Raw genomic sequence first — 230,686 nt, 5'->3', positions numbered from 1 at the left:
TTTTCTTTTAACTTGTCTACCCATTCTTCTAAGTTCCCTTTTACAACCGGTAAGTGGAAAATAGAACCTTGTGTAGATCGTAGTACTTTACTATTATAAACATCAACGCACCCTTCTCCAAGCACAACGGCATGAATACCAGCTGCATCAGCTGTACGAATAATTGTTCCTAAATTACCTGGGTCTTGAAGGCCGTCTAATAAAAGAAATTTCCCATCAATAAGAGCTACTTCTTTCTCATGTTTCTCACAAACAGCAAATACTCCTTGCGTTGTTTCTGTTTCGCGAAGTACTTTTACAATTGCTTCAGGCACGATATACATTTCAACATCATTAACTGTCCAATCTTTCGGAAGATCTGTCTGATCTGAAACGATAAGTTCTGTTACAACTCCCGCCTTTAAAGCTTCCTCTACTAAATGGAATCCTTCTACAAAAAATAAACCTTTTTTATCGCGCTCTTTTTTCGTCTGCAGCTTCTTCCACTGCTTCACACGCGGATTTTGTACTGAATCAATGTTTTTCATAATATGTATTTCCCTCTCTTCTTGTCTTATCATTATAGCCTATTTTTCATACATATTTACATAAAAAAGAACAAAAACTAACGTCAGTTTCAATTCTGAAGAAGAGGTGAAAATCATGAGTTTTAATTTACGCGGCGCTGTATTAGCGAATGTGACTGGAAATTCACAAGACCAATTACAAGAAACGATTGTCGATGCAATTCAAAGCGGTGAAGAAAAAATGCTTCCAGGTCTTGGCGTTTTATTCGAAGTCATTTGGAAAAATGCTGATGAAAATGAAAAACACGAAATGCTAGAAACACTGGAGCAAGGATTAAAAAAATAAGTAATTTGAAAATCACCTTAGCATAAGCCGAGGTGATTTTTTTACGAAAAAAATTTTTTCTTCTCCTAAACATTTCTACTTTACTAACGCTGATTGATGGAGTACAATGTTCAAAATACATTTAAACCGATCGATTTTCTTTATAGACACCATAAGATAAAAGGAGTGAATGTTTTATGCATCGTATTACGCTTGAACAAGTTTTTAAACATCACATTACACAAAAATATGTAAACCGTTCTGGAATGGTCCACGCGATTGCTGTCGCTTACCATGCGTTTCACCTAGCTAAAAAGCATCACGCCTCAGTCGATGCTGCGACAAAGGCTGGTTTCCTTCATGATATCGGACACCATACGTGGTACACAGGTGGCGAATGGGACTATGACTTGTATAAAAAGAATGATATACATGCAATTAAAGGAGCAGAAAGAGCTCATAAATTGCTTATTAGATTAGGAGAACATCCGAAACTAGCAAAAGAAATTTCCGTTGCCATTCTTCTGCACACCGATTCTTTCCTACTAGAACAAACGCTTGAAAGAACCCCTCTACAAAACGTTATTAAGTGGGCGGATGAAGCCGATGAAGAACCGGGCGGGGCACATCATTATAGAACGATTTCTTATGAAAAAGCATTGAAAGCAATTCAACAATTAGACCGGTTGGTAGAGCGTGAATTGCAAATAGAGCAATCGAAATCGAATAACAAGGCAGAACGCATTTACCAATGAGAAAGAGGCATCACTACAGTGTGATACCTCTTTTATTATTTTCCCCTAAAAAAATACACACAATATTTCAAATTCGAATCTTGTATGTAATATTTAAACGTAACATTCCAAATTCAAATCAATTATAATTTTATATATAAATATAAAGAGGTGATTTGAACATATGCAACCCGCTACACAAATTCCACACGAACAGAACAACTCCATGTCATGGTTACAATTTCTTGGAGTTTTATTCATTCTCTTCCCATGTCTCTCATTAATAAATATACTCCTTACACTTTTACCTATTGAGTTATATGGATACATTAACCCAGATACAAATAATTTTTTGCTTGATTCTATAGAAAATGTAAGTTATGAATTAGTTGCCTTACTTTTACTAATCGTATTTATCACGAAATATAAACCACTGAAAGAACTAGTATTACCTATATTTGATTTTCGAGTTTTAAAATCTTTTCAGATGTACATCTATGTTCTCATTTATTATGTACTCACCCTATTTGTAGATATGCTTGTGTTAGATAAATTATTCCCTTCATCCGTACAAGAACAGTCTGATGCATTGCAACTTTCAGCACTAGAGCACTATCCACTTCTCTTACTTCTAGCTGGTGGGATTTTTGCACCTATTTTTGAAGAGCTTGTATGCAGAGGTATTCTTCTTCGTTTTTTCGAAGAGAAGTTTACCTTTTGGTCAGCTGTAATTCTCTCAAGTTTAATTTTCGGCATTGCTCATACGTACTCTGTGGGAATTATGGTTAGCGCATTTATGACGGGAATATTTGCTTGTTTATTGTACAAACAAACTAAATCTGTTATTCCAGCTATACTATTACATATTTTGACTAATATAATCGCCTTTTCAACGTAAAAAAGAGGTATCATCACGATACCTCTTTCACTCTTTTATAATAACTTCAAACGCTTCTCCCGTCACACTATCCCCTAGCTTTTCTAAGAGCCAATAACACATCATCCATACATTCCTATCAAATTATTCATTTTCATTAATAATATCCAAAATAAAACTCATGTAGTAAAATATTACTTAATTAACATAAAAGGAGTTTACATATGTTCAGTATTATTTGGATGCTTTTCATGCCACTTCTCATGTTGTGCGGAATTGCTGGTGGTATTTTTTTAGTGGTAACCGGAATTATTCATCGTAAATTCCTTGCTATTTTAATGGGGATTATTTGCTGCTCATTCGTTATAATGCCTTTTATTTTTTTGAACAAAGGTATAAACGGAGAGGATGTTCTTCATATTCCAGCGGTTCTATATTGGATGCTTTTCTCTCTAGCTGGTTTATTAGCAGGGATTAATGGGGCACGTTCAAAAATTAAAAGTATACGTAATATGGGATTCATTATTTTCTCGTTAGGACCGTTCGCAGCTATTTGTTATCAGCTCATGTCTATGCCTGATTCATATTTCATTCGTTAAGGAGTTATTACACATGGAAGTTACCGGATTGTTAGTTTGGATTATCTTAGGCCCTATTTTGATGCTATGCGAATTCATCGTGGGTATTTTTTTAATTGCTGCCGGAATTAAATACCGAAAATCACTTACCTTTATAGCGGGATTGATTAGTATATTGCTTATCGCTGTTCCTATCATTTGTATAGGCTATGGAATAGATTTAGAGCGGATGCTCCCAATTTCAGGAACTTTATATTGGAGCTTCTTCCCTTTAGCCGGACTATTAGCTATTATAAGCGGGAGACAATTCACACATATTCGTTCTATGGGGATAATTTTGTTTATAACGGGATTATGCTCTTTGACTGCTTATCACCTTTTATATTTAACTACATAAAAACATAGAAAAGCAGGGAAATTAATTCCCTGCTTTTCTATTTCGTTTATTGCCTGATGGTAAGAAGAACGATAACACCCAAGCAATACCTGCTAATATTGTTGCAATTAAGAAGGCATCGTTAATGCCGTTAATTGCAGATAGCTTTGAAATTTGTCCGAATAATAGTTGCGTGCTCATAGCATCTCCTGCTTGAGCTGACCCGGCTAATGCCGCTAAGCTTTGACCCATACCGTGTACTTTATCAACTAAAATTGGGTTTGACGTTGTTAACATATTGCCGTAATCCGCTACGTGAGCAGTAGTTTGTTGCGTCATAAGCGTGATTAATATCGCTGTTCCAATTGAACCAGCTACTTGTCTTGACGTATTTTGCGTTGCTGTACCGTGAGAAATTAATTTCATCGGCAGTGCGTTCATACCAGCTGTCATAATTGGCATCATAATGAATGACATACCAATTGAACGTATAATATAATCTGTCATAATAACGCTATACGGTGTATCCATCGATAACGTTGTAAATTTATATGTCGCAAATGTTGTAATGGCTAATCCAACAATTGCTAACGGACGAATACCATACTTATCAAATAGTTTACCTGCAACTGGTCCCATAATCCCCATAATTAATGATCCTGGAAGTAATAATAAACCTGATTCCATCGGTGTAAAACCGCGAATGTTTTGCAAGTATACTGGAAGTAATAACATACCTCCGAATAATGCCATCGTTACGATTGCGTTAATTACTAATGTGAAAGTGAACGTTGGATATTTAAATACTTGCAAATCAAGCATTTTATTGTCCGTTGTTAACTCTCTCCAAATAAATACTGCTAAACCAATGACACCGATGATAAGTGTTATAATAACTTCTGCACTAGTCCAGCCATTATTTCCAGCCTCACTAAATCCGTACAGTAAGCTTCCTAGTCCAATACTTGAACTAATAACACCAAATACATCTAACTTTGTTTTAGACACCGGCTGTGCCAGTGTGAAGAATTTTAAAGATAAGAACGTAATAATTAAACCGATCACAAACATACCGTAGAACATTAAGTTCCAGCTATAATTTTCAATCACCCAACCTGTTATAGTTGGTCCGATAGCTGGCGCTAAAATCATTGCTACCCCTAGTAATCCCATCGCTGCTCCGCGCTTATGAGGCGGGAATAATGTCATGAAGATATTCATACCAACCGGCATTAAAATACCCGCACCGACCGCTTGAATAATACGGCCCGTCATCATCATTGTAAAGTTACCTGATGTAGCACAAATGATAGATCCTACTGTGAAGAATAACATTGCCGCTACGAATAATTTACGATACGTAAATCGTGAAACTAAAAAGGCACTAATCGGTACTAAAATTCCGTTTACAAGCATGAAGCCTGTAATTAACCATTGGGCCGTTGAAGTTGATACGTTAAATTCGTTCATTAATGGAGGTAATGCAACATTAATGATCGTTTGATTTAAAATAGAAATGAACATACCAAGAATTAATACAGTTACAACTGCCTTTACATTCACATTCTCTACCGGCAATTGTCTCTTCAGCATTTCTTTTTCCTGTTTCACTTGCTCTTGCTTCCCTGTTTCTAATTCCACTACGTTAGAAGCTTCTGTTTCTTGTTTTTGTTCAAGTTCTGTTTCTGCTTTAGTTACCTCTATTTTACTTACGGCTGGGACTTGTTCTTCTCCCATATTCGTTTTTTTCTTTCGTAAAAGACGATTTACAAGGAAGAAGACGATTATACAAAATAGTGCATATCCTACAATTGCAATTGAGGACATCTCATCTCCCCCTTACTTATGAATACGAACTGACACATTCATTCCAGGAACAATATTTACTGATTTACTATGGTCTAAAGAAATTTTAACTGGTACAACTTGCTTTACTTTCGTATAGTTCGCTGTTGCGTTACTTGATGGTAACATCGAGAATGTATTCGCTGTTGTTAATCCAACTTGTTCTACTTTTCCTGTTAACGTTGTATCTGGGTATGCATCCACATATACATCTACTGTTTGACCTTTTTGAACATCATCAATAGTTGTCTCTTCAATGTTTGCTGTTACCCATAAATTATTCATATCAAATGCGTAAGCAATTGGGCTTCCCGCTCCAACGAATGCATTTGTTGTTGCGTTTGATTGTACAACCGTAGCATTTTGCGGAATTGTTACGTCTACTGTTTGTTCTCCATTTGCTGCCGCTACAGTAACAGCACCTAATTTATCGTTCTCATTGTAATTTTTGCCTACTTCAGCTTTCCAGTCGGTTAATTTACCCGCTACTGGTGACGCAATTGGAATTACCTTTCCGTCAATTTTTGCATTGTCTGTTTTTAAATAGTTTTCCGTTTGATTGTAATAGTAATAACCGCCAATACCGCCGCCAACTAATACAATTAATGTGATAATGTTGATAATTACCATTCTTCGAAACTGATTCATTGCATTCCTCTCCTTATATCGCATATAATTTTTTTCTAAACTATTTACATCCTTATTGTTTATATTGTTTAATTGTTAATTATATTAACTTTTAAACAAAAAAATCACACCCTTTGCAGTACAAACCTTATTTCGTCTGTCTGCGAGCGGTGCTGATTTCTGAAGGACTATCGTTTATAATTATAAATAATTATGCCGAATCTACAACCAACAATTTAAACCTATATGTTGTTTAAGCAACATTACACTATATATGTGTTGTTTAAGTTAAAAAAAATAAACGGGGTGAAGTAAAAATGTCTATTAAAAATACAAATGATCCACGTGTAAAACGAACGAGACAACTCATACAGGATGCTTTTGTCGCTTTAGTAGGCGAAAAGGGCTTCGAAAATGTAACTGTGCAACATATCGCGGAACGTGCTCCTGTAAATCGCGCTACATTTTATAGCCATTACCATGATAAATATGATTTATTAGACAAAAGCATTGAAGAAATGTTAGAGAGCTTAACGGAAGTAATTAAACCGAAAAATAAAAACAAAGAAGAGTTTCAACTTACATTTGATTCTCCAAACCCAACCTTTTTAGCTTTATTCGAACATATTGCAGCAAATGTAAATTTCTATAACGTTATGCTTGGTGATAAAGCAGCTGGAAATTTCTCTTATAAAATGATGAAAACAATCCAAACACATTTAACATTGAGTTTATCTATTTCACAGCCAGATGATGAAGAACTTATGGTTCCCCGTGATATTCTCATTAGTTACGTTACCGGTGCTCACATCGGAATGATTATGTCATGGTTAAAAAGAGGCATGATTTATACCCCTCATTTCATGGCAATGCAATTAACTCGCTTAATTATTTTAGGAGCTCATACTGCAGCAGGGTTAGAAAGACCATTTTAAAATGCAAAAAGCGAAGGAAAAAAATCCCTTCGCTTTCTCTATTAATTAAAAGTAATGTTATGTACAGCCTCTTTATCAAGACGTTTAATAACTTCTACAATTAACTTCACTGCATTTTCATAGTCATCACGGTGTAACATTGCCGCATGAGAATGAATGTAGCGTGTCGCAATCGTAATTGCCATAGACGGAATACCGTTTACAGAAATGTGAATTGCTCCTGCATCTGTTCCCCCGCCCGCTACAGAATCATACTGATACGGAATTTGTAATTCATCAGCAACATCAACAACGAAATCACGTAAACCTGTATGGCCAATAACAGAAGCATCATATAAAATGATCTGCGGTCCATCGCCCATTTTACTTTGCGCTTCTTTTGACGTTACACCCGGTGTATCTCCAGCGATACCAACATCTACTGCGAATGCGATATCTGGTTTGATATAATTCGCAGATGTTTTTGCACCACGAAGACCAACCTCTTCTTGTACAGTTCCAACGCCGTATACAACGTTTGGATGTTTTTCATCTTTTAATTGTTTTAATACGTCAATTGCAATCGCACAACCGATTCGGTTATCCCATGCTTTTGCAAGTAACATCTTTTCGTTCTTCATTACTTGGAATTCAAAGTAAGGCACAACTTGATCCCCTGGTCTTACGCCCCACTCCATTGCCTCTTCTTGGCTAGAAGCACCAATATCGATGAACATGTCTTTAATGTCAACTGGCTTTTTACGAGCTTCTGGAGGTAAAATGTGCGGTGGTTTCGAGCCAATCACACCTGTTATATCTCCTTTACGCGTTACAATTGTTACGCGCTGTGCAAGCATAACTTGCGACCACCAGCCACCAACCGTTTGGAAACGAAGGAAGCCTTTGTCATCAATTTGCGTAAGCATAAAGCCAACTTCATCTAAATGACCTGCAACCATAATTTTCGGGCCATTTTCTTCCCCAACTTTTTTCGCAACTAAACTTCCTAAATTATCAGTAGAAAGTTCATCTGCAAACGGCTCAATATATTTCTTCATTACTTCACGTGGTTCGCGCTCATTACCCGCAATACCGCGTGCGTCTGTTAATTCTTTTAGCATTGTCAATGTCGCGTCTAATTTTGTCATTGCCAACACCCTCCTTTTTCTTCAGTCACTTTATTATACAAAAGGAAATTGAAATATTCAAAAATTAACTTAGTATCCTTGTGTTTGACGCTGATGATTTACTTCATTTTTGTCTAAATACGCTTTTTCAATCTCCTCTTGTTCAAACTCAAGTGCTTGTCCAAGTCGAAGGTAGCTTGTAAATAATTCAATATAGTTTGTAATAGATGGTTGATCTGTAAAACGAATCACTTTCGCATATGTGTCTAAGAAAATTTCCACTTGTGTTTTATTCGTTTGCGCACATTTATAGAATAAGAAGTTTTTATCAATTCCTAAATCGATTCCGATTGATAAGATAAAATGCAAACCATCTACGTATTCTTCTAATATTACTTCACGCTCTGATGCTGGTTTATTGCTCCAATATTTAAAACAACGTGTTTCATTTGCAAGTTCTCCAATTTCTACAAGAAGAGCTAACATTTTTTCTTTTAACAACTTTTTCGGTTGTAAGTCATGTTCTTTCGCAATACGGTCATCTAATTCTTTTTGTAATTTAAATAGTTGTAGTAAGTCCATTCTATTGTCCTCCTCCAACATCGCATTTTATGCAACAATGTTGTTTCATCTCAAAGTTCATTATTATTTTCGTTTCTTATTAATAAGTCAGCCATTTATCTCTTTACAAAATAGCTTGTCCTTAATTTACAAATACGTTTCAATCATCACTATTAGATTATTCACTCCGATTGGTGATAGTTAATACTTATCCAGGGATTGTCCACTAATAAAAATATTATTTTATCTGATGAAAGTTCCATATCATCTTTCCATTATAGCAGTGTCGTTTCAGGTAGGAAAGATACTCTTCTTTCCAAAGAAGTATAATTGAAAAGAGCCAGGAGGATTCTCCTGGCTTCATATATATATTCTTCTATATTGCTATAGCTTTTATATTGATTTTGTCATATCGATAACGACATACTTCTCTTTGAATACAAACAAAAAACCTTAGAAGAAAAATCTTCTAAGGTTTCAACTAATTAATTAGTTAATGTTGTTTTTTGCAACTGTTGCTAATTCAGCGAAAGCTTTTTCGTCATGAACAGCTAAGTCAGCAAGCATCTTGCGGTTAACTTCGATGCCAGCATTTTTAAGACCGTGCATTAAGCGGCTGTAAGAAAGACCATTCATACGAGCTGCTGCGTTGATACGTGTAATCCATAATTTACGGAAGTCACGTTTCTTTTGGCGGCGGTCACGGAATGCATACATTAGAGATTTCATAACCTGTTGGTTAGCAACCTTGAATAATGTATTTTTAGAACCGTAATAACCTTTTGCTAATTTTATTACTTTTTTACGACGTTGACGAGTAACTGTACCACCTTTTACTCTTGGCATAATATTACCTCCTAGTTTGTTCTATATATCAGCCGAACTTATTTTAAGTTGTCAAGCATTTGACGAATGCGTTTGAAGTCACCAGCGCTTACTACACCAGCTTTACGTAGTTTACGTTTAGCTTTTGTAGATTTGTTAGCGAATAAATGGCTTGTGTAAGCGTGAGAACGTTTCAGTTTACCTGATCCAGTCTTTTTGAAACGCTTTGCAGCGCCGCGATGAGTTTTTTGTTTAGGCATAGGTATTTCCTCCTCTATCTATTACTTATCGTTTTTCGGTGCTAAAACTAAGAACATACTACGTCCTTCCATTTTAGGCTTAGATTCAATTGTACTAACTTCAGCACAAGCTTCTGAGAAGCGATCTAAAACACGTTGACCGATTTCTTTATGAGTAATGGCACGTCCTTTAAAGCGAATTGACGCTTTAACCTTGTCGCCTTTCTCTAAAAACTTGATAGCATTACGAAGTTTTGTGTTAAAGTCGTGTTCATCAATTGTTGGACTTAAACGAACTTCTTTCATGCTGATTACTTTTTGATTTTTGCGCTGTTCTTTTTCTTTCTTCTGTTGCTCAAAGCGGAATTTACCGTAGTCCATAATGCGGCATACTGGCGGTTTCGCATTTGGAGCAACTAATACTAAATCAAGATTAAGATTTGCAGCTAAGTCTAAAGCGTCATTACGAGACTTGATTCCAAGTTGATCGCCATTTGCACCAACTAAACGTACTTCACGTGCACGAATTTGCTCGTTAATCATCATATCCTTGCTAATAGTAAGCCACCTCCAAGGTTTTTTCAGAATATGTTTTGTAATTGTAGAACCCGAACAAAAAAAGTGCGGGCATACGGCACCCACACTTGTAATATCTTAAGTAAGAAATACATTTACCTGCTAACTGCGAATGCGTCCATCAGGTGAGAAGCGGGTGCTTCTACTTGTTCCAAAACCATATTCTATTATCCTTGATGAGTTTATCATAGGACATGACGTCTGTCAAGAAGACGCGATGTGTTTTACTAACAACAAGAAATATTGTAACAAACAACTAACATACTTGCAATACTTTTTTATGATAAGTGTTACATGGTTATTTTTTCTAATTCTCTTCACTTATATTACATAGAAAAGCCGCGGTATACCGCGGCTCTTTCTTATCGTTTTCCTTCTACTTTAATCATGTCAACAAAAGCATCTAATGCAATTGTTTCTGATTTTTGTTCACCATATTTACGTACGTTTACGCCGTTTTCAGCCACTTCATTGTCACCTACTACAAGCATGTACGGGATTTTTTGCATTTGTGCTTCACGGATTTTGTAACCAATTTTCTCTTCACGAGTGTCTAATTCAACACGGATACCAGCACGTCGTAATTCATCTTGTACTTTCTTCGCATAGTCTAAATGCACTTGCGGAGAAACAGGAATTACTTGCGCCTGAACTGGAGCTAACCAAGTTGGGAATGCGCCTTTGTATTCTTCAATTAAGAAGGCTACGAAACGTTCCATAGTTGATACAACACCACGGTGGATTACAACTGGACGATGTTGTTTACCGTCTTCACCAACGTAAGTTAATTCAAAGCGTTCCGGAAGTAAGAAGTCTAATTGTACAGTTGAAAGTGTTTCGTCTTTTCCAAGAGCAGTACGAACTTGAACGTCAAGTTTTGGACCGTAGAATGCCGCTTCACCTTCAGCTTCATAGTAATCAAGACCCATTTCATCCATAGCTTCTTTTAACATACCTTGTGCTTTTTCCCACATCTCATCATCAGCATAATACTTTTTAGTATCTGCTGGGTCGCGATAAGATAGACGGAATGAATAGTTTTCTAAGCCGAAATCTTTGTACACTTCTAAAGTTAAGTTTACAACACGTTTTAACTCTTCTTTAATTTGATCTGGGCGAACGAAAATGTGCGCATCGTTTAAAGTCATTCCGCGTACACGTTGTAGTCCAGATAACGCACCTGACATTTCGTAACGGTGCATTGTTCCAAGTTCCGCAATACGGATTGGTAATTCACGATAGCTGTGAATATCATTTTTATAAACCATCATATGGTGAGGGCAGTTCATTGGACGAAGAACTAATTCTTCATTATCCATTTCCATTGATGGGAACATGCCGTCACGGTAGTGATTCCAGTGACCAGAAGTTTCATATAGCTCTCTGCTTCCTAGTACTGGAGTGTATACGTGATCATAACCTAAGCTTGCTTCTTTATCAACGATATAACGCTCGATAATACGGCGAATTGTTGCACCTTTTGGTAACCAAAGCGGTAAACCTTGTCCTACTTTTTGGCTATTAGTAAATAGTTTTAATTCTTTACCTAATTTACGGTGATCGCGCTCTTTTGCTTCTTCAAGCATACGTAAGTGCTCATCTAATTCTGCTTTCTTAACGAATGCAGTACCGTAAATACGTTGTAACATTTTATTATTGCTATCGCCGCGCCAGTAAGCACCTGCAACGCTTAATAATTTAAATACTTTAATCTTTCCTGTAGATGGAAGGTGAACACCACGGCAAAGGTCGAAGAATTCGCCTTGCTCATAGATTGAAATAACTGCATCTTCTGGAAGATCGTTAATTAAATCTAATTTTAACTCATCGCCGATTTCTTCAAAGCGACGAAGCGCTTCTGCACGTGGTACTTCATGACGAACGATTTCTAAGTTCTCGTTCACGATTTTTTGCATTTCTTTTTCGATTTTCTTGAAGTCTTCAACTGTAATTGCTTCTTCCATATCAATATCGTAGTAGAAGCCATTTTCGATTACTGGACCAATGCCAAGCTCAAGCTTAACATCTTTATATAAACGTTTTAACGCTTGTGCTAAAAGGTGAGCTGTTGAATGGCGTAAAATATATAAGCCATCTTCAGAATCTAATGTAATAATAGAAACTGCACCATCTTCTTCGATTGGTGTAACAAGATCGATCATCTCATCGTTTAATTTTCCAGCCACAGCTTTTTTCTTTAAGCCTGGGCTAATAGAAGCTGCGATTTCTTCAGTTGTTACGCCTTTTGGAAACTCCTTCACAGCTCCATCAGGGAAAGTAATTTTAACTACATCTGCCATCACTGGTCACTCCTCTTTTTCTCAAAATAAAAAACACTCATCCCGTAAAAAGGGACGAGTGTTGAATTCGTGGTTCCACCCTTGTTCCAATTAACATGATTGTTAATTGCTCAAGTTCAACATAACGGTGTTGTCCGTTAGCAATTACTAGAAAAATCGTTCACTGCTAAAGTTTAGAGGTGGTAAGTAATAATCCCGTACTAGGAAGCTCACACCCTAAGGCTTCCCTCTCTGAAAATCGTAGATAACTACTCATGTCCTCATCATGACATTTCAATATATTTCATTTATGTAGGTAATTATATGCTCAAAAACTTAGAAAATCAAGGGCGTTACCTTTATTTTTAAAATTTTTCACATTGCGCTCAAACTCATGTAATCCATGTAATTGGACCCGTTCTTGAAATACATTTCGCAAAGTAACAATCATGTTATGATCTTGTTCTTTCGTATATAAGTAAATCTTTTTCGGCGAAATAGAAAGAAGCGGTGCAATTACTTTCGTATCAATATATACATCCTTTTGCTTTAATAATTCCTCATCTATATATTGGACCAACCTCTCCTGTTTTAAACGTCTACCTTTATCATCATAGAAAATAAAACTTTCATCGAAAATAAGATGCACACAGGACAACCGTGATTTCCGGCCACTTACTTGTTGACGAAGGGTCTCAATGAACATTTGATATTCTTGCTCCATTTTGTACTCATCAATTGCAACTTCAGCAAGTCTGGCTATTATTTCCCTATATGTACGAAGGCGAAAACGAACATATGATGAAAACGAGAATGAAAGCGGATCACAAAGCCAATCATTTAAAGATGACATAATATAGGTCTCAAACTTATGACGCGTTAAATCACGAGCCACTCCTTTTCTTCTTTCTTTTAATATCTCCTGTGCCATATGCAAGATTTGATGACACTCTTCTTGTTCTTCGTAAAAAAACTTTTCCTTTAAAATGGTATGAATCCATTCATTTTGTTTCACATTCATAATGAAATATAGTAGTACTGGCAATAAAATCTTTTCAATATAATTCGATTCATATAATGGTATATGAATAATAACCTTTTTCCCATCTAAATATACACTTGTTTCCTTGTGTAAAGATTCCGTTCTTTTCTTTAGTTGTCTGTATACGTGCGCAGCATCATTTTTTTCTTCGAAGCAAATTTCAATCACTTTTGTCCCCCCTTTTATCCCCGCTCTAAAGGATTGCATCTATACGTTACAAATCCTATAAGAGTCCGATCTGTGGAAGTTCACTCTTAGTAGAAATATATCTCCCATCGTTAGAAAATCCACTCGATATGGCTTGCTAATTTTATATATATTAAGGGGGAGAGAAAAAAATGATACAAGCTACTATGAATTTTCAACAATTTGACCATTATGATAAAGTGAAACTTTAATCGGTCGGGTTTTTGTTCATCCCCACTGATTATCAGCCCTCACGAATTAGGATAAACGGACGGTATTCAGATGTTTGAGTATATACATTATAAAAATTAAATCGAAAGGTTTCTTCTTCATATGTAAACCGCTTAAGAGTTACTACATTGTTATGAAGAAAGCGTTAGTTTTAGACACCTTGAATACTTTGATCTTATCTCCAAAAAATCATCACTATAACAAAAAAAGAGCAAGCTTCTCAGCTTGCTCTTTTACTTATGACGACGGTTCTTCCCACCAATTGGAATTGGCTTCGCTAAATATTTAATTCGCTCCATAATACGCGCTGCTTTCATTTGTTCTGCTTCACCGCGTTGTGTATACGTCAAATGATGTTCCAACTCCTTGAAATCAAAGTTAGACGTAAAGAACGTCGGTAAGTTTTCTAACATACGGAACTGCAAGATTGCGCCAAGCACATCATCACGCACAAAACTTGACATCGCTTCTGCTCCGATATCATCTAACATTAATACTTGTACCCGTTTAACTGCATCAATCTTTTCACCAATCGAATTATCTTGAATCGAACTTTTAATTTCACGTAGAAATTCAGGGAAGTATACGAGCATCGAACTAATTTTCTTTCGAGCAAGCTCATTTGCAATTGCGCCTAAAAGATACGTTTTCCCTACACCAAATTTACCGTACAAATATAAACCTTGTACTTTTTTACCCGGTTCGTATGTGTTTAAAAATTCATTCGCTGCACCTATTGCATCAATACGTGCATCTAACTCTGAAGGGTCTAAATTTTCCATAGTTGCCTGTAAAATGTCAGCTGGCATATATACACTTTGAACAAGTTTTTCATATTTTTTTCTCTCATCATACGCTACTTTTCTAATGCAACGATCGTATTGAATATCAATCATCTTACCTTGGATGACGAGCTTCGGCTCATATCCTTGTAGCATGTTTTTACATGACCCTAAATCCGGACAATCCGCACACCCTACACTTTGTCCAATATATTCATACAACTTCACAAGGCTACGCTCAATCATAGAAGTCGTTACTTCACCTTTATGTTCGTCTATAAATGCTTTCACACGCGGATGCGCCATCACTTCTGTCTTTAAGACTTCATATCTATTTTTAAAATTTTTATTTTCCATTAATTTCGTAAATGAATTTTGAATATGCTCCATTTCCTCACCTCAAAGAGCGTTCATTCTTTTTTATTAATCACGCTTATATTTTTTCAACACTTCTTCTAATCGCTTCCGTTCATCTTCTAACGAACTTGTATTTTTCTCAACACTCACGTCCGTTTTCACAGTTTCTTTCACTTCTTCTTTCGGCTCTTCTTTAAGCCAATCTGGCACCATTTCTCTTCGCACTGTTTTCTTCGCCGTACGACCTTTTTTCTTCGTCTCAGCCCACTCTTGATATTGACGGTTTTCTTCTTTCGCTAACGCCATCGCTTCAGCTACTGTACCGACCTTTTTTCGTGCCCAATGTCCAGCAATCTTCTCAACATACGTTTTCGCAAGTTTCATATCTGAGCGTAGCATAACATAATAAATAAGTACATTCACAACCCCTGGCGTTAACTTTTGGTTTATCATTACATCCTCAACAATTTGCAAGTCTGCTTTCGTTGCTTCTGCACCACCTGAAATTTCTTTCAATAGTTGTTTTGGCGATATTTCCTCTAACTGCTTCATTAGCATTTCTTCTTGCGTAGATGGCTCTTTCTCTTTCATAGTACGTGCAGCATGAGGTTGCACTCTTTCACTTAATACTGGTAATGCTTGACCATTTTCAAATTGATACCAATCACGAGCTCCTTTTCGAAGTCTTTCAATATCAATTGTTTGCACCTCTGTCACCGTACCAAGAACGATATTTTGCATTGATAACACATCCACACCATACACATAGGCAAGTGTAATGATACACTCTCGTACTTGATCTGTAATTGCCTTTTTAGGAACTAGCGCTGATAATCCTTCCATAAATAAAGAGAAATCAAAGAAATCATTCCAAACTTTCGGAACATCCCCCTTCTCGTTACTTGGCATAGTTGTCGTTTTTGGGATACGAAGTTCTTCTTGCGCATGCTCAAACTGACCTGGATTAAATGAATCAAATACATCATTGAAGGAGCGCGTAACATTTTCATAAGAAGCAAAATCGAATTCTTCTTCTAAGAAATATTGCTTTACTTGGTTATATTTTGTCCGACTCAATCGATTGTATAAAAAGATACTTAAAACAATATCATCAAAAAACTGCTTCGGAGATAACGGTGGTTGCAGCTCATATATAAACATTCGAATATCTTTTTCTTTTTTAATATATACATTTAAAAGCCCAATCGCCTCTAACTTTACTCGTTCCTCATATATTTCAGGAAGTTGCATTTGCATGGTCACCATAAGGGAGTGATGTGTATTCTCTTTTCCAAATACACGATCTTGCTCAAGCTCCCCCCATAGCGTCATGTATAAGCTAAAAGCTCTACTACCTATTAACGGCTGATACAACATTGTTAAAACTTTCCGGTCGTAATTATGTAACAACCCTTTCGCACTTACCTTATAACGATCAATCGGCAATAGCTCCATCCATGACTGTTTTTCCATTCTTGCTTTCCCTTTCTCTCATCCAATCTAACCTATATTTCACTCGTTCATCTTTATTATATAATTTCTTAGCGAAAAAGAGCTATTAGCTTCCGCTTCTAGCTCTCTTATCTCATTTACTTACAGTATATAAAGAGAGTATACTACACCTTCTACTATCTCTCTTTTTGCAGTATATCTTTTAATTCTTCAATAAATACATTTAAATCTTTAAATTGACGATACACAGACGCAAAACGTACATAAGCAACATCATCAATATCACGAAGTTCTTCCATAACAATTTCACCAATCATATCACTTTTCACTTCTGAAATACCTAAGTTACGAAGTTCACGCTCCACACTTTGTGTCACTTCTTCTAACTGCCTTAAAGATACAGGTCTTTTTTCACACGCTTTAATTAAACCGCGTAAAATCTTCTCTTTATTAAACTCTTCTCGTGTTCCTTCTTTTTTAACAACGATAAGAGGTGATTCTTCTACTCTTTCAAATGTTGTAAAGCGACTTAAACAGCTTTCACATTCTCTTCTTCTTCGAATAGAGCGCCCCTCGTCTACCGGACGCGAATCTAACACTCTTGTGCCATTATGAAAACAGGATGGACAACGCAATTCATTCACTCCTTTACACTATAATCTTTATTTTTTCGCTACTCACCTACATGTGAAAATATATATACAATATTATATAACTCATTCTTATACACTGACCACTCTAAGTTATTACATATCATGATCCTATTTTATATAAACTAAAAAAGAGGTGCATTATACACCTCTTTACATTTTAAATCAATTATGTTCTTTTTTAAAGAGCTTTTGTTTCTCTCTGCTTAATTTCGAAGCTACCAGTGCCTCGAGGAAGCTCGATGCTCTCACGCGTTTTCGCGTTTAAACCTTCTGCAATATATTCTGCAGCAACATTTGGATCAATACGATCCCCACAAGTATAAACATCAATACTTGCGTAACCGTGCTCCGGAAAGCTATGAATTGTTAAATGTGATTCCGAGATAATTACTACTCCACTTACACCTTGTGGTGCAAATTTATGAAAAGCAACCTCACGTACTTCAGCACCAGCTCTTAGTGCTGCATCCACAAATAATTGTTCAATATACGGCATGTCATTAAGCTTGTCGAAATCGCAATCCCAAAGTTCAGCAATCACGTGACGACCCATCGTATCCATAGTATCCATTCTACAGTTCCCCCTTGTAAATTTATTCTAACTGTTCGAATTGAAAACTAATTTGCAATTTGGCTTGCTCCACTACCACGGGGGAAAGTTAGTCCAGAGAGGTCCTAACCCTTTAAGTAGTGACTACGTACCTCAGCTCTTAAGTTTACGAGTGTTAGTATACTTTGTTTATTTTCATTTTGCAACAACAGTTTTTTCGATTTTCTGTCATATTTTCCTCTTTACTTTTCCCTAAAAAAAATAAATGATTCACAAATACAGTAATCACAACGTTTTTGGTATGTCCACTTTCCAAAATATACTCATATAATTTTTTTCCTTTTCAGAAAAAATTAAAAAAAGAGGGCAAATTTTCACTTGCCCTCTCCCTCGTTCACTTAAATATGTTGCACATTTTTTTGTTTCGCTATTTCATCAACAACTAACGTTACAAGATCTACAACACGACGAGAGTAGCCCCACTCGTTATCATACCAAGCAAGTACTTTCACTTTACGATCACCCATTACCATTGTAGATAAACCATCAATAATAGCTGAGTGTGTATTTGTATTAAAGTCGATAGACACTAAAGGCTCTTCACTGAATTCTACAATTCCTTTTAACTCACCGTTTGCAACAGTTTTGAATGCTTCATTAATATCTTCAACTGTTACATCACGTTTTACATCTACTACTAAGTCAACAAGAGACACGTTTGGTGTTGGTACACGAAGTGCCATACCATGAAGTTTTCCATTTAAATGCGGAAGAACTTTTGCAAGCGCTTTCGCAGCACCCGTCGTTGTCGGAATAATTGACTGTCCGCAAGCACGTGCTCTTCTTAAATCTTTATGTGGGTTATCAATATTTTTTTGGTCATTTGTATAAGCGTGAACAGTTGTCATTAAACCGTTTTCAATTCCGAACTGCTCATCTAACACCTTTACAACAGGTGCTAAACAGTTTGTTGTACAAGATGCATTTGAAATAACGGTATGTTTTGTAATATCTAATTGGTCTTCGTTCACACCAACTACAATTGTTACATCTTCATTTTTACCAGGCGCTGTTAAAATAACTTTTTTCGCTCCAGCTTCAACGTGAAGAATTGCTTTTTCTTTTGAATTAAATTTACCAGTTGCTTCAATTACAACTTCAACACCTAGATCTGTCCAAGGCAATTCCTTTGGATCACGGTTGTTTAAAAGACGAATCATTTTCCCATCTACTAATAAGTGATCTTCAAATGCTTCCACTGTTCCGGCAAACTTACCGTGTACTGTATCATATTTAATTAAATGTGCTAACGTTTCGGACGGATAGCTTGCATTGATTGCTACAATTTCGAATGCGCTTTCTTTTATTGCTTGACGAAACACCATTCTCCCAATACGTCCAAATCCATTAATTGCCACACGAGTCATAATATGTTATCCCCCTTGAATGCGTTATACTATTTATCTCTAATCCCAATAATAGTATAACACAAAAAGGAGGAATGTCACTAAGCATTTTCATTAATTTCACAATTTTTTAGTTAATAATGTTCCACTTCTTTAAAATTACCTGTAATTGTGTTTTCGTTCCCATAATTGTGCCATCATTATTTATCACTTCATCTGCACGCTTTACTTTTTCTTCTAATGGCATTTGAGATTGAATACGTGCCGTTGCTTCTTCTTCTGAAAAATTATTCCGTTTCATTAAACGTTCTAATTGCGTACTCGGCATAACAGCTACAACTAAAACACGATCAACAAGATTTGTTAATTTACTTTCAAATAAAAGAGGGATATCTAACACAACCGCTTGCATACCTTCTTTTATGTACATCTCCTTTTGCGCATTCATTTCTTCACGTACCGCAGGATGCACAATTTTGTTTAACTGCAATCGTTTTTCTTCATTATAAAAAACGACACTTCCTAATTTAGGTCGATCAAGCTCCCCATCTCCTTGTAACACTTCCGTTCCAAACACCTCTACAATTTTGTTATATGCTGGCTTTCCTCGTTCTACAACTTCTCGCGCAATAATATCAGCATCAATAACTGGTATATTTAGTTCACGAAACATTTCTGATACCGTACTTTTTCCGCTTGCAATGCCTCCCGTTAATCCAATTACTACTGTCATAATAATCCTCCTCATATTAAAAGGCGCGAAACTAATGTTCCACGCCCATACTTACATTTTCCAAATTCCAATAATAATGAGTAATACCCCAGGCAGGAATGTAAATTTTTGTAACCATTTCATATTCGATAAAACCGTACCAAGTTTCATTCCAAGAAATAAAAATAAAGAACTCATAACCGCGACTAATATCGCCATCATAGCGGGTGCATACCCTAATAAAGATGCACCAATTCCAGCACCGAATGAATCTACAGAAAGAGCTATACCAAGAAGCAATGCTTCTCCTGCAGAAATGGTGCCTGATTTATCAAAATCTGCTACAGTCGGTTTCCGTAAAATTTGAATCACTAGCCCAAGCGAGGCAATCTCTAATTTCCAGACCTTCTCCTCTTGCTTCGGTTCTTCTTTTTTCTCACTTCGAAAAAATTGATATAATACCCAAATCCCTATTCCAATAAGAACAAGCCCACCGATACGCGTTGCGATAACAGGTGAAAATATTTTCGCGATCATATGTCCAATTCCCATTGAAACGAGCATAACAGCCGCTGAACACATTCCGATAATTACAATTGATCTTAGTGGAATTCTTACGCTTCTTAAACCATATGTTAGCCCTACACTACAGCTATCCAAGCTTAATGTAAAAGCTAATAAAATAAGAGATAAATAAAGGTACATCGGTAAACTCCTCCCTTATACATAGCTCTGCTGTATGTATATGACAAATGCCTATCCGATGTTATCTCTTTTCTATATTCTTGGCTGACAAATTGGGCAGTAATGCGTTCCTCTTCCGCCAACAACTGTTTTTTCTAGTATCGTACCGCAAGTTACACACGGTTCTCCTTTTTTTCCGTATACATTTAGGAGTTCTTGGAACGAACCAATTTGCCCTTGCGAATTGATATACGTTCTAATTGTACTTCCGCCTCGCTTTACTGCTTCGCCTAGCGTTGTAACAATCGCTTCGTACACTCTTTCTATTTCTTCTTCTGTTAAAGACGCAGCTTCGCGTTCTGGGTGAATTTGAGAACGGAATAACACTTCATCTACATATATATTTCCAAGCCCCACTAAAAGACGCTGATCTAATAATACAACTTTTATTTTACGATTTGTTTTTTGCAATCTTTCTTGTAAATACCGCGGTGTCAATTCAGCATCAAATGGCTCCGGGCCTAAGTCAGCAAGAGGCATTTGATTCAACTCTTCACCTTTCTTAAAGAGATGCATCGTACCAAACTTTCTCACATCTTTATAATGTAATTCAGTTCCATCTGTAAATAAGAAACGGACGTGCGTATGTTTATCAATTGGCTCATCCTCTTGATGAAGTAAAAACTTACCTTCCATACGCAAATGTGAAACAATGACATAATTCGTTACATATAAAAGCAAAAACTTTCCTCTTCGCTTTATATTTTCAATTGTCTCGCCTCTTAGCATTTCTTTAAAGATTTCTGCATCATCCGGTCGTTTTACTATTTTAGGATAAGTAATAACAACATCTTCAATCGTTTTTCCTGTTACAAGATTTTCAAGCGTCCGTCTAACATTTTCAACCTCTGGTAATTCAGGCATTTCATCACGTCCTTATTTCGCGTCGTACCAAGTTGGACCGTAAGAATAATCAACTTTCAATGGAACTGCTAGTTCAATTGCATGCTCCATTACTTCAGGTACAAGCTTCTCTAATATTTCAATTTCTTCTTTTGGTGCTTCAAATATCAATTCATCGTGTACTTGCAGAAGAAGACGTGCTTGTAATCCTTCTTCTTCTAGACGATCTGCCATAATAATCATCGCTTTTTTAATAATATCAGCCGCACTACCTTGAATTGGTGTATTCATAGCTGTACGCTCAGCAAAGCTACGTAAATTGAAATTACGACTCGTAATTTCCGGAATATAACGGCGACGATTTAATAATGTAACCACATACCCTTTTTGTTTCGCATCTTTTACGATTTCATCCATGTATTCTTGTACACCAGGGAAACTTTCTAAATACTTTTCAATAAATTCTGCTGCTGCTTTTCTTGTAATTCCTAAGTTTTGCGAAAGACCATAATCACTAATCCCATACACAATTCCGAAGTTAACTGCTTTTGCTTGTCGTCTCATGTTAGATGTTACTTCATCTTTCCCAACACCAAATACATCCATAGCTGTTTTCGTATGAATATCCATGTCATGTTGGAACGCTTCAACTAACCCAGGATCATTTGCAATATGAGCAAGCACACGAAGTTCGATTTGTGAATAATCAGCCGCGTACATGATCCATCCTTCTTCTGATGGAACGAATGCCTGACGAATCTTTCTTCCTTCTTCTAATCGAATCGGGATATTTTGTAAGTTCGGATCTGTTGAACTTAATCGACCTGTTTGCGTTAACACTTGATTGAAACGAGTATGGATTTTAGATGAATCTTCATGTACAACTTTCAATAAACCTTCAATGTAAGTTGAATTTAGCTTTCCTAATTGACGATAATGTAAAATATTAGGGATAATTTCATGATGATCCATAAGTTTATCTAATACATCCGCTGACGTAGAATAACCTGTTTTCGTCTTTTTAATAACTGGTAAGTTTAAGTTCTCAAACAGAATAACTCCAAGTTGCTTCGGTGAATTAATGTTAAATTCCGTTCCTGCAAGCTTATAAATTTCCTGTTCCATTTCCTTTAATCTACCTGCAAGTTCTTCTCCCATATTACGAAGACGCTCCGTATCAACTTTTACACCTTTTACTTCCATATCAGCTAATACACGTGCAAGTGGTAATTCTAACTCTGTAAACAGTTCATATTGCTCATTCTTTTTTAACTCTTCAATGAATGTTTGCTTTACATCATATAATACATGCACTTTACGAGCTACATGCTCCGCTACTACATCTAACTCTGGAACTGCACGCTTCGCACCTTTTCCGTAAACTTCTTCATCAGATTTCACGGCATGTGTTTCTTTCATTTTTGCTACGGCACGAAAATCTTTATCTGTATCAGCTGGATCAAGTAGATAAGCAGCAATTAATAAATCAAAATCAATCCCTTGAATATCTACACCTTTCCACTTAAGAGAAACGATAGCTCGCTTCGCATCAAATGTATGCTTTCTCATTTCTCCATTTGCAAGCCATACTTTGAAAGCATCTGATTTAAGAGCAATGTCTGCCGAAATAAAGTAACAACCATTTTCATTTTGAATACCAAAACCTTGGATATCCGCTTTATGATAGTTATCTTCTTGCACTTCTACAATAAGCGCACTATCTTGCTGAAGCATTTCTTCTGTAACTTCTTCCACAATATCAAATGTAATATCATCTAATTCAGCTGGAGCTGTTTCTTCAGGCGTAACGCCTAACTTATTTAAAAGAGATGTAAATCCTAAATTCTCAAACATTGGAATAACATCACTTGGTTCATACCCTTTATATTCCATATCATCTACATGCACAGTAATTGGTGCATCTGTAATAATAGTCGCAAGTTCTTTACTCATAAGAGCTTGTTCTTTATTTGCTTCTAACTTTTCTTTTAATTTCTTTCCGCTCACTTGATCTAAGTTTTCATATACTGCTTCAACCGTTTCAAATTGCGTTAATAATTTAATGGCTGTCTTCTCACCAACACCTGGTACACCTGGAATGTTATCTGACTGGTCTCCCATTAAACCTTTCATATCGATAATTTGCTTTGGTGATAAGCTATATTTCTCAAATAAAGCTTCTGTCGTATATTCATCTACTTCTGTAATCCCTTTGCGCGGAATACATACAAGTGTATTATCGGAAACAAGTTGAAGTAAGTCTTTATCTCCTGAAATAACTTTTACATAAGCCCCTTGCTCACTCGCTTCCTTCGCTAGCGTTCCCATAATGTCATCCGCTTCATAGTTTTCTAATTCATAGCGCGGAACATTAAATGCATCAAGCATCTCACGAATAAACGGGAATTGCTCTGATAACTCTGGTGGAGTCTTTTGACGTCCTCCCTTGTAATCACTATACGTTTTATGACGGAATGTTGTTTTCCCCGCATCAAACGCCACAAGCATATGCGTCGGTTTTTCTTCCTCTAGTATCCTCATTAACATCATTGTAAAACCATAAATTGCGTTCGTATGTATACCTTTGTCGTTATTTAAAAGCGGTAGTGCAAAGAAAGCACGATACGCGATATTATTACCATCTACTAATACGACTTTTTTTTCCAAACTACAAACCTCCCCATACATATTTGAAACGATTTTTTCCACAGAAAAAAACCGTTCCTGTCCTCTCTCTATATTAACATGACTAATAGAGAGAAGAAAAATAACGGCTATTTTCTATCATATATACAAACGTTTACTAACATAAAAGGGAAGTGACGAGAACAGCATAACTATTCTCGTCCAAAATTACTCCTTGGATGAAGGGGTTTTCATCTATTATATTAACAGAGCTTTATTAATATTTAATTAAGCCAATGTTAATATATTGTAAATATCCTTCATCCTATTTTTCAGTAGCTGATTTTGGTAAAACAACTGTAAATGTCGTTCCTTCCCCAACCTCACTATCCACCGTAATCGTACCTTGATGTGCTTCAACTAAATGTTTCACAATTGATAAACCAAGACCCGTTCCACCCGTATTCCTACTTCTCGCTTTATCAACTCGATAAAAACGTTCAAATATACGAGGGATTTCTTCTTTACTAATACCAATTCCAGTATCCGACACCTTTATATACGCATTATATTTATCCTCTAATAATTCAACTGAAACAACGCCGCCAGCCGGCGTATATACGATTGCATTATTAATTAAATTAATAAAGATTTGTTTTAAGCGGCTCGGATCTCCAATAACGGAAACTCGTTTCAATACATTCACTTGTAAAGAGATTTCTTTTTCTCCCGCTTTATTATCGAGCACCATGTGAATGTCTTCAAGAATACCCTTCATATCAACCGTACCCATATTTAGTCTAAACCCTTGCTGCTCGATTTTTGATAAATCTAATAAATCTTCAATTAATCCTTGCATGCGCTCACTTTCTTTTAAAATAATATGTAAGAAATGTTCGCAGAATTTTTTATTATCCATCGCTCCGTCCAAGAGTGTTTCTGAAAAACCTTTAATAGAAGTAATCGGTGTCTTTAGTTCATGAGAAACATTCGCTAAAAAGTCTTTTCTCATTTGTTCTAATTTCTTTAGCTCAGTAATGTCATGGAATACGAGAACAATTCCTTTCCATTCATGGTTCGTCCCGATAATCGGTGCTCCATATACTTCGAAATGCTTTCGCTCAATTCCAAGCGGCAATAACATTTGTTTACGCACTTTCACTTCTGTCATAAAGATTTCTTCTACGAGCTCAATAATTTCCGTATGATGAAACGACTCATAGTATAAACGGTCTAAATATTCTTCGTCTGTTACGTGGAAGGTCTCCTTATAAGAACGGTTTACAAGGTTTATATAACCACGACTATCAATTAAAATCATTCCACTTCCCATATTTTCAATTAATGTATGCAAACGATCTTGTTGCATTTCTTGCTCAAGTGTCATCTCTTGTAAATTACGTGCTAAAATATTAATTGCTTTACTTAGCATTCCTGTTTCATCCGAATGACTTTCATAAGCGCGTGCTTTATAATTTCCCTTCGCTAATTCAATAGCCACTTTCGTAACGGATTCAATCGGCCTAATATATTGCCCTGTAATTTTCATACCTAAAAATACGACAACGAGACACGCGATAACAAATCCGATAATTAATAATCCCCACGTTTTTTGGTGAACGTCCCTCAAAGTATCGATTGTACTTTTCACCAAAATATATCCTTGTTTCCCTGCTACATCCTGAACGAACACAGCATGATAAAATTCATTCTTTTGATCCGTTTCTTTCGTAATAACTTTATTTCTTTGTTTTGCTGTTTCAGAAGAAAGTTCTTTAATCATCTCTTGACTAAATGCAGATTGTTGCCCTCCGCTATATTGAACTTTATTTTTTTCATCAACAAATATAATAGAAGCTGGTATTTGTTCTTCTAACTTTTCAAATACATACGGCTTTTTTAAAACTGATTCAAACCCTTGCTCCTCTGCTAATACAGCAACATATCTTGTCTCTTTTACCATTCTCTCTTTAGCATGATCTATATAGTAATTTTCAAATACAGTTTCTAATAATACACCTAGTCCAACTAAAATAAAAACGATAAGAGAAACAAATGTAAAAAGAAGCCTGGAGCGAAATTTATTCATCCCCTTTTGGCTCCTCTAATTTATAACCTAAACCACGTATCGTTTTAATGTACGTCGGTTTTTTCGTATTTTGTTCAATTTTATCGCGCAAATGGCTAATATGGACATCAACAATTCGAGTATCACCGGCAAAATCATAATTCCATACAGCACTCAATAATTGGTCACGAGTTAATACACGACTTTTATTTTTCGCGAGATACACAAGTAGTTCAAATTCTTTTGGTGTTAATTCAAGCTTTCTTCCTTGGAAATAAGCCTCATAAAACTCCGGTAAAATTTTAAGTTCTGCAATTATGATGCTATCTTCATCTGGTGCTTCTGCAACTTGTTCTTCTTGTTGTAATTTCGTACGGCGCAAAATCGCCTTCACACGAGCAACAACTTCCCTTGGACTAAACGGCTTCGTCATATAATCATCCGCCCCAAGTTCAAGACCGAGTACCTTATCAAATTCATCATCTTTTGCTGTTAACATTAAAATCGGTGTCATGACACGTTGCAATCGTAATTCTTTACAAACTTCCATACCATCCATTTTCGGAAGCATTAAATCTAATATAATTAAATCTGGACGTTCTGTTGTCGCTTTTTGAAGCGCCATTTCTCCATCCATCGCTGTTATAACTTCAAACCCAGCTTGTTGTAAATTAAATTCAATTAAAGTTAAGATAAATTCCTCATCATCAACTACTAAAATACGATTGTTCATTCTTTTCCTCCAAGTTATAGACTTGAAACCTTCTTCATCCTAGTATTTTCCCCGTTATTCTCATCATACTAGAAAACAAGGTCCCTCTCAATATAATTGTCTATTCATGGATTCAGATTGTGCTATCTTTATTCCATAATCGCGTTCCCCTCAGTTATCAAGTGGTTACCCAGACTTTATAGATACATCTATCCTTTTTAAAGTCTTTTTCCGTATGAACTATAAATTCTCTCTCTTGTCCTAAGAAAAACGCAAGAGCATACGCTATTTTATAATCCGGTGTTTCATATCCACCAAATACTCTCCCGTACATTTCATTCGCGATTGAATCGGCCCACACCTCAGCTTCTCTTATCGTTTCAAAGATTATGTCTTCTCTTTTCCATTTCACAGTCATACTGTTCACCCCCGTTTAAACAAAAAGTAGCGCTAGCATACCCTTAATAAGAATATGACCAGCGCTACTTTTATATCATTCTAACTTTCATTTTTAAAAATTATCTAATGCTTTTTCCATAATAGAAACAGATTTAAAAGGCGGTGTTACTGTTAATGAGCCTTTCACAACAGTATTTCCTTTTTCATCATGAGCAGATACAATCATATCAATTGTATGTTCCTCCTCTGAAACAGCCACAACTTCAAAGTGGATTTGTAACGTTTCATAATGGTGAACATGTTTCACGAACGTAAGATCCTTCCTAGTAATATGACTACCTGGACCTGGTAAATATTTCGTAACCGCCGTTGTAATCAGCCCTGTTAGCATAATGCTTGGTACAATCGGCTTTTCATACGGAGTTTGGGATGCGTAATCATGCTGAATATATAATGGATTGGCATCATTCGTTAAACCTAAGTACAATAACAAATCTTTATCCTCAATTTTTTCAGTGATAGATAATTTCTCTCCTACTGTAATTTCATCCATTCTACGACCAATTTGAACTTTTTTCTTTAACATGTTACAACCCCCTCCGATTTTTTCACCTTATTATCCTACTAAAAGCGATACCTTATCCGAAATTTACTATGATGAGGGCAATATATAGTATAAGTCTATAGTTTCATTATAGGACACACTAAATGATAGCGTTTTCATATTATTTCAAAAAAACATTTCAATAAATAGTAGAAAAAGATTCGGGGCCCCGAATCTTTTTCCGCTTATATTTAATTATTAAACAAGAACTTTCATAACGTTACGTACAGATTCTACAGAGCGATCTAACGCTTCTTTTTCATCTTCAAGAAGTTCTAATTCAATAATTTTTTCAATTCCGTTACCACCTAGAATTACTGGTACCCCTAAGTAAAGGTCACTATAACCATACTCACCTTCAAGGTATGCAATAGCAGGTAATACACGGCGTTGATCTTTCAAGATTGCTTCTGTCATTTCAACTAAAGAAGCTGCTGGCGCATAATATGCACTACCGTTTCCTAATAAGCCTACAATCTCACCGCCACCTTTACGTGTACGTTCTACGATTGCTTCTAAACGCTCTTTTGGAATTAATGTTTCTAACGGAATGCCACCTGCATAGGAATAGCGTACAAGAGGTACCATATCGTCACCATGTCCACCAAGAACAAATCCTGTAATGTCTTTTACAGAAAGATTTAATTCTTGTGAAATGAATGTACGGAAACGAGCTGTATCTAATACGCCCGATTGACCGATAACACGCTCTTTCGGGAATCCTGCTTCTTTAAATACAGAATATGTCATTGCATCAACCGGATTTGTTAATACAACAATAATCGCATTTGGTGAATGTTTTGCAATGTCGCGCGTAATACTTTTCATAATTTTAGAGTTTGTTGCTACTAAATCATCACGGCTCATACCAGGCTTACGCGCAATACCAGCTGTAATAACGACAACGTCAGAATCAGCAGTATCTGCGTAATCAGATGTACCAATAATGTTAGCATCAAAACCTTGTACTGGGCTCGCTTCTAACATATCTAACGCTTTCCCTTTTGTTGGATTTTCCAGCTGTGGAATGTCCACTAATACAACATCTGCAAGTTCTTTTTGTGCTAATAAGAATGCCGTTGTTGCTCCTGTAAATCCTGCACCGATGACTGAAACTTTCTTGCGTTTGATTGTCATAATTTACCCCCCGCTTTAATTATGCGTTTTTGATTATCGCTACATCCATGTTTTTAATAAGTTCATTAGCGAACTCAGAACATTTCACTTCTGTTGCACCTTCCATTAAGCGTGCGAAATCATATGTTACTACTTTTGAAGCAATTGTTTTCTCAACTGAATCAGTTACTAAATTCGCAGCTTCGTTCCATCCTAAGTGCTCTAATAATAGTACACCTGAAAGAAGAACTGAAGATGGGTTTACTTTATCTAAACCTGCATATTTTGGAGCTGTACCATGTGTAGCTTCAAAGATGGCATGTCCAGTCACATAGTTAATGTTTGCACCAGGTGCAATACCAATTCCACCTACTTGTGCAGCAAGTGCATCAGAGATGTAGTCTCCGTTTAAGTTCATTGTTGCAACAACATCAAACTCACGTGGACGAGTTAAAATTTGTTGTAAGAAGATATCTGCAATAGAATCTTTTACGATGATTTTCCCAGCCACTTCTGCGTCTGCCATCGCTTTATTCGCTGCATCTTTTCCATCTTTTTCAACGATACGATCATATTCAGCCCAAGTAAATACTTTGTCGCCGAATTCTTGTTCCGCTACTTCGTAACCCCAGTTTTTGAAAGCACCTTCTGTAAATTTCATAATGTTTCCTTTATGAACTAATGTAACAGAAGAGCGTTTTTCGTTAATTGCATATTGAATTGCAGCACGAACAAGACGCTTTGTCCCTTCTTCTGAGATTGGTTTAATACCAATGCCAGATGTTTCTGGGAAGCGGATTTTATTAACACCCATTGCTTCTTTTAAGAAAGCAAGAACTTTTTCTGCTTCTGGAGAACCTTGTGCATATTCAATTCCAGCATAAATGTCTTCTGTATTTTCACGGAAAATAACCATATCAGTATCTTCCGGACGTTTTACAGGTGAAGGAACACCTTCAAAGTAACGAACTGGACGTAGACATACATATAAATCTAATTCTTGACGAAGTGCTACGTTTAGAGAACGAATACCACCGCCAACTGGAGTTGTAAGTGGACCTTTAATTGCGATTAAATATTCGCGAATTAAATTTAAAGTCTCTTCAGGTAACCACTCGCCTGTTTGGTTGAATGCTTTTTCCCCTGCAAGCACTTCTTTCCAAACGATTTTCTTCTCACCATCATATGCTTTCTCAACTGCTGCTTCTAGTACGCGAGATGCTGCTGCCCAAATATCAGGACCAATTCCATCTCCTTCGATAAATGGAATAATCGGATTGTTTGGTACATTCATAACACCATTAGTTACAGTAATTTTTTCACCTGTCGTCAATGTGATAACCCCCATGTTTGAAATTTCATATGTATGAAACTGAGGGAATAACCCCTCAGTTCAAACCGTTAGTCAAATTAAAATATTCTAATCATTACATCTTCCCAAAAAAATCAGACTTTTGAAAGCGTATTTTCACTATCAAAATAGTGTTTTTCGCTTATCGTTGTGCGATTGGAACATATACTTGATGCGTAGGTCCATTATAATCAGCACGCGGACGAATTAAACGGTTGTTTTCATATTGTTCTAGAATATGAGCTAACCAGCCTGACATACGGCTAATCGCAAAGATAGGTGTAAATAAGTCATGGTCAACTCCTAAACAGTGGTATACAGAAGCTGAATAGAAATCAACATTTGGTGGAAGACCTTTTTCTTTTGTTACAATGTCTTCAATTTTGATAGACATATTATACCATTTGTCTTCTCCTAAAAGCACGCATAATCTCTTAGACATTTCGCGTAAGTGTTTCGCGCGTGGATCACCATGCTCATATACGCGATGGCCAAATCCCATAATTTTCACTTTATTTTGAAGAGCATTATGAATATATGATTCTACATTTTCTTCTTCGCCAATTTCAGTTAACATCTTCATTACATTTTCATTTGCCCCGCCGTGAAGAGGACCTTTTAATGCGCCGATTGCTGCTGTAATACCAGAATACACATCTGAAAGTGTAGCTACGCAAACACGTGCAGTAAATGTAGAAGCGTTTAACTCATGATCTGCATGAAGTACAAGCGCCTTATCAAAAGCCTCAATTTCAACTTCATTTGGCTCACGATCATTTAACATGTACAAGAAGTTTCCAGCTAACGATAGATCTTTTCTTGGCTCAACAACATCTAAACCTTTGCGAATTCTTGCATAAGCAGCAATTAAAGTTCCTACTTGAGCCTGTAATTTAACCGCTTTCAAATAATTGGACTTCTCATCCATAATTTCAGCGCTCTCATCGTATAATGATAGCATGGAAATCGCAGTTCGTAAAACAGACATCGGATGCGCGATTTTTAAATCTACTTGTTTCAAATATGTTAAAATTTCACCTGGTACTTTATAGTATTCAGATACAGTTGCACTAAATTCCGCTAGTTCTTTTTCGTTAGGAAGCTTGCGGTGCCATAATAAGTACACTACTTCTTCAAATGTAGCATTCTCAGCTAAATCATCAATATTATACCCAACATAAGTTAATGTATCATCAATAATAGAGCTCACAGATGATGTTGTTGCTACTACCCCTTCTAAACCTCGAATAACAGTCATGACATTCTCTCCTTTTCCTGAAAATTCTCCCAACCTTGCTCCTTATATCTATTTGCTCCCCTTATAAATTATGAACGCTCGTTCACTCTTTAGGCAAGCAAAATGCACGTTCATGCAAATTTGTTGCGATGTTCCCCTCTTATTGTCCATTGCTACATGGAAAGCATGAGCGTGAATGTCTCCCCGAATCCTCACGCTCAGAACAACAAGTTAGTGAGGAAAATGAATCCCGAAGAGTTTATGATAAAAACAACATAAAACAATATCATTATAAAATTGTTTTATGTTGTTTTTATTTTATCTGGTGTATAGTCTCTGCTGTTATGTAACTTTTCAAAGTTTCTAATCCTATTATAAACAATTATCTGACTTTTGTGAACAGAAAGAATTCAAAAATTTTATATTACTATAAAATTCCTTATTTAAACATTTGTATAATACTCATAACTGCATAGGCAATTCCAGCCCCAATTAATGGACCTACAGCGACTCCATTAAATAAAGCTACAGCTATAATTGTCCCAAAAACAAGTGCAGTTGTAATATGAGGATCCGTCGTTAATAATTGCACCCCACCTTTCGCCAACAAAGCAACTGCCACTCCTGAGGCTAAAGCAATCCATGCATAGTATGATTTCGCCGCTTCTCCGAGTTGTTTAAACCCTATTTCCCCCGTCGCAATTGGGACGAGCACCGCAATTGTAATAACCGTCACACCAAGGTTAATTCCTTTCGTTTGTAAATAAGGAAAGACTTTATCACCTAAAAACGTAAACTTCAATAAAAATAAAACTCCAACAGCTACGGTAAGCGATTGGTTTTTAGCAATTAATCCTATAATAAGTAGTATGAATAAAAATAACGTTGACTGACTAATCATGATTGCACTTCCTTTCTGAAAATAATGAACTTGTTTCCAAACCAAAATACCTTTAAACCTATCGTTATACATGTCATATCGATGTCTATTTGCCAATGAGAATAAGCCAACAATTTCATTTTTGTATGCATTTTTAACTTACAAAATGAGACTGTAACCAAAAAAATCAAAGCATATATACATTTTTGAAAACGATGGTCTCTCCTTTCTTTTCTAACAAGAAACAGGTAAAATAAAAAGAAGAGAAAATGAAGTTTTTACCATATAGTAGAAGCATCATCAACAAGCTTTTACAGTCGTTCATGTACTGAAAAAGCAGGAAAAATCCATCATTCCACTATAACATAAAGCGAAACTTTAATCAGTGAATCTCACTCGTTATAAGTTGAACGAATTAGGATAATACAAATTGGAATGGGAGGTACACATCTTTGAATCGAAACTTACTATATATGATATTGCGACTCATATTTGTCATTGTAGCAACGGTAGTTGGGTTCTATGTATTACTGTACATGTCAGGACTTATCTATCCTTTTATTATCGCTTTTGCATTCGCTTATTTGATTAATCCCGTCGTCAATTTCCTTAATCAAAAACTACAATTCCCTCGTGCATTAGCAGTACTCGTTAGCTTAATTCTCGTATTCGGGGCTATCGTCGGACTTGTTACATACCTTGTAACTGAAGCAATATCCGCCACAACATACTTACTTCAAATTGTTACAGTGAAGTTCCCAGATATCGTTGCATTCGCTCAACAATTTGCGCTTAATCATATTATGCCTCTCTACGATGATTTAATCTCTAAATTTAATCATCTCGGCGAACCACAACGATATACTATTACACAAAACATTCAAAACTTAGGCACTGAAGCAACGACACAAATGAAAGAACTTTTAACCGCTATTATAAGCGGATTAACAAATTTCATTAGCGCATTACCAACAACTTTAACTGTCCTTGTATTCATTTTATTGGCAACTTTCTTCATTAGTTACGATTGGCACCATCTTGCTCATAAAGTAAGAAAACTTTTACCTAATCGTGTACACGGATACGGAAAAACTATTTTTGTCGATTTAAGAAAAGCTTTGTTTGGTTTTGTTAAAGCACAACTTACACTCGTATCTATGACAACTGTCATTGTACTAATCGGCCTTTTAATATTACGCGTGCCATACGCAATTACTATCGCGATTATTACAGGAGTTGTAGATTTACTCCCATACTTAGGAACTGGAGCCGTCTTCGTCCCTTGGGTTATATACGTATTTTTCACAGGCGACACCGCATTCGCCATCGGTCTTCTCATCTTATACATCGTCGTGATTGTCCAAAGACAAATCATGGAGCCGAAAGTACTTTCATCTAATATTGGACTTGATCCATTAGCGACACTCATCGCTTTATTTGTCGGCTTTAAGCTCTTTGGTTTTTTAGGATTAATCATCGGTCCAGTCACATTAGTACTACTTAACACATTACACAAAGCCCACGTTTTCCATGACTTATGGAAATTCATTAAAGGCTCACCATCAAAATAATATTTTCTAATTCACATACAACAAAAACTTAACTGTAATCAGTGGGAATTTCCCACTGATTATTCATTGTACTTATTTTTATACTAACTACATTTCAAACGAGAGGATTTCCTAAAAAAGGATAATTTTCTTGTTTTTTTCATGAAAAACGCATATTTCGCGGTATTTTTACATTTTTATTCTATTTAATTTATAATTATTACTTACATTTATTACTTTTTATGTAAATGAATAAATATACAAAACAGAGTGAAATACTCCTTTAATCAGTAGTTTTTTTCTCTCATCTAACTTTTTCACACTAACAACACAAAAAAATATTACCCTGATGTAAAACTTCCAATCCGTAACCCCTGTATTCTACCTAGCATTAACTACCAGAGGTATAAATAGAAAATACAATAAAAAAATAACACTTAGATCGCTATAATCTAAGTGTTATTTCTGAACAATAATAGTAGCCTTCTTTCTCAATTTCCAATCAATCCATTTCATAACAATTGGCTTCAATAAAGCCCTCGTTACTGGGATAACAAAGATAAAACCTATTATATCCGTCACATATCCAGGAAGTACTAAAAGAATACCTCCTATAAAGACGAAAATACCATCCAGGACGGCATCACCCGGCATTTCTCCTCTATTTAACCTAAATTGAATCTCTCTAACTATTTTAAACCCTTGTCGTTTCGCCAAATACACGCCTACAATACCTGTAAATACAATCATAGCGAACGTAGACCATAAACCTATTACATGACTTGATCCAATTAAGACTGTAATTTCAATCGCCGGTATTAAAATAAGCAAGAATAGTAACCACTTCATAGCTCGCACTCCTTCATATTTCATTTCAAAGGTTTAAGTATCTTCCTTTCACCTTACCAACCCTCTTCTAAGCCCCTTACAACGCCCATATAAGCCTCGCAAAAGATAAACAACTCTTCCGGTGAGCGTTATAACAAACGTTTCCTGGAGTGATTTCAGGCGTTTAAAGCTATCTCTATCCTTTTTTGTGTAAAAAAAAGAGAAGGACTCCGCTCCTTCTCTCCGTATTACTTCTTATAGCACTTCCGCATGTCCATTATAAACAATTCCGCGTGCTGCATCAACTGTTACTTCTTGGCCATTTTTTAAAGTTGTTGTTACGCCGTTTACACCAACGATAACAGGAATACCGATAGATACACCTACAACAGCCGCATGGCTTGTTAAGCCACCTTCTTCAACAACTAAAGCAGCAGCTTTTTCAATTGCAGGAATCATATCTTTATCAGTGCTTGTTGTAACAAGGATATCACCTTTGTTTACGTTCGCTACAGCTTCAGCAGCTGTTTTTGCTACAACTACTTTACCTTTTGCAGCTTTACGACCAATTCCTTGTCCTTTAGCAACTTCTTCACCAACAACGTGGATCTTCATTAAGTTTGTTGTACCAGTTTCAGCAACCGGAACACCAGCAGTGATTACTACAGTATCTCCAAGTCCGATTAGACCTGCATCCATACCTGTTTGAATTGCAGTATCTAACATTTCATCAGTAGACGCTGCACGTTTTCCAGCCATAAATGCTTGTACACCCCAAACAAGTGCAAGACGACGTCCTACTTGCTCATCAGTTGTTACAGCTACGATTGGAGATTTCGGACGGTATTTAGAGATCATTTTCGCAGTATATCCACTTTCTGTTGGAGCTACGATTGCAGCTACATCAAGAGCAAGTGCTGTGTGCGCAACAGATTGACTAATTGCATCTGTAATTGTTGGAGTGAACTCTTTAATACGTTTTTTGAACATATCTTCATATTGTAATGATTTTTCAACACGTACTGCAATGTTAGCCATCATTGTTACAGCTTCTACTGGGTATTGACCCGCAGCAGTTTCACCTGAAAGCATAATTGCATCTGTACCATCGAAGATTGCGTTAGCTACGTCACTTGCTTCCGCACGAGTTGGACGTGGGTTACGTTGCATAGAATCTAACATTTGCGTTGCAGTAATAACTGGTTTGCCTAATACGTTACATTTTTTGATTAGACGTTTTTGCACTAATGGTACTTCTTCTGGTGGAATTTCTACACCCATATCACCACGAGCAACCATTAAACCGTCAGAAACTTCTAAGATTGAATCGATATTGTCGATACCTTCTTGGTTTTCGATTTTTGGTACGATTTGGATGTATTGAGCGTCATGTCCTTCTAATAATTCACGAATTTCTAATACGTCAGATGCTTTACGCACGAAAGATGCTGCGATGAAATCAACTTTTTGTTCGATACCGAAAACGATATCTTTTACGTCTTTTTCAGTGATACCAGGAAGCTTAATGCTTACGTTTGGTACGTTAACACCTTTTTTATTTTTTACAGTTCCGCTGTTTAATACTTTTGTGCGGATGTTTCCGTCAGCTTTTTCGATTACTTCTAGTTCGATAAGACCGTCATCGATTAGAATACGAGAACCTGGGTCAACATCATCATAAAGACCAGCATAAGATACAGAGAATTTCTCTGCAGTACCTAATACTTGCTCAGTAGAAAGAACTACTTCTGCACCTGTTACAAGCTCAGCTTGTCCGTCTACGAAGTCATGAGTACGGATTTCTGGACCTTTTGTATCAAGTAAGATACCAACTGTTTTACCAGTTTTCTTTGAAGCTTCACGAATGTTTTTAATACGAGCGCCGTGCTCTTCATGGCTACCATGAGAGAAGTTTAAACGAGCAACGTTCATACCCGCTTCAATTAATTGCTCTAATTTCTCAATACTTTCACTAGCAGGACCTATAGTACATACAATTTTAGTTTTACGCATATTGCACCTCCGAAAATTATGAAACCGTTCCCAAATACAAGGCATTAAGCCGATTAGATGGATAATTCTTTAGATAATTGATACATATCTTTATCGATTGTATGCTTTTGAGCTAACGCTTCGATAATGTCATGATCAATAAGTTTATTGTTTTGGATACCTACACAGCGTCCACCTCTGCCATCAATTAGCAATTCAACTGCGCGCGCGCCAAGGCGACTTGCTAATACACGGTCTTGTGCACTTGGTGATCCACCACGTTGTACGTGACCTAATACAGTTACACGAGTATCAAAGCTTGTTGCTTCTTCAATGTGCTTACCGATGTCAATTGCACTTCCAACACCTTCAGCTACAACGATAATACTGTGCTTTTTGCCACGTTCACTACCGCGTTTCAGACGAGCGATAACATCTTCCATGTCATACTCTTCTTCTGGAATTAAGATTGTTTCTGCACCATCAGCTAAACCAGCCCATAATGCGATATCTCCAGCATGACGTCCCATTACTTCGATAACATATGTACGTTCATGAGATGTAGCTGTGTCACGAATTTTATCAATTGCATCAATAACAGTATTTAAAGCTGTATCGAAACCAATTGTGAAGTCTGTTCCAGGGATATCATTGTCGATTGTACCTGGTACACCTACACATGGGAATCCTTGCTCAGTTAATTTTTTTGCGCCTTGGTAAGAACCATCTCCACCAATAACAACAAGTCCTTCAATACCATGTTTCTTTAATTGCTCGATTCCTTTTAGTCGTACTTCTGGGTCTTTAAACTCAGGACATCTTGCTGTATATAATTTTGTACCACCACGGTGGATAATATCGCCAACAGAACCAAGTTCTAATTTTTCAATATGACCAGAAATTAAACCAGCGTATCCATGGTAAATACCATATACTTCAATATCATGGAAAATCGCTTTACGAACAACTGCACGAATGGCAGCATTCATACCAGGTGAATCTCCACCACTTGTTAATACACCAATACGTTTCATTTGTACTCACCTCATAAAGATTATTTGCCTTATAATAAAATAACACGAAAAAATATAAAAACACAATGGAGAAGATGTGTCTTTTCATAATAAAAACGTGCATTCGCGAAGAGGAACGCACGCTTTTCTTATTTTATCCCAATGGAAGCGTTTGAAAACGAAACTTGCCCAATTTTCATATATTTTTCATAACGTTTTTCGATTAATTCATCTTTCGAAATTCCGTTTAATTGTTCAAAAGTTTTTCTAATCATTAAGTCTATATTTTCTGACTGTTTTAAAAGATTACGGTGAGCTCCACCTTTTGCCTCTGGAATAATTTCATCAATTACACCTAATTCTTTCAAATCTGCTGCCGTAATTTTCATTGCTTCTGCAGCTTCCTTCGCTTTCCCTGCATCTTTCCAAAGAATTGCCGCTGCACCCTCTGGTGTAATAACAGAATAAGTGGAATTTTCTAGCATATGAATGTAATCTCCTACTCCAAGACCTAGCGCACCACCGCTACCACCTTCACCGATAACGATACAAATAACAGGTACCGTTAAACCTGCCATCTCAAATAGATTGCGGGCAATTGCTTCACTTTGTCCACGTTCTTCAGCTGCTTTACCAGGATAAGCTCCCTTCGTATCGATGAAACAAATAATAGGACGATTAAACTTTTCCGCTTGTTTCATGAGACGCAGTGCTTTTCGATATCCTTCTGGATGAGGCATCCCAAAATTACGACGAATATTTTCTTTCGTATCTTTTCCGCGTTGATGCCCAATTACAGTTACAGGCATCCCCTTATATTTCGCAATGCCGCCGACAATCGCTGCATCATCACCAAATAGGCGATCTCCATGACATTCAAAAAAATCAGTAAATAAGTGCTCAATATAATCGAGCGTTGTCGGTCGTTCTGCATGACGAGCAATTTGAACACGGTCCCATACTTTCATATTGCCGTATATATCTTCCTCTAAATTTTCTAGCTTGTCTTCCAAAATACGAATCTCCTCACTGAAGTCCATCTGGCTGTTTTTCGTATAGTCTTTCAGTTCACGAATCTTATTTCTTAGCTCAACAACTGGTTTCTCAAATTCTAGCTCTGCCATACAGCCATTTCCCCTCCTTGATGAACTTCTAAAATCTTACGGAGCGATTCTCTCATATCATCACGATGCACAACCGCATCTAATTGACCATGTTCTAGTAAAAATTCTGCCGTTTGGAAATCCTCTGGTAGCTTCTCACGCACTGTTTGTTCAATTACACGTCTACCAGCAAATCCGATAAGTGCACCTGGCTCTGCAAGATTATAATCACCAAGTGAAGCGAAACTCGCTGAAACCCCGCCCGTCGTCGGGTGAGTCATAACAGAAATAAATAGTCCTCCTGCATTACTATGCTTTTTCAAAGCTACGCTTGTTTTTGCCATTTGCATTAAACTTAATATCCCCTCTTGCATACGGGCACCACCCGAAGCAGTAAAGATAATAAATGGAACTTGTAAGTCGTATGCCTTTTCAACCGCACGGGCAATTTTTTCTCCTACAACAGAGCCCATGCTCCCCATTCGAAAACGAGAATCCATTACTGCAATAACAACAAGCATGTCATCAATTGTTCCTTCACCAGTTACAACCGCTTCATTCAACTCAGTCTTCTTACGATCGTTTTCTAGTTTCTCTTCATACCCTGGAAACTCAAGTGGATTTAATGAAACCATCTCTTTGTCATACTCACGAAATGAGCCTTCGTCCAATATACTATTAAGGCGTTCCCATGCATTCATCGGATGATGATATCCACAATTCACGCATACTTTTAAATTTTTAAGTACCTCTTTCGTATACATGATTTTTTTACATTTCGGACATTTTGTCATAACGCCATCTGGTACATCTTTTCGTACTTGTTCTGAAGGTATTGCAGCGTACTTTTTCTTTTTCACGAATAAATCTCTTAGCACAATTTGACCCCCTTCGTTGAGAGCTAAGGTTAGCGTAAGAAGAAAATGGGGCTAACACCAAAGTTTGATGTTAGCCTTATCTTCTCAATCTGTCTAATAACCTCTCTCTTTACGTTTAACTTTAACCGCTATGCGGTAGAATGTTTGTCATAACGTGTCATGGTCATTTCGACAAATTTTATACATTACGAGTGAAACTGTATATTCTCTACTAATTCATCGTAAATTTTTAACGCATCATTTTCTTGCTTCTCTTTCAAGACAGCATAAAGCTTTCTATACATTTCGATAGAATCTCCTGAAATTTCACAAGAAAGAGTTGCAACATAATCATTTACGATCATCCAAATGCGATAAAGTAAATAATTATCGAATTGTTCAATAAGTGTTTTAAAGAACGTTTGATGAAGCATTGGAATTGAGCCTTCATTTTCTTCAAGCACTTGGTGTAATTTACTTAGCACTTTAGAAAACGTTTCTTTCGGTAAATTACATACAAGTCGAATCATATCTTTCTCAAGCAATCGTTTTGTTTGTAATAAATCACGAATTGTTTTCTCATCTTGCAGCAAGAACGGAGCAATTAATTGTACAAGACCGTTATCGTAAAAGTTTCGAATAAACGTCCCCTCACCACGTCTCGTTTCAATTAACCCTACAAGTTCTAAAGCACGCAATGCTTCTCTTACAGAGGAACGTCCAACGTTTAAGCGTGAACTTAACTCACGCTCAGATGGCAAACGATCCCCCGCTACTAAACCATCCTCTTCCATTATGGAACGGATTTTTTTTACAATTTCGAGATATACTTTTGTATTTGATGATGTCAATGGAAATTCCTCGCTTATTCTTTACCAATCAGCGCTAATTGTTTTGTTTTCTCAGCGACTTCATTTGGATCTACTTGACGGCGAGCTACTCCTGTCTCCATTGCTGCTTTCGCAACGTAAGCCGCTACTTGAGGCGCTACACGCGCGTCAAATGGCGCCGGAATGATATGGTCCGCATTCAACTCATCCTCTGATACAAGCTCTGCAATAGCTTGTACAGCTGCCATCTTCATTTCTTCATTAATTTGTGTCGCATGTACATCAAGTGCACCGCGGAAAATACCAGGGAACGCTAGTACATTATTTACTTGGTTCGGGAAGTCAGAACGACCTGTTCCAACAACAGCTGCGCCCGCTGCTTTTGCCAATTCTGGCATAATTTCTGGAACCGGATTCGCCATTGCAAAAATAATTGCATCGTCATTCATTGTACGAACCATCTCTTCAGTTAATGCACCTGCTGCAGATACACCAATGAATACGTCCGCACCTTGTAAAACGTCAGCTAAAGAACCTTCAATACGATTCTTATTTGTATATTTTGCAACTTCATCTTTCACCGGATTCATACCTGTAGGGCGACCTTCATAGATTGCCCCTTTACGGTCACACATAATAACGTCACGTACACCATAGCGATATAAAAGTTTAATGATTGCAATACCCGCTGCACCTGCGCCATTTGCGACAACTTTAATGTCAGACATTTTCTTTCCAACTAATTTCAGCGCGTTCACAAGGCCCGCTACTGTTACGATAGCTGTTCCGTGTTGATCATCATGGAAGATAGGAATATTTGTTTCTTTTTTCAAACGTTCTTCAATAACGAAGCAGTTTGGTGCTGCAATATCTTCTAAGTTTACACCGCCAAAAGTTGGCTCCATTAATTTTACAGTTTCAACAATTTTATCTACATCGTTTGTATTTAAGGCAATAGGGAATGCATCTACACCAGCAAAGCTCTTGAATAATACAGCTTTACCTTCCATTACTGGAAGAGATGCTTCAGGTCCAATGTTACCAAGACCAAGTACAGCCGTTCCATCTGTCACAACTGCTACCATATTTCCCTTCATTGTATATTCATATACCTTACTTTTATCGTCATAAATTTCTTTACAAGGCTCTGCAACCCCTGGAGAATATGCAAGACTTAAATCTTTTGCATTTTCTACTTTTACTTTTGATACAGTTTCTAATTTTCCTTGATGCACTTTATGCATGTGAAGTGCTTCTTCACGAAGTGTTGACAAACTATCCACTCTCCTCAAATTATTCTTGCTGATATCAATTTCTCCAAGTGGTCTGACCACGAACACTACTACTATAATAATCGAAATGTAGGGAAATTGTCCATTATATTTTCACAACGACATTTTCGTCGCCGACAATTTCACGAAGTGCTCCTAGACATTCTTCACTCGGATGAATTGATAAACTTCGAGATAATTGTACCATTTTATGTTCCTTTTCATAATAAATTAGTACTTTCGCAAAACCTGAATAGTCAAACAATATTTTCGTAACTTGATTTACAAGCTTTTTTTCATATTGAGACGGCAATTTCACGTAAACAGATGCGTATTTCGTTTCTTCATAAACATCCATTTCTTCCAGCGGATATACTCCATTCACAATCCATTGCAACTTATGGTTTCTGTTCTCGATCGTACCATCAACTAAAACAATTGCCCCTTCTTGTAACCTGTCCGAAAAATGTATATACGTTTCCGGAAAAATAACGGCTTCCATTTCATCATTTTGATCACAGAATGTAATAAACGCCATCTTTTGCAACTTTTTCGTACGAATCACTTTCACACTTGTTATATATACGATCGCTCTTTGTACTTTTTTCTTATGTCGCATCGCCTGAGCGAGAGATGGGATTTCTAATTCTTTTCCTAACTTCGCATACTGCGCTGTCGGGTAGCTAGATAAATAAAAACCGAGGGCTTCTTTCTCTTTATTTAACTGTTCAATAAAGGATAGCTCTTCTCCTTGTACATATTTTGATTTTGGAACAGCATCTCCTAAATCACGTGCAAGGTTCGCATACTCTAGCGCTCCTTTAAGACTTTTCCATAAATTCGTTCTCGAAACACCAAAATCGTCAAAACATCCCGACCAGACAAACGCTTCTAAATTTCGCTCCGTTACAAACTTTGATGGCATACGAAGACAAAATTCAAATAAATCTTCGAACATTTTCCCCTCACGTTCTTCGAGTAACGCCGTCACTGTAGCCATCCCGATATTTCGAATTGAAAGTAAGCTGTAACGTATCGCATTCCCTTCTATTTGGAAGTTATAACCACTTCTCTGAAGAGACGGCGGCAAAACATGAAACCCTTTTCGTTTCGTTTCTCGTATATACTGCACAATCTTATCTTCATTTCCAATTGCACTTGATAATAGTGCTGTCATAAATTCCAGCGTATAATTCGCTTTTAAGTAGGCAAGCTGATATCCGATCATACTGTAAGCTACAGCGTGACTTCGGTTAAAACCGTAATTCGCAAATCTTACAATTAAATCGTAAATTTGTTCTGAAGCCGTCTCATCGTATCCGTTTTTCAAACACCCTTGAACAAAATGCTTACGTTCTTGATCTAAAATATCACGATTCTTTTTACTCACTGCACGGCGCAGTAAATCCGCTTCTCCAAGCGAAAACCCAGCTAACTTCGATGCAATTTGCATAATTTGCTCTTGATATACAATTACGCCATATGTTCTTTCTAAAATCGGCTTTAAGTCTGGATGTAAATATTCAATTCGTCGTTTTCCGTGCTTCGATTCAATGAAGGTTGGAATTTGTTCCATCGGTCCCGGTCTGTATAACGAGTTAACAGCAACTATATCTTCAAATTCATTCGGTTTTAACCCACGAAGCACATTTCGCATACCACCTGATTCAAGCTGGAACACACCTGTTGTATCCCCTCTTCCTAACAATTGAAACGTCTTTTCATCTTGAAGAGGTAAATTTCTTATATCAATGTGTTTCCCCGTTTTTTTCACAATAAACTTTATAATATTTTCAAGTAACGTTAAATTACGTAATCCTAAAAAATCCATCTTGAGCAACCCAAGCTCTTCTAATGCATCAGCTGGATATTGCGTAACATAAACATCGTTATGCCCTTCTTGAATTGCTACACTTCCCGTTAACGGTTCTTGACTCATAATAACGCCGGCTGCATGAATAGACGTATGACGCGGTAATCCCTCTACACGTTTTGCGATTTCAAACACACGCTCATGCAAAAGATTCCCTTGTATAAACTCGCGGAGTGACTGAGATTCCTCATATGCATCTTTTAACGTTATACCAAGCTTTGATGGAATAAGTTTTGAAAATATATCAATATCTCTTGGCGGAAGCCCCATTACACGAGCGATGTCCCTAATTGCGGCTTTCGCTGCAAGAGTTCCGAACGTTACAATTTGAGCAACACGAAGCTGACCATATTTATCTTTCACATATCGAATCATCTCATCACGTCTTATATCTGGAAAATCAATATCAATATCTGGAAGTGTCACACGTTCAGGATTTAAAAACCTTTCAAATAGTAAGTCATATTCAATCGGATCAATATCTGTAATTTCTAATACGTAAGAAACGAGTGAACCAGCTGCCGATCCACGTCCTGGTCCTGTTAAAATATGATTTTCATGTGCGTATTTCATAAAGTCCCATACGATGAGGAAATAGTCACTAAATCCCATACTAGAAATCACATGTAATTCATGATTCAAACGCTGTACATGTACTTCTTTCGGCGTACCATATCGCTTAAGCAAACCTTCTTCACAAATACGGCGCAAATACGTATCATTCGTCTCGTTAGATGGAACAGGAAATTTCGGTAATTGATTTACATGGAAAGGAATTTCTACTCGGCAACGCTCCGCAATTTTTATTGTATTTTGAATCGCTTCCTCAGCATGAGAAAATAGTGCTTCCATTTCATCCGATGACTTTAAATAATACTGATCCGTTTTCATTCTCGGCCTATCTGGATCAGTCATTTTTGTTCCGCCTTCAACAGACAATAAACATTCATGAACAAGTGCATCGCTTTGATTAATGTAGCGCACATCATTTGTTGCAACGACTGGAACGTTTACCTTATTAATAAATTCAGGCAGCTTTTCTTGTAAAAGCAGTTCATCTTGAATCGCATGATGCTGCAAACTTATATAAAAATTGCTGAACATATTTTGATACGTATGAGCTACTTCTTCAGCCTGACTCTCTTTGTCTTCTAATAATAACTGTTCAATCTCTCCGTCTTTCCCTGGTGAAATTGCAATTAATCCTTTCGCATAATGAGCGAGCCATTTCTTTGGAATACCCTCTTTTGACTTCGTCATAATGCTGCTAGAAATTTTCAATAAATTTTGGTAGCCTATTTCATTCTCAGCAAGTAAGACGAGTGGATAAGACTTTTCTTCTTCTTCACTAAAAATAGAAGCTGTTAAGCCGATAATAGGCTGTATACCATTTTTCTTGCATGCTTTATAAAATGGAATAACTCCATACATAACATTTTCATCTGTAATGGCCAGCGATGAAAATCCAAGATCTTTCGCCCGAATGACAAGTTCATCAATTTTACAAGCACTTTTTAACAAACTAAAAACGGTTTGACATTGTAAATGCACAAACTTCACTGTTGTACCCTCTCTTTACCTATTTGACTACTTTTATTATAGGTGATGAGGAAAGCGGAAATCAAAACATACTTCTCATACTTTGTCCATATATATGAAGAAGAAAGGGGAATGACGATGGATGTAAGAGAACATACTTTTTTCTCTCTGCTTATTATTAGTTACTTTATTGCCTTTGGAGTTATACTTGGGGGTTCATTAATTGGCGGATTTGGTGCATTTCTCATTGGAAAACCAGCTCTAACTTATATTAATCAATTTGCCCAAAATTTAAGAATTTGGGCACTCGTTGCAGCGATTGGTGGAACGTTCGATACCTTTTATAGCTTTGAAAGAAGCTTCTTTGGCGGAGATATGAAAGATATCGTAAAACAAATTCTCCTTATTTTTTTTGCAACTGGTGGTATGCAAACTGGTCTTATTATTATTAAATGGCTGACGCAGGAACATGTATGAGAGTACCAAGTGCCAATACAGCCAAAAGATGGTATTTAGTTTTAGCAGGTGCTGCTGTTGGAGGCGTTTTGAGCTGGTTTATTTTTTTGTACATATATGGTGTTTTTCAGCAGGAACAAGCTAGTAAAATAGCAGAACAAAGAGAAATTATAGAAAAGCAAGAAGCAAAACTCCACGTCCTTCTCGAAGATCAAGAGAAATTGAATACAGAAAATAAGCGGCTCTTAACAATTCAAGAAATTAAAATAAAAATTATAAATCGAGAAAAATATGATTTAGACAACCTTACACTCGAAAACATGACCACTTCTATCCATAATGATCTCCAGCATCTTTTAACGAAAAACATTCAAAGCATCGCAAAAAATAAGGACCTACTCAAAAAAGTGATCGAAAATAAAACGTACAAACATTACGATCGTATATATCGCTTTAAAGTAGACACAGTCTCTTTTGATACCGTACTGGAAATTAGTATTGTTATAGAGAAAGAAAAATAAAGAAGGAGGGCCTCAGCGCCCTCCTTCTCTTTCGTCCAACATCCAATTTTTATCTACACAGCTCACTTAAATCAGCAAAAAGACGATCCGCTTCTTCCCAAGAAGATGCTTTTGCACCAGAAGCCATCGGATGTCCTCCGCCATTATATTGCATTGCTAATTTATTTATCACTGGTCCTTTTGAGCGAAGACGAACACGAATCACATCGTCTTCCTCTAAAAATAGAACCCATGCCTTTAATCCGTCAATATTACCAAGCGCTCCAACAACGCCGGATGCCTCAGAAGGAAGTACATCAAACTTTTCTAATACTTCTTTCGTTAATTTAATGTAAGCTGCCCCTTCTTCTACCATCGTAAAGTTTTGTAAAATATAACCGTTTAAACGAGCAATCTTTTCTTTCGTCTTATACATTTCATTGTATAAATCTGTGAATTTCACATCCATATCAACAAGCTCACTTACGTAACGAAGTGTTTTTGCTGTTGTATTCGGGAATAAGAAACGACCTGTATCTCCAACAATTCCTGCTAAAATAAGGCGGGCTGCTTCTTTTGTTATTTTTAATCCTTTATCTTTTCCATAGTTATAAAACTCATAGATCATTTCACTTGTAGAACTCGCTGTCGTATCTACCCACGTAATATCTCCGTACGGATCTTCATTTGGATGATGATCAATTTTAATTAACATCTTCCCTTTTGTATAGCGTTGATCATCAACACGTTCTTGGTTTGCTGTATCACAAACGATAACAAGCGCATTTTCGTATACACTATCTTCAATATCATCCATTACTCGTAAATATGCTAATGACGGTTCATTGTACCCAACCGTATAAATATTTTTCTCTGGAAACGATTCTTGTAGAATTGTACTAAGACCGCCCTGTGAACCTAATGCATCTGGATCCGGACGTACGTGACGATGAATAATAATCGTATCAAACTCTTTAATTGCTCCTAAAATTTGCTCATGCATATGTATAATCTCCTTTTTATTCAACTTCTTCACTTTATCCCCCATTATAACGGAAAATATTTCATACATGCGAACAATTGCTTTATAATAAAAGTTAGAAAGTTTAGATATTTCTTTTTCTTTGCCATTTTATACGAAGTGATGGGAGTGTGCATTATGCCAGTATTAGTCTTTTGTATTATCGTCTCATTTATGTTGTATCTTTTCTATAAAACAAAATTCTTTCGTACAAACCGTCCGATGGAGAAAGGGTGGCTCTCCGGAAAATCCGCAATGGCACTCGGCTTATTCGTCCTATTTTTCGGGATAAACCAATTCTTTTTAGAACTTTCAACGGCCCGTATTATTGTTGGTATTTTGTTTATTATATTTGGCAGCGTGAGTACATTTAATGGATTCCGCCAATATAAACACTTTCTACCATTGGCAGTCAAAGAAGCCGAATCTTATAAAACAACGTAAAAAAGCATCAATATTGTGATGCTTTTTTACGTCCCTTAACTTTCAAAATCATATATGCAACAAACGCAGATGGTATATTAAAGGGATTGCCTTGTACGTGAAAATGTAATTGTTCTTCCTCAAAAGACATTTTTTCATATAGTTCTCGCTGAGATAATCCTGTTCGTTTCTTTTTTTCATGTAAACCTTGTAAGTATAAATACTGAAGCGGTATCATCACAAGAAAGTAAAATAGTGCGATTCCACCAAAAAAGAGTAATTCTGATGACATAAGGCATACCACCTTTCGAAATCCATTATCTTACAATACAATCATAACATAGTATAAACTCCAATTAAATTAATATTCTGTTTTTTAACCATATAATTACTTCCCCATATATATATCCTGCTACTTCTTTGTCTTCCAGCTAAAACCCTCCCATATCTTTAGCAACAGCTTCAAAACCCAATAAAACAAAATAAAGTTAAAGAAAAACCCTAATGGATTAAACCAGACTTCCCAACCACTATAATAAACAAACGTTTCAGCTGGTACACCAAAATAAAGAAAATCAGACTCATTTCCTCCTGCTATAGGAATAAAGGCGCCAATACTTGCGAAAATCAAACTTACAAAATACAATTTCTTTTTAATAACATTCATTCTTCTATGTGTTAATACATGAACAATTATGATACATACGACAACTAAAAAGAAAATTATCCCTCCCATTCAGCACCCCCTTATCGGTACGACATTTCCCCAACTTCAAATTGCGTATTATTTCTACTATGAATATGAAATAATACGCAATTTATTTTCTTTTTTAATTCTATCCTTTCAACAAAAAAAGATGGAACAAATCAAAACGATTTGTTCCATCTTTTTATTTATCGATTAACTGCACCATAAGTAACGCTTTCCCGACAACATTACCTTCATGATGCACTTCTACATCAACCTTACCAAATTTACGTCCAATTTCTAATACTTTCGGATGAACAGATACAACATTATCAATTTGAACTGGTTTTACGAAATAAATTGTTAAGTTCTCAACAATTAAATCGCTCTTCTTTTGCGCACGAATAACGCGATTCGTTGCTTCCGTCACAATCGTTGCGAATACACCGTAAGATAGCGTTCCGATTGAATTTGTCATTTGCGGTGTCACTGAAAATTGATATAAATGCTCATTTTTCGCTTCTTTCGGCGTCATAAATTGATTCGTTACAATATCATCGATTGTTTCACCGACTTGCGGTTGACGCTGAATCATTTGCAACGCCTGAAGTACATCTTGACGGCTAATAATCCCTTGTAGTTTATTTCCTTCATCAACAACTGGCAGTAACTCAATACCCTCCCACACCATCATACGCGCCGCAGCTGCGACGGACATTTTTCCATTCACCGTAATTGGATGCTTTGTCATTACTTTATCAATTGGCGTTTCTTTTGCAACACCAATCATATCCTTAGAAGTTACAATACCTAATACCTTTTTATTTTCATCAACAATCGGATATCTTCCGTGCATCGTCTCTTCGTTATACGCATGCCATTGCTGCACTGTATCATTTGGTTTTAAATATAACGTTTCTTCAATTGGCGTTAAAATATCTTCAACGAGTACAATTTCTTTCTTAATAAGCTGATCGTAAATCGCACGGTTAATTAACGTTGCGACCGTAAATGTATCGTAACTACTTGAAATAATCGGCAGTTTTAATTCATCTGCTAATTTCTTCACATGATCTTCCGTATCAAATCCGCCCGTAATTAACACTGCTGCCCCAGCTTCTAGTGCTAATTGATGTGCGTTCGTACGGTTACCGATGATAAGTAAATTCCCTGCTTCTGTATAGCGCATCATCGCTTCTAATTTCATAGCCCCGATTACGAATTTATTTAATGTTTTATGTAGTCCTTCTCTGCCTCCAAGTACTTGACCATCGACAATGTTAACGACTTCTGCATATGTCAGTTTTTCGATATTCTCTTTCTTCTTTTGCTCAATTCGAATTGTTCCGACACGTTCAATTGTACTAACATACCCTTTATTTTCTGCGTCTTTAATTGCACGGTAAGCTGTCCCTTCACTTACACCTAAATCTTTTGCAATTTGCCTCACAGAAATTTTATGCCCTACTGGCAGGCTATTAATATGTTCTAAAATTTGATTATGTTTGGTAGCCAAATGGTTTCACCATACTTTCTTTTCCCTAAATTCTTCATGTGTTGTATTTTCAGTATACTATATTTTCAAAACTGTTACACTCTCTCTTTCTATACCTGTACTATTTTTTTTACAACAAAATGCTCCTTACATTACACCAATCGTTCTATTACAACAATGTAATGGTATTGTCATCTCGTCCGATAGTTTGTCCAGACGCTTCAATATACAATTAAGACAAGAAATGAAACAAAGGAGCGGATAAATGATGAGAAAATTTTTAGAGGTTATAGGTGCTGTATTTTTAGCTTTCGTGGATGGAAAAAAAGTTGCGATGGAATTGAATGAAACACCTGAACAATCACTTCCAAAAAGAAAAGAATCACCAAAACAACCACAAGCTTTCAAAGCTATACTGAACACGTAAAAACCCTTCACTTGTCTTTTCAAATGAAGGGTTTCTTTTTTATAATGTAATACTTTCTCCAGCTTCTAATACTTTCCCTGTACAATTTTGTAGTTTTTCTACAAATTGATATGGATCTTGTTCGATAACTGGGAACGTATTGTAATGCATCGGTACAACTGTTTTCGCACCAATCCATTTTGCAGCTAAAACAGCGTCTTCTGGTCCCATTGTGAAATTATCACCAATTGGTAAAAATGCTACATCAATGTTATTCAGTTCCCCAATTAATTTCATATCAGAGAATAGAGCGGTATCTCCTGCATGGTACAAAGTTTTCTCTTCTGCTGTAAATAAAATACCCGCTGGCATACCTGTATATGTAATCGTCTTATTTTCTTCATCAATATAACTAGAACCGTGGAATGCTTGTGTAAACTTCACTTTGCCGAAGTCAAATTCATGCGAGCCACCAATATGCATCGGATGTGTATTTACACCTTGCCAACTTAAAAATGTCGCTAATTCAAATGGTGCTACAACAACCGCATTATTTTTCTTCGCAAGCTCTACTGTATCTCCAACATGATCACCATGTCCATGCGATAAAAGAATCGCATCAACTTTTACATCTTCAGCCTTTAAATCTGTTTTCGGATTTCCCGTTAAAAATGGATCAATTAAAATAACTTTTCCATTCGTTTCAATCTTTACAACTGAATGCCCGTGATAAGATACTTTCATTATTACATTCCCCCCCTATTCACATTCACACTTTTTATTCTACATGATTTCTTAATTCCCTGTCTTTTCTAACATCTATTTACTTGTCATAACGCTTTCATCCGATGTAAAGTTATATTTGTAATTAAATATCTCGGGGGTGCCAATCGATGAATGCTAGATTAGAAAATTTAATGCAATGGCTAAAAGAAAAAAACGTAGAAGCTGCGTTCTTAACTTCTACACCAAACGTTTTCTACATGACGAACTTCCACTGCGAACCACATGAAAGACTACTTGGTATGTTTGTATTCCAAGAAAAAGAACCTATTTTAATTTGTCCTAAAATGGAAGAAGGTCAAGCGCGTAACGCTGGCTGGGCACATGAAATCATCGGATTTACTGATACTGACAAACCATGGGATATGATTGCAAAAGCAATTAAAGACCGCGGTATCAATGCAAATGCAGTTGCAATTGAAAAAGAACATTTAAACGTAGAACGTTACGAGGAATTAACAAAATTATTCCCAAATGCAGCTTTCAAATCAGCCGAAGAGAAAGTTCGCGAGCTTCGCTTAATTAAAGATGAAAAAGAACTTTCTATTTTACGCGAAGCAGCTAAAATGGCAGACTATGCTGTTGAAGTGGGTGTAAATGCAATTAAAGAAGATCGCAGCGAGCTAGAAGTATTAGCAATTATTGAACACGAATTAAAAACAAAAGGCATCCATAAAATGTCATTCGATACGATGGTATTAGCAGGTGCAAACTCTGCCCTTCCACACGGTATTCCAGGTGCGAACAAAATGAAACGTGGCGATTTCGTACTATTTGATTTAGGTGTAATCATTGAAGGCTATTGCTCTGACATTACACGTACAGTAGCATTCGGTGAACTTTCTGAAGAACAAACTCGTATTTATAACACTGTACTTGCTGGACAACTACAAGCAGTTGAAGCATGTAAACCAGGCGTTACACTTGGCGCAATCGATAATGCTGCTCGTTCTGTTATCGCAGATGCAGGTTACGGAGACTTCTTCCCACACCGACTTGGTCACGGACTTGGAATTAGCGTTCACGAATATCCAGATGTAAAAGAAGGCAACAATTCTCTATTAAAAGAAGGTATGGTCTTCACAATCGAACCAGGTATTTACGTACCAAACGTAGGTGGCGTTCGTATTGAAGATGATATTTACATCACAAAAGATGGATCAGAAATTTTAACGAAATTCCCGAAAGAATTACAATTTGTGAAATAAGAAAAAGGCAGCGTAATTGCTGCCTTTTTTTATTTCTCTACTATTTCAAATTTCTCTACTATCATTTTCGCTGGATAACTTTCAAGTATTTTAGAAGACCATACTTTTATTTTATCCCCTGTTTTTAATTGATTATATGCGTCTTTATCCTTAAAGCTCAACACTATATCTGATGGATGTTCTTTCTTCATTTGTTGTTCTATATAATGTTGCAACTCTACTTTTGTTTCAAACGTTTTATCACCGACAAAAAACACCGTGTCATTTCTTAATACAATATATCCTTCTTTAGGTATTACTTTTACCGCTACTTGTTTTGTAGTACACGCTGATAATACGAGTAGAAATACACTTGAAAATATATACATAGAAATTTTCATATACCTATTCATTCCTAACTCCTTATCCTACACTATTTCCGCTTTAACACCATCTTCTCTTCATACTTATCATCCCATTTAATCACAATCTCTATCGGTTCATCTTCAGATAAAGGCGCGCAACTTACACAAGAAGATTTCATTTCAATCCTTGCTCCTTTATGACTTTCTGACGTTTGTGTCATTGTACGAAACGCTTCATTAATAGAAATCTCCAAATTTTTAAATTCTGTATTTCCATCTCCGCCCTTATACTGAAATGTAAACATTCCATCTTCACTGTCATCCTTAATATGCCCTTTATATTTCCCCGTCCAACTTTTGCTCTCACTAGAAAAAGTAACATATGAAATTGAACAGCTCCCTAAAAAGAAAATGCTAATAAAAAAGAATAATGCTTTCTTCACAATGTCCCTCCATTCAAAAGCACTTATTTATTGTCTATATGCAAAAAAGCTGAATGTGAAATTTAAAAATCACTACAAGAGCCTCCCCCATATTATTAAAAAAGAAGGCACTTTAAAAAGTACCTTCTTCTATTTCACTAATATTTAATTGAAACTTCACAATCCAGACTGAGAAAAGATGGACAAGAATCGCAAACGCCATACATGCTCCACTCAAAAAGGTTAATATAGGATGCGAATACACATGCCCCAACCCATAAGACGCTCCTACGAAAAACAATGTTATGTAAATATATATTGCTCCATGTATTTGCCTCATATAAACCTCCTTTTCCCATATTATAACATAAATTTTCTGATTATTCACATTAATTACTTGTAATCAATATTTCTCAACTGTTACACCTCTAACAGCAGCCTTAATATATGGTGCTCCTTGTAAACTTTGTAAATTCTCTGTTTTGCCTGTTACAACTACACCGTATGTTGGTAAGTCTTCTGATTTGAAGTTTTTGATCTCATTATAGTTTATCCTAAAACCTTCTTGATATCCCCCTTTATTTTCACTTAAAGATTTCATAGATTTAATAAACTCCATAGAGTTTATTTTAATATCCTCGTACTCATCTTTCTTTCTATCAGCATAACTCCTCTGAAATCCAAACACAGTTTTTGATTTCTCTATTGATAATGATTCAAACGTCTCATGACTCATCTAGCTCTCCTTTCTATATACTCAACGTTTGAGAGCACAAAATGTATACAGCCTTTCCGAAAAATTTTTCATAATAAAAAGCACATCCATTTTGATGCACTTCTCACAAAAATACTATTCTATTATTTCATCGTTTCCTTCACAACATCTTGAATCATAACGACTTCTGTTTTCATATCAACAGACGGTGTTTCTTCATCAATACATTCATACCAAAACACTAAGTGCTTTTTATCAATTTCATGATGAGAATTTTCGACAAGAGCCCCGCCTTCTCCTTGCACAGAATACCAATATAAGTACTCTTCTCCATCTCTTATTTCCCGGAAAATTGTCTCAACGTACATCTTTTCGTCGTTTAGTGTCAAAAGCACTTCTTTCATATTCTCATTAAGAAGCTGCATCCATTCATCTACACGATGACTTTTACCTTGTTTCACTTTAAATCTTGTTAACTCCACATTCATTTTTATTCCCCCGTTTTCTTACGTACAAACAATCTATATTCTATTGGATTATTAAAACTTAATTTACTAGCTAATTTTTGCGAAGGAATATTATCTACATAACAATCCCAGCACGGTGTAATATCATTTTTTATGCAATGTTCAATGAACCGCGTTGCAACAGCTTGAGCTAACCCTTTCCCTTGATGCGCTTCATGCGTTGCAATATCGATTTCAGCAAACCCATTCCCACTAAATATCGAAACACATTCCGCTACAATCATTCCTTCTTGTTCTATACAAAATCCAAAACCATCATTCAAAAACGCTTCAATTGATCCCCAATATTCTTTATAATATTCCTCTGTAAATTCATTGCTTTGTGCTATATCTTTTCTATCAATACGCTTCACTTCATATGTATTTTTGTTACAACCTCGTTTTCTCTCTTCATAAGTTACTCTTTGAAATTTCATTCGCGGGATGTTCCGAAGTACATTACTAAAACGCTCTTCAATCATCATTTCCCATTCTTCACTCGAAGTGAAGAGTGTAAATCTCTTCTCTATTTTTTCAATAGCCGTTTTTATATACGAAAATAAATCTTCGTTATAATTTTGATCATCAGTATCACCAAATAAATAATAGATACCGTTAGCTGTACTAATTAGTCCTGCTGTTAACTTCTCGTTTGCAAAAACCTCACCATCTATCATTTGATCACATACCGCATAAGCAAACGTCGTCGTTTTTGTATGACTTTCTAAAATCGGAAGGATTTTTCTATACTCGGCTACAGATAATTTTTTCATACTTGCTCCACTTTAATCGTATCAGCCTCTATATTTTCAAAACAAAGATTTACCGTTCTCTTTAATGCTCTTGTTCTATGAATCGTACATGCTGGAATTAAAATAGAATCATTTGGCTTTAATACCGCCGTTTCTCCATCTTCAAAATCGATAAGTAATTCTCCCTCTAACACAATAAATAATTCATCCGAATTAGAATGATAGTGCCAATCATATTCACCAGTAAATACAGCGATTCGTAAGCAATGACTATTTACATTTGAAACGACGAAGTTTTTATGTTGATCTTGAATGTCCTTCGTTAATTCTATTAAGTTCACAGTTTCCATCTTTCGTCCCATCCTTTCATTAGTCGTTCTTCTAAAAAAACTAATTTAGTCTCCACCGCCACCTCCGCAATCTCCTCCACCATCACTTGAGCTGCTACAATCATTGTTACTGTCGTAACCAAATCCACTTGATGAGCTTGAAGCGTATGAAGATTTTTTTCTCTTTTTTTTCCTATCTCTCTTACTTTCATGACTAGGCCATACTGTAGCAAAAAGTATAACGAATAAGGCTAATTCTATTACGACAAGTATAAATTCTAGAATACTCTCAATAATATTGGGAGTTATCCCAAAACTGTAAAACACCCCAAGTGAATACATACACAAAATTACATACAGAGCCATACAAATATACCGAAATGTTTTTTCTATCATAATGACTACTTTTTTTGAAGTGGGTATGTTCTGTTCCTGTTTCTTCTTTATGTATTTCTGTCTCCTAGCTTGCTTTTTCTTCCTATTTTTGCTCCCCATTGAATCCCCTCTTTTATATTGTATAATTCTAAATTATCACAATAAAGGTCTGTTAACATTAAAAAATAACAATTTTTTACATGATATTCCCCATAAAAAAAGACCCTCCTAAAAAGGAAGGTCCCGAACATATCTCTATTATGATAAAGCAGGAGCTTTTTCAAGAAGCTCTTTTGCATCAGCGTATTGTAAGCCGTGCGCTTCTGCCACTGCTTCGAATGTTACATAGCCATCTAATGTGTTAATACCTTTTAATAATGCAGTGTTGCCTAGGCAAGCAGCTTTGTAGCCTTTGTTAGCAATTTGTACTGCATATGGCACTGTTACGTTTGTTAATGCAAGAGTTGATGTACGTGGAACCGCACCTGGCATATTTGCAACTGCATAATGAACAACGCCATGTTTTTCGTAAGTTGGGTTGTCATGAGTTGTAATACGGTCAGTTGTTTCGAAAATACCACCTTGGTCAATCGCGATATCTACAACGACAGAACCTGGTTCCATTGATTGAATCATTTCTTCTGTTACAAGTTTTGGCGCTTTTGCACCTGGGATTAATACCGCACCGATTACAAGATCAGATTCTTTTACAGCTTCTGCAATGTTGTACGGGTTAGACATTAAAGTTTTTACTTGGTTTCCAAAAATGTCATCTAACTGACGAAGACGTTCTGCACTTAAGTCGATGATTGTTACATCTGCACCTAAACCTACTGCAATCTTCGCTGCGTTTGTACCAGCTTGACCACCGCCGATAATTGTTACTTTGCCGCGTTTCACCCCTGGAACGCCTGCAAGCAAGATACCTTTACCGCCTTTGTTTTTCTCAAGGAATTGTGCACCGATTTGTGCAGACATACGACCAGCTACTTCACTCATTGGTGCAAGTAATGGTAAAGAACGATTTTCTAATTGTACTGTTTCGTATGCGATTGATGCGACTTTGTTATCAATTAATGCTTTCGTTAATTCTGGTTCTGGAGCTAAGTGTAAGTATGTGAATAAAATTAAACCTTCGCGGAAATAGCCGTATTCACTTGCAACTGGCTCTTTTACCTTCATAACCATATCTTGATTCCATGCTTCTTCAGCAGTTTCAACAAGTTTCGCACCAGCTTGTACGTATTCTTCATCTGTAAAGCCTGATCCTATACCTGCTCCTTTTTGAACAAAAACTTCATGACCATTTTGTACTAAATGTACAGCTCCCGCTGGCGTCATTGCCACACGGTTTTCATTGTTTTTAATTTCTGTTGGAATACCGATACGCATTATTAGTTCCCCCTTGAGTTATGAAATGACCCCTGAATCATTTTTTAAAGCGCTTTCTACGCTCTTATATTCTAACATAATATCTCAATATTTGACAAAAAAATAATACAAGTTTTCCGATAGATTTAATCTTACATAAAAGGACAGTATTATCCGTACCTCTGAGTATAAAGGATAAACTGTCCAATTATTCGAAACTTCACTTTATTTAATTCTATCGATGTCTATGAATAACATCAACAGCACCTGTTACTTCAATAATCGTGCCCGTAATCATATCAGAATCGTCCTCACATAAAAACGAAATGGTTCTTGCGATATCTTCACCTGTTCCAGATCTACCAATTGGTGTGTTACTACCTTTCAGATTTCGTGCTTCTTCAATCGTTGCCTCTTTCATTTCACCAATTATATCACCAGGACATACCATATTCGCAGTAATACCGTATTCAGCTTCTTCGTATGCGACTGTTTTCGTTAAAGAAACAAGTCCGACTTTCGCAGCTGCAAAGGCTGAACGATAAATCCATCCAGGCGCGCTATCTGCCCCTTGAAATCCATAGTTAATAATACGGCCAAATTGCTGGTTTCTCATAATCGGTACGACAAGTTTTAATAAATGAAACACCGCTGTTAAATTACCCTGGATCATTTCATTCCATTCGTCTTCTTCGTAATCGACTAATTTTTTCCTTTCAAATACGTAAGGACCAGCATTATTAATTAAGAAGTCAATTTTGCCAAAACGGCTCATCGCCCCTTCTACCATTTTATGTAAATTTTCCTTTTTCGTGACATCAGCTTGCACGAATTGTAGACGCTCTTCCATATTTTTATATGTTTCTTTCATCGTTTCCATAGCAGCTATATCGCTATGGTATGTTACTGTTACTGAATATCCTTTAGCCAATAACTTTTCTGTTACTTGCTTTCCTAAACCTTTCGTACCGGCTGTAATGAGCGCGTGTCTCACAAACATGCCTCCTTTTAAATTGCTATACTCCATATGTAACAAGTTCTCGCTTCAATTACAACTAAAATGTATTAAAGCAAAGTTTTCAAAATTCTGTAACGTTTCCGACAAGCACATTACCAAAATTTGTTTTATAATTAAGTTGTAAACAGTTATAAAAATGATTGGGAGGAATTTACTATGAATAATACATATACAAATATTTTAATTGCGGTGGACGGTTCTAAAGAAGCAGAAAAAGCCTTTAAAAAAGCAATTCAAGTTGCAAAACGCAACAATGCAACATTAACAATTGCTCATATCGTTGATGTAAAAGCATACTCAGCAGTAGAAGCTTATAGCCGCGCAATTGCTGAACGTGCAAATCTATTTGCAGAAGACTTATTAGAAGACTACAAAAAAACTGCGCTTGAAGCTGGTCTTGAAAAAATTGAAACTGTATTAGAATTTGGTAATCCTAAATCTAAAATTTCAAAAGAAATCGCTCCAAACCATAAAGTAGATTTAATTATGTGTGGTGCGACTGGTTTAAATGCTGTTGAACGCTTCCTAATTGGTAGCGTCTCTGAACATATTATTCGCTACGCGAAATGCGATGTCCTTGTTGTTCGTGGTGATGAGGAGCAAGGTGATCTTTAATTTATAATAAAAAAACACCAAGTCCACATGGGCTTGGTGTTTTTCATTTCACATATTTCACTACAAATACGAGACAAGCTAGAACAACAATGACAACCGCAAACACATAAGGCGGAAGGAACTTCAAAGACCATAACGCCATCATTAACGTCGCAACCGTTAAGTACGTTTGCTTTGCATCTTCTGTCATTTTTTTGCGAAGCAAAAAAACATACAAATAACCAATTGGCGGCGTAATAAAACAAAGAACATATATGATTTTTGATTTTAAATACCACTTTTGTTCTCCGAGTTTCTTTAGATCTTCTTCTATCCTCTTACTCTTTTGTTCTCTCACTTCTTCTTCAATCGGATCTTCCTCTTCTCCTCGCTTTTCTTTCATATAAGGAAGAAAATGCATGAAAAAATAACATGCAAATACAATTGCCCAAAATTCGATATTTAACCTTTCTAGCGGAATATGCTCACTTGCAAAAGCAGCCGTGATTACTAATGAAAAACAATACGTTGTCATCCAAAATGAACGTTTTCTCTTTTTTCGTTCAATTTCTTTTTTATCTTTTGCACCTTGTACTTTCTTTTTTCTCGAGAGCCATAAAGAAATACAGCAATCTACTACAAATAGAGTAAAGATAAATATCGCAACATGCACTGTTTCTACATTCTCAAATGAAAATATTGATGGGAGTGCCACATGTAGCACAATTAATGTGTACAAAATTAACCCTATGAAATAAATACGTCTCATCTTCCATTCCTTTCTTATTTCCTAACATTAGGTTAACATACATTTTTTAGAAATAGACGGACAAAATATATGTGTTTAGAAAAGGAGGATTTATATGGGAGATCATGAACGTATTATTTTAGATGTCAACGAGCAAGAGATTGAAATGTTAAATACAATATGCTCACATTTTAAAGAAAAACATGGCGTTGAACTAAGTCATGGTGCGCTGTTTCGAGATTTAATGGATATTGAGTATATTCGTATCACAGAAGATCGACATAAGTATGATTAATCAATGAAGCTTTAAGCCTAGAACATACTGTTCTAGGCTTAATTAAATCTAGACGAAAAATGTTATAATTAGGAAAAAAACAGGTGTGGAGGATGCTCTACTATGAAATCTGAAAATATTTCAAAACATTTTCACACATTACATGTGCAAAGAAACCAGTTCCTACCTAAGCTTCATTCACTTTCACAAGAACAACTATGGTATAGGAAAGAGGACAAAAAATGGTCTATTGGTGAACACTTTTATCACTTATATTTAATTACAAGGATGCTAAAAGTAGCGATTAAATTCTCCTTCACTCTTATCCCCTATGCCAAACTAAGAAGAAACACCCCATTCGCAACTGAAATTCATGACATTTATGCCGAATACAAGGAGAAGCATGGCAGAGGAATGAAAGCACCTTGGATTTTAATCCCTTCAAAAAAAGTTTATGATTCTATGAATGTAACAGAATTAGAAGACTTACTTTCACATGAAACAGATGAAATAAAAAAGCTAGTTCAAAATATAGAAGAAAATATTGCAGGACATATCGTATTTTTAGATCCAATTGCTCACTACCCTAACCTTATTCAATCTATTCAGCTATTAGCGATACATGAGAGGCATCATTTTATGATTATGAAAAACAATTATGAAATGATAGATACATACCTAAAAATCTAAACACAAAAAGGGAAGGTACTTCTAAAAAAGCACCTTCCCTTTTATATCATACATCATTTAACTTCCAACAAACTCTATAGTTAACCCCTTCGCCTTCTCCAAAGCTTTTTCAATTTGCTTAAACCCTGTCCCGCCAGCACTATTACGACGTTTCACAGCTGCGTAAGGTGAAAGAACTTCATATAAATCTTCTTCAAATAACGAGCTCATTTCTTTATATGTTTCCAGTGGTACATCTAATAAATAAATTCCTTTTTGCGTACAATGAAGAACTAGTTTCCCAACAATTTCATGAGCTTGACGGAATGGTAGTCCTTTGCTTGCTAAATAGTCAGCAATTTCTGTTGCGTTAGAGAAATCTTGCGTTACAGCTTGCCCCATTTTTTCTTTGTTTACAGTCATCGTTTCAAGCATGCCTGCCATGATATGAAGGCATCCTTCTACTGTTTTTACTGTATCAAACATTCCTTCTTTATCTTCTTGTAAGTCTTTATTGTACGCGAGCGGTAATCCTTTCATTACTGTAAGTAAACTGAATAAATTACCGTATACTCTGCCTGTTTTACCGCGGATTAGTTCCGCCATATCCGGATTTTTCTTTTGCGGCATAATACTGCTTCCTGTTGCGTATTGATCACTCATTTCAATAAATTGAAACTCTTGGCTACTCCATAAAATAAGTTCTTCGCAAAAGCGTGATAAGTGCATCATGAGCATAGATGAGTTACTTAAAAACTCCAGTATGAAATCACGATCGCTTACTGCATCTAAACTATTTTCATAGATGCCATGAAATCCAAGAAGCTCCGCACTATATTCTCGGTCAATCGGGAATGTTGTCCCAGCTAGCGCCCCTGCTCCTAATGGCGAAATGTTAATGCGTTTTAATGAATCTTCATAACGATTCACATCGCGCTCTAACATCCAAAAGTAAGCAAGAATATGATGTGCAAATGATATAGGCTGTGCACGCTGTAAGTGCGTATAGCCAGGCATAATTGTTTCAATATTATTTTCTGCTTGATGAACAAGAACAGTTTGCAATTGTTTTGTAGCTTTTATAATATGTTCTACTTTTTCATTTAAATACAAGTGCATATCTGTCGCTACTTGGTCGTTACGGCTTCTGCCTGTATGAAGTTTCCCTCCTACTTCACCGATCTTTTCGATTAACATCTTTTCAATGTTTAAATGAATGTCCTCAGCTTCAACTGAGAAATGTAACTTATTTTGTTTCGCTTCTTCTAATAAATATTGAAGACCTATCTTTATTTTCTCCGCTTCATCTTTCGTAACGATGCCTTGCTTTGCTAACATCGTTACGTGTGCGATACTCCCTTTTATATCTTGGTTAACCAATTGCTTATCAAAGGAAATAGAAGCTCCGAATTCTTCTACCCACGCTTCCGCTTCTTCTGTAAAACGTCCGCCCCAAAGTTTGCTCACGCTTCCACCTTCTTTTGATTCACTTGGCTGTATACTTTCGTAGGTAAACCAAATAATGAAATGAATCCGACTGCTGCATCATGATTAAATTCATCCTGGGCAGTATACGTTGCTAGCTTTTCATCGTATAAAGAGTACTCAGATTTACGCCCTTCTACAATCGCATGACCTTTAAATAATTTCACACGCACTGTACCTGTTACATTCTTTTGCGTTTCTTGTAAAAATGCATGAAGCGCTTGTTTTAAAGGAGAGAACCATAAACCGTTATAAATAAGTTCTGTTATTTTCTGCTCAATCACCGGTTTAAAATGTGCTACTTCTTTTACGTGTGTTAAATCTTCTAGCTCTTTATGTGCTGTGATTAACGTCATTGCTGCTGGGCATTCGTATACTTCACGAGATTTAATACCGACAAGACGATTTTCTACGTGATCAATACGTCCAACGCCATGTTTTCCGGCAAGGGCATTTAACGTTTTAATTAGTTCTGACAGTGAATATGAAGTGCCATTTAAAGTCGTCGGTACTCCTGCTTCAAATCCAATTTCTACAAACTCTGGTTTATTCGGTGTATCTTCTAATGCTAATGTCATTTCGTATGCATCTTCTGGCGGCGCTGCCCATGGATCTTCTAAAATTCCACATTCGTTGCTGCGTCCCCATAAGTTTTGATCGATTGAGAATGGGCTATCTAAATTAATTGGAATTGGTACATCGTTTTCTTTTGCATATGCAATTTCTTCTTCACGTGACCATTTCCATTCACGCACAGGTGCAATCACTTCTAAGTAAGGATTTAATGCTTGAATAGAAACTTCAAAACGAACTTGGTCATTCCCTTTTCCTGTACATCCGTGTGCAACTGCAGTCGCACCTTCTTGTTCTGCAATTTCCACTAACTTTTTCGCAATAAGCGGACGAGATAATGCAGAGACAAGAGGATATTTCCCTTCGTATAATGTGTGTGCTTGCATTGCCATCAATGCATATTCATTCGCGAATTCTTCTTGAACATCCACCATATACGATTTAATTGCACCTACTGAAAGTGCTTTTTCTTTTACAAACGCTAAGTCTTTACCTTCCCCTAAATCCAAGCAAAGCGCGATGATATCATAATTCTTCTCTTGTAACCATTTAATTGCAACGGAAGTATCAAGACCTCCAGAATATGCTAACACAACTTTTTTCTTCTCCATTTTGCATCCCCCTAAAGAATAAATATTCATTTTCTTTTATAATAATTCACACTTTAACACCTTTTACAAAATGTATCAAGGGTCATTTTCAAATTTTTTCAAACAATTTCATCGAACTTCTTTCTGTTTTTATGTAAAATAGAGGCAGGAAAATGGAGGGATGTCTATGAAAAGGTATTTTATATACAATGAACATCTAGGAATTGAAGTGCCGAACATACAAGACGAATGGGAAGACATCTCTGAACAAGCGCAGCATTCTATTTTATTAAAATGGGAGCAAGTTCGCGGAAAGATTCCTGATCGTATAAAAGAACTCGAACACTCTATTAACGCAAAACAGCATCATTTAAATAACGAAGAAGACTTCGAAATTTCTTGCAAGCTTAATTCAGAAATTGCCGATCTCGCTTCCATCATTAATGACCTTTGGCTTTGGTATCGACTCACTCAAAATGTATCTGAGGGAAAAGCACACCAATGAAAAAAGCATGCCCCTCAATTACTTTGGGTCATGCTTTTTTGTCGTAACACGATTTACAATATATTTCTTGTGCCGTTTTTGCCAAACATACATCAAACGAGCCGACTAACAAATTTCTTTCTTTTGGCAACTTTACAAAAGCAACTAGCTCTTCTTCATATTGAATCTTTTTCTGACATGAAACGCATATTAATTCTCTTCTTTTAAACATGTCTTTTAGCATATCTTCACTCTCCCTTTTATCTATCTATATTAATATAACCTCATAATAGTTAATACTTGTAAAAAAATGACACATCCAAAAGTGACTGATTCATATACTATGTACAAAAGGAGGTCTCAAACTTATGCGAGCTTTCATTATTATCGCTTTAACTTTTTTAAGTGTCATTAGCTGGGATGCATTTTTTAAAGATAAAAGTGATAAGAACAATACAACTGAATAAAAACCCATCTTTTCTTACTTATTGGACAAACTTAAAAAAACTGTCCAATCTTACCGAACAGCTTAGGCTTTTCTACAAAAATATTTAAACATAACAATTTTTGTAGATTCCCTCCGCTTATTGTCGGTTTCCATCCGCATACATTTTTTGAAAGTATGATATAATAATATAAATCTTGAAGGAAGGGATTTTGATATCATGATCGCTCGAAGGAGCATGTGGCATCGTATTGATGAATCATACACGTAGCGTATTTTTCAGCTCAGATACTTTAGTCTAGCGAAAAAAATACGAGAGTGGGGAAATTATGATTGCCCGAAGGATAATTTGGCAAAAAAAAGACTCTTCTTACACATAGCGTTTTGTTTAGGACTTAATTGTTACTAGCTAAACAAAACAAAGAAGAGCAGGATTGCTAAATGACGAATCCTACTCCACGTTTTGTTTAGTCGCTTTAAGACTTAAACTAAAACGAAGGTAGGGAGAATTGATGGACGAGAGGATTATTCGTTATTTCTTCAGCGACATATAGCGTAGTTAGTTTTACGTAAACTAACTGAAAGCTACATGTGAGCTCGTAGTTAGTTTACAACACCAAAAGGACTACTAACTACGGAAAGAAGGAATAACGATGAGGAACATCCAAAGTCGACAAATTATTAAAGAAATTTTTATGGTTTTAATCGGTTCATTTATTTTAGCAGCAGCGCTATATCACATTCACTTCCAAAACCACTTAACAGAAGGTGGCTTTGTAGGTATTGCACTATTTATCCAAAATTTTTATGATATTTCACCATCTATTTCAACTGTATTAATGGATATCCCTATTATTTTACTATGTGCTTCATTTTTAGGTAGAAAAATGGTTGGCTATTCATTCTTAGGTTCACTTTCATTCGGAGCATTTTATTCCCTTATGGAAAATTATTCTCCTTTTACGGTAGATTTATCAAATAATTTATTTATAGCTGCAGTAGTTGGCGGTGCGTTAGCTGGTATTGGACTCGGTTTTATATTGCGATTTGGCGGTGCAACCGGTGGAGACGATATTTTAACAATTGTATTAAGTAAACGAACTCGTTTTACAATTGGGCAAATTTTCTTCGTCTTTGACGCGATTGTTCTTGCGCTTTCATTATATTATTTAAATTGGACAGAAATTGCTTTTACTATTCTTTCGATTGCCGTCCAGGCAAAAACATTGGATTTAATTTACTATCCAAAAGCAGCAAAGAAAGCAACAAAGCAGCCAGTATCAATTCCAATGTCCAAAAAACATGCAACAAACTAAAAAGCGAAAGGCTTCGGCCTCTCGCTTTTTTTACGCTCTTTTTTCTTTTTCGACTATGTGGCGCACTTGATAAAATCGATTCGCAAATTCAGTAACATTTCTTGTTAAACGATAGTTCACTGTAGATCCGATCGCCATTCCAATTACCGGAATACCTTGGAATAGCTTACGACGAAGCGCATAAATCGAAAATGTCTTCAAAATTTGCTTTAACACAACCTCAGTAGAAGCTGGTTGTAACACCGCTTCGTCTCCTTCATAAAAGAACGAATCTTCTTGCTCCAGTTCTTGCAATAAATTGTACCATGCGTACTGCTGAAGTCTTCCTGGTAGTAATGACGCATGAAACACCTTTAACGCAAGCATCATTTCATAAGGCTTGTTCACATCATGCCCAAATGATGTTGCAATAAGTTGTACAGCCTTTACATTTAACGCAATCATAACCGGAAAATCAGCTGTTAATAATAATAAACCACCAGCACCGGTTGCTCCGCCTTGTACGAATGAATATAGGCGATGACGTGCTGTTTGCTGCTCTGCTATGTATGTTAATTGATCAATAGATAATGATTTCAAATCTTCAAGTTGCTCAATTGATTCATCAAATAATCTCGACGTTCCTAAAATACGATTACGTGCATCTAGCTGTGATTGTGAACTTTGAATAAGCGCATGCAAATGAAAGAGCCATCCATCTGCTTTCGTAAAGAAATCTTTTCGTTTTTTCTCAGGTAATTTCGCAATTGTAGTATGCAACCACTTATCAACCATTTTTTGAAAATCGGTCGATTCTTGCTCAACTAATTGCGCTTCCCATTCCTTTATATTGTCTAAAATGGCTTGTTCTCGCTTCGATTGCACCGTAACAACCACCTCGTTCGATTTTTTTCCATTGTAACATATTTGCAAATATGCTTGTACATTACATGTTCTTTATTTACGGCATAAGTTGCAATAATCTATCCGAATACATGTTACTAATTTCTACTTAGCTACAGTATAATCGTCCTTATACGAAACAAATAAGGAGCGATTATACATATGTATCCACGTGCAAAAGCTTTTGGCATTGCTATACATCACAGTCGCCTTCTCGTACAAGAATATCATACAGGCGATGAAACATATTACCGACCTCTTGGTGGATCAATTGAACTTGGTGAAAAATCAGCACATACTGTTATTCGTGAATTTAAAGAAGAACTTCATACAGAAGTGAAAATTATCGATTATTTAGGTTGCTTAGAAAACATCTTTCCTCTAGATGGAGAAATTGGTCATGAAATCATCCAACTATATTCTTTACGCTTATTAGACACATCACTATATGAAATGGAATTAATGAATATACAAGATGAGCAAACAGTATCCTATGCAAAATGGATTCCCATTACTGCCTTCATTCAAAAGGAAAAAATACTATATCCGGATGAAATTTTAAAATATATACAAAAGAAAAAAGACGAGATCCTATAGGGTCTCGTCTTTCTTTTCATATATTAACCAATGTCTCCAAGACGTAGTACGTCACGAGCGATCATAACTTCTTCGTCAGTTGGAATTACGATAATTTTTACTGGAGAGTGCGGGAAGCTGATGAATGCTTCTTCACCAAAGATGTTATTGCGTTTTACGTCGAAGTATACGCCCATGTACTCAAGGCCTTCTAATACGCGCTCACGAATAACTGCACTGTTTTCACCGATACCAGCTGTGAAGATGATTGCGTCTACACCTTTCATACGAGCTGTGTAAGAACCGATGTATTTATGGATACGGCTTACGAACACATCAAGTGCTACTTTCGCACGGTGGTCGCCTTCTTCTTCTTTCGTGATGATATCACGTAGGTCACTAGAGTAACCAGTAAGACCTAACATACCACTCTTCTTGTTTAATACGTTAACTACTTCTTCTACTGTTTGGCCTGTTTTTTCCATGATGTATGGAATTAACGCAGGGTCAATGTTACCAGAACGTGTACCCATTGTTACACCAGCAAGTGGAGTGAAGCCCATAGAAGTATCGATAGATTTTCCGCCTTCTACTGCTGCAATACTTGCACCGTTACCTAAGTGACAAGAAAGTAGGCTTAAGCTTTCAAGTGGACGACCTAATAATTCAGCCGCACGCTCAGTTACATATTTATGAGAAGTTCCGTGGAAACCGTATTTACGGATGCCAAATTTCTCGTAGTACTCATATGGTAAGCTGTATAGGAATGCAGATTCTGGCATTGTTTGGTGGAATGCTGTATCAAATACTGCTACTGCTGGTACGTTTGGTAATACTTCTTGGAATGCTTTAATACCAACAAGGTTTGCTGGGTTGTGAAGTGGTGCTAAATCGCTTAATTCTTCGATATCAGCTAATACTTCATCATTAATTAAAACAGAATCAGCAAATTTTTCGCCGCCGTGTACAACACGGTGACCGATACCGCCAATCTCATCAAGAGATTTTACGATTCCGTTTTCAGTTAATTTCTTAAGAAGCATATTAACTGCTACTGCGTGATCTGGGATGTTTGTAATTTCTTTTTGTTTTTCGCCATCTACAGTAATAGTGAAGATACTATCTTCTAAACCGATACGTTCTACTAAACCTTTTGTTAATACTGTTTCACTTGGCATTTCAAATAATTGGAATTTTAAGGAAGAGCTTCCTGCGTTAATCGCGATGATTTTTGACATCTAGTCTTTCGCCCCTTTTTCTCTTGGTAGTTGTGTGGATCATTCCACAAACCGCTCGATTTTATCTAATTAAATTCACTTATTATGAAAACGTTTCATCATCAGTAAATTTTATACTCACGGTTTTAATTTAAACATCGTCCGACATATATTTCAAGTGAAAAAATTGTAACACCAAGAAAAAAAATATATTACAGATTTCAAAAAAATTCAGTTAAATCTTGTATATATTAAAAAATATGACAAATCTTATATAACTGTACTACATTAATTACTAACCCTGTTACATATATATCGTATTATTTATGTGTTGCAAACCAAGTATTCAATTGATCCATAATGTTCTCCATAGCCTTCATGTTAGAGAATTTAGGTAATTCCACTAGTAGTGCCTGTTTCGGCATTGTTACACCTTGGCCTTTCTTTTGGAGAACAAATATACTTTTTGCATTTTTCTCGTTTTTAAACATGGAAACAGGTAGCTGTAACAAACCTTGAATAAAACATGTTTCTTTAATAAATGCATGTAGTTTTGGCGCTTGATCACTTTCAAAAATGAAGTTTGGTACTAAGAAGAATAAATACCCGCCTTCTTTCGTATGTTTCACACTTTGTTCAATAAATAAGTGATGCGCATATGACATTCCTTCATTTGCTTTTAACGTATATTCACTTGCACCGATTTCGTTTGGATAGTAACCAATTGGTAAATCTGAAACGACTGCATCAACTGGATCAATATAAAGTGGTGCTAGTCCATCTTGGTGGAAGAATTCAATTGCATGCTTTTGTAAATTCGCATTTACTAAAGCAAGTTTAATTAGCACTTCATCCACTTCTACACCAAATCCACTCATTGCTAGTTCTTCTTTAGCGCTATTAAATACTGTAGTCATTAAATTACCTGTTCCAATTGCAGGGTCTAAAACTGTAATTTCTTTTTGACCTTGCATAAATTTATGGAATAAGTAGCTCATGAACATTCCAACTGCATCAGGCGTCATTTCATGATTCGCTTGCACGCCTTCTTTCATTCCTTTTAAAATGGCTAGCTGAAATGCTTTACGAATTTCTTCCCCTTTATATGTTTCTTCATTAAACGTACTATATTCACGATTCAACCTTTCAATTGTTGATTCGGATAATTCCTCTTGTAAAATCGCTCCCTCAAACAAGTTATCACCTGTTTCTACAAGCGCCTCTAAATATGTTACATCTAATTCTTTACGTAAAACTACCGTAGAAGAATCAAAAATAGAAAATAATGTTTCTACTGCCTGACTCACGTACATTCCTCCTTCTCTCTTTTACACATAACTTATATCATACCACAAAGTGATTTTTTCCAAAAAGAAAAAGCGACCTCTTGTAAAGAGCTCCCCTTCAAGTTGTTTATGATGTAACGTCTTTTCTCATATATTAGTACCATTGTGCAGCAATATATGAGAAAAAACGACCTCTTTATAAGAGGTCATTTCCTTCACATTACTTCGCAGATTTAGCTGCTTCTAATGCTGCTTCATAGTTTGGATGGCTTGTACCTTCGCCTACGTATTCTGCGTAAACTACTTTGTCATTGCTATCTACTACGAATACTGCACGAGCAAGTAAACGAAGTTCTTTCATTACTAGGCCGTAAGCTTCACCGAATGAAAGGTCACGGTGATCAGAAAGTGTCGCAACGTTTTCTAAACCGTTTGCTGCACACCAGCGTTTTTGAGCGAATGGTAAATCAGCGCTAATTGTTAATACTTTCGCGTTTTCAATACCTGCTGCATCTTGGTTAAAACGACGAGTTTGTGCATCACATACACCTGTGTCGATTGAAGGTATAACACTAATTAATTTCACTTCACCTTTGTATGTTTCTAAACTTACTGGAGATAAGTCATTTGCTAACACTTGGAAGTTAGGCGCTTGATCGCCAACTTTAACTTCTGTTCCAACTAAAGTCATTGGGTTACCTTTAAAAGTTACATTTGCCACTTAAAAATCCTCCCTTATTTAAACAAAATATGTACAATGTAAATGATAGTTTGTCCCTATCGATAATGCAAATAAAATCGCTTTATTTACAAAAAAATAAAGAAGCTAATCCATTGATTAGCTTCTTTACTCGTTAAATTTGAAATTCCGGATCATCTTCTTTTCGTTTATCCATCATTTCTTTCACTTTATCAACAGCTTGTGGTGCTAATTCAATTATTTTGTCAATGACATGTGTTTGTTTATCTAAATGTAAAACTTTCACACCTTCTCCATTTATAACGAGAAAGGCAACAGGATTAATGGAAACTCCACCACCGCTACCTCCTCCAAATGGATGACGACCTGAATGCTCTACCTTGCCAAATTCACTTCCACCAGCAGCAAAGCCAAAACTTACTTTCGAAACGGTAAGAATTACACTTCCATCTGCTGCTTTAATCGGGTCACCAACAATTGTATTTACATCAGTCATTTGTTTTAAATGCTGCATTGCGGTTGTCATTAAACCTTGAATTGGATGGTCCATTCTATATCCCCCCTATGCTTGAACAGATTTATCTGTCATACCAGACTTTTGTTTTCTCATAAACATGAGTAATTTTACCGCTGTTTTCACAGTACGAAATATACGAAAGGAAGCTGTTAATTCACACCTTGATGCAAATCCTTTCCCTTGAAAAACAGGGGTAATTTCAAATTCTGGTATGTCGACAATATGCATATATTGTCCTACAACTCCAGCAGCCATTCCTTTTGTCCCCCATGCATACCCAGTGACAATTCCAGTACTAGCCGCATCGCCTGCTCCAATTTGTGAATGCCACTTCCAACTATTGATTTTCACTCGTTTGAGAAAATCTTTAACAATAGTATGAACTTCTTGAAGCTTTTTTATCAGTTCTCCAATGCTATCAAGTTGTGCCATAATTTTATTATCTATTCCGCCATCTTTCTCAGCTTTTTCAATTTTCTGCCCCGTTTTTTTCTGTTGTTTTTCAATTCTTTCCAATACATCAAACGTATATCGAATCATCCATATTTTCACTTGAAATAAACATTGCTTTTCCATTTCTGAATATAAAAACGTCACCTTAAGCGATATTTTCGATAATAGTATTAGCAAAATAAAAAGTAGAAGAATTATCATTCCAATTACGAGCCATTTCATTCGTACCACCCTTTCACTCCATACCCATTATCGACAAGTTTATTCATCATTAAACAACCTTTTATAAAATTGAATATAAAAATTTTTCTAAAAATAAAAAGGAATTTTGACATTTTATATCGAAATATACTATTTGAGCATATCATTCAGAACACACTCTGATGGTATGCAGCACTAAGACTAGAAAATTTAACTGCAGTGGAGGGATACATAATGGCAAATCGTCGCAATTTATTTTTCTTTTATGGTGATGACAAAGTAACACTCGTTGAAAAAATGAAACCAATATATCGTATTTTAGAGGAGAATGGATTTACCATATTAGATCATCCAAAAAATGCAAACGCTATCGTCAGCGTTGGAGATGATGGAACTTTCTTACAAGCCGTTCGTAAAACTGGTTTTAGAGAAGATTGTTTATATGCAGGTATTTCTACGAAAGATGAAATTTCTTTCTACTGCGATTTCCACATCGATCACGTTGATACAGCCCTTCAAGAAATTACAAAAAACGAAATTGAAGTGCGAAAGTATCCAACAATTAAAGTTGATGTAGATCACGGTACATCTTTCCATTGTTTAAATGAGTTCTCATTACGCTCTAGCATCATTAAAACATTTGTCGTAGATGTACACGTCGACAATTTACATTTTGAAACATTTAGAGGTGATGGATTAGTTATCTCCACACCAACAGGAAGTACCGCTTACAATAAATCATTACATGGCGCAGTTGTCGATCCACTTATCCCATGTTTCCAAGTAAGCGAACTAGCATCTTTAAATAACAACACATACCGTACACTCGGATCACCGTTTCTTTTAAATCACGAGCGCACGTTAACTTTAACACTTAAACCAGATGGTAATGATTACCCTGTTATCGGAATGGATAACGAAGCACTTAGCATTAAGCAAGTGGAAAAAGCCGTTGTTCGTTTAAGCGATAAACAAATTAAAACTGTTAAATTAAAAAACAACTCGTTCTGGGAAAAAGTACAGAGAACATTTTTATAGTATTAAAATAACCGCCGAATTATGGGATCCCCATAATTCGGCGGTTATTTATTTCTCAGCTGAAACTTAACGATGTTTCACAATTTTTTTGGAACAAGACAACAGTATATGAAATTATATTAACGATTTTCCGAATATATCTATCACAACTCATAATATATCAACGATTCCATCCGAAATATCGATTTACCGACAAAAAGTGACTACATCATCAACTTATCTAAAAAGAGGAAGCATCACCAAAATGTATTTTCGTAGCCGCTCCCTCAAACTTTTAGACGTCTTTTCTATAAACAATCTCCCCATCAATGACGGTCATTTCGGCCTGTACTTCTTTTATTTCTTCCGCCTCAATTTCAAAAACATCGCGGTCTAATATCGTAAAGTCTGCTTCATATCCTTTTATAATTTGTCCTCGCTTTGCTTCTTTTCCAATTGCATACGCACTTCCTGTTGTAAATAAAGAAACAGCCTCATATACCGTTAATCTTTCTTCTGGCATATAACATACGCCATCAATAAAACTTCTACGTGTAACAGCACTATATATACCTAAAAACGGATTCACTTGTTCAATTGGAGCATCAGATCCACCATTACAATGTAACCCTGCGTCCAGCAATGTCTTCCAAGCGTATGCGTAACGAAGACGATGCTTTCCTAGTTTTTCAATGACTGACGGAAAATCTGATGAAACAAAGACCGGTTGAATATCAATAATAGCTGGCAAGTGTTTCATTCTTTCAATCAACTCTTCACGAGCTAGCTGACAATGAATAATACGGTCACGTAACCCTTCTGCTGGTGGATATAATTCAAGCGCATCAATGACATATTCTAGTGATAAGTCACCGATTGTATGAATCGCAACTGGCATATGTAAGTCTCGTGCTTTCTTCACTAAACCTGCAAGCTCTTCACGTGAAAAAATCGCAACTCCATTTGTTTCCTTCGCATCTTCATACGGTTCACTTAATAAAGCTGTTCTTCCGCCAAAAGATCCATCAGAAAAAATTTTCATCGCTCCAAATTCAATATAGTGCTCATTTTCATATTCCTTTCGCTCATTCGCTACTTCATGGTGAACGAGTAAATGCGCTTTAAATGGCATTTCTTTTATAACGTGCGAAAACGCATTGTACGTTTTTTTAAAGCCACCATAATAATTTAAGTCTTCCGTATGTCCGCCAACTAATCCGTATTGCCAGCAGTCTGAAATAGCTGTTTGCAGGGCTCTTTGCAAATACGCTCCATCTATTTCAGGCTGAACATGTTTAATTAACTCTTGTCCTTGTTCATATAAAAGCCCTGTTAATTTATTTAATGAGTCCCGGCCAATTTTCCCGCCTTTCGGGTCTTGCACCGCTTCTGTTATTTTCGCTTGTTCCAATATGTATGAATTCACCCATGTCACATGACGACAAACGCGCTTTAATAAAATCGGATGCTCTTTAGAGATTTCATCTAAATCACGTACATGAACTTGTTTTGTATCTGTAAAATTATTTTCATTCCATCCTTCTCCGATAATCCAAGAGCCTTTTGGCGCTTCTTCTACTCGCTTCTGAACAAGGGTAAGCACTTCGCTATAAGATTTGCAATTTGATAGATCTAGACGAAGTAACCTCTCCCCATGGCCAATAAGGTGCATATGGCTATCAACCAGCCCTGGAATCATCGTTTTCCCTTTTAGGTCATATAACTTCACTTCTGAATATCGATTTTCTAACTCTTCTTTATTCCCCATATCAACAATGACGCCATTTTCAACGTAAATAGCTTCTACTCTTTCATTCTCTTCTCGCATAGTGTAAATGGTGCCGCCATACCAAATTTCTCCCATATACTCATCCCCTTTTTCCTTTAGTCTACGAAATTAGAGCGTATAAAAAAAGCACCATTTCGATTAAAAATGGTGCTTTTCCCAAAATTAATTTTGTTCAGTAGTAGACGTTGTAATTTGCCATTCAATGCTAAATTTATCTTTTACTTGTCCGTATGCTGGGCTCCAGAAAGTTTCTTGAAGTGGCATAATAACTTCTCCACCTTCTTGTAACTTATCGAATACCTCTTTCGCTTTTTCTGCATTACTAATTTGAATTGCGATTGTTACTTGAGATCCGATCGCATGCCCTTTACCTGGGAATGTATCAGAAATCATAAGATCCGTATTACCAACTTTTAAAGTAGCATGTAAAACGCGCTCTTTCGCTTCAGCTGGAATCGGGTATTCTGGATTTTCAGGCATATCACCAAAAGTTTGCATTACTTCTACTTTTGCATCTAACGCCTCTTTATAAAACTGTACAGCTTCTTGCCCACTACCATCTAAAACTAAGTACGGATTAATACCTAAAATCATACGGACACCTCTTTTTTTAATTTATAAAAATCGAACTTATGTTCGTTTTTATATTATCATACATGTAACATTTCATTCAACTATTTAATTCACTATTCTCAAAATTATTTTGAAGGAATCTCCATCTCTTGTTTTCTAAGTTCAATACGGCGAATTTTTCCGGAAATCGTTTTTGGTAGTTCATCTACAAATTCAATTTTGCGAGGGTATTTATATGGTGCAGTCAGTTCTTTGACGTGTTGTTGGAGCACTGGAATTAATGTTTCTTCGTTCTTTTCTATATTCTCTCTTAATACGATAAATGCCTTCACGACACTTCCGCGAATTTCATCTGGACTTGCGACAACCGCACATTCTCTTACGTATGGATGTTTTACAAGTGCATCTTCTACTTCAAACGGCCCGATTGTATAACCAGAGCTAATAATGATATCATCTCCGCGTCCTTCAAACCAGAAATAGCCATCTTCATCTTTTTTCGCCTTATCACCGGTAATATAATAATCACCGCGGAATTGCATCGCTGTACGCTCATCGTCTTTATAATATTGCTTAAAGAGGGCTGGTGTTTCAATGTGAACTGCAATATCACCAACTTCTCCTACCTGTACCGGAATACCTTCTTCATTTACGATATCAACATGGTTTCCTGGCGTTGGTTTTCCCATTGATCCTGGTCTAATATCCATCCCTTTCATTATCCCAACGAGCAATGTGTTTTCCGTTTGCCCATAACCGTCTCTTACCGTAATATCAAAATGCCTTTGGAACGTTTCAATGACTTCTCTGTTTAACGGCTCACCAGCTGATACAGCGCTATGTAACGCTTCTAAATTATACTCATTTAAGTTTTCTACCTTTGCCATTAATCTATACTCAGTCGGCGTACAACAAAGCACATTCACCTTATTATCGCCTAATAAACTCAAATACGTTTTCGGTTCAAATTTACCATGGTATACAAATCCAGTTGCACCTGAACCGAGAGTTGCTACAAACGGGCTCCAAATCCACTTTTGCCAGCCAGGACTAGCTGTTGCCCATACAACATCATTCTCTTCAATTCCGAGCCAATTTGGGGCACTCGTACGTAAATGAGCGTATGCCCACGCATGCGTATGAACGACACCTTTCGGATTTCCTGTCGTCCCTGACGTGTAAGATAAAAAGACCATATCTTCTTTATCTGTCTTCACCATTTCTAACATGTCACTTTCTGTTTCTAATGCTGTTTTTAAATTCGTCCAACCATCTACTGAACGCTCGCTCAAGACGAATTTTTGAAGAGATTCCACCGCTTCTACGCCGTCAAATTGTCCAATATACGGTTCGTAACTTACGATAGCCTTTACTTCTCCGTGCCCAATACGATACTCAATATCTTTTTTACGCAACATTTCTGAGCTTGGAATAACGACAAATCCTGCTTTAATCGCAGCAATATACGTCATGTAAGCTTCAATTAAGCGCGGCATCATAATAAGGAGCTTGTCCCCTTTTTGTAAGCCACTTTTTATAAAAGCGTTTCCAATTCTATTCGCACCTTGCATTAATTCAAAATATGTAATCTCTCGTCTATTCCCTTTATCATCTTGCCAAATTAAAGCAAGCTTCTCTTTATCATTCGTATATTTCTCTATTTCCGAAACTAAATTATAAGACGGCGGCGCCAACAATTCCTCTCTCTTCATAAACATCCTCCTTTATTTCTATGCCTCTCTTATATAATAAAGAATTTTCAGTAAATTTTGAACCCTCTTCTTTTGACAATTTTTTTATATTTATGTCGAACCGTTGAATAAATTTATATCGATTTATTGATAAATAACGACAAAAAAGAAAGAGCGGGAGAACCCGCTCTTTCTAAGCCATCGTATATGGGATTATTTTTGGTAACCGCCTAATTGTTGCTCAGCTAGTGAAACTAGACGTTTAGTGATTTCGCCACCAACAGAACCGTTAGCGCGAGATGTTGCATCAGCTCCAAGTTGAACACCAAACTCTTGAGCGATTTCGTATTTCATTTGATCTAATGCTGCTTGAGCACCAGACACTGCTAATTTATTTGTGCTTGCCATGTTGTATCACCTCCTTGTGAGTATAGAGTGTGATAAACAACATGACTTCATACACATTTGAATGTGGTAATTTATGGGTTTAGAAAAGTTCTTCGAATTTTTCTTCTTCCGCCACTACTTCTACTGTTTGTAATACCATTGTTTCTTTGTTCGCTACAGCCTCTTCAATTAACGGCGCGAAATCGTACTTCGCTTCAAAACGATTTGCTTTCTCACGCTTCGGTTTCGTCGATGGGCTTGCTGGCGTGAATACTGTACAGCAATCTTCATATGGACGAATTGAAATATCGTACGTTCCGATTTCTTCTGCAATTTTAATAATCTCTAATTTATCCATCGTAATAAGCGGACGAATAACAGGATAGTTTGTTACTTCATTAATCGTATGCATACTATCTAACGTTTGGCTCGCTACTTGTCCAAGACTTTCACCAGTTGTAATCGCAAGTGCGTTACGCTCCTCTGCGATACGCTCTGTAATACGCATCATCATACGACGCATAACCGTCATAGAATAGCTAGATGGAATTTCTTTATTAATCGTTTTTTGCACTTCAGTAAATGGAACAAGGTGAAGTGTTACGCGTTTACAGTATTTCGTTAACTCTTGTGCTAAATCGATTACTTTTTGTTTCGCGCGCTCACTTGTGAAAGGTGGGCTATGGAAGTGAACTGCTTCCACAGATACGCCGCGTTTCATCGTTAAGTAAGTTGCTACCGGGCTATCAATACCACCAGAAAGGAGTACCATTACTTTTCCGCCAACGCCAACTGGTAAACCACCAGCTCCCATGTGCTCACCACACATAATATAGCTGTAACCACTGCGAATTTCTATACGTACATTCACATCTGGATTATGAACATCTACTGTGATATCCTCTGTATTTTCTAAAATGTGCCCACCGATTTCTGGAAGTAATTCCATCGTCTTCATTGGGAATCGCTTATCAGAACGGTGCACTGTAATTTTAAATGTTTTCACATCGCCTTTTACTTGTAAGAAAGCTGCTAATGCACCTTTTTTAATATCTTCTAATTCTGATGGTACTTTCATCGCTAAGTTAAACTTATGAATACCGAATACATCTTTCAATCTTTCAGAAATTGCTTCATGATCTTCACCATTTAATTGGATGTACATACGATCATGTGTTGCATCGATTTTAATATTTGGGAATTTTTTCAGTTTGAACTTCACGTTATCTTTTAATGTGCTTACAAATTTAGAACGGTTCTTACCTTTTGTCGTCATCTCTCCGTAACGAACTAAAATATATTCATATGTCATCATATTTCTTTACCTCATCACTTCATATAATTTTGGCATTGTCTCTTTAACAATACCTTCAAATTGTTTTACTTCTTCCATCGTGTTTTCCGGTGCTAGACTAATGCGGATTGCGCTTGCAGCTGCGGCATGCGGTATTCCCATTGACACTAGTACTCGGCTCACTTCATTTGCTTTTGAAGAACAAGCAGACTTCGTTGATACATATACACCATGCTCTTCTAAAGCATGAACGACCACTTCTGGTTTTAAACCAACAAATGATACATTTAAAATGTGCGGTGCCGCATATTCAAGTGACGTATTAATCGTTACATCTTCCATCTCTTTAAAGACACGGACAAGCTCTGCTTGTAAATTTTGCAAATGAACTACCTTTTCTTTCACTTGCTCCATCGTCATACGAAGTGCTTTTACCATCGCTACAATACCAGGTAAGTTTTCTGTTCCTGAACGATACTTAAGCTCTTGTTGACCACCTGATAAGATTGGATCTAACCTTACACCATCACGTACGTAAAGAAGACCTGTCCCCTTTACGCTATGAAATTTATGCCCAGATATTGAACAAAGGTCAATATGAGAAGCGTATAAATCAAGCGGTACTTTTCCTATCCCTTGCACATGGTCCACGTGGAATCTTATTTTCGGATAGTTCGATAATAATGTTCCAATTTCAGCAACAGGCTGAATCGCTCCAGTCTCGTTGTTCACGTGAATAATTGACACAAGAATCGTATCTTCACGAAGCGCTCGTTTTACATCCTCTACCGATACAACACCGTGCTCGTTAACCGGTAAATATGTTACATCAAAACCGAGATCTTCTAATTGTTTATATGCCTCAAACACAGACGCGTGTTCAATATTTGTTGTAATGATATGCTTACCGCGCGAACGATTCCTCATCGCTATTCCTTTAATCGCAAGGTTATTCCCTTCCGTTCCACCCGATGTGAAAATAATTTCAGAAGGTTTAACGTGAAGGAGCTGCGCTGCAATCGTTCTCGATTGTGTTAATAGACGCTCTGCCTCTCCTCCAAGCGAATGAATAGAAGAAGGATTTCCAAAATATTTCCCTGCAACCGTTACATACGATTGAAGAGCTTCTGGATATGGCTTTGTCGTCGCACTATTATCAAAATAGATCATCGTTCTTCCCCTTTCAGCGCTGTCACATCGTATAATCATATCATAAATACGTGTAATTACGCTAAAACTACTCAAAGGTTCCGTTATATTTTAAAACGAATAACCTTACTGTATTCCGCTATTCATTATAGCAACATCGCCTCCAAAATTACACAAAAAAACAAACCCTTTATTAAAGGGTTTGTTCATTGTCTACATATTCAGCTATTTTTTGAACAACGCCAGGTTCAAGTTGCTCTAGTACAGAAGCCGCTTGTTCTAAAGCTGCATCGTATTGATATTCACGGAATAATTTCTCCGCATAATCTAAGCTTTCTGCAAGATTCTCATCATGACTGCGGTAACGATTACCGTATTGAATTAATTTTTCAACTAAATATGCTTGTCCAATTAACTCTTCCGTCATTTCAGATACACCATTAACAGTTGTGTACGCCTCTTCTAAACTGCTATTTACAGCATTCATATTTAACGGCTTTACTTCTAATTGATCATATACAGATTGCATAGCCATTTGTCCTCTTTGTAAATCTTCCATAATGCTCTCTGGAAGACCTGGCAAATTCGACTTTTGCATAAAGCGTTTCGTTTCTAAAATTGTATTTCGCATTTCTTGTAATTTCTCACGCGCTTCAAATTCTTCTTTACGCATCGTCTGCAGCATTTCTTTATATTCTGCATGAAGTACTTTTAAAGTTTCACATTGCTCATAAACCTCTTCTAGTTCCTCACGAATAATAGAGAATGCGATATCTTGTTCAGCAACGCGTATTTGCAACACTTCAAAACGTTTCATTAAAATATGCATTTGCTTTTCAATTACTTTTTGTGACTCAATGTCTTTGTCTTGTAATTGATAACTTTGTTTTACAAGTTGTGTTTCTGCTTTCGTTTCAATTGTTTCAGTGCGAATTTCTTCTAAATCTTCATAAACAGAAAGTGTTTTTTGCTCCACATAATGTTTCGCATGCACTTCTTGTTCAAGTTGATCATAAAAACTGTCTAAACGAGTTTTTAAGTTCTCTACTTTTTCTGCTGCTTCAGTTATATGAAGCTCTTGTATATCCATTAAACATGTGTGTAGTTGTGTCGTCATATCGCGGACTTCTTTAGGAATTTCCAAATACTCTAATACATAGCCTTGTCTTATCATATCATCATGACCTTGTAATAAATCTTCCAGCTGAACTGGTAATGTCGCTTGACACTCTACTAATAAATCTGGAATTTGATGAATAATGATTTCTAAACTTGCTAAACCTTCTTCTAAACTAATAACAATTTCTCTCGCGTTTAAATAATCACCATTATCTGTTGCCTCTTCAAAAGTTTTGAACTTCTCTGATTCAACGTCTAACATCTCTTCGATTTTTTGCTCAGCTGCTCCATACATATGTCGATGAGCAAGAACGCTCTTTTTCATACTACGATATGTATCACGTAATCCTTCAATTTCCGAGCTATTTTTCTCATGGCTTTCTAACAGTTGCTGTAATTCATTTAAAATGTCTGTAATACGATTATCAGCGTCATCTAAACCACTTATGGATTCTTTCATCGCATGCTTTGCTTTGCGGAAGGAGAATTGCGAGGCGAATTTTCGCGCTTGCCCTAAATCTTTTTCTGCTTTCGGAAGAGTTGTTGATACAATTTCATCCCACTCTTCACGCCATTTACCAAACAGTTCTTCTGTTTGACCTGTCATGTTTAAATCTTTTACCCGCTTTAGTTCATCTGCCACAGGTTTATCTTTTATTTCTTGTTTCCACTGCTCTAGTGCTTCAATATCTTTATATGAACGATTTCTTATCACAAGCTCTATCATGAGCAGCACTAGAATAGAGCTTACTACAATGATAACGATCGTCAGGATAGAATCCATGCAAAAAAGCCTCCTAGTTATATCTCTTTTTTTGTCCGTTCCGTTTATGAAATGGAAGGCATTATGTATAAAAAGGGAATTCCCCTATATTTAACAACTAACAATGTACTAATCATACCATGTAATGACGTGTTTTTGACCTAGTTTTTTTTAAAATTTCATGTTTCTTTAAATGCACTTGTAATCTTTCTTAACATTCCGCTTTTTTTATTCTTCAGCCTCAAATGAATGCAATAAAGAGCACTCTTTCAGATGAGATACGAAATAAATCTTTCGCATTAGTGGTGGTTCTACAGAAATCGCACGCACGTTATCTTGCATTACCGCTTGCTGTACAGCTGTTTCCGGAACCAATGTTATACCCAGTCCAGCTCCTACCATCGCAATCATCGGTTCTGCATAAGAAGTTTCAACTGCAATGTTCGGCTTCGTACCTATACCGTGAAACATTTTCATAATCATTTTCCTTACATCACATATTTCTGGATATACGATTAACTTTTCATTTTGCAACTCTTCTATTCGGATTACCGTTTTCTCCTTATATGGATGATCATTTGAAACAACACAAACGATTTTTTCTTCCCGCATTTCTTTTATATACGTAGCGCCTTCTACTACTGAATCAATAAACATCGCTTCAATTTTTCGCGCTTTAAATAATTCCATTAATACTTTCGTGTGCTCAATTTGCCATTCCACTTCATATGTATCCGCTAATAAGTCTTTACACTTTGATATGTAATGAGCCGCTAAACTCGGCAATATACCGATTGAAATTTTCTGCTTCTCTTGATATCCCTTCATTTCCGTTTTCACTTCACTTATTTGTTCCAAAATCGGTAACATTCTTGTTATAAATAACTCTCCAGCCTCTGTTAACTCCACTCCTTGAGCAGAACGCTTGAGTAAAGTAACCTCTAAATCTGCTTCTAACCTTTGAATTTGTTTACTAAGCGCTGGTTGGGAAATATGTAAAAGCTTACTCGCCTTTGATAAACTTCGCGTATGCTTTACTTCAATAAACGATCGTACTGCCTCCAAATCCATCGTACACACCTCTAACAAAAAGTTATAACTGTCATAAAAAATCGATATTTCCTCTTAGAAGAAATCAATCTTTATACTTATTTCATCAACTTACTATAACGAAATGTAAAGGAGAATGATACTCTTGGACAAAAAACAAATGCTACTCGGATCCATCCTCTGCTTACTTGCCGTAACTGCTTGGGGATTTATGTTTCCTGTAATGGCGAATGCTTTGCAATTTATCGATCCATTCTTCTTCACAACTATTAGATATGGATCAGCAGCTATTATTTTCCTTATACTTCTCTTAATCGCTGAAGGAAAAACTTCACTCCGCTTAGAAAAAAGAACACTTTCTTTATTCTTTTACGGAACAGTCGGTTTCGCTGGATACGGTTTTCTCGTTTTTTACGGCCAACAACTTGCCGGACCTTCCGGAGCAATCCATGCGGCTATGATTCAGTCTCTTATGCCACTTATCGCTTTATTACTGCAGTGGATAACGAAAAATCGCCGCCCAGGGCATTACACATTCCTTTGTATGTTCGTTGCATTACTCGGTGTTATGCTTGTCATTTCAAAAGGAAATATTCATTTATTATTTGGAGTAGCAAGCCACTTATCAACAAATATATTTATGTTATGCGGCGTTACTTGCTGGGTAATTTACACGAACGGTGGTACTCGTTTTCAATCTTGGTCACCACTCAGGTATACGACGTTAACTTGTTTATTCGGCTCAATTTCACTCATCATTATTGTCACTTTCTTAACTTACACAAACGTAATTACTGTACCGTCACTACGTACAATTAGGAGTGTTCGTTTTGAACTCTTTTATATGTCGATTATCGCCGGCGTTATCGCTGTATTTTGCTGGAACACGGGAAATCGATATATTTCATCTATTAACGGCATATTATTTATGAATTTAGTTCCTGTACTTGCACTTATCGGTTCCACCTTTCGAGGTTATACAGTCGACAAAATTGAAATTACCGGCGCCTCATTAACAATTATTGCGCTATTATGCAACAATTTATGGCAAAGAAAACAAGACATAAAAATCCCCACCTCAGTTCGTTAGGTGGGGATTCTTCACATATGAACAGCTCTTGGCCATTCATAGTACATATTCGCTTTATATAATGTTTGTTCCATCCATTGTTCAATTTCTTTCGTGTACATTTCTAGGAAAAATGTCTCGGACGGAAAAGAATGCAACACTTCTGATATATATTGCGGATATAAAAACGGCATATTTATCATGCCTTTTAATTGCGTCATAAACATTGTAAAAGATACCTTTTTAAACTCTTGTTTCATTTGTCCCTGTTTAATGATTTGCTCTATATAATATCTTTCTCTAGAAAAATAAACGGTCATCACTTCACGAATTAACGTCGTATCAAGCGAAAGCTCTCTATAAAAAAAACGTGTCAGTTCTCTATTATCAAATTGATATCGTAAAATCCCGCGCACCATTTGCACCATCACATCTTTAGCCGATAAATATTCGCTCTGTTCAAATGACGTTTCAATTACATGAATATATCCTTCTAAAAAATCAGTAATCAGCTGTTCTAATAACCCTTGCTTTCCAGCAAAATAATATGAAATATTCGCTACATTCACATCCGCTCGCTTTGCAATGTCTCGCACCGATGTCCCGTCATAACCTTTCGTATTAAACAACGATATTGCCGCATCAATTACTTTTTGTTTCGTCTGCTTCATGCGCTCACTTCCTCTCACTGAACAGCTATAGTTTAAATTTCTTGACTTTTAAGACAAATTCCTTTAATTTTCTATCGACAAAGTCATGTGAAATACATCGTATTTTGCTAATTTTTTACACATCTCGATAAAAAGGGAGTTGTTTCCATGTTTACAAAAGAAAGTTATGCAGGATCTCGTGAAGAGCAATATGAGACAGTAATCAAACAACTGGATGCATTATTAACTGGCGAACCAAACGTAGTCGCAAACTTATCAAATGCGTCCGCACTATTAAACCAATTTTTAGATCGCGTTAATTGGGTTGGCTTTTATGTAACAGAAGGAAATCAGCTTGTTCTTGGACCATTCCAAGGAATGCCTGCTTGCGTGCGCATTCCATTTGGACGAGGCGTTTGCGGCGTTGCAGCTGAAACGAAAACAACGCAGCTTGTAGCAGATGTTCACCAATTCCCAGGACATATCGCTTGCGACAGTGCTTCGAATTCAGAAATCGTCGTACCAATTGTGAAAGAAGGCACTGTCATCGGTGTACTTGATATCGATAGTCCTGAAAAAAATCGTTTTGACGAAGTAGATCAGCGCTATTTAGAAAAGTTTGTGGAAACACTCCTAAAACATATGTAAAAGGAAAAGAACTAGTTATCGATTGAGTACATCACGTACGAAACCGATAGCTAGTTCTTTTTTTATTGATTAACCGTAGATATTTTCTTTAACGCTTGCTCTAAATCAGAAACGATATCCTCCCACGATTCTAAACCGACAGATAAGCGTATTAAATTATCATAAATGCCCATTTCTTGTCTTAACTCAGCTGGAATCGCAGCGTGCGTCATCGTCGCTGGATGCTGAATTAACGTTTCTGTATCTCCTAAACTTACCGCAATTGTAATAAAGTGAAGGTCATTGATAAACGCTTGCGTCTCTTCTTTCCCACCTTTTACCGAAAAAGAAATCACACCGCCGCCCCGTTTCATTTGGCGAGATGCTAGTTCCCCTTCTGGATACCAAACACCTTCTACCGCATCATGATTTTTTAGGAACGATACAATTTTTTCTGCATTATCACAATGGCGGTCCATTCTTACCGCTAACGTCTTTAATCCGCGTAACAATAACCATGCATCAAATGGCGCCATAATACCGCCGATATCTTTTCGCATCGGGCGAATTTTTTCAGCTAACGCTTTCGTTTTACAAATTGTTACACCCGCTACAACATCACCGTGACCACCAATATACTTTGTCGCACTATGCACAACCGCGTCACAGCCGAGTTCAAGCGGTCTTTGTAAATAAGGTGAACAAAACGTATTATCGACAATGACAAGTAAGCCATTTCGCTTCGCAACCCGAATCACTTGTTTTAAATCAATTAATTTCATTGTCGGATTAATCGGTGTTTCAACGAAAATAAGCTTTGTATTTGGGCGAATCTTATTTTCAATATCAGCCTCTGCCTCCATATCACAAAAAGAATGCGTAATCATAAATTTTTCTTCTAACACTTCTAAAAAACCGTAAGTACATCCATATAATCCATTTGAACAAATAATATGATCTCCAGCCTTTAGAAAACCAATTAAAGTTGCTGAAATAGCTGCCATACCGGATCCGAAAGCAAGTGCTTCTTCTCCTCCTTCTAACACCGCCATACGTTCTTCAAATAATTTTACAGTTGGATTTCCAAGTCTTGAGTAAATATAAGATGGATCTACTCCCGCAAAACTCGCCTCTCCTTGCTGTGCAGTCTCAAATGTAAATGTAGACGTTTGAAATAAAGGTGGTGTTAAACTTCCTTTATGTTCCTCAGATGTATAACCGTGATGAATTAACGCTGTCTCCATATGCTTCTTTTTCATAAAAACATCCCCTTTTATGTTTTTACTGCCGCATATTCATCAACAAAAATTTGATGAACGTTTTTACCATATTTTATGTAAGCGTTTTATTTCTGTTTCTATCTCTTCTTTTATATTGTTTTAAATTCCTTCTTGTTAATTTCCAAAATTTATATGCATAAAACAAAAAGGGAGTCGCTTGACGAAACTCTGGGTAAAAGATATAATAGCGTTTGTGTAAAATAAAAAGGCAGCCTTGTAATGTGAGTTTATCGTTTGTATTTTGTTCCTCTACGGAGGTGTATCTCGTAACTCCCTGCTGCTGGAGCGAAGGTACATGAAAACAAAATGCCCGTAAATATCGATTACGTCTGTTTTTATTTTACGTAAATAAAAACATTTTTAAAGGAGGAGTCAACTATGGCTCGTTATACAGGTCCAGCTTGGAAACTGTCTCGTCGTCTTGGAATCTCTCTAAGCGGCACAGGAAAAGAATTAGAAAAACGCCCTTACGCACCAGGTCCTCACGGTCCTAACCAACGTAAGAAACTTTCAGAATACGGTTTACAATTACAAGAGAAACAAAAACTTCGTCACATGTACGGCATGACTGAGCGTCAATTCCGTCGCACATTTGACCAAGCAGGTAAAATGCCTGGTAAGCACGGCGAAAACTTCATGATCCTTCTTGAAGCTCGTCTTGACAACTTAGTTTACCGTATGGGCTTAGCTCGCACTCGTCGTGCAGCTCGCCAATTAGTAAACCACGGTCACATCACAGTTGATGGATCTCGCGTAGATATCCCATCTTACCGTGTAAAACCTGGTCAAACTATCAGCGTTCGCGAAAAATCTAACAGCCTTGTTGTTGTTAAAGAAGCGATCGAAGTTAACAACTTCGTACCAGAATACTTAACTTTCGATGCTGATAAGTTAGAAGCTACTTACACTCGTCACGCTGAGCGTTCTGAGTTAGCAGCTGAAATCAACGAAGCATTAATCGTAGAGTTCTACTCTCGTTAATCTCGGTACTCTGAAAAGAGTATTATTAAAAGCCTTAGGAACCTTGTTTATCAAGGGGCCTGGGCTTTTTTTATTTGTTATTAATAATGCAAAATAAGGCATAAAAAAGAATGTACCTGGGGCTAAGTGGGGCTAGATTGGGGCAAAAAAACATATGGCTGGCGTGTGTATAGAAATGGGTAAATGTAAACAAAATAATAAAAAGCTCTGTAGATCCATAGTACATTTATCTTATTTGTAGTTAATAACTATTAGCCCTTCTTTTCTTCAAAATGTTTCATTGTTCTTTTATCCACATAAGCAAAAAACTCTCTGCTTCTAATACTGGAAAATACCACTTTCCACCTATTTTGTATTTCGGAAAACGTTCATCATAAAAGAATTTCTCCTTTATTGTGTTTTCACTCATACTCGTTTGCTTACATAGTTCTTTCATATCCCAGAATGTTTTTCTTTGTTCAATTTGATCTAGACGTTTTCGTAACTCTTTCAAGAAAAGTTCTTCAATTTTACGTTCATCTATCTTAATATCAAACATATTATTTACCTTCTTTCAATTCCTCATCTTTAATTGTCATCCCACCCATTGTTAGTGACGTGATTTTAATTGTTTTACTATGTTCCCTAGACAAGATACTCTCGAATATTGGCTTTAATTTACGTAGTTTTTCTTCTGTAATCTCAATAGTCCAGTTATTCATTAACATTAGCCTCATTCATATTTTTCAATTCATTTTCCTTATTTCGCTGTTCCAATCTCCTTTGTAGGATTAACTCCCGTGCAGCTGGTATCAACGGTGTTAAAAACTTTTTCCATTGTTCTTTTGTAAGAATTACTTTTACCACATATCAATTTTCATCATGAATGATCTGTTCTTTCTCCATCCGATTCACCTCTTTTCTTTTTATTTCCCTTATAAATAAATTTGGTATGTAGCTTTCCGTTTTCCAAGACAAAACTTCATCATAATTAATCGTTTCTACTTCCTCACCAATTCGCCAATATCCCTCACGAAGTAGAAAGTCAGAGAAACCTTCTGAAATCGGTAATTCATAGCCATCTAAAGTTATTCCAGTCACCTCAATACCCTCTCTAATTATCATTTAATCGCCCTTTCAGTTTGAATAGGGATAAGTTCGCTTTGAGGCATGTTAATACCTTTACAAAAATAATAAGTTGCGTAAACAACTTCTTTGATAAAGAGTTTATGGAAGCATAAAAAGCTCCCAAACGCCGAGGAACCAATAAGGGGATTTTTTCAAAAAGCATGCAGTGCGGGCTTCTCTACACCGTAATACATGTTTTCATATTGTTCAAACACTCAAAATTTCTCTTAAGGATGGGATATTTGTATATCTTATTCATGTAATTTATGTTATGGTTTCATATGTTAATTAATTACAATTCATTTAAAAAGGAGTATACATAATGAAAGCAAGGAAACTAATATGTTTTTTAGCATTACCACTTATTTTAGTAGGATGTTCTAAGGACAATGCAGAAGAGAAGAAGACTGATAATGTAAAAGTTGAAGATTATAGAAAGACTGACAGTGTACAAGATGCAGAGTCAAAGGATAAAGTTAAGACACAAGAAACTATAGATGTGGAAAAAGATAAGGAACAAAAGGTATTAGAAACAGAATCAAAAGATGAAAACGAATTAGTCAAAGAAGAAGAAGTTAAGAAAGACGAGGTTAAACCAGTATTAAGTGAAGAAGAAAAGGCAAATTTAACATTAGCTGAGTTACGTGAGTATGAGGGCAATCAAGTATTTTCAGATGTTAAACCTCCAGTAACTATTAGTCAGTTTAAAGAAGAGATTAGCACACAATCTAAGAAGTTTATGGATGCAGTAGAGGGTACTAAAACAATAATCGAAAAAGATAAGACATTAAAGACGAACAAAGAAGAGTTAAGAAAACAGTATGAAGTTGTAAAAGAACAAGCTGATAAGGTAACGGGAATCAAAGCACCTACTGACTATAGCTACTTCAAAGATGAACTGATTGATGAAATGAAAATAATTGTACCATCTCTAAATGGGGTATTTATAGGTCTAGACACAAATGATGAAGCAAAAGTTGAAGCCAGTAAGGTATCTCTAAATTATGGTTTAGACGACCTAAAATCAACATTAAATGAGATAGAAAAACTAGAGCAATAAATATATCAAAAGGGGTATGTGAAAATGAAACGTAAACTATTAACTTTAGCGATTCCGATGTTGTTAATAACTGGGGTAGGTTGTGAGTCAAACGATAAAAAGAAAGACGAAGTAATGGAAGCTTCTGTTAAAGAAAACAAGAAAGAAGACTATGGTAAGAATGCAACCTACTTACTTAAAGATTACACGGAACAAACGGAAGAAATACAAGACCTTGTAGATAGCAGAAAGTCTAATAAGAAGAAAGCTGAAAAGTTAAAAGAGTTATCAAAACCTTATTTCGAGTTAATTGATAAGATTGATAAATTAGATTATCCATTAGCCGAAGACAATAAAACACCAATAAAAGTAACTAAAGCAATGATATTCTCGAAATCAGGGGTAGAGAAAATGCAAACAGGTTTAGAAGAGAATGATGAAGATGCAATTGAATTCGCTAAAAAGAATTTAGACGATGCTTCTGAAATAGTAGACAAAGCAACAAAAGAACTAAGTAAAAAGAAATAACACAAAGAGGTATATGTCAATGAAACGTAAACTATTAGCTTTAGCTATTCCTGTTATGTTGTTAGCAGGTTGTACAACAGAGACATATGGGCTTACACAATCAGAGTTACGAAAAGTGGACAAAGAATATTAATCAATAAACTAACAATATATTAGAAGGTCTTTTCATGAGTTGTGGCTTTTATTATGTAATACTTACAGAGTTTCGTAGACATTTCACCCCCCCTTCATTTTTAAAAAAATAGTGCAACTATTGATGTGCCCCTACGCTACCTATCCTCCCCAGAGGACAAATTTTATTTTTTGACAGGGGGGACTTAATATTATATGGTTAAGAACCAAACAATTTTTAAAGTTTACTTAAATGAAACATTACATATTTCTTCTGTTTTCGTATCAGATGAACTGAGAAATGCAATTTTAGAAAGTAATTTAAAAGGTTTTGAATTTGTAGAAGTATGGGATTCAGAAGCAGCCTTGTAAAATAAACTCCTAAATTGGAATAATGAAGAGCTAACTCTCACACAAATAAAACTACACAAATGAAAAAGCTACCGAAGACAACTAAACAGTTACTTCGAGTAGCTTTTATTTATATATATTAAAGTTATTTATTTTCCTCTTTTTGAACATATACATAAGCATCTTTCTGCTCTTTATGTATATCAACCTTCGTGTTCTCTGCAAGCTGACCCGCATTTAGCAAAGAAAAAATAATGAGCGCTTCTAGTGACATTTTGTTTTACCACTCCTTTCTATTTGTTATACGTTTATCATACCGCTTACATGTGATTTCCGTATGAACTCGAAAAGGAGATTACAACAAAAAGGTTACAGGAATATGAATGCACGCTATAATAACCATAAAATAGGAGGTGAATTCATTTTGACAATAAACCAAATGGTTCAACTCGGAAGTTCATTTATGCTGTTTATTACTTCAGCACTTATGAGTTGGTATCAGGGGAGTAATTTAATCGATTATCCTGATGAATGGAAATATAGCGCTAAGTTTACGAATTATTTTAAAGGCACCGTTTCAAATTACCAAGATATTTATCAAATCGATTTCTTTATATATGCGGCAAAATTTTATCCAACAGCATTTATCGTTATGCTAATTAGTTTACTTTATATACTTATATTAATTCTTTATATTCTATTTAAAAGAAAAGATCCGGCGATTTAAATCCATACATAAAAAACCCCGAATCATAAACTTTTCAGCCTACAATTCGGGGGATTATTTGTTATATATTCGTTTCTGATTAGTAACGAATTAAGAAATATTTCTTTTTACCGCGGCGAATGATTGTGAATTTGCCTTCGATGCGGTCGTTTTCTGTTACAACGTAGTCTAATGCTTGTGTACGCTCACCGTTTACGTAGATTGCGCCGTTCGTTACATCTTCACGTGCTTGACGTTTTGATGGAGAAATTTTGCTTTCTACAAGTAAGTCGATTAGTACTGTATCTTCTGCAGTGCGTTCTACAGATGGTACGTCTTTGAATCCTTGCTCGATTTCATTTGCAGTAAGTTCTGCTACAGAACCGCTGAATAATGCAGCTGAAATTTTAATCGCTTGCTCTAATGCTTCCTCGCCGTGAACAAGTTTTGTCATTTCAGAACCTAATGCTTTTTGTGCTGCACGTTTTTCTGGTGCTTCAGCTACTTGCTTCTCAAGCTCAAGAATTTCTTCATGAGATAAGAATGTGAAATATTTTAAGTATTTAACAACGTCACGGTCATCTGTGTTAATCCAGAATTGGTAGAACTCGTAAGGAGTTGTTTTCTCTGGGTCTAACCAAATTGCGCCGCCTTCTGTTTTACCAAACTTCGTACCGTCAGATTTTGTAACAAGTGGAATTGTTAAACCGAATGCTTTCGCATCTTCTTCTGATTTACGGATTAATTCAAGACCAGCTGTAATGTTACCCCATTGGTCACTACCACCGATTTGTAGGCGGCAATTATGGTTTTGGTATAAGTTTAAGAAGTCGTATGATTGTAAAATCATATAACTAAACTCAGTGAATGAAATACCAGTATCTAAACGAGAAGCTACTGTATCTTTTGCTAACATATAGTTTAAACCGAAGTTTTTACCGATATCGCGTAAGAATGAAATTACATCTAAGTTACCAAGCCAATCATAGTTGTTAGCCATTGTTGCTGGGTTGTCCACGTTTTCGAACTCTAAGAAGTTTGAAAGTTGGTTTTTAATGCTTTCTGTGTAGTAAGCAACTGTATCTTTCGTATTTAATGTACGCTCTGCTTTTTTACCACTTGGATCACCGATCATACCAGTTCCTCCGCCAACAAGTGCGATTGGTTGGTGACCAGCTAATTGGAAACGACGTAACATTAATACTGGTAACATATGACCGATGTGTAAGCTATCCGCTGTCGGGTCGAAACCACAGTATAATTTAACACTTTCTTTTTCTAATAATTGCTCAAGGCCCTTAGCATCTGTTTGTTGATTAATTAGACCGCGAAATTCAAGATCTTGTAAAATACCCATATCCTACATACTCTCCTTTAAGTTCATTACTGGCGTGAAGGTTGAAAACATAAAAAAATCGCCCCTTTAAATAAGGGACGATTTTGATTATCGCGTTACCACCCTAGTTGCAGGCAAAAAAAAGCCTACCACCTTATTTACATAACGGCTTAGCACCGTCTTTTCCCTTTTGAATACAATTCAATCGAAAAAAGATGCTCTAGGGGCGTAATTCGCGATCATCTATGTGCTGATTTTCACCGGCCATCAGCTCTCTAAAACAGGGAAATGATCACTACTTCTCCCTTTCCACGCTCAATTATTCATATACTTTTCTTTATACCATCATTTATATAGGCGTGTCAAATAAGGGCCGGATTTCTCTCCTTATCAATCCTTTACAACGCCATAAAGAGTATCGTAATAAGAGAAAGAATTGGAACACCAACTAATAACGATACATGAAACACAACCGATAAATCATTCCCAATCGTCGCCTCCACAGGATCTTTCGCTGGAGAACCAAGAAATCCGATTAATCGATCAAAGCGACTTACCGTTTTTGGAAAATCTGGTATTTCTACATGGTCACTATCTAAATGCTGCTGTAATTTATATTCACTCTTAAAGGGATTTTCGCTCAATTTCATCCACCTCCAACAATTGTTTCAATTTCTTTATTCCGTTATGAAGTCTCGATTTTACTGTTCCAATCGGAATGTTTAATATCTCTGCAATTTCTTTTTGCTGCATATCATGATAATAAGTAAGAATAAGGACAGCCCGCTGTTCTTCAGGAACTTTCAAAATTGCCTCTCTTACTGTGAGCCGATCTTCGTGAGAAAATTCTTTTTCCTGAATCGGTACTAAAAATGGCAAAAGCGTACGCCACTTTTTTCTTCTATTTAATTTATTAATCACAAGCCGATAACCGATTTGAAATAAATACGTTTTAATTTTTCCTTTTTCAGGTTCATACATATGTTTCTTACGCTCTAGCGTCAAAAACGTATCTTGCACGAGGTCGATACTTAATTGTTCATCTCGGTTAAATCGATATAAAAATGTGTATAGCGCTGGTTTGATTAAAACATATAGTTTTTCCCCAGCCTGCTTATCTCCCTTTTGGTACGCAAGCATGAGCTCTTCCTCAATCCCAATCTGCGCCATGATTTTTGATCTCCTTTATTCCTTTTAACGTTAACGAAATGCGGGAAATTAAATATACACTTGCGACAATAATCCACGCTTGTGATTGAAGCGTAAAAAATTGAACATATGAGTTTTGTATTGTATGACCACTTAACACTAAAATATTTAATGCTTGCACACATATGCATGCATACACTGCAAGACAAGCCGAAATCGTATCAAATACATTCCAGCGAAAATACACTTTTGTTTTTGTAAAATCAATTTTATATCCTTTTTTTCGTACTATATGTTTTCTATCAAACGGAATAATGATTGAAAACATAACAATCATTATGACTCCAACTGTAATCATTGAAACTTTAAATCCAATTGGTATTGGTAATAACAGACCACAAGAAAATACGACGATAATTCCGATTAAAGCAAAAGTAAGAAGTAACTTATTAGACATATAAAAGCCTCCCTCATCTATTCTTTCATAAATGTATACAGACGAGGAAGGCAATGCGTTCAAATATTATTTTATTTTTTTTATAATTTTTGCAGGATTCCCGCCAACTACTACATTATCAGGCACATCTTTCGTTACAACGGCTCCAGATGCGATAACTGCATTGTCTCCAATTGTTACACCTGGATTAATAATCGCTCTTCCGCCAATCCATACGTTATCACCAATTGTAACTGGTTTTCCGTATTCTGACCCACTTATGCGCTCTACCGGATCAAGCGGGTGTGTTGCTGTATAAATGTGAACACCTGGAGCTAACATACAGTTCACTCCAATTGTTACTGGGCATACATCTAAAATCGTACAATCAAAATTCGCGTAAAAATTTTCGCCAACGTGAATGTTGTAACCGTAATCACATCTAAAAGAAGATTCAAGATGAATATTGTCTCCTGTCGTTCCGAATAATTCTTTTATGATTTCGCTACGCTCTTTTAATTGCACTTCTGACGTATCATTGAATTTTCTCGTTAATACACGTGCTTGCGCTCTCTCTCGTACTAAAACTGGATCAGCCGGTATGTACATTTCTCCTAATATCATCTTTTCTTTTTCTGTTTTCATCCCACTATCCCCTTTAACTCGTATATATAAGTTTATGATACCATAAAAAAAGAAAGGTCTGAACGTTTTTCGTTCAGACCTTTCTCTCTTAATCTTCCATCGTCGATAAGTCACCTGTTGGTAAATTTAACTCCCACGCCTTTAATACGCGGCGCATAATTTTACCACTTCTCGTTTTCGGTAATTTATCTCTAAATTCAATTTGTCTTGGCGCTGAATGAGCTGCTAGGCCTTTTTTTACAAATTGACGAATCTCTTCTTTTAATTCTTCTGATGGCTCGTATCCTGCTCGAAGCGCGATAAATGCTTTAATGATTTCGCCGCGAACCGGATCAGGAATACCGATTACACCAGCCTCTGCAACAGCAGCATGCTCAATTAGTTTACTTTCTACTTCAAAAGGTCCAACGCGCTCACCTGACGTCATAATTACATCGTCAATACGTCCTTGGAACCAGAAGTATCCATCCTCGTCCATATATGCAGAGTCACCTGATACGTACCAATCGCCCGGCATAAAGTAAGACTCATACTTTTGCTTGTTATTCCAGATCCCGCGCATCATAGCTGGCCAACCTTTACCAATTGCTAAGTTACCCATTGTGTATGGAGGTACTTCATTTCCTTCATTATCAACAATCGCTGCTTTCACACCTGGAATTGGTTTACCCATTGAACCTGGACGGATTTCCATACAAGGGTAGTTACAAATAACTTGTCCACCTGTTTCTGTCATCCACCACGTATCATGAATACGAAGTCCAAATGCGTTCATACCCCAGCGAATTACTTCTGGATTTAACGGCTCACCAACGCTTAATACGTGGCGCACTTGTGATAAATCATATTTTTTAATTGCGTCTTGTCCAGCTCCCATTAACATACGGAACGCTGTTGGTGCGCTATACCAAACTGTTACACCGTAATCTTGCAGTGCTTCATACCACGCTTCTGGACTAAATCTCCCGCCTAAAATAACATTTGATGCCCCTACTAACCACGGTGCGAAAATACCGTAAGCTGTTCCAGTTACCCAGCCTGGGTCAGCTGTACACCAATATACATCATCTTCTTTTAAGTCCAGTACCCACTTCGCAGTTTGATAGTGCTGAACCATTGCGTTTTGTGCATGAAGGACACCTTTTGGCTTACCAGTAGAGCCAGATGTGTAATGAAGGATTAAACCGTCTTCACGGCCTAACCATTCGATATGTAATTCTTTTGAAGCTTGTTCAAATAAAGGATTGAACGCTACAAGTTTACCACCTTCTTCTGCATTGTCTCCAACAAGGAAGACAGTTTTTAAAGCTGGTAAATCATTTAATGGTATGCGCTCTAACAATTCAGGAGTTGTAATTAACACCTTTGCTTCGCTATCTTCTAAACGATCGCGAACTGCACCTTCCATAAATGCTTCAAATAATGGTCCAACAATTGCCCCTAATTTCACTGCACCTAAAAGTGCAAAATATAATTCTGGGGAACGTGGCATAAAAATAAAAACGCGATCGCCTTTCTCAACATCGCCATAGTTTTTCAGGACATTTCCTGCTTTATTAGAAAAATCCTTCATTTCCTTAAATGTATATTTCTCTTTTCGCGATCCATCTTGATAATAAAGTGCCACTTTATTCTTTCGATCGGATTTCGCATGCTTATCAATTGCCTCATACGCCATATTCACTCGGCCTGTTTCATTCCAAGTAAAATTTTTATTAACCTCTTCCCAGTTAAAATTCGCGTATGCCTCTTCATAATTCGGCAAATTATTTTCTCCTTTAATGACAGGAAGCGTTTCCACTTTCATACTTTACATCCCCCTCCTATGTATTCTATTATCTATTATAATGATATTATTTAAAATTTTCAGTATATTTGTTGATTTTTAGACAAATTTTTAATGACAAAATTCGATTCACATCGCATATATTATAAAGTACGATATTAATAGATTCACAAACCCTCAAGGTGGTGAGCAATAAATTGATTCATAAAAAAATATATAATGCCAGAAACTTAAAAACAGCGAAAGGCACTTTAATTATTGAAGGTCCTGTCTCTACACATAATCTTGAAATGTATGAATTCCATCCAGACTTAATTGCGTTTCGTCCTGCCGAGCAGCAATATAAAGCAATTGTCGAAATTTCTAAGTTACCAGAAGCTCGTCTCATTATTGCTAGACATGACCAAACGATTGTTGGATATGTTACATACTTGTATCCTGATCCGCTCGAGCGATGGTCAGAAGGAAAGATTGAAAACTTAATTGAACTTGGTGCGATTGAAGTTGTCCCAGCCTTTCGCGGTTGCTCTGTCGGAAAAAACTTATTAGAAGTTTCAATGATGGACGATCATATGGAAGATTACATTATATTAACGACTGAATATTATTGGCACTGGGATTTAAAACAAACAGGCTTAAATGTTTGGGAATACCGAAAAGTAATGGAAAAAATGATGAATGCCGGTGGTTTACAATGGATGGCTACAGACGATCCTGAAATTTGTTCACACCCCGCTAACTGTTTAATGGTTCGCATCGGCAAACGCGTCGATACGGATTCCATTCAAGCATTCGATCGTCTACGTTTTCACAATCGTTTTATGTACTAATAAAGGGGGCAACTGGAATGATTGTAGAAGAAATTATGAATCAAAAAGTAGTGACACTACATCCAAACGATACAATTGAAACAGCAATCCGAACAATACGCACGAAAGGCATTCGGCACATTCCAATTGTCGATCAAAACAATCATGTCGTAGGCATTATTTCTGATCGGGATGTAAGAGATGCAAGTCCGTCTATTTTAGATGAACAAGTTTCACTCGATATGCTGAAGCAACCACTTGAACTTATTATGAAACATCCTGTTATGACTTGCCATCCTCTTGATTTCGTTGAGGAAATTGCTACGTTATTTTTTGAAAATAAAATTGGCTGTCTCCCTGTTACAAAGGCTGGGAAGTTAGTTGGAATCATTTCTGAATCTACGGTCTTGCACACGTTAGTGAAATTAACAGGAGCACATCAACCAAGTTCACAAATTGAAATTCAAGTAAAAAATGAACCTGGTATTCTCGGAAAAGTCGTTGCTATTTTTAGTGATTTACAAATAAATATCGTGAGCGTTCTCGTCTACCCAGCAAAAGATGAGAATGATAAAGTACTCGTTTTCCGCATTCAAACGATGAATCCGCTAAAAGTGATTGATGCACTTGAAGCAGAAGGCTACCGCGTATTATGGCCGAACATTATGGGGATGCAAGCATGAGTAGCGCGTTTATTTATTCGGATGACTTTCGGGGCTATTCGTTTAGCCCTGATCATCCTTTTAACCAACTGCGCGTCACACTTACGTATGATTTATTACAAAAGAGCGGTTTTATCTCTCCCTCTCAAGTCATCCCGCCACGGATGGCTACAGATGAAGAGATTGCCTACGTCCATACAGAGGAGTACATAAATGCGGTAAAACGTGCTGGAGAAGGTAAGTTAGAAAAATCGATTGCGATGACATATGGACTCGGAACAGAAGATACACCGATGTTTCCAAATATGCACGAAGCAAGTGCGTTACTCGTTGGCGGTACGTTAACAGCTGTTGACGCTGTTCTTTCCGGAAAAGTAAAGCACGCCCTCAATCTAGGCGGCGGCTTACACCATGGCTTCCGCGGTAAAGCTTCTGGCTTTTGCATTTATAACGATAGTTCCATCGCAATGAAATATATACAGAAAAAATATGGTTTACGCGTCCTATATATCGATACAGATGCTCATCACGGTGATGGTGTACAGTGGTCTTTTTATGACGATCCTAACGTATGCACTATTTCACTACATGAAACTGGGCGCTATTTATTCCCTGGAACTGGCGCTGTAAATGAACGCGGACAAGGTAATGGCTATAGTTATTCTTTTAACGTTCCACTCGATGCTTTTACAGAAGACGAATCGTTTTTAGAGTCATATCGAACTGTCGTAAAAGAAGTTGCAGCATACTTTAAACCGGATATTATTTTAACGCAAAATGGCGCTGACGCACATTATTATGATCCACTTACACACCTTTGCGCGACGATGAATATTTACCGTGAAATACCGAAGCTCGCTCGCGAAATCGCCAATGAATATTGCGACGGTCGCTGGATCGCTGTCGGCGGCGGTGGCTATGACCACTGGCGCGTCGTCCCAAGAGCTTGGGCACTTATTTGGCTCGAAATGAACAACATCCAAAACATCTCAGGTTATCTCCCTCCAGAATGGATTGACGCTTGGAAAGGACAAGCCGAAACAGAACTTCCCCTCACATGGGAAGACCCAGACAACATGTATAAACCTATCCCCCGTAAACCAGAAATTGAAGAAAAGAACGCATTAACTGTAGCGAAATCCCTTGAAATTATTCGGAATAATATGACAAAATCTTTATACTAAACAAAAAGGAGGCTCGTTTTTGAACAGCCTCCTTTTATTTATTGTCGGTTTCTGTCGGTAAGTCGATATATTTTAATAATCGCTGATATATTTTGAGTTGCGCCGATATATTTTGAGATTCGCTGATATATTTTCATTTCATAACAGTCTGTCCCAATTTTTATGAGGAAAGGTCGTGATATTATGTGGACACAACAAATAATTAACACGAAACGCGGCGCATTCGAACTCTTTACAAAAGGAAATGGCGAACCGCTTTGCATTACACACCACTATTCACAATTCAATGAAACTGGAGATTACTTTGCGGATGTTTTCACTACCACGCATCGTGTATTCCTCATTAATTTACGAGACGCTGGTAACTCTGCAAAAGCCCAGTCAGAAAATGAATTAAGTATGATTGAAACCATTCACGACTTAGAAGCAATAAGAGAAGCTTTACAACTTCCAACATGGCATTTCGCTGGTCATTCAACAGGCGGTATGCTTGGACTTTTATATGCCATTACATATCCTACTTCCTTGCAATCATTAGTTATCGTCGGAGCCGCAGCAAGTAACTATACGGAAACACCATTTTGTATTTATCACCCGGAACATCCTCAGTTTCATTATATGCAACAGCTCATCGAAACCTTAAAAAGCCCTCACCTTACAAGTGAAGAACGGAAAGAACTATCTACTAAGAGAACAAAATTATCATTGTATAAACCAGAAAACTATAACTCTTATTTTTGTAAACCAATCATAAAAACAATGTCAGCTAGTCGGATGAATGCTTTTTCTCATGAATATCCAGCATTTGATTTACGAGAATATTTACCTTTCATCCAAACAAAGACACTTATTATATGCGGAAGACATGATGTACAGTGCCCGATTCAGTATTCTATCGAGATGCATGGGGGCATACTTAATTCTATTTTTGTGACATTTGAAGAGAGTAATCATTATCCTTTTTTAGAAGAAGCTACTCATTTTACTTCTACTACTCAAACATTTTATAAATCCTTACGCCACCGTCATTATTAAAGAACTCTAAACAATGACAAAAAGCTCACAGCCTCTACAAGACTATGAGCTTTTTCAAAAGAAATATTTCACACTAGTAACAACTAAAAGAAGAACAGAAAAAACCACTAAGCCTAAATCAATATATACTGCCTTTTTATCTCCTTCTTTTAAACTTATCATAAAACTAGAAATTATTTTAATTCAAAAAAAGACTATCATAAATACCCCACCGAAATGATCATTCGTATAATCGTCATCATAAAACATTTGTATCGCACCTATTAATAATAAAACAAGTATAATATTAATCCCGATTCTTAAAGCCTTGTTTGATTTACTATCTTTTAATATATCTCCCAAAATATAGCACGCCCTCTCATGCTCTCCTATGTTTTATCTCTCTTTATATGTTAACACGAATTACCTATTATTTCCTTTTCGTTCGAATAACATAAAAAAACCTGCCAATTACTCGGCAGGTTCATTACACGTTAAAACGATAACCAGCTCCCCACACTGTTTCAATATATTGCGGGTGAGCAGGGTCTCTTTCAATTTTTTCACGTAGCTTTCTTATATGCACAACAACCGTTGCTAAATCGCCAGCTGAGTCTAATCCCCAAATACGTTCAAATAACTGTTCTTTATTTAACACTTGGTTTGGATGCATTACAAAAAAGGTTAATAAATCAAATTCCTTCGTTGTAAACGCGATTTCTTCATTGTTTATAAAAACTTTCCTTGCTCGTTGATCGATAGAGATTCCATGTATATATAGCGTATCACGTTGCTTACTTATATTTCCTGATAATCTTTCATAACGAGAAATATGTGCTTTTACCCTTGCGACTAATTCACTTGGACTAAACGGTTTCGTTATATAATCATCCGCACCTAATCCGAGTCCGCGAATTTTATCTATATCTTCCTTCTTGGCTGAAACAAGTAAAATCGGAATATCTTTTACAGCACGTATTTGTTTACAAATTTCGAATCCATTCATCTTCGGAAGCATAATATCTAAAATAATTAAATCATAGTCTTCTTGCAGGGCCATTTGTAAACCTACTTCTCCTGAATGCTCTACATCAACTTGAAAATCACTAATTTCTAAATAATCTCGCTGTAATTCTGCAATACTTATTTCATCTTCTACTAGTAAAATTCTCTTCATTCTACTCACCACATTCCTGTACTTTTTTCAATGAGAAGAAAATACTTGTACCTTCCCCAAGTTTACTTTCCGCCCAAATTTCCCCGCCATGTTCTTCAACAATTTGCTTCGCTATCGCTAAACCAAGTCCACTTCCACCTGTGCTAGAATTTCGCGATTGCTCTGCACGATAAAACCGCTCAAATATATACGGCAGCGTATCAGTTTCTATACCTGACCCATTGTCCATTACTTTCACAATGACTTTATTGCTATCACTCGATACTGTTACAGTAATTTTCTTTTCTTCTTTATCCATGTATTTCACACTATTATGAATTAAATTTGATATCACTCTATTGATCTTTTCGCAATCAGCCGTTACATATAGTGGTGATGCATGTAATTGTAAGTTAACTTCTATACCTTCTTTACTTAAATCCATCTGCATCTCTTCTATTAATTCCTGCATAAACATATTTAATTCAACCGTTTCAAACTGAAAGGGAACTCGGTTCAAATCAAGCTTCGAAAATAAAAATAGTTCATCAATGAGTGTATCCATATGTCTTGCTTTCGTATGGATAGTCGTTAAGTACTTATCCATTTTTTCAGGTGTATTTGCTACCCCGTCCTTTATTCCTTCCACATATCCGATAATAGATGTAATTGGTGTTTTCAAGTCATGAGAGATGTTTGAAATGAGCTCTTTTCGATTTTCTTCATACTGCGTTTGTACTTCAATCGATTCTTTTAACCTCTTCCTCATTTCCTCAAACCCTTGATTTAATTGTCCTATTTCATCGTGCGATGTAACTGGCATTTGAAAATCTAAATTTCCTTCTTTAATCTTCTCAGTCGCATCTTTCAATACAAAGATTGGCTTTATTACACTTCTTGAGACGAGATAACTTAATAATCCAATAAGCAAAATGGCTAACAGTAAAAGTGATACGAACAAAATTGGAAATAATTTTTGCGTAAGATCTACAAATGAACTTTGCTTTTTTAATACAAATATACTCCCTTCTTCTTCCTGAGGAAAATAAAAATCAAACTTTACATATCGATAAAATGTATCGCCTAGTTCCGTTGTACCACGACTATTAATATTTGCTGATTCAAATTTCGGAAGAGCTTCTTTTAAAGAAACACTTTCAAATACGTTTGAAGCATATGAAAGTGTTTCTCCTTTTCTTACAACTATTTTCACACCATCTTTTTCTATTGCCGACACAAACGACTCATCTAACAATTGAGATTGATGCTGTTTGGCGGCTGACTTCAACTCAAGATAGGCATTCTCTTCTTCTGGTGTAAGCGGCTTTTGAATGTAAGAACTTTTATAGAAATTTTTCACTGCTTCCAAGTCACCTGTTATCGAAAAAACGATTAAAAATCCCGCGACTAATATAAGCGTAATAGAAACGAAAATGACAGCGATATAAGAAAATAAAAACCTTGTTTTAATAGACATCATTTATATCCTCACTTTACCCCGCTATTTGCGGGCAGTCCGATTGTTTCAACTAATAATCAGCGGGGGATGAACCCTCCCCACTGATTAAAGTTTCACTTTACCCATCCTTCATATTCATAAGCATAAAAATATATTTTCAAATACTCAAGCGATTTTATAGTAATTTTAGCGTCAGTTTATAAAAATTTAATGTTCTTATTCTACAGTTGAAATTAGGAGGTTGAAATTCCATGTTCAAAAAAACATTAAGCATGATATGTTGCGTAATTTTTTTACAAGGTTGCTCGCAAGAACAAGAAGTTAAAAAGGAGATGACAAACATGGAAACAGCACTACTAGCAGCTACTGAGAAACAGGAAACAAACACTGTTATATCATTGCTCAAAAAAGGGGCTGACATAAATATAACGGACAATAAAGGACATACCCCTCTTATGATTGCTACATACAAAAATGATGTAAAAACCGCAAAAGCGCTTATCGAATCTGGTGCTGACGTAAATATCCAAGATGATATGAAAAACAATCCCTTTCTATACGCCGGTGCAGAAGGTTATTTGGATATTTTAAAACTAACGATTGATGCCGGCGCAGATCCATCGCTTACGAATCGTTACGGCGGAACAGCTCTTATTCCCGCATCAGAACATGGCTATATTGATGTTATAAAAGAGCTCCTCACTCGAACAAATATTAATGTAAACCATGTAAATAATCTCGGATGGACCGCCTTAATGGAAGCTATCGTACTAAGTGACGGAGATGAAACGCAACAACAAGTCATTCGCCTTCTAATTGAACATGGCGCTGATGTAAATATTCCAGACAACGATGGTGTTAGCCCGCTAGAGCATGCTCAGGCTCATAATTTTGAAGAGATAGAGAAGATTTTATTAGAGGGATAGAAGTAATCCTACTTTTTGCCTTCCTCCCCCACCCTATGCTACATTTAAGCCGTTACCTCAATATTGATAGGGTGGGAATAAACATGAACAAACCTAAAATCGGGATGATTGGCCTTGGAAGTATTGCACAAAAAGCTTACCTCCCAACACTTACAAATGAAACAAACTGGAATTTTGTAGGGGCATTTACACCTAATGCAGAGAAAAGAAAACAAATTTGCCAGCAATACCGTATTCAAGACTTTCATTCTATGGAAACATTAGCTTCTGAATGTGATGCAATTTTCGTTCATAGTTCAACTGCTACACATTATGAAATCGTTTCCGAACTTCTAAAAAAAGGAATCGATGTTTATGTTGATAAGCCGCTAGCAGCTACAGTGGAACAAGCTGAGAAACTAGTCGAGTTGAGCGAAAAGTATAACCGAAAGTTAATGGTCGGATTTAATCGCCGATTCGTTCCTATGTACGTTGCTGCCAAAAAGCAAGCTAATGATATTTCATGGATTCGAATTGAAAAGCACCGCACAAATAAAGTGGGGCCATATTCGTACGACTTTACTATGTTAGATGATTACTTACATATTGTAGATACTGCTCGCTGGTTAGCTAATGATGACCTTAACGTCGTTCACAATATGATGCAAATCAATGAAAAGAATGAACTTCTTTACGGGCATCATACATATACAACTGCAAACGGGCTCTTACTCTCTACAGCCATGCACCGTCATGCAGGTACAAACTTAGAACAAATTGAACTTGTAACGACAGGAAAAATCATTCGTGTAAAAAATATGAATACATTTGAAGTTGAAGAAGAAAACTCTGTTTCACAAAGCGGTTCTCCGTCATGGGAAACGACATTAAAGCAGCGCGGTTTTGAAGATGCTGTTCATCATTTTATTGACTGTGTACATGGAGATACGAAACCGTTAGTAGATGGGGCAGAAGGATTAAAAACGCAGCAAATGCTACAATCTTTATTAGATGATGTAAACAAAAATTAAAACGGATACATTTTTCAGAATTTACTTTCATTCCCATTTCCCCTTTATTTCTCTTCCAAATTTCTATAGAATATGTTGATAGGAATTATAAATTTCATAATGAATCGTGGAAAGGGTGGGATTGACACATGTGGAACGAGTTTAAAAAATTCGCGTTCAAAGGGAATGTAATTGATTTAGCTGTCGGGGTTGTAATCGGTGCTGCATTCGGTAAAATCGTTAGTTCTTTAGTAAAAGATATCATCACACCATTACTTGGTATGGTATTAGGCGGTGTTGACTTTACAGATTTAAAACTTACATTTGGTAAGTCATCTATTATGTATGGTAACTTCATCCAGACTATTTTTGATTTCTTAATTATTGCAGCTGCTATCTTTATGTTTGTTAAAGTTTTCAACAAACTAACATCTAAAAGAGAAGAAGAAGAAAAGACAGAAAAAATTCCAGAACCAACAAAAGAAGAAGTTCTTCTTGGCGAAATTCGCGACTTACTAAAACAACAAAACTCTTCTAAAGATAGAGCATAATTGAACGGACAAAAGGCATGCCCCTAAGGGGCATGCCTTTTTTTATGCTATAACGTTTCCGAATTCATATGAATAAATATAATAATACCTGCAACCATCAGTACCATAATGCTACCTGCAAATAGTGTAATGCCAATAAACATTAGGCTCGTACTTACATCTATCGAAATACTTTCAGTAAAAATAGAAATTACATACGTGATAAGGGCAATTCCTGCAAGAATACTTCCTGGAACAAATCGCTTTAAGCCATTTTGTTTTAACGTCATATATGCAAAAATAGCAGTCATACAAAGCGTAATTATCCAAAGAACGATCATCTCTTTTCCCCCCTCACAAGCCTTTTCTTTCTATTATACATGACATTGCCCTATAATAGGTGAATTTGCACTTATGTGACATATAACAAGGAATCACCAACAAATATAGCGAAAGCATTACAACATGAAAATATTCTTTATAAGGGAGTGTTCATAATGATCTGGATTTCACTAATTATATTAGCCTATTTCATCATTCTCGTCCCAATACAGTACAACTACATTAAAGTACTCAAGGACAAACAAAAGAAAATGAATGTGTCACAAAATGAACTACACGACAAAATGTCTTATGAAGAATCCCAAGTACATCATCATTATCAAAGTAACGTATTTACAATACCTGCTTCGCTTGTCACAAGTATTATTTATAAAGTGAAACATGCAGCATAATATGTACGCTGTAAAATTATTGTTTGAATCTGTTCATTCAGGTGAGCCTGATCCTACTAAAATTGATGAGTATTATGAAGAAAATCACGATACACTTTTTGAAGAAAGTATTCTCCTTGTTAAAGCAAACGACCTAGAGGAAGCTCACGAATTAGGCGAAAAAATCGCTATGCACTCTGAAGAATCGTACGATAATATGTACGGCGAACAAGTAACGTGGAAATTCCGAAAAGTGCTTCATGTTTTCGAGTTAGACGATACGCCATTTGATACAGGAAAAGAATTGTACGCAAGATTTTTACATGTTAAGAAAAATAAAACTGTAGATACAGTAGTAAAAAAATACTACCCTGAATAAGAATAAAAGCTCACAGCAATCGCTGTGAGCTTTTTTATTCTTACTTCGTTGAATCTCTAAATTGGATACGGTGAGGTAAAATAACAGTGTGATCTTCCACTTTTTCTTTGTTCATATACTTTGTTAATAGACGCATTGCTACTGCACCGATATCATACATTGGTTGTACAACTGTTGAAAGCTGCGGGCGTACCATTAATGCAAGGCGTGTGTTATCGAAGCCAAGCACTTCTATATCAGTTGGTACGTTTAATCCAGCGTCTTGTGCTGCATGGATTACACCTAGTGCCATTTCATCAGAAGATACGAAGATTGCTGTTGGCTTCTCATCCATGCTCCAAAGCTTTTCAAATGCTTCGATACCTGAATCATATGTGTAATCTCCATCGATTACAAGATTTTCATCATATGAAATACTTGCTTCTTCTAAAGCTTTTTTATAACCTTGTAACTTCTTCGCGCTTCCTGCTTTATCAATGAAAGGACCAGAGACGAAACCGATACGTTTATGTCCTTGCTCAATAAAATGCTTCATTGCATCGTAAGCTGCTTGTGTATAATCAATATTTACTGATGGCGTTTCATTTTGCTCATCAAATGATGCTGCTAATACAATCGGTACTGGAGATTTTTTGAATTCTTCAATGTGAACATCTGTAATATCTTCACCCATGAAAACAATCCCGTCCACTTGTTTCCCAAGCATCGTATTTAATAAGTGGAACTCTTTCTCTTTGTTTTGGTCAGAGTTACTTAAAATGATGTTATATTTGTACATTGTTGCGATATCTTCAATTCCACGAGCAAGTTCTGCATAAAACGTATTTGAGATATCAGGAATAATAACACCCACTGTAGTTGTCTTCTTACTTGCTAGTCCACGTGCTACCGCATTTGGGCGGTATCCTAAACGATCAATTGCTTCTAATACTTTCTTTCTTGTTGTAGGCTTTACATTTGGGTTACCGTTCACAACACGTGATACGGTAGCCATTGAAACGTTCGCTTCACGAGCTACATCATAGATTGTTACGTTCATCTCTTCGCACACTCCTTCTATTTATGTTATCTATTTTTATGTATCGGTTCACTTGAATGAAAAAAAGACATCAACTCTATTTGCAGATGCCAACAATCGTCCCGAGTTCTTCCTTTTACTAATGATACGATAAAAACGCAGGCTCATACAATATTTTCCCGCAAAAGTTTCGAAAAAATTCGCTTCTTTTCTCGTATTTTCGTATTTTTTATGCAAAAAAGGGCAATTTTTGTAAAAAGTCTATGTAACAAAGGCTACATAGACTAAAAAATCTTTTTATAATTTACTTCCGAATGCTTTTAATTCTTTCATAAACTCATTGAATTCTGGAATATCCATTTGTTGTGATGCATCTGATAATGCAACTGCTGGGTCCGGATGTACTTCAGCCATAATAGCATCAGCACCAATTGCCATAGCCGCTTTTGCAGCTGGTAATAGAAGGTCACGTCGCCCTGTAGAATGCGTTACATCGACAACGACAGGTAAATGTGTTTCTTTCTTTAAAATTGGCACAGCGGAAATATCAAGCGTATTACGCGTTGCTGTTTCATATGTGCGAATACCTCGTTCGCATAAAATGATATTACCGTTCCCCTCTGCCATAATATATTCTGCCGCATTAATAAATTCTTCAATTGTTGCGGATAAACCACGCTTTAATAATATCGGCTTATTTACAGCACCAGCTGCTTTTAATAGCTCGAAGTTTTGCATGTTGCGAGCGCCAATTTGAATAACATCAACATAATCTAATGCCATTTCAATATCATTCGGATTTAAAATTTCACTAATAACAGCTAAATTATATTCATTTGCAACTTGGCGTAAAATTTGCAATCCTTCTAATCCAAGACCCTGAAAATCATATGGAGATGTACGAGGTTTAAAAGCGCCACCACGCATTAGTTTCAGACCTTGCTCTTTCATTGCTTCTGCAACTTGGCGTACTTGTTCATAGCTTTCTACAGCACATGGTCCCATAATAAAATGTTGGTTTCCTTCGCCAATTTTCTCTCCATTAATCTCCACAATCGTATCTTCTGCTTTTTTCTTACGAGAAACAAGTAGCGCTTTGCGATGATCGTCTTCTTGTAGTTCTAAACCAGCTTGAAAAATTTGTTTAAAAATATGTTGTAAAGTCGACGTTTCAAATGGACCATTATTATTCTCCGCAATTAAATTCAACATTTCTCTTTCACGTACAGGATCAAAACGTTTCACACCTTGTACTTCTTTTAAGTTTCCAACCTCTTGCATGAGACGGCCTCTTTCATTCAATAACTCTAATAATTGTAGGTTGATTTGATCGATGCTAGAACGTAATCGATCTAATTCTTGTGATGCCATAAGAAAGCCACCTCTTTTAAATTTCTTCATTAACTTTTTTAAGATAACTTATTATAGCTGATACATAAGAGGTTGTCACACGATATACAACATAGAATAATGTATGAAACAGATAGAAAAAAGGCGTGGAAATAGCATAATAAGAAAGCAGAAAATCCGTAGTATAAATTTAAATTACTGTATTCCGGAAAATTTATAAAATAAAAAAGACAGCTTAAAAACTGTCTTTTTTATTTTATAGGAAAGAAACGAACGGTTTATCGCTGTTTTTCTCTTTTATAATAACAGCCTCGATTTTACTCTCAGACTTTATTTGTAATTGAACTTTAGCATCTTTAGGGAATTTTTCTAACATACTTTGAGCAGCCATTTGAGAAAGCGCCATTAATTCTGACTTACCATTATATTTAACGACAATATCCATCTTTAATTTATCCATCTTATTTTGCTTATAAGAAATCTTAGCATTAACAGGGATATAATCTCCTGGAGAGAATTTCTTTATTGCTTCTGAAAAATCATCTAACTTTTTATTGTCTTCTCCTTGTGCTCCCGCAAATTCTTGAGAAGGATACGAATACGATTTTTCATCAATAGTATCCCAATTTCCAAGGTTAGTCTCGTTCTTTTGAACCGTAGCGCTTGAAATATAAGTACCATTCTTTAAAGAGCTTGTGCTTTCTTGCTTAAATATAGCAAACGTAATCGGAGATTTGTTATATTTATCATTTTTATTAATTGCTTCTATAAGTTGCTTGGCAACTTCAGTCCCTTTAGAAATAGCTTCCTCATTAGATACACTTGAAGACATAGATAAACCAATAACTACACCAGATAAGCTTAGTTCATTTGAATTCTGTTTGCCGAAGTAGTCCTGTTCTATAATATTAGTCAAAACTGGTACTCCTTGTTTCGTAACTAATTCATCAATTGTTTTCTCTGGAATATATTGATTTAATTGTAATACGTAATTTTCTGTATCGAATTGTTTTGAAGCAATATTCATTAAACCATTTTCATATTCTGCTAAATCTAGTTTAGAATTAGTTTTAACATTAACTGTATTAATTACCTTTTGTTCTTTTAAAGGAATAACAGTTCTATAGTAATCCTTAGAAACAGCAGTTCTTGGGATCATACTTTTTTCTTTCGTATCTTTCTGTACAACTTCATCTTTCTTCTCAATAGTATTATTGCTGCAAGCCCCCAGTAATACACTTAAGCTTGCGATGAATAACGCCATTTTCTTCATTGCTTAAAACCCACTTTCAAAAGTCAATTTACTTAGTTTTAATGTATCTATAGTGTACCATAAATATATTGCAACAAAATAAAAAAGAAGCAAGCCCTTCGCTTGCCTCCCCCTATTTTACATTCTCTTCTAAAGCTTCTTTTTTAATATTCCAGTGCGATGTATGCCATACTACCATTCCATCTTTTATGTATAACACTTGCGGAGATTCATGCTTAATGCTGTACTGCTCTGCAACATGGTTCGAAACATCTCTCGCCTCTTGTACGTATAAGTAATATGCTGGTACTTCTCTTTCTTCACGGCAATACGCTTGAAACTCAGTATATGCACCGTGACTAATTGGGCATGTCGTACTATGCTTAAAAAGAACGTAAGGCTCGTTCTTTTCTACTAACGCTTCAAGTTCTTCAATCGTTTCAATCTTCATCATACTCATCGTTACTCACCTCTCATACGAAGTCTAGAGCGCTTCTCTCTCTTTTCAGCCTTCTGCTCAGCTCTCTCAAGTTTACGCTCTTCTTTTTCAACCTTTTTCTCTTGTCTCGTAGCACGGTAATGGTTGTATACTTCAATTGCTGCACTGCTCCATTGCACAACTTGTGCTACTTTATCTGCATTATTTTCAATTTCGTCCGTAACAGACTCTGATACATTGCGAAGCTTCGTATTTAAAGAGTGAATCGTCGTTCCGATTCCATCCACACCTTCTACTACTTTATTTAGCGACTGTGACTTCTGTTGAATATCATCAGCTAACGCATTTGTCTTATGTAATAATTGCTCCGTCTCTACACTTATTCCTTGCATTTGCTTTTCTAAACCCTCTAACGTGCTCGCAACATTTTCTAACGTTTTCTGAACCGATAACAACGTTCTGCATACATACACTACTAATACAGCGAAAGCAACCGCAATAATAGCCGCACTTACATATAAAAGAACTTGCATTTCATCACTTCCTTTATCTTTTTCATACTTTCTCCCATTATACAATCATTTTCCGTTTCGTTCTAATCCCTATCTTTTCATTAGAATTTTCATACTTATTCGTTAACTTTAACATAAATGATTCAACAAATTCCACTAAGTAGGTTACAATAGGAGAGGATACATAATTAGTAGGGAGGCTTTACATATGAAAGATCCACGCATTGAAAAGTTAGCATACAATTTAATTAACTACTCTATCCGCTTACAAAAAGGCGAAAAAGTATTAATTGAAAACTTTGGCTTACAAAAAGAACTTGTAACTGCACTTGTAAAAGAAGCATATGCAGCTGGTGGTTTCCCATTCGTTTCTTTAAAAGATCATCAAGTAGATCGCTCTTTATTAATGGGGGCTACTGAAGAACATTTCGAACAAATCGCTGCATATGAAGCAAGCGTAATGAAAGATATGGACGCTTATATCGGTCTTCGCTCTGGCGATAACATTAACGAACAAGCTGACGTGCCAAGTGAAAGAATGCAAATTCACGGTCAAACAGTTGGTAAGAAAGTTCATAGAGACATCCGCGTTCCGAAAACGCGCTGGGTTGTTCTTCGCTACCCAAATGCTTCTATGGCGCAGCTTGCTAAAATGAGCACAGAAGCTTTCGAAGACTTCTACTTCGAAGTTTGTAACTTAGACTACGGTAAAATGGATAAGGCGATGGATAGCCTTGTTACATTAATGAATAAAACAGATAAAGTTCGCCTAACTGGTCCTGGAACTGACTTAACATTCTCTATTAAAGACATTCCAGCTATTAAATGCTCAGGTCATTTAAACATTCCAGACGGTGAAGTATACTCTGCACCAGTTCGTGATTCTGTTAACGGTACAGTTTCTTACAATACACCATCTCCTTACAACGGTTATACATTTGAAAATGTACAACTTAAGTTCGAGAATGGCCAAATCGTTGAAGCAACTGCAAACGATACAGAGCGCATTAACAAGATCTTCGATACAGACGAAGGCGCACGCTACGTTGGTGAGTTCGCAATCGGCGTAAATCCATACATCTTACATCCAATGGGAGACATTCTATTCGATGAAAAAATTGATGGCAGCTTCCACTTCACTCCTGGACAAGCTTACGACGATGCATGGAACGGTAACAACTCGAACATCCACTGGGATTTAGTATGCATCCAACGTCCTGAATACGGCGGCGGCGAAATTTACTTCGACGACGTACTAATCCGTAAAGACGGACGCTTCGTTGTACCTGAATTAGAAGCTTTAAACCCAGAGAACTTAAAATAATATGAAAAAGCGCTCGGAATTCTATCCGAGCGCTTTTTCATTAATACTCTAATAATTTTTTAGCCACATCTTCTGGTACTTTAAAACTATTTTTATTTTTTAGCTTATTAATTTTCAATTCAACCTCAACATAAGGAACATCTTTATATACTGTCATAGTACCAATTTCATGTAACTCTTTTTTATCTTTACTCGAATCCAATAATTTTGGTGTATCCTCTTGATACATTTTAAACGTTTTCCCTTGCGGAGTATCCATAGGAGCCGATTCCATTTCCCACTCATCCATTTTGATTAATTCAAACAACTTTTTGATTTCTTTCTTATCGGTAATTGTTTTTTTATCACTCGAATCAATAAGGGATTCAACTTCAATTTTTTGTGCCTTTTCTAAGCTAACTTCAGACTTCTCTTGCTTCGCACTACATCCTATGAAAAGAACGGATGCCGTTAATAGAAGCAAAAATAACATACAGATTTTTTTCATTTCTAATCCCCCTGCACTATAAAGAGCTATGTTTCTCATTCTTCATTTGCTGCGAATGGAAATAAAATAAAAGTGTCACTGCAATAATCCCTATCAATATTGGGACATATAAAGGCAAGTCCCATTTAATATATACTCTAGTGCAAATAGCAAGCACCAGCAAAATTTCCAAACAAAATAAAGTGAAGGCTTTTACGGGCAGTTGATCTCCCACCTAACTTCCTTGCTCCTGCCGAATTTTGAGGTGGGAGTCTTACTGCCCACAAATAGCGGGGTAAAGATTTTACATATTTCATTTCTTACCTACAATTTCTATTTTCACATATGGATTTTCTTTCTCAATAAGCGCCAAGAATTCATTCATATCTTGCGGCATCCCAATCATATGTACCTTATATGCATTCGTCGTAATTTCAAGAGACTTCCCAACTTGGCGAATAATTATAATATCTTTCAATACAACATCTTCATTTAAAACGCCGTATTTTAGCACACCATTTTCTACTTTATGTTTTTTAATAAATATTTCCCAAACGAGAGGGCCATTTACAATGATGCATAACCCCATCCCAATTAGAGCTGAAACCCAATCCCCTTTTCTTGTAAAGAACATTACAATCGGATATACCACCATAAAAGCTAACGTTAGACTAACGAGAATTATCGCAGACTTACTTCTTTGAATCGGAAAGTTCATACCCACACCCCCTATCCAAATTATACCATCATTTCCATTTTAATTAATAAAAAAAGATCATTTATGAATGACCTTTTTAAATAGTATACCTATAAAATTTCTTATCTACCTCTAACACTGGAAAACTTTTTGGTAACTCTTCTACATTCACACTTTGGAAACCATTCTTTTCATAAAAACGATGCGCCGCTAAAAATTTCACTGTTGTTCCCAAATAAATATCTTTCAGCTTTTTATTCTCAGCCCACGAAATCGCTTTTTGAAGTAGCATATGTGATGCGCCCCATTCTTTTCCGCGAAACTCTTTTTTTACGAACATTTTTCTTAGCGCTACTTGCTGACCCCCAATATCTAATAAAGCTACTGTTCCAACTACTTTCCCATCATAAGTCGCCACCCAAAAGTTTCCGTGATTCCTTTGATAGAACGTTTCTATTTCTAATAAATCAGGCTGTTCTTCTTTCGTAATCGGGACATTGTACTCTTTTTGCTGAATATGAACGATAAGATTTACTACTTCCTCTTGAAATTTACTTTCATACGGAACAATATGAATCTTCTCGTTCATCGAATCTCCTTCCATTCTGAAGCTAGTAAACTGTATACAGCGATATCGTGGAAGTGATCGTATAGCCATTCTTCATCTCTTAAAATACCATCTAACTTAAACTCTAAACGCTCTGGAATAGCGCGGCTTTTTGCATTTTCAACACCGCATCTGATTTCAATTTTATTCAGCTTTAAATTTTCAAATGCATAGTGAAGTACAGCCTTCACGCTACGCGTCATAATACCTTTCCCGCCAGCATCTTCTGCAAGATAATATCCGAGACTCGCTGCTTTCTTCCCCCAACTCACTGGATGAATACCTACCATACCAACAAGCTTTCCTTTATAACGTATGCCACTTTCAAAACCGTCTCCCTCTGCAAATTTCTTTAACCACATCGGGCAAATCTCATCATAAGCATCAGCAGATTTCGTCCCATCTACCCAAGGAAGCCATCTTCTTAAATAGGTACGATTCTGATCTATTAATTCATATAGTCCCTCTTTATGATGTTTTTCTAATAGTTGTAGTTCAATTTCATCATCTACTCGAAGTGTGAACATGTTTTTAGCCCCTTTTAATTTTCTTTTTATTCTAACATTTTCGATTAAAGGAATGCACCATAATATATCAACAATTTTTAAAATATATCGAACACAAATGCAGTTACATCGACTTACCGACTAGATTCGACAACGCTGTTCACCCAAAACCGCACAAAAAAGACGCACAGCCAAGCTATGCGTCTTTTCTATTACTTCTCTGCAACTTGAACTTCTTTTACGTAAGCTGCTTCGAATTTTTGGATGTCTCCTGCGCCCATGAAGATAAGAACGCCGTTTTTATGTTTCTTTAATACATCCGTTGTTGTATCTGTAATCAGCTCTGCACCGTCAATACGCTTCTGCAGATCTCCAATTGTTAATTCACCTTTGTTTTCACGTGCTGATCCGAAAATATCACATAAGTATACTTGGTCAGCTTTACTTAAGCTTTCCGCGAACTCATCTAAAAATTTCTCTGTACGTGAGAATGTATGTGGCTGGAATACAGCGACAACTTCTCGCTCTGGATGTTTTTGACGAGCTGCTTCAATCGTTGCATTAATTTCTGTCGGATGGTGTGCATAGTCATCGATGATAACTTGCTCTCCCATTGGCTTTTCATTAAAGCGACGTTTTACGCCTTCAAAAGTTGTTAGCTGATGCTTAACTGCTTCTACATCAACGTTTTCATAATGGCAAAGCGCAATTACTGCTAATGCATTTAATACGCTGTGATCGCCATATCCTGTGATTTTGAACGTATCATAATACGTATTACGAACAAATACATCGAATATAGTACCATCAGTTCTCTTTTGGATGTTACGTGCTTGGAAATCATTATCTTCTCCAAATCCATAGAAAATAACAGGTACTTTCGCTTGAATTTTTTGAAGTTCTTCATCATCACCACATGCAATAATGCCCTTTTTCACTTGCAATGCCATCTCTTGGAATGCACTGAATACATCATTGATGTCTGAAAAATAATCCGGGTGATCGAAATCAATATTTGTCATGATTGCATAGTCTGGATAGTAAGACAAGAAATGACGACGATACTCACAAGCTTCAAATACAAAATACTTACTATTTTCTACCCCATGCCCAGTTCCATCTCCAATAAGATAAGATGTTGGGTGTGCGCCTTGCATTACATGGGCTAACAAACCTGTAGTTGATGTTTTTCCATGTGCACCAGTTACAGCAACACTTGTGTACTGATCCATAAGATCACCTAAGAAATGATGGTAACGATGTACTGGGATATTTAATTCTTTTGCTGCTACGATTTCTTCATGCGTATCAGGAAATGCATTTCCTGCGATAATCACTTGTCCTTCTTTAATATTATTCTTATCAAAAGGAAGGATGGAAATACCACGCTTTTCCAATGCTGTTTGTGTAAAGAAACGCTTTTCATAATCAGACCCTTGAACAGTATGCTTCATGTCATGAAGAATTTGCGCTAATGAACTCATTCCTGTTCCTTTAATTCCTACAAAATGGTAAACTGTCATCTTAAAGAACCTCCAACATTTCGAACTAATACAACGGCCTATCTATAAGACAGTATATGAATCTTTTCTTATTTTGGTAATCATCATACATTTCTGATGAAGCGAAGTTTTCTTTAATCTTCACTTATCAGGATAACCACGTACGTACTTCTTTTTATGTCCATAACAAACTTATTATAGCAAAAAACCAGCTGTTATACTATGATAACAGAAAAACTGATAGGGTCAATCACCTATCAGTTTTTCTCATTTTTACATATCTTCTTTTGTTTCTAATTGAACACGCTCTAGACGTGGATTTGGACGGTATTTACGACCTGCTTTTGCTTCTGGTTTTCCATTTAATTCTACGTTATCACCAGTAAAGCCAATATTCATTTTTAATAAGCTACTTCCTACTCCATATATATCGACAGGAACATTTTGAGCTTCGAATTCACGAATACGCTTCTCATCAAATCCACCAGTTACAACGATATCTACATGTTGGAACCCTTCCTCATCAAGAGCTTTACGAAGTGCAAATACAAGCGATGGATTTACACCACGTGGATCAAATGTTCCAAGTACTTCTGGGTGACGAATGAAGTATTGATCAATCATTGTACGAGACGTATCGACACGCACACCTTTTAATGTTGATCCAAATTCACGAGCTACGCGAAGTGCATCTGTAATGACATCATTATTGTAATCAATTAATACAACTAATTCATCTTCTGGGAATTTCTTATGATACGCTTTTGCAGCTTCAACAACATCACCATTAAACATTTGAATTAATGCGTGAGGCATCGTCCCCATACCACTTCTGCCCCACCACTCATTCATTGCATGCGTCGCTTGTGCGCTCATACCTCCGATGTATGCCGCATAACCGTCACCAGCTTGTTGCGTATAATGATCATCACGATCTCCCATGAAAATAACTGGTTTTTCTTTATCTACACTACGTGCAGCTTGGACAACATTATATACGTTTGTCGCAACTGATGTACGACGAGCTAAAATCCCATCAATTACACCTTCTAAAAATCCGAAATTTTCATAAGGACCATGAATTGTTAAAACTGTTTCAAACGGACTAATATTATCGCCATCCTTTAAAGAATGAATTTCTAATTCCTCAGGATTTTTGGCAAATGTTTGTAGCAATGCGATTACCTCATCTGTTCCGCAAAGAACTGCATGTTCCTTTTGGAAAAACTGCATTGTTACAACACTTTTCGGGCGAAATTCTTCAATGATTTCTCTAGTTTTTAAAAAGTAAACGGCAGAGAACCATCCTTCTCCAACTCGCTCGTCAAATTTAAATGTTCTATTTGTTAGTCGATTTATTTCACCTTTTAATTTTAATTCAATTTCTTTCATGTCGCTTTACTCCCTACTTTACTATCCAACATTTTCTATTAGTATACAGCAAAACCGTTTACTATACATTTGTTTCCTGCATAGCAGCGAATTCATCCTCAGAAATAAGGACATCTCTCGGTTTCGTTCCTCTTCCTTCAGAAATAATCCCTTGCGATTCCATCTCTTCAATTAGACGTGCCGCGCGATTATAACCGATGCGGAATTTTCGCTGTACAGAAGATGTGGACGCTCCCCCTTGTTCTACAACAAATTGACATGCATCAAAGAACAATTCGTCTTCCGACTCAGCTTGTTCTGTTTTCGCTAATAAATCCTCTTGCTTAAATAAGTAGTTCGGCTTCATTTGCTTTCTCACATGATCAACTGTTTTCTCAATCTCATCATCCGATACATATACACCTTGTACACGAACCGGTTTAGACGTACCGTTTCCTAAGAATAACATATCACCACGACCAAGTAATTTCTCCGCGCCCCCAATATCGATAATCGTACGCGAATCAACTTGAGATGATACTGTAAACGCAATACGCGTTGGAATGTTTGATTTAATTAAACCTGTAATAACGTCTACAGATGGTCTCTGCGTCGCAACTAATAAGTGAATACCACAAGCACGAGCTTTTTGTGCAATACGACAAATCGCTTCCTCAACATCACCAGGAGCAACCATCATTAAGTCCGCTAACTCGTCAATGACGATTACAATATAAGGTAACGTCTCACCTGGGATTTCTCTCCCACTTACAATCGTATTGTAACGAGTTAAATCACGAGCACCAGCATGCGCAAACAATTCATAACGACGTTCCATCTCTTCAACTGCCCACTTTAGCGCAGCTGTTGCTGCTTTTACATCAGTAATAACAGGTGCTACAAGATGTGGAACAGAATTGTATGGTGCAAGCTCAACCATCTTCGGATCGATTAACATTAACTTCACTTCATGCGGTTTCGCTTTATATAAAATGCTCGTTAAAATTGCGTTAATACACACACTTTTCCCAGAACCTGTTGCACCCGCAATAAGTCCGTGTGGCATTTTCCGAATATCAGTTACAATTGGATCGCCTGAAATATCAAGCCCGAGCGCAACTGTAAGCGGTGATTCGCTCTTTGTAAACACAGGACTTCTTAAAATTTCACGAAGAAATACTGGCTTACTTTCCTTATTCGGAACTTCAATTCCAATCGCACTCTTCCCTGGAATTGGCGCTTCAATACGAATATCTTTCGCAGCTAAGCTTAACTTAATATCATCACTTAAATTTGTAATTTTATTTACTTTCACACCTGGGTCTGGCTGTACTTCAAAACGAGTTACTGCTGGACCTTGCGATACGTTAATAACATGTGCACCAACATGAAAATTATTAAACGTTGTATCTAATAATTCTTTCTGTTCGTCCAACCATTCCGTATTATCTAACGCTGCTTGCTGTGGAATTGACAACAATGTTAATGGCGGAATTGCATATGTCGGTGGTGTTTGCAATACATTTCGCATATCGTTCTCTCTTTGATTTACAACATATGCTTTCTCTTGTACTTCCGTACTTGAATTTGGCTTTTGTACTTGCTCTACCACTACTTGTTGCACTGGTTTTTCTCCCACTTGTGGTTCTACTACTACTTGCTGCATTAGTTGTTCTTCCACTCGTGATTCTACCACTACTTGCTGCACTCGACGTTCTTCCACTTGTGGTTCTACTACTACTTGCTGCACTCGACGTTCTTCCACTTGTGGTTCTACCACTACTTGCTGCATTGGCTTTTCTTCCACTTGTGATTCTATTATCTCTTGTTGCATCTGTTGTTCTTCTACTTGGTGTACAGGCTTATTCTCTACTCGTTCACTCATAGAAGGTTGCATTGCATTCATTCTAGCCGCATGTCTTTCCACTAATCGCGCTCTATCTTGTTTTAACATAACAACATTAAATGGTACATGACGCTTTTTCTCACGTTTTGGCTCTTCTTTTTGTACAACTGGTTGTTCTTCTGCAATTAAAACATTCGCAAAGCTTTGAACATCTTTCTTCGTTTGTTCATCAGCATCAGCACCATGTATGAATTCATTCTTTTGTTCAATTGCTTCATTTAACAACATTTCTTGCTGCGTTTCCTCAAGTGCTACAGGTTCCGCTTCTTCTGGTTCTTCGGCTTCCGCAATTACTTCCACTTCTTCTGGCTCTTCGGCTTCCGCAATTACTTCCACTTCTTCTGGCTCTTCGGCTTCCGCAATTACTTCCACTTCTTCTAACCCTTCGGCTTCCGCAATTACTTCCACTTCTTCTGGCTCTTCGGCTTCTGTAACTTCTTCAAATTCTTCTGGTATTTCCACAATAATTGTTTCTTCAAGTTTTTCTTCTGCTTTGACAATCACTGCTTCTTCTGGAATTTTCTTTTCTACTTCAATAGTAGCTTCTTCTATTTCTGTATTACGTTTAATTTCTTCTGATAAGATTGTACCCTCGTGCTCTACTTTAGAATCTACTAATTCTTCTTGTAGAATGCTTTCGTTTAACACCACTACATCTTTTTCTTGCTTTGCATCTCCCATACGCTCAGTTACCGTTTTACGAAGTAATTCATCCACTGAAACTTCCTGCGGTGTATTTATTTCTTGAACTACTTCTTCCTCTTCTACTAAAGGCTCTTGGCGTTCAATTTCATAACCGTTTTTCTCTAGCCATTGATCAACAACTGATTTTTCTTTCTTTTTATCTTGTTGAATAACTCCTTCATGACTAGGAGAAGAATTCGTTGCTTGCCCTTCTGAGAAATCAGATAATGTATATCCTTTTTTCTCTAACCATGCATCAACGACTGATTTGCCCTCTACAGATATTTCAAGATCTTCTCTTTCCTGTTCTTCCTCCTGCTTTTCTACCTTTTTCTCTACAGAAGGACGATTATATCCGTAAATTGGCGAAATCATTTCTGTTGGACGAAATGGTCTACGGTTATTTTCTTGCGACGGTACGGATGCTTTTTTTACGACAGGTTCTCGCTGCGGTTCATATTGCACTTCCGGCTCTTCATATGTAGAAACTACCTTCTCCACATATGGTCGCCTACTTCTTTCCACTTTTATTCCTCTTTGAGTCGGCTGATTTTCATATACTCCTCTTTGAACAGGTTGTTCTTCAAAGTGGGGTAATTCTTTTACATCATCCTCTTCAAATCCATCATCTGGTATTAATGGAAAACGGCATTTACCTGCGTTCCTACTTGCCATTTGTGCTTCTCTTGCTTCAGTGTAGTGGTTTACACGAGGAATTTTCGGCTGACTTTCAGTTTGCTTTGGTACTTCTTTATTCATCGCTGTTTGTTCTTCCTCTTTGTTAAACAGCTTTTTCATCCAATCTAACATGCTTACCACTCTTTCTACTAAATAGTAACATCCTTTATTGTATCAGCATTCGGCAAAAAGTGCAGGTAAAATTAAGCATGTCATATTTATCCATAATATTCTAATTTACGAGTGTTTTCATATAAAAAAACGCAATCTCTCATGTAAGACTGCGTTTAAGCTTTACTCTTTCGATATTCATCTACACTATCCGTTACACTTTGCAATAAAGAATTTACATACTGTGGGTCAGATAATTTTTTATCTTCTTCAGGGTTTGACATAAATCCAAGTTCTAATAGTACACCAGGAACTTTTGCCCAATTAAATCCAGAAAGATCGTCCCTGAATTTAATCCCATTTACTTTCACCTGATTGTTTTCTCTCATTTTATTTACAATCGTTTGAGAGATTTGAAGACTTTCCGCATAAATCTCTTTCGTAAACGGACTTCCTTCTGCCGGCGTCAATACAGCAAATCCACTTTGATTTGGATTTTCAGAACCATCTGCATGAAGGCGCAAAAATAAATTCGCTTTATGATCATTCGCGAATGTCGCTCGTTCCTTATTACTTATATCAACTTCATGCGACGTTCGCGTCATCAATACTTGCATTCCTTTTGCTTCAAGCTTTTCTTTTAATATAAAAGCCATTTCTAATACAAGGACAGCCTCTCTCTTGTTCGTCACAACACCTGTTGTACCATCTGTCACTTTATATTTCTGTGTTGTTGCCCCTGGTCCAATCGGCTCTAAATTTAAATTCGCCTTTTGTTGATGCCCTGGATCAATAACGACGAGAAACTTTTCTTGTTTTTCCTTACTCTCTACTTTTTGTTCATTATTTTGCATAAGTTGCTCAGTTGGCTGCGCTGGCGTAGTTTCCTCTTTCTTTTCCTCGGCCGGCACTTCCTCCTGCTTATGTTCCACTTGCTCATTCGTTTGAATTGCCTGCGGTTCTTCTTGCTGCTTTTCTACCGGTGCGTCTTCCTTTTTATCATCATTTTTTTGTTGTACAGAAGATGTTGTTTCCTTTTTCGGCTCTTCTTGCGAACAACCTCCCATATATATTCCAATGAATGCAATCATGCTCATTATTTTTATATACCTCATGCTTCTCTCCCATCACTTTGCACCGGACTCAAAGTTCTTCTTATAATTGTTTTATAACATCATCCATATTTCCAATATAAACAGGCTGCCACGTTTCTGTACCACGCTCTGCAGTATAAACCGGATAAACGTCATCATCCACATTCACGAAAACTGGATCGCCCATATCCGTTTCATATCCGATCGCAATCCATCCTTCTTGCCACTTCCCATTTTCTTCACTTATTAATGAATTTTTATGTTTATCATATCGGTAACCGACTTGCCCTTTTTCTAATTCACTTTCGCTAAACAAATAAATTTCATAGGAACCTAACTCGATATCTTGCTGTTTTGAAGTTTCAATTCGTTTCAGAAGTTCTGCAATTTTCGGTTGTTGTTTCATACGTCTATCCCCTTCTTTTTTCTAAATTTTACCTAATACATTTTCAAAATACAATATAGATTTTGAAGAGAAACGTTACAATTCTAAGAATTTCGCATAAAAAAATAGCCCCACATATTGTGAGACTACTTTTTCTTATATCAATTAAAATTTAAATTCTTGTCCAACTTCAAAGCTATCTTCTAATACAAGAATACCTTTTTCTTGTGGAGCGTCTGGAAGCTCTAATTCACGTGCAGAGCAAATCATTCCAGAAGAAGGAACACCGCGAAGTTCAGCTGGTTTAATTAACATACCGCTTGGCATTACAGCACCAATTTTTGCAACAACAACTTTTTGTCCTGCATCAACGTTTGGTGCACCACATACGATTTGTAATGTTTCTGTACCGATTTCTACTGTACAAATGTTTAATTTATCAGCATTTGGATGCTTCTCTTTTTCAGCTACATAGCCTACAACAAATTTCGGCGTGAAATCAGCTTCTACTTTTTCTTCAAAGCCATTCTTTGCTAAAATGTCGTTAATTTTTTCAACAAACTCTTTCGTTAATGTAACGTTTCCGTTATCTGTTACTTCTACATAAGAAGATGCATTAAAGATGTTGAATCCTGCTGTTACGTTGCTTTCACGATCGTATACGCGAGCAACATCTCCTTTGCGGTCAAATGTACGGTTTTCTAAAGTAATATCTTGTAAGGTAACAATTAAAGTGTCACCAATTCCTTCAAGGTTGTAAAAAACGTTCACTTCGTTCATCCTTTCTCTTTTCCATCTGTCTTCTTCCGATTCTTCGCTAAAATAAAGATTGGTTCGAAGTCCCCATCTTCATATACGAATGAAAGTGATGTAATCGGAACATGCCCTTCGGCAAAAAATTTCATTGTCATTTGTGCAATAATATCATAACCGATTTCGTTGACGATATCAGCAATAATTAATACATCTTGGTGAGGAACTGCCACAACCATGTCACCAGAAATCTTTTCACGCATCGATTGTAGTAACGATTCGTTTAAAATACGAGTCGCATCATACCCATCATTTGTGTTTAAAAAGTAGAATGTATTACCTGCTACTGTTTCCTGCTGAAATTCATAACCTAATGAGCGAGCATTAAATAATGCCATTTCACGTACTTGCTGCTCTGTAAGCTCTAATTTTTGCAATAAGCGTTCATCAATTAATCGATACGTTTTATTAGAATCTAGCGCATAGTAAATACGTGTTTCCGCCGTGTGGTCCGTCATAATAAACGGATTTCCTTCCTCTGATTGTTTCGGGAAAGAAGTAGAGCGAATAACAGGTAAAATTTTCGCCGTGCTATTTTCTTCTTTATGCATTGCAATTAGCGCTTCTTGTACGTAATAAGCGACCTCTTCAATCGCTTTTTCTTTGTTCACTTCCCATTTTGCTACTACTCCTGGAAGTGATACGTTAATACCTTTTTTCGAGTCTGTTTGTTCAATACGAAGGACTTCTTTCTCGCTATCATAATGAAAGTCCCATTCTGGTCGAGATAATTTCTTCATTAACTCGTCTTTCATCTTTTTACTTGTCATTTTCATCTCTTTTTCCTCCCTTCCAAAAAAATAACCTCCCCCGCGAAGGTAGAGGTTGTTTTTACAATTCAATTGGCTAATTGTCTTATTTTAAACCTTCAATAAACTCTTCGATTTGCTCTTGTGTTTTACGATCTTTGTTTACATAGCGTCCAGTTTCTTCACCTTTATTGTACGCTACAAAGCTCGGAATGCCAAATACGTCTAATTTCACGCATAGATCAATAAACTCATCACGATCTACATAGTAAAATGAGAAATCACTATACTTCTCTTCTACTTCTGGCATAAACGGATCAACGAAACGGCAATCTGGGCACCATTCTGCTGAGAACATGAAGACTACATTCTCTTCATTTTTTAATTCTTGGAATTGTTCCATGCTTTCTAATGATTTCATCTATATTTCCTCCTCTAACGAGTGCACTTTTTCACACTATAATCTTTTCTTTATACTACCATACATCGCGCATGGTGCAAGGTTTATGCTTGCTTTTCATCATACTTATATTGCCCAACAAGTAACTTAACAACGTGCACAAATAATTCAGTCCGATCGACATAATCATCTGTAAAAATACCGATAGCACCTTCGTGACTACGAATATCTTTTCGCTGCACAAACTCTTCCATCACTTCACTTAGCTCTTTTCCTTCTTCAAGAGGTGCTAAAAAATCGTCCGGTAACTTAATACGTGCCCCGCCAGCAACAAATGTTTTCCCATCACTTGTCGCTAGCGCGCCCCAGTTACACATAAATAAACCGTGCGTTGTTTTCATTACGCCGCCTTCTAGCCCAATACCGATTTGAGCTTCTCCTTCCTGCAGCGCTCGCTTCGCTCTATTTACCGCTCCTTGCATCGTCTCTTCATCTGAAAATGGTTGTGCCGATACTCCCGACGGAACAGAAAGGGACATAATCGTAACATCTTTCCAAACCTTCTCCACAGCCCCAACCTTCGTTTTATTCTTCGATCCAACTACTACCTTCATTTCTTTCACCTCTATAAAATTCATCATTTCGTCTTAATAAAACCACTCTTTATACGTGGTACGAGCATCTATTAAAAACTAACCGCTACCACTCATCACTGGGTCATCTATTCAACCTAAAAAAAGAAAGGCTCTTCAGCCCTTCCTCTTTATGCGTTATTCTTAATCGTCTCTAACGTCGTCTTATCCGTCGCTCTCACAAGCTTCGTAATTAGTTCCTTCGCAGCTGCATAATCATCAACATGCAAAATAGAAGCATGTGTATGAATATAGCGTGCACAAACACCAATTACTGCTGATGGGATACCAGAGTTACTTGTATGTACACGGCCTGCATCTGTACCACCTTGTGAAATAAAGTATTGGTACGGAATGTTATGTGTTTCAGCTGTATCTAAAATGAATTCGCGCATTCCTCTATGAGTTACCATTGTGCGGTCATAAATACGAAGAAGAGCACCTTTTCCTAATTGACCGAACTGCGTTTTATCACCAGACGCATCGTTTGCTGGACTTGCATCAAGCGCATAGAAAATGTCTGGCTGAATCATATTTGCAGCAGTTTGGGCTCCGCGAAGACCTACTTCTTCTTGTACAGTAGCACCAGAGTATAATGTGTTTGGTAATGTTTCATCTTTTAATTCTTTTAATAACTCGATTGCAAGGCCACATCCATAGCGGTTGTCCCAAGCTTTCGCCATAATTTTCTTTTCATTTGCCATCGGCGTGAATGGGCAGATTGGCACGATTTGTTGTCCAGGCTTTACACCAATCTCAATCGCATCTTCATAACTATCTGCACCTATATCAATTAACATATTTTTTATATCCATCGGTTTTGCACGTTGCGCATCACTTAATAAATGAGGAGGAATTGAACCAACAACCCCAATAATAGGACCATTCTTCGTCATAACTTGTACGCGCTGCGCTAATAACACTTGGCTCCACCAGCCACCTAACGTTTGAAAACGAAGCATCCCATTTTTCGTAATTTGGGTAACCATGAAACCTACTTCATCCATATGACCTGCTACAAGAACGCGTGGGCCAGTTTCGTCCCCTTTTTTCAGACCAAATACGCTACCTAAACCGTCTTGCACAATTTCATCAGCATATTTGCTTAATTCTTGCTTCATAAAACGGCGCACATCATGTTCAAAACCTGATGCACCTTGTAATTCTGTTAACGTACGAAATAATTGTAATGTCTCTTTATTCACGAAGTCCCCTTCTTTCAAACCTTAGTAGAATACCTCTTTTATTGTAACGAAATTTTCGAAATGTTTCTAGTTTCTTCTTTTTTAGTTGCATTTGGATTATAATTATTATCGGTACACTATTTTTATTTTACAGAATTGAGGTGAATATATGAGCTGGAAAGGTTTAGTAGCAGGTCTTGGCGTTGGGTTCGCAGCTGGTTATTTCGTTGCAAACAAAGTACAAGAACAATCCCATATTTCTTCAGAAAAAGCATTGAAAATGGTGAAACAAGCATTAAGTCATAAAGGTGAAATTACTGGCTCTTGGGTACATATGGTTCCAGAGACATTTGAAAAATATGATGTAGCATACGAAGTTTATCGCGGCGGTCTTACAACAATGTTGGATGATATACAAGAACGATTTGAATTTTTAGTTGATGCAAAAACAGGCACTGTTTTAGAGGTTATAGCTGCATAAAAAGAGGTTTCCCATTAGGTGAACCTCTTTTTTTTGAAGAATCGAGGATATTGCTTGAAATTATATCAGCGATTTTTCGAATATATCAGCGCAACTCAAATTATATCGGCGATTTTTCAAATATATCGACTTACCGACAAAATCCGACAATAAAAAAGGAGGCTGCTCCAACCAATATTGTTGAACAACCTCCTCTTTTTAAGCTTCTATACTCGTTTTCCGCTCTATTTTTTCTACGATATGCCCTTCCTCATTCCACTTTACGGCACGGTAATATGCATCATGATAAAACGTAAACCAAGCTTCTTTCTCAGCACCATACTTCATCCACTTTTGTTTATGTTCAATCGATGTCATTGGATAGTCATCGTAAGCCATTACCCATAATACATTTTGATGTGCGTGCGTCGGCAACAGATCTGCTAAATGAAGCATCGTTTCACCTTGACTTTCAAGGACGACAACGGCATGTCCATCACTATGACCACCCGTATGCGCCATTTTTATTTCATCCGTAATTTCTATTTCTTGCTGAAAGGTAACAACTTTATCTACAATCGGCTCCCAATTTTCCGTCCAGTATGTATTACGCGATCTAATATTTGGATTCCTCATTTCATTCCATTCCGTTTCACTTACGTAAACTTTCGCATTCGGAAACGTCGGCACAAGGTGATCTCCTTCCCGCCTTGTTAAACCAGATGCATGATCGAAATGAAGGTGCGTCATTAAGACGTAATGAATATCTTCAGGCTTTAGACCCAGTTTTTCTAACGATTCGTAAACCGATGATTCTTCTGTTACACCTTGATTTCGCTTCATTTTCTCATTCAACTTACCGTTTCCTATTCCAGAATCAATAAGCATGTTTCCTTCTTTCGTTTGCAAAAGTAACGGATCTGTTCGTAAATAAATATGGTTTGTATCATTATGTTGATATTTGCGTGACCAAAGTACTTTCGGCACAACTCCAAACATTGCACCTCCATCTAAATGTGTATTCCCACCTTTTAGCCATGTCACTTTTATATTTCCAATTTGTAGCTGTTCCATCTTTCATCCCCCTTTCCCTTTAATATTAACATAAAATTCTGATTTTTTTAGTTACAAAAAACCTATGCATTACTGCATAGGTTCTGTGCGATATTTCGCTTCAACTCGGTAAATACGATGACCTTTACTGGAGAATTTCTCTTCGTATTCTGTCATAATGTTTCCTTCATAATCACTATTATGAAGATCTAGGCTAAGGTAAGTTAATAACATACCATACTCAGCCATACTCATAAGAGAGTATTCAAATAGGCCTTGGTTATCAGTTTTGAAGTGAATTTCTCCGCCCTCTACTAACACTTCCTCATAATTGCGTAAAAATGTTTTATACGTTAAACGACGTTTCGTGTGACGATTCTTCGGCCATGGATCTGAGAAGTTTAAATAAACGCGGTCAATTTCACCTTTTGCAAAGAAAACTTTTAAATCTTCAGCATCTTTATTAATTAACTTTAAGTTCGGTAATTCTTCTTCAATTAATTTATCAAGTGCATCTACAACAACACTTGTGAATTTTTCAATTCCAATATAATTAATATGTGGATTCGCTTTTGCCATATCATACATAAAGCGGCCACGTCCTGTACCTACTTCAATATGAATTGGTTGTTCATTTCCAAATAATTCTTTCCAGTTACCAGCGCGCTCTTCTGGGTTTCCGATTACGATATGTGAATATTCATTAATTCGATCCATTGCATAAGGTTTATGTCTTAAACGCATAGATGTCTCCCTCTCTTTACAAAACTATTTTAAAGGAAAAATTCCTTCTTTCTGTTTTAATCAATCTATCAAACAAAAAACCAAGCACGTACGAGCACTCGGTCCGTTTCTTTCAAGTATAAGATGTACCATTTTGATAAAAACTACATAAAGCATTAAACATTCCATGACGAAACAGCTTTTTCTCTTACATTTCCAGTGAGAGAAAAACACTCGAAAGGATGATCCGTTCATGCCAATTAATCAACAGCATCAATTAGAAGTGTTAAAAGATATTTTAGTCAACCATCAAAGTGATTGCTGCGGGACAGTTTCTGAATGCGAGCAATTAGAGCGCCTCATTCAATCGTTACTCGCAAACGATAGTATAAGTAGTGACGCTAAAGCAATGCTAAACGATGTATATTCTTATAGTCAATCGGGTAAATCTTCCTCTAATTTGGACAACCATATTTCCAATAATCAAGAACAACTTACTCAGTGGATTGCTGGAATGGACAATTTTTCTTAAGTATTATTCTGAAGCAAGTAGTTGCTGTAAATATTGATGCCAATATTTAGCTTCTGCTTGCTGCTTTTTTGTTGTGTGCCATTGAATAGACAAAATCGTTTGTGCTATAACATACCATCTCATACGCCTAAGCAATGATTCATCTAGTTCAACATCATAATATCCGAGCCACTCACTCCATTCATGACGCGGAACATACCAATATAATAACATACCAAGGTCTAAAGCTGGGTCAGCAATCACAGCTCCATCCCAATCAATTAAAAACAATTCATCTTCATCCGACAATATCCAATTGTTATGGTTTACATCACAATGGCATACAACGAATTCATCGTACTCAATATCTTTTAATGACTCTGTTAAATATTGAAGACCTTGCTGAATTGTTTCATCAACTCTTATATCTCCTCTTAAAACAAGTTGTAATTGTTGTAATAACTCTTGCGCATGAAGCGGCTGCTTTCCTAGCCTTTGAATCATCTGCACAAGCGCTTTAGAGGAGTGTATTTTCTTCAAAAGTTTCGCAACACGTTCTAGTTTCATATCCTCTGGCTCTAACTTCTGTCCCGGAAGCCATTTTTGAGCAGAAATTACATCACCGTTCGTTACCCTTCTTGTCCAAAGTAATTTTGGAACAATTCCTTCTGCTGACAATACCGCTAAAAAGGGCGATGTATTCCGCTTTAAAAATAACTTTTGTTGTCCGTTTTGCGCAATATATGCATCGCCCGTTACTCCACCAGCCGGTATAAGACTCCACTCTTTTCCTAATAATTGTTCCAACCATTCCATATTCATTACCCGTTAACAAATCCTTATCTTTTATAGTTATGAAAAGAAAAACCGCAACATTTCTACACATGTTGTGGATTCATATATTTTACTGTAGTTGAATGAAAAGAAAACTTGGCATAAGCCGAAAACAGGATAAATCCCCTGCTCTTCTAGTTTATTTTACAAAATCACTCATAGAATGACAACTTATCAAAATCGTCACCTTTGTCAATTCTACATTTATTATATTCTCACCGTCAAGTAGCGATTTGTCACATTATCGCCAATATATACGTGCTAGTTGGAGCCATTTGAAGTTCCTTTCCTCTAAATGAAGAAATTGGCTGTATTTTGGCTTGCTTTTCGTTTACTAATACATGCCACGTTTCTTCTTTTGGGAGCTGAACTATTTCATTTTGCAAACCGCTATTGAATAGCACAACAATCTCTTTCCATGGTCCGAAAGATTCTACATTTCGCAAATGGTATGCAAGTGCTTCCTTTGATGTTTGTAAAAAAGTCATATGCTTTTTTATAAGATCAGCGCTTTTTAATCGGAATGCCCCATGCTCCTTCCGAATCGCGATTAAACCTTTTATATAATTAACTGTCTCCATCTCTGTTTCTTTTTGATCCCAATCTAATCGATTGATTTCATCATTTGCATTATAACTATTTTCGTTTCCTAGCTTCGTACGATAAAACTCTTGCCCTGCATGTAAGAAAGGAATCCCTTGCGAAAGAATAACTATTGCAGTTGCTAATCGATGACGTCTTTTCAAAACTTCTTCTGATTCTGGATTACTTTGCACTAGTTTATCCCACATCGTCATATTATCATGACATTCTACATAGTTAATGCTTTGCATTGGCTCTAGGAACAATCCTGTTTCTTTCATACTTAAAAGGCTACCAGCTACTATATACTGCAAATGATTACAGTCTACATGCCCACCGAATGCAAAGCCACGTTTATTTATATTAAAAGTACTTCCTTTTATTCCATCACGAAATTGATCATTAAACTGTGCGATACATGGCATTTTATTCGCGTTATTTAACGTGGCTTTCTCTTCAAGAGGAAGGGGTGTTTGTAAATCCCATCCTTCACCTAATAACAACGCATCATGCTTTATTTTTCGCACTTCTTTTTCTAACACATTCATCGTTTCAACATCTAAAATTCCCATTAAATCAAATCGGAATCCATCAACATTGTATTCAGTAAGCCAATATAGAACAGATTCTACAATAAATTTCCTCATCATTTTCCGTTCAGATGCTATATCATTTCCAACTCCCGTCCCATTAGAAGGCATACCATCTTCACCATGACGAAAATAATATCCCGGGACAAGCTTTTCAAATGACGATAGCTCTCTTTCATACACATGATTATATACAACATCTATAATCACCCTCATGCCGTACGCATGAAATGTTTCAATCAGTTGTTTACACTCTACAATCCTGTTATACGGGTCCGAAGGGTTTGTAGCATAAAATCCCGTTGGTGCATTGTAATATAGTGGATTGTAACCCCAATTGTATGCGAAGGAAGGGTTCGCCTCATTTACACCACCGAAACAATGTAAAGGCAATAGTTCAACATGTGTAACACCTAAATCTTTTATGTGAGATAATCCCGTTAACGTCCCATTTTGTCCCGTTGTCCCCTCTTCCATCAACCCTTTATATGTTCCTTTTTGATTCACTCCACTGCCCTGATGAATAGTCGCATCACGAACATGCAGTTCATACAATATGGCATCTGTCATTGACTGTAATGGTGGTAATTCCTCTCGTTTTGTTACATGCGTCTTTTCCAAATCGATCACAACGCCGTATTTCCCATTTGCAGTCACCGACTTTGCGTAAGGATCTACCGCTTCATTCCATATTAAATTAATACAAACAAGAAATGTATATTGCGCTCCATCTAAATCACCTTGTAATGTATGAGTCCAAACTCCATTTTCTCCTCTGTACATTTCATGATCGGTATATTCTTTATCACTTTTATAAATTCTTACTTTCGCAAGCCTTGCAGTTGGAGCCCATACTTTAAATGTTGTTACTTCTTTTTGATGTACAGCACCTAAATCTGTACCTTCGTAATAATACTTTTCATCAAAAATTGCGGTTCGAATCACAGCGCCTATTTGTAAATCCGTTTCTTCGTTCCGTTCATCTCGTACTGTATAATATTTCCCCACATCTAGCGGCTCTTCTATAAAGCACTCATACTTCGTTGCATCCGGAAGCGCAATCGTCTGAGCAATCGGTAAATCTTTTACATTGGTTCCTTCTTGCAAACGAAATGTCCGACTTGTTCCGTACGCATGTGGGAGCAAAATTGTAATTTTATTCATTTCATCTAAATAGGCATCAAATGGACGTTTTACTTTCAACATAAAAAAATCACCATCATTCTCAAAATTAAAATAAAGTAAATCTTTAATTAGCCCCCACTAACCGGACAGTTGCGGGATAAAATGAGTTGCAAATAATACGGTTTTTCTTATCAACAAGACTCTATACAGTAAATCCATTATTCTCTATAGTATATTCACCTGTATAAAAAACGTTTTCATACATTCTATTTTTGTAGTTTTATTTCAGCAATCGATTTATACTTCGGCATTTCCTTCACGTGAGATTCGTATAAAGTGATCGTATCCGCTTGAAATGATATTTCAGGCACTTCTTTTATATGTTCTAAATCAAACAGTTCTTCTCCTACCCATTTACGGGCAACAGTAATATGCGGATGATATGGGCGTGTTTCTAGAGAAAATCTATTTTCTTCACAAATGGCATGAACTTGCTTTTGTAACTGAAGCAAATCGTGATTCTCACTTACCTTCGCCCAAAAAATACGGGGCTGATCTTCCCTACCAAACGTTGAAAACCCTTGTAACGTGAAAGTTAGTTCTTTTGTTTCTTTAAGTGTTTGTAATCCATTCTTTATTCCTGCTAACTGTTCCTCTGTCGCACTTCCTAAAAAGGAAAGGGTAATATGATAGTCTTCTTCATGCACCCACGAGCGAAATGGTAATTCATCTTTCATTTCCTCTTTATAGTTAGATAGCACTTCTTTTATATGATTTGGTAAAGTGATTGCGACAAAATAATGCAGATCCATTTACATCGTCTCCTTCCTTTTATTGTTGCTTTTCTTTCTTTTCTCATTCAGCTAAAAAGAAGCCGCCCTCTAAAGTAGAGAGCGGTCATTATTTACATATCTCTTATTTCGCTAATTCATGAATTGCTTGAGCGTAAATCGCTGTTGCTTTTAATAAGTCTTCAATTTCAATGTACTCATCTTTTTGATGCGCAAGTTCTTCTTTTCCAGGGAATAGCGGGCCAAATGCAACGCCAGCTTTTAATGAACGAGCATAAGTACCACCACCGATTGCTAACAATTCAGCTTTTTCACCTGTTTGTTCTTCATATACGCGTTGCAAAGTACGAATTAATACATGATCTTTATCAACGTGATGCGGGCGAGAGTTCGAATAATCCGCCACTTCAAATCCATGAGTACCGACATATTCTTTTAACTTTGCAATCATTTCTTCAAAGTTAGTCGTAACTGGATAGCGTACATTTAATCCTAAATTACCACCGTTTTCTTGCGAATAAGACAGGCGACCAACATTAACTGTTAACGGGCCGCTAATATCGTCTTTATAAGCAATACCAGCTTTCTCGCCCAAAAAATCCCCTGTAAATGTTTCTGTTACAAACGATGCAAACGAAGCCCCTTTTCCATCAAGAGAAACTTTCGTTAAGCAGTTCGCCAATAATAAACCTGCATTTTCTCCCTTTTCCGGAGTAGATCCGTGAGCTGAAATCCCTTTGATTTGTAACGTCACCGTATTTCCTTCTACAATTGCTTTACCCATTTTTTTAGCAGTTTGTAAATACTCTTCATATGCTACTGTAAGTGCATTTACATCTTCTCCTGTAATAATCGCTTCTGCATAATCAGGAACCATATTCAAACGACGACCTGACTCAAATGAAATCAGCTTAAATGCGCCTTCTTTCTCTTCGCTACCATTTTGAACAACTTGTATGTCAGAAATTCCTTTTTCCGCATTAATAATTGGAAAATCTGCATCTGGTGCAAAACCGATTGTTGGCATTTCTTCATTTTTAAAGTAATGATCTACACACTTCCAATTACTTTCCTCATCTGTTCCTAAAATCATACGAACACGTTTAGAAAGAGGTAAGCCTAATTCTTTTACAATTTTCATTGCATAATAAGCTGACATTGTCGGCCCTTTATCATCAATCGCACCGCGTGCAAAAATCTTCCCGTCGCGAATATCCGCACTATACGCAGGAGTTGTCCAGCCATCTCCTTCTGGTACAACATCAACGTGACAAAGGATACCTACTAATTCTTCTCCTTGTCCCATTTCAAGATGGCCTGCATACCCTTCTAAATTTTTAGAAGCAAAACCTTCAGCTTCTCCTTTATGTAACATGAAAGATAAAGCTTTTTCTACACCTTCACCGAATGGTGCGCCCTCTTTCGCTGATTCTTCTTCCCATACACTTTTAATTTGCAAAAATTGTTGTGTATCACGAATTAAATCATCTTTTCGTTTCATAACTTCTTCTGTCCAATTAATCGTTGACATCACGCATCCATCCTTCACTATATTATCTCTTTCATCATAGCAAACCGAAATCTCTTATGCCATACATGAAAACCTAATAACGAACAATTGTAATATTTCAGATATTTCTCATTAGTTTTTCTTTTATTTTCTCAAAAAAATTTGCAGGAATTTGGCGTTTTACGTAGAAATTTATGAGTTAGTTGACTGACAAAATATACAATGTCAACTACCAATATTTTTCTATATGAATATTTGTTAAACTTTTGTAAAATTTAAGTAGATTAAAGCATGAATTTTATCATGTAGAGTACAATGGTAGTAACGACCTTCTTTCCTGAATGGGGTCAAAAAAACTAGTAGAGGAGTGGTTTTCTCTTGAAACCTACAACTACTCGTATGCTAACACGCATTAAATCGATTTATATGTACATCAATGAAAACGGTACGGTAACAACGAAAGACCTTGTAGATGAGTTCGGGATCACACCGCGAACGATACAACGTGATCTAAATGTGTTGCAGTTTAATGAACTCGTGTATAGCCCTTGCCGCGGCAAGTGGACAACGACAGGAAAGAAAGTGAGAATGACCTCATAACAAAAAAATAATTGTATGTAAATAAATACATACCCCTTTCTAACTCATTAGAAAGGGGTCTTTTCTATGCTCTGAAATTGGCGTTACTTTTCGTTATCTACTTGATATGTTTTTAACATTTCTACTTCTTCATCTGTTAATTCACGATATTGCCCAAGTTCTAACTCTTCATCTAGCACTAAAGGTCCCATCTCTGTTCTCTTTAAGTACACTACTTTTTTCCCTACCGCTTCAAACATACGCTTCACTTGATGGAATTTTCCTTCTGTAATCACGAGCTCAATTTCAGAAATATCATCACTTTTTAAAATTGTAAGTTCGCCTGGCTTCGTTTCATAGCCATCTTCTAAAATAACACCTTTAGCGAATTCTTTTACATCCTCTTCCGTTACAACTCCTGAAACGTGTGCATAGTATTTTTTCGGCACATGCTTTTTCGGAGATAATAGTTGATGCGTTAACTTCCCGTCATTTGTAATCAATAAGAAACCTTCTGTATCAATATCAAGTCTCCCAACAGGGAATGGATCAAAAATCGCATCTTCTAATTCTAATAAATCTATTACCGTTTCGTGGTTATCGTCTTCTGTCGCTGAAATAACACCTTGTGGTTTATGCATCATTAAATAAACAAACTCTTTATATTCCACAACTTCACCGTGAATCATAACCTCTTGCTCTTCTACATTCACATGAAACTTCGGATCTTTCACTGGCGTTCCATCAATTTTCACAACGCCGTCTTTCAGTAATTTCTTTACTTCTTTTCTACTTCCGTGTCCCATGTTCGCTAATAATTTATCTAATCTCATGTTCTTCACCTTCTTTATTTATCATAAGAAAAGGGGACGTATTTACGCCCCTTTTGATTTCAACTTTATTTTGAATCGACTACCAAGTTTACGCTGGATTTTCTCTAAAGCTTCTCCGCCAAATACTCTCTCTAGTACTCCTGTGCGAATCGCTAATACTACGTAAACAAGTCCACCAATACCTGCACAAATCGCAACTGTAATAAGAGCACCAATACGGCCATCAGGCGAAATCATGAAGGATAGAAGCCATTGTGATAGTTTTACAGCAATAACCATTACAAGTGTTAATATTGCAATTTGGAATGTTCTCTTATATACAACACCAAATGAATAGTTTGCATGTTTTTTGATTTGTCTATTCGTATACCATACAGAAACTAAGAAGCCGACTGCAGTAGCCAAAATCGCCCCAACTGTACCGAAATAACGAATAAAGATTACGTTACATACAAATTTCAAAATAACACCCATAACAAGTGCGACAATCGCATGTTTTTGTTGGTTAATCCCTTGCAAGATTGCTGCTGTTACTGTGAATAAAGCGAATAACAACGCAACTGGCGCATACCACATTAATACTTGTCCACCTAGTGGATCTGAATCGTAGAAAGCAGTATAGATTGGGTACGCAAGTGTAGAAATACCGATAACTGCTGGCAATGTTAAAAACATATTTGCCTGGAATGTTTGTGTAATTTGTAATTTTAAATAACGGTATTGCTTTTCAGTAAACGACTTTGTAATCGCTGGTACGAGCGTTAAACTAAACGCTGTTGCAAGTGATACTGGAATCATAATTAATTTATGCGTCCACATCGTGAAAATACCAAGTGCTCGCTCTGCGATATCTCCTTGACCAATCGCCTGCATAATAGAGTTAAATGTCAATGTATCAATTTGTTGATATAAAGGAATTGTTAATCCAATTACAACGTAAGGAATTGCATATGCAAACAACTCTTTAAACAATTGAGCGGTACTTACCGTCGATTCTGGTACAGTTTGCTCAATTAAATATTGATCCAAATATTTTTTACGTTTTAACCAGTACCAAATTAATACGCCAAGTGCTCCAACTGCTGAAACAAATGCAGCAAATGTCGCAACCCCAACTGCCGTTGCTACTGTACCGCCAAGTATTTTAATAACGATGAAACTACCCGCTAATAAAAAGACGATACGAATAATTTGCTCAATAATTTGTGACACCGTAGTCGGTCCCATCGATTGGTGACCTTGGAAATAACCACGGATCAAACTTGCTGCCGGCACAACAATAAGCGCAAAACTTACGAGGCGAATAATCGTCGTAACTTCTTCGATCTTATTTTGTAAACTTTGTTTACCAAGCATTGCTTCCGCAAATAATGGTGCGGTCATGTATAGAACTAGGAACGAAAGAACTCCGGTTACTATCATCATAACCATTCCTGAGCGGAACATTCTCCGGCTCGTTTTATAATCGCCAAGTGCATTATATTTGGAAACAAACTTCGAAACAGCAAGCGGCACCCCTGCCGTTGCAATACTTAAAAATATCGTATATGGAATGTATCCATATGTATAGAGCGTTCCGCCTTCTGTGCCTACTAATGCATGAAACGGAAAGACGTAAATCATGCCTAAGAACTTTACTAAAAATGTCCCTAACGTCACAATAAGCGTTCCGCGCAGAAATTTTGAATCGGACATACAAAAATCCTCCTACATCTAGATAAAGTGAAACTATTACTAGCAGGAGACTCCTCTCCTACTCCTTATTAGTTGAACCATTCGAGCTTTTACGGGCCAGTGACCTCCCTTTTTACTTCTCTTAAGTCTTAAGGTTTTAGTCTTATTGCCCACAAATAGCAGGATAGTGCTGAACTCTAACTTTTGTATTGTACCACAATTCTCCCATCAAGCAGTACTTCACCCTATTTTTCTTTTAAGAGAAAACATGCTATTCTTTTAGGCAGGAAATGTAGAAAATGAGGTCGATATATTATGTATTATGATGTTATTGTCATCGGTGGCGGTCCTTCTGGGCTAATGGCTGCAATCGGTGCTGCAGAAGAAGGCGCAAGCGTCTTACTTCTTGATAAAGGAAATAAGCTTGGACGTAAACTTGCGATTTCTGGTGGCGGTCGTTGTAACGTAACAAACCGTCTACCACTTGATGAAATCGTTAAACATATACCAGGAAACGGGCGCTTCTTATACAGTGCTTTTTCTATTTTTAATAATGAAGATATTATTACATTCTTCGAAAATCTAGGTGTTAAATTAAAAGAAGAGGATCATGGTCGCATGTTCCCTGTATCAAATAAAGCGCAATCTGTTGTAGATGCACTTTTAACACGATTAAAAGACTTAGGTGTAAAAATACGTACGAATACACCTGTTGAAACAATTGAATATGAAAATGGTCAAACGAAAGCAGTTGTATTACAAACAGGCGAAGTGTTAGAAACGAATCACGTCGTTATCGCTGTTGGCGGAAAATCAGTTCCTCAAACTGGTTCTACTGGAGACGGATACGCTTGGGCGGAAAAAGCTGGTCATACAATTACAGAATTATTCCCAACAGAAGTACCAATCCTTTCAAACGAACCATTTATCCGAGACCGTTCATTGCAAGGTCTCGCTTTACGAGACGTAAACTTAAGTGTATTAAACCCGAAAGGAAAAGCTATCATTTCTCACAAAATGGACATGCTCTTCACTCATTTCGGCTTATCTGGTCCTGCTGCTCTTCGTTGTAGCCAATTCGTTGTGAAAGCACTGAAAAAGTTCAAAACGAATACAGTGCAAATGAGCATCGATGCATTGCCAGAAGAAAATAGTGAACAACTATTCCAGCGCATTCTGAAACAAATGAAGGAAGATCCGAAAAAAGGAATTAAAAACGTTTTAAAAGGTTACGTTCCTGAGCGTTACTTCCTATTCTTATTAGAAAAAAATGAAATTGACGGTAGCGAACAAGCTGGACAAGTTTCTCATGAGAAGATTCGTGCACTTGTGAAAGACTTTAAAGAATTTACTGTGAATGTAAATGGTACGCAGTCAATTGAAAAAGCATTCGTTACTGGCGGCGGTGTCTCCGTTAAAGAAATTAATCCGAAAGAAATGTCTTCTAAATTCACGAATGGCTTATACTTCTGCGGAGAAGTTCTTGATATTCACGGTTATACTGGTGGCTATAACATTACATCTGCCCTTGTTACCGGTCGAATTGCCGGAACAACAGCTGGACAAAATGCGAAAATGCACCTATAAAAAAGAAACAGGGCTTCCTGTTTCTTTTTTATAGGTGCATGAAATTATATAAGCGATTCTGCAAGATATATCAGCGATTCCTCAAATATATCGACTTACCGACAAAGAACGACAAATCCCCTTCCTTCTAAATTCCCATTGCTTTTTTGTTGCTTTATATACCTTAGTACCTTTATATTTTATATTGTTGAATATTTAAAAAAGGGTAAGGGGAAAACAAATGAGGAAAAAAGTCATGATGTCTTTAATGCTAATGACGTTTCTTTCTGCGGTAGAAGGAACGATTGTTAGTACAGCAATCCCTCGTATAACGAGTGATTTGTCAGGCGTCGAACTTGTTAGTTGGGTATATGCAATTTATATGCTTGCAACAGCTGTTTCGACTCCTATATACGGAAAATTAGCTGATTTATTCGGCCGTAAAAAAGTTCTGCTCATCGGAGCAACCATCTTCTTAATCGGTTCTGCACTTTGCGGAGTCGTTACATCAATGGAACAATTAATCTTCTTCCGTGCTCTTCAAGGTATAGGTGCTGGCGCTGTTATGCCAATTACTATGACAATCATCGGTGACTTATATGACGAAGCGAAAGACCGCGCGAAAGCACAAGGCTGGATAAGTGCTGTTTGGGGTGTATCTGGTGTTATCGGACCATTAGTAGGAGGATTTTTAGTTGATTGTCTTTCATGGCGTTACATCTTCTTCTTAAACATTCCATTTGGAATTATCGCTTGCTTAATGATTGCCATCTATTATAAGGAATCAGTTAAGTCGTCTAAGCAACATATCGACTACCTAGGTGCAACTGTCTTCTCATTAAGTACAATTGCTTTACTATATGCATTATTAACAGGTAGCAGTAAGCAAAACTGGGGAGATATTACAATTATCGGCCTATTAATCTTTGCCGCTATTTCATTCATTATTTTCTTATACATCGAGAAAAAATCTCCGGAACCATTAATTCCGCTAGCACTTTTCTCTAACCGTACATTATCTACGATAAACATATTAACGCTTATTGCTGGCGCAATGATTATTAGTATTACTGTATACCTTCCAATTTGGAGCCAAGGTGTTTTAGGAAAAAATGCGACAGAGGCTGGACTTATTTTAATGCCGATTCCTGTTATGTGGACATTCGGTGCTATGTTCTCTGGTAACTTAGTTGGTAAATTAAAAACGAAACAAATTATTTTACTTGGAGCTAGCATATTAACAGTTGCTACCTTCTTATTATTTACATTATCAACAGAGTCACCATCATTCCTTATTTATGTGGCAGTCGGATTATTCGGCTTAGGAATGGGGCTTGTTACACCAATTTACATGGTCACAATCCAAGCAACTGTACCAGCTCATTCACGCGGAACGGCAGTCGGTTTAAACACATTTATTAGTACATTTAGTCAAACGCTAGGCGCTGCAATTTTCGGCACAGTCTTCAATACGATGATTCATGCACGTGGTATTAAAAATCTTGATCTTGTATCTTCTAGCGGACATGGGGGAGCTACAGCAAGCGTAGCAACCGAATCGCAATACGCACTAGCAGCAAGTGTACACGTTATTTATATGAGTACTTTCGTATTAGCAGTATTAACTTTAATTATTGCTTGGCTCTTATTAAAGCCAGCTAAACAAACAAGTGAGCAATAATAAAAAGGATGACCATTTGGTCATCCTCTTTTATTTTTCATTCTCCACAATATGCTTAAGCATGGACAATTTATTATCCCAAAATCGTTCATAATATGAGAGCCACTGCTGTAATTCCTCTAACGGCTCCGGTTGCAAACGATATATCTTCTCTCTCCCGTTTTTTCTTCCACTCACTAAATTCGCTTCTGAAAGGATATGAAGATGCTTTACAACTGCAGTACGGCTCATTGGAAAATGGTCTGTTATTTTAGAAATTGGTAACTCTCTATCACTTAATAACCGTAATACTTCTCGGCGGGTTGGATCAGCAATTGCTTGAAATACATCATATTTCGCTGCTGACGAAGACATTTAACCTTCAACAACCTTTTTCAGTTTTTCATTTACAATCGCTACCCAGCCGCCGCTCATTCTATCGCGAATAATAGAGCTCTTCGCATTCGCTTTCGGAAGGATTTCATCAGGATGTTTCCAGCCACCGTGAATTAACGTAAATTCTGTTTTGTTATCTCCTAAGTCCTTCAAATCAAATGATACAACCCAGCCATCTGTATCCCATGAGAAAGATAAATGGTTTGGCTCATCAATTTCTAACACTTTACATGGTGATGGTCCAAATGGTGATTGCACATGAAATTCATGACCTACCTCTAATTCGAAATTATTTGGCATAAACCATGATGCAATCCCTTCTGCAGTTGATACTATATTCCATACTTTTTGAATAGACGCGTTAAAAACGATTGTTTGTTTAATATCATTTAATGTATTTTGTTGTTCCATTTTCATTCTCCTCTATTCGGCGCAAAAAATAACACCTTTTAGTTTCATTTTTGATAATATAACACCATTTGGTTACATGTCAAGAAAGGCTATGTTCACTGTTGAGAAATTCTCAACATTTTTTCAACAGGACAAACACCCTCTCAGCATTCCCTCATAATATACTCACAAAGGCAATAAAAAATAAAAACTTCTCTCAATATGAAACTCCATCATTCATATTGAAAGAAGTGCCTTACTTATATCACGCGTACTGTGTCTCGCCTCCTTCCCTCAGGGACAATACGTGAGATATGAAAAATCAGAAGGAATATGCCCACCATTTGAGTAGGTAGTTATTTCTCTTCTCCTCAACATTTCCTTAGGAGCGAAATGACTACCGACTCACTTTTTTAAACAAAAATAAAAAGGGGATGTAAGCTATGTTCTATTGCATTAATTGTTCTGAAATTCACCATGAAAAACATCCGAATGATAAAGTATTCAAAAACGGTTTTTATATTGATCCATTTTTAGGTGATCGTTATCACCTCGGTATGTGTACTGATGCTCAGGAGCATGAAACAGGAGAAATTCTTTTAACAGCAAAGAAAACAGGCGCAACACAATCTATTATGAATATTTTACCGACACATGTTGTCCCAACATAAAGCATAAAAAAGAGCTGGCTCCCCAGCTCTTTTTTATGCTTTATAAACAATCATCGCTGAAAAACAATAAATTTGATTTTCATCATCATTAATCGAAACACCAACTTGATACTTTATATCTACAAAATTTCCATCATCAATTTTTTTTAAAAACACATTTACAGCGTCTTCTAAGTCTTTTTCGTGACTTTCATCAAACACTTTCACACGAATCATGTTAACACCATCCTAGATCGCAGCCCTCCGCCGCTTGATTATTGCCACGGTGCGTATCTATGATGCGATAAAACTTTCCATTTTCATGTATATATCCGTCTTCTAACACATATTGTTTATCTTCAGTATAGACATAAAACTTACCTATCATAAATTTACTCGTATATAATTCCAAATAATTTGATCTAAATTTAGCTACAACTTTATTTGTAATATCAATTTTTATTGTGTGTCCCACCTTCTCTCCCTCCTTTGCAAAGAACGGATTTAGGTATATTGTATTAGCGATTTTACATTTTATGCTTAAAAATAAGTGGATATGCCTTCTTTCTGCGCCTGTACTATTTTTCTAAAAAAGTCACCTATATTTATTTCACATAAAAGCGCAAAAAAATACATAAAAAAAGACCTTTACCATATTGACTCGAATGTATTCAATGTGGTATTATATAAAATTTGACATTTTTATCTAAGTGTGTTATCATTAAAGATGGTTACCACATATGGAGGTGGATGATTTGTTTCAAATTGGTGATAAAATCGTTTATCCAATGCACGGTGCAGGGATCGTCGAAGCGATTGAGGAGAAAGAAATATTAGGTACTTCGCGTCAATATTGTGTGATACGCATCCTTAGTAAAGATATGCAAGTAATGCTTCCGATGGATCAATTACAAAAATCAGGTATACGTTATATCGTCGATAAAGGTACGTTAGATGGTATACTTCTTGAATTTCATCATGGGGAATCAGACCCCTCACTTTCCTGGAAACAAAGATATACAATGAATATGGAAAAAATGAAGAACGGCAATCTTCAAGATAGTGCAGAAGTTGTTCGTGATTTACTTCGTCGCAATAAAGAAAGAGCATTAAATGCGAGCGAAAAACAAATGCTAGATAATGCGCGCAAAATGGTTATTAGCGAAGTTGCGCTCGTACAGAATGTTTCAGAACATCAAGCAACAGAATTTCTTCAAGATACAATCAATCATTAATTTTAAAAATAGCTGACCGCTATTTTTTTTTTGCTTAAAAAGGCCAAAGAGATTTATCTCTTTGGCCTTTTCATATTATCCACGCCCAGCTTGAAACGATGGGTATAAAGTCATTCCACCATCTGCAAATAACGTAATTCCAGTTACGTAACTCGCCTCTGATGAAGCGAGCCAAGTTGCTACTGCTGCGATTTCTTCAGGTTTTCCAATGTAGCCCATTGGTATCATACTTTCTACGTCAGAACGCTGCTTTGGATCAGCAAACTTTTCGGCATTAATCGGCGTATTAATTGCACCTGGTCCAATATTATTTACTCGAATACCTTTTGGCGCATATTCTAACGCTAACGTTTCTGTCATAAGTTTAATACCGCCCTTACTTGCTGCATAGTGCACGAATAGTGGCCACGGAATTTTCTCATGAACACTAGACATATTAATGACAGATCCTTTAATGTCGTGTTCCACAAAATATTTAATCGCTTCACGACTTCCTAAAAAAGCGCCTGTTAAATTTGTATTGATTACTTTATTCCAATCTTCTAACGGCATTTCATGCGACGGTACCGCGTTTTCTATCCCTGCATTATTAATCATAACGTCGAGCGTACCAAACTCTTTCACAGCAGATTGAATGAGATTCACAACATCTGCCTCTGCCGTCACATCACCTTTTACAGCAATCGCTTCTCCGCCTACTCTTTTAATTTCTTCTAACACATCATTCGCTTCTGACTCTCGTGAGCGATAGTTAATAACCACTTTCGCTTTCTCCTTAGCAAATCGTACTCCCATCGCTCTACCTAAACCAGTTGCTGATCCTGTAATAACGACGACTTTCCCTTCTAAATCACTATACATTTCAATGCCTCCTTATCCTTTTGCAATCCCTAACATAATTCCGGCTGCGATAATAAAAACGATACCAACAACGATACCTGTTAATTGACGTTTCGTTTTCTTTTCACCTAATATAAGAATCCCGCCAAGCGTCGAAATAATAATTCCCATTTGTGATAGTGAAAAGCTTGTTGCAACTCCGACACGCGGCTGTGAAATAAATAAAAACATATTTCCAGCTGCCCAAATTAATCCTGGAATAATATTTCGTATCGCATATTTATTAAATGGATGATGTTTAAACGTAAGTAAAATGCCTCCTAACACCATACCAACTGCTTGTGGTAATAAAGCCGACCAACCATCTACGTTAAATAGCCTAATAACTACTACGTAAACTAAATAACCGACTGTTGAAATTAATAAAATTATGATGCCCCTTTTAAAATTTGCTGCTTGCTCTGCATTTTTTTCTTCTTCATTTTGAAGTGATGTTAAAATAACACCGATAATAATACAACCGAGCGCCAAAACTCCAAGGACGACTGATATTGTCGTGGACCACTCATGAAATACGATGACTCCAAATAAAGTCGTCGCAACTAATTGAAGTCCTGTTGAAATTGGCATCGTCCTCGAAACACCCATTAAATCAATACTTTTTAATTGATTCGCCTGACCAAGTGCCCAAAATAAACCTGATACAATTCCAACTCCAATAACAGTAGGAGTTAATACTGGCTTCACAAAAATATAAACAACAATCGAGAAAATAAGTGCACCAAATGTTGTACCGAGCGTTTGACTATACGGTCCTCCGCCGAGTTTCACGTTAAATAGCACAATACTCCCCCAAAATATAGCTGGTAAAATCGCTAAAAGTATATCCATCGCTCATTACCTTTCTTTACTAAATATCATCAGTTATCGCTCTACACCATTAGAGTGTGCTTTCATTTTTTCCTTCGCTCGTGCGCAAACCTTTTCTGCAATCGCACTAGACACATTTTTTTCTCGCTCTACTTTCTTTATCTTAATGTGATCTAAATTGTCTTCCAAAGTAAGTGTAACTTTGTCATTCGGCGGATTATGCGCCCCTTGAAATGTAAGAAATTGTAGCGTCACTTCAAATCTAGGAACAAATTCATCTTTCTTGCCTAGACGCTTTATATTTGTAACTGAATCACATTCATACTGATCTTCTGTCGCTTGCCTTATAACTGAGTAATATCGATTAAGTAGTGCACTCTCTAAAAGTTGTTCCTTCGATTCTTTCGCCCAAGAATAGCTTGGAGAAGAGAAAAAAATAGAACATATCATTGTAATCATTACACATATTTTTTTCATAATTCCCTCCTTGTTCTATAAGTTAGTGTTCTCAAAATGCCCATAAAAAAACGACTTTTCCTATTTAGGAAAGTCGTTTTTTCTAGTACAAATCCAATATTAACCACCGCTCACCGGTGGTATGAGTGCAACTACATCACCAGATTGTATCGTATCATCTTCATTTGCATATTCTTCATTAATCGCAACCATAATTGGCGCTGATACTGGTACATTATATTCCTTCGCGACAATATCTTTTAACTCTGCAACCGTAATATTTTCTTTCTCTATTTGTAATTCACTTGTTCCTGCTTCTTCTTGCAAGTTCGCAAATAACAATACTCGAATCATATTTATAGCTCCTTCCCAGGCTCTCCTGCTGGATATGGTGTCTTTTCTAATTGATCACCAATCCACGAGTCGCCATCTTCCCAAAACTCCTTTTTCCAAATCGGAACAATTTGCTTAATACGCTCCATAATATATTCATTTGCTTCATAGGCCTCTTTACGATGTGGCGTTGATACAGCAACAACAACCGCTATATCAGAAATTTGCAACGTGCCAATGCGATGTGTAATCGCAACATGTGTACCAGGCCATTTTTCCTTCACTTCTGTGCCGATTTTCTGTAGCATCTTTTCTGCCATCGACTTATAAGCAACATACTCTAAGTATAATGTACGACGCCCTTTCGTAAACTCCCTAACCGTTCCAATAAATGTTGTAACAGCACCGCATTCACGTCGAATTACTTTCTTTGCCACCTCTTCAATTTGGATTTCTGTATCAATTACTTCATAATACGTATTTATCATTTTGCACTCCTAACCGTTTGTAAAAACCAGTCTACATACAATTTTTCTTCTGTTATATGAAATACTTTATAGTCTTCTCTTAAATTTGACAGGACATTATCCCACGTAATAATTGCTACTACGTTTTCTACCTTATGTAAAAGTTCAATGTCTTCCGCAGAACGAAGTAAAACTACTTTTGGATATTTCTCAGCTTTATAGCCCTCTATTAAAATCGTATCCACTTCAAAAAATTCGTACAAGCGGATAATTTCTTGCAAGGACCATTCATCTCGTAATGAAGACAGAGATAGTAATCCAGCGCCTTCTACACTACTTACGACAGCACCAGCTTTCCGGTGCCTTTCACTATCTTTTTGCGCTACTTCAGGAAAACCACCATGACCATGATGCTTAATTGTAGCAACTTTCATTTCACTTTCAGCTAATGCATGCACAATTTTCTCTACAAGTGTTGTTTTCCCGCTATTTTGATACCCTACTATTTGTAAGATTGAAGGGGCGTTGCCCATGGCCAATCACATCCCTCGGAGTGCTCTAACAATAATACAGATACTTTCATCCCTGCTTCAAATCCTCTCGTTCCTCCGGGCAACACGATAAAAGCATTCGCATCTGCGAGTGAAGATACCGCACTCGATTTATCTAAACCGACCGGCGTCACTTGTAGTGCCCCATTAACAATGCTCGCTTTCGCTCTTACAAAACGAGTAAACGGATTTGGTTTCGGAAAGTCTTTTTGCAAAATAGCGTCTGCCCTATATATGTGAGGCTCCTTCGCATACAAATACGTTTTTATAACCGGATGCACAAACAATTCGAAACCTACATAACAAGCTGATGGATTACCTGATAAACCGAAAAGTAACTTTCCATCAACTTCAGCTACTGTCGTTACACTTCCGGGTCTCATCGCTATTTTATTAAAAAGCACATTTGCCTGTAACTTTTCATAAATAGCCGGTAAGTAGTCGTAATCTCCTACTGAAACACCGCCCGTTGTAATTAAAATATCAACCTCATCCATCGCTGATTTAACAGCTGTAAAACATGCATCTAACTCATCGGCAAGTTGTCCATAGTAACGCACTTTCCCGCCAGCTTTCATAATTTGAGCTGCAATCATATAAGAGTTACTATTTCTAATTTTGCCTGGCTCTAGCGACTCATGCACTTCAAGTAATTCGCTTCCTGTCGTTACAATACCGACAACAGGCTGTTTTACAACTTTCACAGTGCTATATCCAAACGTCGCTAACAGTGCGGCAACACCTGGATTGATTACAACACCTTTGTTAACAAGGACTTGATTTTGTTTTATATCTTCTCCTTTAAATGACACATTGTCACCATTTTGGAAAGAACGTTTCAACTTCATATATGTACTTTCGTTCTTCTCGAATCCTTCCGTCAACTCTAGCATTACGACTGCATTGCAATCTTCTGGGATAGCTGCTCCTGTCATAATACGAACCGCCTGAAAAGCTCCTACTTCTTCTAAAAAAACAGAACCTGCTCCGATTTCTCCTATTACTTCAAATTCAACCGGGTGCTCTTGACTCGCCTCTTTCGTATCTTCTGCTCGAATTGCGAAACCGTCGTAAGGAGAACGATCAAAGTGAGGAACGTCGTGATCTGAGACAACATCCTCCCCAAGAATCCTCCCATAACTTTCTGTAATAAAAACTTCTTCAACTTCACCATGCTTAGCGTATTTCATCACCCGCTCTACTGCCTCAGCAACTTGAATCGGGATTCGTTTTTCTACCATTGTTTCTCACCTCATATTTGCAAAATATCTAATCTCGATTACACTTTATATATTAAATCGTAATTACTTCAAGGAGGAATTCCATGTCTTCATTCACACATTTCAATGACCAAGGGCGTGCTAAAATGGTTGATATAAGCGACAAAAAAGTAACCGTTCGAACAGCAATTGCATGCTCTAGCATTCTCGTTACGAAAGAAATTTTCGACAAAATCTCTCACAATGAAATTGGTAAAGGTGATGTATTGGCTGTTGCACAAATCGCAGGCATTATGGCTGCAAAATGCACTTCTGATATTATCCCAATGTGCCATCCTTTATTGTTAAAAGGTGTTGATGTTTCTTTCGATTGGAAACAGTCAGAAGAACAATATCGACTACTTATTGAAGTAAAAGTTAAAACAGAAGGTAGTACCGGCGTTGAAATGGAAGCTTTAACAGCTGCTTCCGCTACCGCTCTTACCGTGTACGATATGTGTAAAGCTGTTGATAAAGGCATGATTATTGGTGAAACGTACTTACTTGAAAAAACAGGCGGAAAAAATGGAGATTATATTAGAAATTCTTAATACTATCTTTTCCCTTTGAACCTAAAGGACTCTCCTTTAGGTTCACCCTATATATCTTGCATATAAGCGTTTCGCCACATTCATATCATTCGTCCCATGAATAAATGCTCTACCATCTGTAAATAAAACAAAACGATATTTTTCCACCGGAAATGATAATAAATAAGGTGTTTCCTTTACATCCACACTTTTTTGTAAGCGCTTTTTAATTTCTTCTAAATTAAACCCCTGTCGCACACCTGGACGGATTTGAACTGTATTTCGTCCACATAATACTTCTGTTTTCGTTTGTGCTTCAAATGTTAAACTCGGATATGTACGTAGCTTTCCACAAGATAAACATGTATCCTTTTTCTGTCTATTCACTTTAAATGCCATCTGTTGATTATTCCAAAGATCAAATGATAGCATCGTTTCACGAAGTGCCTCAAAATCTTCTACTAATATTTTTAAAGCTTCCGTTATTTGATGCGCAACTACTAATTGCACTGCTGGCTGTATAATACCGGCCGTATCACATGTCGCTCCGCTCGCTGGATGCTCCATTAAACATCGAAAACATGGCGTTTTTCCTGGCAAGATTGTATAAGTTACTCCGTAGCTTCCAACGCATCCCCCATATATCCACGGAACGTTATACATTTGAGATATATCATTAATAAGAAGGCGCGTTTCAAAATTATCCGTCGCGTCTAATATTAAATCTACACCTTTAATTAACTCTTCCATTTCTTGAACCGTTACATCGGTCACAACCGGGATAATTTCCACTTCAGAATTAATCGCTTTTAAATGTTCTGCTGCCGCTATCGCTTTCGGCTTATAATGTTTCGCATCTTCCTCTGTATATAATTGTTGCCTTTGTAAATTGCTCCATTCTACATAATCACGATCAGCAATCGTTATTTTACCAACACCTGCTCTAACAATTGCTTCTGCATTCGCTGCGCCGAGAGCACCAGCGCCGATAATAAGCACATGCTTCCCTCTTATTTTTCGCTGCCCTTCTTCTCCAACACCAGAAAATAATATTTGTCTTGAATATCGCTCCTGCATACGATAGCCTCCTTTCTTATCCTCCTATATAAGACATTTCAATTTTCGGACGATTCTTTGCACTTTCTTCTGTCCGTTCATCCGAATACCTATCTTTTCTATTCATCCACACATCTTGTATAACGCTTAATAACTCATCATCCGAAAGGTTTCCTCTAAGAAGTTTCCTTACATCCAATCCTTCTGTCGCAAATAAGCAAGTATAAAACTTTCCATCTGCTGAAATTCTCGCTCTCGTACAAGAGGAACAAAATGACTCAGAAACAGAAGTAATAAAACCGACTTCAACATTTGTTCCAACGTACCGATATCGCTTCGCAACTTCACCGAAATAATGCGCTTCAGCTGGCTCAAGCGGATACACTTTATGAATCATCTCGATCAATTCACGCTTTGTAACCACTTGATCGAAATTCCATCCATTCGTACTACCAACATCCATAAACTCAATAAACCTAAGCGTGATTCCTCGCTCTTTAAAATACGCAGCCATCGGAAGTACTTGATGATCGTTCATCCCTTTTTTCACAACCATATTTACTTTCACTTCAAGCCCTGCCTCTTTTGCTGCTTTAATTCCCTTAATCACAGGTTTCGTATTAATATTTCTACCATTAATGTCCCTAAATGTATCGTCATCTATTGCATCTAAACTAACATTTACTCTATGTAATCCAGCTTCTTTTAATGCCTTTGCTTGTTTCGTTAAATGAATAGCATTTGTCGTTAATCCTATATCTACTAGCCCGTCAATTTTCACGAGACGTGCAATAAGTTTTGTTAAATCTTTACGAAGCAGTGGTTCACCACCAGTAAGTCTAATTTTTCGTACACCGATGCTAACGAACACTTTTGCCAAACGTTCGATTTCATCAAACGTTAGTAAAAACTCATCTTTCAAAAAAGCATAATCAGGCCCAAATACTTCCGCTGGCATACAATATGTACATCTAAAATTGCAACGATCAATGACAGATATGCGTAAATCTTGAAGTGGGCGTCCAAAAAAGTCTTTAACCATCTCCTGCATCGCCACCCTCCCTTTCTGCCAAATTTCTCTCTTTTCATTCTATTATAATATATTTTCGAACTGCGATGTTTTTGCTCACGTGAATAAAGTGAAACTTTAAATAATAGAAAGTTATCAATTCCCCTCTGATTAGCGAAGATGACTCTCAAATACCGGGATAAAAAAACCTTGAAACATAAAAGTTCCAAGGTTTTCTACTTATTAACTTAATCTAATAATAGTTAGAGTAGCTCCTGGCGTTGTCGTAGATAATGTAGCTATTGCAACTAATCCAAATAATTGCAAACTAACAGCAGCTCCAGCAGGCAAGTTAGCAATTATTGGTGCACTAAATGAACCAGTAGCCACTACCGGAGAGTTTATCGTTCCCGCAAGCGGACTGCCATTTACAGTTATACGAGAACTTACAATTAATCCTGCCGTTAGATTAATTGTATAGGCTATATAATAATTCCCTGCATTCGCAACTGTAAATACAGTATTTCCACCACTAACGGTTATTCCTGGTCCAATATTTTGATTGTTCGGTAATGGGATATTCGTACCACCTAATAAAACGGAAATAGCTGTTCCTGATGTATTATTCGCAAATGCATACGTTGCAGTTGTACTAACTCCAGTCACTCCGGTCGCTCCAGTGGCTCCAGCTCCTGTTGGGCCAGTTGGACCTTGGATTCCTTGTGAACCTGTTGGACCGGTATCTCCAGTTGGACCTTGCGAACCGGTTGCTCCAGTAGCCCCCGTTGGACCTTGGATTCCTTGCGGGCCTTGAATTCCTTGTGGACCTGTCGCTCCGGTTGCTCCAGTGGCTCCCGTTGGGCCTTGTGGACCTTGGATTCCTTGCGGTCCTTGTGAACCAGTAGCTCCCGTATCCCCTGTCGGGCCTTGTGGGCCTTGCAAGCCTTGCACACCTTGTGGACCGGTTGAACCTATTTCCCCTTGCACACCTTGAATGCCAGTTGGGCCTTGTGGACCAGTCGGACCTTGGATTCCTTGTATCCCTTGAATTCCCTGTGGGCCCTGTGCTCCGGTTGCTCCGGTTGCTCCTTGTATCCCTTGTGGGCCTTGTGCTCCTTGAATTCCTTGTGGACCGGTTGGGCCTTGAATTCCTTGTGGACCCTGTAAACCCGTCACTCCGGTTGCCCCTGTTGCTCCTGTTGCTCCTGTCGCTCCTGTCGCACCGGTATCTCCTGTTTCTCCTGTCGGGCCTGGTGGTCCACCGGATGGACCGGTCACTCCTGTCGGGCCTGATGGCCCTGTTGGACCAGTCGGTCCGGCTGGTCCTCCTGATGGACCCGTTACACCTGTTGGACCAGTTACTCCAGTTGCTCCTGTAGTCCCTTCCCCTGTCACCCCTGTTGTACCCGTATCTCCAGTTACTCCTGTCGGCCCTTGGATTCCTTGAATTCCTTGTGGGCCTTGCACTCCTTGCGCACCCGTTGGTCCTTGAATTCCTTGGATTCCTTGCACTCCCTGCGGCCCCATCGGACCGGTTGGGCCTATTTCCCCTTGAGTACCTTGAACCCCTTGCGGCCCCTCTGGACCTGTTGCACCTATGTCTCCTTGTATTCCTTGAACTCCTTGCGGTCCTTGTGCTCCGGTTGCTCCCGTTACTCCTTGGATTCCTTGTAATCCCTGTATTCCTTGTGGGCCTTCTGGTCCTGTCGCTCCTACTGGCCCTTGAATTCCCTGTATTCCTTGTGGGCCCTCTGGACCTGTTGCTCCAGCTGGTCCTGGCACTCCTTGTATTCCTTGCGGACCCTGAAGTCCTTCTGGCCCTTCTGAACCTGTTGGTCCTATATCCCCCATCGGACCTTGAATCCCTTGAACTCCTTGTGGGCCCGTTGCTCCTGATGGACCTGGTACCCCTTGTATACCTTGTGGACCTTGATCTCCTGTTGCTCCTGTTACACCTTGAGGTCCTATAGCCCCCTGTATACCTTGTGGACCTTGATCTCCTGTTGCTCCCGTTATCCCTTGAATCCCCTGAACACCTTGAATCCCTTGTTCACCAGTCAATCCCGTCGGACCAGGAATACCTTGAATTCCCTGTGGACCTTCTGGACCTGTTGGACCAATTGGACCTTGGATACCTTGAATTCCTTGTAGCCCCTGCGCACCTGTTTCTCCTGTACTTCCCGTCGGACCGGTTAGCCCCTGACCTGTTGCTCCAGTATTTCCAGTTGCTCCTGTTGCCCCTGTCACCCCTGTACTTCCACTCGGTCCACCTCCAGGACCTGTTGCTCCAGTCGGACCAGTTGGACCAGGAGGTCCTCCTGATGGACCTGTTACCCCTGTTGAACCTGTTATTCCTGTCGGGCCAGTTAACCCCTGACCTGTTGCTCCAGTCGGACCCGTACTTCCACTCGGTCCTTGTGGTCCTTGAAACCCTTGAGCTCCTTGTATCCCTTGCGGACCTGTTGCTCCCGGTAACCCTTGCACACCTTGAATTCCTTGAGGCCCCTCAGGTCCTGTTGCTCCAATCTGTCCTTGTAATCCCTGTATGCCCTGTATACCTTGCGCTCCAGTAGCTCCTGTTGGACCAATCGGCCCTTGAATTCCTTGCACACCCTGCACACCTGTTGCCCCTGTATCTCCTACTGGTCCCCTCAATCCCTCAGGCCCTTGTTGTCCTTCTGGTCCTGTTGCACCCATTTGTCCAGCTGGCCCTTGAATTCCTTGCACACCTTGAGGTCCTGTCGGTCCCATCTCTCCCATTGGTCCTTGTAGTCCTCTTGGTCCTTGTGGGCCTGTTGGACCTTGTGGACCTGTTGGGCCTGTAATCCCTATACCTGTAAATCCAGTTGGAGTTGGAGGGAAAGTAGGCCCAATAAGTTCTGGTGAAATTCTAAAATTAGAGTTTAACGAATGTAATTTCCTTTTATCATCACGATCTTTCATACCTTTCACCTCCTACAAACCATCTTTTTCACACTAGATAGACCGCTTCTTCTTAATCTATTTACAAAAATAATCTCCAAGACTATTTTTATTTTAAATAATAAAAACTCCCTTAATTCCTTAAGGGAGTCCTGCTACTGAATCCATATTATCTGTATTAGGGACAACTTGCGCTATACCCGATGTATTTACATTTTGCCCCATATTCGTTCCTGTTACAGTACCAGCAGGGGTTCCTCGTGTATATGTTGTCGTCACAGAATCTCCCGGCTGTAAACAAAGCTTCGTCTCTGTCCCTATTACTGTAACAACATCAATCCAAGTGCCCCCCGTTGAACCACTATACGATTTCGAAGCAGTAAATGAAGTATCACTCAAATTATCACCCGTAAATATATTCCCAGTATTATTAACGATAATAAATTCTTTAATACGTGCAGGCATACTTACACTCTACCTTTCCTTTATGCACCTAATGTACGTGTACTCGTTGCTAATGGTGGTAAAAATACTGATGTTCTAATTGTAGGTTCAGGCTGCCGTTTCCCATTTAAAAAAATAGCCGCACTCGACCCTCCAGCACCCGCATATATTTTCGCTACGGCTAAAGGTGAGATATCATAACAGTCGCCAACATTAACAGCTCCTGTATTGTTAATAATTTTCACTTTACGCAAATTAATCCCCATTTACCCCTCCTCCTTTTTATACTGTATGCAAAAGAAAAAAACTTGAAACAGACTCGTTTCAAGTTTTTAGCTATTAACTATTTCGTTTCACCTTCATATTGAAGCATACCGCCAACCATGTTCACTGTTTTAAATCCTTGCTCATTTAAATAATGGCATACATTTTCACTGCGCATTCCTGAACGGCAAATAAAAATATACTCATTCTCTTTATCAAAGAAATCTACTTTATTTGGGATATCGCCCATTTTAATATGTACAGCTTCTGGAATTTTCCCTGTCGCTACTTCTTCATCTTCCCTTACATCTACTAAAAATAACGTTTCTCCATTTTCTAAACGCTCTTGCACTTCTTCTGTAGTAATTGTATTAACTTCTGTCATATGTATCTCCTCCTTATATATAATAAAACCTTTAGTTTCTTCTTTAAACAACCATTTCTAATTAATTTTAGCATGTGAAAGAAGGAACGCAAAGAATGGAAATTTTATTTCTCAATTTTCTCGCAAAACTTATTCTTTACAAACATAACTCGTGCATTGTATCCTCAATATACTTGTTTTATGAAAGGAGCCTGTTAAAATGACACTTTTTCTTTTCATTATGGGTATCATTTTCTTAATTTCTGCGGTCATTGCTCTTAGCATGAAAAATAATAAAAAGATAAAATCCCCTCAAGAAATGTCATTCTTATTTCTATTACTTAGTATAGCTTTCTTTGGTTTATCAATCGCTTCATATATTTTCCGTCTGCAAATTATGTAAAAAAGGTGCCTATTATAAACAATGCACCTTTTCCACATTAATTATTTTCTACACAAAACTAGATACTTTCCGATTTAAAAACTCATACACTTTCTTTTCAAATAAATGAACGTCTAACGCTCCTGCCATATGCCCATTTATACTTTCTATTTCATATACTTCTGCGTACTTCCCCTGCTTTTGCAAAACATCTACCATTCTATAATTGTAACGGGATGGTTGAAGTAAATCTTGTTTACATGGAATCATGAGTACATTCGCTTCAATCTTAGAAAGAGCCTCTTCTAAGGAAGAAAAACCATGTGCAATATCATGTAATAAGACTGCTTTCGCAGTATACATCCATGAATTTACATCTACTAAATCTATACTTTTACATGTCACTTTATTTATCTCTTTCTCAAATGATGTTAATGCAGTAAATTGTTGATAAGGTGCCATTTCTATACTGTTCCGCGGGAATGCTGTTTCATAAAAATGTTCATCAAATGCATTCATAAACATCATTTTATTCGCTAAATGAAGCCCTTTTATTGGTTGCTCCTCTCCGTACTTTCCGCCTTTCCAATTTGGATCAAGCTGAATTGCTTCGATCGCATTTTGCGCTACATTTCCCGACGTTATAATTGGATTTTGCGGATTCGTAATAACTCCAATCATTCGTTCTACCATATGAGGATAGTGAACAGCCCATTGCTGCGCAATCATCCCACCTGCCGATGGCCCCATTACCGCATGTAACTTAGCAATCCCCATATCTTTTATTAACTCATATTGCACCCGTGCTACATCTAAAAATGTGAAAACTGGAAAATCCATCGCATACTCAAAACCAGTCATCGGATTTATCGATTTTGGTCCCGTTGTAATCACATATGGGTTCTTCACTTGTACATTACAAAGGTTATCAGTACATATAATGAAATATTTATTTGTATCAATTGCTTTCCCAGGTCCAATTAATCCATCCCACCAACCAGCCCCCTCATCATGCACTGTATATTTTCCTGCCGCATGACTTGTTGCACTAAAATAGTGGCAAACCAAAATCGTATTTGATCTTTCTCTATTTAAAGTACCATACGTTTCATACCCCATTTGAACAGGAATCTCTCTACCATTTTCAAACACAAACTCTTTTAAAACAAACTTCTCCTTTTTTACAATTTGCACAGACTCGCCTTCTTCCCGTCATATTATGAACTGCTTACTAAAGGATTTTTTACTATGTAAACCAATCTCCTCCTTCTTTTCATAAATAAATGAATAATATACAAAATTAGCCACAAAATAGCACTATATTACACAATCAAAGAGGGCATACATATGATTTGGAATTGGTTACGTAAAAAGAAAAAATCAAATTCAACAGAAACAAAAGAAGCAGATAATAATCCGAAACAGCAATCTAGTAATCAAGAGGATGAAAACAAAGAACAGACTAGAAGTATGAAACACAATACAGGTAAAAATAGTGAACAAAAAAAATCTGAGCAAGATGATTCTTCTCAGGAGAAACAGCAAGGTTCTAAACAGGATGATTCTTCTCAACCAAAACAGCAAAACTCTGAACAAGATGATTCTTCTCAACCGAAACAGCAAAACTCTGAGCAAGATGATTCTTCTCAACCGAAACAACAAAAATCTGAGCAAGATGATTCTTCTCAAAAGAAACAAAAAAAATCTGAGCAAGACGATTCTTCTCAACCGAAACAGCAAGGTTCTAAACAGGATGATTCTTCTCAAAAGAAACAAAAAAAATCTGAGCAAGACGACTCTTCTCAACCGAAACAGCAAGGTTCTAAACAGGATGATTCTTCTCAAAAGAAACAACAAAAATCTGAGCAAGACGATTTTTCTCAACCGAAACAGCAAGGTTCTAAACAGGATGATTCTTCTCAAAAGAAACAACAAAAATCTGAGCAAGACGACTCTTCTCAAAATACACAACAAAGCTCTGGAAGTAATAGTATTTATGATTTTTCGAAGCCAGAAAAAGACCATATTCATTCTCTACAAGAGTTAATAGAGAAGCTAAAACAGTCTAGTGATTTTGTTAATTACCATACATCTGACGATGAAACGATGCCTTATTGGATTTCTTACTATCGTCCTTCACTTGATGGTGAGAAGTTACAAAAATATTTAATGCCAACACTTTTAGAACACCCTAACACTTCATTCGAAGTATTAAAAGAACATATTCCAATGAGCGGCATTACAATTACAAACGATTTACAAAAGATTGAGGACATGGTTTTAAAAGGGCATGCAATTATTCAATTAAATCAGCAAGATCAAAAGTGTATGCTCGCGAATATTGCAATTGATAATTATCGTGCACCAACTCCTCCTTTAAATGAATCGACTGTTATTGGTCCTCAAGAAGGTTTTGTAGAAGATATTGATACAAACATTAATTTAGTCCGAAAACGCCTTCCTGTTTTAGATCTCCAAACGAAAGAGATGATTATCGGAGAGTTTTCAAAAACGAAAGTCGTTATGATGTATTTAAATAATCTAGCTGAGAAAGATAATGTAGATTTTCTAGAGGAATCATTACGGGCTCTTGAATATGATCAAATTAATGATAGTGCTTATATACAAGAATTGATGGGGGAAAAATCAATTTTCCCTCTCTATATCAATACAGAACGCACTGATAGAGTTACAAAAGCACTTATTGATGGTAAAATCGCTATTTTTGTTGATGGTTCTCCAAGTGTCCTCTTAACTCCTGTATCATATTTTGATTTTTTCATTTCGCCAGAAGACTATAACGTTTCTTGGTTATACGCTACATTTTCAAGAATTTTACGGCTAATCGCTGTTTTATTCTCAATTTGCGCGACACCATTATATGTTGCCACTTTAAACTATCACTATGAATTAGTTCCTAGTGATTTATTGGAAACGTTAATTTTATCAAGGGCGCAAGTACCGTTTCCACCTTTAATTGAAGCACTCTTCTTAGAACTTGCCATCGATTTATTAAGAGAAGCTGGCGCGAGATTACCGATGAAGGTCGGTCAAACACTCGGTATTGTAGGAGGTATCGTAATCGGACAGGCATCTGTCCAAGCTGGTTTAACGAGTAATATTTTATTAATTATCGTTGCATTATCAGCACTGGCTTCCTTTATTACGCCTATTTATAAAATGGGTAATGCGGTTCGATTACTCCGTTTCCCATTTCTCATATTTGCCGAAATAGGAGGACTTTTCGGGATTTCTCTTGGATTTATCTTTTTATTTACCCATTTATTTAGACTTACATCCTTACGTAAACCGTACGCTTTGTTTTATCCGACAAGACAACAATCCGTTAAAGACTCTTGGATTCGCTTCCCATTAACAATGATCGATACAAGAGATGTACAAGCAAGGCCACAACATGTAAAAAAATCTACAAAAGGGATTTCAACAAAACATAGATCCGATTTTGATGATTAAGAAATGAGGTGCATTGATGAGTAAAGTTCAAGAAAAATATCAAATATCTCCTATCTTTGTTTTCTTCTTAATTCACAGTGCACAGTTTGGTGCTGGTGTTCTTGGATTCGCTCGAATTATTGCAAAAGCCGCCGGATACGACGGCTGGATAGGTGTTCTAATTATAGGAATTTGTATCCATATTCTTATATGGATGATGTATTTTTTATTAAAAGAAACAAACGGAAACTTAGTTGATTTACATCGACAAACATTTGGAAAATGGCTAGGAAACGGCGTTACTCTCATCTTTATGACTTATTTTTTAGCCATCAGTATTTCCGTCATTCGAACATATGTTGAGATTATTCAAGTATGGATGTTTCCTACCGCTTCAACTTGGATGTTAACAATCTTTTTATGCTTAGCTAGCTACTACATTATTTCTTCTGGATTCCGTGTCATTACTGGTATTTGCGTCATCTCAGTTGGCGGTACATTGGGATATTTATTTCTTAGTCTATTCGTTTTGAAATACTCACATTTGTCTAATTTACTACCTGTGTTCACACATTCTTTTTCAGATATTTTAAAAGCCGCCAATCTGTCAATCTACAGTATGACAGGGTTTGAAATTTATCTCATGGTTTATCCATTTGTGAAAAATCCGAAGCAATCTCATAAATTCGCTCAATCCGGAGCATTATTTTCAAATCTTCTATATTTATTTAGTACCCTTTTAGCCTTTGCATTTTTTAGTGAGAAACAATTGTTAAAAACGATATGGTCACAACTTTCTATGACCCAAGTAATCCAATTACCGTTCATAGAAAGGCTGGAATATATTGCGATTTCAGGCTATGCGCTTACTATTATTACAAGTTTTATCCTTCCGTTATGGGCGGCAACAAGAGGAACTCATGAAATATTTCGCGTAAAACAAAGAGGTGTCCTAATCGCTTTCATCCTTATTACTCTCATTGTTTCACAGCTTTTAACAAACAGACATGACATTAATACTTTTATTAGTAATTCCGGAAAAGCTAGTTTTTGGCTCATGTATGTATACATCCCTATCCTATTTATTATTGTGTGGGTGAAAAGAAAATGGAAAAAATCAAAAGCAAATTAATACTTATTTCTTGTATAACATTCTTCAGTCTAACTGGATGTTTACAAAAAAATATTATCGATGATGTACAACTTATTCAAGGAACGGTTTTTGATGTAGCAAAAGATAATAAAGTAAAAGTGACATTCGTTTGTCCCATTCAGAAAAAGGGAAATAAAGTTCAAGTTTTTGAAGGTAGCGCAAATGCGGTAAAACAAGTAAAAGCAGACACATCTTTAGAGTCTTCTCAACCCTTTGCTAGCGGACAAATGCGTGTCGCTCTATATACGATAAAACTTGCCAAAAAAGGAATGTCTACTTCATTCGATACATTACTTCGAGATGTGAATATAGGGAACGCTTTATATGTTGGCTTATTAGAGGGGAATGGTACTGAACTTTTAAAAGGGAAATATACGACTTCATACAACGTTGCAATTTATATAAAAAAATTGTTAGAACATAATATGGAGACCGGTCCTTTACCAAAGGATAACCTGCATATAGGAGCATTCCGTTATTATCAAGAAGGGCAAGACTACTATATTCCCATTCTAAAGAAGCATGGTGATAAAATAAAAATCAACGGAATTGGTCTTTTTAAAAAGGATAAATATATCGGTAAAATCGCTGAAAAAGATATGTTCATATTTAAAGGACTATTAGAGAAACACAAATTAGATTCACACGAATTTAAAACGGATTCTGCGTACGTAATGATTAATAATATTCGTTCTGTTCCAACTTACGATATAAAAATTAAAAACGGGAAGCCTTCTTTTTTCATTCACGTTCATCTTGATGCACGTATTCAAGAATTATCGAAGCAAATTAACTTAGAAAATAACAAGAACACAAAAAACATTGAAAAAAATGTCCAAAAACAATTGGATGTACAGGCTACCAAATTAATTAAGCAGTTTAAATCTTTAAACGTAGATCCTCTCGGGCTAGGTGCAAAGTATAAGCAACATTATCGCCCATTCAAGTTAGAAGCGTGGCGACGTATGTACAAAGATGTTCCGATTAATATAAAATACAGCGTAAATATTACAAATTCTGGTGTAATTGAATGATAATGATTGAACTCCTCTCTCCAGCATGATACAACGGAGAGAGGAGTTTTTTATTACCAAATATAGAGAGAAAAGATATTCACGGGGGAGCTTATGTCTAAAAAGTTAGTAAAACCTATTTTAAACGGTATTTTATTTCTCGGCGTCTTTTTATTTGCTCATACATACTTAAAAAATATTTCCTTCACACGTTATTTACTTGTCGTTATACCAATGCTACTTGTTGGTATGTTTGGCATCGACCTTATTTTATCCATTTTAATAAAAAAAGAAGAATAACGAGCGAACATCTTATTTCTATAAGATGTTCTTTTCATTTCATAATCACCTTATGTTACAATGAAATTCGGCAGAAAACGAGAAAGGATGAAACAACATGACAAACGAAAAAGGTTTAGATAAAGGATACGAACTTGTTGCAAAAATGCATGAAGAGTTCGGACATCCTGTGACAAATACTCCAACAAAATTAACAGAAGAGCGCGCAAAAATTCGTGCTAGCTTTATGCAAGAAGAGCTAGAAGAATTTCTAGAAGCAACGACTGTTGAAGATCAATACGATGCACTTATTGACCTTATTTACTTTGCATTCGGAACGTTTGCAGAAATGGGCGTACGTCCAGATAAAGGATTTGAAATTGTAAACAATGCCAACATGGCAAAACTATTCCCTGATGGAAAGCCTCGATTCCGCGAGGGCGACGGCAAAATTATGAAACCAGAAGGATGGCAAGCACCGGAACCACAACTTCGTGCGGAAATCGAACGCCAACGTCAAGAGGCAGAAAAAAACTGCTAGGATTACCTAGCAGTTTTTTATTATATCTTTTTTTCTGCAATTCATTAATGACCCACGTGTCCCGCATGTCCCGCTGCTCCTGCAGTACCAGCTGCTGCTCCTGCTGCCGCCCCTGCTCCAATTCCACCTGCCCAAGGCTGTTGTTGCTGCTGATACTGTTGGTATTGTTGTTGACCTTGCTGATGCTGTTGGCCTTGCTGATGCTGTTGACCTTGGTGATGCTGTTGACCTTGGTGATGATGTTGACCTTGATGATGGTGTTGACCTTGGTGATGATGTTGACCTTGGTGATGCTGTTGACCTTGGTGATGCTGTTGACCTTGGTGATGATGTTGACCTTGGTGATGCTGTTGACCTTGGTGAGTTTGATAAAGGACAGCCTGCGGGTGAATTTGGTGCTGGCCTTGGTGATGTACTTGTTGCTGATGATGGCCGTGGTGTTGGTGTTGATGATGACCATGATGACCGTGGTGTTGATGCTGGCCTTGGTGACCATGATGATGACTTTGATGAGTTTGATAAAGGACAGCCTGCGGATGACTTTGATGATGACCGTGGTGATGTATTTGTTGTTGATGATGACCGTGATGCTGGTGATGACCGTGATGCTCATGGTGCACATGATGACCGTGAACACCTTGAGGGAAGCCACCGACGCTAGGTACAGGAGATCCTGTTTGTACACCGCCAACGAAAGATGGGAATGTAGTTGGCATACCTACAGGTACTCCTCCTTGTGCTCCTCCTACGAAAGATGGAAATGTAGTTGGCATACCTACAGGCACTCCTCCTTGTGCTCCTCCTACGAAAGATGGAAATGTAGTTGGCATACCTACAGGCACTCCTCCTACCAATGTCGGAATTCCTGTCTGTGCTCCAGCCACTGACGTCGGAAATCCTCCAGCCGCTCCTCCCATCCAACTTGGGATTCCGCCATATCCGTGTTGACCATCTCCTCCCATGAACATCATTTGTCCATAACTATCCGATCCACCTCCGAAGAAGCCATGTGGTGCATTATTGTCCATCCCTTTCATTCCTTTCACCTCTTCTGCTCAATTTAACCTACCTTTTTTATCATATTTCCTATAGAAAAATAGGTGTTTGTCTATATGGGAATTCCGCACCTTTTTCTTCGTTCTTCATTCATGATAGGATTAATGGACTGATTATTTTTCTTTCACTTGAAGGGGGCATTTTCTTTGGAGAACGTAACAAAGGCTTCAATCGACGATTTAGGTTCAATTGTTCATATAGATATGGATGTAATTGGAAACGATAGTAGACGAAATTATATTAAACACGCTATTGATGCTGGAAACTGCATAATTACAAAAGAGGACAATTCCATTTCTGGTTTTCTAACATACGATACAAATTTCTTTGATTGTACTTTCCTCTCATTAATAATTGTTTCGCCAGTCAAAAGAAGGAGAGGTCATGCAAGCTCATTAATCTCATATATGTTAAGGCATTCCCCTACTCAAAAAATCTTTTCTTCAACGAACGAGTCGAATGAAAGTATGCAAAAAGTGTTTAAAGCGAACGGTTTTATACGCAGTGGAATAATTGAAAACCTAGATGAAGGTGATCCAGAACTTATTTTTCACGCAAAAAAACTCAGAGCATAAATGCTCTGAGTTTTTCTTTAAAATGAATTAGTTTGCAACAACGTTAACAAGTTTTCCAGGAACAACAATTACTTTACGAACTGTTTTTCCTTCAATTTGTTCTTTGATTGCCTCAAGTGCAAGTTGTTCCATTTCTTCTTTTGATGCGTCTTTACTCATTGTTAGTTTTGCGCGAACCTTGCCCATAATTTGAACAACGATTTCAACTTCATCTTCTACAAGTTTAGACTCATCAAATGTTGGCCAGCTTGCATATGTGATTGTTTCACTGTATCCAAGTTTGCTCCATAGCTCTTCTCCGATGTGAGGTGCAACTGGTGCAATCATTTTTACGAAACCTTCTACATATTCTTTTGGAAGTGTTTCAGCTTTGTATGCATCGTTGATGAATACCATCATTTGAGAAATCGCTGTGTTGAAGCGAAGCTCTGCATAGTCTTCTGTTACTTTCTTCACTGTTTGGTGGTAAGCTTTTTCAAGATCTTTGTTTGGTGCATCAGTAATTTTCTCACTTAATTCACCGTTATCTTGAATGAATAGGCGCCATACGCGGTCTAGGAAGCGACGAGCTCCGTCAAGACCATTTTCAGACCAAGCAATTGAAGCATCTAATGGTCCCATGAACATTTCGTATAGACGAAGTGTATCTGCACCGTGGCTTGCTACGATATCATCTGGGTTTACAACGTTGCCTTTTGATTTACTCATTTTCTCGTTGTTTTCACCTAAGATCATACCTTGGTTGAATAATTGTTGGAACGGTTCTTTCGTTGGAACTACACCGATATCATATAATACTTTATGCCAGAAACGAGCATATAGTAAGTGAAGTACAGCGTGCTCTGCTCCGCCGATATAAATATCAACTGGAAGCCATTGTTTTACTTTTTCAGGGTCTACAAGTGCTTCGCTGTTGTTTGGATCGATGTAGCGTAGGTAGTACCAGCAGCTACCCGCCCATTGTGGCATTGTGTTCGTTTCACGACGACCTTTTTTACCCGTCTCAGGATCAACAACATTTACCCACTCTTCAATGTTAGCTAGTGGTGATTCACCTGTACCTGAAGGACGGATGTTTTCTGTTTTTGGAAGAACTAATGGTAATTCTTCTTCTTTCACAGCTGTCATTGTGCCATCTTCCCAATGGATTACTGGAATTGGCTCACCCCAGTAACGTTGACGGCTAAATAACCAGTCACGTAGACGGTACGTTACTTTTTGATTTCCTGCGCTCGTTACTTCAAGCCACTCAATCATTTTTGCGATTGCTTCTTCTTTATTTAAACCATCAAGGAATGCTGAGTTTACGTGTGCACCATCACCTGTGTACACTTCTTTCGTAATATCTCCGCCTTTTACAACTTCCTTCATTGGAAGATTGAATACTGATGCGAATTCATAGTCACGCTCATCGTGAGCTGGAACTGCCATTACAGCACCTGTTCCGTAAGTTGCAAGAACGTAGTCAGCGATCCAGATTGGTAATTTCTCACCATTTACTGGGTTAACTGCGTAAGCACCAGTGAATACACCAGTTTTCTCTTTCGCAAGTTCTGTACGCTCTAGATCACTCTTCATTTTTACAGAATTAATGTAAGCTTCTACAGCTTCTTTTTGTTCTGCTGTTGTAATTTCTGCAACAAGCGCATGTTCCGGAGCAAGTACACAGTATGTTGCACCAAATAGTGTATCAGGACGCGTTGTGAAAACTGTAAACTTCTCATCTGTACCATCGATGTTGAAGTGTACTTCTGCACCTTCAGAACGACCAATCCAGTTACGTTGCATGTCTTTTAAGCTTTCTGGCCAATCAAGCTCATCTAGATCTTCTAATAGACGATCTCCGTAAGCTGTAATTTTTAACATCCACTGTCTCATCGGACGACGCTCAACTGGATGTCCACCGCGCTCACTCTTACCGTCAATAATTTCTTCGTTTGCAAGTACTGTACCAAGTGCTGGGCACCAGTTTACAGGTACTTCATCAACGTAAGCTAAGCCTTTTTCAAATAGTTTTAGGAAGATCCATTGTGTCCACTTGTAGTAGTTTGGATCCGTTGTATTCACTTCACGATCCCAATCGTAAGAGAAGCCTAATGCTTTAATTTGATTACGGAACGTATTAATATTAAGCTCTGTAAATTCAGCCGGGCTGTTCCCAGTATCAAGTGCATATTGCTCTGCTGGAAGGCCGAATGCATCCCATCCCATTGGATGAAGAACGTTATATCCTTGCATACGCTTCATACGAGATAAAATATCTGTCGCTGTATAACCTTCTGGATGACCTACGTGTAAGCCTGCACCTGATGGATATGGGAACATATCTAGTGCATAAAATTTTGGTTTTTCTGTCTCATCTGGCGTACGGAATGTTTTATTCTCTTCCCAATACCCTTGCCACTTCTTCTCAATTTCTTGATGATTAAAGCTCATGAGATAACCTCCTTGAAATTCTATTTATTTTCACCGCCCAAAATACAAAAAACCTCTCATCCCTAGAAAGGGACGAGAGGTTATAGATTCCCGCGGTACCACCCTAAATTAATGTAATATATACATTCGCTTAGATCCGTAACGTGGATTAACGGCAATTGCTACTATTAGTTTCACAACTGCAACTCAAAGGCGAGTTCATAACGAAACGTGGATTGACTTGCACCGACCGTCAACTCTCTAAACCAGCTTCTATTACTACTACTCCTTCTCACTGTTATTACAAATATGAGTTAATTAAATATATTCTAAAACATGTTACATGTTCCGTCAAACTAAACTGCAATTTTTTCTTCAACTGTTTCTTCTACTTTTACTCGTTTATCATAAATGCTTGTTGCTATAATCGCTACTACAAGCATTACCATGATCGCTATAAACAATACTTCCATATTGTATATATCAACAATCGCTCCGCCAACGACCGGTCCGAACATTTTCCCTACAGTCGCTGCGCTATTTACAACACCTTGATAAAAGCCTAATTTATCTTTCGGCGCAAGTATATTTGCAATGGTCGGAACTGCTGGCCATACGAATAATTCACCAATTGTTAATGTCACCATCGCAACGAGGAACATCGTAAATTGCTGCGCTTGACTTAACACAATGAATGACGCAGCAAAAATGATGATTCCGATCATAATTTGTTGTTTTAAAGAACGCTTCATCCAGCGAATTAGCATACTAACTAATGGCTGCGCACAAACAATCATCGCTCCATTTATCGTCCATAATAAACTATAATGACGCAGACTAATATTTAATTCCTGCATATGTGTTGCAATTGCCCCTTGCCACTGTACGTATGTAACCCAGCATAAAGCATATGCTACACATACGATAAGAAGTGCTTTGAATCCAGGTGTAAGCGTCCACCCTTTTTTCGTTTCGATTTCTTTTTGCACTCCTTGCTCTTTTTTGTCTTCCATACCTCGGAATCCAATAAAAGCAATTAAGAAGAAAACAAAGTATAAAATAAAGTTCGCTAAGAAAATATAATCAAAACGATAAGACGCAACTAAACCACCGCACGCTGTTCCGATCGCAATCCCAACGTTTTGTCCAACATACATCGCATTAAATGCTCGTCTTCCGCCCTCTGGCCAAACCGTACCAACCATCGCATACATCGATGGAAAGACCATTCCAGAACCAAAGCCAATTAATGCTAGCCACACAACATATAACGGCCAACCATGGAAAAACACAAGACCTAAAATCGATACAAGTGTAATAACAATCCCTACTAAAATTGATTTATAACCGCCCCATTTATCAAATAAAACACCGCCGAGCAAGTTTCCGATTACACCAGTAAGCGAGTTAATCATTAATACCATTCCGGCCACTGATAAAGATTTTCCTAGGTGATCATGCAAATAAATTGTATTAAAAGGCCATAAAAAAGAAGCACCCGTGACATTAATAATCATCCCAGCTACTAATAGCCATACTTTCCTTGGCATAGTCTCCCCTCCTATTCTATTTTTTTCGTTCATATATATAACAGTAAAATTGTAGTCGTTTTTAAATAGGAAGGCAACTGATTAATAGTTGATGAAATTCAGATAACGGCATGTCAGTGAATGAAATTATATTGATTGCCGCTTGAAAATATATCAGCGATTCTTGAACTATATCGGCGATTATTAAAATTTATCGACTTACCTACAAAAAACGACATCAATAACACTATATAAATAAAGGGAGACTACATGAACTTCACATAGTCTCCCCTATACTATCCAACTTCTTTTTCTCGCTTCGCACGTTCTTTAGCGCTCCATTTAAATACCCTATCTAGCAAGGAGTATATTCTCCCAGACTCTTTCGTTAACAATGGGCCTAACGATGCCAATATTAAAACGTATAGAGCTGAGAATGGTTTAATCGTTGCCATTAAGCCACCCGCGATTCCGATATTCGCGACAATAATCGAGAATTCTCCGCGTGATACAAGTGTTAAACCGATATTCGTAGAAGCTTTATGGGATAAACCAGCTTTACGCCCTGCAAACATTCCAGCTATAAAATTACCAATGAGAGTAATGAAAACTGCTCCTAATGCCAACCACACTGCTCCTCCGAGCGTAAAAGGATCGATACTTAAACCGAAACTGAAGAAAAATATAGCTCCAAAAAAATCACGAAACGGGACGACGAGATGCTCAATTCGATCACTATGCTCTGTTTCAGAAAAGACAAGCCCTAATAATAATGCACCTATAGCCTCTGCAACATGAATCGTTTCTGAAAATCCTGCCACAAAGAATAAAATAGCGAATATTACGATAATAAAAATTTCATTGGACGAAATATCTAACACTTTATTTAGAATCGGCGTAGCTTTTCTAGCGATTACAAAGAATAGTAGCATATACCCTACTGCGATTAACACCGATGTAAGGGCACCTATAAATGATGTTGCACCTCCGAGTACTAACCCCGAAACGACTGATAAATATACAGCTAAAAAGATATCATCAAACATAATGATCCCTAAAATGAGTTCTGTCTCTTTATTACCAGATCTTCTTAAATCAACAATTACTTTTGCGACAATTGCACTCGATGAAATTGTTATGATCCCGGCAATAATTAATGTTTCTAATAAGGGGAAACCCATTATATATCCATAAAGTAAACCTAATATAAAATTAAGTGATATATGAACGGTTCCCCCAAGAGCAATTGACTTTCCTGATTTAATTAATTTTTTTATCGAGAATTCTAATCCTAAGTAGAATAAGAGGAATATGACGCCAATACGGCCGAGGAAGGAAATAACTTCTCCGCTTTCAATAAACCTTAAATCGATAAGCCCTAAATCTGGAGCATGAGGCCCCACTAGCATACCGAGTATAATGAGAAACGGAATAATCGAGAACTTTAACTTTGCAGCGAGGATTGCTGCAAAAGCTACTAATACTAACGCAGTTCCAACTTCAAAGACTAAAGTATCCATCGATTATGAGTCACCTCCTGCTGAAAGCAACTCCTTAATAATTCTTTTCACTTCATGCCTTTCACCTGATAATACGAGCATATCGCCAGCTTCAATAATAGAGTCTGGACCTGGATTGAAGAACTTTTTCATATTCTTTTTCAAAATAGCAATAATCGTTACGTTATATGTTTTTCGCACATGTAAGCTACCAATTGTTTTCTGTACCACTGGTGCGTTATTTTCTACTTTAAACCATTCAATGGATAATCCTTCAAAAGCCATTTCAATTGTATCTAAAGCTTGTGGTCTATATACCATTCCGCCTAATATAGCCGCAATTTGTCTTGCTTCAGAATCGCGAAGAGAAATACTTGAAATACTCTCATCATGATCCGCATCAAAATGATACATTTCCCTTCTTCCATCATCATGAATAACGATAACCATTTTTTCATTACCTTTTGTAATTACTTCAAACTTACAACCGATACCTGGAAGTTCACTTTCTCTAATATTCATATTCTCCGCCTCCTAAAGTTTTTAGTTACGGCTTTTACAAATCTACATCAATCTCCGTTTTAAACTTTTCATCTTTTGAAATGCCTAAATACTTGAGCGTTTCTGATGGAGTTGCGTGATGAAAATGTTTTTGCAATAGTGCAATCGCTATCCCTCTTTTGTACGCATGAAACCCAAATGTTTTTCTCATTGAATTCGTTCCAATCTTACCAACAATTCCAACCGCTTCCGCAGCACGATGAATTACACGATACGCTTGTTGGCGCGTAATTGAATTCGTCGTTTTATTAGATTGAAATACGTAATTTTCTCTTTTAACATCTATAGATTGTACGTAATCTAAAAGCGCTTCTTTTACTTTTGTATTTAAATAAATATCCTGTTTAAACTTTTCATCTTTCACAGGAAGAGAATAAAACTCTTTAACAGTTCCATCTTCATTTAATACATCTTCAAATTTCATACTCAGTAGTTCAGTAATTTTTAAACCTGTGTTAATTCCAATAACAAATAAAAGATAATCTCGCTGCGAGTGCTCTTGTAAATACTTTTTCATAGCCTCAATTTGGCTTATATCTTTTAATGCCTCTACAACTTCCATACATGTATTCTCCTCATCTTATGAACGGTAATTTTCTCATCATGTTGTCCATTTTACCTTATCATGCCATGGGATTTCCATGTCTTATCCATTATTTTTACAATATACTTCTGTCGTCTCGGCAATTTTTAATGTGGAAACTTACGATTGTACAAATACGGTGTGGTTAGAAAAAAGTGTGGGGATAAAAGGTTCAGCCTCTTTCTACAGATCGGATTCCTCCTTTTCTTATCCAGCTGCTTCTACTTTTATTTTATGTTACTTATTTATATAATATTATATATTTCAGTAACATTAAAGCGTTTTTTTCTGAAAATACAAAAAGCCGAGCGCATTCACTCGGCTTTTTACCTATTAATCTTCTCTCGGAAGAACAATTCCTTTATACAATTGAACAGTAATGAAGTAATAAATCGTGTAAATAACTACGAAAATTACAATTGGTACCCAAATACGGAAGTACGGATCGATTAAAATAAATCCGAAAATATTCATACCAACTAATACGTGAGCAATACCTACAATTGCAGGGAATAGGAATACTAAGAATAACTCTTTATAAATTGATTTCGTTAATAATTCACGGCGCACCCCGATTTTACGAAGCATTTGATAACGCGTAATATCTTTTGATGCACCTGAAAGAATTTTAAACATTAAACAACTTGCCATCATTGCTAAGAAAGCAATTCCAAGGAAGAATCCCATAAACACCGTTCCGCTCGCAACTCCGTAGAACATGTCGTAAGCTTGATATTTACTATCTAATCTTTCAGCTTGTATATTTTTATATTTATCTAGTTGCAACTCGTCAAGTTTTTTCCATTCTTTTGTGTGTGCTTCAAAATCATCTGTTTTTCCAGTAAATACGATTCCTTCTTTACCATTTACAGTATCGTACATTTTTTGATCTACAATTTTAATTGCATGATCTTCATGTACGTAGAATGGCTGGATTGTTCTGAAAGCCTCGTCCCATTCTTCTGGAAGTGCTTTAGCATTCGCATCTTTTTCATTCATTTCTCTAGAAACCGCACCTACTGGCAAGTCCGCTGAAACTTTCTTCGTGTTCACTAAATCCTTCATCGATTTCATATTTGCCATATCTCTTACTAAAGGACGATTTTTCTCTAAATCCTCTTTTACATAGTAAACGTATTTATCATCGACTTTGTAACGATATTCACTTTTCTCTTTAAATGTAATACCGTCTAAAACTTTCTTTTCTTCAGCAGTTGGATTATGAACTACTGAATCATATATTACGAAACCATCAACCATTTTTATAACGTTATTTTTAAACGCCATACCACCTGAAATTGCACCGGCTCCAAGAGCAACTAACATAGCTACTGTCGCAAGCACTTTCGTTAAACTATTAATACGGAAATTTAATTGTGCAAACGTAAATGCGTTAAGTCCTTTTTCACTACGTTTTTTATTACTTTTTAACTTTTTAATAATAACCGGGAGAAGTGATCCAAATAGCATGTAAGTACCAGCTGTTGTTGTAATTAATGCAATAATGATTCCCATTTCTCTTAGTTTTTCCATGTAAATCATTGATGCATAGCCAATACCTAATAAAATAACCGCAAGGAATGCAACTAAACCTGTCATTTTCCCTTTTACTGCAACACGTTCTGTTTGTGCGTCTGCATGTACAAGTTGCAATACAGAAATACGTGATAATTTAATACTGTTCATAATTGCTGATAATACAAATAGTGCAAAGAAGAAGATACAAGTAACAGTCATTGATGGTAAATAAAATGCTTTATAGCCTTTACCAGCAAATTCTAATTGTTTCATTAATAACTGTCCGATACCTTCTGCAAGTCCTACCCCAACTATAATACCAATCGCAAGAGACGCAGCACCTAATACGATTGTTTCAATAAACATAAGTAATGTAACTTTATGCTTTTTTGCTCCTAACATCATATACATACCAAACTCTTTTTGACGAAGAGATAGTAAGAAAGAGTTCGCATACAAAATATAGAAGAACGTTATAATAGCTAGTAAAAATGAACCTGCTTGGAATACAAATCCAATTTGACCAATAGTAGAATTTTCCTTAAGGAAGGCTTCGTTTAACGCTAATGTTTGGAACATATAAAAAATTGAAATGGACATGACAAGACCAACAAGTAAGACGATATAATCTTTCAGCTTACTTTTTAGCCCTGACATGGAAAGTTTAAATAACATGCCCTAGACCTCCTTTCTTATGCTTTTTGTGTACCTAAGTCTGCAAGCACATCTAAAATTTCTTTATAAAACTCTTCACGTGTACCGCCTCGATGAATTTCTTTATATAGCTCACCATCTTGAATAAATAAAATACGCTGACAGTAACTTGCACTATACGGATCATGTGTAACCATCATAATAGATACGCCTTGATCTTTATTTAAGTTTGTCATCGCATCAAGTAAACTCGCTGCATTTTTAGAATCAAGCGCTCCTGTTGGCTCGTCCCCTAAAATAATTGCAGGTTCATGTACTAAAGCGCGCGCTGCTGCTGAACGTTGTTTCTGTCCACCAGATACTTCAGATGGGTATTTTTGAAGAATAGCTGAAATGCCTAACATATCTGCTACTTTTTCTACTTTCGGTCCAATGTTACGTGATGAAACACCTTGGAGTGAAAGTGGAAGTGCAATGTTTTCATAAATAGATAAGTTTTCCAATAAATTAAAGTCTTGGAAGATGAATCCTAATTTTTGTGAACGGAAATCAGAAAGCTCACCTTGCTTCATTTTCGTAATATCCGTACCCGCAATCTCGACAACACCGCCCGTTGCTTTATCTAACGTTGAAATTACATTTAATAATGTCGTTTTACCAGAACCAGATGGTCCCATAATTCCAACAAACTCACCCTCTTGAATTGAGAATGAAACACCTTTTAATGCGTGTGATTGGTTCTCACCTTTTTTACCGTACACTTTTTGAACGTTTTTTACGTCTACAACTGGTTTCGTCATATATATCCTCCTACGCTTGTTTTTCCATTACCTATTTTGCGCCTTTTGGAGAGGAACTGCTATTTGTTAACATTACATTTACCTTACACTTTTGTAATATAAAAAGATGAGTGTGTAAGGTTCATTGGGAAACGAAATTTTATTAGTGATTCGACAAGTAATATCAACTGACCGAAAAAGATGACAATAAAAAATAGACTGTTCCACAAAAGGAACAGCCCACTTCTCTCTTTATTTCTTTAAAGGTGTTACCGTCCAATACGTAGCAATACGCCAAATCCATTCTAGTGGACCCATTTTAAAGATTTTCATCCAAATTACACTAAACACAATTTGAATTGCATAAATTGCGATACACACATATAACGTCTGCATGTACGTTAAATTTCCTGCAAAGTTAAATACACTTCCTGCAATTAAAATCATTGCAGTTTGTCCAATATAATTCGTTAAAGCCATACGACCATAGTACTTCAGTGGTGCTAGCAATGTTTGAACTGGTTTTAATTGAAGTAGTAAAATTAATGCTCCAACATAGAAAGCTGAAATAATTGTTCCAACTGTAATACCAATTTTTAAGAATTGGCTTGCAGCATCCATTGTCCCATCCTCATTCTCAAGTATCATATTTACAAATGGAGCAGCAGGGACGTGCCCATATTGATACCATAAAGCTGCAACACTTAAAACAAACATAATGCCTGTAAAAATAGCGACTTGCTTTATTTTCGCTGAAAGATTTTCAAATACTTTATACTGCCCTGCAGCAAGACCTAATAAAATTAAACTTAGCGGTAAAAATTCTTTCGCAGCAAGTACACTAAAGGTAATTGTCAAAATAAGACCGATTACTAAGTTCACTTCTTTTTTCGCTTTATAAAACGGTAAAACCATTAACCCGTAAATTGCATATAGCGTTAACGCTTCTCCAGGTTGAAACATTTGATGAATGTAGCCAAAAATAAATAGCGCAACTACACGGCGTAAAAATAAAACATATCCATTTTTCCCCTTCGCAATCGCTCTAGAGATAAAGATATGGAATCCCACTCCAAATAAGAATGAGAAGATTGAAAAGAAACGACCTTCTACAAATAAGTATAGAAACCTTTGATAACTTGCATCCACTGTATTAGGATCTGGAATTTTAATGTTAAGTAGTGCAAGAATATTTACTAAAATAATCCCCAGTAGTGCGAAACCACGAATGTAATCTAACTCATCAATTCGTTTGTTTGTAATATTGTTCCCCATAAAGCAACTCCTTGTATAAAATTTAATCCTTCCTTACTCTACTGGAGAAGTGGGCTTATAACTATCGACAAACCTTACAGGAATCTTGTGTTATTGTAATATAATAAAATAAAACTTTAATCAGCCCTCACCAATCGGGCGTCTACGGGCAGCCCGACTCCCATCTAACTTCTTTGCTCCAGCCGAATTTTGAGGTGGGAGTCTTACTGCCCACAAATAGCGGGATAAAATAAAACCAGGTCATATTGCGACCTGGTTTACTCTGATTGCTTTGATCTTTGAGGTTGTCCTTTTTTACTGTTACGCTGTTTCACTTGCACAACTGGATCAAGTTCATTTGAAAATTCAGCGTTATGTCCATTTTGCGTTTTTTGTTCTGGATTATTTTGATTTGAACGTTTTGCCATAACATTCACTCCTTATTAGTGCGGTGTAATAATCATTTGATGTTGCAATTGGCGAATTGCCATACGTGCTCTATTTAACTGCTCACGTTGCTCATCATTCGCATGTTGCTGCATAGTTTGTAAGTCATTATATGCTTGTTCTAATTGTAACTGCGCATCCGAATACTCCATCGTATTGTAATGCTCTTGTCTCATACCTTGGTCTAATTGTTCTTTCGCATATTCCACCGCTTGTTCAGCTTGTGTAATATACGATTCAAGTGATTGACGCTCTGCCATAATTGTCCCTCCTTGCTTCAATTCCTCTTTAGTGTGTCCCTTCCATCTGAACCTTATGAGTATGTTATAATGGATTTTATTTGTTTCATTTTGACTCGGCTTAGGAGGGAAAATAATGAAGGTTCAAAACCCTTTTCCATATACAAACGACAATAAACGTTATCATACATGGAATTACCATTTACGAAATGAATTTGGTGAAAAAATCTTTAAAGTTTCATTAGATGCTGGCTTCGATTGCCCGAACCGTGACGGTACAGTTGCTTATGGCGGCTGTACATTTTGCAGTGCTGCTGGATCTGGCGACTTCGCTGGCGATCGCCGCGATGATGTTATAACGCAATATCATGAAATGAAAGAAAAAATGCACTCAAAGTGGAAAGATGGAAAGTGTATCGCTTATTTCCAGGCGTACACAAATACACATGCACCACTTGAAGTGTTAAAAGAAAAATTCGAACCGCTTTTAGCAGAAAAAGACGTTGTCGGTCTTTCTATCGCAACTCGTCCAGATTGTTTACCGGACGATGTCATTGAATACTTAGCGGACTTAAATAAACGCACGTATCTTTGGGTTGAACTCGGATTACAAACTGTCCATGAACGTACTGCAAATCTGATTAACCGTGCTCACGATTATCCATCTTACGTTGAAGGTGTAAATAAATTACGCAAACACGGCATTAGAGTTTGCTCTCATATTATTAACGGTCTTCCACTTGAAGATTACGACATGATGATGGAAACAGCTCGTGAAGTAGCGAAGCTTGACGTACAAGGAATTAAAATTCATTTACTCCATTTATTAAAAGGAACGCCAATGGTGAAGCAATATGAAAAAGGACAACTAGAATTCCTTTCTCTTGAAGATTACGTAAGTCTCGTTGTTGACCAACTTGAAATTATTCCAGAAGATGTAATTGTGCACCGTATCACAGGTGACGGCCCACCTGATTTAATGATCGGTCCGATGTGGAGCTTAAATAAATGGGAAGTATTAAATTCCATCGATGCAGAATTTGTACGCCGCGGAAGCTGGCAAGGAAAATATGCAAATGAGGAGAAACAAAAATGAAATTAGAACGTGTATTACCGTTTGCTCGCTCGCTTCTGCAAACGGCAGTAAAAGAAGGCGATTACGCTGTAGATGCAACTTTAGGCAATGGGCATGACACTTGCTTCCTAGCTGAAATCGTTGGAGATAACGGAAAAGTATTTGGATTTGATATTCAAAAAGAGGCAATTGAAAGCTCAACAACTCATCTAAAAGAAAAAGAACTTTTCGAACGTACTGTTTTAGTTCATGATAGTCACGATACACTTCTATCCGTATTACCAGAAGATGCAAAAGGAAAAGTAACAGGCGCAATTTTTAACTTAGGTTACCTTCCAGGCGGAGACAAGCATATCGTTACAAAACCGAACTCAACAATCTCAGCGATCGAACAATTATTAGAAGTAATGGCGCCTGAAGGTATCATCGTCCTTGTTATTTACCACGGACATCCAGAAGGACAAGTAGAACGCGACGCTGTACTTAAATTTGCCGAAGAACTAGACCAAAAACAAGCACACGTACTGCGATACGGCTTCATTAACCAGCAAAATAACCCGCCATTTATTGTGGCGATCGAGAAACGATAATATATCGACAATTCGACAAAACATAACAAAAAAAGACGTGCACTCATTGCACGTCTTTTTGTTATTCTCCTATATAATGGATATATACACTATTTAAAGAAAGAAGGATAGAACTTTGCTAGTAGAACTACGGGGAATTCAAAAGAAGTATGGCAAATCACTTATACTAGACAACATTGATTTATCCATTCCAGAAGGAGAAGCGCTCGCCATTGTTGGCGGGAACGGGACTGGAAAAAGTACTCTACTCAAAATAATTGCAGGTTTTATTTCACCTACAGCAGGGACACTTCAAAGAAAAGAACATATACAAATCGGCTATGTACCTGAACATTTTCCTGAAGGAATTCGTTTTACATTAGAGGATTATTTATATCATCTCGGCCACATTCATGGTTTATCAACAAAATATTTAAAAGATAAAATTCCGATGCTTCTAGAATCTTTTCATTTACATCATGCAAGATATTCCGTTGTACGAAACTTTTCAAAAGGTATGAAACAAAAAACAGGCATTATGCAAGCATTACTTACGGACGTACATTTATTAATTTTAGACGAACCGCTTTCTGGGCTCGATCCTAACTCTCAGCAAGAATTAGAACATATTTTACTCTCATTAAAACAGCAAGGCATATCTGTACTCTTCACATGTCATGAAAAACAACTACTAGAAAACCTCGCCGATAAAATCGTGACGTTAGCAAATCATACAATCATAGCAGATACCTTTGTACAAAAAGGGGCAGAACAAGTCTATATTGAAGCAATCGTTCACGACACATTTTCAGCGATAGAACTACGGAAACAATTAGGTTTTATACACGTTACATACAATTCAAATCAAAACCTTATTCAATTACAAATCGAAAAGGAATATACAAACGAAATGCTTCAGTTTTTATTACATAAAAAAGCATCTATCACACTGCTACAACCTAACTTTTAAATCGAAAGAAGGTTTATTATGTTTGCGCTTATTCGTTACCATTTTCTCGACTATACAAAATCGTATAAGTACATCCCTCCTATTGCGATGTACTTTGTGAGCTTGCTTTTTGTATATACATATAAACCGACTCCTATTGTACCGACATATTTAGAAACAGCACTCGCACTTTATTTATTATCTGCCTGGATTGCAGTCACAATTTTTCATACCGAAGACCCTGTACAAGAGCAAATCACTATTTCACACACAAATAATATTTCCACATTATATGTTGGTAAATATATTACGGCTCTTCTCATTTGTACTGTGTTATCTTTTATATCCGTAATCTATCCCATTATTTTGCAAATGTTTAATGAAAAAATGACAGTTTCTTTATTTCTAGTCGGATTTCTCGCTCACATGTCTTTCTCTATACTAGGAATTTCAATCGCAACATTATTTACTAGAAATATGATTCAAAAAGCAGGCACTGCTTGGCTTAGCCTTACATTTATATTGCTTATAACGATTGTATCTATCCGGTTTAAAAAAGAGTTACTATGGTTTTTACCACCTGTCGAAAGCTTTCTAATGCTTGGACAATACAAATATAATTTACTGACTCACACTCTATGGCTTACAGCTTGGGCTATCGTATATTCATTTTTATTATTTACCTTATTTCTTTTTATCGTTCGCAAAAAACGTTTTTAATTACATATTAAAGGAGACGAAACAATGATCGGAATACTAGCAGGAATGGGGCCAAAATCAACTGGACCATTCGTCGATACAGTTGTAGCAAGGTGCCAAACAATATACGGAGCAAAGCATGATATGGACTTTCCTCATATGATGATTTATTCTTGTCCAACGCCCTTTTACATGGATCGCCCTATTGAACATGCGGCGATGAAAAAAGCAATTATTGAAGGGGCACAAAAACTTGAAAGTACTGGCGTAGAATTTATCGCTATGCCGTGTAATACGGCGCATCTTTATTTTGAAGAATTACAGCGTTCTCTTTCTATCCCAATTTTAAATATAGTCGATGAAACGTTAAAAGCAATTCCTGAAAATACAAAAAGAGTCGCTCTTCTCGCAACAGAAGCAACTGTTCAAGCTGTGATTTACCAAGACGGCATTGCAAAGCGTAATATAGAGTACATTCACCATGAAAAATGGCAAGAAATGATTAATCAAATTATTACTTGTATTAAATCTGGAGAAATTGAAGAAGCTCGTGAATTGTGGAATACACTCGTTTTACAATTGCGAGTTGAAGTTGATACCGCTATTATTGCATGTACTGATTTGAATGTAGTCGCGAGTGAGAATTTTGTCGATTCCGCTCAATGTCTTGCTGAAGCGGTTGTTAGAATGTATGTAGAAAATATAAGGAGGTCCAAATGAATATACCTTTTGAAATGGGATACACATTTGATGAAAATCTTAAAGAAAAACCTATATCCCTTGCTGAAATGAAGCAAGGGATTGTATTTTTGAACGAGCATTTACATAAAGGACCGTTATATGGAAAAAGCTGCGGATTAATCGGTGTTTATGAACGAATCGCTGGCAACCTTTCTGACAGTAAGTATTACTTACAGGAGGCGATTGAATATTACACACAAACAGACAACATCCAAGGGATTTTTATTAACAAACTTCGTCTCGCACATACATATCATTGGGAAAGAAAATTTCCTGCTGCAAATGTACTCTTTATCGAACTTCTACAAACACTACCCGACTTACCTAATTATGAGGACTTCTTCTACCAACATTACGGAAAAAGTAAATTGGATGAAGGCGACTTCCACACCGCCCTTACTTATTTTCAAAAGGCACTTCAAATCAGGATACAAAAAGGAAATGAAGAGCTGATTCACTCAACTAAGCTTTGTATTACGTATTGTATGTCTCGCCGATAAAAATCCCCAAAACTTTTAACTTTCTTCACAATTCTTTCAAAGTATCCACACTTAATCTCGCTATATTAAATAAGTAGTTTATTCATATAGGGAAGGTTAGGGGAACTGAAAGTATGAAACAAAATCGTTCGCTTCATTATATTTTTTGGCGTTGGCATTTTTATGCTGGACTTTTTATTACGCCGCTTCTTATTACTTTGTCACTGAGCGGAATTGGGTATTTATTTCGGGAAGAAGTTGAGGATTTCATCTATAAAGATTTATATTTCGGGAAGAGCACCCAAACAGAATCTATTTCGATGTCTGATTCGCTTTTCTTAACAGAGAAAAAATATCCACATTATAGCGTGGCGAAAATTAGTGAGTTTAATGGGGATTATAATACGAGACTTACGATTGCAAATGAATATACTGGGCAACAAAAATATGTGTATTTAGATAGTAATAATCAAATTGTTGGGGATCAAAACGCAAGTGAAACGTTTGCCAATATAATGAGGGAATTACATAGTTCTCTTTTAGTTGGTGGCACTGTCGTCAACTATACTGTAGAACTTGCGGCATGCTGGACAATCTTTTTAATCGTAACCGGATTGTACATGAGTATACGCCAATTCAAAAACACACCATCATCCAATAAGCGAGAAAAAGCAAAAAGACGTCATTCTATTATCGGTATTATATTTACAATTCCTCTCTTTTTGCTAGTCGCATCTGGATTGCCGTGGTCAGGATTTATGGGGAACCAAATTTATAAAATTGCATCTTCTAATGAATCACTCGGATATCCAAAATTGTACATGGCACCGCCTGAATCAAAGGTAAAAGAATTGCCGTGGGCAACAAGAAAAGAAGCTCCGCCTGAATCGAATTCAAATGAGCCGAAAGCAATTTCTGTCGATGAATTACAAAAAGGAATTGAAATAAAGAAGCCATATGTTATTTCACTACCAGCTGATCCGAAAGGTGTATTTACTATTTCGAAATCGAGCGGTTCTGGTATTACAGGTATGCATGTTGCACCAAATGAAGAAATAACAGCTTACTTTGATCAATATAGCGGGGAACTCATTTCAAAAACGGACTATCGTGATTATGGATTACTTGCACAATGGTTCACTTACGGTATCCCGCTTCACGAAGGACATTTATTCGGATGGCCAAATAAAATATTGTGCTTACTAACAACCTTATCTTTATTACTTCTCATTTATTACGGAGTAAAAATGTGGTTAGCAAGAAAGCCAAAAGGAAAATTAGCAGCACCTCCAAAGCAAAGAGATAAGAAAAGCACATTCATTTTCTTTATCATGATGGTTATATTAGGCGCTGTCATGCCTTTATTCGGACTATCTGTTTTAGTTATTTTTGTGATTGAACTTCTTATATATGTATTTTCAAAAATACGATCATAATAAAAAGAAAACCACTCTATATGAGTGGTTTTCTTCATCACTGCGCCATTTTCTTTCGGTACATCTTCCCGTTCCAATAGAAGAATCGTGAAGTGAGCCCTCCGTATTTTACAATGCGCCGTGCCATTTTGTGCATATTCTTTTGCGCTGATACTTTTTGATCTGATAAATAAATACCAAGTAACCCTCGGCTTATGAGACGATGAAACTTCGCATGTGGCAAATCACCAATGCTCTTCTCTGCTTCTTCTACAAAATGTTTCATACGATCTAATATAGCTTGCTCGTTTTCATAATAACTACAGAAATTCAAATCTCCGCCTATACGGTCTTCTTCTTGATCGATGAAATAATCAAGTAAAATGTGAAGTCCTTGTACGTAAGGGAAATATCCTTGTCTAATTTTCGCAATATCTTCATCATGTAATTCATCATGAAATGCATATGCTACAAGACAGAAAATCCCAAGCGTAGAACCAGCACATGCTGAAAATTCAAACCAGCTCATTTCAGGTAAGTTTTCTTTATGCGCTTCAAACCATGTTTGTAAGCGTGGTTCTCTTTCTTCTAACTTTACGTGTTTATGAATTTGCAAATCACAATAATAACAAGCAAGTTCATGAAGAACAGGAGCAATTTTATCATAGTGCTTCGTTTTCTTTAAAACATCTTGGCATGTTTCAACAAGTTCATCTAAATAACCACCATCATCTTGATCGTCACGGTAACGATAATAATTACCGCCCCCTTCCACCTCAGGGCTTAATGCTATTATCATCGACTCATGAAGAGCCGCAAAGTCTTTTGGATCAAGTGATGTACTACGGTCACATAAATTATCTAAGTAATCGCTAATCGTTTGATACGCTACGATAAAACGAATACATTCCTCTCGGTGTTCATTCGCTAATAGCGCTAAAATGCCACCGCCTTCGCAATGAAACGTTTTATTCTCAATACTTGCGATTGCCTGACTATGAAGCTCATCATTCGGAATATGGTAGGCACGCTCTTTCCACATCGCTAGCTCATGGTGTACAACCGGAAACACATCACGGTATACTTTCGCCATGAGCGTTATGGGATTACTCGGTACGTTCACTTCTTCCTTCATCTCCTCTATTAAATGTACAAATAATGATTTATTTGTTTGTTTTTACTATATTATTGACATGCATTTCAGTAAATGACTGAATATAATTCAAAATTTCATCACGCTCATACTCATTTAATAACTCGTGATAACAATTCGGCCATTCTTTATAAGCCTTATCACTTATTTTAACATTATCAAACCATGTACGGACACGTATTTTATCTACAAGTTTATCCTCACATGCCTGCATTAGCAAGAGCGGAACATCTGGAAACTTATCTATTTTCTCATGAGCAATCTCGATAGACTTAATCAACTCACTATACCAACGTACTGATACTTTGCGCAAGAACAATGAATCATTTTCCATCGCATCTCTCACTTCATGATTGCGTGTTGACATTTCTACAGTGAGATTTGTTACAAATTGTAACTTCGGGGCAACGACATTTAATATTTTCGAAGCAGCACGAAGCGGAGCGGAAGGTGCAGCTAATACTCCTAAACAAGGCGAACTTAGTACAATCCCATCTATGTCCTCTCTTTTCGTTTCTTGCATCATACGAATAACGACAAGTCCTCCCATACTATGACCAAATAAAAAAATGGGCAATCTATACTTTCTTGCTTCTTTCACCCATAACTTTATTTCCTCTATGTATTCATCAAATGAATCGATATGTCCTCTATTTCTTGAAGTTGTTCCGTGTGCTGGAAGATCGCCCATAACGACGTGATAACCGATATGATTCCACATTTCTGCAACCGCTTCATAACGCCCGTGATATTCCATAGCACCATGCACGATAATAATGACAGCTTTCGCTTCTTCCGCTTCATAGTTCCACATACGAAACTCCTCCATTTCACTCTTTTTCATAATTTGATACACTAAAACTAGTCTCTAGGAAAGGAAGGCTTTACATGATATATCCTTATAAAGAAAAAAATCCGAAAATTGCGAGTAGTGCCTTTATCGCTGACTATGTTACCATTACAGGTGATGTGACAATTGGCGAGGAATCAAGTATTTGGTTTAATACAGTCATCCGTGGTGATGTATCACCGACAATAATTGGTGACAGAGTAAATGTACAAGATCAATGTACACTCCACCAAAGCCCGCAGTATCCTCTTATTTTAGAAGACGACGTTACAGTTGGGCATCAAGTTATTTTACATAGCTGTCATATTAAAAAAGATGCTTTAATTGGAATGGGTTCTATTATATTAGATGGTGCTGAAATTGGTGAAGGAGCCTTTATCGGTGCTGGAAGCCTCGTTTTACAAGGAAAGAAAATTCCACCGAATACGTTAGCTTTCGGTCGTCCTGCGAAAGTCGTTCGTGAATTAACAGAGGAAGACCGCAAAGACATGGAACGAATTCGCACACAATATGTTGAAAAAGGTCAGTACTATAAATCATTACAAAAATAATTTTACCGCTGCCATAAGATTGGCAGCTTTTTTTATAAAGTGAAACTTTAATCAGTGGGGGTTTTGTTCATCCCCACTGATTATTAGCCTTCACCAATCAGGCGTTTACGGGCAGCCCGACTCCCACCTAACTTTTTTGCTCCAGCCGAACTTTGAGGTGGGAGTCTCACTGTCCGTTAATGCGAGATAAAAAACTAACTTTTTCTTTACAAAACCTTATTATTACCTCAATAAAATCTTATTAAAATAGAAGCTAATATCTCCATATATATGTAAACGAGGGAGGAGAATTTTCATGAAGGTCAGTGGATTATATAAAATAGAATGTTTCATTTTTAAAGGAATTAATCGCTACTTTGATCAAAAAACATTAAACATCTTTTTCAGCAATATTACCCATATCGGTGGTGCTACATTCTCCATTGCCCTCACACTTTTCTTTTTAATTTTTGCAAAAGGGACTTTGCACCAAGCTGCAATTGCAACTGCTATTTCTTTAACAATTAGCCATATTCCTGTGCAAATATTAAAAAGGTGGTATCCACGAAAGCGTCCTTATTTAACAATTCAGGATGCCAAATATCCAGTTCACCCATTAAAAGACCACTCTTTCCCGTCTGGTCATACAACGGCTGTTTTCTCTGTCTTCATTCCATTTATTTGCTATAATCCAAGCTTACTTGTTTTTCTATTACCATTAGCATTATGCGTCGGTATTTCTCGTATTTATTTAGGGCTTCACTATCCGTCAGATGTATTCGTCGGTATGTGCCTCGGCACTTGCTCTGGCATCATCTCTTTTTATCAATTCATCCCACTTTTCACATAAAGGAGTGATATGATGAGAGTCGCCATATTTACCGATACTTTTACACCACAAGTGAACGGGGTTGCGAAAACGTTAGAACGGTTAACACGTTATTTTCAGAAAGAAAATATCGCCTATTCTGTTTTCGCCCCTCAGCATACGACTGAAGATAATTTCGTAGCGAATGTGAACAAAATGAGAAGTATCCCGTTAACAATATTATATCCAGAATGTCGCTTTTCTTTTCCTACTCCGCGTATTAAACGGGAACTTCTTGCCTTTAAACCTGATATCATTCACATTGCCACACCTTTCAACATGGGACTTTGTGGATTGTATTATGCAAAAAAGTTAAACATCCCGGTTGTCGGTTCTTATCATACTGATTTCGATTCCTATTTACGCTATTACAAAATCGAATTTCTCTCCAATATGCTTTGGAACTATTTAAAATGGTTTCATAGTCATATGCAAAAAAATTTCGTTCCATCCTCTGAAACATTACATCAATTAAAAAACAAAGGATTTCAGGCCCTCTCTATATGGGGACGGGGTGTAGATTGCGCACTCTTTCATCCTTCTTACAATACAGACCTATTCCGAAAAAAATATAATATTACAGCGAAGTACATTCTTTCCTATGTTGGAAGAATTGCTCCTGAAAAAGATATAGATACATTGCAAGATCTTATTGTTAAAACTACACATGCTCGGAGCGATATTCATTGGCTCCTCGCTGGAGACGGCCCTCTTGCAAAAACTTTGCGTGAAAATGTGCCAAAAACAAATGTAACTTTTACTGGATATTTACAAGGTGAAGATTTAGCTGAAGCCTACGCTTCCTCTGATCTAATGGTATTTCCATCTGCTACTGAAACATTTGGGAACGTCGTACTGGAATCACTCGTATGTGGTACACCTGTTATTGGTGCAAATAGTGGTGGAGTTAAAAATATTATTACAGATGAAAAAACGGGAGTTCTATGCGAACCTAAAAATGAAGACTCATTTTTATCATCTATTTATGGTTTGTTAAATAATGAAGAAATGCGGATACAAATGAGCCTAGATGCTCACTCCTACGCTACTACACAAAACTGGGATGAAATTTTCAATAATTTACTCATGCACTATAATGATGTTATTCAAAGTCGAAATGCGGAAATGCTAGCTTAAATTCAACTTAAGTATTATCAATTTGCAAGTGAAACTTCTATATTGTACAAAATATAGGAAAAGAGGTCATCCTTCGTAGTATGACCTCTCTTTATCTTTCGCTTTTATTTCACGTCTAAATTGTTACATAGATATAATGGATAACATTTGAACTTATTTTTCTTTACCTTTTGTCTGAGCCGCATCGAATGTCCAATTCAATTTCAATGTATCTCCTTGGAATACGTTTTGATCTTCCCCATTATCTTCAAATATGAATTTCACATAGAAAGTGTCATCTTTGCCTGGAGCAAGTCCATTTCCTTCCCAATTTACGACACCTTTTTGGACAAGATCAGGAAAGTTGCCATCAGCAGTTGCTTGTTTCAACTCAGATAAAGTAGTTTCCCATACAGGAACTGTGTTTTTGTCTATGTTCCATAAAAACTCCACTTTGACATAATCACCGAAATCAGCATTTCCATTATCGCCTTTTGCATCTGTTACAGTGTAATCAGTAAGAAGATGAACGTCCTTAATTTTCAAAGTACCGCTGTTGATTAAGTGGAAATCGCGTTCTATTTGATCACCTGGTTTAATTTTGTCAACATCGATGATAACTTGTGGATCAATGCTCAAATCTAACGTACCAGCCGCAAATGTGTTTTCTGATATTTCTTTATCACTGAAGTATGCAAACGTTCCGCCTCCAATTAAAGATAAACCAAGAACTGCAGATGCAACACCCATACCAAGTTTTTTCTTAAGATTCATTTTAATAATCCCCCTATTTTTATAATATTTAAACCATCCCAAAGCTGATAAGTCTATATGAGGTAAAAACGAATTGTTTCCTTATTTGATGCCTTTTAGGTGGCCACTAAGTTCTTAATAAAGAACTTAGTGTTTTATTTAAGAGCGACTATCGATATTTGCAGAAGACGAAATTTCTCCCTCTTTTATCAACAGCCGCTCCTAAGACACCTTCTTTTTATCCCGCTATTTGCCGGGCAGTAAAACTCCCACCTCAAAATTCGGCTAGGGCAAAGAAGTTAGGTGGGAGTCAGGATTCCCGTAAACGCCCGATTGGTTCAACTAATAATCAGTGAGGGATGAACCCCCCCCACTGATTAAAGTTTCACTTTATTTCTTCGGCTCTAAACCAATGTGACGTAGGAAATCTACCAGTCCTTTTTTACCAATTGTTTCTTTTGGCTTAACTACTTCTGGAACACCGACTTCTTTTTGCAAGAAGTTTTTCTCAATGAAGCGGACATCTGTCTCGTTCACAACACCATCTTGATTGATGTCTTGCGGCACGATAGATGCATCCTCCTTGCCGTATACCTCAACTACGCTTTGCATATCGCGAATGTCAATCAATCTGTCACCATTTACGTCCCCTGCAAGATTTTTAGCACCTATTCTAACATTTTGCCCGCGCAGCTCATCTCCTACAAAATACCCCGGAATGAATTTTTTCATCGCTTTGAGATGTCCTGGAACATCAATAACAACTGTGTATGCTTCAGTAGAAGCTGGGATGCCTTTGATCTCGTAGGTTCCTTGTTTATCAATCGTTCCTTTATATTTTTTGCCGCTTGGAGACATCGCATATACTTGGGCACCGATTTTTGTATAATCTGCTTTTCTCAAATACTGATAGCCCTCCTTCCCATCCAAAAATCCTTCCGGCGCGATAGAACCATACGCTCTCGAATGCGTTGGAATCAAGTTAAAGCTTTCCGTACCGAAATAAGGAATGGCAGTAGCTACTGTTTGTCCCGCTTTCATATAAGACGCCTGTTTTACATTAACCTGGTAAGCACCCACAACAATATCGTAATGTTCATTTACTACTTTGAACGTGACATCAAGGAAAGGCAGATTTCCGTCCATACCACTAAATGCATTCCCTTTCATAGATGCGCCGACTTTCACCGTATTATTGGAAGTTCCTTCTGTCACCACAGGTTCTTGCATTGATACTTCCAAACCTCTTTCCTTCGCGTACTCGTTTGCCGCATTGTTCAGTTTCACATTCTCAAACTTGAGCAAATCTTTTCTGAAGTCGATCTGGAATTCCCCGGATACAAGCTGCTTCACATTATTGAGACTAAGTGTCTTCGTAACTGTATCGCCGACTTTTACGTCTTTCTTATCAAAACTAGAAGTCGTATATTCCGTACCTTCTTTTACGAAGACATAGTTTTGTTTACCAATTGCCGTTGCAATATCATACGTAGCCAAAGTCAAATTTAGAGGTTTCGTTGCAATATCACTTTCCTCAATTCCGAATTTTACGTCTCCATTTGCTTGGATTGGGAAGTACCCACCTATCATTCCAGAGTTTGCATAGTAAGCCATTTGATTGGACGATTGATCATAGTTTAAACCTTTTGATTTCAATAGATCCACTGTCGCATCCTTGGCTGTTCCATGCAGCCATACTGCTTTTTGTCCATCCTCTACTGTAAACATGGAGTCATTAACCTCGATTATACCCGGTTTTTTATCCATATTTACTTCCGGTGCTGTATTGTCCACGATAAGCGGATTGTCTATAACATATGATTTCCCTTCCTCATCGTGCGCAATCAATTCCAGTATATAATCGCCTGCTGGAAGCTTTACAGGAAGATCACCAATTGGCTTAGAAGGATCGTTTGTAAATGGATAGACAGTACCGCTAAATGCATTCATAAGAAATGTGTCTACGTCTATCAGTAATCTGCTAGCGTCCGCTGTTCCTACAAAACCTACAGCTTTTCCTGTTTTACTATCCTTAACAACTACATCAATTGTTTTCATCGGGCTATTCAACTTCATGCTGACATGAACAAACGGGTACAGATATTGCCAGAAAGGCGTCGTATTCGTCACGGATGGACTGCTTGTTTTCGCATATTCAAATCCCTTTTCCGTCACCATGACAGCGAATGGAATTTGATATGTTTCGGCCGGATTGTTCGCATTCGTTACATGAATATATCCTTCATATCTGCCTTTCGCTGCGCTAGCAGGAATCGTAATTTTTGGCTGCAGTTCCTGTGACTTTCCACTTGCCACTGTAAGAGATGCAGGCACGTCAACTTGTATACCGTTCTTTACTGCATCTTGAATACCTGTACGCTCACCGTGATACTCCACTTCTACTTTAAAGGATTTTTCTTCTTTACTGTTGTTCTGGACAGCCACTTTTTTGCTCGCCTCAATCGGTTTATCCCCTTGCTTAACATGTCTACCAAACACGATGGAACCTGTTTGTTCGTCAATTTCGACAACTTTTCCATTCTCGACATTTTGTGTTTTGTCTAATACTTTAATGGATGTGTCCGTATGAACAGCTTGATACGCATCAATGCGCCCCGCACCCACTTCGTATACGGAATTCTGGCCATTCAAATCATCGGATGTATTCATAAGAGCCGCTTTTACATCGAAAGGTGTGTATTCTGGATGCTGCTGCAGGATCAATGCTGCTGTACCTGCTACATGAGGAGACGCCATAGAAGTACCAGACAAGCGTACATATGCATTGCCGTAATTTATACCGTCCTGCGGATCATTGATATATTCTGGTGCAGTAGAGAAAACCGACACACCAGGAGCGACTACATCCGGCTTAATGTCATAATTTCCGTTTACCGGTCCGCGTGAGCTGAAATCAGCTAAGTGATCACCTTCCGTTTTTGTATTGCCCAGCGTTTCGAATTTGAAAGATACTTCTCCTAGCGCCTTTAACCGTTCGCCATCCGCTTTTGACAGGCGGAAAGATGGAATAAGACCTACCCCCTCACCTAAGTAGGCAGATATTTGGCCGTCAGCATTGTTATATACGATAACCGCTTTTGCTCCAGCATTTTTTGCATTTTTAATTTTTTCATCAAACGTAATTTCTCCGCGCTGAATTAACGCAATTTTTCCGTTAAGATCTTTCCCCGTAAAATCAGCTGGTTTACCAAGTCCCGCAAATACAATCGGTAACGATTGTCCTTGTAGATCTTCTAACTTATTAGGAAAATCTTTTCCTAATAGCTGCATATTTTCAAATTTTTCGTTAGATACACTTGCGCTGAATGTAGGAATAGACATGGCAGCATCACTTGCCCCTACTGAAATACCAAGAGCTGCCGTTCCAGGGGAACCGAGCGTCTTTTCGTTTGGTCCATTGTTTCCTGCGGCAACAACTGTCGCTACTCCTGAAAGCATGGCGTTATTTACTGCGACAGAAGTAGCATATAGCGGATCATTCGTCTGTGCGCCTAGCGACATGTTGATGACATCCATACCATCTGCAATTGCTTTATCCATTCCGGCAAGGATTCCCGCTGTATTTCCTCCGCCCCATGGTCCTAGTACTCTGTAAGCATATAAATCTACATCAGGTGCCACACCTTTTACAGCGTAATCTGCATTGTTTTTCTTTTGAGCTGCAATCGTTCCTGCTACATGTGTACCATGGTTTGTATAGTACACTAAGCCTGGATATTCTGGCTTACCAGCTTTTATCCAATCAGCGTACGTCGTTTCCATTGGATCTGCATCGTTATCTACAAAATCATATCCGCCTTTATAAGCATCTTTTAAATCTGGATGATTATAGTCAACACCTGTATCAAGAACGCCGACTTTAATCCCTTTACCTGTAATGTTTTCTGCATGAAGCTTGTCCACACCAATTTGCGGAATACTGTCCGCCATTTTCGGATCAATTGTTTCTTTCGTTTCTACCGGAGGTTCCACTTTTACCTCATAGTCTTTAAAGACACGGTTTACTACTCCAGATTGGATCAACTCCTGCACAGCCACACCAGGTAAAGTCATCGCTACACCGTTGATTGCATTTTTATATTCGCGTGTGATTTCCACTTTTTTCGTATCGTAAGTGCCAACATCCTTCTTCGACTTTAAAGATACGACATGTTGTTTGAACACTTTATGTTCTTCATCCACTTTTGCTTGCGCAGTAGTAGCAGCTATTTTCTTTCCTTTCGCCGCTTGTTTCATCACTTCAATTTTTGCTGGAGCTTGATTAAATTCCACGATAACGTTAACTAATTTAGGACTATTCGTATCAATATCAGGTGAAATCGTAAAGCCAGGCTTTACATCTAACTGTTCCAACGCTTTTCTTTGTTCTGCAGACAGATTCATCAACACCTGTTCCGCATTATCAACTGGCTTCAGTTCAGCCGGACTTTCTGCTAATACGTTATACGGAATACCTTGTGACAATAGCATACCAGCAACTAACGTTCCTGTAAGAATCCTCCCAAATTTCCCTCTCTTCATACAAGTTCCCCCATTTATATTTATTTGTATCTGTAGTCATTGCATAACTTTAAATTTACGACTCTATTAGACTACGACTCTACTTTCTTATCTTATAAAATTAAAACTTTTCTGAAAATTATCAAAAAGTAATATTTTTTTAGTTATTAGTTCTATACCGTATAGTACAAAAGAACTACCCCGCACTTTATTATTTTGAGTAAAATAATAAAGTGCGGGGTAGTTCTTTTAAATGATTTTCATTTAAGAAAATGGAACAAGCTGATTTCGCACGGCATATATGACTGCTTGTGAACGGCTTTTCACATTTAGTTTTCTGAAAATCTTATTAACATGGATTTTAACTGTCTTGTCACTGATATATAGAGCTTCAGCAATTTCCTTATTGCTAAGACCTTTAACCAATTCAAACAGTATTTCTTTTTCACGCTCTGTTAGTTCATTTTCATTTGATTCTGATTTCGTTTGCTGATGATATGTAATCAATTTTTTAGTCATACGCGGATGAATCACAGAATCTCCTTGTAATACCATTCGGATTGCCGCCACTACCTGCTCGGATGATGAATCCTTCAGTAAATAACCGTCTGCACCTGCCCGAAGAGCAGCCATCAAGTATTCATCATGTTCATACATAGTCAATACAAGAACACGGCAGTTCGGATACTGATCTTTCACAAGTGATGTAGCCTCAATACCATTTTTTCCTGGTAAATTAATATCCATTAAGATACAATCAGGCCTACACTCTTCCACTTTTTTTACTACTTCATCCCCGGAAACAGCTTCTCCAACTACTCGCATATCAGATTCGAGTTCCAATATACTTCGAATTCCATCACGCAAAACAGTATGATCATCCACTACTAATATTCGAATCATGATACTCCTCCCCCATTTCTGAATCTGGAATTAACAATGTGATTTCTGTACCTTTTCCTGCTGAACTATCAATCTGAAGGGCAGCCCCTAGCTGTTCAGCCTGTTCATTCATATGTAATATACCATAGTGCGGCTCATGCTTTGCTTTAATCATGGATTCAAAAAGAGAAAAACCAATTCCGTTATCCTTTACCTTTAAAAGTACATGTTCCCGTTGATAGCTTAATAAAATGTCAACTTTATCTGCCTTTGCATGCTTTATAATGTTCTGCAAGCTCTCCTGCAAAGTATCGAAAATAACTCGTTCTTTCGTAAAACTAAGTTTTCGAGAACGGCCTCTTTCATGATATGTAATGGCTAGACCATATTCTTGTTTTAAGGATTGAACCTTATTTATAATTGCTTGTTTTAGTCCTAATCTTTGTGTTGGATATGGCTTTAAAGCATAAATAGAATAACGAACTTCACTTAAACTCTTCCGTAATTTTTTTATGCTTGTATCTACCACTTGCTGCATGTCTTTTGGTCGATCTGCATATTTTTTCTGAGCCGACTCCATCTGAAATATCACTCCGGCCAATGCTTGTGCGATTCCATCGTGGATTTCACGAGCAATTCGATTTCGTTCTTCTAAAATTGTTCTTTTTTCCTGTTCAGAGACGAGTGTCCGCGTTTTAAGCAAGCTGCCTAATTGATTGGCAAACGTAGCTAAAGTCTGTACATCTTCAGTAATAAAACTCGCACTCCTGCTTTTCCCTGCCACAAACATTCCAACTAATTCATGATTTACCTTAAGAGGTAAATATACAAGAGAGCGCATAGTATTTTCAAACACTTCATCTCCCGGAGCCATACCTGTTTTCCAATCAGTAACAACAACAGTTTCGGATATCTCTTCAAACTCCTTATACAGGCCAGAATAATTAGAAATATCACGACGTACTTTTCCATCCTTTAATAAAAGTGTCCAGTTCTCTTCATCTTTCGCCCATAAAACATATGCCTGTATTCCTAGAAATCCTTTCAGTGATTGTTTCATCTGCTGTAAGTTTCCGGCAGATAGTCCACGACTTAATTCCGTCGTAATGGAAAAAAGCTTATATAATCGTTCTTTTTCCACCCGTATTTGTCTAACGAAAGAGCTAATGATACAGATTGCCACAAGCGGGAAAAAGAAGAACAGAACCATAATTTCATCCATCACTCCGCGATATCGGTAATCTAAAATATGTATAAGTGAAGAATAAAATAAACAAAAACTCAAACTCAAGAGTACTAACATATTCTTTTTACGCCACTCTTCTAGCGGATAGGGCTGAGGAAGAAGTATGATTAAAAGATCGTAAAATAAACCGTTAAAAAGGCAAAGGAATGCGCTGAATAAAAACAAAATTATGAATTTTTCATATAAAACTGAAAGATTCATTCCAGAAATAAAAAGAGAGAAACATTCACTGGAAAGCCATTCTGCTAATACGATACTAAGAGCAAGTTGCGCACAATTAAATACTGTCCTTTGCATAGATAAACGGCGAAACAATTGGATACATAACATCACACACACACACGAAACAACAGTTATATGTATTCCAAACTGCCAATTCATTGTATAAATAAGTGTAAGGCTGAGTGTGATCCCGCCTCTCCAAATGCGGATAGGAAAATACTCAGTAATTCCCATAAACATAATTAACAACAAAAGCAGTATAAGATGAGAAGGCATTTTACTTAAAAATAAAGAAACGATAAAAGCAATTAAACCAAGAAAAGAGATAGAATAAATATAAAAACTAGCTACTTGCTCTCTCATAGAAGTAAAATCTATCTTTTTCAAAACGATCCCTCCCTCAAAAAATTTATCCCGCTATTTGCGGGCAGCAGGGCTCCCACCTCAAAAGTCAGGTGGTAGCCCTGCTGCCCGTAAACGCCCGATTGGTGAAGGCTAATAATCAGTAGGGAATGAACAAAACCCCAACTGATTATAGTTTCACTTTATTATCATCATTATCTACTAAAAAACCGGCACTGGCAAAATGAGAATGTTCCCATTAGCCAATCACCGGCTGTGCACTGTCCCTTGGAAGGGGTGACACAATATTAGTATAAAACAGGCCTCTTCATTCCGCTACCCATCAAATGTTATATTTGTAAATATATTCTACGTCTATCGTATAGAACTAAAGATGTATATGAATCAATTTCATAATTGTTTGCGTGGAGCTGTTCCGCAACCAAACGTGACCTTTACTGGCTATTTAAAACGTGAAGAGAGTTTATTACACAATTATAAAATTTCGTTTACTAAATGATACATAAGGTGAAATATCGCTTTATTTCTATATTCATTATATCAAAAAAATACATAACTAAACAGACTTGTAATAAAAACCCATAAAAATTAAAATATGGTTATATAGTATTTTTACTGTATGATGATTTTAAGAAATTCCCCTTAAAATCAACTTACTCACATACCTTTATACAGTAATTGTTCCCCTATTTCTGTATATCAAAAAACCTTTCATTCATTTGAAAGGTCTTTTTGAGCCTGTACATATTCTTCTTTCGTGTTCACATTCATAAACCAATCCGCATTCGCTTGTACATCTTCTCCAGCAACATATTTCACATTACATTGTGATAAAAGCTGCCCCATGCTTCTTTTCTCTTCTTGAAGTAAAGTGTAAATCCTCTCTTTCACACAGTTATGATACGCCGCAAGTAACGGTTGTTTTCTTCCATTAATAATAGGTACAACCGCATCATACTCATCACTCGTTTGTTCTAATAAAATAGTAAACCACTCTTGTGAAACGTTTGGTGCATCGCAAGGCATAATAGCGTACCAATCTGCTTCTATATATTCCATTCCTGATACAATTCCAGCAAGTGGGCCGTTTCCTTTATAATGCGGAATATCTTCTATAACGGGAACTTGTACTAATTGCTCCACTCGCTCTTTTATATCAAAATGACTAATGACTACAACTTCTTGAATCGTACTTGTCATCACTTTCAAAATATGCTCAACAAAAGTACTCCCACCCCAGCCCGCTAGCGCTTTCGGTTCACCGAATCTACTCGACATACCACCTGCTAATACAATTCCAGCAAACTTACTCATTGGCGATGCAGCTCAAATGTAATATGACCTAACTCCGGTAAAATCAACTTATTCATCGCAAGACGAACTGCTTCGCTAGATCCCGGCATTGAGAAGACTACTTTGCGCCCAATCGTACCGCCGATTGCTCTACTTAACATCGCACTACTTCCGATATCTTCTAAATAACTAATCATACGAAATAACTCACCAAATCCGACAATTTCTTTATCTAATAACACTGACACCGCTTCAATCGTTACATCACGTTTCGTAATACCAGTTCCGCCATTGGTTAGTACGACATCAACATCTTCCCTATGATAACCAGCTAACACAGCTTGCTGAATACTTTCTTTATCATCTTTTACAATTTCATAAGAGGTCACTGTATGACCTGCTTCTTTTAACAATTCATGTAATAGTTGTCCGCTCTTATCCGTCTCTTCCATACGTGTATCGGAAATCGTAACAATTTTACAGCGTACTTCTTTTGGTGCTTGTTTTTTATGTTCAGTTACACTCATTTTCATCTTTCCTTTCTCGAAGACTTTTCTCCATTTTATCATACATATCTTTACACAATTATGTATGAAGCCCACAATGAAGCATGATACAATATAAGTATGTACACCCACAAAAAGGAAAATAAAAGAGTGTACTTTTTATACTCTTAGACTCCACATCATTAGCTACTCTTTAACTCACCTTATATTTTCTACATAATAGATTTAATTTTTAAATTTACACTACAAAATAAATCGGAGGTCTACATATTATGGAACTTTATAAAAAATTAACAACAACATTCATCCTCTTATTTATAGCTTCCATCACTGTCGGTTTTTCTCTAAAAGGAGCAATCCCATACGCTACATTAGTGAGCATTATATTCGCAACGCTCTTCTTACTGAGCAGTGCATTTTGTGCGGGCAAAGCACGTCAAATGAAAGGTTGATCCCACATGTTTCATAAAAAGCCAACAGTTTGTAAATCACGTGCGAAAGAAATACAAACGTATGAAAAATCGTGGATTCATATGCCCTTTCCGGCAAGCGGAATGACAAATACGAAAAAATATATTGAGGTAGAAGGAGAAGTGTATTGTAATTCATGCATTCAAATAATAAGTAAAATAAAATAAAAAAAGCTTTGCGCTCACCGCGCAAAGCTTTTTTTCATATATTATAGACCAGCTTGCTCTTTTAAAGCTACAGCTTTGTCTGTACGTTCCCATGAAAGATCTACATCAGTACGTCCAAAGTGGCCGTAAGCTGCTGTTTGTTTGTAAATCGGGCGACGTAAGTCTAGCATTTTAATAATACCAGCTGGGCGAAGATCGAAGTTGTTACGAACTAGTTCTACTAGTACGTCTTCAGATACTTTACCAGTGCCAAATGTATCAACTGAAATTGATACTGGTTGCGCTACGCCAATTGCGTATGCAAGTTGTACTTCTGCTTTGTCAGCAAGACCAGCTGCTACGATGTTTTTCGCAACATAACGAGCTGCATATGCTGCAGAACGGTCAACTTTTGTTGCATCTTTACCAGAGAATGCACCGCCACCGTGGCGAGCGTATCCACCGTAAGTATCAACGATGATTTTACGTCCTGTTAAACCAGCATCACCTTGAGGTCCACCAATTACGAAGCGACCAGTTGGGTTAATGAAGAATTTCGTTTCTCCATCCATTAATTCAGCTGGAACTACAGCTTTAATTACATGCTCTTTTAAATCGCGATCGATTTCTTCCCATGTAACATCTGGATGATGTTGTGTAGAAATTACAATTGTATCCACACGTACAGGTTTACCATTTTCATCATACTCAACTGTAACTTGCGTTTTTCCATCCGGACGTAAGTATGATAATGTGTCATCTTTACGTACTTCAGTTAAACGGCGAGCTAATTTGTGAGCAAGCGAGATTGGAAGTGGCATTAATTCTTGTGTTTCATTACATGCGAAGCCAAACATTAAACCTTGGTCTCCCGCACCAATTGCCTCAATCTCAGCGTCAGTCATTAGACCTTCGCGTGCTTCTAGCGCTTGGTCAACACCCATAGCGATGTCAGCAGATTGCTCATCGATAGATGTTAAAACTGCACAAGTTTCTGCATCGAATCCATATTTTGCGCGTGTGTAACCAATGCCTTGAATTGTTTCACGAACGATTTTCGGAATATCTACATAAGTAGAAGTCGTAATTTCCCCCGCTACCAATACTAAACCAGTTGTTACAGTTGTTTCACAAGCTACACGTGCATTTGCGTCCTTTGATAAGATCGCATCTAAAATTGAATCAGAAATTTGGTCACAAATTTTATCTGGATGTCCTTCAGTTACAGACTCAGATGTGAACAGATGACGTTTTTTTGTCATGTGGTAAACCTCCCTACAGTAATTGTATATATTGTACGGAACTCATCCTTAATTTGCCACAAACTGCGACATACATTTATTCTCCCACACAAGCATACAGAAAAACCTTTCCCACTTAACATAGAGGAAAGGTTTAATTTGCTACTTGCATACTGCTTTTTGCCCTTTGCTCTTATCGTTCGAGACCATTAGCCTCGCACAGGTTTTAGCACCTATTCACCTGTATTTACCACTACAAGTGAGGTTGCTGGGCTTCATCGGGCCTGTCCCTCCGCCAGCTCGGGATAAGAGAGTATCCGTCCCAACCTATACTAAAGAAATGATATTCATTTGTCAATTAATATTCACATTTTCCTGAAAGTTTTTCTCAATACGTATGGAATGAAATATAAATAAGGAAATAATACATTCACACAAACAAAAATAAATAAATAGTATACATTATTTATATAATTGTGTTATACTCTTGATGGGGATTACGAGAAATATTTCATTAAATGAAAAGGATGGTATATAAATATGAGTACTGTGAATGTCCAAATTGGTTTACATGAATTATTGAACGGAAGCAATGCACAGATTCAACTAAGTGTTCCGCAATTAGTGGAAAAAGTATTAATGCGAAATGAAGGGAAATTAACTTCTACTGGTGCCGTTTCTGCTTCAACAGGAAAATACACAGGACGTTCTCCTAAAGATAAATTTATTGTGAAGGAAGCATCGGTTGCTGACAAAATTGCTTGGGGAGCTGTGAACCAACCGATTTCTGAAGAACATTTTAATAAATTATATACGAAAGTTTTAGAATACTTAAAAGAAAAAGAAGAGTTATTCGTCTTCAAAGGATTTGCTGGCGCTGACCGCAACTATCGCCTACCAATTCAAGTTGTTAACGAATACGCATGGCATAATTTGTTCGTACATCAATTATTTATTCGTCCAACTGAAGAAGAATTAGCAACTCATGAATCAGAGTTCACAATTGTTTCTGCACCAAACTTTAAAGCAGATCCAGCAGTTGACGGTACAAATTCTGAAGCATTCATTATGGTTTCATTTGAACAACGTATCGTACTAATCGGTGGTACAGAATATGCTGGAGAAATGAAAAAATCAATCTTCTCTATTATGAACTTCTTACTACCTGAACAAGACATTCTTTCTATGCATTGCTCTGCAAACGTAGGTGAAGAAGGCGACGTAGCATTATTCTTCGGTTTATCTGGAACAGGTAAAACAACATTATCCGCTGATCCAAACCGTAAATTAATCGGTGATGATGAGCACGGTTGGTCTGATAATGGCGTATTCAATATTGAAGGCGGTTGCTACGCGAAATGTGTAAACCTTTCTCATGAGAAAGAACCACAAATCTTCGATGCAATCAAATTCGGTTCAGTTTTAGAAAACGTTGTCATTGATGGTCAAACACGCATCGCTGACTATAACGATACTACTTTAACAGAAAATACACGTGCTGCATACCCTATGCATGCGATTGACAATATCGTACTACCAAGTGTTGCAGGACATCCAAATACAATTATTTTCTTAACTGCTGATGCATCTGGCGTATTGCCTCCAATCAGTAAGTTATCAAAAGAGCAAGCTATGTACCATTTCTTAAGCGGTTACACTAGTAAACTAGCAGGAACAGAGCGCGGCGTTACATCTCCGCAAGCTACATTCTCAACTTGCTTCGGTTCACCGTTCTTACCACTTGATGCATCTCGCTATGCTGAAATGCTTGGTGAAAAAATCGAGAAACATGATGCGAAAGTATTCTTAGTAAACACTGGCTGGACTGGTGGCGAATACGGCGTTGGTAAACGTATGAACTTAGGTTATACTCGCGCAATGATTCAAGCAGCATTAAGCGGCGAACTTGCAAAAGCTGAAACTGCGAAACACGACATCTTCGGTCTTGAAGTTCCACTTCACGTACCAGGTGTACCTGACGAAGTATTAATGCCTGAACAAACTTGGGCTGATAAAGATGCTTACAAAGTGAAAGCAATTGAGCTTGCAAACGAATTCAAAGCAAACTTCAAAAAGTTTGATAGCGTTTCTGAAGATATTATTAACTTAGGCGGCCCAATCGCTTAAGTATAAACTTTCTGTTGGAATAACCCTTTACTCATATGAATAAGTGTCGTGTAACCGTAAAGTTTCGCGTACTCACCGACAAAACCCAATGCGGCTTAACGGTTACACACACTTACATAAAAAAGAAGCTTACGTTTTTTACGTAAGCTTCTTTCTATATCTTATATAAAGTGAAACATTAATCCCTTCATCTGTGACTTAGCTCATAAAATTACAGAAAATTCACTTTATAACCATTCGTTTTTTAGTTTTCATGGTAAAATTTACATATACAGGAAAGGAGCAGTCCTATGAAAAATTTTTCTCGTACAGGAAAAATTTTATTCAGTTATGGAGCGATTCAAATATTTTGGGGACTTGTGATGCTTAACGTTAATTTATTTGAGCATACAAGTGAAATGATAAAATACATTATTCTAATTACTGGACTAGTTTGTTGTATTATATCCAATTTTTTTAAAGAACCTAAGAGTCATACTAATACGTAATTTCATATTAACTTATTGGAAGCAGAAACCTGTATTTTATGCAAAGTTTCGCTTCCTGTTGTACTACCCTTCGCTGAATCCTCTATTCCATCTAAAAAGAGGCTTTTTATCTTTTTATCTCTTTTAGCTCTTTGTTAATTCTTTCTCATCTTTCATACTATAGTATCCTAAATTAACAACAATTAAGAAATAACCGCCCATAATCCCTACTGCAAATGCCCACATAACCATATGGTGCTCAATCTCGTACATAATAATAGCACCTAAAATGGCAGCTGCAAAGCGATTAAACATACCAAGCGTCGGCGCCTTCGTCTTCTTTACGAGACTATCTCCAAGCTTTTCAATCCGTCTCCCTAAAAGCCAAACACAGTACATACTTACAATAAGTCCAATTCCAGCACCGAGAAAATGTGCTGAAAACGGTGTTAACATCCAGCCTAATAACAGAATACCTAGTAGATAATACGATTGAATTTTAAACGATCTTAATGACATACTAATCATGCTGTACTCCCCTTCAATGTTTTTTCTATTTATCCAACAAAAGCTGTATAACTCATTTCTTTCGAGTCCATACTACTTAAAATCCATTTCACTCAAATAAAAAAACATAAACAGTATGTTTATGTTGTTAAAATGTTTTTAGAAAATAATATTATACAAGATTATTAATATAGAATCCCTCACAAATGTGACGTTTTTCAAAACATTTTCCGTCCAATTATGAAAAAAGTGATATCAATCTATGAACATACGGATATGATGTAATAAGCACATAAATAAAGGGGGCGTCTAATGATTTATTTTTTAATGGCTCTCATTCACCTCATTGTCCCTGCACTTATTGGACTTTCCTTATATTGGTACACGAAAAAACATAGTATTTTCTATGCTGTCCTCGGTGTTCTTCTTCCAGGTATTATTCTTATTACACTCTTCCGTATTCCATTTTTAAACTTAATTCCACTTATTACTGCGATTTTATTTCTCATCTTCTTACCAAAAATAAAAAAATAGGAAAGCAGATCATAGGTGATCTGTTTTCCTATTTTGATATAAGTTTTTCTACAGTAGCATGCACCTTTACTTTCTCTGATTTCACAAACCATAGACCGAAGAAAATGATGATTCCACCGATTATTTGTTGTAATGAAACATATTCATTTGCCCATACAGCTGCAAATAAAACAGCTACAAGCGGTGTAATATACATATATACCATCGTATGTGATGCTCCAATTTTTTGGACACCAACATACCACATAACTAAGCCGAATACCGTTACAAAGAAAATAGAATATAGTAAGGCAAATAGTGTCATTCCGTGTGTAATACGAAATGGCATGGCAAATACATGTGGACCACTTAACAATAAAAGCGGGATTGCGCCAACTAATGCCGACCATGCCGTAACACGTAGTGCCGAGTACTTTTTAATTAACGGTCCTGCTAAAACAGGATAAAGCCCCCAGCATATCGATGTAATTAGTCCAATTCCATTTCCGTAAAAAGAACTAGCGAGTGAATGACCAGCTACTAAAACTAATGCAGCACCGGCAAAGGCAATCATAGAACCAATGAACTTTCGAGAAGAAAATTTTTCTTGTTTCAAGAAAATCGCAAATACAGTTGTAAAAATTGGTGAAATAGAAATGAGTAAGGAGGCATTTGTAGCGGATGTATATTTGACAGTTTCCATAAATAGCGTTTGATACAGTACAATACCTACCGTGCTAACGATGATTAATCTTGGTATATCTTTTCGCTCCATATAAAGCGATTTTTCAATAAAGAATGTAAGTAATAACAGTAGTGGTGCCGCAGCCATCATTCGAAGCGCGGTAAATTCAATTGCGGTAAATTCTAAAAATCCATATTTTGCAATCGTATAGTTAATACCCCAAATAATAACAACACTTAAAATTAATAATTCAATTCCCCATTTTCTCATGCGTATCCCCTCCGCAAAGAAAATTATACAGAAAATTCAATCATATGTACATTTCATTATGTGAAAAAATCTTTTTATTAAGCCTTCTTTTGGTAAATAAAATTATATCGGCGATTTTCTGAATATATCGACCGTAACTCAAAATATATCAGCGATTTTTCGAATATATCGACCGTAACTCAAAATATATCAGCGATTTTTCAAATATATCGACTTATCAACAAAAAACGACAATAATAGCACCTCATACAATAAAAAGGTGGTTCCAAAATACATTTTGGAACCACCTTCCTTTTACTACACTCGAACATGTAACTTCATAGTTGGATTATAAAATTGGCTTGGGCTCTTCAGCTGAAAAGTTCCTCCACCTTCATGCCAATCAACGGTTAACTTATCATCCATAAATACAAGCTTTGTGCGATCTGCAATAAAATTCATTGCGCTGGATTCGATATCCACATCGCGCTCATCTTTTTCCGCTACAGCTACTAAATCGATGATTCCGCTCATTACACAACCGCAACCTTCATTATCGTAAAATAACTTTATATATTTCGCTTCATTTGGAATCGTATCCATAATCTTTTTATATGCTGCTTCTGTTACAGTAACGTACATACGTTAATCTTCATCCTCTCTTCTCGTATCCTTCATATATTGTACCACCATTTTTCTCAAAAAATATATACAGAAAATTAAGACTAATATACACTATATGTAATAAAGGAGGTTGTATCACGTATGTTCAAATTACTGCGATACCCCATCTTCTTAGGTCTACTCGGTAGCTTTTTTATTTCTAGCGGAATGGTATTACAACATATACTTCCCTATTCTCCTTCTCTCGGTTGGATTCTAGGTTTTTTGTGCTTCCTATCCGCTTCTTATTTTGCCATGAAAAACAAAAACAACTAACAGGGTAAGGATTATTTTAAGGAGGATAACACAACATGCCAGCCTTAAAAGAAATAGAACAATCACTTAATCATTTATTCCAAATTGAAAAATACGGAAAAGACAGTTCCTTTAGTCGTTTCCTTCCAGCTACATATGATCAAATCCAGTTTCCATGGCAACAATTTTTCGAAGCAACTTTTGTTGAGCTATTTAACGGTCTTATGATAAGAGGCGCTGAAAATGTAAATACAATCTTTTTAGCTGTGTTCCCAACTGATGATGTTCTCGAAAAATTCATTTCACAATCCCGGCCAGGTGATTTACTCTTCATGCACCATCCAATTGTGATGGAGTGCAGTGATCCACTCGGAAAGTCAGGGCGAGGATTTACTCCAATTTCATCAAAATATTTGCAGGCAATTAAAGAAAAACAACTTTCTATATATACATGTCACGTTCCAATGGATTTTCATCAAACGCATGGAACTAGCATTTCAATCGCAAAAGCACTACAAGCCAATGTAATTGACGGGTTTGCTTACGGTGGTCCAGAAACAGAACCAGTCGGTCTCATTTGTGAAATAGATGAAACAACAACAGAAAAACTCCAAAAACATCTAAAAAAACTCTTTAACATTCCTTATACAGACTTCGAAGGTAAACAACATGATTTCATCAAGAAAATTGCAATTATCGCTGGCTGCGGCGATGTCGTATCTTTAATGAAAGAAGCAGAAGAAAAAGGTGCTGAAGCATATATTACAGGAGAAATCCATTGCCATATCGACAATGATTACGGCAGGCATAAATACTCGCTCATTATGGATTACGTAAAAGAAACAAATATGTCACTCATCGGTGTGTCACACTCTGCCTCTGAATATTTAGTGAAAGAGACATTGATGTATGATTGGTTTAAAGAGAATTTTGGTGCGAATGTTACTTTGCTTCCACAGGAAAAATGGTGGTTATAAGACCTCCCCTATTTTTGAAATCTATATACACAATACAATCGGCCACACAAAAATATAGAATCTATAATATATATATAGTGGTTCTACTTTTATAATAGATTTTCAAAAATATAGAAAGGAGAAAGTACATGTATCAACGCAATTGTTTTAGTTGTGACGGTAGACGTAACAGTGGTTCTATCGGAAGCACTGGACCTACTGGCATCACTGGGACTACCGGGAGCACTGGACCTACTGGGAACACCGGACCCGCTGGAAGCAGTTCAGCAAAAAGCATCCTTTTCCAAGGAACTAACACTGGGTTTCAACGTATAGCAGGTGCTCCAGCAGTTGATTCCAATATTATTCCTTATGTAGTTGCTGGATCTGGAAATATAGCTGGTTTTTCTGCATCTATAAATGTAAATAATTTGCCTATAGAAGTTTATACAATTCAAATCTGCACTAATGTCCCAACAAACCTTTCCGCCCCTACCTCTAATCACGTTATATCTACTATTACTTTTACCACTACGGCTAAAATCACTGGAACAATCACATTTGCTATTACTCCTTCAGACGTTGGATCACAGCTGGTTCAAGTGTATGATCCTACCCCTTTACCGGGACCTGCCACTGTTATTTGGACTAGTACAACAACTGGAAATCCAGTTTCCAGAGGAGATGCATTATGCCTTTATATTAGCCCTGGGATTACTGACAGTGCTATATACTCCATTTTTCTGATTACCTCTATTTAAACTGTACTCTATAGAAAAAACTTTACTCAGTAGGGGGATCCCTTCCCTACTGATTATTGGTTGAACCAATTGGATCTTAACGCAAGATAAATCAAAAAAACATCACTTTTGATTAAGTGATGTTTTCCATTTATCTCTTACACTATCATTAAATCGGCAACATAATCTCAACAGTCGTTCCAACTCCAACTTCACTTTCAAAGTTCAATTTACCGTGGTGATCTTTAATAATATTTTCCGTAACTACTAATCCTAAGCCTGTTCCAGTTTCTTTCGTTGTGTAAAAAGCTTCATTCAGCTTCGGAATTTTATCTTTTGGAATGCCGCATCCCTCATCTATAATTTGCACAATGATTACATCTTTCACTATAACTTTCACAGTAATAGTTCCACCAACTGACATTGCTTCAATCGCATTTTTTATTAAATTAAAAAATACTTGTTTCAATCGTTTTTCATCGCATGTAATTGAAGGGATATCTTTACTATAAATAGCATGCATCTTTATCCCTTGTTCTAAAGCTGGCTTTTCCATAACCCTGATAACATAAGAGATAATTTCTTTAATATTATGAGTTTCTGACTCTAGCGATTTAGGCTTCTCAAACCCACTGAGTTCTGTAGCTATTGTATGAATTCGCTCTATTTCCTGTCTCATAATTTCACTATAAATCTTATCTTCTGGATGTTTTTTTGCTTGCTTGTTCACAAGTTTTTTCAATTTTTCTAACGGTCTTCTAATCTTATCGCCAATTACAGCTGCCATTTGTCCAACCATCGCTAATTTTTCTACCTTTTGTATTTCTTTGTCCATCATTTCAAGTGTACGAACGTAAGATTGGAATCTTAAGAATATAATCCAACATATAATAACAAACGCGCTGTATAATGCCATTGGGATAAGAACGATAAAAGATTGTACAACGAATCCCATAAGTACATATTTTCCAACAATAGTTCCGGCAACTAACCAAAAGTACCTCTTATTCACAAATATCGGTGCACATAAAATAAAGAATCCTTCTACTATATTCCCACCATCAAATTCCGCATCACTTCCGTAATAAATAATGAAGTTATTAATAAAATCCAATATGTTATAGCCAATTAAAATAATATACTTCACAATATACGGCTTTTCCCATTTTATTATATAAAATCCGACAAGGAATAATCCAATCATCAAACTATGTAGCCATAGACCTAATCCTTCTCCAAAAACATCTGCTAGTTTTTGATTTTCATCTGATAAAAGGACCATAGCCTTTTCAGCAAAATCATACGCAAAAAATATAAAGAAGAATAAGCTTGAAAATATTTTTAACGCCTTTATCTCTTCTTTTTCAAATATATTGCCTTTTTCCATATGATAACTCCTTTAACAACCCCTCTTAATCTTGTGTCACATTGCTCTTACGTTTTTTCGGAAGCAGTATTTCTACTCTCGTTCCCTTTTTTACTTCACTAGAAATATGTAATTCTCCAAGATGCTCTGTAATAATTCGCTCTGCTACCGTAAGACCTAATCCAATTCTATCTTGCTTTGTTGTATAAAAAGCATTCTTAACTCTTCCTAAATTATCCTTTTTTATCCCAAAGCCACTATCTACTATACTTACTATTACGTAATCTCTTTTTTTATTTTCAACTTGTATTTTTAATGTTCCACCATGTTCCATTGCCTCTAAAGCATTTTTAATAACATACAAAAATACTCCTTTTAATTTGCGTTTATCACATTCAATTTCACTTCTATTTTCCTCTTCATTAAAGGTGCAATTTATATTTAACTCGTCCATTTTTCCGCGCATATTTTCTACTGCCTGTACTAAAACATCACTTACAATATGTTTTTCATAAACAGAAGGTTTACATGTAGCAATCTCCATTAATTCACTAATCATATTATTCATATTTTCTATTTCAAGAATCATTTGTCCATATGTTGCATCTTTTTCGTGTTTCTCTTTTTGTAATTGCGTAAACCCTTTTAATGAAGCAAGTGGATTTTTAATTTCATGCCCAACTGTCGCTGCCATTTTTCCGATAACCGCCAATTTTTGTGACTGACTTGCTTCTGCAATACGTCCCTTTACTGCTGAAAGATATTGTAAAAATCGATTTAAAATAATAAATGACACGAAAAGCAACAACATATTGATAACAAGAGACATAAACAAGTTAAGTTCTCCAAATACAAATAGGTATATCATATATTTTCCTATGAGAAATGGCGCTAAGATAAATAAATATCTTTTACTCAAAAATATCGGTACGAAGAAAATGAAAATAAATTCAATTACATTCCCTTCATCAAATGCTATTGTATTATGAAAAACATACCATCCAATATTAAAAATCTCTGCGATCATGTATGCAAATAAATATGTATATTTAACTAAATACGCTTTTCCTCTCTCCAATAAGTAAACACTAATACCTAATATAACCATAATATATGCAAGCTTCCATATCACTTTATGCCAATTTCCTAAAGGCATTGTATCTTCTATCATAATCGTGTATGTAACCTCATATACAATTAAAATAATATGCATTACCCATAAGAAAATCTTAGCGTTTGTTTTTTCTTCTTTAGCTGATAGAAAACTCTCTTCCACTTCAACACCCCTTCAAAAGAATACCATTTATTATAATAAATGATTTTCATAGACAAACAAAGATAAATTGAACAAATGAGGAAAATCAATCCATAGATAATATACTTCTCCAGACCATATGTAAGCATAAAAACCATGAACAATAATACGTATAGTATGGGAGGTGCTTTATATGGATAGTCGGGAAAATAAGAAGATAGAACAGTTACAATCCTTTACGAAAAACAATGAAGGAAAAGAGATGACAACGAATACGGGTGTCAAAATTTCAAATGATGAAAACTCTTTAACCGCCGGCGATCGTGGCCCTACACTTTTAGAAGATTTCCTTATGCGAGAGAAACTCGCTCATTTTGACCGTGAACGAATTCCTGAAAGAGTCGTTCATGCCCGTGGTTACGGAGCACATGGTGTTTTTGAGCTATATGAATCTTTAGAAGACTTAACAATGGCTCATTTTTTACAAGACCCATCTAAAAAGACACCTATTTTTATTCGTTTTTCCGAAGTTGCTGGATCAAAAGGTGCAAATGAAACGAACCGAGATGTACGAGGGTTCGCTGTTAAGTTTTATACAGAAGAAGGAAATTTCGATTTAGTAGGAAACAACATTCCAATTTTCTTCATTCAAGATGGTATTAAATTTCCGGATCTTATTCATGCTCTTAAGCCCGAGCCACATAATGAGATTCCTCAGGGGCAAACAGCACATGATACTTTTTGGGACTTTATCGCCAATAATCAAGAATCAGCTGCGATGATGATGTGGATTATGTCGGATCGCTCAATTCCGAGAAGTTTTCGAATGATGCAAGGATTCGGCGTTCATACATTTCGCTTAGTTAATACACACGGAAAGTCCCGATTCGTAAAATTCCACTGGAAGCCTAAGCTTGGCGTTCACTCGTTAATTTGGGATGAAGCTCAAAAACTAGGCGGTGCTGATCCAGATTATCATCGCCGTGATTTATGGGAAAATATTAATGCTGGAAACTACCCTGAGTATGAACTTGGCATTCAAATTTTAGAAGAAGAGGATGAATTTAAATACGATTTCGATATATTAGATGCAACAAAAATTTGGCCGGAAGAAGACTTCCCTGTTAAAATCATCGGAAAAATGACGTTAAATCGGAACGTTGATAACGTATTTGCTGAAACAGAACAAGTCGCGCTGCATCCTGGAAGCATTGTCCGTGGTATTGATTTTACAAATGATCCTCTCTTACAAGGTAGGCTCTTTTCTTATACAGATACACAATTGGCGCGCGTCGGTACAAACTATCAAGAATTACCGATTAATCGTCCGGTATGCCCGTTTCATAACAACCAAAGAGATGGTGCTTCTAAATATATAATTGATAAAGGGAAAGTCGCTTATCATAATAACTCCTTAGCTAATAACTCTCCTTACACTGTCCCCGGAACAAAGGGTGGATTTGTTACATACCCTTCTACTGTATCTGGGCATAAAACGAGAGAAACAGCTGCAAGTTTTAAAGACCACTTCTCACAAGCACGCTTATTTTGGAATAGTATGAGTCACGTCGAAAAAATCCATATTATGCAAGCCTTCTCCTTTGAATTAGGAAAAGTAAAAAGTAAATCCGTTCGCCAACAAGTCGTAAGTATGATTGGTCATATTAGTACAGAATTGGCTACTTTAGTCGCAGAAGCGGTTGGGGCAACAGTACCAGATGTTCAAGAATCCAATGTCACAAAATCATCTCCAGCACTCAGTATGGCAAATACAACATTTAGTCCAAGTACATTACGGGTAGGTGTCATTGTTGCAAACGGGTATGACGGACAAAACGCACAATCTATGCTTCAGCACTTCAAACGAGTCGGTCTGCAGCCAGTAATTATTTCTGAACGATTAGGTATAGTGCAAGGAACACAAAATGTACAGTGGGAAGTGAATGATACTTTCTTAACAGGATCACCACTTCTTTATGACGGGCTATTTCTTATCGGTGGAAACCTTGATGATCATTTTCTTAACAAAGCAAGTTCATTTGTCGTAGAATCATATAATCACTTTAAGCCCATTGGCGCTTTTCAAAATGGAACTACTATTATTCAATCTTTAAATATCGAAAAAAAGCCTGGCGTTATAACAGAACAAAACCCTACTCTATTTGCGAATGAATTTATTCAGGCAATGACAAAACAGCGCTTTTGGGAGAGAGCCTATTAAAATGCATGAGGAGGATATACCATGTTCGTTACAGTGGAAAAAGATGTACATATTTTTGTGCAAGATATGAACCCAGGTCCTGACAGTAAAACTGTTTTCTTCGTACACGGATGGCCTTTAAATCACCAAATGTTTCAATATCAATTCAATGTTTTACCACAGCACGGGTTTCGCTGTGTCGCCATGGACATTCGCGGAAACGGGCAATCTGATAAACCATGGACCGGTTACACATATGATCGTTTAGCTGATGATATCGCAGTTGTATTAGAAGCACTTCAAATAGAAAATGCTACGTTAGTTGGTTTCTCAGTCGGCGGTGCTCTTTCTATTCGATACATGTCACGATATAACGGTCGCCATATTTCTAAACTTGCATTAATCGATGCCGTCTCCCCCTCTTTCGTAAAAAACCAACAATCCCCTTACGGCGTACCGAAAGAACAAGCAGATACCCTTATTAATCAAATGTATGTAAATTTGCCTAAATTTCTAAATGATGTATCTTTATCATTTTTTAATAGAAACTTAGGAGCTGCTACGTTAGAATGGTTTTCTTATCTTGGTATGCAGTCCGCTTCATATGCTCTCATCAAAATTTTGCAAGCCGCTGCAAACGAAGACGTAACGAAGGACTTAAGTAAAATTAACGTTCCAACAAAAATATTCCACGGTGTTCACGATCAACTCATTCCTTATAAAAGCGCTGAGCTAACAAAAGAGCGAATTAAAAACTCTGAAATATACCCTCTTACAAATAGCGGGCACGGCTCTCCTATCGATCAAGCGGATGAGTTAAATAAAGAACTTATTAAATTTTTAAATTCATAGTTACTTTACAAAAAAAGAATTTGCCCTTATTGCAAATTCTTTTTCTTAACTACCTTTTTCTATCGATTTAGAAGACACCAGAATGAACAATGATTTATCTATTTCCTTCTTTTCCTGTCTTTGTTCATATGGCTCTTTCTTTATTTCTTTATCCCTTTAATCATCATATGTAAAACGAATATAGAAACAGTAAAGAATAGTAGTGGTGCAATGACAATCCATGGTGCTACTAAAAATTCATTTTTGTATAGAACAATTAAACCCGCCCATTCATTCGTAAGTGAGTATGGTTTCCCCGTATCATAATCTACACCTCATCCTCCAATTAAAATCCCAAAGAACGACAAGAATTTCTTTTAGATACAATCATATATGCTTTCTAATAACCCGACACTTTGAAGCTCCTCCTGTAATACGATTCACTCGGTAATATATAATAGCAAATAGAATATAGAATGGTACAAATAAGAAATTCTATTATTTTCCTGCCCCAAAAACTATTCAATATCCCACCTCTTTTTTTAAAATTACCACACACCTTAATTATAACTGATCCTTCATACGCATATCTGAATAAAAAAATATCCGATTATAAACTAAACGAAAAATTCACACACTTCTCACAAATCAATCAATAAAACGATTCTATTTTAATTTATACTAAATGTACAGGTAATACTCCCTAAACCCAGATTGTCTGTTTACCCCGTTAAATACTATGAAAAAAGAACTTGTATCGTATACAAGTTCTTTTTTTCGCTTATTTAAATAATATATCCTTACTATATTGCTTTCCGGCGAGTAAGTCATATTGAATAAACTCATATTGCTTTAACATTTCTTTTTGTTTCGCTGTTAAATTTTTTATTACTTCTCCGTCTTTTCCTATCATCAATTCGTCACGAAGTACGGGAACCTCTTCATATAACTTCGATAAAAATTGATAGAACGGTACCTTATTTAATCCAGCATAATCAAGGACAAGATTTGAAAAATAAATTGGACTTACTGAACCTAGATTGTCATTTGGTATATCAAAATTGGCATACATTAATAATGGCGTTTGTGCCATTGCTAATCGTTCACTTGGCGTTTTTTCATTTGTTATATAGCCAGTCTCTTTATAAAGAGATTTATTTGTTCCTAGTGATGGGAGATGATCTCCAAAAAACACCAATAATGTAGGTCTATCTAGACTATCTAGTTGCTCTATTAAATATTGAAGAGCTTCATCTGAACGTCTTAAACCTTCTGTATAAGTCTCTAATTCAGCCCTCGATTCTTCATTTTCTAATCCACTAATCCCGATTTGATTTTCGCCAAATCTTCCTTCTGTAAATGGAAAATGATTTTGCATCGTAACTGCATGAACAAACGTAGGTTTCTTTTGCTTCTCTAATTCAGCTATTATCTCTTTACTTATAGATAAATCGCTAATATAATCTCCATCAACCTCTACATTTTCCATCGTATCTTGTGCATTAAAATTATCAAAACCTAACACTTTATATACATCATCCCGTTTAAAAAATGAGCGACCGAACGAATGAATAGCGCTTGTGTAATACCCTTCTTTTTTCAACGTTCGAGGAATGGATGGAATTTCTATTTTATTTGTAACGACTTGCTGATATGGTATAGATCCTGGTTTTAACAAACTCATTGAATAACTCGTTAACGCCTCAAATTCAACGTTCGCAGTATTCCCTCCAAATGTTGGCGAAATAGTTTGTCCACCTGGAAAATTTTCTATATAATGATGCAAATTCGGTAAAGGATCTTCACTAAAGGAAAGATTCGTTAATTTCGTTGGATCCCAAAACGATTCACTCATTACAAAAATAATATTTGGTTTCTCTTCTTGCTTCTGTGCCTCTATATTGCTACCATATTGTTTCTTTATGTCGTTTGCTATTTGAAGCATATTTTCTTTTGAATAATCTTTCGGCTTTTCAATGACTGTCGTATCTAGATTACTTATAAAGCCTAACACAAAACCATTCAAAGCATAATTTTCATTTTGATTCCACAAAACGAACTCTATACCCGACTTTTGGAACCATTTATTCATAAACGTATTCGTAAAATTACCATACGCATATAAAACAAAAACGGATCCTACTACTAAGAAGGCTCTTACTCCTGGATGAATCTTTACACTTTGAATATATTTTCTAATATATATCCCCGCTATAATACAAGCTACAATACTTACGATAACGACAAAAATATAACTCCAACTAAAATATTCCATCACCATCGGTATAACAGATTGCATATGGCCAATCTGTGTAAAATCAGAAGGATATAGCGGATCTCCCCTAAAAACAATTTTAAAGTGATTTACAATAGCCAAAATAATTAATACACTGCTTGTCAAAATAGTACTCAAAAAAACTTTTCCAAGTACGTTGTACACCAAGACATATATCGCATAAATTACAATTAAGCTAAATATAAACTGTGCATTATAGCTGTAAATCCAATTCATTGTATTTACGAGATCCATATTATTTTGCATAAAAATAAAAAGTAGAGTAACCGCATGAGCTACTAAAAAAGTTCTAATATAAATCCGAATAATCGGTTTAAATTTATTAACTATACCTTTATTTAAATATGCAACATACAGTAGTACACCCCACATCAAAATTGTCATTATGCTTAAAACAATTTTTTGATTTAACATATCTTTCATCGCATCTAAACTAAAATATTTTAAAATCAAGAAAAGTGTGGGTACAACATATAAGGTTACTAAACCACTTAAAAGCGCTGAAATTAATATACTTCTTCTTGGCTGATGAAATGAATAATTATCCCTCAATTCATTCCCTCTTTTCTGTTTATTAATTTCACCCCGCACCGTAATAAAATATTACTTATATAAACATAACATATTATGTACACAACGTCTTCTCATGTACACCCTCCGTATAGTATCATCTGTTACCTTTTGTACATACCGAATAGAAAAAAGAGATTTCCTAAGAAAGGAAATCTCTTTTTCATTACCCAACACTTTGAACACGGCCAATTTGTCCATCTTGTAATCGAACTTTAATTCCGTACGTATGTGTTTCCGTGTTTGTTAAAATGTCTTTCACAACACCGCTCACAGTTTTACTATAATCTTTATCTAATTGGATGACTACATGGGAACCGACCGAAATTTGTGATCTTGTCGGCTTCCCACCCGTTGCTTTTGTTGTTTTTTCTTGTTTCTGTGTTCTCTCTTGTTGTGCAGACTGTTGTTGCTGAATCTTCTGCTGTTCTTGCTTACGTTTTTCTTCTTCTACTCTTTGTTGCTCTTCTTGCTTACGCTTTTCTTCTACTCTTTGCTGCTCTTCCTGCTTACGCTTTTCTTCTTCTACTCTTTGTTGTTCTTCTTGCTTACGCTTTTCTTCTACTCTTTGTTGTTCTTCTTGCTTATGCTTTTCTTCTACTCTTTGTTGTTCTTCTTGCTTATGCTTTTCTTCCGCTGCCTTTTGTTGTTGTTCTTGTTTACTTTCCTCTTCTACCTTCTTATCTTCTTCAACTTTCTTTTCATCTATTTTCTGTTCTTCCGTTGCCTTCAGCTTGTCCTCTTCATCTTTACAAGCTGTTAAAATAACTACACATAAGCCCGTAAGTACAAATAATAATAATTTCTTTAACATTAAAAAATCCTCCTATATATACATTACAAATAATGACCTTTAATAGAATAACAAATATGTATGAACCCATTTGTCGTAATTTGTCGTATACATTGGATTTCCCATGTAACACTACATGCTACAATCGAAAAAAAGGGGGGCAATATGAATACACATATAATCTCGTTTCCAAAAATCATGTTCCTCATTATTTATTTCATACTATATGTTCCATTCTTCATTCAAATTATTTCTCACAAGCCGTTAGAACTTGGATTGTTTTCTCATACCCTTATCCTCTTTTCTTTTTTAGCAATTACCATTTTAAATTATAAAAAGAAACAAATAATCTTTACTATAATTTTTGCAAGCGCGGTTTTACTTGTCAGCACGAGTTTCGGAAAACTATTATTATAGAAAAGAACCTGTCATATGACAGGTTCTTTTCATAATTTATTAGGATACGATGATTAGCATGTTTACTATACAAGAGGAAGCATCCATAATTTCCATATGATACTTACGATTGCTATAAATACAAAATCAAAAAAATCTAATCTCGGACCCTTTTTCATAGTCATATCTAACCACATATGAACCAATTTCAATCTTTTGTATTTATGAATATTTTTCTTTGCAAATCGGTAAGTGAGCACTTGCATGATGTAAAATCCAGTTACGCAAATAAACAATAAGATGAGAAATTCAACCACGAAATTCCTCCCTATTTTTGAAGCGTTCTTTCTACGATATGGTTCTTCAAGACCCATTCCTCAAACTGTGCACTTCCAAATTCCCAGCTCAAATCACGAGCATGTACAGAAAAAACATAATAACCAGCATATTCGTCCATAAACCGGCCTGTCTCTATCTCCTCTTTCTGAAGACCGTATACTCCAAAATTAAAATACACATCCCACACGTCTTCATGCTTCCTCTTATAAGCAATCGATTCCATATCACATTCAGTTCCGAAATAATCAAGATGTAAATGAACGCTATCGTCGTATTCATACTCCATTTTATCACCCCTTATATTTGTACTTCTTTATTACCCAAAAAATTCCTGCTATCTATACTCACATATGGGCACTTACCTACATATTATGCTTGTAGATTGACTTCTAGGAGGTGTCATATAGTGAAAAAATTAATTACCGTTTTTTGCATCATGTTACTAGCTGTTTTCACATTCGTTGCTTGTAGTAGCACAAAGGAAAGTACGAAAGAACAAGATCAAAAAATTCGCGTTGGCGAAGTTACCCACTCTCTTTTCTACGCACCATTATATGTTGGAATTGAAAAAGGATTTTTTAAAGAGGAAGGTTTAAATATTGACTTACAAACAACAGCTGGCGGAGATAAAACGATGACCGCTCTTTTATCTGGCGGAATCGATATTGCGCTTGTTGGTTCAGAAACGTCTATTTATGTTCATCAACAAGGAGCAAAAGATCCTGTCATTAATTTTGCTCAACTTACACAAACAGATGGCACATTTTTAGTTTCTCGTAAAAAATTAGATTCTTTTAATTGGAATGACGTAAAAGGCGTTACGTTTTTAGGACAGCGTAAAGGCGGCATGCCGCAAATGGTTGGGGAATATGTTTTAAAGAAAAATGGCATTGATCCTCACAAAGATACGAACTTAATTCAAAATATCGAGTTTGCTAATATTGCAAATGCCTTTTCATCTGGTACAGGAGAATTTGTACAGCTCTTTGAACCGACTGCAAGTATACTTGAAAAAGAAGGAAAAGGTTATATCGTCGCGTCTTTCGGAGCTGAATCTGGCACTGTTCCTTATACAACATTTATGGCAAAAGAAAGTTTCTTAAAGAAAGATAAAGCTGCTGCTGAAAAATTCACGCGCGCACTATATAAAGCGCAGCAATGGGTTGATACACATAGTCCAGAAGAGATTGCCAATGCTGTTTCACCACTATTTAAAGACACTTCAAAAGACATTTCAGTGAAAGTAATTGAGCGCTACAAAAAACAACATTCTTATGCGACAAATCCATTATTAGATGCTTCTGAATGGAAACAGCTCCAAACGATTATGAAAGAATCTGGTGAATTGCAAAAAGAAGTTCCACATGAAACGCTCGTCAATACAAAAATTGCCGAAAGCGTTATTAAGAAATAGAGGCGAAGTGTATGAGCTTTTTACAAATACGGAACGTTTCTCACTGCTTTTTTGCAAAAGAAAATGCCAAACTTATTCTTGAAGATATGAGTTTACAAGTAGAAGAAGGAGAATTTATTTCTATTCTTGGTCCGAGTGGTTGCGGAAAAACAACGCTCCTCTCCATCATCGCAGGGCTACTTGATCCAATTGAAGGTATCGTATTTTTAGATGGTGAACCGATTACAACTAAGACCCCATCTATGGGCTATATGCTTCAGCAAGATTACTTGTTTCCGTGGAAAACAATTGAAGAAAATATTATGCTCGGACTTCATATTCGGAAGATTTATGACGAATATACGAAAGAACATACATTAAAGCTTTTACAACAAGTCGGTTTGCATGATATAGAACAGCAATATCCTCGCGAACTATCCGGCGGTATGCGCCAACGTGCAGCACTCGTTCGAACGTTAGCGACCAATCCAAAAATTTTATTGCTGGATGAACCATTTTCCGCACTCGATTATCAAACAAAGTTAAAACTAGAAGATCTCGTCTTCACATTATTACGTAACTATAAAAAAACATCTCTACTCGTGACACACGATATTGAAGAAGCAATCGCGATGAGTGATCGCATTTATTTACTGCAGGCGAACCCTGGAAAAATTGCAAAAACGTTCATCGTCCCAGAAAGTATTCGTTCCTTATCACCGTTAGAAGCACGCCACCACCATGACTTCCCATCCCTCTTCCAAGAAATATGGAAGGAGTTGGAACGACTTGGATAATATAAACCAACTACATGAACAGTTTCGAAAAAAAGAACGTAGGCACGCATGGTTAGCACGTTCTTTACAGCTTTTACTGCTCATCCTCTTTTTTGCACTATGGGAAATAGCTAGTAAAAAGGAGTGGATTGATCCTTTACTCTTTAGCTCTCCTTCGAGCATTTGGGATCTCTTCTTAGCGAAATGGATTGACGGTTCACTTTGGATTCACATATGGACGACATTACTGGAAACCGGAGTAGGTTTTATTCTCGGAACTGTACTCGGAGCTATTATTGCTACTTTCCTTTGGTGGATGCCACTTTTGGCCCGTGTACTTGATCCTTATCTCGTCGTCCTAAATGCAATGCCAAAAGTTGCACTCGGTCCAATTATCATTGTTATTTTTGGTCCAAACATTTCATCTTCTATCGCAATGGGAGTAATCATCTCCATCATCATTACCATTCTCGTTATTTACAGCGCATTTCAAGAAGTCGATTCCAACTATATAAAGGTCATGGACACATTTGGCGCAAATAAATGGCAATGCTATACGCATGTTATTCTCCCTTCATCTTTCCCTGCAATTATTTCAACGTTAAAAGTGAATGTTGGCTTATCGTGGGTCGGTGTTATTTTTGGAGAACTCCTCGTTTCTAAACAAGGACTTGGCTATTTAATTAGCTATGGATTCCAAGTCTTTAACTTCACACTCGTCTTGCTCAGTGTATTGCTCACTTGCGTCCTCGCAACTCTTATGTATGTATTTGTCGAGGCGTTTGAAAAACTCCTTATCGGAAAACGAAAAAAAAGCTGACTTAGAACGATACGCCAGAGTCAGCTTCTTTCTTTTATCTTTTGTCGCACATTTTTGATTCATTTGTAACGTTCCCATTCGCAACCGTAACTGTATGGAAACAATCTTTCACACGCACTGTAACGACATTATCTTTTCGATCAATAATATGATAATCATTAAACTCTTTATTTAATGCACTACGAATTTGCTCTCCTTCAAAAATCGGAAAACCGTGAGACATTACCCAAATGAGACCAGCAACCGCAAGAATCGTTTTCATACGCTTCATTACCTCCTCGAGAGTAAACTTATAGCCCCTATAATATGCGCATTATAATTGTGTCTAATTTGTGACATTTTTATACTAATTCTATTTTAAAGCTTCAGTTCCTTCTTCTTTTTTTAAAAAAAGACAGAATTTTCAATTTTATCAATAAAAAAAACGCAAAGAAGTAAAATTCTTCACATTTTCCCTTGGCTAAAATATATCGAACACATCAATCGCCTTAGTGTCCACTTCGTTATTCTATCGTTTTTGAAACATCATATAATCCTGATAACACTTCTGCACGCATTTTTACAAGCTCTGGGAATTGATAGAAGAAGGCAATTTTTTTATATTTTAACTCTGTTCCTTCTTTCACCTCTTTTGAATCTTGTAATATAAATGCTGTAAATGTATCTGCGATATCTTCCGCTACATTTGTTGTACCGTATTCAGACACAAACTCATCCTGTCTCTCCTTAAAAAATTGAATTTGAGCTTCTTCACTCTCTTCCACTTTCTTTTCTGTCCACTCCTGCTCAATTGGTCTCCAGAACGAATTGTAGAATTGATTTATATAAGAATTCTCCTTCGCACACCCTTCTTGTAAGAAAAGAGATTTACATTTATTTTGGTATGATGAAATATCTTTATCTTCTTCAAAAGCCTTTAAGTACTTTTCATTTACTGGTATTTGTTTATGCCCCAGCGTCAATACGTGAGCTGTCTCATGAATTAATGTTTTCATCACTTCATCGATATTTACTGCAGAATCAAGCGTATCTAAACTAAGAACCCATTCTTTCGGATATTCCACACTCGGCATAACATGAGCGACAATTCCATCATAGCCATCTGTTACCATGTCAAATTCTTTTATGTCAGTGCGATACTTAGCTGGAATAAGAGTACTGTACATCTCCCATAACGACCCATGATACCCTCTATCTTGACGTTGTTCCAGCACCTCTTCTTTCGCTTCTTTATCTTCAGCGAAAGCCTTATTCAATCGTTTCCGATCTAGTTTATCGAAATAAGGATCTACAATTGCGTCTCCATCAATATAATAAGAAGCTAAAAAGAAATAATTTTCATCATCCTCTTTTTTCATTTCTACTTCTTTCATATCCTTACTTGTATGATGTTCTGTTACATCCTCCTCTGGTACTTCAAGTTCCGAAAGTCCATCTATCTTTTTATATACTTTTTGGAGCGTTTTATCGCCTATTTGTGTACATTCTTCTGTCGTTTCACACACATCTTTCTTCTCTCTTTTCAAAGTTTGCTCCGCCATATCACATCCGGCGACTAAACCAATTGAAATTATAAAACATGTTATCTTTCCATACAATTTTTTCATTTAAACCTCCGTCGTTACAGCCTACAAAAATATGATAATCATTTTCTGACGAATATGCGATAATTATTTATAAAAGCTTTGAGGAGGTTACATATGATTCATGCTGTGCTATTTGATTTAGATGGGACACTATTAGATCGACGACAATCTTTAGAGCGATTTATCCATGACCAATACAATCGCTTTTCCCTTCATTTTATGAACATTGAACAATCCGAGTATTGTTCTCGTTTTCTTGAACTCGACAACAATGGCTACACGTGGAAGGATAAAGTATATGCTACTCTCATTGGCGAATATAATATTACCACTTTAACACCAGAGCAACTGCTGCACGACTACATTACAAATTTTCAATATCATTGTATCCCTTTCCCAAACATGCATGAATTACTTCAGCGTTTAATACAACAAAATATTAAAATTGGCATTATTACAAACGGCTTTACTGATTTTCAAATGAACAACCTTCGTGCCTTAAACATACATACGTATACAAATACAATTCTCATTTCAGAAGCAGAAGGAATTAAGAAACCACATCCTGAAATTTTCGAACGAGCTTTGCAAAAGCTAAATGTAAAAGCCGAAGAATGTCTTTACGTTGGAGATCATCCAGAAAACGATGCGCTCGGTTCTGAACAAGTAGGAATTCTTGGCGTTTGGAAGAGAGATTTATTTTGGGGTGACTTTGAGCATTCACGTGTGATAGATGATTTATTAGATGTTCTTTCGTTTTTAGAGGGAGAGCTAAAAACAAGATGATAGTAAATAAATTATATGAGCGATTTACCGCCAAAAAGAGGAGGCCATTATTCAAAAACGCCTCCTCTTCCTTTATTATTCATAAACTGTAAACTGCGGTTTACTCGGATGATCTTTTACTAGTGCATCATCTGGAAACTTTGAAACTTTTTGATATAGAGCAATGTCACCAATACAACTTGCTGTTAGTAGAACCCCTAAAAATGAGAACGCTTGAACATTCATAGCTAATCCAATTGCAATCGGTAAAATTCCAGTCGGTAAAAATGGCAACATTAAAACTTTCTTCATTTGCTTTACTGTAATTTCCTTTTTAGAATGAGCGTATGCTACACCTAATTTCCAATTGACACCCCATTTCAGCTCACTCCACGGAACACCTCCGATATAGCGAAATCCTATTAAATGTATCGCTTCATGTATACAAACGAGAACAATCATTCCAATAATTAAAAGAAACATAATCGGCAATGTAATTTCAAATTGAAACTTACCTGAAAAAAGCGCATGTAAATAACTAATTCCAATCGCCAGAGCGATTATTATAAAAAATGAATAGATATTTAATTTAACCATCGAAACAGTAACAGTCGTTTCTTTTCTTTTATCCATCTTTCCCCTCCTAAAATGTAAATATATCTTTACAAAATTTTATAATATACCCAAAAATATGTAAAGATATATTTACATTCTTGAACAAAAAAAGAAACCAGCCATTTTACTTCGTAAAACAGCCGATTTCTTCTATATGTTTCATCGTACGCGCTAATACATCGTCGCGCATAATAAAGCTAAATTTTCTATCAGTTTTAATGTTGTCAGGAATGTCTGTTAATAAAACAGAGCCTTTCGTTTCTTCGTAATGCGTATGTTCTTCTACCGCACTAATTGTTGCAAAATAAATGTTTTTAATGATTATTTTGTCTTTTCCAGATACTTTATATTGTCCTAAGTAAGTTAAATCAGAAACTATGCCGCCGGTTTCTTCATGAACCTCTCGAACTGCCGCTTCTTCCGGTGTTTCCCCTAGTTCTACTTTACCACCTGGAAATTCAAGACCGCGACGTAAATGATGCGTTAATAACCATTGATCCCCGTACCGGCATACAACCCAAACATGCTTTGGCTCAGGAGAAAATGGATAACGTTCAAACGATAATTGTACAGTGTTGTGGTAATAATCTTTAAATTTGTACATGCCATTACTCCCCTATTGATGGTTACAAGTTTTTCCTACCACAAATTGTAGCATATTCTCGCTTTTCTGCATAATATTATCCAATTACAATCCATTGATTATTCCCATTTGCGCGACTAATTCTTTCGTCTCATGATTTCCTAAATCATAAATCATTTTATATGCTTTTTGTAATTGTTCATCATATCGGTCATTATTTGAATCGTGATGATACTCAACAAATGGAACGTGAGAACGTACAAATGAACCTAAATCCTCTACATATGCTTGATCAAAGTACTCTCTTAACTCCGTAATTTCCTCATCACTTGCGGAAATCTCAAAATTATACGTATCCGCCGTCTTCACTTGTGAAATTTGACCATTTGCTATTGATATATAATATGTTTTTTTCTGCTCCATGTAACACCCTTCTTTCATCCTTTTAATTTCTATTGTTTTCATCAATTACAAAATTATGTAAAATAAAGAAAAGGAGGGATTTCCATGTTCAAAATATTAATTATCGGTATTATAATCGTCCTAGTCATCCTCGTACTCTCCGTCATGACGATTAATAAAGGCTATGCATATAAACATTCTGTTGATAAGCCCGAAGATAACCCTTACTCGAAAAATAATAAGGGGGACTCATAGTATGCTTCGAATACTTCGCATCGCAATCGCACTCACTGTGATAATTATGTCGGCAATTGGGCTCTATACAGGTCAAAATAACTTTCTACCACTTTCACAATTTTTATTAGGCACTTTAATGTTTCTCATCGCAATTGAACAAATAAAGAAAAAAGATTCAGGAACAGGATTTATTTGTATTGCTGCTGGAGCTTTCAGTTGGATTGTTCTCATCATTAGCTATATAAAATAGAAGGAGGTACATGCATGCTAAAGGACTGCTGATTACTTTTTCACTTATTGCTTTATCTATAGCAGCCTATAGTTTTATCAGTGGCAACAGAGACATTATGCCTTACCTGTTCATTTTCTTAGGATTGATGGTTTTCACTATAGGGATAGCAGAATTAAAAAAAGATAGAAAATCTAGTGGTATATTTGCTTTCATAGCTGGAGCTGGTGCTTTATTTCTTAGCTTCTCAGAACTATTCCGATAAATAGTCTATTTAAAGGAGATTATATAATGCTAACTGGATTACGGATTGTTTTAGGATCTCTTACTCTTCTCGGACTCTCTCTTTGCACTTATTCCCTTATTACCGATAATTTCACACTTCTCCCATACGTACATTTTATCCTTAGTTGTTCCTTTATTATTCTAGGACTGAATGAATTGAAATCTGGACGAAAATCAATGAGCATTCCGTTTTTTTTCGTTGCTAGTTTTATATTCTTCTTTTTAATATCGAACTACTTTCGCTACGCATAGAATGAAATTTTGATCAATTTAGCATTTACAAGTATTCAATAAAACAGATGCTAATTTTGAAAAAAAGGGGAGATTTGTATGCTAAAAACATTTCGAATTATATCCGCTCTTATCGTCATCGCACTTGCTCTATCTGGAATGTTTACAAATCCGCTTGCTACAATGCCTTATATGCTCATCGCCTTATCCATTATGACCTTCATCATGAGCGCAGAAGAAAAACAGAAACAAAAGGAAGTAAACAGTACACTCTCCTTCTTTTCTGGCGTATTCACTTTAATCGTTGCTATTATCATTATTTTCTCTCGGTAACTATCTCTTTCTACTTAAGAAGCGCTAAAATGCACATAAGACACTTACAACTAATCATCGTTTTTATTACTTTAATTCTATGTTTATACAGCTTATTTACAATGAACTTTCAAATCTTTTCACCTATCATTTTTTTCTCTTTAGCTTATATGGCATTTTAGTAGGAATAAAGACCATTCAAAAACAGCAAAAGCAAATTGGAGCTATTAGCATTGGTTTAAGTCTTTTTACGATTGTTTTTGTTAGTCCATTTATACTGTTCTTCTAAAGGAGGATTATATGTTAAAGAACATTCGAATTATACTAGCAACGATTGCCCTCATCCTCGCTATATTTAGCCTCTTTGCAAACTTCTCTGTGCTTTTACCATTCGTATTTATCCTTTTAAGTATTATGTTTATCCTTTTTGGAATTGATGAAATGAAGAAAAAGGAAAAAGCAAAAGCATTTGTTTATTTTCTCGGTTCTGCCTCTGTTTTATATGTTGGGGTGTCTAGTATGCTTTCATAAAAAAGAAGAGCATGGTCGCTCTTAACACAATAAAAAAACTGCCCTTTCACAGGCAGTTTTTCCTTCTTATCCAAACACTTTCTCAAGTTCGTCTTTATCTTGGCTTAACCAGAAGTTCATTAAGCGCTGTGCTCCTTCTAAGTCGTGAAGCTTCGCTTGGCCACATTGTGTTTCATTTGCAGCTGGAATTTCTGTAATTTGAACCGCATCTTTTAATGTTAGTTCTAATAAATCAATGATTTCACGAACTGTCGGTGTCCCGCTTACTACAAGATAATACCCTGTTTGACAACCCATCGGTGAAATATCGATAATATCAAAATGCGGATAACGATCAATATATTTACGTAAATTAAATGCTAATAAATGCTCTAACGTATGAATAACATCTGGTTTCATTGCTTGTTTATTTGGTTGGCAAAAACGAATATCAAATTTATTTACAATACCGTCACTACCTACATTATGGACTCCGCAATGTCTTACATAAGGCGCTTTTACAATCGTATGATCTAATTCAAAGCTTTCTACTGATGGCATATAACATCTCTCCCGCTTTTAATTTAATTCCGTTATATCCAATATGATATAACGGAAATCGACATTAGTAAAGAATTATGTACGGTCGTGCTATAATACTTTAAGACTATGCTGAAAAGGAGACCATTATGAAACAGATTTTTATCGGTATTATACGCTTTTATCAAAAATTCATTTCTCCGATGACACCACCAACATGTCGCTTTCATCCGACTTGTTCTCATTATGGATTAGAAGCGTTTCAAAAACATGGTGCATTCAAAGGATTTTGGCTTACATGTAAGCGTATATTAAAATGCCACCCTTTCCATCCAGGAGGATTTGATCCTGTCCCAGATAAAAAGGATGACAAAGTAAATTCTTAATTGTCGTAACCATTCACAACTAAATCCAATTTTCCTGTGTCAGGATCTATAACAAGACCATGAACAGGTACTTCTCCCGGAAGTAATGGATGGTTGCGAAGTATTGACACACTATGTTCTACACTTTCTTCTACACTAGAGAACCCTTGTAGGAATCTTTCTAAATCGATTCCAGAATAACGAAGTGTATCTAATTTCTCTTCTGTTACGCCGCGCTCTTTCATTTTTTCAATTGTACTGCTTGCTTGAATTTTTGCCATACCACAATCGTGATGACCAACTACACATACTTCATCAGCACCAAGTTCGTATACAGCAACTAAAATACTACGCATAATACTTCCGAATGGATGTGAAATAACAGCGCCTGCTACTTTAATAATTTTCACGTCACCGTTACGCATATTCATTGCTTTCGGTAATAGTTCAACAAGACGAGTATCCATACAAGAGATAATTACCATTTTTTTATTTGGAAATTTTCCTGTTTCATACTCTTCGTATTTTTTCTCTTCAACGAATTTTTCATTGTATTGTAAAATCTCTTCTAATGACTTCATAGTAAAGAACCCTCTTTTCTCTCATTTACATTACATATATAGTGTACCAAAATATGAAAAACTCAAAAAGGATATTGTTTTATTATAAAAGCAATATATTTTCAGATAACCGACATAATTCTTTCAAAATATACACACAGCTTTGTAACAAGTCACACATACTTTACCCCTATTCTCACTATAAACTAACTGTAGATAATGTAAAAAGGAGTGAATATTTATTATGTCCGACGTTCTGTTACTGAGTCGTTTTCAATTTGCAATTACTATTTTTTATCACTTTTTATTTGTACCTTTGACAATCGGACTTGTTATTTTAGTGGCATGTATGGAAACTCAATACGCCCGCACATTGAATCCAACATACCGCAAAATGGCAAATTTCTGGGGTAAATTATTTACAATTAACTTCGTAATGGGGATTATAACCGGGATTACGATGGAGTTCCAATTTGGCACAAACTGGTCTGAGTACTCCAAATATATGGGAGATATTTTCGGATCACCTCTCGCAATCGAAGCACTCGTTGCCTTCTTCTTAGAATCTACTTTCATGGGAATATGGTTATTCGGGAAAGACAAAATCTCACCAAAGTTCCGTGCTTTCTGTATGTGGATGGTTGCACTTGGAACAAATATTTCCGCACTTTGGATTATTACAGCAAACGGTTTTATGCAAAATCCTGTTGGCTACGTAGTACGTAACGGCCGCGCTGAATTAAATGATTTCTGGGCTCTTGTTACAAATCCATATGCATGGAATATGTTCTTCCATACTGTAATTGGTTGTTATATTGTCGGTGCTTTCTTCGTTATGGCAATTAGTGCCTATCACTTATTACGTAAAAATGAAGTCGCTTTCTTCAAAAAATCATTTAAGTTTGGTTTAATGTTAGGCTTATTCGCCGCAACTGTTACACCTTTTATGGGACATCAATCCGGTGTATCAGCAGCTAAGTATCAACCAGCTAAAGGAGCTGCGATGGAAGCAGTTTGGGAAACTGGAAAAGGGCAAGGTTTCTCAATCATTCAAATTCCTGATGTGAAAAATGAAAAGAACTTTGAATTACTTACAATTCCAAAACTCGGAAGTTTCTTCTATACAAACTCATTTGATGGAGAAATTGTTGGTCTAAAAGATATTCCGAAAGAAGATCGTCCAAACGTTAACCTCGTGTACTATAGCTTCCGCTTAATGGTTGCACTTGGCATGTTCTTTATGGCATTAACTTGGTACGGTTTCTATTTAAACCGTAAAGGAAAACTAGAAAACTCAAAACGTTATTTAAAAATTACAATGTGGTCTGTCTTACTCCCATACATTGCAATTAACGCTGGTTGGATTGTCGCTGAAGTAGGTCGTCAACCGTGGACAGTTTATAAACTAATGCGTACAGCAGAATCTGTATCACCTATATCAGTTCCACAAATTTGGTTCTCATTAATTAGTTTAATATTGTTCTACACTTTACTTTTAATTGCAGACGTATACTTAATGCTGAAGTTCGCAAAAAAAGGACCAGCTGCATTAGAAGAGCCTACTACTGAAGGAGGTACAGCTCATGTCTCATGATATGCTTGCAATCATCTGGTTCGGTTTATGGGGCGTAATTTGGACAGTTTACTTCATTCTTGATGGCTACGCACTCGGTAACGGAATGATCTTCCCATTCGTTGCGAAAGACCGACAAGAACGAAATCAATTACAAGAAGCTATCGGCCCATTCTGGGGTGGTAATGAAGTATGGTTAATTACAGCTGGTGGTGCAACATTTGCTGCCTTCCCAATCACATATGCAAATATGTTTAGTTACCTATATACACCACTATTTTTAGTATTACTTGCACTATTTGCTCGTGCTGCTGGACTTGAATTTATGCACAAAGACGATTCACCAATTTGGCAAAAAACTTGTAAATGGGCATTTACAATTGGTAGTTTCTTAATCGCCTTCTTATTCGGTGTTACATTCGCTAATCTATATTACGGACTAGAAATCGGAAAAAACGGTTATGAAGGAAACTTACTTAGCTTACTAAACCATTACGGTATTTTAGGTGGTCTTTTCTTCACCGCTATATTCGTCGTATCTGGTGCTCTTTGGGTTATGATTAAAACGACTGGTGAAGTATCTGATCGTGCTTATAAAATCGCAAGACCGTTTTCAATGGCAGCTGCTATCATTTTAGCTATCTTCTATGTAGCAACTGCAAATCGCACAAACTTATTCCAAAACTTTACGGAATATCCTGTACTATTTATTCTTCCAGTACTTGCAATGTTAATGAGTGTACTCGCACTTATTATGGTGTACAAACATAAAATCGGCCTTGCATTCACATTCGTTTGCTTAACAATCGCAATGTTTATGACAACTGGCTTTGCAGGTATGTTCCCAAGAATGTTACCATCACGTATTAACGACGCATACAGCACAACGTTATACAACGCAGCAGGTAGTGAATTAAACTTGAAAATTATGTTCTTCGTTGCAATGGTCATGGTACCAATCGTTATTGGATATCAACTTTGGAGCTACAGCATATTTAAAGATAAAATTCATAAAGACTCTGCTAAAGGGTATCACTAAAATAAAAAAATACACTTCGTTTGAAGTGTATTTTTTATTTTACGTATGATTTTTGATACGATGCTACATTTCTAATCTAACAACTATGATAAAGAAGTATCACTAACAACTCCATTGTATCACAAGGCAAATACATCACTTTATGCAATTTTACATATAAAAATTATAACGTAGATTGAATTACTTGGTCATACACATCGTTATCCCTTACATCCGCCGTACTAATACCACTGAATGTTCTCACATTTAATCCGGTATTTGAAGATCCCGATCCGTTATAAGCTTTCGTTTTTTCAATCGGATGTACGTTATATTTATCACCTAAGTTAATTGTCCCGTTACAGTTCTCAATAATAACACCTTCAACAATAGCTGGCATTTTGTCACCTACTTTCATTCCGTTACTCCCATTCTATGAGAATCGCCTAAAAAAATAGCATGTGTAAATAAGAAAAAGCACTCCAGCTGAGTGCTTTTTCTTATTTACCGCTCTTATTTCTCTCACAAGCAATTCCATCACCATCACGATCTAAATGCTTACCGTAATACGGACTGTCTCTTGTAATATCGTAAACCCCAGCATCATTTGCTTCTTTACAATTAGCAAAGCGCTTTGGTTCTTGATTTGCTCCTGGTCTTTCTTCAAGCGGTAATGTCGCGTTATATAAGAACTGAACGTATTGCTCACGACTTACACGCATTCTAGGTGCGAATTTACCATCACCAGTTCCAGCTGTAATATAATTTGATTTAACTGCAGTAATCGCAGGATTCGCCCATCCATTTCTATCTACATCCGGGAAATTATGATCCCCTCTTATTTGCAATTGGAACCCTTTTGTTAAAATTTGTGCCATTTCATCGCGAGTTAACGAATCTTTCGGTCTAAAGTTCCCTGTGCCATCTCCGGCAAATACACCCATCTCTGTTAAAGCAAGAATCTCTTTTTTAAACTGAGTAGAACGATCAGTAACATCTTTATACGGATTATTATACTGTTCTTTTACTGCTGGCTTTAATTGACGGAACATAAGGGCTGCAACTTGCTCACGAGTTACATCATCACCAAATCCAAAAATCCCATTTCCATATCCAGCAACAATGTTTTTATTTGCTAAGTCCATAATTGCCTTATAAGCCCAATGATTGTTTGGAACATCTTTAAACTCTATACTTGCCTGCGCCGTCCCAATTGAAGTAAATGCTGTAGTTGCAACAATTGCACCTGTTAAAAGTAATTTTTTAAATCCCATACTTAAGTCCCCTTCTCTTTTCCATAATAACTATTTAACAATATAACAAATTAAAAAAATGTAATTTGTCATATTATGTCGAACAAAAAAAGAATCCAGCAGGATTCTTTTTTGCTAAGCACGAATGACAAGTTTAGAGACAGTTGACTTTTCCAAAAATTTATTAGGGGTAATATTTTGAAAAAGAAAGCCTTTCATATTTAACTTAACACCACTGGAATATATAGTAAATTGATAATCTTTATACGGAAGATTGCTAATGTTTAGTATAGATACTTCCCACTATGTCAACAGTAAAAACTCATCTCCACTAAAAAACAAAAAGTGCCCTCAAAGAAGACACTTTTCATAAACAGACACTATAAAACAGAATTATTTATTGTTATACGATTGTTAGATACAAAAAAGTAGAGGGAAATGCTTGTACAAAATTCTGCTTTATAAAGTCTGTCTACAACTTATATTTTAATCCTCTTCATTTGAAAATAAATATAATATGCACAATTACATACAAAAAAGAAAAGACACTCTATCGAGTGCCTCTTCAACCATTTTACTTTTAATATATCGCCTTAAATACATTTTATCATATGCATCCATGTATTTTATTAAGAAAATTCAAAATCCTTTTTCTTTAATTTCCAATTATAAAATCATGTAATATAGAATATATGTCAAATTATTATACAAATTGAGGTGTACTATATTTATGTATTTCGGAATTATTCCTCTTATATTGTTTATTATTTTTCTTATCTCGTATTTAAAAGATCCGCGAAAAATAATAAACGGCTTTTTATTTAATGCCTTTATCTGTTTTTTCCTTCTTTTTTGCGTGATCGTATCTTTGAACTCAGATAGTGCTGTCTTGCGTTACATTATATTTTTACCCTTTTTAGCACTTATCATTATGATTCCTTTCGGTATTGTTGCTTTAATGTTTGGATTATTTCTTAATGCTAGAATTTTAATGAAACGCGAAGGGCGACGTTTCACTAACTGTTTAACACTCATTGCTGCTTTAGGGATTTTATTCTTGATGTTACTCCCTATTATAGATCCAGCAAGTTTATTCTCATCACATTTAAGGCCTATTTTCGCTGGTATTTCTCTTATGACCGTATATTTCTTTATACACGTATCTAACTTCTTAACAGCATATTTTCTATACCAATTTAATAGACCGAGACGTAATCAAGATTTTATCATCGTTCTTGGCAGTGGCTTAATTAATGATAAAGTACCACCGTTACTTGCAAGCCGCATTAATAAAGCTATCGACTTTTATTGGAAACAAGCAGCTGTGAATACACCACCAACAATTATTTTCTCTGGTGGACAAGGTCCAGATGAAGGGCTTCCTGAAGCAGAAGCGATGCAAAATTATGCGGTTGAAAAAGGAATTCCTCTTGAACATACAGTGCAAGAAAATCGCTCTGTAAACACATATCAAAATATGTCGTTCTCTAAAGAAATTATGGACTCTTTAAAACCTGAAGGTAAGTATAGAAGTATTTTTACAACAAATAATTTCCACCTTTTCCGCGCTGGTATATATGCAAGACAAGCTGGCCTGAATAGCCAAGGAATTGGATCCAAAACTGCGTTTTATTACTGGCCTAATGCAATGATTCGTGAATATGTTGCAATTGTTGTAATGGGACGTAAACGTCATATGAAAGTTTGCGGGTCCATTTTAGGATTCTTTTTACTCCTATCCGTACTTAGTTTTATAATTTCTTAATAGCCTCCCATCCTTTGAAAGGATGGGATTTCTTATACTCATTTCAAAAATATTTTAAAGATAATATGGTGATAATATTCCCTGCATACATCCATTAAAGGAGAATTTTTTCAAATTAAATGTTAAAATGAAATTTGGTGTGAATTACGTAACAAATAAGAAACTAGTTTGAAACGAGGAAATTACATGGAGAAAATTATCAAAAACAAGCCCAATAAGCTAAAAATTGCTTCAAAAGCTTTGATGATTATTATTGGGGCATTTATCACAGCATACGGATTAGAAGCGGTATTAATTCCAAATAACGTATCAGACGGTGGTGTGACTGGTTTAAGTATCGTTAGTTCAAGATTATTTGGATTGCCATTAGGGGCTCTAATCGCAGTTATTAACATTCCTTTCGTTTGGTTAGGATATAAGCAAATCGGTAAAAGCTTTGCAATTTATTCCATCATCGGGATTGCTTCATTAGCAATAGGTACCGTTGTCATGCACGGAATACCAACTATTATTGAAGGCGATACACTACTTGTTACAGTTGTTGGTGGTATTATTATCGGTTTCGGTATGGGACTAGCATTACGTAACGGCGGAGCATTAGATGGAATCGATATGCTAGCTGTATTACTTTCTCGCAAGTTACCTTTTGGAACGAGTGACCTTATTTTATTCTTAAACATGTTCGTGTTTATTTTCGTATCAACAGTATTCGGTCTTCAAGGAGCTATTCTTTCGGCAATTGCTTACTTTATTGCTTCGAAAGTGATTCATATCGTTGAAGTTGGTTTAAGTGGTTCGAAAACATTTAAAATTATCACAAAAGAGCCTGAATTAATGGTAGAAACAATTCGCGATCGTTTAGGCCGAAGCGCAACATACAATGAAGTTTATGGTGGTTATTCAAGAGAGCAATTTAAAGAAATTTCTTGTGTAATTAACCGTTTAGAAGAAAGTAAAATGAAAGACCTTATTAATGAAATTGATCCCAATGCCTTTATTACAGTTTATGACGTAGCAGAAGTAAAAGGTGGTAATTTCAAGAAACGTGATATTCATTAATCGTTATACAAAAAAGAGGCAGTCCCCAAATTTCGGGACTGCCTCTTTTTATTATTAAGTTGCTATCGTTGTCAGTTTTTGTCAGTAAGTCGATATATTTCAATAATCGCTGATATATTTTCAGTTGTGGTCGATATATTCTAATAATCGCTGATATATTTTGGGTTGCGGTCGATATATTCTAATAATCGCTGATATATTTTGGGTTGCGGTCGATATATTCTAATAATCGCTGATATACTTTTACTCCCCCCATCTTCCCCCACTTTTAATCCATGCTACGTATTTTTGAAAGACAGGTACTTCCTGTTGAAAACGAAGCGGAATATATAGAAAGAGAGTACATGTACATAATATCCATAGAATACCTACTACAAAGTGAAATTTCATCGTTGTACTAATAAACAAACTGAGGGATAATACGAGGAACATAATCAAACTAAACCTTTTATATATAGTCATAATAATCTCCTCCTTATAACTTAATTGTACCAGCTACAAGGAATTAATTTCCATAATAAAAAAAGACCGAAAATGGTATTATCCCTGTCAAGTAGACAGTATTAAAAAGACTAAGCAGCCATCGAGACTCGATATTCTATCGGAGCTCGATGGTTGAGTCGTTTTTGGAACCGTTTATAGTTATAAAAGTAAATATATTCTTCAATTGCTTGTATTAAATCCGCTTCTGTTTTAAAATGATTCAAATACAACATCTCCGATTTAAAATGGGAGAAAAATGATTCGATACAGGCATTATCATGGCAGTTTCCTTTGCGAGAGTGGCTGCCAATGATACCTAACTCAAAAAGTCGTTTGTTGTAGGCATGAGATGTGTACTGGAATCCCTGATCTGAATGGAGAATGGTTCCACGCACATCTCTTTTTTGTGCCAACATTTCAAT

General features: G+C 36.6%; 250 protein-coding genes, 7 pseudogenes, 1 riboswitch and 4 other annotated features (1 of these 262 cut by a window edge). Of the genes and pseudogenes, 86 read left to right on the top strand and 171 right to left on the bottom strand.

All coding sequences use genetic code 11. From position 1 onward, the window contains the following. Window positions 1-560: the 5' portion of a TrmH family RNA methyltransferase gene (locus JDS80_RS12655; RefSeq protein WP_071748261.1), read on the bottom strand. 238 nt of this gene lie to the left of the window's left edge; 560 of the gene's 798 nt are visible here — the first part of the coding sequence; its start codon is at window positions 558-560; the stop codon falls past the left edge of the window. A gap of 82 nt (window positions 561-642) precedes the next feature. On the opposite strand from JDS80_RS12655, the gene sspI reads away from it, so the two are divergent. The 5 genes from sspI to JDS80_RS12630 all read left to right on the top strand — a co-directional run bounded on the left by sspI (window position 643) and on the right by JDS80_RS12630 (window position 3,417). Continuing rightward, window positions 643-852, top strand: coding sequence for a small acid-soluble spore protein SspI (gene sspI / locus JDS80_RS12650; RefSeq protein WP_000009515.1), 210 nt, complete (start codon window positions 643-645; stop codon window positions 850-852). Window positions 853-1,028: 176 nt separating this feature from the next. Next, on the top strand, window positions 1,029-1,586 hold the full coding sequence (locus tag JDS80_RS12645; RefSeq protein ID WP_071771029.1) for an HD domain-containing protein: 558 nt from the start codon (window positions 1,029-1,031) through the stop codon (window positions 1,584-1,586). Window positions 1,587-1,749: 163 nt separating this feature from the next. Then, the gene (locus JDS80_RS12640; RefSeq protein ID WP_199638682.1) at window positions 1,750-2,463 is read left to right on the top strand and encodes a CPBP family intramembrane glutamic endopeptidase; all 714 of its coding nucleotides are present in this window, start codon (window positions 1,750-1,752) and stop codon (window positions 2,461-2,463) included. Between the two features lie 203 nt (window positions 2,464-2,666). After that, window positions 2,667-3,041, top strand: coding sequence for an ammonia permease (locus JDS80_RS12635; protein WP_199638680.1), 375 nt, complete (start codon window positions 2,667-2,669; stop codon window positions 3,039-3,041). Window positions 3,042-3,054: 13 nt separating this feature from the next. Next, window positions 3,055-3,417: an ammonia permease gene (locus JDS80_RS12630; protein WP_199638678.1), complete on the top strand. Its 363-nt coding sequence runs from the start codon at window positions 3,055-3,057 to the stop codon at window positions 3,415-3,417. A 21-nt stretch (window positions 3,418-3,438) separates the two neighbouring features. Here the strand turns inward: JDS80_RS12630 and JDS80_RS12625 are convergent, their stop codons facing one another. Next, the gene (locus JDS80_RS12625; RefSeq protein ID WP_199638676.1) at window positions 3,439-5,223 is read right to left on the bottom strand and encodes a DHA2 family efflux MFS transporter permease subunit; all 1,785 of its coding nucleotides are present in this window, start codon (window positions 5,221-5,223) and stop codon (window positions 3,439-3,441) included. A gap of 12 nt (window positions 5,224-5,235) precedes the next feature. Continuing rightward, window positions 5,236-5,889: an HlyD family secretion protein gene (locus tag JDS80_RS12620; protein WP_071771032.1), complete on the bottom strand. Its 654-nt coding sequence runs from the start codon at window positions 5,887-5,889 to the stop codon at window positions 5,236-5,238. Window positions 5,890-6,185: 296 nt separating this feature from the next. On the opposite strand from JDS80_RS12620, the gene JDS80_RS12615 reads away from it, so the two are divergent. Continuing rightward, complete coding sequence (locus JDS80_RS12615) at window positions 6,186-6,803, top strand: TetR/AcrR family transcriptional regulator (RefSeq protein WP_071771033.1); 618 nt, start codon at window positions 6,186-6,188, stop codon at window positions 6,801-6,803. A gap of 41 nt (window positions 6,804-6,844) precedes the next feature. Here JDS80_RS12615 and JDS80_RS12610 read toward each other — a convergent pair whose 3' ends face one another. The 24 genes from JDS80_RS12610 to JDS80_RS12495 all read right to left on the bottom strand — a co-directional run bounded on the left by JDS80_RS12610 (window position 6,845) and on the right by JDS80_RS12495 (window position 32,360). After that, window positions 6,845-7,930 carry a M42 family metallopeptidase gene (locus tag JDS80_RS12610; RefSeq protein ID WP_000163562.1) on the bottom strand — a complete coding sequence of 362 codons (1,086 nt, stop codon included), beginning with the start codon at window positions 7,928-7,930 and terminating at the stop codon, window positions 6,845-6,847. A 69-nt stretch (window positions 7,931-7,999) separates the two neighbouring features. Further along, complete coding sequence (locus JDS80_RS12605) at window positions 8,000-8,491, bottom strand: dUTP diphosphatase (protein WP_000365050.1); 492 nt, start codon at window positions 8,489-8,491, stop codon at window positions 8,000-8,002. A gap of 468 nt (window positions 8,492-8,959) precedes the next feature. Continuing rightward, window positions 8,960-9,316 (bottom strand): 50S ribosomal protein L20, encoded by a 357-nt coding sequence (rplT, locus tag JDS80_RS12600; protein ID WP_001138362.1) that lies wholly within the window; start codon window positions 9,314-9,316, stop codon window positions 8,960-8,962. Window positions 9,317-9,354: 38 nt separating this feature from the next. Continuing rightward, complete coding sequence (rpmI, locus tag JDS80_RS12595; protein ID WP_001125945.1) at window positions 9,355-9,555, bottom strand: 50S ribosomal protein L35; 201 nt, start codon at window positions 9,553-9,555, stop codon at window positions 9,355-9,357. A gap of 21 nt (window positions 9,556-9,576) precedes the next feature. Further along, window positions 9,577-10,080, bottom strand: a complete 504-nt coding sequence (gene infC, locus JDS80_RS12590; protein WP_000973214.1) for a translation initiation factor IF-3 — start codon at window positions 10,078-10,080, stop codon at window positions 9,577-9,579. Between the two features lie 63 nt (window positions 10,081-10,143). After that, window positions 10,144-10,264 (bottom strand) — a sequence feature (ribosomal protein L20 leader region). A gap of 208 nt (window positions 10,265-10,472) precedes the next feature. Continuing rightward, a complete protein-coding gene (gene thrS, locus JDS80_RS12585; RefSeq protein ID WP_071748270.1) occupies window positions 10,473-12,410 on the bottom strand; it encodes a threonine--tRNA ligase in 1,938 nt (645 codons plus the stop codon). Window positions 12,411-12,457: 47 nt separating this feature from the next. Continuing rightward, window positions 12,458-12,686 (bottom strand) — a binding site (T-box leader). A 31-nt stretch (window positions 12,687-12,717) separates the two neighbouring features. Then, window positions 12,718-13,599, bottom strand: a complete 882-nt coding sequence (ytxC, locus tag JDS80_RS12580; protein ID WP_199638674.1) for a putative sporulation protein YtxC — start codon at window positions 13,597-13,599, stop codon at window positions 12,718-12,720. Between the two features lie 482 nt (window positions 13,600-14,081). Then, window positions 14,082-15,020, bottom strand: a complete 939-nt coding sequence (gene dnaI, locus JDS80_RS12575; protein WP_071748272.1) for a primosomal protein DnaI — start codon at window positions 15,018-15,020, stop codon at window positions 14,082-14,084. Between the two features lie 33 nt (window positions 15,021-15,053). After that, the gene (locus JDS80_RS12570) at window positions 15,054-16,460 is read right to left on the bottom strand and encodes a replication initiation and membrane attachment family protein (RefSeq protein WP_071748273.1); all 1,407 of its coding nucleotides are present in this window, start codon (window positions 16,458-16,460) and stop codon (window positions 15,054-15,056) included. 155 nt (window positions 16,461-16,615) lie between these two features. Next, complete coding sequence (gene nrdR / locus JDS80_RS12565; RefSeq protein WP_199638672.1) at window positions 16,616-17,074, bottom strand: transcriptional regulator NrdR; 459 nt, start codon at window positions 17,072-17,074, stop codon at window positions 16,616-16,618. A 196-nt stretch (window positions 17,075-17,270) separates the two neighbouring features. Beyond that, entirely contained in the window at window positions 17,271-17,654 is a 384-nt protein-coding gene (gene speD, locus JDS80_RS12560) for an adenosylmethionine decarboxylase (protein ID WP_002003660.1), read from the bottom strand. A 386-nt stretch (window positions 17,655-18,040) separates the two neighbouring features. Then, entirely contained in the window at window positions 18,041-19,069 is a 1,029-nt protein-coding gene (locus tag JDS80_RS12555) for a glyceraldehyde-3-phosphate dehydrogenase (protein ID WP_199638670.1), read from the bottom strand. A gap of 109 nt (window positions 19,070-19,178) precedes the next feature. After that, window positions 19,179-19,781, bottom strand: coding sequence for a dephospho-CoA kinase (coaE, locus tag JDS80_RS12550; RefSeq protein WP_199638668.1), 603 nt, complete (start codon window positions 19,779-19,781; stop codon window positions 19,179-19,181). 51 nt (window positions 19,782-19,832) lie between these two features. Then, window positions 19,833-20,465: a sporulation membrane protein YtaF gene (ytaF, locus tag JDS80_RS12545; protein WP_071748276.1), complete on the bottom strand. Its 633-nt coding sequence runs from the start codon at window positions 20,463-20,465 to the stop codon at window positions 19,833-19,835. Between the two features lie 72 nt (window positions 20,466-20,537). After that, complete coding sequence (gene mutM / locus JDS80_RS12540; protein WP_071748277.1) at window positions 20,538-21,368, bottom strand: DNA-formamidopyrimidine glycosylase; 831 nt, start codon at window positions 21,366-21,368, stop codon at window positions 20,538-20,540. 12 nt (window positions 21,369-21,380) lie between these two features. Continuing rightward, window positions 21,381-24,014 (bottom strand): DNA polymerase I, encoded by a 2,634-nt coding sequence (polA, locus tag JDS80_RS12535; RefSeq protein ID WP_199638666.1) that lies wholly within the window; start codon window positions 24,012-24,014, stop codon window positions 21,381-21,383. A gap of 283 nt (window positions 24,015-24,297) precedes the next feature. Next, a complete protein-coding gene (gene phoR, locus JDS80_RS12530) occupies window positions 24,298-26,061 on the bottom strand; it encodes a sensory box histidine kinase PhoR (protein WP_071748279.1) in 1,764 nt (587 codons plus the stop codon). Next, complete coding sequence (gene phoP / locus JDS80_RS12525; protein ID WP_071748280.1) at window positions 26,054-26,773, bottom strand: two-component system response regulator PhoP; 720 nt, start codon at window positions 26,771-26,773, stop codon at window positions 26,054-26,056. The genes phoR and phoP overlap by 8 nt, the downstream gene beginning before the upstream one ends. A 157-nt stretch (window positions 26,774-26,930) precedes the next feature. Next, on the bottom strand, window positions 26,931-27,164 hold the full coding sequence (locus JDS80_RS12520) for a hypothetical protein (RefSeq protein WP_199638732.1): 234 nt from the start codon (window positions 27,162-27,164) through the stop codon (window positions 26,931-26,933). 99 nt (window positions 27,165-27,263) lie between these two features. Further along, window positions 27,264-27,737, bottom strand: coding sequence for a MaoC/PaaZ C-terminal domain-containing protein (locus JDS80_RS12515; RefSeq protein WP_199638664.1), 474 nt, complete (start codon window positions 27,735-27,737; stop codon window positions 27,264-27,266). A 216-nt stretch (window positions 27,738-27,953) separates the two neighbouring features. Then, window positions 27,954-28,892 carry a malate dehydrogenase gene (mdh, locus tag JDS80_RS12510; protein WP_070145081.1) on the bottom strand — a complete coding sequence of 313 codons (939 nt, stop codon included), beginning with the start codon at window positions 28,890-28,892 and terminating at the stop codon, window positions 27,954-27,956. A 19-nt stretch (window positions 28,893-28,911) separates the two neighbouring features. Then, window positions 28,912-30,204 (bottom strand): NADP-dependent isocitrate dehydrogenase, encoded by a 1,293-nt coding sequence (gene icd, locus JDS80_RS12505; RefSeq protein ID WP_000206900.1) that lies wholly within the window; start codon window positions 30,202-30,204, stop codon window positions 28,912-28,914. A 160-nt stretch (window positions 30,205-30,364) separates the two neighbouring features. Further along, window positions 30,365-31,513, bottom strand: coding sequence for a citrate synthase (gene citZ, locus JDS80_RS12500; protein ID WP_116733522.1), 1,149 nt, complete (start codon window positions 31,511-31,513; stop codon window positions 30,365-30,367). Window positions 31,514-31,898: 385 nt separating this feature from the next. Continuing rightward, on the bottom strand, window positions 31,899-32,360 hold the full coding sequence (locus JDS80_RS12495) for a DUF441 domain-containing protein (RefSeq protein ID WP_002112200.1): 462 nt from the start codon (window positions 32,358-32,360) through the stop codon (window positions 31,899-31,901). Between the two features lie 431 nt (window positions 32,361-32,791). Between JDS80_RS12495 and ytvI the strand changes: the two genes are divergently transcribed. Next, window positions 32,792-33,910, top strand: coding sequence for a sporulation integral membrane protein YtvI (gene ytvI / locus JDS80_RS12490; RefSeq protein ID WP_071748283.1), 1,119 nt, complete (start codon window positions 32,792-32,794; stop codon window positions 33,908-33,910). Between the two features lie 438 nt (window positions 33,911-34,348). On the opposite strand, the gene JDS80_RS12485 is transcribed toward ytvI, so the two are convergent. The 8 genes from JDS80_RS12485 to dnaE all read right to left on the bottom strand — a co-directional run bounded on the left by JDS80_RS12485 (window position 34,349) and on the right by dnaE (window position 45,216). Further along, window positions 34,349-34,738 carry an FxsA family protein gene (locus JDS80_RS12485; protein ID WP_000871641.1) on the bottom strand — a complete coding sequence of 130 codons (390 nt, stop codon included), beginning with the start codon at window positions 34,736-34,738 and terminating at the stop codon, window positions 34,349-34,351. Between the two features lie 234 nt (window positions 34,739-34,972). Then, window positions 34,973-36,730: a pyruvate kinase gene (gene pyk / locus JDS80_RS12480; protein WP_199638662.1), complete on the bottom strand. Its 1,758-nt coding sequence runs from the start codon at window positions 36,728-36,730 to the stop codon at window positions 34,973-34,975. A 53-nt stretch (window positions 36,731-36,783) separates the two neighbouring features. Continuing rightward, window positions 36,784-37,743, bottom strand: a complete 960-nt coding sequence (gene pfkA / locus JDS80_RS12475; RefSeq protein WP_199638660.1) for a 6-phosphofructokinase — start codon at window positions 37,741-37,743, stop codon at window positions 36,784-36,786. 128 nt (window positions 37,744-37,871) lie between these two features. After that, window positions 37,872-38,846, bottom strand: a complete 975-nt coding sequence (accA, locus tag JDS80_RS12470) for an acetyl-CoA carboxylase carboxyl transferase subunit alpha (protein ID WP_000818790.1) — start codon at window positions 38,844-38,846, stop codon at window positions 37,872-37,874. After that, on the bottom strand, window positions 38,834-39,703 hold the full coding sequence (accD, locus tag JDS80_RS12465) for an acetyl-CoA carboxylase, carboxyltransferase subunit beta (protein WP_199638658.1): 870 nt from the start codon (window positions 39,701-39,703) through the stop codon (window positions 38,834-38,836). Before accD ends, accA begins: the two co-directional genes overlap by 13 nt. Window positions 39,704-39,888: 185 nt before the next feature. After that, a complete protein-coding gene (locus tag JDS80_RS12460) occupies window positions 39,889-40,533 on the bottom strand; it encodes a FadR/GntR family transcriptional regulator (protein WP_097832102.1) in 645 nt (214 codons plus the stop codon). A 14-nt stretch (window positions 40,534-40,547) separates the two neighbouring features. Further along, window positions 40,548-41,756, bottom strand: coding sequence for an NADP-dependent malic enzyme (gene ystJ / locus JDS80_RS12455; protein WP_165444500.1), 1,209 nt, complete (start codon window positions 41,754-41,756; stop codon window positions 40,548-40,550). A gap of 133 nt (window positions 41,757-41,889) precedes the next feature. After that, a complete protein-coding gene (dnaE, locus tag JDS80_RS12450; RefSeq protein ID WP_199638656.1) occupies window positions 41,890-45,216 on the bottom strand; it encodes a DNA polymerase III subunit alpha in 3,327 nt (1,108 codons plus the stop codon). Between the two features lie 42 nt (window positions 45,217-45,258). On the opposite strand from dnaE, the gene JDS80_RS12445 reads away from it, so the two are divergent. Both JDS80_RS12445 and ytrI read left to right on the top strand, forming a co-directional pair. Continuing rightward, a complete protein-coding gene (locus JDS80_RS12445; protein WP_002034291.1) occupies window positions 45,259-45,672 on the top strand; it encodes a YtrH family sporulation protein in 414 nt (137 codons plus the stop codon). Next, a complete protein-coding gene (gene ytrI / locus JDS80_RS12440; protein WP_071748289.1) occupies window positions 45,669-46,172 on the top strand; it encodes a sporulation membrane protein YtrI in 504 nt (167 codons plus the stop codon). Before JDS80_RS12445 ends, ytrI begins: the two co-directional genes overlap by 4 nt. Before the next feature lie 49 nt (window positions 46,173-46,221). Here ytrI and JDS80_RS12435 read toward each other — a convergent pair whose 3' ends face one another. Then, window positions 46,222-47,154, bottom strand: coding sequence for a DHH family phosphoesterase (locus tag JDS80_RS12435; RefSeq protein WP_206774566.1), 933 nt, complete (start codon window positions 47,152-47,154; stop codon window positions 46,222-46,224). Between the two features lie 156 nt (window positions 47,155-47,310). Here JDS80_RS12435 and JDS80_RS12430 point away from each other — a divergent pair, with 156 nt between their 5' ends. After that, complete coding sequence (locus tag JDS80_RS12430) at window positions 47,311-47,616, top strand: YtpI family protein (protein ID WP_199638652.1); 306 nt, start codon at window positions 47,311-47,313, stop codon at window positions 47,614-47,616. A gap of 7 nt (window positions 47,617-47,623) precedes the next feature. Here JDS80_RS12430 and JDS80_RS12425 read toward each other — a convergent pair whose 3' ends face one another. The 3 genes from JDS80_RS12425 to JDS80_RS12415 form a co-directional block, all read right to left on the bottom strand. Next, entirely contained in the window at window positions 47,624-47,887 is a 264-nt protein-coding gene (locus JDS80_RS12425) for a DUF3949 domain-containing protein (RefSeq protein WP_071748292.1), read from the bottom strand. Window positions 47,888-48,007: 120 nt separating this feature from the next. Beyond that, window positions 48,008-48,331 carry a hypothetical protein gene (locus JDS80_RS12420; RefSeq protein ID WP_199638650.1) on the bottom strand — a complete coding sequence of 108 codons (324 nt, stop codon included), beginning with the start codon at window positions 48,329-48,331 and terminating at the stop codon, window positions 48,008-48,010. A gap of 154 nt (window positions 48,332-48,485) precedes the next feature. Then, window positions 48,486-49,799: a CBS domain-containing protein gene (locus JDS80_RS12415; protein ID WP_071748294.1), complete on the bottom strand. Its 1,314-nt coding sequence runs from the start codon at window positions 49,797-49,799 to the stop codon at window positions 48,486-48,488. A gap of 244 nt (window positions 49,800-50,043) precedes the next feature. Between JDS80_RS12415 and JDS80_RS12410 the strand changes: the two genes are divergently transcribed. Beyond that, complete coding sequence (locus JDS80_RS12410; RefSeq protein WP_071748295.1) at window positions 50,044-50,205, top strand: hypothetical protein; 162 nt, start codon at window positions 50,044-50,046, stop codon at window positions 50,203-50,205. Between the two features lie 39 nt (window positions 50,206-50,244). Here the strand turns inward: JDS80_RS12410 and JDS80_RS12405 are convergent, their stop codons facing one another. Beyond that, on the bottom strand, window positions 50,245-50,928 hold the full coding sequence (locus JDS80_RS12405; RefSeq protein WP_071748296.1) for a metal-dependent hydrolase: 684 nt from the start codon (window positions 50,926-50,928) through the stop codon (window positions 50,245-50,247). Window positions 50,929-51,077: 149 nt separating this feature from the next. Between JDS80_RS12405 and pepQ the strand changes: the two genes are divergently transcribed. Further along, the gene (gene pepQ / locus JDS80_RS12400) at window positions 51,078-52,175 is read left to right on the top strand and encodes a Xaa-Pro dipeptidase (RefSeq protein ID WP_199638648.1); all 1,098 of its coding nucleotides are present in this window, start codon (window positions 51,078-51,080) and stop codon (window positions 52,173-52,175) included. A gap of 29 nt (window positions 52,176-52,204) precedes the next feature. On the opposite strand, the gene JDS80_RS12395 is transcribed toward pepQ, so the two are convergent. The 10 genes and pseudogenes from JDS80_RS12395 to JDS80_RS12350 form a co-directional block, all read right to left on the bottom strand. Beyond that, window positions 52,205-52,567, bottom strand: a complete 363-nt coding sequence (locus JDS80_RS12395; protein WP_199638646.1) for a DUF3221 domain-containing protein — start codon at window positions 52,565-52,567, stop codon at window positions 52,205-52,207. A gap of 20 nt (window positions 52,568-52,587) precedes the next feature. Next, on the bottom strand, window positions 52,588-52,962 hold the full coding sequence (locus JDS80_RS12390) for a hypothetical protein (protein ID WP_199638644.1): 375 nt from the start codon (window positions 52,960-52,962) through the stop codon (window positions 52,588-52,590). Between the two features lie 112 nt (window positions 52,963-53,074). Next, window positions 53,075-53,281, bottom strand: coding sequence for a hypothetical protein (locus tag JDS80_RS12385; RefSeq protein ID WP_071748301.1), 207 nt, complete (start codon window positions 53,279-53,281; stop codon window positions 53,075-53,077). A 63-nt stretch (window positions 53,282-53,344) separates the two neighbouring features. Further along, window positions 53,345-53,638 (bottom strand): annotated as a pseudogene (locus JDS80_RS12380) (anti sigma factor C-terminal domain-containing protein); the annotation flags it as partial. A gap of 161 nt (window positions 53,639-53,799) precedes the next feature. Continuing rightward, window positions 53,800-54,144: a DUF6176 family protein gene (locus tag JDS80_RS12375; protein ID WP_199638640.1), complete on the bottom strand. Its 345-nt coding sequence runs from the start codon at window positions 54,142-54,144 to the stop codon at window positions 53,800-53,802. 2 nt (window positions 54,145-54,146) lie between these two features. Then, complete coding sequence (locus JDS80_RS12370) at window positions 54,147-54,935, bottom strand: GNAT family N-acetyltransferase (RefSeq protein WP_199638639.1); 789 nt, start codon at window positions 54,933-54,935, stop codon at window positions 54,147-54,149. Beyond that, window positions 54,932-55,264, bottom strand: coding sequence for a cupin domain-containing protein (locus JDS80_RS12365; protein ID WP_071748305.1), 333 nt, complete (start codon window positions 55,262-55,264; stop codon window positions 54,932-54,934). The genes JDS80_RS12370 and JDS80_RS12365 overlap by 4 nt, the downstream gene beginning before the upstream one ends. A gap of 45 nt (window positions 55,265-55,309) precedes the next feature. Beyond that, complete coding sequence (locus JDS80_RS12360; RefSeq protein WP_199638638.1) at window positions 55,310-55,738, bottom strand: hypothetical protein; 429 nt, start codon at window positions 55,736-55,738, stop codon at window positions 55,310-55,312. A gap of 138 nt (window positions 55,739-55,876) precedes the next feature. Then, on the bottom strand, window positions 55,877-57,010 hold the full coding sequence (gene ald, locus JDS80_RS12355) for an alanine dehydrogenase (RefSeq protein WP_199638637.1): 1,134 nt from the start codon (window positions 57,008-57,010) through the stop codon (window positions 55,877-55,879). Between the two features lie 214 nt (window positions 57,011-57,224). Then, the gene (locus tag JDS80_RS12350) at window positions 57,225-58,016 is read right to left on the bottom strand and encodes an SDR family oxidoreductase (protein WP_199638636.1); all 792 of its coding nucleotides are present in this window, start codon (window positions 58,014-58,016) and stop codon (window positions 57,225-57,227) included. Between the two features lie 147 nt (window positions 58,017-58,163). Between JDS80_RS12350 and JDS80_RS12345 the strand changes: the two genes are divergently transcribed. Beyond that, window positions 58,164-58,622: a universal stress protein gene (locus JDS80_RS12345; protein ID WP_001066672.1), complete on the top strand. Its 459-nt coding sequence runs from the start codon at window positions 58,164-58,166 to the stop codon at window positions 58,620-58,622. Window positions 58,623-58,665: 43 nt separating this feature from the next. On the opposite strand, the gene JDS80_RS12340 is transcribed toward JDS80_RS12345, so the two are convergent. After that, window positions 58,666-59,370: a hypothetical protein gene (locus tag JDS80_RS12340; protein WP_199638635.1), complete on the bottom strand. Its 705-nt coding sequence runs from the start codon at window positions 59,368-59,370 to the stop codon at window positions 58,666-58,668. A 94-nt stretch (window positions 59,371-59,464) separates the two neighbouring features. On the opposite strand from JDS80_RS12340, the gene JDS80_RS12335 reads away from it, so the two are divergent. Beyond that, window positions 59,465-59,644: a ProA domain protein gene (locus JDS80_RS12335; protein ID WP_070145106.1), complete on the top strand. Its 180-nt coding sequence runs from the start codon at window positions 59,465-59,467 to the stop codon at window positions 59,642-59,644. A 102-nt stretch (window positions 59,645-59,746) separates the two neighbouring features. Further along, window positions 59,747-60,313, top strand: coding sequence for a DinB family protein (locus JDS80_RS12330; protein WP_199638634.1), 567 nt, complete (start codon window positions 59,747-59,749; stop codon window positions 60,311-60,313). 57 nt (window positions 60,314-60,370) lie between these two features. Here the strand turns inward: JDS80_RS12330 and argH are convergent, their stop codons facing one another. Next, entirely contained in the window at window positions 60,371-61,759 is a 1,389-nt protein-coding gene (gene argH, locus JDS80_RS12325; protein ID WP_098888786.1) for an argininosuccinate lyase, read from the bottom strand. Continuing rightward, window positions 61,756-62,961 (bottom strand): argininosuccinate synthase, encoded by a 1,206-nt coding sequence (locus JDS80_RS12320; RefSeq protein ID WP_071748311.1) that lies wholly within the window; start codon window positions 62,959-62,961, stop codon window positions 61,756-61,758. The genes argH and JDS80_RS12320 overlap by 4 nt, the downstream gene beginning before the upstream one ends. A gap of 166 nt (window positions 62,962-63,127) precedes the next feature. Here JDS80_RS12320 and JDS80_RS12315 point away from each other — a divergent pair, with 166 nt between their 5' ends. Further along, window positions 63,128-63,445 carry a radical SAM protein gene (locus JDS80_RS12315; protein ID WP_199638632.1) on the top strand — a complete coding sequence of 106 codons (318 nt, stop codon included), beginning with the start codon at window positions 63,128-63,130 and terminating at the stop codon, window positions 63,443-63,445. A gap of 28 nt (window positions 63,446-63,473) precedes the next feature. Here JDS80_RS12315 and JDS80_RS12310 read toward each other — a convergent pair whose 3' ends face one another. Next, window positions 63,474-63,668 (bottom strand): hypothetical protein, encoded by a 195-nt coding sequence (locus JDS80_RS12310; RefSeq protein WP_199638630.1) that lies wholly within the window; start codon window positions 63,666-63,668, stop codon window positions 63,474-63,476. Window positions 63,669-64,522: 854 nt separating this feature from the next. Between JDS80_RS12310 and JDS80_RS12305 the strand changes: the two genes are divergently transcribed. Then, window positions 64,523-65,185, top strand: coding sequence for a YitT family protein (locus JDS80_RS12305; protein WP_071748314.1), 663 nt, complete (start codon window positions 64,523-64,525; stop codon window positions 65,183-65,185). A gap of 30 nt (window positions 65,186-65,215) precedes the next feature. On the opposite strand, the gene JDS80_RS12300 is transcribed toward JDS80_RS12305, so the two are convergent. After that, entirely contained in the window at window positions 65,216-66,049 is an 834-nt protein-coding gene (locus tag JDS80_RS12300) for an EcsC family protein (RefSeq protein WP_199638628.1), read from the bottom strand. A gap of 180 nt (window positions 66,050-66,229) precedes the next feature. On the opposite strand from JDS80_RS12300, the gene JDS80_RS12295 reads away from it, so the two are divergent. Then, the gene (locus tag JDS80_RS12295; protein WP_199638626.1) at window positions 66,230-66,664 is read left to right on the top strand and encodes an NUDIX hydrolase; all 435 of its coding nucleotides are present in this window, start codon (window positions 66,230-66,232) and stop codon (window positions 66,662-66,664) included. A 23-nt stretch (window positions 66,665-66,687) separates the two neighbouring features. Here JDS80_RS12295 and ackA read toward each other — a convergent pair whose 3' ends face one another. From ackA to JDS80_RS12270, 5 genes are all read right to left on the bottom strand, one after another. After that, window positions 66,688-67,881: an acetate kinase gene (gene ackA / locus JDS80_RS12290; RefSeq protein ID WP_071748317.1), complete on the bottom strand. Its 1,194-nt coding sequence runs from the start codon at window positions 67,879-67,881 to the stop codon at window positions 66,688-66,690. A gap of 299 nt (window positions 67,882-68,180) precedes the next feature. After that, window positions 68,181-69,167: an N-6 DNA methylase gene (locus tag JDS80_RS12285; RefSeq protein WP_199638624.1), complete on the bottom strand. Its 987-nt coding sequence runs from the start codon at window positions 69,165-69,167 to the stop codon at window positions 68,181-68,183. Between the two features lie 199 nt (window positions 69,168-69,366). After that, window positions 69,367-69,867, bottom strand: a complete 501-nt coding sequence (tpx, locus tag JDS80_RS12280; protein ID WP_071748319.1) for a thiol peroxidase — start codon at window positions 69,865-69,867, stop codon at window positions 69,367-69,369. 133 nt (window positions 69,868-70,000) lie between these two features. Then, window positions 70,001-70,396: a GerW family sporulation protein gene (ytfJ, locus tag JDS80_RS12275; protein WP_000350005.1), complete on the bottom strand. Its 396-nt coding sequence runs from the start codon at window positions 70,394-70,396 to the stop codon at window positions 70,001-70,003. Between the two features lie 12 nt (window positions 70,397-70,408). Further along, window positions 70,409-71,047, bottom strand: coding sequence for a DUF2953 domain-containing protein (locus JDS80_RS12270; RefSeq protein ID WP_097833077.1), 639 nt, complete (start codon window positions 71,045-71,047; stop codon window positions 70,409-70,411). 204 nt (window positions 71,048-71,251) lie between these two features. Here JDS80_RS12270 and JDS80_RS12265 point away from each other — a divergent pair, with 204 nt between their 5' ends. Next, window positions 71,252-72,055, top strand: a complete 804-nt coding sequence (locus JDS80_RS12265) for an NAD kinase (RefSeq protein WP_071748321.1) — start codon at window positions 71,252-71,254, stop codon at window positions 72,053-72,055. Window positions 72,056-72,329: 274 nt separating this feature from the next. Here JDS80_RS12265 and JDS80_RS12260 read toward each other — a convergent pair whose 3' ends face one another. From JDS80_RS12260 to JDS80_RS12225, 8 genes are all read right to left on the bottom strand, one after another. Beyond that, the gene (locus JDS80_RS12260) at window positions 72,330-73,898 is read right to left on the bottom strand and encodes an amidohydrolase (protein ID WP_199638622.1); all 1,569 of its coding nucleotides are present in this window, start codon (window positions 73,896-73,898) and stop codon (window positions 72,330-72,332) included. An 87-nt stretch (window positions 73,899-73,985) separates the two neighbouring features. Continuing rightward, complete coding sequence (locus JDS80_RS12255) at window positions 73,986-74,417, bottom strand: VOC family protein (protein WP_199638620.1); 432 nt, start codon at window positions 74,415-74,417, stop codon at window positions 73,986-73,988. 104 nt (window positions 74,418-74,521) lie between these two features. Continuing rightward, window positions 74,522-76,108: an acyl-CoA synthetase MbcS gene (gene mbcS, locus JDS80_RS12250; RefSeq protein ID WP_199638618.1), complete on the bottom strand. Its 1,587-nt coding sequence runs from the start codon at window positions 76,106-76,108 to the stop codon at window positions 74,522-74,524. A gap of 192 nt (window positions 76,109-76,300) precedes the next feature. Further along, window positions 76,301-76,495 carry an alpha/beta-type small acid-soluble spore protein gene (locus tag JDS80_RS12245; protein WP_000168891.1) on the bottom strand — a complete coding sequence of 65 codons (195 nt, stop codon included), beginning with the start codon at window positions 76,493-76,495 and terminating at the stop codon, window positions 76,301-76,303. A gap of 79 nt (window positions 76,496-76,574) precedes the next feature. Then, window positions 76,575-77,789, bottom strand: a complete 1,215-nt coding sequence (gene thiI, locus JDS80_RS12240; protein WP_098499785.1) for a tRNA uracil 4-sulfurtransferase ThiI — start codon at window positions 77,787-77,789, stop codon at window positions 76,575-76,577. 6 nt (window positions 77,790-77,795) lie between these two features. Beyond that, the gene (locus tag JDS80_RS12235) at window positions 77,796-78,938 is read right to left on the bottom strand and encodes a cysteine desulfurase family protein (protein ID WP_071748326.1); all 1,143 of its coding nucleotides are present in this window, start codon (window positions 78,936-78,938) and stop codon (window positions 77,796-77,798) included. Between the two features lie 172 nt (window positions 78,939-79,110). Then, a complete protein-coding gene (ezrA, locus tag JDS80_RS12230; RefSeq protein ID WP_199638616.1) occupies window positions 79,111-80,820 on the bottom strand; it encodes a septation ring formation regulator EzrA in 1,710 nt (569 codons plus the stop codon). 207 nt (window positions 80,821-81,027) lie between these two features. Then, the gene (locus JDS80_RS12225; RefSeq protein WP_199638614.1) at window positions 81,028-81,870 is read right to left on the bottom strand and encodes a LysR family transcriptional regulator; all 843 of its coding nucleotides are present in this window, start codon (window positions 81,868-81,870) and stop codon (window positions 81,028-81,030) included. 124 nt (window positions 81,871-81,994) lie between these two features. Here JDS80_RS12225 and JDS80_RS12220 point away from each other — a divergent pair, with 124 nt between their 5' ends. Beyond that, complete coding sequence (locus JDS80_RS12220; protein ID WP_199638612.1) at window positions 81,995-82,939, top strand: DMT family transporter; 945 nt, start codon at window positions 81,995-81,997, stop codon at window positions 82,937-82,939. An 11-nt stretch (window positions 82,940-82,950) separates the two neighbouring features. On the opposite strand, the gene refZ is transcribed toward JDS80_RS12220, so the two are convergent. Next, complete coding sequence (refZ, locus tag JDS80_RS12215; protein ID WP_199638610.1) at window positions 82,951-83,589, bottom strand: forespore capture DNA-binding protein RefZ; 639 nt, start codon at window positions 83,587-83,589, stop codon at window positions 82,951-82,953. 147 nt (window positions 83,590-83,736) lie between these two features. Here refZ and JDS80_RS12210 point away from each other — a divergent pair, with 147 nt between their 5' ends. Then, window positions 83,737-84,216 (top strand): GAF domain-containing protein, encoded by a 480-nt coding sequence (locus JDS80_RS12210; RefSeq protein ID WP_199638608.1) that lies wholly within the window; start codon window positions 83,737-83,739, stop codon window positions 84,214-84,216. 62 nt (window positions 84,217-84,278) lie between these two features. On the opposite strand, the gene megL is transcribed toward JDS80_RS12210, so the two are convergent. After that, complete coding sequence (gene megL / locus JDS80_RS12205) at window positions 84,279-85,454, bottom strand: methionine gamma-lyase (protein WP_199638606.1); 1,176 nt, start codon at window positions 85,452-85,454, stop codon at window positions 84,279-84,281. A 399-nt stretch (window positions 85,455-85,853) separates the two neighbouring features. Here megL and rpsD point away from each other — a divergent pair, with 399 nt between their 5' ends. Beyond that, window positions 85,854-86,456 carry a 30S ribosomal protein S4 gene (gene rpsD / locus JDS80_RS12200; protein ID WP_000135322.1) on the top strand — a complete coding sequence of 201 codons (603 nt, stop codon included), beginning with the start codon at window positions 85,854-85,856 and terminating at the stop codon, window positions 86,454-86,456. A gap of 277 nt (window positions 86,457-86,733) precedes the next feature. Here rpsD and JDS80_RS12195 read toward each other — a convergent pair whose 3' ends face one another. The 3 genes and pseudogenes from JDS80_RS12195 to JDS80_RS12180 form a co-directional block, all read right to left on the bottom strand. Further along, the gene (locus tag JDS80_RS12195; protein WP_151626215.1) at window positions 86,734-86,994 is read right to left on the bottom strand and encodes a hypothetical protein; all 261 of its coding nucleotides are present in this window, start codon (window positions 86,992-86,994) and stop codon (window positions 86,734-86,736) included. A gap of 1 nt (window position 86,995) precedes the next feature. Then, entirely contained in the window at window positions 86,996-87,157 is a 162-nt protein-coding gene (locus JDS80_RS12190) for a hypothetical protein (RefSeq protein ID WP_199638734.1), read from the bottom strand. 158 nt (window positions 87,158-87,315) lie between these two features. Beyond that, window positions 87,316-87,560, bottom strand: a pseudogene (locus JDS80_RS12180) (hypothetical protein). 325 nt (window positions 87,561-87,885) lie between these two features. Here JDS80_RS12180 and JDS80_RS12175 point away from each other — a divergent pair. From JDS80_RS12175 to JDS80_RS12165, 3 genes and pseudogenes are all read left to right on the top strand, one after another. Then, on the top strand, window positions 87,886-88,623 hold the full coding sequence (locus JDS80_RS12175) for a hypothetical protein (protein ID WP_199638604.1): 738 nt from the start codon (window positions 87,886-87,888) through the stop codon (window positions 88,621-88,623). 24 nt (window positions 88,624-88,647) lie between these two features. After that, window positions 88,648-89,130 (top strand): hypothetical protein, encoded by a 483-nt coding sequence (locus JDS80_RS12170; protein WP_199638602.1) that lies wholly within the window; start codon window positions 88,648-88,650, stop codon window positions 89,128-89,130. Between the two features lie 327 nt (window positions 89,131-89,457). Beyond that, window positions 89,458-89,613 (top strand): annotated as a pseudogene (locus JDS80_RS12165) (imm11 family protein); the annotation flags it as partial. A 124-nt stretch (window positions 89,614-89,737) separates the two neighbouring features. Here the strand turns inward: JDS80_RS12165 and JDS80_RS12160 are convergent. Then, the gene (locus tag JDS80_RS12160) at window positions 89,738-89,866 is read right to left on the bottom strand and encodes a hypothetical protein (RefSeq protein ID WP_002112286.1); all 129 of its coding nucleotides are present in this window, start codon (window positions 89,864-89,866) and stop codon (window positions 89,738-89,740) included. Between the two features lie 105 nt (window positions 89,867-89,971). On the opposite strand from JDS80_RS12160, the gene JDS80_RS12155 reads away from it, so the two are divergent. Continuing rightward, window positions 89,972-90,319, top strand: a complete 348-nt coding sequence (locus tag JDS80_RS12155) for a YjdJ family protein (protein ID WP_199638600.1) — start codon at window positions 89,972-89,974, stop codon at window positions 90,317-90,319. A gap of 79 nt (window positions 90,320-90,398) precedes the next feature. On the opposite strand, the gene tyrS is transcribed toward JDS80_RS12155, so the two are convergent. From tyrS to acsA, 6 genes are all read right to left on the bottom strand, one after another. Continuing rightward, complete coding sequence (gene tyrS / locus JDS80_RS12150; RefSeq protein ID WP_199638598.1) at window positions 90,399-91,655, bottom strand: tyrosine--tRNA ligase; 1,257 nt, start codon at window positions 91,653-91,655, stop codon at window positions 90,399-90,401. Between the two features lie 70 nt (window positions 91,656-91,725). Next, window positions 91,726-91,955: a binding site (T-box leader), on the bottom strand. Window positions 91,956-92,032: 77 nt separating this feature from the next. Further along, a complete protein-coding gene (locus JDS80_RS12145; protein ID WP_029443419.1) occupies window positions 92,033-92,278 on the bottom strand; it encodes a hypothetical protein in 246 nt (81 codons plus the stop codon). Next, window positions 92,259-92,804 (bottom strand): RNA polymerase sigma factor, encoded by a 546-nt coding sequence (locus tag JDS80_RS12140; RefSeq protein ID WP_199638596.1) that lies wholly within the window; start codon window positions 92,802-92,804, stop codon window positions 92,259-92,261. The genes JDS80_RS12145 and JDS80_RS12140 overlap by 20 nt, the downstream gene beginning before the upstream one ends. After that, window positions 92,785-93,240: a hypothetical protein gene (locus JDS80_RS12135; protein WP_071748337.1), complete on the bottom strand. Its 456-nt coding sequence runs from the start codon at window positions 93,238-93,240 to the stop codon at window positions 92,785-92,787. The genes JDS80_RS12140 and JDS80_RS12135 overlap by 20 nt, the downstream gene beginning before the upstream one ends. A 66-nt stretch (window positions 93,241-93,306) precedes the next feature. Beyond that, window positions 93,307-93,864 carry a maltose acetyltransferase domain-containing protein gene (locus JDS80_RS12130; protein ID WP_199638594.1) on the bottom strand — a complete coding sequence of 186 codons (558 nt, stop codon included), beginning with the start codon at window positions 93,862-93,864 and terminating at the stop codon, window positions 93,307-93,309. An 88-nt stretch (window positions 93,865-93,952) separates the two neighbouring features. Further along, window positions 93,953-95,671: an acetate--CoA ligase gene (acsA, locus tag JDS80_RS12125; protein WP_199638592.1), complete on the bottom strand. Its 1,719-nt coding sequence runs from the start codon at window positions 95,669-95,671 to the stop codon at window positions 93,953-93,955. A 176-nt stretch (window positions 95,672-95,847) separates the two neighbouring features. Between acsA and acuA the strand changes: the two genes are divergently transcribed. The 4 genes from acuA (at window position 95,848) to JDS80_RS12105 (ending at window position 99,340) form a co-directional block, all read left to right on the top strand. Beyond that, window positions 95,848-96,480, top strand: coding sequence for an acetoin utilization protein acetyltransferase AcuA (gene acuA, locus JDS80_RS12120; RefSeq protein WP_002112293.1), 633 nt, complete (start codon window positions 95,848-95,850; stop codon window positions 96,478-96,480). Between the two features lie 17 nt (window positions 96,481-96,497). Then, window positions 96,498-97,142 (top strand): acetoin utilization AcuB family protein, encoded by a 645-nt coding sequence (locus JDS80_RS12115; protein ID WP_071748340.1) that lies wholly within the window; start codon window positions 96,498-96,500, stop codon window positions 97,140-97,142. Then, a complete protein-coding gene (gene acuC, locus JDS80_RS12110) occupies window positions 97,139-98,305 on the top strand; it encodes an acetoin utilization protein AcuC (RefSeq protein ID WP_199638590.1) in 1,167 nt (388 codons plus the stop codon). Before JDS80_RS12115 ends, acuC begins: the two co-directional genes overlap by 4 nt. A 162-nt stretch (window positions 98,306-98,467) precedes the next feature. Continuing rightward, entirely contained in the window at window positions 98,468-99,340 is an 873-nt protein-coding gene (locus JDS80_RS12105; RefSeq protein WP_199638589.1) for an alpha/beta fold hydrolase, read from the top strand. Between the two features lie 54 nt (window positions 99,341-99,394). Here JDS80_RS12105 and JDS80_RS12100 read toward each other — a convergent pair. From JDS80_RS12100 to JDS80_RS12090, 3 genes and pseudogenes are all read right to left on the bottom strand, one after another. Continuing rightward, window positions 99,395-99,682: pseudogene (locus JDS80_RS12100) on the bottom strand (hypothetical protein). 124 nt (window positions 99,683-99,806) lie between these two features. Beyond that, the gene (locus tag JDS80_RS12095; RefSeq protein WP_071748343.1) at window positions 99,807-100,496 is read right to left on the bottom strand and encodes a response regulator transcription factor; all 690 of its coding nucleotides are present in this window, start codon (window positions 100,494-100,496) and stop codon (window positions 99,807-99,809) included. A gap of 1 nt (window position 100,497) precedes the next feature. After that, window positions 100,498-101,952 carry a sensor histidine kinase gene (locus tag JDS80_RS12090; RefSeq protein ID WP_199638588.1) on the bottom strand — a complete coding sequence of 485 codons (1,455 nt, stop codon included), beginning with the start codon at window positions 101,950-101,952 and terminating at the stop codon, window positions 100,498-100,500. A gap of 233 nt (window positions 101,953-102,185) precedes the next feature. Between JDS80_RS12090 and JDS80_RS12085 the strand changes: the two genes are divergently transcribed. The 3 genes from JDS80_RS12085 (at window position 102,186) to mscL (ending at window position 104,400) form a co-directional block, all read left to right on the top strand. Then, the gene (locus tag JDS80_RS12085) at window positions 102,186-102,860 is read left to right on the top strand and encodes an ankyrin repeat domain-containing protein (RefSeq protein ID WP_199638587.1); all 675 of its coding nucleotides are present in this window, start codon (window positions 102,186-102,188) and stop codon (window positions 102,858-102,860) included. A gap of 83 nt (window positions 102,861-102,943) precedes the next feature. After that, entirely contained in the window at window positions 102,944-103,870 is a 927-nt protein-coding gene (locus tag JDS80_RS12080; RefSeq protein ID WP_199638585.1) for a Gfo/Idh/MocA family protein, read from the top strand. Between the two features lie 128 nt (window positions 103,871-103,998). Next, entirely contained in the window at window positions 103,999-104,400 is a 402-nt protein-coding gene (gene mscL / locus JDS80_RS12075) for a large-conductance mechanosensitive channel protein MscL (protein WP_071771070.1), read from the top strand. Window positions 104,401-104,447: 47 nt separating this feature from the next. Here the strand turns inward: mscL and JDS80_RS12070 are convergent, their stop codons facing one another. Continuing rightward, window positions 104,448-104,720 (bottom strand): DUF3917 domain-containing protein, encoded by a 273-nt coding sequence (locus tag JDS80_RS12070; protein WP_071748348.1) that lies wholly within the window; start codon window positions 104,718-104,720, stop codon window positions 104,448-104,450. 156 nt (window positions 104,721-104,876) lie between these two features. Between JDS80_RS12070 and JDS80_RS12065 the strand changes: the two genes are divergently transcribed. Beyond that, window positions 104,877-105,113 (top strand): DUF3949 domain-containing protein, encoded by a 237-nt coding sequence (locus tag JDS80_RS12065; RefSeq protein ID WP_199638583.1) that lies wholly within the window; start codon window positions 104,877-104,879, stop codon window positions 105,111-105,113. Between the two features lies 1 nt (window position 105,114). After that, window positions 105,115-105,471 (top strand): DUF4288 domain-containing protein, encoded by a 357-nt coding sequence (locus tag JDS80_RS12060; RefSeq protein WP_199638581.1) that lies wholly within the window; start codon window positions 105,115-105,117, stop codon window positions 105,469-105,471. 40 nt (window positions 105,472-105,511) lie between these two features. On the opposite strand, the gene ccpA is transcribed toward JDS80_RS12060, so the two are convergent. The 5 genes from ccpA to JDS80_RS12035 form a co-directional block, all read right to left on the bottom strand. Further along, window positions 105,512-106,510 (bottom strand): catabolite control protein A, encoded by a 999-nt coding sequence (ccpA, locus tag JDS80_RS12055; RefSeq protein ID WP_199638579.1) that lies wholly within the window; start codon window positions 106,508-106,510, stop codon window positions 105,512-105,514. Between the two features lie 276 nt (window positions 106,511-106,786). Beyond that, window positions 106,787-107,860 carry a bifunctional 3-deoxy-7-phosphoheptulonate synthase/chorismate mutase gene (locus JDS80_RS12050; RefSeq protein ID WP_199638576.1) on the bottom strand — a complete coding sequence of 358 codons (1,074 nt, stop codon included), beginning with the start codon at window positions 107,858-107,860 and terminating at the stop codon, window positions 106,787-106,789. A 235-nt stretch (window positions 107,861-108,095) separates the two neighbouring features. Next, a complete protein-coding gene (locus tag JDS80_RS12045; protein WP_199638574.1) occupies window positions 108,096-109,112 on the bottom strand; it encodes a CamS family sex pheromone protein in 1,017 nt (338 codons plus the stop codon). Between the two features lie 112 nt (window positions 109,113-109,224). Next, window positions 109,225-109,551: a bacillithiol system redox-active protein YtxJ gene (gene ytxJ / locus JDS80_RS12040; protein WP_071748352.1), complete on the bottom strand. Its 327-nt coding sequence runs from the start codon at window positions 109,549-109,551 to the stop codon at window positions 109,225-109,227. 2 nt (window positions 109,552-109,553) lie between these two features. Next, a complete protein-coding gene (locus tag JDS80_RS12035) occupies window positions 109,554-110,063 on the bottom strand; it encodes a DUF948 domain-containing protein (RefSeq protein ID WP_083595995.1) in 510 nt (169 codons plus the stop codon). Window positions 110,064-110,250: 187 nt separating this feature from the next. Here JDS80_RS12035 and JDS80_RS12030 point away from each other — a divergent pair, with 187 nt between their 5' ends. Beyond that, window positions 110,251-111,366, top strand: coding sequence for an aminopeptidase (locus tag JDS80_RS12030; RefSeq protein ID WP_000654739.1), 1,116 nt, complete (start codon window positions 110,251-110,253; stop codon window positions 111,364-111,366). 40 nt (window positions 111,367-111,406) lie between these two features. Here the strand turns inward: JDS80_RS12030 and JDS80_RS12025 are convergent, their stop codons facing one another. From JDS80_RS12025 to JDS80_RS11960, 15 genes are all read right to left on the bottom strand, one after another. Continuing rightward, window positions 111,407-111,853 carry a hypothetical protein gene (locus JDS80_RS12025; RefSeq protein WP_199638572.1) on the bottom strand — a complete coding sequence of 149 codons (447 nt, stop codon included), beginning with the start codon at window positions 111,851-111,853 and terminating at the stop codon, window positions 111,407-111,409. A gap of 16 nt (window positions 111,854-111,869) precedes the next feature. Continuing rightward, window positions 111,870-112,055 carry a hypothetical protein gene (locus JDS80_RS31440; RefSeq protein WP_242477357.1) on the bottom strand — a complete coding sequence of 62 codons (186 nt, stop codon included), beginning with the start codon at window positions 112,053-112,055 and terminating at the stop codon, window positions 111,870-111,872. 90 nt (window positions 112,056-112,145) lie between these two features. Beyond that, window positions 112,146-112,550 carry a PH domain-containing protein gene (locus tag JDS80_RS12020; protein WP_199638570.1) on the bottom strand — a complete coding sequence of 135 codons (405 nt, stop codon included), beginning with the start codon at window positions 112,548-112,550 and terminating at the stop codon, window positions 112,146-112,148. A 76-nt stretch (window positions 112,551-112,626) separates the two neighbouring features. Further along, window positions 112,627-113,118, bottom strand: coding sequence for a GNAT family N-acetyltransferase (locus JDS80_RS12015; protein ID WP_199638568.1), 492 nt, complete (start codon window positions 113,116-113,118; stop codon window positions 112,627-112,629). Then, window positions 113,115-113,663 carry a GNAT family N-acetyltransferase gene (locus JDS80_RS12010; protein ID WP_199638566.1) on the bottom strand — a complete coding sequence of 183 codons (549 nt, stop codon included), beginning with the start codon at window positions 113,661-113,663 and terminating at the stop codon, window positions 113,115-113,117. The genes JDS80_RS12015 and JDS80_RS12010 overlap by 4 nt, the downstream gene beginning before the upstream one ends. A 191-nt stretch (window positions 113,664-113,854) precedes the next feature. Next, window positions 113,855-115,165 carry a UDP-N-acetylmuramate--L-alanine ligase gene (gene murC / locus JDS80_RS12005; RefSeq protein ID WP_199638564.1) on the bottom strand — a complete coding sequence of 437 codons (1,311 nt, stop codon included), beginning with the start codon at window positions 115,163-115,165 and terminating at the stop codon, window positions 113,855-113,857. 252 nt (window positions 115,166-115,417) lie between these two features. Continuing rightward, window positions 115,418-116,536 carry a nicotinate phosphoribosyltransferase gene (locus tag JDS80_RS12000; protein ID WP_000658379.1) on the bottom strand — a complete coding sequence of 373 codons (1,119 nt, stop codon included), beginning with the start codon at window positions 116,534-116,536 and terminating at the stop codon, window positions 115,418-115,420. 61 nt (window positions 116,537-116,597) lie between these two features. Next, entirely contained in the window at window positions 116,598-119,915 is a 3,318-nt protein-coding gene (locus tag JDS80_RS11995) for a DNA translocase FtsK (protein ID WP_199638562.1), read from the bottom strand. Window positions 119,916-120,070: 155 nt separating this feature from the next. Continuing rightward, window positions 120,071-121,009 (bottom strand): N-acetylmuramoyl-L-alanine amidase, encoded by a 939-nt coding sequence (locus JDS80_RS11990; protein WP_199638561.1) that lies wholly within the window; start codon window positions 121,007-121,009, stop codon window positions 120,071-120,073. A 40-nt stretch (window positions 121,010-121,049) separates the two neighbouring features. Then, window positions 121,050-121,394: a thiamine transporter gene (locus JDS80_RS11985; protein ID WP_199638560.1), complete on the bottom strand. Its 345-nt coding sequence runs from the start codon at window positions 121,392-121,394 to the stop codon at window positions 121,050-121,052. 144 nt (window positions 121,395-121,538) lie between these two features. Continuing rightward, window positions 121,539-122,153 carry a YtpR family tRNA-binding protein gene (ytpR, locus tag JDS80_RS11980; RefSeq protein WP_001006779.1) on the bottom strand — a complete coding sequence of 205 codons (615 nt, stop codon included), beginning with the start codon at window positions 122,151-122,153 and terminating at the stop codon, window positions 121,539-121,541. Next, the gene (locus tag JDS80_RS11975; RefSeq protein ID WP_199638559.1) at window positions 122,150-122,962 is read right to left on the bottom strand and encodes a DUF1444 domain-containing protein; all 813 of its coding nucleotides are present in this window, start codon (window positions 122,960-122,962) and stop codon (window positions 122,150-122,152) included. Before JDS80_RS11975 ends, ytpR begins: the two co-directional genes overlap by 4 nt. Window positions 122,963-123,041: 79 nt before the next feature. Beyond that, window positions 123,042-123,356 (bottom strand): thioredoxin family protein, encoded by a 315-nt coding sequence (locus tag JDS80_RS11970; protein ID WP_000838192.1) that lies wholly within the window; start codon window positions 123,354-123,356, stop codon window positions 123,042-123,044. Between the two features lie 83 nt (window positions 123,357-123,439). After that, window positions 123,440-123,949 carry a DUF84 family protein gene (locus tag JDS80_RS11965; protein ID WP_199638558.1) on the bottom strand — a complete coding sequence of 170 codons (510 nt, stop codon included), beginning with the start codon at window positions 123,947-123,949 and terminating at the stop codon, window positions 123,440-123,442. Between the two features lie 149 nt (window positions 123,950-124,098). Continuing rightward, window positions 124,099-125,172 carry a M42 family metallopeptidase gene (locus JDS80_RS11960; protein ID WP_071748390.1) on the bottom strand — a complete coding sequence of 358 codons (1,074 nt, stop codon included), beginning with the start codon at window positions 125,170-125,172 and terminating at the stop codon, window positions 124,099-124,101. A 148-nt stretch (window positions 125,173-125,320) separates the two neighbouring features. On the opposite strand from JDS80_RS11960, the gene JDS80_RS11955 reads away from it, so the two are divergent. Then, window positions 125,321-125,632 carry a PepSY domain-containing protein gene (locus tag JDS80_RS11955; protein WP_000118537.1) on the top strand — a complete coding sequence of 104 codons (312 nt, stop codon included), beginning with the start codon at window positions 125,321-125,323 and terminating at the stop codon, window positions 125,630-125,632. Window positions 125,633-125,830: 198 nt separating this feature from the next. On the opposite strand, the gene JDS80_RS11950 is transcribed toward JDS80_RS11955, so the two are convergent. Together JDS80_RS11950 and trmB are read right to left on the bottom strand one after the other, a co-directional pair. Next, window positions 125,831-126,685 (bottom strand): YtnP family quorum-quenching lactonase, encoded by an 855-nt coding sequence (locus tag JDS80_RS11950; protein WP_071748365.1) that lies wholly within the window; start codon window positions 126,683-126,685, stop codon window positions 125,831-125,833. 69 nt (window positions 126,686-126,754) lie between these two features. Continuing rightward, on the bottom strand, window positions 126,755-127,408 hold the full coding sequence (gene trmB / locus JDS80_RS11945) for a tRNA (guanosine(46)-N7)-methyltransferase TrmB (RefSeq protein ID WP_199638557.1): 654 nt from the start codon (window positions 127,406-127,408) through the stop codon (window positions 126,755-126,757). A 232-nt stretch (window positions 127,409-127,640) separates the two neighbouring features. On the opposite strand from trmB, the gene JDS80_RS11940 reads away from it, so the two are divergent. Beyond that, entirely contained in the window at window positions 127,641-127,919 is a 279-nt protein-coding gene (locus tag JDS80_RS11940; RefSeq protein ID WP_001122236.1) for a YtzH-like family protein, read from the top strand. Between the two features lie 3 nt (window positions 127,920-127,922). On the opposite strand, the gene JDS80_RS11935 is transcribed toward JDS80_RS11940, so the two are convergent. From JDS80_RS11935 to pepV, 4 genes are all read right to left on the bottom strand, one after another. Next, complete coding sequence (locus JDS80_RS11935; RefSeq protein ID WP_002077574.1) at window positions 127,923-128,720, bottom strand: phosphotransferase family protein; 798 nt, start codon at window positions 128,718-128,720, stop codon at window positions 127,923-127,925. A gap of 248 nt (window positions 128,721-128,968) precedes the next feature. After that, the gene (gene pulA, locus JDS80_RS11930; RefSeq protein ID WP_199638556.1) at window positions 128,969-131,110 is read right to left on the bottom strand and encodes a type I pullulanase; all 2,142 of its coding nucleotides are present in this window, start codon (window positions 131,108-131,110) and stop codon (window positions 128,969-128,971) included. Between the two features lie 185 nt (window positions 131,111-131,295). Next, window positions 131,296-131,841: an RNA 2',3'-cyclic phosphodiesterase gene (gene thpR, locus JDS80_RS11925; RefSeq protein ID WP_071748368.1), complete on the bottom strand. Its 546-nt coding sequence runs from the start codon at window positions 131,839-131,841 to the stop codon at window positions 131,296-131,298. Between the two features lie 103 nt (window positions 131,842-131,944). Further along, window positions 131,945-133,351: a dipeptidase PepV gene (gene pepV, locus JDS80_RS11920; RefSeq protein WP_199638555.1), complete on the bottom strand. Its 1,407-nt coding sequence runs from the start codon at window positions 133,349-133,351 to the stop codon at window positions 131,945-131,947. A 357-nt stretch (window positions 133,352-133,708) separates the two neighbouring features. On the opposite strand from pepV, the gene JDS80_RS11915 reads away from it, so the two are divergent. Continuing rightward, window positions 133,709-133,930 carry a DeoR family transcriptional regulator gene (locus JDS80_RS11915; protein ID WP_000805512.1) on the top strand — a complete coding sequence of 74 codons (222 nt, stop codon included), beginning with the start codon at window positions 133,709-133,711 and terminating at the stop codon, window positions 133,928-133,930. 83 nt (window positions 133,931-134,013) lie between these two features. Here JDS80_RS11915 and JDS80_RS11910 read toward each other — a convergent pair whose 3' ends face one another. Then, window positions 134,014-134,742, bottom strand: a complete 729-nt coding sequence (locus JDS80_RS11910; RefSeq protein WP_001234930.1) for a pseudouridine synthase — start codon at window positions 134,740-134,742, stop codon at window positions 134,014-134,016. Window positions 134,743-134,784: 42 nt separating this feature from the next. Next, complete coding sequence (locus tag JDS80_RS11905; RefSeq protein WP_199638553.1) at window positions 134,785-136,437, bottom strand: putative polysaccharide biosynthesis protein; 1,653 nt, start codon at window positions 136,435-136,437, stop codon at window positions 134,785-134,787. Window positions 136,438-136,731: 294 nt separating this feature from the next. Between JDS80_RS11905 and JDS80_RS11900 the strand changes: the two genes are divergently transcribed. After that, the gene (locus JDS80_RS11900) at window positions 136,732-138,003 is read left to right on the top strand and encodes a BaiN/RdsA family NAD(P)/FAD-dependent oxidoreductase (protein ID WP_199638551.1); all 1,272 of its coding nucleotides are present in this window, start codon (window positions 136,732-136,734) and stop codon (window positions 138,001-138,003) included. A gap of 220 nt (window positions 138,004-138,223) precedes the next feature. Further along, the gene (locus JDS80_RS11895; protein ID WP_199638549.1) at window positions 138,224-139,663 is read left to right on the top strand and encodes an MDR family MFS transporter; all 1,440 of its coding nucleotides are present in this window, start codon (window positions 138,224-138,226) and stop codon (window positions 139,661-139,663) included. A gap of 30 nt (window positions 139,664-139,693) precedes the next feature. Here JDS80_RS11895 and JDS80_RS11890 read toward each other — a convergent pair whose 3' ends face one another. Then, window positions 139,694-140,017: an ArsR/SmtB family transcription factor gene (locus tag JDS80_RS11890; protein WP_071748373.1), complete on the bottom strand. Its 324-nt coding sequence runs from the start codon at window positions 140,015-140,017 to the stop codon at window positions 139,694-139,696. Next, window positions 140,018-140,449, bottom strand: coding sequence for an SRPBCC family protein (locus JDS80_RS11885; RefSeq protein WP_199638547.1), 432 nt, complete (start codon window positions 140,447-140,449; stop codon window positions 140,018-140,020). 422 nt (window positions 140,450-140,871) lie between these two features. Between JDS80_RS11885 and JDS80_RS11880 the strand changes: the two genes are divergently transcribed. Then, complete coding sequence (locus tag JDS80_RS11880; RefSeq protein ID WP_000498999.1) at window positions 140,872-141,099, top strand: DUF3973 domain-containing protein; 228 nt, start codon at window positions 140,872-140,874, stop codon at window positions 141,097-141,099. A gap of 33 nt (window positions 141,100-141,132) precedes the next feature. Here the strand turns inward: JDS80_RS11880 and JDS80_RS11875 are convergent, their stop codons facing one another. Continuing rightward, window positions 141,133-141,315, bottom strand: a complete 183-nt coding sequence (locus JDS80_RS11875; RefSeq protein WP_000621746.1) for a sporulation protein Cse60 — start codon at window positions 141,313-141,315, stop codon at window positions 141,133-141,135. Window position 141,316: 1 nt separating this feature from the next. Beyond that, window positions 141,317-141,553 (bottom strand): DUF2553 family protein, encoded by a 237-nt coding sequence (locus JDS80_RS31435; RefSeq protein WP_071748375.1) that lies wholly within the window; start codon window positions 141,551-141,553, stop codon window positions 141,317-141,319. Window positions 141,554-141,818: 265 nt separating this feature from the next. Here JDS80_RS31435 and JDS80_RS11865 point away from each other — a divergent pair, with 265 nt between their 5' ends. Then, on the top strand, window positions 141,819-142,313 hold the full coding sequence (locus tag JDS80_RS11865; protein ID WP_083595994.1) for a CarD family transcriptional regulator: 495 nt from the start codon (window positions 141,819-141,821) through the stop codon (window positions 142,311-142,313). A gap of 75 nt (window positions 142,314-142,388) precedes the next feature. Here the strand turns inward: JDS80_RS11865 and JDS80_RS11860 are convergent, their stop codons facing one another. The 7 genes from JDS80_RS11860 to JDS80_RS11830 all read right to left on the bottom strand — a co-directional run bounded on the left by JDS80_RS11860 (window position 142,389) and on the right by JDS80_RS11830 (window position 147,071). Beyond that, complete coding sequence (locus JDS80_RS11860; RefSeq protein WP_071748377.1) at window positions 142,389-143,174, bottom strand: glucose 1-dehydrogenase; 786 nt, start codon at window positions 143,172-143,174, stop codon at window positions 142,389-142,391. A 12-nt stretch (window positions 143,175-143,186) separates the two neighbouring features. Continuing rightward, on the bottom strand, window positions 143,187-144,044 hold the full coding sequence (gene glcU / locus JDS80_RS11855; RefSeq protein ID WP_071748378.1) for a glucose uptake protein GlcU: 858 nt from the start codon (window positions 144,042-144,044) through the stop codon (window positions 143,187-143,189). Between the two features lie 33 nt (window positions 144,045-144,077). Beyond that, window positions 144,078-144,500, bottom strand: coding sequence for a DUF3888 domain-containing protein (locus JDS80_RS11850; protein WP_071748379.1), 423 nt, complete (start codon window positions 144,498-144,500; stop codon window positions 144,078-144,080). Between the two features lie 99 nt (window positions 144,501-144,599). Beyond that, on the bottom strand, window positions 144,600-144,833 hold the full coding sequence (gene moaD / locus JDS80_RS11845; RefSeq protein ID WP_000621795.1) for a molybdopterin converting factor subunit 1: 234 nt from the start codon (window positions 144,831-144,833) through the stop codon (window positions 144,600-144,602). 2 nt (window positions 144,834-144,835) lie between these two features. Next, complete coding sequence (gene moaE / locus JDS80_RS11840) at window positions 144,836-145,300, bottom strand: molybdopterin synthase catalytic subunit MoaE (protein ID WP_071748380.1); 465 nt, start codon at window positions 145,298-145,300, stop codon at window positions 144,836-144,838. Next, complete coding sequence (gene mobB, locus JDS80_RS11835) at window positions 145,297-145,818, bottom strand: molybdopterin-guanine dinucleotide biosynthesis protein B (RefSeq protein ID WP_002094381.1); 522 nt, start codon at window positions 145,816-145,818, stop codon at window positions 145,297-145,299. The genes moaE and mobB overlap by 4 nt, the downstream gene beginning before the upstream one ends. Then, window positions 145,782-147,071, bottom strand: a complete 1,290-nt coding sequence (locus tag JDS80_RS11830) for a molybdopterin molybdotransferase MoeA (protein ID WP_071748382.1) — start codon at window positions 147,069-147,071, stop codon at window positions 145,782-145,784. Before JDS80_RS11830 ends, mobB begins: the two co-directional genes overlap by 37 nt. A gap of 83 nt (window positions 147,072-147,154) precedes the next feature. Between JDS80_RS11830 and moaC the strand changes: the two genes are divergently transcribed. Beyond that, a complete protein-coding gene (gene moaC / locus JDS80_RS11825; protein WP_199638545.1) occupies window positions 147,155-147,640 on the top strand; it encodes a cyclic pyranopterin monophosphate synthase MoaC in 486 nt (161 codons plus the stop codon). Between the two features lie 42 nt (window positions 147,641-147,682). Here moaC and JDS80_RS11820 read toward each other — a convergent pair whose 3' ends face one another. From JDS80_RS11820 to JDS80_RS11795, 6 genes are all read right to left on the bottom strand, one after another. Further along, a complete protein-coding gene (locus tag JDS80_RS11820; protein WP_098890270.1) occupies window positions 147,683-148,696 on the bottom strand; it encodes a molybdopterin-synthase adenylyltransferase MoeB in 1,014 nt (337 codons plus the stop codon). 16 nt (window positions 148,697-148,712) lie between these two features. Then, entirely contained in the window at window positions 148,713-149,726 is a 1,014-nt protein-coding gene (moaA, locus tag JDS80_RS11815) for a GTP 3',8-cyclase MoaA (protein WP_071748384.1), read from the bottom strand. Between the two features lie 201 nt (window positions 149,727-149,927). Next, window positions 149,928-152,627, bottom strand: coding sequence for a BclA-related collagen-like exosporium protein (locus JDS80_RS11810; RefSeq protein ID WP_199638543.1), 2,700 nt, complete (start codon window positions 152,625-152,627; stop codon window positions 149,928-149,930). A 120-nt stretch (window positions 152,628-152,747) separates the two neighbouring features. Further along, on the bottom strand, window positions 152,748-153,071 hold the full coding sequence (locus JDS80_RS11805; protein WP_199638541.1) for a hypothetical protein: 324 nt from the start codon (window positions 153,069-153,071) through the stop codon (window positions 152,748-152,750). 20 nt (window positions 153,072-153,091) lie between these two features. After that, window positions 153,092-153,316: a spore germination protein gene (locus JDS80_RS11800; protein ID WP_071744465.1), complete on the bottom strand. Its 225-nt coding sequence runs from the start codon at window positions 153,314-153,316 to the stop codon at window positions 153,092-153,094. Between the two features lie 77 nt (window positions 153,317-153,393). Next, complete coding sequence (locus JDS80_RS11795) at window positions 153,394-153,699, bottom strand: rhodanese-like domain-containing protein (protein WP_071744464.1); 306 nt, start codon at window positions 153,697-153,699, stop codon at window positions 153,394-153,396. Window positions 153,700-153,898: 199 nt separating this feature from the next. Between JDS80_RS11795 and JDS80_RS11790 the strand changes: the two genes are divergently transcribed. Further along, window positions 153,899-154,081, top strand: coding sequence for a hypothetical protein (locus JDS80_RS11790; protein ID WP_000171885.1), 183 nt, complete (start codon window positions 153,899-153,901; stop codon window positions 154,079-154,081). A 48-nt stretch (window positions 154,082-154,129) separates the two neighbouring features. Here JDS80_RS11790 and JDS80_RS11785 read toward each other — a convergent pair whose 3' ends face one another. Further along, window positions 154,130-155,254, bottom strand: a complete 1,125-nt coding sequence (locus tag JDS80_RS11785) for an alpha/beta fold hydrolase (protein WP_199638539.1) — start codon at window positions 155,252-155,254, stop codon at window positions 154,130-154,132. 153 nt (window positions 155,255-155,407) lie between these two features. Here JDS80_RS11785 and JDS80_RS11780 point away from each other — a divergent pair, with 153 nt between their 5' ends. From JDS80_RS11780 to JDS80_RS11760, 5 genes are all read left to right on the top strand, one after another. Beyond that, a complete protein-coding gene (locus JDS80_RS11780) occupies window positions 155,408-157,534 on the top strand; it encodes a spore germination protein (protein WP_199638537.1) in 2,127 nt (708 codons plus the stop codon). A 16-nt stretch (window positions 157,535-157,550) separates the two neighbouring features. Beyond that, the gene (locus JDS80_RS11775; RefSeq protein WP_199638535.1) at window positions 157,551-158,645 is read left to right on the top strand and encodes a spore germination protein; all 1,095 of its coding nucleotides are present in this window, start codon (window positions 157,551-157,553) and stop codon (window positions 158,643-158,645) included. After that, on the top strand, window positions 158,621-159,700 hold the full coding sequence (locus JDS80_RS11770; RefSeq protein ID WP_199638533.1) for a Ger(x)C family spore germination protein: 1,080 nt from the start codon (window positions 158,621-158,623) through the stop codon (window positions 159,698-159,700). Before JDS80_RS11775 ends, JDS80_RS11770 begins: the two co-directional genes overlap by 25 nt. Window positions 159,701-159,793: 93 nt before the next feature. Next, complete coding sequence (locus JDS80_RS11765; RefSeq protein ID WP_071744460.1) at window positions 159,794-159,979, top strand: hypothetical protein; 186 nt, start codon at window positions 159,794-159,796, stop codon at window positions 159,977-159,979. 97 nt (window positions 159,980-160,076) lie between these two features. Continuing rightward, window positions 160,077-160,499 (top strand): pyrophosphohydrolase domain-containing protein, encoded by a 423-nt coding sequence (locus tag JDS80_RS11760; protein WP_000180548.1) that lies wholly within the window; start codon window positions 160,077-160,079, stop codon window positions 160,497-160,499. Between the two features lie 44 nt (window positions 160,500-160,543). Here the strand turns inward: JDS80_RS11760 and JDS80_RS11755 are convergent, their stop codons facing one another. Next, window positions 160,544-161,536 (bottom strand): VrrB protein, encoded by a 993-nt coding sequence (locus tag JDS80_RS11755; protein WP_199638531.1) that lies wholly within the window; start codon window positions 161,534-161,536, stop codon window positions 160,544-160,546. Between the two features lie 165 nt (window positions 161,537-161,701). Here JDS80_RS11755 and JDS80_RS11750 point away from each other — a divergent pair, with 165 nt between their 5' ends. Then, window positions 161,702-162,130: a GNAT family N-acetyltransferase gene (locus tag JDS80_RS11750; protein ID WP_071744457.1), complete on the top strand. Its 429-nt coding sequence runs from the start codon at window positions 161,702-161,704 to the stop codon at window positions 162,128-162,130. A gap of 27 nt (window positions 162,131-162,157) precedes the next feature. On the opposite strand, the gene leuS is transcribed toward JDS80_RS11750, so the two are convergent. The 10 genes from leuS to JDS80_RS11700 all read right to left on the bottom strand — a co-directional run bounded on the left by leuS (window position 162,158) and on the right by JDS80_RS11700 (window position 173,629). Beyond that, complete coding sequence (gene leuS / locus JDS80_RS11745) at window positions 162,158-164,566, bottom strand: leucine--tRNA ligase (RefSeq protein ID WP_071771089.1); 2,409 nt, start codon at window positions 164,564-164,566, stop codon at window positions 162,158-162,160. A 65-nt stretch (window positions 164,567-164,631) separates the two neighbouring features. Next, window positions 164,632-164,850: a binding site (T-box leader), on the bottom strand. Between the two features lie 51 nt (window positions 164,851-164,901). After that, window positions 164,902-166,095, bottom strand: coding sequence for an MDR family MFS transporter (locus JDS80_RS11740; protein ID WP_199638529.1), 1,194 nt, complete (start codon window positions 166,093-166,095; stop codon window positions 164,902-164,904). A gap of 275 nt (window positions 166,096-166,370) precedes the next feature. After that, on the bottom strand, window positions 166,371-167,594 hold the full coding sequence (locus JDS80_RS11735) for a cation:proton antiporter (protein WP_199638527.1): 1,224 nt from the start codon (window positions 167,592-167,594) through the stop codon (window positions 166,371-166,373). A gap of 3 nt (window positions 167,595-167,597) precedes the next feature. Beyond that, on the bottom strand, window positions 167,598-168,095 hold the full coding sequence (locus JDS80_RS11730) for a cation:proton antiporter regulatory subunit (RefSeq protein ID WP_002089091.1): 498 nt from the start codon (window positions 168,093-168,095) through the stop codon (window positions 167,598-167,600). Between the two features lie 34 nt (window positions 168,096-168,129). Further along, window positions 168,130-168,696, bottom strand: a complete 567-nt coding sequence (locus JDS80_RS11725) for a tyrosine-type recombinase/integrase (protein WP_199638525.1) — start codon at window positions 168,694-168,696, stop codon at window positions 168,130-168,132. Between the two features lie 354 nt (window positions 168,697-169,050). Further along, complete coding sequence (locus tag JDS80_RS11720) at window positions 169,051-170,910, bottom strand: FtsX-like permease family protein (RefSeq protein WP_199638523.1); 1,860 nt, start codon at window positions 170,908-170,910, stop codon at window positions 169,051-169,053. 17 nt (window positions 170,911-170,927) lie between these two features. Then, window positions 170,928-171,689, bottom strand: coding sequence for an ABC transporter ATP-binding protein (locus tag JDS80_RS11715; RefSeq protein WP_071771094.1), 762 nt, complete (start codon window positions 171,687-171,689; stop codon window positions 170,928-170,930). A 231-nt stretch (window positions 171,690-171,920) separates the two neighbouring features. Beyond that, on the bottom strand, window positions 171,921-172,943 hold the full coding sequence (locus JDS80_RS11710) for a DUF418 domain-containing protein (protein WP_199638521.1): 1,023 nt from the start codon (window positions 172,941-172,943) through the stop codon (window positions 171,921-171,923). Window positions 172,944-173,200: 257 nt separating this feature from the next. Then, complete coding sequence (locus JDS80_RS11705) at window positions 173,201-173,350, bottom strand: hypothetical protein (protein ID WP_060750066.1); 150 nt, start codon at window positions 173,348-173,350, stop codon at window positions 173,201-173,203. Window positions 173,351-173,365: 15 nt separating this feature from the next. Next, entirely contained in the window at window positions 173,366-173,629 is a 264-nt protein-coding gene (locus JDS80_RS11700) for a YtzC family protein (RefSeq protein ID WP_000840869.1), read from the bottom strand. 115 nt (window positions 173,630-173,744) lie between these two features. On the opposite strand from JDS80_RS11700, the gene mnmL reads away from it, so the two are divergent. From mnmL to JDS80_RS11665, 7 genes are all read left to right on the top strand, one after another. Continuing rightward, a complete protein-coding gene (gene mnmL / locus JDS80_RS11695; protein WP_071771096.1) occupies window positions 173,745-174,704 on the top strand; it encodes a tRNA modification radical SAM protein MnmL/YtqA in 960 nt (319 codons plus the stop codon). Beyond that, window positions 174,701-175,273, top strand: coding sequence for a tRNA 5-(aminomethyl)-2-thiouridylate-methyltransferase MnmM (gene mnmM / locus JDS80_RS11690; protein WP_075716907.1), 573 nt, complete (start codon window positions 174,701-174,703; stop codon window positions 175,271-175,273). The genes mnmL and mnmM overlap by 4 nt, the downstream gene beginning before the upstream one ends. A 115-nt stretch (window positions 175,274-175,388) precedes the next feature. Further along, complete coding sequence (locus JDS80_RS11685; RefSeq protein WP_199638519.1) at window positions 175,389-176,222, top strand: ABC transporter ATP-binding protein; 834 nt, start codon at window positions 175,389-175,391, stop codon at window positions 176,220-176,222. Between the two features lie 18 nt (window positions 176,223-176,240). Then, the gene (locus JDS80_RS11680) at window positions 176,241-176,921 is read left to right on the top strand and encodes an ABC transporter permease (RefSeq protein ID WP_071771098.1); all 681 of its coding nucleotides are present in this window, start codon (window positions 176,241-176,243) and stop codon (window positions 176,919-176,921) included. 24 nt (window positions 176,922-176,945) lie between these two features. Further along, on the top strand, window positions 176,946-177,620 hold the full coding sequence (locus JDS80_RS11675) for an aspartate/glutamate racemase family protein (RefSeq protein WP_071744443.1): 675 nt from the start codon (window positions 176,946-176,948) through the stop codon (window positions 177,618-177,620). Next, window positions 177,617-178,141 (top strand): tetratricopeptide repeat protein, encoded by a 525-nt coding sequence (locus JDS80_RS11670; RefSeq protein ID WP_199638517.1) that lies wholly within the window; start codon window positions 177,617-177,619, stop codon window positions 178,139-178,141. Before JDS80_RS11675 ends, JDS80_RS11670 begins: the two co-directional genes overlap by 4 nt. Window positions 178,142-178,254: 113 nt before the next feature. Then, window positions 178,255-179,556, top strand: coding sequence for a PepSY-associated TM helix domain-containing protein (locus JDS80_RS11665; protein ID WP_071771100.1), 1,302 nt, complete (start codon window positions 178,255-178,257; stop codon window positions 179,554-179,556). A 37-nt stretch (window positions 179,557-179,593) separates the two neighbouring features. On the opposite strand, the gene JDS80_RS11660 is transcribed toward JDS80_RS11665, so the two are convergent. Continuing rightward, window positions 179,594-180,658, bottom strand: coding sequence for a DUF2600 family protein (locus JDS80_RS11660; RefSeq protein ID WP_199638515.1), 1,065 nt, complete (start codon window positions 180,656-180,658; stop codon window positions 179,594-179,596). A gap of 40 nt (window positions 180,659-180,698) precedes the next feature. Beyond that, complete coding sequence (locus tag JDS80_RS11655) at window positions 180,699-181,502, bottom strand: alpha/beta hydrolase (protein ID WP_071771101.1); 804 nt, start codon at window positions 181,500-181,502, stop codon at window positions 180,699-180,701. A 74-nt stretch (window positions 181,503-181,576) separates the two neighbouring features. On the opposite strand from JDS80_RS11655, the gene JDS80_RS11650 reads away from it, so the two are divergent. The 3 genes from JDS80_RS11650 to JDS80_RS11640 all read left to right on the top strand — a co-directional run bounded on the left by JDS80_RS11650 (window position 181,577) and on the right by JDS80_RS11640 (window position 184,073). Next, window positions 181,577-182,089: a gamma carbonic anhydrase gene (locus JDS80_RS11650; protein ID WP_199638513.1), complete on the top strand. Its 513-nt coding sequence runs from the start codon at window positions 181,577-181,579 to the stop codon at window positions 182,087-182,089. A gap of 295 nt (window positions 182,090-182,384) precedes the next feature. Beyond that, entirely contained in the window at window positions 182,385-182,918 is a 534-nt protein-coding gene (locus JDS80_RS11645) for a phosphatase PAP2 family protein (RefSeq protein ID WP_199638511.1), read from the top strand. Window positions 182,919-182,930: 12 nt separating this feature from the next. Beyond that, window positions 182,931-184,073 (top strand): glycosyltransferase family 4 protein, encoded by a 1,143-nt coding sequence (locus JDS80_RS11640; RefSeq protein WP_199638509.1) that lies wholly within the window; start codon window positions 182,931-182,933, stop codon window positions 184,071-184,073. A gap of 153 nt (window positions 184,074-184,226) precedes the next feature. On the opposite strand, the gene JDS80_RS11635 is transcribed toward JDS80_RS11640, so the two are convergent. The 6 genes from JDS80_RS11635 to JDS80_RS11610 all read right to left on the bottom strand — a co-directional run bounded on the left by JDS80_RS11635 (window position 184,227) and on the right by JDS80_RS11610 (window position 193,859). Then, window positions 184,227-184,826, bottom strand: coding sequence for a TasA family protein (locus tag JDS80_RS11635; protein WP_071771105.1), 600 nt, complete (start codon window positions 184,824-184,826; stop codon window positions 184,227-184,229). A gap of 369 nt (window positions 184,827-185,195) precedes the next feature. After that, window positions 185,196-189,347, bottom strand: a complete 4,152-nt coding sequence (locus JDS80_RS11630) for a S8 family serine peptidase (protein WP_199638507.1) — start codon at window positions 189,345-189,347, stop codon at window positions 185,196-185,198. A 243-nt stretch (window positions 189,348-189,590) separates the two neighbouring features. Beyond that, window positions 189,591-190,229: a response regulator gene (locus JDS80_RS11625; RefSeq protein ID WP_071771107.1), complete on the bottom strand. Its 639-nt coding sequence runs from the start codon at window positions 190,227-190,229 to the stop codon at window positions 189,591-189,593. After that, on the bottom strand, window positions 190,204-192,063 hold the full coding sequence (locus tag JDS80_RS11620; RefSeq protein WP_199638505.1) for a GAF domain-containing sensor histidine kinase: 1,860 nt from the start codon (window positions 192,061-192,063) through the stop codon (window positions 190,204-190,206). The genes JDS80_RS11625 and JDS80_RS11620 overlap by 26 nt, the downstream gene beginning before the upstream one ends. A 687-nt stretch (window positions 192,064-192,750) precedes the next feature. Then, window positions 192,751-193,353 carry a molybdenum cofactor guanylyltransferase gene (locus JDS80_RS11615; RefSeq protein ID WP_199638503.1) on the bottom strand — a complete coding sequence of 201 codons (603 nt, stop codon included), beginning with the start codon at window positions 193,351-193,353 and terminating at the stop codon, window positions 192,751-192,753. Continuing rightward, on the bottom strand, window positions 193,350-193,859 hold the full coding sequence (locus JDS80_RS11610; protein WP_199638501.1) for a MogA/MoaB family molybdenum cofactor biosynthesis protein: 510 nt from the start codon (window positions 193,857-193,859) through the stop codon (window positions 193,350-193,352). The genes JDS80_RS11615 and JDS80_RS11610 overlap by 4 nt, the downstream gene beginning before the upstream one ends. Before the next feature lie 251 nt (window positions 193,860-194,110). Between JDS80_RS11610 and JDS80_RS11605 the strand changes: the two genes are divergently transcribed. Together JDS80_RS11605 and JDS80_RS11600 are read left to right on the top strand one after the other, a co-directional pair. Next, window positions 194,111-194,290, top strand: a complete 180-nt coding sequence (locus tag JDS80_RS11605; protein ID WP_000424797.1) for a hypothetical protein — start codon at window positions 194,111-194,113, stop codon at window positions 194,288-194,290. Between the two features lie 6 nt (window positions 194,291-194,296). Further along, window positions 194,297-194,476: a hypothetical protein gene (locus JDS80_RS11600; RefSeq protein WP_199638499.1), complete on the top strand. Its 180-nt coding sequence runs from the start codon at window positions 194,297-194,299 to the stop codon at window positions 194,474-194,476. A 41-nt stretch (window positions 194,477-194,517) separates the two neighbouring features. Here the strand turns inward: JDS80_RS11600 and metK are convergent, their stop codons facing one another. After that, on the bottom strand, window positions 194,518-195,717 hold the full coding sequence (gene metK / locus JDS80_RS11595) for a methionine adenosyltransferase (RefSeq protein WP_000163112.1): 1,200 nt from the start codon (window positions 195,715-195,717) through the stop codon (window positions 194,518-194,520). Between the two features lie 169 nt (window positions 195,718-195,886). Next, a riboswitch (SAM riboswitch) is annotated at window positions 195,887-196,008 on the bottom strand. Window positions 196,009-196,236: 228 nt separating this feature from the next. Here metK and pckA point away from each other — a divergent pair. Continuing rightward, window positions 196,237-197,823 (top strand): phosphoenolpyruvate carboxykinase (ATP), encoded by a 1,587-nt coding sequence (pckA, locus tag JDS80_RS11590; RefSeq protein WP_071744427.1) that lies wholly within the window; start codon window positions 196,237-196,239, stop codon window positions 197,821-197,823. Between the two features lie 290 nt (window positions 197,824-198,113). Next, window positions 198,114-198,311: a hypothetical protein gene (locus tag JDS80_RS11585; RefSeq protein WP_071771111.1), complete on the top strand. Its 198-nt coding sequence runs from the start codon at window positions 198,114-198,116 to the stop codon at window positions 198,309-198,311. Between the two features lie 123 nt (window positions 198,312-198,434). Here JDS80_RS11585 and JDS80_RS11580 read toward each other — a convergent pair whose 3' ends face one another. Continuing rightward, complete coding sequence (locus JDS80_RS11580; RefSeq protein WP_000624940.1) at window positions 198,435-198,818, bottom strand: ATP synthase subunit I; 384 nt, start codon at window positions 198,816-198,818, stop codon at window positions 198,435-198,437. Between the two features lie 291 nt (window positions 198,819-199,109). Here JDS80_RS11580 and JDS80_RS11575 point away from each other — a divergent pair, with 291 nt between their 5' ends. Continuing rightward, window positions 199,110-199,331, top strand: coding sequence for a hypothetical protein (locus JDS80_RS11575; RefSeq protein WP_002123250.1), 222 nt, complete (start codon window positions 199,110-199,112; stop codon window positions 199,329-199,331). A gap of 28 nt (window positions 199,332-199,359) precedes the next feature. Here the strand turns inward: JDS80_RS11575 and JDS80_RS11570 are convergent, their stop codons facing one another. Both JDS80_RS11570 and JDS80_RS11565 read right to left on the bottom strand, forming a co-directional pair. Continuing rightward, window positions 199,360-200,265 carry a DMT family transporter gene (locus tag JDS80_RS11570; protein ID WP_071771112.1) on the bottom strand — a complete coding sequence of 302 codons (906 nt, stop codon included), beginning with the start codon at window positions 200,263-200,265 and terminating at the stop codon, window positions 199,360-199,362. Between the two features lie 297 nt (window positions 200,266-200,562). Then, window positions 200,563-200,886, bottom strand: coding sequence for an iron-sulfur cluster biosynthesis family protein (locus JDS80_RS11565; protein ID WP_071744424.1), 324 nt, complete (start codon window positions 200,884-200,886; stop codon window positions 200,563-200,565). Window positions 200,887-201,218: 332 nt separating this feature from the next. On the opposite strand from JDS80_RS11565, the gene JDS80_RS11560 reads away from it, so the two are divergent. Next, a complete protein-coding gene (locus JDS80_RS11560) occupies window positions 201,219-202,139 on the top strand; it encodes a Nif3-like dinuclear metal center hexameric protein (protein WP_199638497.1) in 921 nt (306 codons plus the stop codon). Window positions 202,140-202,309: 170 nt separating this feature from the next. Beyond that, window positions 202,310-202,879: pseudogene (locus JDS80_RS11555) on the top strand (collagen-like protein); the annotation flags it as partial. 148 nt (window positions 202,880-203,027) lie between these two features. Here JDS80_RS11555 and JDS80_RS11550 read toward each other — a convergent pair. Next, complete coding sequence (locus JDS80_RS11550; protein ID WP_199638493.1) at window positions 203,028-204,245, bottom strand: ATP-binding protein; 1,218 nt, start codon at window positions 204,243-204,245, stop codon at window positions 203,028-203,030. 25 nt (window positions 204,246-204,270) lie between these two features. Continuing rightward, window positions 204,271-205,500: an ATP-binding protein gene (locus tag JDS80_RS11545; RefSeq protein ID WP_199638491.1), complete on the bottom strand. Its 1,230-nt coding sequence runs from the start codon at window positions 205,498-205,500 to the stop codon at window positions 204,271-204,273. A gap of 172 nt (window positions 205,501-205,672) precedes the next feature. Here JDS80_RS11545 and JDS80_RS11540 point away from each other — a divergent pair, with 172 nt between their 5' ends. Further along, a complete protein-coding gene (locus JDS80_RS11540; protein ID WP_199638489.1) occupies window positions 205,673-207,700 on the top strand; it encodes a catalase in 2,028 nt (675 codons plus the stop codon). 21 nt (window positions 207,701-207,721) lie between these two features. Then, entirely contained in the window at window positions 207,722-208,531 is an 810-nt protein-coding gene (locus JDS80_RS11535) for an alpha/beta fold hydrolase (RefSeq protein ID WP_199638487.1), read from the top strand. 45 nt (window positions 208,532-208,576) lie between these two features. On the opposite strand, the pseudogene JDS80_RS32330 reads toward JDS80_RS11535, so the two are convergent. The 3 genes and pseudogenes from JDS80_RS32330 to JDS80_RS11525 all read right to left on the bottom strand — a co-directional run. After that, window positions 208,577-208,936: pseudogene (locus tag JDS80_RS32330) on the bottom strand (ABC transporter permease subunit); the annotation flags it as partial. Between the two features lie 355 nt (window positions 208,937-209,291). Continuing rightward, window positions 209,292-211,358, bottom strand: coding sequence for an LTA synthase family protein (locus JDS80_RS11530; protein WP_199638485.1), 2,067 nt, complete (start codon window positions 211,356-211,358; stop codon window positions 209,292-209,294). Between the two features lie 184 nt (window positions 211,359-211,542). Beyond that, the gene (locus tag JDS80_RS11525) at window positions 211,543-212,190 is read right to left on the bottom strand and encodes a YwbE family protein (RefSeq protein WP_199638483.1); all 648 of its coding nucleotides are present in this window, start codon (window positions 212,188-212,190) and stop codon (window positions 211,543-211,545) included. A gap of 144 nt (window positions 212,191-212,334) precedes the next feature. On the opposite strand from JDS80_RS11525, the gene JDS80_RS11520 reads away from it, so the two are divergent. Next, window positions 212,335-212,586: a hypothetical protein gene (locus JDS80_RS11520; RefSeq protein WP_001091720.1), complete on the top strand. Its 252-nt coding sequence runs from the start codon at window positions 212,335-212,337 to the stop codon at window positions 212,584-212,586. Window positions 212,587-212,651: 65 nt separating this feature from the next. Here JDS80_RS11520 and JDS80_RS11515 read toward each other — a convergent pair whose 3' ends face one another. Together JDS80_RS11515 and JDS80_RS11510 are read right to left on the bottom strand one after the other, a co-directional pair. Beyond that, window positions 212,652-212,882 (bottom strand): hypothetical protein, encoded by a 231-nt coding sequence (locus JDS80_RS11515; protein WP_071770468.1) that lies wholly within the window; start codon window positions 212,880-212,882, stop codon window positions 212,652-212,654. A gap of 11 nt (window positions 212,883-212,893) precedes the next feature. Beyond that, window positions 212,894-213,190, bottom strand: coding sequence for a DUF3986 family protein (locus JDS80_RS11510; RefSeq protein WP_098889425.1), 297 nt, complete (start codon window positions 213,188-213,190; stop codon window positions 212,894-212,896). A 120-nt stretch (window positions 213,191-213,310) separates the two neighbouring features. Between JDS80_RS11510 and JDS80_RS11505 the strand changes: the two genes are divergently transcribed. From JDS80_RS11505 to JDS80_RS11495, 3 genes are read left to right on the top strand one after another with little or no spacing between them, the layout of a single operon-like run. Then, entirely contained in the window at window positions 213,311-214,318 is a 1,008-nt protein-coding gene (locus tag JDS80_RS11505) for an ABC transporter substrate-binding protein (protein WP_098889426.1), read from the top strand. Between the two features lie 11 nt (window positions 214,319-214,329). After that, window positions 214,330-215,094: an ABC transporter ATP-binding protein gene (locus JDS80_RS11500; RefSeq protein ID WP_199638481.1), complete on the top strand. Its 765-nt coding sequence runs from the start codon at window positions 214,330-214,332 to the stop codon at window positions 215,092-215,094. Further along, the gene (locus JDS80_RS11495) at window positions 215,087-215,893 is read left to right on the top strand and encodes an ABC transporter permease (protein WP_071770465.1); all 807 of its coding nucleotides are present in this window, start codon (window positions 215,087-215,089) and stop codon (window positions 215,891-215,893) included. The genes JDS80_RS11500 and JDS80_RS11495 overlap by 8 nt, the downstream gene beginning before the upstream one ends. 34 nt (window positions 215,894-215,927) lie before the next feature. Here the strand turns inward: JDS80_RS11495 and JDS80_RS11490 are convergent, their stop codons facing one another. Next, window positions 215,928-216,155, bottom strand: a complete 228-nt coding sequence (locus JDS80_RS11490) for a hypothetical protein (RefSeq protein ID WP_000849114.1) — start codon at window positions 216,153-216,155, stop codon at window positions 215,928-215,930. 241 nt (window positions 216,156-216,396) lie between these two features. Next, window positions 216,397-217,500: a recombinase family protein gene (locus JDS80_RS11485; protein WP_199638479.1), complete on the bottom strand. Its 1,104-nt coding sequence runs from the start codon at window positions 217,498-217,500 to the stop codon at window positions 216,397-216,399. Between the two features lie 93 nt (window positions 217,501-217,593). Between JDS80_RS11485 and JDS80_RS11480 the strand changes: the two genes are divergently transcribed. Continuing rightward, complete coding sequence (locus JDS80_RS11480) at window positions 217,594-218,265, top strand: HAD family hydrolase (protein WP_199638477.1); 672 nt, start codon at window positions 217,594-217,596, stop codon at window positions 218,263-218,265. Between the two features lie 75 nt (window positions 218,266-218,340). Here the strand turns inward: JDS80_RS11480 and JDS80_RS11475 are convergent, their stop codons facing one another. The 3 genes from JDS80_RS11475 to JDS80_RS11465 form a co-directional block, all read right to left on the bottom strand. Further along, the gene (locus JDS80_RS11475; protein WP_199638475.1) at window positions 218,341-218,877 is read right to left on the bottom strand and encodes a DUF3267 domain-containing protein; all 537 of its coding nucleotides are present in this window, start codon (window positions 218,875-218,877) and stop codon (window positions 218,341-218,343) included. A 106-nt stretch (window positions 218,878-218,983) separates the two neighbouring features. After that, window positions 218,984-219,463: an antimutator 8-oxo-(dGTP/GTP)ase gene (gene mutTA / locus JDS80_RS11470; protein ID WP_000276386.1), complete on the bottom strand. Its 480-nt coding sequence runs from the start codon at window positions 219,461-219,463 to the stop codon at window positions 218,984-218,986. Window positions 219,464-219,547: 84 nt separating this feature from the next. Continuing rightward, window positions 219,548-219,865: a hydrolase gene (locus tag JDS80_RS11465; protein ID WP_071710958.1), complete on the bottom strand. Its 318-nt coding sequence runs from the start codon at window positions 219,863-219,865 to the stop codon at window positions 219,548-219,550. 84 nt (window positions 219,866-219,949) lie between these two features. Here JDS80_RS11465 and ytzI point away from each other — a divergent pair, with 84 nt between their 5' ends. The 6 genes and pseudogenes from ytzI (at window position 219,950) to JDS80_RS11435 (ending at window position 221,669) form a co-directional block, all read left to right on the top strand. After that, window positions 219,950-220,099 carry a YtzI protein gene (gene ytzI / locus JDS80_RS11460; protein WP_071744405.1) on the top strand — a complete coding sequence of 50 codons (150 nt, stop codon included), beginning with the start codon at window positions 219,950-219,952 and terminating at the stop codon, window positions 220,097-220,099. A 1-nt stretch (window position 220,100) separates the two neighbouring features. Next, on the top strand, window positions 220,101-220,331 hold the full coding sequence (locus tag JDS80_RS11455) for a DUF3953 domain-containing protein (RefSeq protein WP_199638473.1): 231 nt from the start codon (window positions 220,101-220,103) through the stop codon (window positions 220,329-220,331). Between the two features lie 10 nt (window positions 220,332-220,341). Continuing rightward, on the top strand, window positions 220,342-220,575 hold the full coding sequence (locus JDS80_RS11450; protein ID WP_199638471.1) for a YczI family protein: 234 nt from the start codon (window positions 220,342-220,344) through the stop codon (window positions 220,573-220,575). Window positions 220,576-220,925: 350 nt separating this feature from the next. After that, window positions 220,926-221,159 (top strand): hypothetical protein, encoded by a 234-nt coding sequence (locus tag JDS80_RS11440; protein ID WP_199638467.1) that lies wholly within the window; start codon window positions 220,926-220,928, stop codon window positions 221,157-221,159. A gap of 29 nt (window positions 221,160-221,188) precedes the next feature. Beyond that, window positions 221,189-221,427 (top strand): annotated as a pseudogene (locus JDS80_RS32110) (hypothetical protein). Window positions 221,428-221,438: 11 nt separating this feature from the next. Beyond that, window positions 221,439-221,669, top strand: coding sequence for a DUF3953 domain-containing protein (locus JDS80_RS11435; protein ID WP_199638465.1), 231 nt, complete (start codon window positions 221,439-221,441; stop codon window positions 221,667-221,669). A 66-nt stretch (window positions 221,670-221,735) separates the two neighbouring features. Here JDS80_RS11435 and luxS read toward each other — a convergent pair whose 3' ends face one another. Beyond that, window positions 221,736-222,209 carry an S-ribosylhomocysteine lyase LuxS gene (luxS, locus tag JDS80_RS11430; protein ID WP_001141371.1) on the bottom strand — a complete coding sequence of 158 codons (474 nt, stop codon included), beginning with the start codon at window positions 222,207-222,209 and terminating at the stop codon, window positions 221,736-221,738. A 128-nt stretch (window positions 222,210-222,337) separates the two neighbouring features. Between luxS and yidD the strand changes: the two genes are divergently transcribed. Next, complete coding sequence (gene yidD / locus JDS80_RS11425) at window positions 222,338-222,574, top strand: membrane protein insertion efficiency factor YidD (RefSeq protein WP_002112460.1); 237 nt, start codon at window positions 222,338-222,340, stop codon at window positions 222,572-222,574. Here yidD and JDS80_RS11420 read toward each other — a convergent pair. Further along, on the bottom strand, window positions 222,571-223,134 hold the full coding sequence (locus tag JDS80_RS11420; protein ID WP_000838171.1) for a beta-class carbonic anhydrase: 564 nt from the start codon (window positions 223,132-223,134) through the stop codon (window positions 222,571-222,573). The genes yidD and JDS80_RS11420 overlap by 4 nt on opposite strands. 223 nt (window positions 223,135-223,357) lie before the next feature. Here JDS80_RS11420 and cydA point away from each other — a divergent pair, with 223 nt between their 5' ends. Next, window positions 223,358-224,707, top strand: coding sequence for a cytochrome ubiquinol oxidase subunit I (gene cydA / locus JDS80_RS11415; protein WP_071744399.1), 1,350 nt, complete (start codon window positions 223,358-223,360; stop codon window positions 224,705-224,707). Further along, a complete protein-coding gene (gene cydB / locus JDS80_RS11410) occupies window positions 224,697-225,725 on the top strand; it encodes a cytochrome d ubiquinol oxidase subunit II (RefSeq protein ID WP_071770455.1) in 1,029 nt (342 codons plus the stop codon). The genes cydA and cydB overlap by 11 nt, the downstream gene beginning before the upstream one ends. 163 nt (window positions 225,726-225,888) lie before the next feature. Here the strand turns inward: cydB and JDS80_RS11405 are convergent, their stop codons facing one another. Both JDS80_RS11405 and JDS80_RS11400 read right to left on the bottom strand, forming a co-directional pair. After that, on the bottom strand, window positions 225,889-226,122 hold the full coding sequence (locus JDS80_RS11405; RefSeq protein ID WP_071744397.1) for a spore germination protein: 234 nt from the start codon (window positions 226,120-226,122) through the stop codon (window positions 225,889-225,891). An 82-nt stretch (window positions 226,123-226,204) separates the two neighbouring features. Continuing rightward, window positions 226,205-226,978, bottom strand: coding sequence for an S-layer homology domain-containing protein (locus JDS80_RS11400; RefSeq protein WP_199638463.1), 774 nt, complete (start codon window positions 226,976-226,978; stop codon window positions 226,205-226,207). 709 nt (window positions 226,979-227,687) lie between these two features. On the opposite strand from JDS80_RS11400, the gene JDS80_RS11395 reads away from it, so the two are divergent. Both JDS80_RS11395 and JDS80_RS11390 read left to right on the top strand, forming a co-directional pair. Further along, the gene (locus JDS80_RS11395; RefSeq protein ID WP_199638461.1) at window positions 227,688-228,722 is read left to right on the top strand and encodes a YdcF family protein; all 1,035 of its coding nucleotides are present in this window, start codon (window positions 227,688-227,690) and stop codon (window positions 228,720-228,722) included. Between the two features lie 186 nt (window positions 228,723-228,908). After that, the gene (locus JDS80_RS11390; protein ID WP_098889434.1) at window positions 228,909-229,781 is read left to right on the top strand and encodes a YitT family protein; all 873 of its coding nucleotides are present in this window, start codon (window positions 228,909-228,911) and stop codon (window positions 229,779-229,781) included. A gap of 243 nt (window positions 229,782-230,024) precedes the next feature. Here the strand turns inward: JDS80_RS11390 and JDS80_RS11385 are convergent, their stop codons facing one another. Further along, complete coding sequence (locus JDS80_RS11385) at window positions 230,025-230,243, bottom strand: hypothetical protein (RefSeq protein ID WP_071744394.1); 219 nt, start codon at window positions 230,241-230,243, stop codon at window positions 230,025-230,027. 110 nt (window positions 230,244-230,353) lie between these two features. Next, window positions 230,354-230,686, bottom strand: a 333-nt coding sequence (locus JDS80_RS11380; protein ID WP_199638459.1) for an IS3 family transposase, incomplete at its 5' end; no start/stop codon positions are given.

This window comes from Bacillus cereus group sp. N8 (genome assembly GCF_016483685.1).
Taxonomy (GTDB): domain Bacteria; phylum Bacillota; class Bacilli; order Bacillales; family Bacillaceae_G; genus Bacillus_A; species Bacillus_A proteolyticus.
The sequence above is the reverse complement of the archived record's forward strand: the minus strand, read 5'-3'. Positions and strand labels throughout refer to the sequence as shown.

Bases quoted from the DNA above. Each gene is read 5' to 3' on its own strand.
- sspI (WP_000009515.1), top strand. From the start codon at position 643: ATGAGTTTTAATTTACGCGGCGCTGTATTAGCGAATGTGACTGGAAAT.
- JDS80_RS12645 (WP_071771029.1), top strand. From the start codon at position 1,029: ATGCATCGTATTACGCTTGAACAAGTTTTTAAACATCACATTACACAA.
- JDS80_RS12640 (WP_199638682.1), top strand. From the start codon at position 1,750: ATGCAACCCGCTACACAAATTCCACACGAACAGAACAACTCCATGTCA.
- JDS80_RS12635 (WP_199638680.1), top strand. From the start codon at position 2,667: ATGTTCAGTATTATTTGGATGCTTTTCATGCCACTTCTCATGTTGTGC.
- JDS80_RS12630 (WP_199638678.1), top strand. From the start codon at position 3,055: ATGGAAGTTACCGGATTGTTAGTTTGGATTATCTTAGGCCCTATTTTG.
- JDS80_RS12625 (WP_199638676.1), bottom strand. From the start codon at position 5,223: ATGTCCTCAATTGCAATTGTAGGATATGCACTATTTTGTATAATCGTC.
- JDS80_RS12620 (WP_071771032.1), bottom strand. From the start codon at position 5,889: ATGAATCAGTTTCGAAGAATGGTAATTATCAACATTATCACATTAATT.
- JDS80_RS12615 (WP_071771033.1), top strand. From the start codon at position 6,186: ATGTCTATTAAAAATACAAATGATCCACGTGTAAAACGAACGAGACAA.
- JDS80_RS12610 (WP_000163562.1), bottom strand. From the start codon at position 7,930: ATGACAAAATTAGACGCGACATTGACAATGCTAAAAGAATTAACAGAC.
- JDS80_RS12605 (WP_000365050.1), bottom strand. From the start codon at position 8,491: ATGGACTTACTACAACTATTTAAATTACAAAAAGAATTAGATGACCGT.
- rplT (WP_001138362.1), bottom strand. From the start codon at position 9,316: ATGCCAAGAGTAAAAGGTGGTACAGTTACTCGTCAACGTCGTAAAAAA.
- rpmI (WP_001125945.1), bottom strand. From the start codon at position 9,555: ATGCCTAAACAAAAAACTCATCGCGGCGCTGCAAAGCGTTTCAAAAAG.
- infC (WP_000973214.1), bottom strand. From the start codon at position 10,080: ATGATGATTAACGAGCAAATTCGTGCACGTGAAGTACGTTTAGTTGGT.
- thrS (WP_071748270.1), bottom strand. From the start codon at position 12,410: ATGGCAGATGTAGTTAAAATTACTTTCCCTGATGGAGCTGTGAAGGAG.
- dnaI (WP_071748272.1), bottom strand. From the start codon at position 15,020: ATGGAGCATATTCAAAATTCATTTACGAAATTAATGGAAAATAAAAAT.
- JDS80_RS12570 (WP_071748273.1), bottom strand. From the start codon at position 16,460: ATGGAAAAACAGTCATGGATGGAGCTATTGCCGATTGATCGTTATAAG.
- speD (WP_002003660.1), bottom strand. From the start codon at position 17,654: ATGGATACGATGGGTCGTCACGTGATTGCTGAACTTTGGGATTGCGAT.
- JDS80_RS12555 (WP_199638670.1), bottom strand. From the start codon at position 19,069: ATGACTCGTGTGGCAATTAATGGATTTGGACGTATTGGGAGAATGGTG.
- coaE (WP_199638668.1), bottom strand. From the start codon at position 19,781: ATGACAGTAGTAATTGGATTAACGGGAGGCATTGCAAGCGGAAAAAGT.
- ytaF (WP_071748276.1), bottom strand. From the start codon at position 20,465: ATGTACCTTTATTTATCTCTTATTTTATTAGCTTTTACATTAAGCTTG.
- mutM (WP_071748277.1), bottom strand. From the start codon at position 21,368: ATGCCTGAATTACCAGAGGTTGAAAATGTTAGACGGACGCTTGAAAAT.
- phoR (WP_071748279.1), bottom strand. From the start codon at position 26,061: ATGAATAAATTTCGCTCCAGGCTTCTTTTTACATTTGTTTCTCTTATC.
- phoP (WP_071748280.1), bottom strand. From the start codon at position 26,773: ATGAACAATCGTATTTTAGTAGTTGATGATGAGGAATTTATCTTAACT.
- JDS80_RS12515 (WP_199638664.1), bottom strand. From the start codon at position 27,737: ATGTTAAAGAAAAAAGTTCAAATTGGTCGTAGAATGGATGAAATTACA.
- mdh (WP_070145081.1), bottom strand. From the start codon at position 28,892: ATGACAATCAAACGCAAGAAAGTTTCAGTCATCGGTGCAGGATTTACA.
- JDS80_RS12495 (WP_002112200.1), bottom strand. From the start codon at position 32,360: ATGATTAGTCAGTCAACGTTATTTTTATTCATACTACTTATTATAGGA.
- JDS80_RS12485 (WP_000871641.1), bottom strand. From the start codon at position 34,738: ATGAAGTGGTTACTATTCTTGCTTATTTTAATACCGGCGATTGAAATT.
- pyk (WP_199638662.1), bottom strand. From the start codon at position 36,730: ATGCGTAAAACTAAAATTGTATGTACTATAGGTCCTGCTAGTGAAAGT.
- pfkA (WP_199638660.1), bottom strand. From the start codon at position 37,743: ATGAAACGTATTGGTGTATTAACAAGTGGTGGAGATTCACCTGGTATG.
- accA (WP_000818790.1), bottom strand. From the start codon at position 38,846: ATGGCAGAGCTAGAATTTGAGAAACCAGTTGTTGAGCTAAGAAATAAG.
- ystJ (WP_165444500.1), bottom strand. From the start codon at position 41,756: ATGCATAAAGTGCATCAAGGAAAATTAGAAACTGTATCAAAAGTAAAA.
- ytrI (WP_071748289.1), top strand. From the start codon at position 45,669: ATGAGAGTACCAAGTGCCAATACAGCCAAAAGATGGTATTTAGTTTTA.
- JDS80_RS12435 (WP_206774566.1), bottom strand. From the start codon at position 47,154: ATGCATGAGCAAATTTTAGGAGCAATTAAAGAGTTTGATACGATTATT.
- JDS80_RS12430 (WP_199638652.1), top strand. From the start codon at position 47,311: ATGCCAGTATTAGTCTTTTGTATTATCGTCTCATTTATGTTGTATCTT.
- JDS80_RS12425 (WP_071748292.1), bottom strand. From the start codon at position 47,887: ATGTCATCAGAATTACTCTTTTTTGGTGGAATCGCACTATTTTACTTT.
- JDS80_RS12420 (WP_199638650.1), bottom strand. From the start codon at position 48,331: ATGGGAGGGATAATTTTCTTTTTAGTTGTCGTATGTATCATAATTGTT.
- JDS80_RS12410 (WP_071748295.1), top strand. From the start codon at position 50,044: ATGATGAGAAAATTTTTAGAGGTTATAGGTGCTGTATTTTTAGCTTTC.
- JDS80_RS12405 (WP_071748296.1), bottom strand. From the start codon at position 50,928: ATGAAAGTATCTTATCACGGGCATTCAGTTGTAAAGATTGAAACGAAT.
- pepQ (WP_199638648.1), top strand. From the start codon at position 51,078: ATGAATGCTAGATTAGAAAATTTAATGCAATGGCTAAAAGAAAAAAAC.
- JDS80_RS12395 (WP_199638646.1), bottom strand. From the start codon at position 52,567: ATGAATAGGTATATGAAAATTTCTATGTATATATTTTCAAGTGTATTT.
- JDS80_RS12385 (WP_071748301.1), bottom strand. From the start codon at position 53,281: ATGAGGCAAATACATGGAGCAATATATATTTACATAACATTGTTTTTC.
- JDS80_RS12375 (WP_199638640.1), bottom strand. From the start codon at position 54,144: ATGAATGTGGAGTTAACAAGATTTAAAGTGAAACAAGGTAAAAGTCAT.
- JDS80_RS12370 (WP_199638639.1), bottom strand. From the start codon at position 54,935: ATGAAAAAATTATCTGTAGCCGAGTATAGAAAAATCCTTCCGATTTTA.
- JDS80_RS12365 (WP_071748305.1), bottom strand. From the start codon at position 55,264: ATGGAAACTGTGAACTTAATAGAATTAACGAAGGACATTCAAGATCAA.
- JDS80_RS12360 (WP_199638638.1), bottom strand. From the start codon at position 55,738: ATGGGGAGCAAAAATAGGAAGAAAAAGCAAGCTAGGAGACAGAAATAC.
- ald (WP_199638637.1), bottom strand. From the start codon at position 57,010: ATGCGTATCGGTATTCCAACAGAAATTAAAAACAATGAAAACCGTGTG.
- JDS80_RS12350 (WP_199638636.1), bottom strand. From the start codon at position 58,016: ATGGAGTATAGCAATTTAAAAGGAGGCATGTTTGTGAGACACGCGCTC.
- JDS80_RS12345 (WP_001066672.1), top strand. From the start codon at position 58,164: ATGAATAATACATATACAAATATTTTAATTGCGGTGGACGGTTCTAAA.
- JDS80_RS12340 (WP_199638635.1), bottom strand. From the start codon at position 59,370: ATGAGACGTATTTATTTCATAGGGTTAATTTTGTACACATTAATTGTG.
- JDS80_RS12335 (WP_070145106.1), top strand. From the start codon at position 59,465: ATGGGAGATCATGAACGTATTATTTTAGATGTCAACGAGCAAGAGATT.
- JDS80_RS12330 (WP_199638634.1), top strand. From the start codon at position 59,747: ATGAAATCTGAAAATATTTCAAAACATTTTCACACATTACATGTGCAA.
- JDS80_RS12320 (WP_071748311.1), bottom strand. From the start codon at position 62,961: ATGGAGAAGAAAAAAGTTGTGTTAGCATATTCTGGAGGTCTTGATACT.
- JDS80_RS12315 (WP_199638632.1), top strand. From the start codon at position 63,128: ATGAAAAGGTATTTTATATACAATGAACATCTAGGAATTGAAGTGCCG.
- JDS80_RS12310 (WP_199638630.1), bottom strand. From the start codon at position 63,668: ATGCTAAAAGACATGTTTAAAAGAAGAGAATTAATATGCGTTTCATGT.
- JDS80_RS12305 (WP_071748314.1), top strand. From the start codon at position 64,523: ATGAGGAACATCCAAAGTCGACAAATTATTAAAGAAATTTTTATGGTT.
- JDS80_RS12295 (WP_199638626.1), top strand. From the start codon at position 66,230: ATGTATCCACGTGCAAAAGCTTTTGGCATTGCTATACATCACAGTCGC.
- ackA (WP_071748317.1), bottom strand. From the start codon at position 67,881: ATGTCAAAAATCATCGCGATTAACGCAGGAAGCTCTTCCTTAAAATTC.
- ytfJ (WP_000350005.1), bottom strand. From the start codon at position 70,396: ATGGACCATCCAATTCAAGGTTTAATGACAACCGCAATGCAGCATTTA.
- JDS80_RS12265 (WP_071748321.1), top strand. From the start codon at position 71,252: ATGGCAAATCGTCGCAATTTATTTTTCTTTTATGGTGATGACAAAGTA.
- JDS80_RS12260 (WP_199638622.1), bottom strand. From the start codon at position 73,898: ATGGGAGAAATTTGGTATGGCGGCACCATTTACACTATGCGAGAAGAG.
- JDS80_RS12255 (WP_199638620.1), bottom strand. From the start codon at position 74,417: ATGATTTTAGGTATTAATCCGTACTTAGTTTTAGATGGTAGTGGGCAA.
- mbcS (WP_199638618.1), bottom strand. From the start codon at position 76,108: ATGAAGAGAGAGGAATTGTTGGCGCCGCCGTCTTATAATTTAGTTTCG.
- JDS80_RS12245 (WP_000168891.1), bottom strand. From the start codon at position 76,495: ATGGCAAGCACAAATAAATTAGCAGTGTCTGGTGCTCAAGCAGCATTA.
- thiI (WP_098499785.1), bottom strand. From the start codon at position 77,789: ATGATGACATATGAATATATTTTAGTTCGTTACGGAGAGATGACGACA.
- JDS80_RS12235 (WP_071748326.1), bottom strand. From the start codon at position 78,938: ATGATCTATTTTGATAATAGTGCGACGACAAAGCCATATCCAGAAGCT.
- ezrA (WP_199638616.1), bottom strand. From the start codon at position 80,820: ATGGATTCTATCCTGACGATCGTTATCATTGTAGTAAGCTCTATTCTA.
- JDS80_RS12225 (WP_199638614.1), bottom strand. From the start codon at position 81,870: ATGGATTTGGAGGCAGTACGATCGTTTATTGAAGTAAAGCATACGCGA.
- refZ (WP_199638610.1), bottom strand. From the start codon at position 83,589: ATGAAGCAGACGAAACAAAAAGTAATTGATGCGGCAATATCGTTGTTT.
- JDS80_RS12210 (WP_199638608.1), top strand. From the start codon at position 83,737: ATGTTTACAAAAGAAAGTTATGCAGGATCTCGTGAAGAGCAATATGAG.
- megL (WP_199638606.1), bottom strand. From the start codon at position 85,454: ATGAAAAAGAAGCATATGGAGACAGCGTTAATTCATCACGGTTATACA.
- rpsD (WP_000135322.1), top strand. From the start codon at position 85,854: ATGGCTCGTTATACAGGTCCAGCTTGGAAACTGTCTCGTCGTCTTGGA.
- JDS80_RS12195 (WP_151626215.1), bottom strand. From the start codon at position 86,994: ATGTTTGATATTAAGATAGATGAACGTAAAATTGAAGAACTTTTCTTG.
- JDS80_RS12190 (WP_199638734.1), bottom strand. From the start codon at position 87,157: ATGAATAACTGGACTATTGAGATTACAGAAGAAAAACTACGTAAATTA.
- JDS80_RS12175 (WP_199638604.1), top strand. From the start codon at position 87,886: ATGAAAGCAAGGAAACTAATATGTTTTTTAGCATTACCACTTATTTTA.
- JDS80_RS12170 (WP_199638602.1), top strand. From the start codon at position 88,648: ATGAAACGTAAACTATTAACTTTAGCGATTCCGATGTTGTTAATAACT.
- JDS80_RS12160 (WP_002112286.1), bottom strand. From the start codon at position 89,866: ATGTCACTAGAAGCGCTCATTATTTTTTCTTTGCTAAATGCGGGTCAG.
- JDS80_RS12155 (WP_199638600.1), top strand. From the start codon at position 89,972: ATGAATGCACGCTATAATAACCATAAAATAGGAGGTGAATTCATTTTG.
- tyrS (WP_199638598.1), bottom strand. From the start codon at position 91,655: ATGGGTATTTTACAAGATCTTGAATTTCGCGGTCTAATTAATCAACAA.
- JDS80_RS12140 (WP_199638596.1), bottom strand. From the start codon at position 92,804: ATGGCGCAGATTGGGATTGAGGAAGAGCTCATGCTTGCGTACCAAAAG.
- JDS80_RS12135 (WP_071748337.1), bottom strand. From the start codon at position 93,240: ATGTCTAATAAGTTACTTCTTACTTTTGCTTTAATCGGAATTATCGTC.
- JDS80_RS12130 (WP_199638594.1), bottom strand. From the start codon at position 93,864: ATGAAAACAGAAAAAGAAAAGATGATATTAGGAGAAATGTACATACCG.
- acsA (WP_199638592.1), bottom strand. From the start codon at position 95,671: ATGAAAGTGGAAACGCTTCCTGTCATTAAAGGAGAAAATAATTTGCCG.
- JDS80_RS12115 (WP_071748340.1), top strand. From the start codon at position 96,498: ATGATTGTAGAAGAAATTATGAATCAAAAAGTAGTGACACTACATCCA.
- acuC (WP_199638590.1), top strand. From the start codon at position 97,139: ATGAGTAGCGCGTTTATTTATTCGGATGACTTTCGGGGCTATTCGTTT.
- JDS80_RS12105 (WP_199638589.1), top strand. From the start codon at position 98,468: ATGAGGAAAGGTCGTGATATTATGTGGACACAACAAATAATTAACACG.
- JDS80_RS12095 (WP_071748343.1), bottom strand. From the start codon at position 100,496: ATGAAGAGAATTTTACTAGTAGAAGATGAAATAAGTATTGCAGAATTA.
- JDS80_RS12090 (WP_199638588.1), bottom strand. From the start codon at position 101,952: ATGTCTATTAAAACAAGGTTTTTATTTTCTTATATCGCTGTCATTTTC.
- JDS80_RS12085 (WP_199638587.1), top strand. From the start codon at position 102,186: ATGTTCAAAAAAACATTAAGCATGATATGTTGCGTAATTTTTTTACAA.
- JDS80_RS12080 (WP_199638585.1), top strand. From the start codon at position 102,944: ATGAACAAACCTAAAATCGGGATGATTGGCCTTGGAAGTATTGCACAA.
- mscL (WP_071771070.1), top strand. From the start codon at position 103,999: ATGTGGAACGAGTTTAAAAAATTCGCGTTCAAAGGGAATGTAATTGAT.
- JDS80_RS12070 (WP_071748348.1), bottom strand. From the start codon at position 104,720: ATGATCGTTCTTTGGATAATTACGCTTTGTATGACTGCTATTTTTGCA.
- JDS80_RS12065 (WP_199638583.1), top strand. From the start codon at position 104,877: ATGATCTGGATTTCACTAATTATATTAGCCTATTTCATCATTCTCGTC.
- JDS80_RS12060 (WP_199638581.1), top strand. From the start codon at position 105,115: ATGTACGCTGTAAAATTATTGTTTGAATCTGTTCATTCAGGTGAGCCT.
- ccpA (WP_199638579.1), bottom strand. From the start codon at position 106,510: ATGAACGTAACAATCTATGATGTAGCTCGTGAAGCGAACGTTTCAATG.
- JDS80_RS12050 (WP_199638576.1), bottom strand. From the start codon at position 107,860: ATGGCATCACAAGAATTAGATCGATTACGTTCTAGCATCGATCAAATC.
- JDS80_RS12045 (WP_199638574.1), bottom strand. From the start codon at position 109,112: ATGAAGAAAATGGCGTTATTCATCGCAAGCTTAAGTGTATTACTGGGG.
- ytxJ (WP_071748352.1), bottom strand. From the start codon at position 109,551: ATGAGTATGATGAAGATTGAAACGATTGAAGAACTTGAAGCGTTAGTA.
- JDS80_RS12035 (WP_083595995.1), bottom strand. From the start codon at position 110,063: ATGCAAGTTCTTTTATATGTAAGTGCGGCTATTATTGCGGTTGCTTTC.
- JDS80_RS12030 (WP_000654739.1), top strand. From the start codon at position 110,251: ATGAAAGATCCACGCATTGAAAAGTTAGCATACAATTTAATTAACTAC.
- JDS80_RS12025 (WP_199638572.1), bottom strand. From the start codon at position 111,853: ATGAAAAAAATCTGTATGTTATTTTTGCTTCTATTAACGGCATCCGTT.
- JDS80_RS12020 (WP_199638570.1), bottom strand. From the start codon at position 112,550: ATGAACTTTCCGATTCAAAGAAGTAAGTCTGCGATAATTCTCGTTAGT.
- JDS80_RS12015 (WP_199638568.1), bottom strand. From the start codon at position 113,118: ATGAACGAGAAGATTCATATTGTTCCGTATGAAAGTAAATTTCAAGAG.
- JDS80_RS12010 (WP_199638566.1), bottom strand. From the start codon at position 113,663: ATGTTCACACTTCGAGTAGATGATGAAATTGAACTACAACTATTAGAA.
- murC (WP_199638564.1), bottom strand. From the start codon at position 115,165: ATGACAGTTTACCATTTTGTAGGAATTAAAGGAACAGGAATGAGTTCA.
- JDS80_RS12000 (WP_000658379.1), bottom strand. From the start codon at position 116,536: ATGAAAGAAATTGAATTAAAATTAAAAGGTGAAATAAATCGACTAACA.
- JDS80_RS11995 (WP_199638562.1), bottom strand. From the start codon at position 119,915: ATGTTAGATTGGATGAAAAAGCTGTTTAACAAAGAGGAAGAACAAACA.
- JDS80_RS11990 (WP_199638561.1), bottom strand. From the start codon at position 121,009: ATGAGGTATATAAAAATAATGAGCATGATTGCATTCATTGGAATATAT.
- JDS80_RS11985 (WP_199638560.1), bottom strand. From the start codon at position 121,394: ATGAAACAACAACCGAAAATTGCAGAACTTCTGAAACGAATTGAAACT.
- ytpR (WP_001006779.1), bottom strand. From the start codon at position 122,153: ATGAACGAAGTGAACGTTTTTTACAACCTTGAAGGAATTGGTGACACT.
- JDS80_RS11975 (WP_199638559.1), bottom strand. From the start codon at position 122,962: ATGAAAATGACAAGTAAAAAGATGAAAGACGAGTTAATGAAGAAATTA.
- JDS80_RS11970 (WP_000838192.1), bottom strand. From the start codon at position 123,356: ATGAAATCATTAGAAAGCATGGAACAATTCCAAGAATTAAAAAATGAA.
- JDS80_RS11965 (WP_199638558.1), bottom strand. From the start codon at position 123,949: ATGAAGGTAGTAGTTGGATCGAAGAATAAAACGAAGGTTGGGGCTGTG.
- JDS80_RS11955 (WP_000118537.1), top strand. From the start codon at position 125,321: ATGAGCTGGAAAGGTTTAGTAGCAGGTCTTGGCGTTGGGTTCGCAGCT.
- JDS80_RS11950 (WP_071748365.1), bottom strand. From the start codon at position 126,685: ATGGAACAGCTACAAATTGGAAATATAAAAGTGACATGGCTAAAAGGT.
- trmB (WP_199638557.1), bottom strand. From the start codon at position 127,408: ATGCGTTTAAGACATAAACCTTATGCAATGGATCGAATTAATGAATAT.
- JDS80_RS11940 (WP_001122236.1), top strand. From the start codon at position 127,641: ATGCCAATTAATCAACAGCATCAATTAGAAGTGTTAAAAGATATTTTA.
- JDS80_RS11935 (WP_002077574.1), bottom strand. From the start codon at position 128,720: ATGAATATGGAATGGTTGGAACAATTATTAGGAAAAGAGTGGAGTCTT.
- pulA (WP_199638556.1), bottom strand. From the start codon at position 131,110: ATGTTGAAAGTAAAACGTCCATTTGATGCCTATTTAGATGAAATGAAT.
- thpR (WP_071748368.1), bottom strand. From the start codon at position 131,841: ATGGATCTGCATTATTTTGTCGCAATCACTTTACCAAATCATATAAAA.
- pepV (WP_199638555.1), bottom strand. From the start codon at position 133,351: ATGTCAACGATTAATTGGACAGAAGAAGTTATGAAACGAAAAGATGAT.
- JDS80_RS11910 (WP_001234930.1), bottom strand. From the start codon at position 134,742: ATGAGATTAGATAAATTATTAGCGAACATGGGACACGGAAGTAGAAAA.
- JDS80_RS11905 (WP_199638553.1), bottom strand. From the start codon at position 136,437: ATGTCCGATTCAAAATTTCTGCGCGGAACGCTTATTGTGACGTTAGGG.
- JDS80_RS11900 (WP_199638551.1), top strand. From the start codon at position 136,732: ATGTATTATGATGTTATTGTCATCGGTGGCGGTCCTTCTGGGCTAATG.
- JDS80_RS11895 (WP_199638549.1), top strand. From the start codon at position 138,224: ATGAGGAAAAAAGTCATGATGTCTTTAATGCTAATGACGTTTCTTTCT.
- JDS80_RS11890 (WP_071748373.1), bottom strand. From the start codon at position 140,017: ATGTCTTCGTCAGCAGCGAAATATGATGTATTTCAAGCAATTGCTGAT.
- JDS80_RS11885 (WP_199638547.1), bottom strand. From the start codon at position 140,449: ATGGAACAACAAAATACATTAAATGATATTAAACAAACAATCGTTTTT.
- JDS80_RS11880 (WP_000498999.1), top strand. From the start codon at position 140,872: ATGTTCTATTGCATTAATTGTTCTGAAATTCACCATGAAAAACATCCG.
- JDS80_RS11875 (WP_000621746.1), bottom strand. From the start codon at position 141,315: ATGATTCGTGTGAAAGTGTTTGATGAAAGTCACGAAAAAGACTTAGAA.
- JDS80_RS11865 (WP_083595994.1), top strand. From the start codon at position 141,819: ATGGAGGTGGATGATTTGTTTCAAATTGGTGATAAAATCGTTTATCCA.
- JDS80_RS11860 (WP_071748377.1), bottom strand. From the start codon at position 143,174: ATGTATAGTGATTTAGAAGGGAAAGTCGTCGTTATTACAGGATCAGCA.
- glcU (WP_071748378.1), bottom strand. From the start codon at position 144,044: ATGGATATACTTTTAGCGATTTTACCAGCTATATTTTGGGGGAGTATT.
- JDS80_RS11850 (WP_071748379.1), bottom strand. From the start codon at position 144,500: ATGAAAAAAATATGTGTAATGATTACAATGATATGTTCTATTTTTTTC.
- moaD (WP_000621795.1), bottom strand. From the start codon at position 144,833: ATGATTCGAGTATTGTTATTTGCGAACTTGCAAGAAGAAGCAGGAACA.
- moaE (WP_071748380.1), bottom strand. From the start codon at position 145,300: ATGATAAATACGTATTATGAAGTAATTGATACAGAAATCCAAATTGAA.
- JDS80_RS11830 (WP_071748382.1), bottom strand. From the start codon at position 147,071: ATGGTAGAAAAACGAATCCCGATTCAAGTTGCTGAGGCAGTAGAGCGG.
- moaC (WP_199638545.1), top strand. From the start codon at position 147,155: ATGTCTTCATTCACACATTTCAATGACCAAGGGCGTGCTAAAATGGTT.
- JDS80_RS11820 (WP_098890270.1), bottom strand. From the start codon at position 148,696: ATGCAGGAGCGATATTCAAGACAAATATTATTTTCTGGTGTTGGAGAA.
- moaA (WP_071748384.1), bottom strand. From the start codon at position 149,726: ATGCAGGAGATGGTTAAAGACTTTTTTGGACGCCCACTTCAAGATTTA.
- JDS80_RS11810 (WP_199638543.1), bottom strand. From the start codon at position 152,627: ATGAAAGATCGTGATGATAAAAGGAAATTACATTCGTTAAACTCTAAT.
- JDS80_RS11805 (WP_199638541.1), bottom strand. From the start codon at position 153,071: ATGCCTGCACGTATTAAAGAATTTATTATCGTTAATAATACTGGGAAT.
- JDS80_RS11800 (WP_071744465.1), bottom strand. From the start codon at position 153,316: ATGGGGATTAATTTGCGTAAAGTGAAAATTATTAACAATACAGGAGCT.
- JDS80_RS11795 (WP_071744464.1), bottom strand. From the start codon at position 153,699: ATGACAGAAGTTAATACAATTACTACAGAAGAAGTGCAAGAGCGTTTA.
- JDS80_RS11790 (WP_000171885.1), top strand. From the start codon at position 153,899: ATGACACTTTTTCTTTTCATTATGGGTATCATTTTCTTAATTTCTGCG.
- JDS80_RS11780 (WP_199638537.1), top strand. From the start codon at position 155,408: ATGATTTGGAATTGGTTACGTAAAAAGAAAAAATCAAATTCAACAGAA.
- JDS80_RS11775 (WP_199638535.1), top strand. From the start codon at position 157,551: ATGAGTAAAGTTCAAGAAAAATATCAAATATCTCCTATCTTTGTTTTC.
- JDS80_RS11770 (WP_199638533.1), top strand. From the start codon at position 158,621: ATGGAAAAAATCAAAAGCAAATTAATACTTATTTCTTGTATAACATTC.
- JDS80_RS11765 (WP_071744460.1), top strand. From the start codon at position 159,794: ATGTCTAAAAAGTTAGTAAAACCTATTTTAAACGGTATTTTATTTCTC.
- JDS80_RS11760 (WP_000180548.1), top strand. From the start codon at position 160,077: ATGACAAACGAAAAAGGTTTAGATAAAGGATACGAACTTGTTGCAAAA.
- JDS80_RS11755 (WP_199638531.1), bottom strand. From the start codon at position 161,536: ATGAAAGGGATGGACAATAATGCACCACATGGCTTCTTCGGAGGTGGA.
- leuS (WP_071771089.1), bottom strand. From the start codon at position 164,566: ATGAGCTTTAATCATCAAGAAATTGAGAAGAAGTGGCAAGGGTATTGG.
- JDS80_RS11740 (WP_199638529.1), bottom strand. From the start codon at position 166,095: ATGCCAAGGAAAGTATGGCTATTAGTAGCTGGGATGATTATTAATGTC.
- JDS80_RS11735 (WP_199638527.1), bottom strand. From the start codon at position 167,594: ATGGATACTTTAGTCTTTGAAGTTGGAACTGCGTTAGTATTAGTAGCT.
- JDS80_RS11730 (WP_002089091.1), bottom strand. From the start codon at position 168,095: ATGAATATTAGAGAAAGTGAACTTCCAGGTATCGGTTGTAAGTTTGAA.
- JDS80_RS11725 (WP_199638525.1), bottom strand. From the start codon at position 168,696: ATGGAAGTTGTAGAGGCATTAAAAGATATAAGCCAAATTGAGGCTATG.
- JDS80_RS11720 (WP_199638523.1), bottom strand. From the start codon at position 170,910: ATGTTATTTAAACTTTCCATGTCAGGGCTAAAAAGTAAGCTGAAAGAT.
- JDS80_RS11715 (WP_071771094.1), bottom strand. From the start codon at position 171,689: ATGACGAAACCAGTTGTAGACGTAAAAAACGTTCAAAAAGTGTACGGT.
- JDS80_RS11710 (WP_199638521.1), bottom strand. From the start codon at position 172,943: ATGGGGAACAATATTACAAACAAACGAATTGATGAGTTAGATTACATT.
- JDS80_RS11705 (WP_060750066.1), bottom strand. From the start codon at position 173,350: ATGGCAAAACGTTCAAATCAAAATAATCCAGAACAAAAAACGCAAAAT.
- JDS80_RS11700 (WP_000840869.1), bottom strand. From the start codon at position 173,629: ATGGCAGAGCGTCAATCACTTGAATCGTATATTACACAAGCTGAACAA.
- mnmL (WP_071771096.1), top strand. From the start codon at position 173,745: ATGAAGGTTCAAAACCCTTTTCCATATACAAACGACAATAAACGTTAT.
- mnmM (WP_075716907.1), top strand. From the start codon at position 174,701: ATGAAATTAGAACGTGTATTACCGTTTGCTCGCTCGCTTCTGCAAACG.
- JDS80_RS11680 (WP_071771098.1), top strand. From the start codon at position 176,241: ATGTTTGCGCTTATTCGTTACCATTTTCTCGACTATACAAAATCGTAT.
- JDS80_RS11675 (WP_071744443.1), top strand. From the start codon at position 176,946: ATGATCGGAATACTAGCAGGAATGGGGCCAAAATCAACTGGACCATTC.
- JDS80_RS11670 (WP_199638517.1), top strand. From the start codon at position 177,617: ATGAATATACCTTTTGAAATGGGATACACATTTGATGAAAATCTTAAA.
- JDS80_RS11665 (WP_071771100.1), top strand. From the start codon at position 178,255: ATGAAACAAAATCGTTCGCTTCATTATATTTTTTGGCGTTGGCATTTT.
- JDS80_RS11655 (WP_071771101.1), bottom strand. From the start codon at position 181,502: ATGTGGAACTATGAAGCGGAAGAAGCGAAAGCTGTCATTATTATCGTG.
- JDS80_RS11650 (WP_199638513.1), top strand. From the start codon at position 181,577: ATGATATATCCTTATAAAGAAAAAAATCCGAAAATTGCGAGTAGTGCC.
- JDS80_RS11645 (WP_199638511.1), top strand. From the start codon at position 182,385: ATGAAGGTCAGTGGATTATATAAAATAGAATGTTTCATTTTTAAAGGA.
- JDS80_RS11640 (WP_199638509.1), top strand. From the start codon at position 182,931: ATGAGAGTCGCCATATTTACCGATACTTTTACACCACAAGTGAACGGG.
- JDS80_RS11635 (WP_071771105.1), bottom strand. From the start codon at position 184,826: ATGAATCTTAAGAAAAAACTTGGTATGGGTGTTGCATCTGCAGTTCTT.
- JDS80_RS11630 (WP_199638507.1), bottom strand. From the start codon at position 189,347: ATGAAGAGAGGGAAATTTGGGAGGATTCTTACAGGAACGTTAGTTGCT.
- JDS80_RS11625 (WP_071771107.1), bottom strand. From the start codon at position 190,229: ATGATTCGAATATTAGTAGTGGATGATCATACTGTTTTGCGTGATGGA.
- JDS80_RS11615 (WP_199638503.1), bottom strand. From the start codon at position 193,353: ATGAGTAAGTTTGCTGGAATTGTATTAGCAGGTGGTATGTCGAGTAGA.
- JDS80_RS11610 (WP_199638501.1), bottom strand. From the start codon at position 193,859: ATGAGTGTAACTGAACATAAAAAACAAGCACCAAAAGAAGTACGCTGT.
- JDS80_RS11605 (WP_000424797.1), top strand. From the start codon at position 194,111: ATGGAACTTTATAAAAAATTAACAACAACATTCATCCTCTTATTTATA.
- JDS80_RS11600 (WP_199638499.1), top strand. From the start codon at position 194,297: ATGTTTCATAAAAAGCCAACAGTTTGTAAATCACGTGCGAAAGAAATA.
- metK (WP_000163112.1), bottom strand. From the start codon at position 195,717: ATGACAAAAAAACGTCATCTGTTCACATCTGAGTCTGTAACTGAAGGA.
- pckA (WP_071744427.1), top strand. From the start codon at position 196,237: ATGAGTACTGTGAATGTCCAAATTGGTTTACATGAATTATTGAACGGA.
- JDS80_RS11585 (WP_071771111.1), top strand. From the start codon at position 198,114: ATGAAAAATTTTTCTCGTACAGGAAAAATTTTATTCAGTTATGGAGCG.
- JDS80_RS11580 (WP_000624940.1), bottom strand. From the start codon at position 198,818: ATGATTAGTATGTCATTAAGATCGTTTAAAATTCAATCGTATTATCTA.
- JDS80_RS11575 (WP_002123250.1), top strand. From the start codon at position 199,110: ATGATTTATTTTTTAATGGCTCTCATTCACCTCATTGTCCCTGCACTT.
- JDS80_RS11570 (WP_071771112.1), bottom strand. From the start codon at position 200,265: ATGAGAAAATGGGGAATTGAATTATTAATTTTAAGTGTTGTTATTATT.
- JDS80_RS11565 (WP_071744424.1), bottom strand. From the start codon at position 200,886: ATGTACGTTACTGTAACAGAAGCAGCATATAAAAAGATTATGGATACG.
- JDS80_RS11560 (WP_199638497.1), top strand. From the start codon at position 201,219: ATGCCAGCCTTAAAAGAAATAGAACAATCACTTAATCATTTATTCCAA.
- JDS80_RS11550 (WP_199638493.1), bottom strand. From the start codon at position 204,245: ATGGAAAAAGGCAATATATTTGAAAAAGAAGAGATAAAGGCGTTAAAA.
- JDS80_RS11540 (WP_199638489.1), top strand. From the start codon at position 205,673: ATGGATAGTCGGGAAAATAAGAAGATAGAACAGTTACAATCCTTTACG.
- JDS80_RS11535 (WP_199638487.1), top strand. From the start codon at position 207,722: ATGTTCGTTACAGTGGAAAAAGATGTACATATTTTTGTGCAAGATATG.
- JDS80_RS11525 (WP_199638483.1), bottom strand. From the start codon at position 212,190: ATGTTAAAGAAATTATTATTATTTGTACTTACGGGCTTATGTGTAGTT.
- JDS80_RS11520 (WP_001091720.1), top strand. From the start codon at position 212,335: ATGAATACACATATAATCTCGTTTCCAAAAATCATGTTCCTCATTATT.
- JDS80_RS11510 (WP_098889425.1), bottom strand. From the start codon at position 213,190: ATGGAGTATGAATACGACGATAGCGTTCATTTACATCTTGATTATTTC.
- JDS80_RS11500 (WP_199638481.1), top strand. From the start codon at position 214,330: ATGAGCTTTTTACAAATACGGAACGTTTCTCACTGCTTTTTTGCAAAA.
- JDS80_RS11490 (WP_000849114.1), bottom strand. From the start codon at position 216,155: ATGAAAACGATTCTTGCGGTTGCTGGTCTCATTTGGGTAATGTCTCAC.
- JDS80_RS11485 (WP_199638479.1), bottom strand. From the start codon at position 217,500: ATGAAAAAATTGTATGGAAAGATAACATGTTTTATAATTTCAATTGGT.
- JDS80_RS11480 (WP_199638477.1), top strand. From the start codon at position 217,594: ATGATTCATGCTGTGCTATTTGATTTAGATGGGACACTATTAGATCGA.
- JDS80_RS11475 (WP_199638475.1), bottom strand. From the start codon at position 218,877: ATGGATAAAAGAAAAGAAACGACTGTTACTGTTTCGATGGTTAAATTA.
- mutTA (WP_000276386.1), bottom strand. From the start codon at position 219,463: ATGTACAAATTTAAAGATTATTACCACAACACTGTACAATTATCGTTT.
- JDS80_RS11465 (WP_071710958.1), bottom strand. From the start codon at position 219,865: ATGGAGCAGAAAAAAACATATTATATATCAATAGCAAATGGTCAAATT.
- ytzI (WP_071744405.1), top strand. From the start codon at position 219,950: ATGTTCAAAATATTAATTATCGGTATTATAATCGTCCTAGTCATCCTC.
- JDS80_RS11455 (WP_199638473.1), top strand. From the start codon at position 220,101: ATGCTTCGAATACTTCGCATCGCAATCGCACTCACTGTGATAATTATG.
- JDS80_RS11450 (WP_199638471.1), top strand. From the start codon at position 220,342: ATGCATGCTAAAGGACTGCTGATTACTTTTTCACTTATTGCTTTATCT.
- JDS80_RS11440 (WP_199638467.1), top strand. From the start codon at position 220,926: ATGCTAAAAACATTTCGAATTATATCCGCTCTTATCGTCATCGCACTT.
- JDS80_RS11435 (WP_199638465.1), top strand. From the start codon at position 221,439: ATGTTAAAGAACATTCGAATTATACTAGCAACGATTGCCCTCATCCTC.
- luxS (WP_001141371.1), bottom strand. From the start codon at position 222,209: ATGCCATCAGTAGAAAGCTTTGAATTAGATCATACGATTGTAAAAGCG.
- yidD (WP_002112460.1), top strand. From the start codon at position 222,338: ATGAAACAGATTTTTATCGGTATTATACGCTTTTATCAAAAATTCATT.
- JDS80_RS11420 (WP_000838171.1), bottom strand. From the start codon at position 223,134: ATGAAGTCATTAGAAGAGATTTTACAATACAATGAAAAATTCGTTGAA.
- cydA (WP_071744399.1), top strand. From the start codon at position 223,358: ATGTCCGACGTTCTGTTACTGAGTCGTTTTCAATTTGCAATTACTATT.
- cydB (WP_071770455.1), top strand. From the start codon at position 224,697: ATGTCTCATGATATGCTTGCAATCATCTGGTTCGGTTTATGGGGCGTA.
- JDS80_RS11405 (WP_071744397.1), bottom strand. From the start codon at position 226,122: ATGAAAGTAGGTGACAAAATGCCAGCTATTGTTGAAGGTGTTATTATT.
- JDS80_RS11400 (WP_199638463.1), bottom strand. From the start codon at position 226,978: ATGGGATTTAAAAAATTACTTTTAACAGGTGCAATTGTTGCAACTACA.
- JDS80_RS11395 (WP_199638461.1), top strand. From the start codon at position 227,688: ATGTATTTCGGAATTATTCCTCTTATATTGTTTATTATTTTTCTTATC.
- JDS80_RS11390 (WP_098889434.1), top strand. From the start codon at position 228,909: ATGGAGAAAATTATCAAAAACAAGCCCAATAAGCTAAAAATTGCTTCA.
- JDS80_RS11385 (WP_071744394.1), bottom strand. From the start codon at position 230,243: ATGACTATATATAAAAGGTTTAGTTTGATTATGTTCCTCGTATTATCC.